This window comes from Bacillus paranthracis, from assembly GCF_024296885.1.
Taxonomy (GTDB): Bacteria; Bacillota; Bacilli; order Bacillales; family Bacillaceae_G; genus Bacillus_A; species Bacillus_A paranthracis.
On the sequence record NZ_CP101135.1, the window covers coordinates 4,632,501 to 4,863,186 of the forward strand.

The window sequence follows — 230,686 nt, forward strand, 5'->3', positions numbered from 1 at the left end:
ACCTTTTATAAACTTTTTTCAAATTAACTACATTTCTTTTTTAATATCATATACTTAAACGAAATATCTCTTTCATTTCTAAGAGATTCCTACATATATTCTATATAAAGTCACTCTATCCAAAAACGTTTCTTTCTATAATAAACGTTTTATTTATATACGATACCATACAAGGAGGAATATATATGGACTATACCGATTTATTAATCAAACTAGGTCTCTCGGCTATTTTAGGGTTCGCCATCGGTTTAGAGCGCGAATTAAAACGTAAACCACTTGGTTTAAAAACGTGTTTAGTTATTTCTATCATTAGTTGCCTCCTGACCATTGTTTCTATTAAAGCAGCTTACAATTTACCACATACTGATCATATGAATATGGACCCACTTCGACTTGCCGCTCAAATTGTATCAGGGATTGGTTTTTTAGGTGCCGGTGTTATTTTACGTAGAGGAAACGATAGTATTGCTGGATTAACAACTGCTGCTATGATTTGGGGCGCATCTGGTATTGGTATTGCTGTTGGAGCTGGGTTCTATATCGAAGCGATTTTCGGAATGTGTTTCCTTATGATTAGCGTTGAACTTATACCATTAACAATGAAATTTGTAGGACCTAGATCATTTCGTCAACGTGATATCGCAGTAAAACTTGTTGTGCGAAATATGGACAATATCCCAGTTGTAATTGAGGAAATAAAAGAAATGGATATAAAAGTGAAGAATATGAAGCTTAAAACGTTAGAAAATGGTTCTCACTATTTACATCTTAAATTATGTATCGATCAAAAAAGACATACTGCTGATGTTTACTATGCTCTCCAGCATCTCGAAAGTGTTCAACAAACTGAAGTGGAAAGTATGTAACGTAAAACAAACTCTCTTTTAAATTAGAGAGTTTTTCTTTTTTCTATAATGGCAACAATGAATGTAGTCCTGCAAAGTAAGGAGGAATAGGCAATTGAAATCCCGTCCGAATTTAGTAGATACATTTCGTGATTCCATTATTTTTCGTTTAATTTGCTTTATTGTTATACTTACTGCTTTTTCCGGCTTTCTTATACATAGATTAGAACCATCACACTTTACCACATGGTTTGATGGAATTTGGTGGTCAATCGTTACAATTTTCACTGTTGGCTATGGTGACTTTGCCCCTCATACACTAATCGGGAAACTTATCGGTATGAGTATTATTTTATTAGGAACTGGATTTTGTTCTTATTATATGGTGCTGTTTGCTACTGAAATGATTAATAAACAATATATGAAAGTTAAAGGAGAAGAAGCTGCGACTTCTAACGGTCATATGATTATTGTCGGCTGGAATGAACGAGCAAAACATGTTGTAAAACAAATGCACGTACTACAACCAAACCTTGATATCGTTTTAATTGATGAAACACTTTCTTTACTGCCAAAACCATTTCATCATTTAGAATTTATAAAGGGGTGCCCCCATCACGACCAAACGTTATTAAAAGCTAATATTACAACGGCACACACCATATTAATAACAGCCGATAAAGAAAAAAATGAAAGCTTAGCGGATACACAGTCCATTTTAAATATTTTAACTGCAAAAGGGCTCAACCCAAACATTCACTGCATCGCTGAACTTCTTACTTCTGAACAAATACAAAATGCAACGAGAGCTGGCGTGTCAGAAATTATAGAAGGAAATAAATTAACGAGCTATGTATTTACCGCTTCTCTTTTATTCCCTTCCATTTCAGGTGTACTATTTTCACTTTACGACGAAATCTCTGATAATAAATTACAACTGATGGAGCTTCCTATGTCCTGCACCGGACAAACTTTTGCCAATTGTAGCTATACTCTTTTAAAGCAAAACATTCTCTTACTAGGTATAAAGCGCGACGAACAATATATGATTAATCCAGTTCATTCCTTTGTTCTCATTGAAAGCGACATACTCATTGTTATTCACCATTAGTAAAATGACGCTCTAATTCTTGCATGAGCACTTTCCCAATATTGATATATTTTCTTTTCACATCTCCATCTGGATCTTTCGGCTCAGCAAATTGATCCATCCCACTCGTTCCAGCTGTTAACGTATTTACATGATCATCTAGTTCGTCTTGATATACGTGCGAAAGAATATACGGCGTTCCAAGACGAACTATTACGCCTGGTACATCTAGTTCTCCATCAATGGCTGTAAATGGCACTCGCAGAAATTGATAGCCATCTTCTTCATCAATTTTATAATCAAAGCATCCTTTATCATAATCCCAATTGCCACCAATGCTATATCCGAGTGGCTTCATTATTTCTTCTAACTTATATAACGCATATGTACGTCCTTCTAAATTTGAATGAATCGGAATCAAGTCCATCCCTCCTAGACTTTTTCTTTAGCATACCCACTCTAGTTTGAATATACTGATGGACTTTTCGATGAAATAATAAAAAGCGGCCGGATTCCGGCCGCTTTTTATTATTTTAAACGCTCTTCTAATTCTGCTTTTAATTCTTCAAATCCTGGTTTACCAAGTAAAGCAAACATGTTTTTCTTGTATGCTTCTACCCCTGGTTGGTCAAATGGATTTACGCCTAATAAGTAGCCGCTCATCGCACATGCTTTTTCGAAGAAGTATACAAGGTAACCGAATGTGTACTCATTTAATTCAGGAATATTTACGATTAAGTTTGGTACTCCGCCATCGCTATGTGCAAGTAATGTACCTTCGTATGCTTTCGTGTTTACGAAGTCTACAGTTTCACCAGCAAGGTAGTTTAATCCATCTAAATCGTTTTCTTCTGATTCGATTGTTAGTTCATGTGTAGGTTTACCTACTTTTAGAACTGTTTCAAATAAGTCACGACGACCTTCTTGAACGTATTGACCTAATGAATGTAAGTCAGTTGAGAAGTTTGCTGAAGATGGGAAAATACCTTTTTGATCTTTTCCTTCACTTTCACCAAATAACTGTTTCCACCACTCAGCGAAGTATTGAAGTGCTGGCTCATAGTTAACAAGCATTTCAATTGTTTTTCCTTTATTGTATAGAGCGTTACGAACTACTGCGTATTGGTAAGCTGGGTTTTCTTCTAGTTCTGATGTACCGAAGTCCTCACGACCAGCAGCTGCACCTTTCATCATCTCTTCAATATTTAAGCCACTCACTGCGATTGGCAATAAACCAACTGGCGTTAATACAGAGAAACGTCCTCCAACATCATCTGGAATAACGAATGTTTCGTAACCTTCATTATCAGCTAATGTTTTTAATGCACCACGCGCTTTATCTGTAGTTGCATAAATACGTTTGCGAGCTTCTTCTTTTCCATACTTTTCTTCTAATAACTTACGGAAAATACGGAATGCTAGTGCTGGCTCTGTTGTTGTACCTGATTTGGAAATAACGTTAATAGAGAAGTCTTTGCCTTCTAGTACATCCATTAAATCTTTCATATAAGTGGAGCTAATGTTTTGTCCAACAAATAGCACTTGTGGAGTTTTACGTTGTTCTTTAGAAAGTGTGTTGTAGAAAGAATGGTTTAACATTTCAATTGCTGCACGTGCTCCTAGGTAAGAACCACCGATACCTACAACAAGTAAAATGTCAGAGTCATTTTTAATTTTTTCTGCGCATTTTTGAATGCGAGCAAATTCTTCTTTGTCATATTGAAGCGGAAGGTCTACCCACCCAAGGAAATCGTTCCCAGCTCCAGTTTTTTCGTGGATTGCGTGATGTGTTACTTTCACTGCATCACGTAAATAAGTGATTTCATGTTCACCGATGAAGGATAACGCTTTAGAATAGTCGAACGTTACATGTGTACTCATCTTTTTCCCTCCAATTATGGATATGTATTTCTGTATTCACTTTAGCGAAACTGAAGTTGTAAATCAAGCGATTCACCCCTTGTAAACGTAACCAATATATATTTTTTAAAAAAAGTTCATTTTTTGCATAAAAATTCGCATTTTTCGGTATAGATGTATATACATCCTATTTCGAACATTTTTTATGTATAAAAACAACATAACTACCCCATTCTATAAAAGAGTTAATTAACTCATCGCTTGCTCATGCTTCACAATTAAGGGGGGCTTTTTCATGAGTACTTTGCAACGTATCGCATTAGTCTTTACTGTAATTGGCGCTGTAAACTGGGGATTAATTGGGTTCTTCCAGTTTGACTTAGTGGCAGCCATTTTCGGTGGACAAAACTCAGCTCTTGCACGTATTATTTACGGCATCGTCGGTATTTCTGGGCTGATCAATCTTGGTTTACTCTTTAAACCATCAGAAAATCTTGGTACTCACCCAGAAACGAACGAAATTCGCTAGTCAGTATGTCCTTACTCACCTTCGACATACGAATATGATTGCATGCAATCATATTTGCAAATATATATCATAAGAAAAAGTAAAAGAGGAACGCTCATATGCGCTCCTCTTTTACTTTGTTAACTCAGACTCTTCAATCCATTCTGTTAGCTTTTCTCGCAGCGTATTAAATCCGTCCTTAGATGGATTCGGTATAAGAATCCGTCCTTGTTTTCTTTTCGCCGCTTTTAACGATAAACTCATTTTTCTGTGTTCTTCATCAATTGAAAGTACTTTTACTTCTACTGTATCGCCGACTTTTAAAAAGTCATGAATATCCTTTACATATCCATTTGTAATTTCAGATATATGCACAAGTCCTTGTGTTTCTGCATCTAACGCTACAAATGCACCGTAATCTTGAATCCCAGTCACTTTCCCTGTTACAACCACTCCTGTTGTATATTGTTCTGACATATGAAACACTCCCATACGTTTACCATTTTCTCTACAATTGTAGATAGCAAAGCAGATGATTTATTGTTAAATATCCGATTAGTTAATACGTACCGTAAGTAAAGCTACTCAGGATACGCATACCTTATATTAGTAAATTATACCACTATGGCAGAGCTCATTCAAAATTCATGAAAAAATTTCCTTAAGTAAGTATAATTCTCCAATATTAGGATAGAATACTAACACATGGCTTTCTAGTATTCCCCCCCTTTTATGGACAAAACGTATTGTGTTTTGTCCTTTTTTTATTCTCTATAAACCGTTCCATTCTCTTCGTTGCTTCCATAAGCTGTTCAAGCGATGTTGCATACGAACAACGAATAAACCCTTCGCCACTTTCGCCAAATACACTTCCAGGTACAACAGCCACTTTTTCTTCTAATAATAACTGTTCTGCAAATTCCGCTGAAGATAGTCCAGTTGAAGAGATTGAAGGAAAGACATAAAATGCTCCGCCCGGCACGTGACACGTTAATCCCATTTCATTGAAAGATGTCGTCATAAAATTACGGCGTTTCTTATAACTATCTCTCATCCGAATTACTTCATCATTCCCCGCACGTAACGCTTCAAGTGCTGCGAACTGAGACATCGTTGGGGCACACATCATAGAATATTGGTGAATTTTGAGCATTAATTCTGAAAAATGAACAGGAGCTGCAATCATACCAAGACGCCATCCTGTCATTGCAAATCCTTTTGAAAATCCCGAAATTAAAATCGTATGCTCGCGCATATTTTTAATACTCGCGAAACTTGTATATGCTTCGTCGTATACAAGTTCTGCATAAATTTCATCAGATAATACGATTAAATTGTACTTCTCAACAATCACTGCTATTTCTTCAAGCTCGGACTTGTTTAACATTGCACCTGTTGGGTTATTTGGTGAACAAAGTAAAATTGCCTTTGTCTTCGCTGTAATAGCTGCTTCAATTTGTTCTGGTTGTACTTTAAATTCATTTTCTAAAGTAGTCGCCACAGGAACTGGAACGCCTCCAGCTAATGTCACAAGCGGGGCATAAGAAACGAAACTTGGCTCAATAATGAGTACTTCATCATCAGGATTTATAATGGCGCGCATCGCTACATCTAACGCCTGACTTGCTCCAACTGTAACAATGATTTCATCGTTTGGATCATAAGAAACTGCAAATTGTTTTTTTAGATACTTTGCTATTTCTTGACGGAGCTCCAATAATCCTGCATTTGCTGTATATGACGTATATCCTTGTTCTAAAGAACGGATACATGCTTGCCTCACATTCCAAGGTGTAACGAAATCAGGCTCTCCTACTCCAAGCGAAATAACACCTTTCATATTTGCTGCTAAATCGAAAAACTTTCGAATACCAGATGGTTGTAAAGATTCCGCTGCTCTAGATAGTTCAAATTGCTTCATGGTGTCACCACAATTCGCTTATCATCATCGTTTTTTTCATAAATAATCCCCTCATGTTTATACTTCTTCAAAATAAAATGCGTTGTCGTAGAAACGACAGATTCAATTGTTGCTAATTTCTCAGAAACAAACATCGCCACTTCTCCCATTGTCTTTCCCTCTAATGTAATAGAAAGGTCATATGTCCCTGACATTAAATACACAGATTTCACTTCTGAATAACGATAAATTTGCTCAGCAACCGCATCGAACCCAACGCCGTGCTTTGGCGTAACTTTCACATCAATCATTGCCGTTAAACCTGTATGTTCTTTCACCTTCGTCCAATCGATATGTGTTACATAATCCACGATAATCTTTTCCGCTTCTAATTTTTCAACCATTTTCTTTACTTCTTCTACTTCTATATTTAACAGCTTCGCTAATGTATCTACAGATAATCGACTACTTTTTTCAAGACAAGCTAATAATTCTAATTCTTTTTCTGTCACCATATAAATCATCCTTCCTTTTCGTTTGTGTCTAAATTATACAAATAGCCTTTCCAGTTTGAAAAGAAGATTTTTTTAGTGAATTATGTCAAAATAAAGTGAAACTTTAATCCATGGAAAGGTTCACCCCATGGATTATTAGCCCGCTCCAATCGGGCTTGATCTCCCACCTCACTTCTTTGTCTCAACCGTCTTTTTAGGTGGGAGTCTTACTGCTCGTTAAAGCGGGGTAAAGTGAAACTTTACTCAGCAGAAAAATGCATGATAAAGCGAAAGGGGATGGAATCGTGAAACCAAAAGTTTATATTGCTGAACCAGTTCCAACATTTGTAGAAAACTATTTATCAGAACACTGTGATTATGAAAAATGGGAGCAAAATGAGAAGGTACCTCGTGATGTTCTACTAGAGAAAATACAAGATAAAGATGGTTTATTAAATTTCGGATCTGCTATTAATGAAGAATTATTGGAGGCGGCTCCTAACTTAAAAGTAGTAAGCAACATTTCTGTCGGTTACGATAATTTTGATTTACAAGCGATGGAAAAGCGCAATGTCATCGGAACAAATACACCTTACGTACTAGATGATACAGTAGCTGACCTCGTTTTTGCTCTTATGTTATCTGCTGGTCGTCGTGTTTGTGAACTCGACTCCTACGTAAAAAATGGTAAATGGAATGCGGAAATTGGAAAAGAGCACTTTGGGCTAGATGTACACCATAGTACAATCGGCATTATCGGTATGGGCCGAATTGGTGAAGCTGTTGCAAAACGAGCGAAATTCGGATTTGATATGGATGTTCTTTATTATAACCGTCGCCGAAAAGAAGAAGCTGAACAAAAATTCGATGCTACATATTGTGATTTACAGACACTTCTAAAGCAGTCTGACTTTATCGTTCTTCTTACTCCATTAACAGATGAAACGTACCATCTTATCGGAGAAAAGGAATTTTCATTCATGAAAGAAACAGCTATCTTCATTAATGCTTCTCGCGGGAAAACAGTAGATGAAGAAGCGTTAATCGATGCGTTAACAGAAAAGAAAATCTTTGCAGCAGGCATCGATACGTTTACACAAGAGCCGATTCAAAAAGACAATCCGCTCTTATCATTACAAAATGTTGTGACCTTACCACATATCGGATCTGCAACATTAAAAACTAGGCAACAAATGGCTATGACCGCCGCTGAAAATTTAGTTACAGCGTTACAAGGAAAAACACCGCCTAATATTGTTCGCGGGTAATACTGAATATACGAAAGGCAAGATGACATCGTCATCTTGCCTTTTTTTGTTAACATATTTTTTTCTGCCTTGGAAATGATATGAACAAAAATCAATGGAGTGACAAAAAATGAATCACGAATCTACTTGTCCTTATTTCACTTTTTCCACTCGCGGCACTACTGTTCATTACGAATTGTATGAACATGAAAATAAAACAGAACGTCCTACTTTCGTACTCGTTCACGGCTTTTTATCTTCCTCATTCAGCTACCGCCGTCTAATTCCTTTATTATCAAAAGAAGGAACAGTCATTGCCCTTGATTTACCACCGTTCGGGAAGAGTGATAAGTCTCATCTATTTAAGTATTCTTATCATAATTTAGCAATGATTATAATCGATTTAATTGAACACTTATCTCTCTCAAACATTGTGTTAGTTGGACATTCTATGGGCGGCCAAATTTCACTTTACGTAAACCGTATACGTCCTGAATTAATTTCAAAGACAATTTTACTATGTAGCTCTAGCTATTTAGCACGCGCAACTTTACCTTTACTGTACTCTTCTTATTTACCGTTCTTTCATTTATACGTAAAGAATTGGATTATACGGCGCGGCATTGTTCATAACTTAATGAATGTCGTTCATGATCATTCATTAATTGACGATGAAATGAAGGCCGGTTACTCTGCTCCTTTTTATGACAACCGTATATTCCCCGCTTTAACTCGTATGATACGAGATCGTGAAGGTGACTTATCTTCAACTGAATTACAAAAAATCGAAACACCTACGCTACTCATTTGGGGTGAAAAAGATCGGGTCGTCCCTGTACATGTGGGTCATCGTCTGCACAAAGATTTACCGAATTCGAAATTTATTTCTTACGAAAATACAGGGCATTTACTACCTGAAGAAAAACCGGAACATGTTTATGAAGAAATTATGGCTTTTTCTGCGCAGTAATATAAAAAGGCTGTCGGAAATTCCGACAGCCTACAATGAACAACTTCCGCCTTCTTTTATTACAAGTAATTCCACAGCTAACTTCTCACATTTTTCAAGCGCAGGTACTTCCTCAAAAGACATAAAGTATATATGTTGAATCTTCTTTGCGATGTATTTTGAATCATCAAACACACTTGCGACGTTCACAACATCGCTCGCTTCTGTTTCATAAAACTCCGGTCCCATTTGAAACGGATCCCAATTCTTCACAACCTCTATCATCTTTTCATATGTACCCATTCGCTTCCCGCCTTTTCACTTTTTAATACTTTTCTTTATCCTATCACATCAGCTATTCTATAAGAAGAGAGAGAACTTTCATAACTTAACGGTTTTACAGAAGAAGGGGGCAAACTTATGCAACTATTTCATAAAACAGTCAATCGACGTGGAACCCATAGTATAAAATGGGATACATATAAAAACGAAGAACTTATCCATGCTTGGATTGCTGATATGGATTTTGAAGTACCACAACCAATTCAAGCTGCTTTAAAGAAACGTATCGAGCATCCTATTTTCGGCTATACACTTCCTCCCGAAAATATTGGCGATATTATTTGTAACTGGACAAAAAAACAGTACAACTGGGATATTCAAAAAGAGTGGATTGTCTTTAGCGCCGGAATCGTTCCAGCTCTTAGTACGAGCATACAGGCCTTCACAAAGGAAAACGAATCCGTTCTCGTACAACCACCTATTTATCCCCCATTTTTCGAAATGGTCACAACAAACAACAGACAATTATGCGTAAGTCCATTACAGAAACAAAATGATACATATGCGATAGACTTTGAGCATTTAGAAAGGCAATTTCAACAAGGCATTAAACTCATGCTTCTTTGCAGTCCTCACAATCCGATAGGGCGTGTTTGGACGAAAGAGGAACTAACAAAGCTTGGATCTTTATGTACCAAATATAATGTAATCGTTGTCGCAGATGAAATTCATTCCGATATTATTTACGCAGATCATACACATACACCGTTCGCTTCTTTATCCGAAGAATTAGCAGCGCGCACGATTACTTGTATGGCTCCAAGTAAAACATTTAATATCGCTGGATTACAAGCATCGATTATTATCATTCCAAATGAAAAACTCCGTCAAGCCTTTACATCTATCCAATATAGACAAGGCTTCCACGGATTAAATATATTTGCCTATACAGCGATGGTAAGTGCCTATACAGAATGTAACGATTGGCTAAATGAAATTCGATTATATATAGAAGATAATGCTCAATTTGCTTGTAAATATATGAAAGATCACATACCTACTCTTTCCGTAACGAAGCCAGAAGGTAGCTTTTTATTATGGATTGATTGCTCTCGCCTACAGCTTTCTCAAAATGAGCGCACTAAATTGCTCGAAGAAAAAGGAAAAATTATTGTTGAGCCTGGTGAGAAGTACGGATTAGGCGGCGAAGAACATATTCGAATTAACATCGGCTGTCCAAGGTCTGTTTTAGAAGAAATTTTAAATAGACTGCGCCATACGTTTTCATAATAAGAAAGGAGACTGTTTGGGACAGCCTCCTTTGTCAACTTTTGTCGGTAAGTCGATATATTTTAAAAATCGCCGATATATTTTGAGTTACGGTCGATATATTCCAATAATCGCCGATATATTTTAAGTTACAGTCGATATATTCCAATAATCGCTGATATATTTTCACTTACACTACACAAAAAAGCTACCGCGCACGGTAGCTTTTACTTTTTCTTCATATCCGACGCTTTTTTTACAATAACACCACAAGCAATTCGATCACCTGATTTACCTGTCGGTTGTGTCATGCCATCATCAGCGTTTTCTGTAATAATAATAGACGCTCCATCTTTTCTATGAATCGTCGTTTTTCCTTCTTCAAGCGTTATATGCGGCGCATCAATTTCTGCTTTAATCTTTCCAGAACCATCTGCAATTACGTTCGGTAAATCACCGTTTTCTGCACCCTTCGGATTGAGTAGTCCATGCTTTTTATCATCTGGATTAAAATGATTTCCAGCTGATTCAAAACGAGGTGCTTTACACTCTCCAATTTCGTGTACATGTAGTCCGTGCGGGCCAGGTGCGAAACCTTCCCCTTTAATCGTAATTTTCACTCCGCTTGTTTGCTGAGTTACTTTTGCAGTCCCCACTTCATCACCTGAAGCATTATGTAATTTCACGTCAATTTCTTTCGGCTTTCCTTGGTCACAACCTGCCATCAGAAATAGTAAACAACAACTGAAAAAAAGCCGTTTTTTCATTTTATTCCCTCCAAAATACATTCTGCCCTTAGATTGTCCGAGCATAGAGGGAAACATACAAAAATGAGTTACTGTTTCTTTTCAGCTAACAGCTTTTCTTCAACTTTCTGTAATCGATCTGCTTCTCGTTTTGATACACGAACGAACATACGCCATGTAGCAATCGCACCGATAATAAATAGAACACAAACAATCCCTGGAATAATATATTCTGTTTTATCTTCCGGAAAGTATAAAGGCATCATAACGAACACTCCTTAATTATAGGATTCGAAAAACATCAGAATTTTCTGTTATATACATTTAAATTATAGTTGAACCTATCCATATTCTCAAGGGGCGTTCCGAAAGCGAATGATTTCTTTGACTCCTTCTCCTACTTTCCTTACTATAAACTTGAGGTGAAAAATATGAGAGAAACATTTGAAATTGGCGAAATCGTTACTGGTATTTATAAAACGGGAAAATACATTGGCGAGGTTACAAATAGCCGCCCTGGCAGTTACGTCGTAAAAGTATTAGCTGTTTTAAAACATCCGGTGCAAGGTGACTTACATAACGTAAAACAAGCTGACGTACCATTTTTCCACGAAAGACGTGCTTTAGCTTTTCGTGAACAGACGAACATTCCAGAGCAAATGGTGAAGAAATATGAAGGAGAAATTCCAGATTACACAGATTCACTCAAATTAGCATTAGAAACTCAAATGAATTCATTTTCTGAAGATGATTCACCTTTTGCGGTTCGTAGTCTAGAAACATTAGAACAGTTAAAAAAGGACTACAAACTTTAAAAAAACAAAACGACCAAATTACATACTGTGCAATTTGGTCGTTACTGTGTACTCACTTTCTTTAACACTTTTGAAAAATCAACGAGTTCCCCTAATGTTGGAGGTGCTGGTTTCACTAAATACTCTTTATCTTTTTCTACTAATTTAAAAATATTATACGTCGTCATCGCATCATCTAGCGCACAATGATGCTTACCCGTCCCTACTTTTCCATACGCCTCAATTGCTTTCCACAGTCCTGTTTGATTTCTCTCACCAAAAAACTTCTTATACTCAAGTGATAAATCACGACACTGTCCTTGGAAAGGAAAATCTACTCCCGCTTTTTCACAATTATGCTTCAACACTTTCATATCCATATTTCCCCACGTAACAATGGTCGGTTTACATCTCTTTTCATATTCTGCAAGTTTTTCAACGAGTTCTGGAAACGAAATTCCTTTATCTACGACTTCTTGTTTAATCCCTAAAAACTTCTTACATCGATCCGTTAAAGAAGGAAAAGTCTTCGGCCTAACATGAGCTGAATACGTATCTTCTACCTTACAGCCAACAACCGAAACGAGTCCTACCTCAATAATCTCCGGGAAAAATCCTTTTGGTTTTTTTCTGTGCTGGGGCATCGTAAACTCAAAATCCAAAAATAAAAATTGTTGTTCATTCATACGATCCCTTCCTTATCATCTTTGTCATTCCTTTCTATTTGACACTCCTACACGAACAAGCTCGAATGCTAATTCCATTTTAAATATTCAGATTGGATGTATCTTATATATATGTCAAATGCCCGCAAATATTTTTAAAAATAAGAAAAAGTAACCTTTGCAGAAAATATAACAAAATAAACCCTTTCATTTACATCCGACATTTTTCTACTTTATAATGACGTTATGTGTGTTTCATCTAGTTAATTTTTGACACACTAAGAAAAGTGAATGAAAGGAGATGAGAGTTTTGCACGAAACAACGCAAGAGCTCGCAAACTGGCAGTATTATTTTGCTATCGCAGTCTTTTTAATTACATATGCCATTATTATTTCTGAAAAAATTAATCGCGCTGTCATCGCACTTCTTGGTGCAGCACTCATGGTAATTATGGGGGTTGTTGATTTACACAATGCCTTTACGAAACATATTGAATGGGGGACGATTACACTACTCATCGGTATGATGATTTTGGTGAACATTACGAGTAAATCGGGCGTCTTCCAATACGTTGCCATTAAAGCAGCAAAAGGAGCGCAAGGAAATCCAATTAAAATTTTAATTTCACTTTCCTTACTTACTGCGCTTGGTTCCGCATTTTTAGATAACGTTACAACTGTACTTCTTGTTGTTCCAGTTACTTTATCTATTACGCGCATACTGCAAGTAAATCCTGTCCCTTATTTACTTTCTGAAATTATTTTTTCAAACATTGGGGGAACAGCAACATTAATTGGTGATCCACCTAACATTATGATTGGTTCTGCCAATAAGCATTTAGATTTCAATGCTTTCTTACTAAACTTAGCGCCAATCGTAATTATTATCATTGGTGTGACAGCGACAATACTTTACTTCATGTACCGCAAACAATTAATCGCTGATCCTGTACAAGTTAAAAAATTAATGAGTTTAGATGAAAAACAATACATTAAAGATCCAGTATTAATGAAAAAATCTTTAACAGTACTTGGACTTACAATTGTAGGTTTCATGACTCATTCCATTTTCCACGTTGATGCAGCTATCATCGCTTTAACTGGTGCTACTGTACTTATGTTAATCGGTGTGAAAGAACATGAAATCGAAGAAGTATTCGCAAGTGTAGAATGGGTAACAATCTTCTTCTTCGCAGGACTATTCGTACTCGTTGGAGGACTTATCGATATCGGTCTTATTAAAATGTTAGCTCAAAAAGTAATTGGCATAACAGGCGGAGATATTTCTTACGCATCTATCCTTATTTTATGGGTATCTGGTATCGCCTCTGCAACAATTGATAACATTCCATTCGTTGCAACAATGATTCCTCTTATTAACGATATGGCTGTCGGATTAGGTTTATCACCTGCTGACGCACAAATCGACGTATTATGGTGGGCATTAGCATTAGGTGCTTGTCTGGGCGGAAACGGAACATTAATCGGCGCTTCTGCTAACGTAATTGTCGCAGGTATCGCAAGCCGCGAAGGACATAAATTTAGCTACATGGACTTCTTAAAAGTCGGTTTCCCAATTATGATCGTTTCATTAATCATTTCTCATATTTATATTTATGTACGCTACCTTATGTAGCACAAAAAGCGCTCTGATAACCAGGGCGCTTTTTTCATTACACATATTTAAATTAAACTTACTCGTTATACCTCACCGGCTCATTTCTGATAATGAACAAGTGAATCGGCAAGAACACTGAAAATGTGATGACATGAATAATCGTAAATAATATAGAGTTCGTTCCATATCTGTCTAAAATAGCGTAGATAAGATAAATAGACAACACAATGGATACAGCTGTTGCTATTAAATATAAAATTGGTACGAAATTAAAAATGAAACATGCGACATATATGCCGAATACTTTCCATCCTGCTTCTTCTTTCAAGAAATCGGGTAATTTATCTTTCGCTAAATCACCCCATATTTTACTATTAAAAAAAGGAATAAATGCTAGAACTCCATCCGTTGCACCGTCATTTTTCGCCATCGTATACAGTGCAAAAGCCGTTAACAAATACGCAATAACTGCCCAAATCAATATAACAAGAATAAACGCAAAACTAAGAGCAAAGAAACCTGCTAGTAAGCCTTGATCTTCCATCTTATCCTCTCCTCTCTACTCTCAACATATTTCATTGCATTGCAAGTTATGTTTTAAAATTCAACCAAACTCTCTGTATAATAATAGGAGTAACATAATAAGAGAGGAGAACAACCGATGCATCCATTTGTAAAAACATTACAAGAGCATTTCATAGCTCACAAAAATCCGGAAAAAGCAGAACCGATGGCACGTTATATGAAAAATCACTTCCCATTTCTCGGTATTCAAACACCTGAAAGAAGACAATTACTAAAAGACGTCATCCAAATACATACTCTCCCAGATCCAAAAGACTTCCAAATTATCGTACGTGAGCTGTGGGATTTACCAGAACGAGAATTTCAGGCAGCCGCACTCGATATGATGCAAAAATATAAAAAGCATATAAACGAAACGCATATTCCCTTCTTAGAAGAACTTATTGTAACAAAATCTTGGTGGGACACTGTCGATAGCATCGTCCCTACATTTTTAGGCGATATTTTTTTACAACATCCCGGATTGATTTCTGCCTATATTCCAAAATGGATTGCATCAGATAACATATGGTTACAACGCGCCGCTATTTTATTCCAGCTAAAATATAAACAAAAGATGGATGAAGAACTTCTTTTTTGGGTTATTGGACAACTACATTCTTCGAAAGAATTTTTCATTCAAAAAGCGATTGGATGGGTCCTTCGTGAATATGCAAAAACAAAGCCCGATGTCGTTTGGGAATACGTGCAAAATAACGAGCTTGCTCCACTCAGCAGGCGTGAAGCAATTAAGCACATTAAACAAAATTACGGAATAAATAACGAAAAAATAGGCGAGACTCTATCATAGATAGACGCGTTCCTCTATTGAGATTTAAAAAAGAACGTGTTAGAATATGTTCATTATTATTAATATAAGTAGCGATGACGGACTTATAAGTACTTGCACAAAAAGCGATTCAGGGATAGTGAAAGCCTGAAGCCGCAAGGAAACGGCAGTCTCGAGCAATACGTGATAAAGTGGATGCACCTTTTGTGTATCAACTAGGGTGGAACCGCGGGCAAACGCTCGTCCCTAGGCAATTAAGCCTTGGGATGAGCGTTTTTTTATGTTTTTCAAAGCATATACTGCTCGTTTCACAAGTTACCTGAGCACGTCATCGCCAATACGTTAGCTTTCAAAAGGAGGATTTTCTTATGTATTCAATGGAACAAGTAGTAAACTTAGCGAAACATCGCGGTTTTGTTTTCCCTGGTTCTGAAATTTACGGTGGTCTTGCAAACACTTGGGATTACGGTCCACTTGGAATCGAATTAAAAAATAACGTTAAAAAAGCTTGGTGGAAAAAATTCATTCAAGAATCTCCATACAACGTTGGTTTAGACGCTGCTATTTTAATGAACCCAAAAACTTGGATCGCTTCTGGTCACGTTGGTAACTTCAACGATCCAATGATCGACTGTAAAAAATGTAAAGCGCGTCACCGTGCAGACAAATTAATTGAAGATGCATTAGATGCAAAAGGCATCGAAATGGTTGTTGATGGTCTTACTTTCGACCAAATGGCTGACTTAATGAAAGAACATGAAGTAAAATGTCCTGATTGCGGTAGTGAAGAATTCACTGAAATCCGTCAGTTCAACTTAATGTTCAAAACATTCCAAGGTGTTACAGAGTCTAGCACAAACGAAATCTTCCTTCGTCCAGAAACAGCACAAGGTATTTTCGTAAACTTCAAAAACGTACAACGCTCTATGCGTAAAAAACTTCCATTTGGTATTGGCCAAATCGGTAAGAGCTTCCGTAACGAAATCACGCCTGGTAACTTCACATTCCGTACACGTGAATTCGAACAAATGGAACTTGAATTCTTCTGTAAGCCTGGTGAAGATTTAGAGTGGTTCGCATTCTGGCGTGAAACTTGTAAGAACTGGTTACTTTCACTTGGTATGACTGAAGAAAGCATGCGTCTTCGTGACCACGGTGAAGAGGAATTATCTCACTACAGTAACGCAACAACTGACATTGAATTCAAATTCCCATTCGGTTGGGGCGAACTATGGGGCGTTGCATCTCGTACAGACTTCGATTTAAAACGTCACATGGAACACTCTAACGAAGACTTTAACTATATTGATCCACAAACGAATGAGCGTTACGTACCGTACTGCATCGAGCCATCTTTAGGTGCTGACCGCGTAACATTAGCGTTCTTATGTGATGCATATGAAGAAGAGCAATTAGAAAACGATTCTCGTACAGTTCTTCGTTTCCACCCTGCTTTAGCACCATACAAAGCAGCGATCTTACCATTATCTAAAAAGCTATCTGAAGGTGCTACTGAAGTATTTGCAGAACTAGCTAAAGACTTCATGGTAGACTTTGACGAAACTGGTTCTATCGGTAAACGTTACCGTCGTCAAGACGAAATCGGTACACCATTCTGTATCACTTATGACTTCGACTCAGTTGAAGACAAAGCTGTTACAGTACGTGACCGTGACACAATGGAACAAGTTCGTATGCCAATTAGTGAACTAAAAGGTTTCTTAGAGAAGAAAATCCAGTTCTAATTATAAGAAAAAGAGGCTGCTCATTAGAGCAGCCTCTTTTTTTACTTTTCACGTTTTTCTTTAATTGCTACTGTACATCTTGAAATACATAATAAATCGTCATTCTCATCAATGATACGTACATCCCAAACCATCGTTGAGTTTCCTCTATGTATCGGTGTTCCGATCGCTGTTACAATTCCATCTTTCTTTGAGCGAATATGGTTTGCATTAATTTCTAGACCGAAGCAAATACATTTCTCTTGATCAATTAAATTGTATGAACCGACGCTTGCTACTGTTTCCGCTAACGCAAGAGATGCACCACCGTGTAAAAAACCAAACGGCTGATGTGTACGTTCATCAACAGGCATCGTAGCAACTACCTTATCTTCTGTCATCTCTAACAACTCAATTCCAAGCGAATCCATTAAAGTTTTTGCCATATCGTTTCCCCTTTCTCTCACTTTAATTAAATGTATAATTTTACCTATTTACTTTCAAACTACTTATAACACTTATATAAGGAGGTTTCACCTAAATGAAACAGAAATTTTTTATACTATCGCTTATGTTCTCCTTGCTGACTATTGTACCAAATTGTGCACTAGCAGCCAAAGCATCCAACCTGACAATCGATGTTCAGACTGTCACGCAAAAAGGTAAGAAACCTTATATAGAATATCAAATCAATAGGCCTTCGTTTCATAACTTTTCCGATTCTAAGTTTCAAAATAAGCTAAATTTCTATTACAAAAAATCTACTGAAAAATTTAAAACAAAATTAGAAAAAGACGCAAAAAAATATTATAAAGAAACAGAAGGATCTAGTACACCATTTCATCCGTACGTGGCGAATGTTGATTATAAAGTCTCCTTAAATAAATCACCTTTGCTCAGCCTATATTTGAATTACTATCAATATACAGGCGGAGCACACGGTCTTTATACGTGGAAGGCTAACACATTTGATTTAAAAGAAAAAAAGTTACTACACTTAGACGATTTATTTCAACAAGAAGATACATATAAAGACGTAATTCGTGCTGAGATTGTAAGACAAATTAAACAAAATGAAAGTATTTATTTTCCTGATGCAACTGAAAAAGTCATGAGCACGAAAAAGTTTCACTTCTTTTTAGAACCGAACAATCTCGTCATTTATTTCCCTTTATATGAAATTGCGCCTTATTCAAGCGGCATTCCACAATTTCGTATTCCATATACGTTGCTAAGAGAGTATTTGAAGCCTTCTTATCAAAATATTTTAATTGACAACAAGTAAATAGTTTCGCTACGATAATGTTAACTTAAAAACAACAGGAGGTTAACATTATGAGGAGATTTCATGTTTTAGATTTAGCATTAGCCGCCATGTTCGTCGCTCTTATGGCCATTGGTGCAAATATTGTATCTTGGGCACCATTCCTGCAAGTAGCGGGCATCCCATTATCTATGCAACCATTTTTCGCAATTTTAGCAGGGCTTCTTCTTGGAAGTAGACTTGGTGCATTATCAATGACTGTTTACATGCTAGTTGGAGTAGCAGGTGCACCAATCTTCGCTAACTTCAAAGCTGGATTTGGAGCACTTTTAGATCCTACTGGTGGCTTTATTATCGCATTTATTATCGTTGCTTACGTATCAGGAAAACTCGTAGAACAAAAGGAAAAACCAACATTTCGTACATTTGCAACTGCCTCTTTCACAGGAATCATTTTAACTTATATTATCGGTACTACTTACATGTACGGGGCAGTCAATCTCTTTATGGGCGGTAATATGAGCTATAAAGCTGCTTGGATGATTATGATGTGGTTTGCAGTAAAAGATATTGCATTTACCATTATCGGTGCTATTATCGCACCTCGCATATACTATGCTGTGCGTCGTTCTGCTTATCAGCATTCTCATTCGACGATTTCATAAGAAAAAGGAGTTGTTCCTACTGGAACAACTCCTTTTTTATATTAAGACTCTTGATTCGTTTGTTCTTCTAAAATTTTCTTCATCATTACGACCATGTCATCACGTAATTCTGGGTGTTGCAGTGCCATTTCGATTGTCGTTTGAACAAATCCTAACTTTTCACCTACGTCATAGCGCTTTCCTTCGAAGTCGTAAGCGAATACACGTTGAATTTCGTTTAAACTTTGGATAGCATCTGTTAACTGAATTTCGCCACCAGCACCAACATGTTGCTGTTCTAAGAACATAAAGATTTCAGGCGTTAAAATGTAACGTCCCATAATCGCTAAGTTTGAAGGTGCTGTACCTTGCGCTGGCTTCTCGACGAAATTGCGAACTTGGTAACGACGACCTTCTTGTTCTAATGGATCAATAATTCCATAGCGATGTGTTTCCGACTCTGGAACAGTTTGTACACCAATAACAGAAGAAAGTGTTTTTTCATACTCATCCATTAATTGACGTAAACATGGTTTCTCAGCTTGGACAATATCATCACCTAGTAGCACTGCAAACGGCTCATCACCAATGAATTTACGTGCACACCAAACAGCATGTCCTAGCCCTTTCGGTTCTTTTTGACGGATGTAATGAATATCTACCATTTTTGAAGAAGCTTGTACTTTTTCAAGCAACTCATATTTTTTCTTCTCCAATAAGTTTTGTTCTAGTTCAAATGCGTTATCAAAATGATCTTCGATAGAACGCTTTGTTTTACCAGTAACGATAATAATATCTTCGATACCCGATTTCACTGCTTCTTCTACAATGTATTGGATCGTTGGTTTATCTACTATCGGTAACATTTCTTTCGGCATTGCTTTCGTTGCTGGTAAAAAACGTGTTCCTAATCCAGCTGCTGGGATTATCGCTTTTCTTACTTTTTTCATCACAAAATACCCTCTCTCCTGTCGGAATCAATAGCAATCATTTCCTACATAAAACAAAAGGGAGATTTCGCTCCCTTTTGTTCCTTACTACTTAAAATTACTTTGTATTATAAACGATTCATAATGTCTTCTTTAATAGTAAGTAACTTTTGTTCACTATTTTGTAAAGAACTATCTTTTACACCAAAGTAGAACTTAATCTTCGGTTCAGTTCCAGATGGACGTAGGCAGAACCATGAACCATCCTCTAATTGATATTTTAACACATTTGATTTCGGTAAGTGAATCTCTTCTTTATGTCCATCTTGTAAAGATGTAACGATGCTTGCTTTATAGTCTTCAACTGCCACGACTGTTAAGCCCGCTACTTCTTTCGGAGGATTTTCACGGAACGTTGCCATCATCTCTTGGATTTTTTCCGCTCCATCTTTTCCTTTTAGCGTTAACGACACAAGGTCTTCACGGAAGAAGCCGTACTTCTCAAATACTTCTAATAGGCCATCGTATAACGTTTTACCTTGTGATTTGTAGTATGCAGCTACTTCACATGCGAATAGGACAGATTGTACTGCATCTTTATCACGGCAGAATGGGCGGATTAAATAACCATAGCTTTCCTCATAACCGAATTGGAATTCATATTGTCCGCTTTCTTCATACTGTCTAATTTTCTCACCGATAAATTTAAATCCAGTTAACGTATCAACTGTATCTAAACCGTATGTTTTCGCGATTGTACGGCCGATTTCAGACGTTACGATTGTTTTTAATACGACACCGTTCTCTGGAAGCGTTCCGTTTTCTTTCTTTTGTGATAGTAAATAATCAAGCATTAATGCACCTGTTTGGTTACCAGTTAATACTTGGAACTCACCATCGTGATTACGAACTGCTACACCAAGGCGATCTGCGTCAGGATCTGTTGCGATTAATACATCCGCTCCTACCTTCTCACCGTCACGAATTGCATATTCAAATGCTGCATGCTCTTCTGGGTTCGGTGATTTTACTGTAGAGAAGTTCGGATCTGGTAACTCTTGCTCTTTTACAACTGTTACATCTGTAAATCCAACTTCTTTTAAACCACGGCGTACAGAAATATTTGATGTTCCGTGTAGTGGTGTGAAGACGATTTTCAAATCTTTGCCGGCCTTTTCCACCATTTCTTTATTAATAATGACATTGTTCAATTCTGCAGCATATGCATCATCGACTTCTTGTCCAATAATATGTAATAAACCGTCAGCTTTTAATTGCTCCACATTAGCAACCTCAACTGTTAACTCGTCTTCTACTGCGTTTACGTAGCTAATTAATTCATCAGCTTCTTTCGGAGGCAACTGTCCACCATCTTCACCGTATACTTTATAACCGTTATATTCAGGCGGATTATGACTTGCAGTAAGAACGATTCCACTCACTGTATGTAAATGACGAACTGCGAAAGAAAGCACTGGCGTTGGACGTAAGCTTTCAAACACATATGTTGTAATGCCGTGTGCACCTAGTGTAGCAGCAACTTCCATTGCGAACTCAGGTGATTTATGACGAGAATCATAGGCTACAACAACACCGCGTTTTTTCGCTTCCTCACCTAACTTTTCGATAAAGCTTGCTAATCCTTTTGTCGCTTTACGAACTGTATATACGTTTAAACGGTTCGTACCAGCACCAAGTTCACCACGCATACCACCTGTGCCAAACTCTAGATTTTTATAAAAGCTATCCTCGATTTTCTTCTCATCTTGCTTCATATTTTCTAGCTGTTCTTTTAATTCTGCATCTAATTGTGCGTAAGAAAGCCAGCGACTAAATTCTTGTTTCCAATTCATTCTTCTCTCTCCTCTCGCTCGTCATACCTTTATTATATGAAAAAAACATGCTGTATCTCAATATTTTATAAAATCTAGCAGGATTTTACTAGGAATATTTGTATACACTATTGTTAAATACTCCACTAAAGGGAATGAGGATTATGCGCGAATGGGGCTTGTCAGAAGAGCTCAAAATACAAACAAAGCAAATGATTGAAATTGCTGAAAAAGAACTATCGATTATGAGGAGCGCAATCGATAAAGAAGACGAATGTATTTTATGCAAAATGGAAGATATTCATCATATGTTAGCAAATGTACAAACATTGGCAGCTACATACTATATTCAAGCATATTTATCACCTTATACGGAAAGTTCATCTTTTATTACGACAGCTATCCAACATTTAAGCGCCCGAAAACATGGCGCTCTTATCGTTGTGGAACGAAACGAGACGCTTGAAGCTTTCATTCAAACTGGAACGACATTAAACGCTCATTTAACCGCACCATTACTCGAATCAATATTTTATCCAGGTAACCCTCTTCATGATGGAGCCGTTCTCGTTAAAAATAATCATATTGTCTCAGCTGCCAATATTCTTCCGCTCACGAAAAGCACAGAAGTTGATCCTGAACTAGGAACACGTCACAGAGCTGCAATTGGCTTATCAGAAAAAAGCGATGCCCTTATTTTAGTTGTCTCTGAAGAAACGGGCCGCACTTCCTTTGCTTTAAACGGGACTTTATATACAATTTCTCTATAAAGTAAAATTACATCGGTCGTAACACCATATATCAATAAAAAAGGCTGTTCCAAAATGTAGGAACAGCCCTCTCTTACGATCTTATTCTTCGCCGAAACGTTCAACAAGCGTTGCAAGTGTACGTACCATTGCACCTGTTGCTCCAGCTGGACCTAAATCATGCGCTCCTGATGATTCAGATGTTCCAGCGATGTCTAAGTGCACCCAAGGTGTATCTTCAGCAAATTCACCTAGGAATGTACCAGCCATAACCGCATGTCCTTCGCGGCCTGGTGAGTTATTTAAATCAGCAAACTTACTGTTTCTCACGCGTTCTTTATCACGATCAAAAATCGGTAATTGCCAAATTGATTCATCTGTTTCCATAGATGCTTCTAGCACTTGCTCAAACAACTCTTCATTGTTTGTCATTGCACCTGTCGTATGATTTCCAAGTGCAACAATTACACCACCTGTTAATGTCGCAACATCAATTAAATAGTTTGCACCTAATTTTTTCGCATACGTAATACCGTCAGCTAATGCTAAGCGACCTTCTGCATCTGTATTTAATACTTCAATTGTTTTTCCGCTCATAGATGTGATTACATCGTCTGGCTTAAATGCGGTACCACTTACAACGTTATCTGTTGATGGAATAACAGCGATCACATTTTGCTCTGGGCGAAGTTCACCGATAATTTCCATCGCACCTAATACAGCAGCTGCACCGCCCATATCACCTTTCATACCGACCATACCTTCACGTGGTTTTAAAGAATAACCGCCTGTATCGTATGTGATTCCTTTTCCAACGAATCCAATAACATCTGTCCACTCTTCTTTTCCTTTATAAATAAGAGCGATCATTTTTGGTGGCTCTACACTACCTTGGTTTACTGCAAGTAACGCACCCATACCAAGCTCTTCCATCTCTTCTTTCTCAAGAACTTTATAATCCATATCATACTTCTCAGCTAACTCAACAGCATACTCAGCAAGCTTCGTCGCTGTTAATACGTTTGGCGGCATATTTACAAGTGTACGAGCTGAATTTGTTGCACGTCCATGTACGTAGCCAACTGTTAATGCCGCTTCAATTTCCTGTGCATCTTCCGCTGTAATAGCCGTAAACTTCTCTAACTCTACACGATCCTTTTTATCTGATTTATACGTTTGTAACTCATATGTACCAAGGCCTTGTACTTCTGCCGCAATATGAGCGACATCAATCGCGTCTAATTTCTCTGTTACGAAAGAATCAAGTAAGATTGCTGCATCTTGTACTTTTGCTGCTTGCAGTGTTTTAAACGTCTTACCAAGAGCCGAACGTAATGTTTCTGTCGTATAAGATTCTTTCTTGCCTAAACCAACGAAATAATAACGTTTCACTTCTGTTTTTCCTAAACTATGTACTTTTGAAATAGCTTTCTTCTTCGTAGAAAGTTCTTTCTCTTCTAATAAAACTTGTAATTGTCCTTCAAACGCTTTGTCCAGTTCTTGTACAAAGCTACTCGTTTCCTCTTCTTCAAATAAGGCAACAATCACCGCTTCATGGCTTGCTAATTCTTTTTGTACTTGGAACATGTTCAGACCCCCTAAATTTCTCTACTCTATCTTTATTATAACTTTATTTTCGATAAAATGCGACAATTCTAACTTCTGTTATACCCTATATAAAATAAAAAAAGTCTAGCGTACTTACCACTAGACTATCTTTGTTTTAAATATTGACCACGAAACACTTGCATCGTCTCATCCTGGTTTAACATCGTTAACTCTTCTTCTGAAAACTTACCATTTCCTATCTTAACTACATATACATTTACTTTTTTCTTACCCCATTGGCTATAAACATCTTTCACTGTATCATAGTACAAATCAAGACGGTTTCCTTTTATTGCACCGCCCTTATCAGCTACTACACCATACCCATAACCTGGTACGAATAAGATTGTTCCAATTGGGAATACGCGTAAGTCCGCTGCAATTGTGGAATATAAATCCCGTTTCGCCTTAACACCTGAATATGTAATACCATACTCCGGATGTCCCGGCCTCTTACCAGTTGACTCAATTCCCGACGTATAACCTGTTGCAGTCATTTCAATTGAACGATATTTAGACCAGTCGTTTGCCTGCTCTAAAGCATTTATCACTTCTTTACTCGGAGCAACATTTCTTTTAACTTCTGCTGCATGTACTTCTTTTGCACTCGTTCCCTCATATTTCTTTACAATCTCTAATAAAGAAACTCCTGTGAAAGCATTCCATGTTACGCATAATGCAATTGCAAGTAAACAAGTCATCATAATGCGAATACAATATCGTTTTAACATTTTTATATGCCACACTCCTTCATCGTTAATCATTCCCTATACGATGAAAGAATATGCAAAAAAATAATCTCCAATTGCATTGGAGATTAAAACATTTGATATCCGCTTTTCCGAAGTTTCTTAATAACGATTCCCGCTAAAGCAGCACCAATCAATCCAGTAGATAAAATAAACACATCTGCTTGTCCTAAATGCGATACACTTGTCCCAAATGAAGAGAATGTTTCTTTTGGCTTTGAAAAATAATCCCACATACTCGCCTTATTAATAATAAGCATACAAACAATCGGATATACAATAACCATTACCCATGTCGCTCGCAATATCATGTTGAGTAAAAATCCAATTCCAAAAAACAAAATGAAAAATAACATCATTGAAATAAGTAATACCGGTATACTCACTCTTTCTCCCTCTCCTTTGTATGTGCCGTAAATACGTGATAGGCTGTATAACCAAACTGCTCTCCTGGATTTAATGTTTTGTCCATTTCAAGATGTAATTCTGATTGTCTTTCTAACAAATATGTAATAAGTACAGACGTATTTGGATCGTCCGCAATCGTATCTGGATGTAGAAACGCTACTTCAGACAATTCCTTCTCCTGTACAATAATCTCTTCCCCTTCAGGCTCCAAAAGGAAAATAATCATATTATCACTAATCTCATTGCGAATTACGCCCGATCTAACACCAATGATCCCCTTCACATGAGCGACAATACCTGTCTCTTCTAACACTTCACGTTTCACAGCTTCATCAACGGTCTCACCTTCATTTACAAAACCAGCCGGTAAAGACCATTTCCCCTTTAACCCACTGTATTTCTTCTTAACGAATAACCACCTGCCATCTTTTGTAGCTACTAGGCCACTGACAGCTAACCATACTTTTCCTCGCTTCTCCATGATGTCATACCCTCCTCTATCAGAACGGACAGAATATTCTTTCTTTTTTATATATTATACTATATTTTTTAAATGAAAAAAGCAGAAACAGCTCTTAGCCGTTTCTGCTTTTTCTACTATATATTAAAAGAACTTTAATTTACCTTTTTTAAGAACTAATAAAGGTCCACCTAATAAGAATAGGTAACGGTTATCGATCACTTTCTTCATGAAGGAAGCTTTCCAACCTGTTAACTTTTTGCCCATAACAACGCCCATTGCATCGTCATGACCTAAAGAACATACAGATCCTTTATTATCGAATACGAATTTCTTCATTTCGCCTTTACCACGAACTAACACAGTTAAGTTGTGCGCAATGTTGTAACCTTGTTGAATTGCGATTTGTGCTGTTGGTGGGTATGGACGGTTAATTTCTTCGTTAATGATTAACGCTGCGTCACCAACCATGAATACATCTTCGTATCCTGGAGCGTGCATGTACTCATCAACTTTTACACGTCCGCGCATTGCTTCAAAGCCAGACTCTTCCACAATACCGTTACCACGAACACCTGCAGCCCAAACTACTGTTTCAGACTTAATTAATTCAGTATCATCACCGTTCGCAACGATAATACCTTCTTCAGTTGCTTCTTTAATTGCTGTACCGATGCGGAATTCTACACCTTTTTTCTCAAGTTGTTTCACAGCGTATTCTACTAATGCTGGATCGAAACCTGGAAGTGCTGTTGGAGCAGCTTCTACACAGATAATACGTGCTTTTTCACGTGGTACATTGTGCTGTTTGCAAAGTTCAGGAACACGGTTTGCAAGCTCACCTACGTACTCGATACCAGTAAATCCAGCACCACCAACAACGATTGTTACTAACTCATCGCGCTTTTCATCTGCATATTTAGCGAAGCTAGCTTCCATATGCTCACGAATTTGACGAGTTGCATTAATGTTAGCGATTGAGAATGCATGCTCTTTTAATCCTGTAATTCCGAATGTTTCTGATTCGAAACCAAGACCGATTACTAAGTAGTCATATTCTAACTCGCCGTCTTTTAAGATAATGCGTTTTTCAGCTGCTTTAATTTCTACTACTGTATCTTGTACAAAGTTCACTTTATTTGTATCAATAACGTCTTGAATATCTAGACAGATTTTTTCATCTTGTAATGTACCAGCTGCGCTCTCGTGTAACCAAGTCGCTTGGTAGTGATAGCTGTTGTTGTTTACTAACGTAATTTCAGCTTCATTTACAGATAATGCTTTTTGCAGACGAACAGTCGTAATCATCCCGCCATAACCTGCACCTAAAACTACGATTTTTGGAGTCTTCACCAAATCACAACCCTTTTCTTTATATAATAGTAATGAAAAATAATACCAAGTACTAAAAACTCTATTTGTCAAGAATGTGGAATTTATCACATTCTATACCATAACAAAACACAGTCAAAAAATCGTACGAATTTTGTCATAGAAATTTAACATAATACTTCCCTATATTAGTCGGTTTTATTCCAGAATTCAAGCGTCTGGAGAATTATCAATATTTTAAAATAACATAGCGTTTTCAAGGGTTTTTCAGCCTTTTTTTCATGTATTTTCCTTTCTGTATATTTTATACAATGTAAAAAACATCTATGCGAAAACTTACACACAATTCAGTCGTTTTCAGAAGTATTATGCACTCAAATATGCTATCATTTATTTGAAAGTATCATCATTTGCAGGATTTTCGTGTACATATGAACAATATATGAAATCAATATCAAAATTCCATCTATAGGGGGAATGAAAGTGGCAGAAAATCAAAAAGTTTACGACATAACAATTATTGGTGGTGGGCCAACAGGACTATTCACAGCATTTTATGGTGGTATGAGACAAGCAAGTGTAAAAATTATTGAAAGCTTACCTCAGCTTGGAGGACAATTATCCGCGCTCTATCCTGAAAAATACATTTATGATGTAGCCGGATTCCCGAAAGTGCGCGCACAAGAATTAGTTGATAACTTAAAAGAGCAAATGAAGAAATTTGATCCAACCGTTTGTTTAGAAGAAGCTGTTGATACGCTTGAGAAACAAGCTGACGGTATATTTAAACTTGTTACGAATAAGCAAACTCACTATTCTAAATCAGTAATTATTACTGCTGGCAATGGTGCTTTCCAACCACGCCGCTTAGAATTAGAAGGAACAGCAAAGTATGAAAAGAAAAACTTACATTATTTCGTTGATGATATGAATAAATTTGCTGGTAAGCGCGTCGTAGTATTTGGCGGCGGCGATTCAGCTGTTGACTGGACAATGATGTTAGAGCCGATCGCTGACAAAGTTACAATTGTTCATCGTCGTGATAAATTCCGTGCGCATGAACATAGCGTAGAAAGCTTAATGAACTCTCGTGCAGAAGTAAGCACACCATACGTTCCAGTAGAACTCATTGGTGATGACAAAATTGAACAAGTCGTTCTTCAGCATGTAAAAACGGAAGAAAAAATTATCATCGATGTTGATGATGTAATCGTAAACTACGGCTTCGTTTCTTCTCTTGGCCCAATTAAAAACTGGGGCTTAGATATACAAAAAAACAGCATTCTCGTGAACTCGAAAATGGAAACAAATATTCCTGGTATTTACGCTGCTGGTGACATTTGTACATATGAAGGAAAAGTAAAACTCATTGCTTGCGGCTTCGGTGAAGCACCAACAGCAGTAAACAATGCGAAAGCTTACTTCGATCCAAACGCAAAACTTCAACCGATGCACAGCTCAAGTATGTTTTAATATAGAAATGAAAAGAACTCCCTTTATGCGAAGGAGTTCTTTTTTTATTACGCTATCGTCCCCTTCCAAAATATGTTACAATAAATAAGAACAAACGTTCTATTCAATAAGGGGGATATTTAAAAATGAAAGAACCTACTATCGTAAAAAAAGAAGCTTTCCAAGCAATCGGTGTTTCGGTTACGACGACAAATAAAATAGAGGCATCTACTGAAGGAAAAATTCCAGGGCTTTGGAACCAATACTTTCAAGAACAAATGATGCATCACATTCCAAATCAACAAACGAAAGAAACATTCGCTTTCTATTCAAATTACGAATCAGATGAAACGGGTACATATAAATACACAATTGGCATGCCTGTTTCTTCATTAGAAGACGTTCCTGCAAATATGACAACTTTAACAATACCTGCCGCTACGTATGCGGTATTTACAACGAGAAAGGGACCAATTGCTGAAGTCGTTTGCGAGGCTTGGGAATATATTTGGAAATGGTCAAAGGAAAACAAACGTGCTTTTACAACAGACTTTGAGCTTTATGATGAAAGAGCGTTAGATCCAACTAACGTACAATTAGATATTTATATTGCATTAGCCTAAACGACAAAAAAGAAGATACCAAATGGTATCTTCTTTTTTGTCGTTAAATAGCCACTGTGCAAATCCAACATAATTGTCTACAATGAGAAAGTGCAGTATAGAAATATTAGAAACTGTATAAAGTGAAACTATACTCAGTGGTGGTGGGGTATTCATCCCCCACCACTGAGTATTAGCCCTCACCAATCGGACGTTTACGGGCAGTTAGTCTCCCACCTAACTTCTTTGCTCGAGCCAAATTTTGAGGTGGGAGTTTTACTGCCCGTTAACGCGGGATAAAGTGATTGTTAACAAGTTTTTTAGTTTAAATTTGTCGCATAGAAAGGAAGCAATATGGAGGAACTACAACAAAATAAATCTGCTTTAGAAGGAAGCGGAAAACCGTTATTAAAAAATACGAATTTCCTTTTTCTTTGGGCAGCTACTCTTTTTTCAAGTTTCGCTTTAGCCTTTTTTACTTTTTCACAAACGTGGTACATAGCAAAAACATTAAACCTTGAGGCATCACTCGGTGTGGTTTTCGTAGCTCTTAGTGTTCCAAGGCTTATTTTTATGATTATCGGCGGCGCTGTAGCTGATAAATTCCCGAAAAAAAACATTATGTTTTATTCTAATATTGTTCGTGCTATTCTCGTCGCAACTATCCTTACATGGTTCATCGTAGGTGATGTAACACTATATACATTTGCTTTATTCGCTTTATTCTTTGGACTTGCTGATGCTTTTTTCTGGTCGGCTGATGGATCTATCTTGCCTGAACTTGTAGAAAAAAGCCGTTTAACACAAGCAAACTCACTTACACAAATGACGAACCAAGCATCGGTTATTTTAGGACCTGTACTTGGCGGCATTCTTATTAAATTTACGAACTATGAAACGATTTTCTCGATTACAATTTTATTACTCATTGTCGCAGCTATACTCGTTCAAAAAATACAATTTACGATGCCAGAGCAGCAAAATACAGACAAAAGCATGTTCACTTCTATTAAAGAAGGAATTTTATATGTAAAGGAATCTCCATTCCTTTCAACTTTCCTTATTTGTAGCGCCTTTCTAAACTTATTTTTAATCGGTCCGATGCAAGTCGGTTTCCCGCTTTTCATTAAAAATGTTCTACACGGTGACTCACTTCAATTCAGTTACTTAGAAGCATCTGTAGGAGGCGGAATGGCAATAGGCGCAGTCATTGTCGGTTTAAAAAATATTAATCGTAGACGCGGTCTATTTTGCATTATCATGATGCTACTGTCTGGCGTATTCTTCTTATCCATCAACTTTAGCACTGTACTATGGCAAGCATTATTAGCTGGCATGTTTTACGGTATTACAATCGCAATGGCTATCGTTCCGCTTATGGCGATGATTCAATCGACAGTGAAAGAAGAAATGATGGGACGTGTAATGAGTTTACTTATGCTATCATCAATGGGCTTTATCCCGCTTTCTTACGCATTCACATCCATCGCGCTTGCAATAGGAATTCCAATCGTAACCGTTATGAAAAGTGGTGCAATCGCCGTTATCGTCTTCGTACTATTTGTAGCGATTCGTGTTCCAGTTGTAAGAAAGTTTGATTAACTACTTGGAGTCATGCATTTACGCATGGCTCCTTTTTAAACGGATCAAATAACGGTATCCCCTTACTTCTTCTCACAGCTGCTCCCCATTCTAATCCAACCTCTAAAAATAAATCTCGCACTGTACTATATAAAAGAGCCTTAACATTTTTACGGATTTCTCCGTATTTATACGCTCTCACAACACTTTTTACGCGCCAAATGAAATTTCCATACACTTCTTCATCAGCTAATATTTGCTCCAGTAAAACACCTTGCTCTAATAATCCGCTCTTTTTATAAGCAAGCTCCACCTTACTCCAAAATATATTAATCTTCTTCGGATTACTCGTCATCGGCAGAAGTGCATATATAAAAGGCTTCGGTATATCATGACGGCAATACGTCTCATCAAGCTCGTACGTTCCTTTTCTATTCTCTTTTATTTGTGGAATGTTTTTAGAAAGAATTGTTTCCCCCTCATATTTTTGCCCCATTCCACTACAGCCAGCTGCATCATTCTCACTTTCACATGCGGACATTTGCATACGGTCATCCATGCGGTCAATTGCAGATATAAGAAATACATATAAGTTCGCACTATACCCGCCGCGTTTATGTCTTTCTTTCGTTGCAACACGCTTTATAATTCCTAATTCCTCTAACTTTGCAATGGAGCGGCGTACTGTACGAATACTTTTTTCAACATTTGTCGCAATCGTCTCCATTAATGGACAAGCAACCCCCACTGTTTTCTGTTTCTCATTCACTGCATACTTTCCTAAAAAATGAATAATGGTAGCATCTGTTTTATTCAATTGAAATCGGTAGCATTTCAAAACTTGTTTTTGATATGTATTAAACTCTTCTTTACTTCGAAATTCACTATATGGTTTCATTAAGTTATATAAGCTTCCCATTTTTATCACCTCATTTATAAGTAAGAGGCAGGAAGGGGATTTGGCGTGCTATTTAATATTTTTTTAGTGGAGATGAAAATATGATCGTAATTAGCGCTTGTTTAGGTGGTATCGCTTGTCGGTATGATGGAAATGACAATCTCGTTTCAAAAATAGGGGATTTGCTGCAACAAGAAGAGACACTCCTCATTTGCCCCGAAGTATTAGGAGGATTGCCAACGCCTCGTCCCTCAGCTGAAATTATTGGCGGGAATGGCGATGACGTTTTGGATGGAAAAGCGAAAGTGATGACAAAAGACGGTGAAGATGTCACGGAAGCTTTTGTAAATGGTGCTTATAAAGCATTAGAACAAATGAAAGATTTGTGCCCAGAATATATTATTTTAAAAGAACGCAGTCCCTCTTGTGGTAGTTCCACAATTTATACAGGAGAATTTAACGGGAATAAACAAACTGGTTACGGGGTAACAACTGCTTTATTCAAAAGACATGGATTTACAGTCATTTCAGAAGATGATTTTGAAAATATAAAAAGGAATTGACCCTGTTCGTCAATTCCTTTTTTCTTTCTTATTTTGCACCTAATTTTTCTTTCACTTTCGCAGGAAGCTCATCTTTCTTAACTTCTTCCCAAGCCGAAACACCTTTTTTATCTGAGTGGTATACGCGTAGGAATGCATCTTTACGTAAGTTTTTTTGAGCTGTGAATTCTAATTCTTTCTCTTTACCGTCTTTATCGAATCCTTTTAATTTATACTCAAAATATTTGTATGGCTCTCCGCTATGAGACTTCTCATTTTTTTCAATTCCATCAGCTGTGATTTGAACATAGTACTGATCTTTCCCCATACGGTTAATATCACAACCAACTAAAAGGCTTGCGAATACAACTAAAATACTAAACAGTGCAATATATCTTTTCATTTCCTTCACCTCATATGTTTTTTCTTATATTGTTATCTTAAAGCCCAAAGCTTAAAGAAGAAATTCAAAAACATGACATGAACATTACACTTTTGTAAGATAATAATTATTGCTTCACTTTAGAAACCGTCATGCCGTCACCAATTGGCATGAGTACAGATTCTAAATTTAGATGAGTTGCTACTACTTCATTATAAAAAGCCTTAAGGGAAATGAATGAATCATCTCCCTTAAGGCTTTTTATCCTCTATCTCTTTACTGCCAATTTTTTATGTACCTATTACCGCCAATAACGTCTTTCACGCCACTTTCGCCACTTATCACGTAATTTCCTTATACCGTTTATTACACCTTCTATTATGCATTCTATTATAATATCTATCACAAGGTATCTTATACATCTAAAAATAGGACCTATAACGTACTTCAATATAAATTCAAAAATATTTTCCAGCATATATCCCCTCTTTCTACCCTTCAATTATAACTGGAAAAAAGAAAACTTAAAGCTCAAATAACTGATAAAGAAATTAGAAGTCAATAGATGAAAAGGGATTTCTAAATGATGAAGTGAATATATATTTATTGTTCTCTAAATTTTGAACGAAAGTTTTTTTACATAAGTTTCATTCTGTCCTAATTTAAAGGTTTTGAGGGGAGAAATAATATGAATCCTATTTTATTAGATGTTCCGTTACAAATAGAAACAGATAGACTCATTCTTCGAGCGCCACTTCAAGCAGGTGAAGGGAATGTAGTACATAAAGCTATTAAAGATTCAATTCATGAATTAAAGCAATGGTTGTCTTTATTCCAGTCCATTCCTACTGTTGAAGAAACGGAAATTCTTCTGAGAAATGCCCATATAAATTTTTTGAACAGAGAAAGCTTTCGCTACCTTATCTACCATAAGAAGACGAATAATTTTATTGGAACAGCTAGCCTTCACCGAATTAATTGGAATGTTTCTAAATGTGAAATTGGATACTGGGTTAACACGCAATTTAGTGGCAGTGGATACATAACAGAAACAGTACGTGCGTTAACAAACCTTGGATTTCAGTTATTCAAATTTAGAAGGATTGAAATCCGATGTGAAGCTAGTAACACGAAAAGTCGTGCGATCCCTGAAAAATTAGGTTTTGAGCTTGAAGGGGTATTACGTAATGAAGATGTTTCAGCTGACGGCAAACAACCAGCTGATACTTGCATCTATGCAAAGATAAATTAGTTTAAGATTTTAAAATTTGTTATACAAATATCTTAAGGCACGTTTCTAAATTTAGAAGGCGGCTTTTTGATTTTTTACTGTAAAAGAAAAGACCTCCTTAACGATTGCACTCCATCGCTAAAAAGGTCTTTCTCTATTTCAACTAAAAACTTAGCACTCTTCTGGCTTACCAGCATTCGTCGCTGTACGGAAAGATGATCCACATCCGCATGATGCGATTGCGTTTGGATTATCAATTGTGAATCCGCCGCCAAGCATAGATTGTTTATAATCAATTTTTACTCCTTTAACAATCGGAGCACTTTCTTTATCGATAACAAATTCGACACCGAAAAACTCAAGAACTGTGTCGTCTTCTTTTGGTTCTACTTCAAATCCTAAGCCGTAAGAAAGACCACTACATCCGCCGCCGTGTACAGCAAGGCGCACGTACTTCTCTCCATCTTCAGCATCTTTTAACATATCTTTAATTTGAAAAGCTGCTTGTTCTGTTACTTCAATCATGAAATACACCATCCTTTCTGTTCTCGTTCTATTATACATCTTTACGCTTCTATCTTGTACTCATACACTCCGTGGCAAATTACTTCTGCTGGTCCTTTCATTAAAACGTTGCCTTCTTCTGTCCATGCAATCATTAAATCGCCACCAGCTAAATGAACTGTAATTTCCTTACCACGTTCCATTTTTCCATTTAAAATAGAGGCTACAACTGCAGCGCACGCCCCTGTTCCGCAAGCTTGTGTTACACCAGATCCACGTTCCCAAACGCGGAAGTTCATCTCTTCCTCATTCAAAATCTCAATGAATTCAACATTTACTCGTTCTGGGAACATTTCATGTGTCTCAAGAACTGGTCCAAGTGTTGTAAGAGGTGCTTGTTCTACATCATCCACAAAAATAACTGCATGCGGATTTCCCATTGAAACAGCTGTAAATGCATAACGATGGTTATTGTATAAGAAGTTTTCACGAATAAATGGTGTTTCACCTTCGCCAAGCATCGGTATTTCTGCACGCGTTAAACGCGGTGCTCCCATATCAATTTTCGCTAACGTAACTTTCCCTTCTTCTACCGTTACTTCAGCCGTTACAATGCCAGCTAACGTTTCAATTGTGAAAACTGTATCTTCTACTAGTTTATGCTCATACGCATATTTCGCTACGCAGCGTAGACCGTTACCACAGCTCTTTCCTTCTGATCCATCATTATTAAACATGCGCATTTTCACCGGCGCTACGTCAGACGGACAAATTAAAATCATTCCATCTGCTCCAATACCAGTATTAATATTTGAAACCTTTTCCGCCACAAGAGCTAAATCTTCTTCAGGAATTCGTTCTTCAAACATATTTACATATATATAACTATTGCCAAGACCATGCATTTTTGTAAAAGAAAATTGGCTCATTTGTATTCACTCCAAAAATAATTTGTTATTTCAAGTATAAAATGCACGCTTTTAGAACACAATATGAATGTCCCCCGTTTCTCATATTTGACAACATTTGGCGATGAGCCATTCTTGCGCAAATTGTGTAAGAAAAAAGCCCTTCTAAAAAGGGTCTTTTTTATTTATATACAATATTATCCTCCCCTGCGAAATAAAATTTTATCTAATAGAAAAAGAAAAAGGTGCTGCCGATTGCAACACCTTAAAACATTGGATTTTCATCCAAATACTCATATACATTATTAACAAGTTCTTCTACTGTAGCCCCTTGTACCACTTCACCATTTACAAGAGCAAACGGTCCTTCAAAACAAATACCACAATATCCTAAACAACCATACTCCATTACATCTAAATTCGGATCTTTTTCTAATTTCTCTAAAGCGGCTTGTGAACCACTCGCAAGGTTACCTACACAAAATTCAATTAATGGTTTAATCAAAATTCTCCCCCCTGTACTACAAAACAAATTACTTTCTGACTTCATCTATAAGAAAAAAACTAAGCTGTTTCTTGTTGTTTTCATTACACCTTCTAAACTATTTAGTTACTTCATTATTTCACTTCAAAATAGATGATTCCTTCTATATAACATGCTATTTACGATGAAATGGTAACTAAATAATGCAGATCGTTTACTCTACTTTTCTTCTTATTGTACAACAGAGTATTCATTCATGCATTGTTATTTGTTCACAAATTCGATATAATTTGATTGAGTAAAGTCAAAATATTTTATTAATATAAAATTTTATGATTAGGGGATATTTCAACAGAAAAGGGGTAATCCATCATGAAACACCTCGTAATATTAGGTGGCGGCTACGGTGGAATGAGAATTCTGCAACGGCTACTTCCAAGCAATCAACTTCCGGATGATGTACAAGTGACATTAATCGACAAAGTACCATATCATTGCTTCAAAACTGAATATTATGCATTAGTTGCGGGTACTATTTCAGAAACGCATATTCGTATACCGTTTCCTGAACACCCACGCCTCAATATTCAATACGGCACAGTAACAAATATTGATCTCAAAGAAAAAGCTGTTCATCTCGATGGCGGCGAAGCAATTCAATATGATGATTTAATTATTGGACTTGGCTGTGAGGATAAATATCATAACGTTCCTGGGGCGAAGGAATATACACATAGCCTACAATCGATTGAACAAACACGTAAGACATATGAACAATTAAATAGTCTAGAACCAAATGCAACAGTAGCAGTCGTTGGTGCTGGATTAAGTGGCGTTGAAGTTGCAAGTGAACTTCGCGAGAGTCGTTCTGATTTAAAAATCTACTTATTTGATCGAAAAGATAGAATTCTATTCCCATATCCAGAGAAATTAAGTAGATATGTAGAAGAATGGTTCGTAAAACATAAAGTTACTATTATACGAAACTCTAACATTACAAAAGTAGAGCCAAATATTGTGTACAACCACGATGAACCACTTGAATGTGATGCAATCGTCTGGACAGCTGGTATTCAAGCAAATGAAGTTGTTCGAAACCTTCCAGTTGAACAAGATGGTAGCGGACGGGTTGTTTTAACAAAATATCACAATATTCCAAATAACGAGCACGTATATGTTGTAGGAGATTGTGCAGCACTTCCACACGCACCATCTGCACAACTTGCTGAAGGTCAAGGGGAACAAATTGTCCAAATATTATTAAAACGTTGGAATAATGAACCACTTCCTGACGAACTACCTGTCATTAAATTAAAAGGTGTTCTCGGCTCTCTTGGTAAGAAGCATGGCTTTGGTTTGCTAGCAAACCAACCATTAATGGGACGTGTACCAAGGTTACTAAAATCCGGTATTCTCTGGATGTACAAATATCATAACGGTTAATACTTTACAGACTGTCTACTATGTAGGCAGCCTCTTTGCATTAGTTTTTTAAAATTATCAGACACATCTTTCTCAATATGAATCATGATTTATTTTTCATTTTCATATTAAAAACTACCAATAAACAGTGTATGCTATTGATAAGTTGTTTTATTTCCTTTAAGGCCGAATTCATTCGGTCTTATTTTTTGTGTTGTAAATACTTTTACAGGAGGCATTTCATTTCACTTATGAACGTAACGAAACTAAATGATTGCATAGAAGCGAAGAAGAAAGAATTGATCTATCTCGTTGAAAAGTACGGATTCACTCATCATAAAGTAATTTCTTTCAGCCAAGAATTAGATCGTTTACTTAACTTATTAATAGAAATCAAGACGAAGAAAAAACGTTGCTCTTTATAACCGTTACCTTCTCTTTTTTGATACGATAGAACTAGAATCAGAAAGGAGCCATCTATGTTTATATTAAAAGACGTTACATATAAAGATATACTGCACATTCCTTATTTACAGATTCAAAAAGAAAAAATCACATGTATTATCGGCGAGAGTGGGAGCGGAAAAAGCACATTGCTCCGTATGTTAAATGATCTACAATCTCCAACATCTGGAACAATTGAATATAACGGAAAGCTAATTTCTGATTATCCCCCTATTCAATTACGACGTGACGTGGTCATGCTTGGGCAAACGCCACCTATTTTCGATGGAACCATTAAAGACAATCTATTAATGGGACTTCGTCTTTCTGAAAAGCCATTTCCAAATGATGCTGCCTTGCGAAGTGCATTAACGACTGTTAGCTTGGAAAAAAATTTAGAAGACAACGCTGATTCATTATCAGGTGGCGAAAAACAACGACTTGCTTTTGCACGTATCGTACTTATGGATCCACCTGTCTATTTATTAGATGAACCAACTTCGGCGTTAGATAGCGATACAGAACGACGCGTTATGAAGCAATTCACTATGCTAGCAAAAGAAAAGAAAAAAACAGTCATCTTCATCACACACTCACAACAGCTTCCAGAAGAAATTGCAAACGATATTATTGAGATTAGTAAAGCAAACGGTGCCACTAGAAAGGAAGTGCTCTCAGTTGAAGGGCGTGATTGAACTCCAAATTTGGCAACTTGCCGCTGCATATATTTTCATTCTTATTTTAATCGGGCTCGTGAAATTAAAAGGGATACCTCGCGAAAAACAAATCGCGCTCGCAACGTTCCGTATGACGATTCAGCTCGTACTCGTTGCATATGTCCTTACATACGTATTTGAAAATAGTAATCCATTTTATACAATTACTCTTATTACTTCTATTACTACCTTTGCAATTTTTAATATTTATAAACGAGTGAATGTCCCAATGTCTAAAGAATTAAAACGAGTAGCCGCCCTTTCCATGGTAGCCGGATCAATTGGGCCACTTCTACTATTTATCTTTGTTATTATCGGACATGATCCGTGGTACGCCCCGCAATATATCGTTCCGATTACAGGAATGTTAGTTGGGAATGCAATGACAGGTGTTTCTCTCGGTGCAAATACGTTCTTAAACAATATGAAATCGCAAAGAGGTCAAATTGAAGGAGCACTTATGCTCGGTGCCACACCGAAAGAAGCAGCTGCTCCGCTCATTCGAGACGCTTTTGACTCGGCTATTTTACCAACGATCAATTCTATGGTCGGAATGGGGATTATAAGCTTACCGGGCATGATGACTGGTCAAATCTTATCTGGTGTATCACCATTTACAGCCATTCAATATCAAATCGCAATTATACTCGGTATTTCAGGAAGTACCGCTTTTGCTGTCATTATCTTTTTACAGCTTGGATATAAAACATTCTTTAATAAGAGGTGTCAGTTGAAGGATATTGACTATGGTGGACGGTAATCTAGCTTTTTGCTCGGTAAATGATACACCTTTCTCGGTGAGTGAAATTATATCGACGATTTTTCGAATATATGTATCATAACTCAAAATATATCAACGATTTTTGAAATATATCGACGATTCGACAAGGAATATCGACTTACCGACAAAAAATGACATAATAAAAAGAGGAGGCCTATACGCCTCCTCCTTTTATTTACTTACGCCTTCTTAACGAATTGTGATTTTAACTTCATAGCTCCGAAACCGTCGATTTTGCAATCAATATCATGATCGCCATCAACTAGACGGATACTTTTTACTTTCGTACCGATCTTCACAACTGAAGAAGTTCCTTTTACTTTTAAATCTTTAATGACAGTAACAGCATCGCCGTCTTGAAGAACGTTTCCGTTCGCATCTTTTACAACTTTTGCACCATCATTATTTTCAGCTTCTGCTTCTTGGCCCCACTCATGAGCACATTCTGGACATACGAAAAGAACGCCATCCTCATACGTATATTCTGAATTACATTTTGGACAATTTGGTAAAGTAGCCATAAATTCATTTCCTCCGTTCATTATTTATACGTAAAAATCAAAATTGATGTTTACATCTCGATAAATAAAATTTGTATAGCATTTCTATATAGTGCCATAGTCTCACGTTATTGACAAGCCTACCTCAAATTCTCATTTTTTATTGTATTTTACAAAATTTCAATTCGTATGGTGTTTCCAAGTAAAAAAGAAGAACCTTCACAAGATCCTCCTTTTCAAAATGAACGAGTTCTGACTAGAACCCCCAACCATTTTCTTCAATATAAAATTGATACTCTTCTAGCTCATCTTCACTTAACTTCTTATTATTCTCATATACTTCTTGCCATTCAAAATAGTCTTCACTAAAATAAACAGCAAATTTAATTTTCACGTTCTTCTTCTCTGCATAATCATAACCAGTAAATTCTACTACATCATAATCTTGTTCTTTCTTCACAAACTTCCAAGTTGGATTATCCGTCATAATCTCTAAAGTCACACCTTCACTACTTGAACGAACGACATTTTTAATATTTGGCTCAGTTGGTAAAAGTGAGAGTCCGAACATAGCTCCACCAAACATGATTCCAACTATAACCTGGAAACCAACCATACCAGCAAAACTAGCGCCACCCTTTGATTGTAAGTAATACGCCTTCTCATGATCTGGCATATCTTCTCCCTTATGTAATACACGAACAGCGTGCTTATAATATAAACGGTTTCCTTGCCATCCAGTAAATATCATCGTTCCTAACTGAAGAACTAAACTACATGTTAAATAAATCCCATCTGGAATATCTATAAAAGGAGTTACAACGATACTAGGTACCGCCAATAACGTAAGTATAATAAACAACTTATACATTTTACGATAAGCTAACCAAAAAGTTGGGAAGAAAAAGGCTACCCAATTCCACGTATTCCCTTGCGCTGGATTTTCTACTTTGCCCCACTTAAAGTCATAATAAGCTGTATTCTTTTGAACAACTTTATGCAACTCTTGCGGAGAAATTTTTTCTTGTAAAACAGTGTCCTTCACGTACATCATCCTTTTCTCATATCTACATACGTGTATTTTATAGAAATAAAAAGAAGGAATCTAACAAAAAGTACATATATTTCATAAAAATGAACAGAAATCGAATATATTCCTACAATTTACCGTTTATTATTCCATTTTTCTTTTTAATATATTAGAATACTTATGAATGATAGGTTTAATACACTAAGTTAATTATTTTATATATTCACTAAAAAGGATGCATCAAAATCATTTTATACATCTTTTTTAGTGAATATATACTACTATTTTAAAACAAACATCTCGATTTAAGAGAACTCACAAATTAGCTTTCTACTATTTCAAACATATTTCCACTTACGCAACTAATGAATAATGCATTATTAACTTCCTCAATTGATACAATAAAATCTATTGCTACAACATTTTTAGGCAGTTTAATTATATCTTTTACCTCGCCACATGCAGCATCAAGTATTATCAATTCTAAATTTGAAGTTGCAATATAAATTTCTCGATCTTTATATAACAGAACCTCTGTAATATCATGTAGAGTCGTATTGTTCCAAATCACTTTACCTGTTTGAATATGAATACCACAAATTCTGCCTTCTCCTAAGGACAATACCATCATCTCTCCGATAAGAAATGGAGGCAATTCAATTTCAAAAGGCATATTTATTTCATATAACTTTTGAGCGCTCTTATGGTCATAACATTGTATTTGTTTACTTACCTCTTCATAATCATACTCAGTTCTTGTTAATAATATTTTTGATCCCTGTGATGCAATGTAAGAGTACTGTACCTCATCAAAGGCTTTTTCAAAAATTAAGTTACAACCTTCTTTTCCATATTCCCACTTTTGTAATGAATCTATTGCTACACATATAAAATGTTCATTAGTTAAAGTAACTGGTTCATTTGGATTACAATCTTCCATCATTTGTTTCCATCGTGTAGAAGCATCTAATAATTGAATGGCAATTGCAACGTTACTATATGCATCAACTTCCGCATCTTCATCCAAAGGATTCCCTGCTAACACATAGTAATCTGAGCCAAAATGGCATTGCAACTTCTCTCCTCCAACTCGGACATTCTTTTCCCATACTTTCACTCCACTTTCAAGCTCTAATAAAACATTGTAGCCTTCCTGTGTCATAACTAATAAACGTGGTAATTCTTCCTTCGTAGTTTTTACAACTTGTATAATATGCCCTTCTATTTCTAAATTCCATAGAAACTCCCCAGAACTTGATGAAATAGCGTACAATTTCGCAATATTTTCTCCAAATCTATTCGCATGCCAAATAATTGTGACATCATTCACAGTTATGCAATTACAATCTTCTACTAGTGGAAGATGACACTGCCAAACCTCTTCTTTCGTTTCACTATCGAGTTTACGAATTTCGTGGCTGTTTTCCTCCACATAAAAGATACTCTTCTCATTATGAGGTAGTACCGGAGTAAATATCGGTTCAACCTCTACCCCCTTTAAATAATTCCAGTTTAATTCATACTTACCACTTGTAGAATGATATGTTCGGTACATAATTGCGTTATTTCTATTTACAAGTTCAGAAAGAAATGGCTCAATTTCTAAAATTCTATGATACGCATCTTTTATTCGGAAAGAATCAACTCCACTTATGTAAATCTGCTCTATCTCCTTTTTAAGAAACGAAAAGATTACTCGTAAAAATTGCTCGCTATCAACACTAGCTAACTTTTTTCCTCTCTGATTAATAATGAGAAAGTCCCCATCCTTCTTCTTAAACTCTACCTTTTTTTCATATCTATCTAAAAAAATCACAGCACCATCATCTTTAAAACATTCACCCCATGCGTCAAACAACTGACAAATCGGGTCGATTATGTCTGTTTTTTCTTGCAACACAATTCTCTCATCTATACTAATTACTATTTCTCCGGCATTTTCTGTCGGCAGTTTGTTTAGTTCGATTTGAAACTTTTTCATTATTTCCTCCCTCTATTGCTCGTTATTCAAACTAACTATAATATATGACATAAGATTCTTAAAACTATTATTTGAGGTGACCCAATATGAAGACTACAATTTGGACAGAAGATGATTATTTAAAACTAGCACCCATTAACGACGAACTAATCAAAAAAGCAGAAGAAGTACTGAACGTAAAGCTTCCGGAATCATACATAAACCTTCTAAAAGAACAAAATGGAGGAACACTGCGCCTTGATGCTCACCCTACTTCAGAGCCGAATTCTTGGGCAGACGATCACGTTAATGTTTCTGGCTTATATGGCATTTCTTTTGATGAAAATGAATCTAGTATTTTAGAGAGTCATTATTTAATTCAAGAATGGGAAATGCCTGAGAATCTCGTACTTTTATCTGGGGACGGACATACATGGATTGCATTAGACTATCGAAATGTAGCTGAAAATCCTCCAGTTATATTTATTGATAATGAAGTTGAGCAAATAATTGAATTAGCACCTAACTTTGAAAGTTTCTTACAAAACTTAACTACATATGAATATGACGAAGAGTAAACCTTATTCTAAAGCGGTACAAAATTCCATTGCAAATTTACATGCTGCTTTAAAACTGCTTGGATTTAAGAAAAAAAGACATACATTTTGCAAAGCTGAAAACGGATTTTATAAACTCATTAACATACAAAAAAGTCAATTTGGAGATGACTTCTATATACATATAGGAGTTCATCCTATCGGTCTCCCGCAGCTTATCACGGACCAATTACTAATTAAAGAAAACATCTCAATATTCGATTGCATTCTGCGAACGAGAATAGAGCCTATACATATGAAACAGAACCAGTTATTGCATAATGTTTCACATGAAACTATCGACATTCCGAATTATCTTTCTACTATTTTCGACTGGTTTCAAGTGTGGGCATCTTATGAGAATTTAGTAAAAATAAATATACATTCCGTTACTCCAGTACTAGCCGTCGTTCCAATATTACAGGAAAAAGCGTTTTTGCTTCTTACTTGTTTCTCTTTCTACAATTTAAAACAGTACGAGCAAGCTAATCACTACTTACAGCAATATTTGCAATGTGCTGTACATCTGAATACCGAGGAAAAAGAGCCCGTATTCTTTCACGAAGTTGACATGTATATGAAAAAACTAGTAGAAAACGCAATGTAACTTCACATTGTGCTTTCTGCTAGTGCTTTATCACACTTTTATATCCTTCTCCTACAACTCCCAAGTAATATTCATCTCTTTAAAAGATACTTTACTAACTTCTAACCCTTCACTATCATCCGTTCCAATCATTGCTACTTCTTCTTTAGACAACATAATTTCCTCGTTTGGATTTTTGATTTTTCTCTCATATACAAGTTGTAAAAGCTCTATTTGTTCCTCTGTCAGCTCATATTCTTCTTCCAATCTTTCCATTGCCGATTCCATATCAAGTAATGGGATTTCTAATAAAAATCCGCCATGTTCTTCCACCTCTTCAAATGAATCGATTGAATACGCACCGCTCTCCTCAATCCAAAATGCTGCTGTAATGAAAGGCATAGTCTCGCCTTCTACTTCTTCTAATACGTATTGAAGTGCTTCCTCTTTCGCAATTTCTAACACTTCCGAAGGTGCCCCTTCAAAATAATTTGTCGCGTCAATCCACTCATCCATTCTCTCACTATTCACATCTTGAAGACATGCGATCGTATAATCCGGATGAAACGTAATTGTCCCTCTTCCGCCTTGACTATCTTGCATACTATAGTTACATCCATCCCATGAACTTTCATGTGAGAGATCAGGATCATGTGCTACAAAAATTGCATTTGCAATCGAATTTAAGATGCAGCCTTTCCATAATTGTTCTCTATCTATATGTAATTTATATTTATTCATCGTCTTCCTCCACACACATATTTTTCTATTATCTTTCCTCTACATAATACTTGTAAAGCCTTTTCTATCTACTACAAAATAGAAAAGACGCCCTTTCAAAAAGGCGCCTTTTTTACAGTTGAAAATTTACTAATAAATAAAATGAATTGTTTAATACATGAATCCCAATTGGAACGAGTAAATTGTTTGTTTTCTTATAGGTGTAGGCTAAACTTATCCCTATACCAAAAATATATAAAATACTCCCTACTGTAAGGGGATGCCCTAAAGTAAATATGAAAGCACTTATAACGGCACTACTAAGTGTAGAGAAGCGCTGAGATAATTTCATAAAAAACATACCTCGGAATACAAGTTCTTCCCAAATCGGCGCAAAAATCGTGAGTACAACTACATATAAAATGATTTCATTTTTAGTAGGCTCTATTACTATATTAGATTCCTCCACACGAAGCCCATGTGGTAAAACTAAATTTAATACCGCAAGATATATAAGCAGTACGATCATCGTCATTATTATTGTTACATAATGTTTTGAGTTATTGAATTGTATTGATTTTAGTAAATGCACACAGTAATTTCTTGCCGGTGCATACATTACAATAATCATACAAAACGTGAAGGGTGAAATGAGATGATTTACATACCACGGATATAATGAGAATTCATATAAAAAGTTCAAATAACCAATTCCATACATTACCCCAAAAATAATTACGATCATACCGATTACTTCTAGCATACTCATTTGTACATTCTTTTCTTTATATGTAACTAATTCCGTTTCCACCATATCCCCTCCAGTATAATTAAACCTTTTTAACCATTATATACCAAAAGAGATATAAAAAAAGACAATACACCGAACTGTATTGTCCATTTTCTTCCCTACCATTTCTCTCTACATGCCTCAATTAAGTGCAGCAAATACCTCTTCGTCATATCTGCCCTTCTCCACCTTGAGAGCATTCTCTTTTCTTTTGGGTTCTCCCGTATTCTCGCTACTTCTTTTAATAAAAGCTCCCACTCTTCCGCTGAATGTTCTAATAAGTATTGCAATCCTCTATCTTTTGAAACGATTGTTTTATAATTTAGTGTATATAAAATGCGCCCCATCGTAACGACCGCTGATTCTACCCATTCTTCTATAAAGAATAAATATGGCTGCTTCGCCTTCCCACTCCAGTACTGTTCTACGTTGTATTTCATCGTATTTACTACATCATCCCACCTTATTTGGAACGAAAGGTCTTCTGCTTCTTTCCCGCTCACTGTAATCCCTTGATTTTTCAATGTCCACCATGTGACTGCATTAATATCCCAATGCCCTATATTCGCCTTACCATCTGCACAATACACGTACTCATTCATTTCATCATTGTATTTTCCTAAATCAGCAAGCGGAATATACATACCATCCATTCTTTTCCCTAACGTACTACCACTAAGTTTCTTATGAAGCTCTACAAGTTGCTGTTTTTCAGCTTCATTCACGGGATCACTTATTACCGTGACAAAATCAACATCGCTCGTTTCTGCATGAAATGCACCGAGTGCGATGGATCCGTAAATATACACCCCGACTATTTTTTCATCTAAAAAAATTTCTTTCAGTCCTACTATGTACTGCTCCATCAACTGCTCTACTTCTTTCGGTAACGCATGCTTTACTACATTCTCCACATCTATCCCTCCAATAAAAAAGCCTTTGCAAATTCGCAAAGGCTTCCTGCTTTATAAATATTTCTCGATTTCTTCGTAAACATCCTTCAAACGAGGATTTCCTTCTCCAACAATTTCTCCATTTACAAGAACGACCGGATAAAATAAATCTTCCTCTACTACGCGCTCCGCGAATGCTTTTTTATCTTCATCTTCTTGTTCTTCTTGAAAATCAATATACTCGAAATTAAATTTATTTTCTTGTCCTTCATATTTACGACCAATCGCCGCTTGTAGCCACTCAAACGTTTCTGTTGAAGATGGCATTCCAACGCAGCTCGCACAAATTACTTTCGTCCCATACACTTGCACATTAACCATTTCTTCTCCCCCACTTCTTGTTCTAACAGCATATTCAGATGTCTTATTACATAAGCACATCATTTTACAAACTTATTCCATACCCCTATACTGAAAAAACACGTTGTAAACATGATAAAAAATTTCGGCAATAAAACAAGAACAGAAAAAATAGATTTTCCCCTCTATCTTGATTATAATAAAACTGATGAAAGGAGTCGATAAAAATGGAAAACCCACATATGCAAGAACAAGTACTAGAAGTATTAGATAAATTACGTCCATTCTTACTTCGCGATGGCGGAGACGTTGAATTAGTAGACATTGAAGAAGGTATCGTAAAATTACGCCTTATGGGTGCATGCGGAAGCTGCCCAAGTTCTACAATCACACTAAAAGCTGGTATCGAACGCGCATTACTTGAAGAAGTACCAGGCGTTATCGAAGTAGAACAAGTATTTTAATTAAAAGCGGAAGCTGCTCGTTCAGAACAGGAGGTCATTGGAGCTCCTGACGAAGAGGCGCTTTTTGCCTCACAGGAAGGCGCGAAATGGCCGACTGTTCTAGCCACCGAACATTTTAGCCGCTAGAGCTAAATATTATCTAGCGGCTCGTTCAAAGCCACTTGCTAAAAGGAGACCAAATTTGGTCTCCTTTTTTTATACAAATCACATTTATCCGTTAACATCATAAAACAAAATTGGAAATCCTTCTCAAAAAATGCGATAATTGATACTATATAGTGAATCGTTCACACATATAAAGTAAAAAACATAGGGGGACGACACATGCCAAAAATGGGGAACACGTTTTTAACAATTCAAGAACTAGAAAAGAAAAAAGAGTATTTATTAGACCTTTCATCCGTTATACCGACATGGAATGCGAGCTATCAATTTTTATTTAAAGAAATCCAGCAAGAATTATTGAGTAAAGTAAATGAAAAAATCGAACAACATCAATTCATTTTAAATATATGTGCAGATCAACAGGTAGGGGCATAATGTATTACATACAATTGTGGTATATAAAAAAGAGACCTCAATCGGTCTCTTTTTTATATTTTTAAGACAGCCAATCTAATTTTCTAATCCCAAGCTTATCAACTGGTAAACGGAGTGAGCCATAAAAATGCTTCATAAATTGCTCAGAGCGGTTCACATCGTGTAAAATGGCTTCTAAACGATCTCTATACATGCTTTTTTGTTCTTCGTTTCCTGTTTGGTAATATCGTTCGACTGTTTCAAAATAGTGAAGCGGGAACAGGAGCCTTGCAAATAATAGGCGCCACCCAAATGAGGATAGCGAATAATTCCGTTCATAATCTGTAACAAATTGAACGATTGTTTTCTCCCAGTCTTTCTTTTTTTCAATCATCATATAACGGATTAATTCTGCTATATCTCGAGTTGGGTGATCATACACCCAATCAAAAGGGAGTTTGAGACGCTTCGTTTGATGCCATAATAAAGGTGTGAATCGTTCTTGGCAAATGGTTGCTGCATCCGTTAGTTGCGGTGTGTCATCCATTTCTGTATCAACAACATATTGAATGGCATTTTCCGCAACTCCTAAGTAATACGGGAAGGATTCAATAAACAATTGATCGAATACGTCTGTAGGGTGGTTCATCACTTGTGATTGCCAAAACTTTTCTAATTGATCGAGCCTTTTTTCCCATAATGCTTTCCATTCACCAATGCGGCTTAGTTGCTCAATTTCTTCTGGAAAGAATGCACCTCGTTTATGGAATATAGAAAGCTCACTTCCTAATGACATAGCATGTCGTTCTAACGCGCGCATACCTTTTAATAAGCAGTAATTTTGTTCTTCTATCTCACTTACATAGTAGCCGTGTATAGTCGGAACGAAAGTCGCTACAGTTATATCCCCTTGCTGGTTCATATAATCACTGAGCTTTTTCATCTCTACAAGTACTTCTTCCTCCATTTCTCCAATTGGAACAAGTACATAAATTTTGTTGCGAATCCAAAAGCTTTTATAGGGGCCAAGGGGGATTAATTCTTTAACATGCATATGATAATGCTCATAAATATGATGAATCATCGCAGTCGCCACCTATGGTTTTTCTTTATATATATGAGCTTGTGCTCGCCTTTCATTCCTATGCACATGATAAAGCAACGAAACGTATACAAATACTAAAAAGAAAAAAAGGTGATAAACATGAAAGAATCAAATCAACTACAAGAAAGAGCATTGCAACTATTACAAGAACGCGGTGTAACAATTGATGATATTGCTGAGCTTGTTCATTTTCTTCAAAAAAAATATCATCCAAATTTAGAGATGTCAGAATGCCGTTATAACGTTGAGCGTGTATTATCAAAACGTGAAGTACAAAACGCACTGATTACAGGTATCGAACTCGATGTTCTCGCTGAAAAAGGAATGTTAAGTGAGCCGTTACAAGATATCGTAAAACGTGATGAAGGCTTATACGGAATTGATGAAGTGATCGCACTTTCTATCGTTAATGTGTACGGCTCTATCGGTTTCACAAACTTTGGATATATCGATAAATTAAAACCTGGTATTTTAGAATACTTAAATGATAAATCAACTGGAAAGGTGCATACATTCCTTGATGATATCGTTGGCGGAATCGCTGCCGCTGCTTCAAGCCGTTTAGCGCACAGAGCTGAGCATTCGGAATAATAAAATATGAAAGACCGTCAGTTTCATACTGACGGTCTTTCATATTCCATAAGCATAAATTCTCTTCCGCGGCTCAAAAAAATAGGACCTTGTTGAAAACCTATTTTTTTATATAGCGTAATCGCTCTTGTATTAAATGTCGCTACGCTAAGTCGAAACGTTTTCGGCCTAAATGCTTTAATAGCAAAAACTATCCCAGCTTGAAAAAACACTTTCCCGAGCCCTTTCCCTGTTAACTCCGGCTTCATGCCAAGTCCGATATCCATTACATCTTCTCCACCATATAAATGAGCATCTCTTCCCCCTGGCACTTGTGCATTTTCCCCAAAACAAAAATATCCAATGAGTTCTCCCCTCTCATCACAACACCCATAATATGTCCCGTCCAGCAACTCTTCTATTATTTCAGCCCCTACTGAGAAACTATATACATTATACGGCTCCTCGTACGTCCACATCGCTATTTCCATCGCTTCTTCTTCTGTTAACTTATGTATATCCATCCCTCTCGCCCCTTATCGAATATTTTATATATGTACTCATTCATTTTTCACATCCGATTTCCCTTTAATCGTAATATGCATAATTACATACGCACACCTATAAAACAAATGGTACAATTTATTCGAATCGCTGTTGCTACACTTCTTGATCAAAGAAAAGGCGTTAAAACGGATATTAGCGCCTTATCAAACTCAAGCAATTGGCACATTTTGTCATCTTGAAAGACACTCGAAAGAGTGTCTTTTTTTCTATACCTTACAAGGACTTACTCATTTCAAAGCATAAACACATAAAATAATATAACTCTTTACACGCATGAATCCCTTTCTAAACGTTGCGAAGTAGACTTAAAATAAAAAAGCACTCTTGGCTAGAGTGCTTTTTACTTTCAAACAAGGAGGTTACATAATATGGATAGTACTCTCGTATTTAACTTCGGCATTGGTATTATCATCATTTTATTTGTTTTCTTTGTTCTTTGTATGAGCGGGGTGTAGAAAGACGATTTGAGGCGTCTTTTTATACATATGTATTACTTGACTTTCGTAAAAGAAGTAACAATAATGGTTACAGAGAAACCATTCACATATCCACAAATAGGAGGAATAACAATGAAACATGTAATCGTTTATGCACACCCAAATACAGAAAGCTTCAACCATGCGATTTTAGAAACGGTAAAAAATGAACTAGAAGAAAAAGGTCATGAAGTACGCGTTCGCGATCTATACGAATTAAACTTCAATCCAGTATTAGGCGCTTCCGATTTCATCTCATTTTCTCAAGGAAACACACCAGAAGATATTAAAGAAGAGCAAGAGCATATCTCTTGGGCTGATAGCATTACATTTATTTATCCAGTTTGGTGGGCGGGACTTCCTGCTATTTTAAAAGGATACGTTGACCGTGTATTTAGCCACGGCTTCGCTTATGCTTACGGTGAAAATGGCATCGAGAAGTTATTAAGCGGTAAAAAAGGCTTATTATTATCTACAATGGGAAATACGAAAGAGGCATACACAGCAGGCGGTATGTTTGACGCAATGAAGAAAACAGCGGATGTTGGTATTTTTGAATTTACAGGCATTGAAACAATTGAGCATACATTCTATACGAGTGTTCCTTCTGTGGATGACAGTGTGCGTAAACAATATCTTGAAGAGGTTAAAGATGTTGTGAATCGTGCATTTTAATAAAAAAACTCCGGTTTTAACAACCGGAGTTTTTCATTTCATCATTAATTTCGGAATATATCTTTGAAGAATGCTTTCTAATTCATTCATATCTCCCTGTCTAATAAGTAAATTCACATTGTCATTCATTTTTTCTCGCCCGCGATATAAAAATATATTCTCTTTTGGATTTTCCCATGTTGATGTTTTATAGCCCTGCAATTCTTCGTATGAATAAAAGTTTAATCCGTCTACTACACCTTTTTCATATATTTGTACACTTTTAATAAGATGGATGGCTATTAAAGTCATAAAACAACTTGCTACAGTATAACTCCCCGACTGAACAAGAAACTGTTCAACTGTATGAATATCTCCACTTACATACTGAGCATATATATACATACATTGTCCAATGAAATACGTTGGTCCAAGTAATGCAATCCAACGTCTCTTCACTCTTGGATATGTTGCAATAAGTTTTCCCGCACTTTTCTTCATTTCATTTATTTTATATATCTTCCATAGAACAAAAAATAAAACACATAATGTAAAAACAAACATAATACATGACATCCAGTACACTCTGATTTCCTCCCCACAATATCATTACATATAAATTTTACATTTTATATAACAATAGCACATATGCAATTATGCATAAAAAAACAGGTAACCTATTCCGGTTACCTGCATTTCATTACATCTTCTCAATCCACTCCGTCAAGTTATGCACAACTTGCGTCGGTTGAACTTCGTATTCTGTTAACTTCTCCACAGTTGTGACTCCAGTGTGGACAAGAAGCGTATGCATACCAGCATTGATTCCTGCTAAAATGTCTGTATCGTAGTTATCCCCAACCATTAAGGCTTCATTCTTTTCTATGCCAAGCACTTTTAAAGCTTGTTCCATAATGATTGATTCTGGTTTTCCGATAAAGATTGGATCCACACCTGTTGATACTGCTACAACTGATGTTAATGAACCGTTACCTGGTAATAATCCGCGCTCAGTCGGAATGGCAATGTCTCCATTTGTAGAAATAAACGTTGCGCCGTTACGCACAGCAAGACAAGCTTTTGCTAACTTTTCATATGTGATGTCACGATCTAAACCGACAACAACGAAATCAGGATTTTCATCCACAAGTTCAAATCCTTTTTCCACAAGCGCATCATGTAAGCCTTCTTCACCAATCATATATACAGTTGCGTCTTGTTTACGTTCGTAAATGAAGTTTGCTGTTGCCATACTCGTTGTGAATACTTGCTCTGCTTTCGCTGGAATATCGAAACGAACAAGTTTTTCTGCCACTTGTTCTGGTTTACGAGTTGAGTTATTCGTAACGAATAAATATGGAATGCCGCGCTCTCCTAATGCTTTTACGAAGTCGCTCGCTTCTTCAATTTGTTCTTCTCCGCGATACATTGTACCGTCTAAGTCAATTAAGTAACCTTTATACATCGATTCTGTCTCTCCTTCTATGCTAACGTTCTCACCTTATCATACCACTCTTATATTACCCGCTTTTCCAAAAGAAAAAAACGCTTTACCTTAAAGCGCCCCATAACGTTCATTTTTTCTCTTTTATTTGGTAAGAACAACTACAATCGCCCTCGCACATGTTTGCTAGCGTTTTTACATCTGCGTTCGCAAATAAACGATTATACATCTCTTTTTCATCTTCACACACTTGCGGGAATCTCTCAGCGATTTCCTTTAACGGACAGTTTTGTTTTTCAATTACGAAAGAGTTCTCTCCGTCTCTCTTAATTTGAACCATATAACCATTTTTCTCTTGCATAGCTGCTATCTCTTGCACTTTATATGCTAAATTCTTTTGATTACTCACGCGCTTTTGTAACTGTTCTTCCATTCGCTTCGTTCTTTCTTTTAAAACGTAACGAAGTATTTTTTCATCGCCCATTCGCGCTAAATCTTCTAGCATATCAATCGCAAATTGCTTATACTCTTTCGGGAATGTGTCTTCTCCCTTTTCGCTTAATCCATACAAATAAGTTGGTCTTCCGACATGTTGCCTTACCATCTTGGAATAGATGAAACCATCTTTCTCAAGATTACTTAAATGTCTTCGAATCGCCATTTCTGTAATCTCTAAAACTTCAGCTAGTTCCGCTACGGTGTGCTCTCCCTTTACTTTCAACAACTGCACAATTTCATCTTTCGTCGTACGTGCTTCCCCCATGCTTCACCCTTCTCCCTCACATACAATATAAGACCCCCAAAAGGCATTCTCTGGGGATCTTATAAGCATAATTATTCTGGTACAAATGCAGATACAGGTCCTAATTCCTTTTCTAAATAACTGCGAATATTTGCTGGGTATTTCCCTACCACCGCAATATGTTTTTGAATCGTCTTATATAATTCATCATGATTCATTTGAATATAATCTTGCGTAAGCATTTTTCGAAGAAGAATCACTTCTTTCATTCCTTGTCCTTCTTCTGCACTTATCACTCGCTCGTCCATTAAAATATCGATAATATCTTCATAGCTTCCTGGATCGCGCATAATAAATCCATCAATCATCGCATTCCCTACATCTAATACAGAATCAATCATTAGATGCGCTATGCGTTCTAATGCGTAAAATTCAAACTCGGTTTCATATATCTTTTTCTCTTGAAATGTACTTGTTGCTCGTTCTAAACATACTAGCATTTGTTCTATTTTCTTTCTGTCTACAAAATACATGAATGTCACCTACCTGGAAATTAAAGCATTTACATTTTAATTGTAACGCTTTCTTCTGAAAAAATCGACAATTTTTCGAATTCACCTTTTCCCCGTAATTTGTTATAGTTATATTTGTATGATTTTTGAAATTGGAGGAATGGAATCTTGGAACGTGAACTCGCACTAGAAATTGTCCGTGTAACAGAAGCAGCAGCATTAGCATCCGCACAGTGGATGGGCCGCGGAAAGAAAAATGAAGCAGATGATGCAGCAACTACAGCAATGCGTGATATGTTCGATTCAGTAAACATGGCAGGTACAGTTGTAATTGGTGAAGGAGAACTTGATGAAGCACCGATGTTATATATTGGTGAAGAACTAGGAACAGGTAACGGTCCAGAAGTAGATATCGCCGTTGACCCATTAGAAGGTACAAACATCGTTGCAAAAGGTCTTGCAAATGCAATGGCAGTTATCGCAATCGCAGATAAAGGAAACCTTCTTCATGCTCCTGATATGTACATGGAAAAAATCGCGGTTGGTCCAAAAGCAGCTGGTAAAATTAGCTTAGATGATCCAATTGAAAAAACAATTGAAATTGTAGCGGAAGCTAACAATAAAAAGATTCGCGATCTAACAGTTATCGTTCAAGAACGTGAACGTCATCAAGATATTATCGATCGTGTTCGTGCAAAAGGTGCACGCGTAAAATTATTTGGTGACGGTGATGTTGGTGCGTCAATCGCAACAGCACTACCTGGAACTGGTATCGACTTATTCGTAGGTATTGGCGGAGCTCCAGAAGGCGTTATTTCTGCAGCAGCATTAAAATGCCTTGAAGGTGAAATGCAAGCTCGCTTAGTTCCAATGAACGAAGAAGAAGAAGCTCGTTGTCGTGAAATGGGATTAGAAGACCCTCGTCAACTTCTAATGCTAGAAGACTTAGTGTCTGGTGATGATGCAATCTTCTCAGCAACTGGTGTATCTGCTGGTGAGTTATTAGACGGCGTGAAATTCCTAGGCGGAGATTTAGCTGAAACATACTCTATCGTAATGCGTTACAAAACAAGAACGGTACGATTCATTAAAACGCATCACCATTTAGATCATAAGCCACACTTAAACTTAGATATTTAATAAAAGGAGCCATGTGTATGGAAGAACGTTTCTTTCTGTACGACGACACTGTCGCTACAAAAACTCGTTTCGTTAGCTTTATGGGAGAAAATGAGCGTCATGATTTAGCGCTACTATACTCCGATCGTCATTACGGTAAAACAATTGTCCTTGATATGCAGCGTAATAAATTTGCAATCATCGGCGCTGACGATTTAAACGAACCAGGCTACTTAGAGCACGCATTTTCTATGACTGAAGAAATTGCAGAAGAACTACGCTCATTTTTATTTGAACTTATATAATTTATCTTAGGCACCAGCTTTTTAGCTGGTGTTTTTTCACTTTAATTATTTTGAATTTTCAATTATCCGTGTTATAATGAAAAATAAATCTATTTGGATAGAAAGGACGTTATCTACGTATGCCAACATTTACTTTGTAATGGACCAGCAATTGGATAGCATTACTCTCAAAAAAGCACCGTGCTTTTTCAAGGGAGTAGTCTGCCCATTCCCATTACAAAGGAGCGTAACTCATCTGTAGTATGATGTTTACGGAGGTTCCTCTTTGGGGAACCTCCTTTTATTTTTGTCTTTTCCTCATGTCTTCATACTACAAGACATCCAAATAGCTGTATTACGTTTCTTTGCCACTACTATAAGAGGTGAAGGAAAATGCAGAAAGTACAACTTTCTTGGAGTTTATATGAAAACGAGCAAAACACAATCGAAAAGTATTGTAAAAATTGCAGACGCACTACCCTATTTACCGACACAAATATTCGTAGGCATAACGCCAACGGAAAAAATATATATCGTTTTGCTATTTATAAATGCCCGAAAGATCATACGTGGAATCAAAAACTTCGTATTTATAAATCATTTACTGATCATGTGGAAACAGTCGATATGCCTCAGCAAGATCAAACGGAAACAACTACTACCATTTCCATTACACAGCATAAAGAAAGTGGCATAGCCGAAATCACAATTGTATTAGACCTCGTTTTCGGTTCCCACCGGATGGATAAAGCTTTATCCACATATATTTCCGACTGGAGCCGTACACGCATTGTGGATAAAATTAAAAACGGGGATATTCAATTGAACGGACAACAAATGAAACCAAATACAATACTTTCTGAAGGCGATCGTATCTCGATTTGTTTATAAATGAGAATATACAAAAAATCCTCTTACAATTGTAAGAGGATTTTTTTATTTCTTCACTTTTCGTAATACGAAGTGTGCACAACCAAAGTTACAGTACTCGTATAAATACTCCGATAACGTACTAATTTTCGTATCATATGTCGCACGCTGGTTACTATCATCAAAGAATCCGCGCAATCTAAGTTGCTCATAACCCCAGTCCCCAACGATGTAATCATATTTATTTAAAATTTCTGCATAGCGCTCTTTAAATGCTTCTTCACTAAAACCGTCACGAAAGTTTTTAATTACTTCGTACTGCACATTATTAATGCTCACCGTAGCATGAATCTCCTGCTTTTGCTCCATCATTAACTTCCTCTCTAAGCATTCTTCTTTTTATCGTATCACAAAGCATACCAACCAACAATTTCAAATACAAAAAATTGAAAATTAGTGCATGCTATGGAGAAGGAGGTGATACATCGTGAAAAAACAAATTATACTTTCTCTCCTCACTCTTTCCTTATTTGCAGGCTGCCAACCAACGAATAAAGCCGAAATGGAACGTGAAGAAGGAAGTCGTGTTCTTGTTTCCAACAAAAACGACATGTATCATACGGAAAATACAAATACACGATTAACGAGAGTCGGCTATTCATCTAAACAAAAGCATGAAGTATCTAATAAACAAGTAGGAGCCATTAACCGTGAGAAAGTTGCTGAAATGATTACAAGCATGACAGTCAAACTTCCTGACGTTACAAACGCTGCTACGCTCGTTACAGACGATGAAGTATTTGTTGTATACCGTGCAAACACAACGGATCCGAAACTCGTAGCGGATCAAGTATATAGAGCTGCTTTGTCCATCGTCCCTCGCTATTATAAAGCATATGTATCAACAGACCAAAAGTTGATTTCTCAAATTCAAGGCCTTCAATCTGGTGCCTTAAATGATACAGAATACACACAGAGCCTCGATATGTTAAAACGTGAAATGAGTAAAAATCCTCATTTGAACAATACAGGGGATCAGACTTTGAATGATATGATAAAAAAATAAAGAAGGTGGAGAAAACCTCCATCTTCTTTATTTTTTACTATTTCTTACGATTTGCGTAAACCTCCATCGCATCACACATAAACTGAGCTAATCCTTCACCAAACTTATCGATATTTTTCGTAAAGCGCTCATCAGCGACGTACATTTGACCGAGTCCTTTAAAAGCATCTAATGAATATTCACCGAAGTTTTGCAAGTAATCGTACCATACTCCAATTGCTTCTTGTGCCTCTTTAGAATCTGGTTCTCCGTGTCTAAGCGCCGCTAAGTTTCTGTAAATCGTATTAAACTCTTCTTGGTTTTCTTTAGACATACCTTTCGCATATTCATTCGCTTTATCTACAGCTCTGTCTCCCCATCTTTCACGCGCTTCTTCTTCGTACGGATTATGGCTGAAATCGAAGCCTTCAAATTTCTCTTTATTCGTCATTTCAATCTCTCCTTTTGTATGCTGAATTGTTTTATCAATCGTCGCAATCACTTTATCTAACCTAGCCCGCTTTTCAAGAAGCATTTTCTTATGAAGCTGCAATGCCTCTTTCCGGTCAAATGATGGACTCATGATAATTTCTTTAATTTTTTTCAAAGGGAAGCCTAGTTCTTTAAAAAATAAAATTTGCTGCAATGTCTCTAAATTTTCATTGGAATACAGACGATATCCAGACTCTGTCGTCTCATCTGGGGTTAACAACCCAATTTCATCGTAATGATGCAGTGTGCGCACACTAATTCCAACTAAATTAGCTACTTCTTTTACCTTCATTGCCATGTGTATCTCCCCCTTAATACATACGATAAAGTATGACGCAACGTTAGAGTCAATAAGTAAATTCATTTTCTTTATAAAATATTTCATGCATAATAGATATGTACATATATTAGAAAGCGGTGAAAATATGGTTTCAAATACTGTAATTGCCAGCATCATCTTTCAACTCATTGTCTCGATTCTGGTCCCAATTATTGTACTCGTTTATTTCCGTAAAAAATATAATATAAATTGGAAAGTAGTCGGCATTGGTGTTCTTATCTTTATCGGATTTACCCAAATTCTCGAAACACCATTCCACCTATTTATGCGCGGTAATCCAGCAATCGCTCCAATTTTAGAAAATCCATTTGTTTTCGCACTTTATGGCGGACTAACTGCTGGTATTTTTGAAGAATTAGGACGCTTCGTTGCCTTCTTCTTCCTACTAAAAAAATATCAAGAATATAAAGATGGCTTCGCTTACGGAATCGGTCACGGCGGAATTGAATCCATTTTAGTTGGCGGATTCTCTGCATTCCAAGCACTTATATTTGCGAATTCAATTAACAACGGTAGCTTCGCCCAGATGGTCGAAAAAATGCCAGAACTAAGCCGCCTACAAGACATGTTAATTCAGCAACCTGCCTACTTATACTTCCTTGGCAGCTTAGAAAGAATTATGGCACTCGTGCTGCAAATCGCCTTTACAATGCTTGTTTTATACGCAGTAAAACAGAAGAAGTATATCTTCCTTGTGTACGCTATACTATTCCACGCACTTGTAGACTTCTTCGCGGCACTTTACCAAACGAAAACAATTAACATCTTTGTTGCAGAAGGAATCACCCTTCTCTTCACAATTGGCGCTATCATTCTTATTCGTAAAATGAAAGAGAAATTAATGAGTGTGCCAAAGTAAAAATAACCCGCCTGTTGGTGGGTTATTTTTTATAAAGATTATCATAGCGATGATAACTTTTACCGCTTTGTAGCTCCTTCTTTGTTTCTGCATCTATAACGATGTACTTGTGTAACTCTTCTACTTCATTTTGAGAAAAGGAAGCGAAAAAATAAACTTGGCGATCAGGGTGAATAAAAGAATCTTGAAGCACTACTTCACCCCGACAACCCGCGGCTGTTTTTTGTAAAAAGGAATATTCTTCGTCGGGTACTTCTTTAAATAAAATCTTTTTTCGAACACTATACGCTGCATTATTGTATTCTTTATACATTTTCTTATCTAACTGTTCGTAAAACACATCTTCGCTCACAAATGGCTTATTTCGATTACTTGGATAATCTAACTTTTGATTGGATTGTGCATATGTTGTGGACAGTTGTGAGAGAAAACAAATCACAAATACAATACATAGCATTTTTTTCATCATTGCACCTCGATTTTCTATTATCCACATTACTTTTCCACATGATCAGATCATTATGTCCTTTCCAATAAAAAGGAATATTTTCCACATTTGTCGAAGTATATAGCGTCAACTTGAAAGATGGGGATGAATTATGAAGAAAATCATTGTAATACGACATTGTTCAGCAACTGGCCAAGAACGTGATGCCGAATTAACGACCGATGGAAAAAAACAAGCAAACACCCTTGCTACATTCCTTTTAGAAAACCAACTACAAATAGATCATATTATTTCAAGCCCATTTGTGCGAGCTATCGATTCTATTCGGCCCTATGCACTCCAAGCTAATTTGTCTATCCAAGAAGATGAACGCTTAGCTGAACGCATATTAAGCGACGTTTCAATGGACGATTGGATGCAAAAACTAGAATCTACTTTTACAAATATAGATATTGCCTTTTCAGGCGGAGAGTCAACAAAACAAGCAACGGACCGTGCTATATCGCTTATCGAAGACGTTTTAAAATTAAACCATACTACAATATTACTCGTTACACATGGAAACTTACTTACGCTCATTTTAAAGCACTTTGATCATACGATCGGCTTTCATGAATGGAGAGCTTTAACGAATCCTGATATGTACGAAATTACAATTGATGAACAATGTAGCCTAAAACGATTATGGAAAGCACCGTCCAAGTAATATCTCTTTCCAACACATTCAGTTGACGCCACGAGAAGAAACTGTACTAATAATAGAAAGGGGTATCACTCCATATGTACGAAGATGTACTTGCTTTACTACATAAAACAAATGTTTCTTATGAAAAATTCGAACACGAACCGGTACTCGATTATGAGACAGATCGGATCGTACGCGAGAGGCTTGGCCTACAAGGTACTCCAAGTAAAAGCTTATTTTTAAAATCAAAGGCTGGAGATTATTACGTATTTTTCACGTTAGAGGGCACAAGGCTTAACCGCGGAGAGATGAAAGAACTAACAGGAGAACGCTTATCTCTCTGTTCCGCTGATGAACTGCGAGACAAAACTGGTTGTACGCCAGGATGTGTAGCTCCTTTCGGGTATTCACACGATGTAACAATTATTGTGGATAACGCTATTTATACGTACGATAAAATTTTAATTACACCTGGTGTACCTGAATTTACAATTGAATTATCCACAGAAGAATTAAAAAAGATTTTATTAACATGTTCAAATACTGTTTTGGAGTACAAACAAAAAGAGAGCTAATCATTAGCTCCCTTTTTTCATTATTTTGCTTCTGCTGTGTTTTCTTTTGCAGAACGAACTTGCTCGTCCGCATGGTAAGAAGAACGCACAAGTGGGCCAGCTTCACAGTGGCTAAAGCCTTTGCTAAGTGCAATTTCTTTTAGCTCTGCAAATTCCGCTGGTGGGTAATATTTAAGAACTGGTAAATGCTTCTTAGATGGTTGTAGGTATTGTCCAAGAGTTAAAATATCCACATTGTTTGCACGTAAGTCATCCATTGCTTCAATTAAATCTTCTCTCGTTTCACCTAAGCCCACCATAATGCTCGATTTAGTTGGAATATCAGGCTGCATTTCTTTCGCTCGACGTAAAAACTCTAATGAACGATCATATTTTGCTCTAGCGCGAACTCGGTCAGATAATCGACGTACTGTTTCAATGTTATGGTTTAAAATATCTGGTTTTGCATCCATTAACATTTTTAAGTTTTCTTCTACTCCACCCATATCAGATGGTAATACTTCAATTGACGTAAATGGATTTTTACGACGAACAGCGCGTACTGTTTCAGCAAAAACAGCTGCTCCCCCGTCTTTTAAATCATCACGTGCAACCGCTGTTATAACAACGTGCTTTAAGCCCATTTGTACTACAGAATCTGCTACGCGTTCTGGCTCTTGTAAATCAAGCTCAGTTGGTAAGCCTGTTTTAACCGCACAGAAACGACAAGCACGTGTACATACTGCACCTAAAATCATGAATGTTGCTGTTTTTCTTACAGCCCAGCATTCATGAATATTCGGACATTTCGCTTCTTCACAAACTGTATGAAGATTCTTAGAACGCATCATTTTCTTTAAGCCTGTATAGTTTTCATTCGTGTTTAACTTAATTTTCAACCATTCGGGCTTGCGCTTATATTCTGTTTGTTTTGTCATGGTTATCAACTCCGCACAATATGAAATAGTTTACCGTGTTCGCTTCTTTCAATGTAACATATCTATTCTAACGTATGAAAGCGATTTGCTCAAATGAAGATTCTAAGATTTTTTCCAATCGTTCCCTATAATGAAATACTCCGTATATCCCACACTAAAAAGAGTGATGATGTGAAAGGAGTCTATTTCATGCTTCGAAAAATTTCTCTTTTGCTTTCGATTTGCTTTCTTCTCCACCAAAACATCGCTTACGGTGAAGATAATCAGCAAAGCATATACGAAAAGCGCATGGCACTATATAAAGAAACCGAGCAATCTTCAGGCATTCCGTGGTATTACTTAGCTGCAATGGATCAATACGAAAGAAATATACGGAGCGTAAGAAAAGATATTCCGAAAAAACCAGATGCCATCATTTCCCTTTATTTCAAACCAGAAATATGGGCTGGACCTGTTAATGGTAACGACACTCTCCCCCATACAATTGCTCTATTTGGCGGGTTAGGTTTAGATGGTGACAAAGATGGATTTGCAAATGCAAATAACGACCGTGATCTTTTGCATACAGCAGCAACGATTTTAAAGAAACAAGGAACGTCAGAAGAACGCATTAAAATCATGCTCTGGGAATATTATAGACGTGCAAAAACAGTTGATTTAATTACCGAATACGCCCAAATTTATAAACATTACGGACGTATTAATTTAGAAGGAAATGCGTTCCCTCTTCCAATTCGCAGTGACCATAGCTACCGTAGTACTTTTGGCGCTGGAAGAAGTTTTGGGGGAAGAAGGGTTCATGAAGGAACCGATATATTCGCAGGCTATGGCGTACCAGTAAGATCCACTTGCTATGGCATTATTGAAACAAAAGGCTGGAACCGCCTTGGCGGATGGCGCATCGGTATTCGTGACCTTCATAACAATTATCATTATTACGCTCACTTAGGCGGGTTCTCAAAAGAGATACAGCTTGGACAAATTGTCGAACCCGGAAAAGTAATCGGATTTGTTGGTAGCACCGGTTACGGTCCTCCCGGCACAGCTGGAAAATTCCCGCCTCACCTACATTTCGGCATGTATAAAGACAATGGTTATACAGAATGGGCTTTCGACCCCTACATGCACTTAAGTCTTTGGGAGCGAAAAGAACGCGCAAATACAAAACGATAACCGTAGCACATTGCTACGGTTATTTTTTCTTTATGACTAACTATCCGTTTTCTTTTTATCAGGTACAACAACACTTCCGCTTCCATAATACGTAGGCACTTCCCCTTGAACGATGCGCGTCGCAATTGGAACATTTTGTTTCACTTTTATTTCTTTCGTATGAAATGGAATAATGACTTGCAACGTAACTTCCATCTCCATAATAATTTGAATCGCTGTCGTATTGATTCCGTGCGGTTCAATTTTTTGTTTAATATCCGTATTTACATGACCAATCGTCGTGAAATCAATTGGAATATCGGGTCCTATATTTCCAAGAAGCGCATTATTTGTTACACGGCCAAACGGAACTGCCATCGTTGCCCCATTTTTTTCAGAAATACCTAGTCCCTTCAAATTCCCTTGTTCTACTTGCTGTAAATATTTTTCTATGTATGTGGTCGTTGACGTTACGATTTCATTTACTTGCTTCGTATTTAAATTAATTGTGGACACTTTCCCGTTTTTATCATTTTGTACTTTCATTAATGAATCGACATCGAATCCCTCATCGATCCTATCTTTTACCGCCTTCGTCATAACCGCTGTCGCCATTTTATGTGTCTCTACTTCTCCATATTTCATTAATGTCGGCTGAATGCTGCTATTCACAATCCATAATCCTTGCACGAGTAATATGACAAAAAGAATAAACGACATAAGCAGTATGTGCCGAAAGGAAATAGGTCCCCTTCGAAACCGCGAATTTTTCGAACGAAATATACTCATACAAAACCCTCCTTCTTATATCATTTCTATGCAAGAAGGAGGGACGATATATGCTTATCTCATTTTTAATAATGCTTCTTTTCCGATTGTGCCAGCCGTAATACCTAACGCTTCGGCTTCAATCGTTACTGATTCTAGCGGTGCTTCAAGAAGTTGTTCAATCGTTCTTACACCAACCGCACGGCCAGCAATAATACCTCGATCCCCTAACTTCTCATTTAAAAGACCTACATCTAATGCACCGCACATAATATATCCTTTATCGCTCATTACAGCTAGCAAATTTGTCTTTGGAAGTTTGACGCTAACCGCAATAAACGTATAATTATCGATTATAATTGGCTCTACATTAACCATAGTTCACACTCCTCTCTTTCTTATCTGTATGACAAGAGAAAAATGAGTGTTACAAGTTAACTAGCCTATAGTTTGACGGAAGATGTATAAGTTATTAACATGTCTGTTAACACATCTCTAAGTAGTTCTGGCATATAATATTGTTTGTTAGAAAGTGTGGATAGCTCTGGGTATAAGTAGCCAAATGTAAACATATCAATCGTTCCTACTGTATATATACGTTCTAATTCCAGCGATTCCCCGTTAATTAATACATCTTCCAGTAAAATTTTATTCCCGGGAATCGTATCTGGGATGACTTCTACACCAGCATAAATCATTTTCCCCATCACTTTCCCCCGAAATCCAAACCCTTTTACCTCAAGGTTCTCCATATTCGGGCGACGTGCTTTCAAGATCACTTCTCTTAACATTTTCCCCGGCACTTTTAATAGACATGGATTAATTGGATGTGGACAAATTCTGTGAATATCTCCACGCGTCACAACGCCTTCTTCTAATCCTTCAAGAAGTACACCAGCGTTCACCATGCCAATCTCTGCACCGCACCACGTTTTCAACGCATTTGCTAACATGTGCGGAAATGCTGTCTCATGAAACCAATCAACCGGTAATGATTCCTTTAAATGAACAACAGGTTCTTCCATAATATGTTTACTTTCTTCCTGCAGCGCCTCAATTGTGGATAACGGTTTGCTATAAGCACCTAAACGTTCAGTCTTAATTGCTCTACCATCCTTTTTCAACAGCTTCTTCGTCTCTTTATCCACAGTAAGCTGAACGTGCCCAACGTAACGTCCCCACTTTTCACAACAACAAAGTAACGTATGATTCATAAGAACACCACGCTCAAATAAATGATGCGTATGTGCCCCTAAAATAACATCTATATCATAATGTTCCGCCATATACTCATCCATACTTTTTCCAAGGTGAGAAAGGACAACCGTTATATGAGCCTCATCTCTCACTTCTTCTAAAATAGACTCTAAATGCTCGATTGGATCTTCAATATGCCAATCTAACATTTGATAAAACTCTGGATATGCAACCGTTAATCCGATAAAAGCAATCGTAATCCCATCTGTCGTTGTATGTAATTTATAAGGCTTTGCCCACTCTGGACGTACCCCTTCTTTTTCAAATAAATTCGCGACAAGCACCTCAAATCCAGCATCATCATATAGACGATTCAAATGCTCCTTCGCTAACGTAATTCCTTCATTGTTTCCAATCGTTACATAATCATATAACGCCTCATTTAAAAGCTTCGTATTGCCAAGCCCATTCGTCGCTTCCGAAATACTATGAAAACGATCCACATGATCGCCGATATCTACAGTCAAAACGGTCTCTCCCGCTTCCTGTCTTCGCTTTTTCTCTCCTTGTACAAACCGAGAAATTTGCGGCCAATTTTCAAAATGACTATGTATATCGTTTGTATGATAAAGGTGGATGATTGTTTCTTTATTTATATTCAGAGAAAAAACCTCCTCTCAGTTCCTTACTGCCATTTACGCTATGCGTACGCAATAATCCTGTAAATACTTTTCGTCTTTTCTTGCTATTTTACATTGTACTCGCATTGTGAGAAAAAGCAAAAGATTGTCCTTTTTCATATGAGAAACTTTACTTTTGCCAGTCTGGGGATTAGTTGGTAGAGCGGGGATTTGTCAGAAAGTTCAACAGGAGATTCGCAGGTCTTTTTTCAATTGGATTCACCAGTGGATTTGTCAGTATCTTTGCCTTACTTCCAGTCGGTCCCCTTTCATATAAAATGTTGCAAGGTATATGAAGAATTTCTTTTGTCGTAATTTGTTGATAAGTCGATATTCCTTGTCGAATCGTCGATATATTGAAATAATCGCCGATATATTCCGAGTTGTGATCGATATATTTGAAAAATCGCTGATATATTTATCCAGAAACCTACCTGGGTATCTCGGCTAACCCCACCCCAAGCCCAGCTCACACAATAAAAAAAAGCGCCCTGCACAGCAGGGCGCTTCCTTTATATATTATCCAGTTCCAGCGGCTAGAATGTTCGGTGGCTTCACTTCTTCCTATGAGGCAAAAAGCGCCTCTACGTCAGAAGCTCCATCCCCCTCACATTCTGGACGAGCCGCCTCCACTTTAAATATTAACCAATAGAACCTTCCATCTCAAACTTGATTAGGCGGTTCATTTCAACTGCGTATTCCATTGGAAGTTCGCGAGTGAATGGCTCGATGAAGCCCATTACGATCATTTCTGTAGCTTCTTGCTCAGAAATACCGCGGCTCATTAGGTAGAATAATTGTTCTTCTGATACTTTCGATACTTTCGCTTCGTGCTCAAGTGAAACGTAATCGTTTTTGATTTCGTTGTAAGGAATTGTATCAGATGTAGATTGGTTATCCATGATTAACGTGTCACACTCAATGTTAGAGCGAGAGTTTTTCGCTTTTGGTCCGAAGTGTACGATACCACGGTAAGTTACTTTACCACCATGCTTCGCAATCGATTTAGAAACGATTGTTGAAGACGTGTTTGGTGCTAAGTGAATCATTTTCGCACCAGCATCTTGGTGTTGGCCTTTACCAGCAATCGCGATAGATAATGTTAAACCACGAGCGCCTTCGCCTTTTAAGATAACTGCTGGGTATTTCATCGTTAATTTAGATCCGATGTTACCGTCAATCCATTCCATCGTTGCGTTTTCTTCACAAACCGCACGTTTTGTAACTAGGTTGTATACGTTGTTCGCCCAGTTTTGGATTGTTGTATAACGGCAATATGCATCTTTCTTAATGATGATTTCTACTACCGCACTGTGAAGTGAGTTAGTCGTGTAAACAGGTGCTGTACAACCTTCTACGTAGTGTACGTGTGCGCCTTCGTCTACGATGATAAGCGTACGCTCGAATTGTCCCATATTTTCAGAGTTAATACGGAAATACGCTTGAAGTGGTGTATCAACTTTCACACCTTTTGGAACGTAGATGAATGATCCACCAGACCAAACTGCAGAGTTTAATGCTGCGAATTTGTTGTCTGTTGGTGGGATTACTTTTCCGAAATGCTCACGGAAAATATCTTCGTTCTCTTTTAATGCGCTATCTGTATCTTTGAAGACGATTCCTAGAGCTTCTAGGTCTTCTTTCATGTTGTGGTATACAACTTCAGATTCGTACTGTGCAGATACACCAGCTAAATATTTTTGCTCAGCTTCTGGAATACCTAATTTATCAAATGTAGCTTTAATTTCATCAGGTACTTCATCCCAAGACTTCTCAGATTTCTCAGATGGTTTTACGTAGTACGTAATTTCATCGAAATCTAAGTCGTTTAAGTCGCCGCCCCATTGTGGCATTGGCATTTCATAGAACTTATCCAGTGATTTTAAACGGAAGTCTAACATCCACTGTGGTTCTTCTTTCATACGTGAAATCTCTTCAACGATCTCTTTTGTTAAACCGCGTCCAGCACGGAAAATCGAAACGTCTTTGTCTTTGAAACCATATTTATAATCGCCGATATCTGGCAGTTGCTTCGCCATGTTGGTGTGTCCCTCCTTAGATAACCTCGTTTTTAGGAACCTTTAACATTACTTATCTTCGTTTAAGCCCTTTTCTAACGCTTTCCACGCTAATGTTGCACATTTAATACGTGCAGGGAACTTGCATACGCCTTGTAATGCTTCAATATCTCCTAAATCGATGCTGTCATCGTACTCTTTTCCTAGCATCATGTCAGAGAAAATTTTAGAAAGCTGAAGTGCCTCTTCAATTTTCTTACCTTTTACTGCTTGTGTCATCATGGAAGCTGAAGACATTGAGATAGAACATCCTTCTCCTTCAAACTTCGCTTCTTGCACAATACCTTCTTCTACTTTCATCGTAAGTTGAATACGATCACCGCAAGTTGGATTGTTCAAGTTAACTGTAACACTATCTTCTAGCACGCCATGGTTACGAGGATTTTTGTAATGATCCATAATAACTTGACGATATAACGTATCTAAATTATTAAATGACATTTGTGAAATACTCCTTTGTCTTGATTAGCGATTCAACAAATGTATCAATTTCTTCTTTTGTATTATATAAATAGAAGCTCGCACGTGCTGTTGAAGAAGCTTTCAGCCACTTCATAAGCGGTTGTGCACAGTGGTGTCCTGCGCGAACCGCAATACCTTCTACATCTAATACTGTCGCTACATCGTGAGGATGTACGTCTTCAATATTAAATGTAACAAGACCAGCGCGATGCTTTGGACCATAAATTGTAACGCCATCTACTTCTGATAGTCTTTCTAAAGCGTATTGCGCTAATTCATGCTCATGCTTTTCAATATTATGAAGACCGATTTCTTCTAGGAAATCAATTGCCGCACCAAGTCCGATTGCATTACCGATAATCGGCGTACCTGCTTCGAACTTCCACGGAAGCTCTTTCCAAGTAGATTCTTGTAAATCTACGAAATCAATCATTTCACCGCCAAATTCAATTGGCTCCATATTGTTTAGCAATTCTTTCTTACCATATAATACGCCGATACCTGTAGGGCCGCACATCTTATGAGCAGATAATGCGTAGAAATCACAGTTTAAATCTTGTACATCCACTTTCATATGAGGTGTACTTTGTGCACCGTCAACGACCATAATTGCGCCATTTTCGTGTGCGATTGCTCCGATTTCTTTTACAGGGTTAATCGTTCCAAGTACGTTAGAAACATACATGATAGAAACGATTTTTGTATTCGGTGTAATTGTTTGACGAGCATCTTCTATTGAAATTGTCCCATCTGGTTGAAGCGGAAGATATTTTAAAGTTGCACCAGTTTTCTTCGCAACTTGCTGCCACGGAATGATGTTACTATGGTGCTCCATGTAAGAAATAACGATTTCATCGCCTTCTTTTACATTTTCAAGACCATAGCTAGCCGCTACTGTATTTAATGCAGTTGTTGTTCCGCGCGTGAAAATAATCTCTTCCATTGATTTCGCATTAATAAACTTGCGAACTTTCTCGCGTGCACCTTCATACGCGTCGGTAGCTTTCGTACCGAGCGTATGAACACCGCGATGCACGTTAGAGTTATATTCTTTATAGTAACGTTCTAACGTTTCAATGACTTGAATTGGTTTTTGAGAAGTTGCTGCACTATCGAAATAAACAAGTTGTTTGCCGTTCACTTTTTGATCAAGAATTGGAAACTGTTTGCGTATTTCATGAATATTCATTAGCGAACTTTCCTTTCAATTACCTCAACAAGCTGTGCCTTTACTCCTTCAATTGGAAGCTCATTAACTACAGGTGCTAAGAATCCATGGATGACTAAACGTTCTGCTTCGCGTTTTGGAATACCACGGCTCATTAAGTAGTATAGTTGAGTTGGATCTACGCGACCTACTGAAGCTGCGTGACCTGCCATAACATCATCTTCGTCAATTAAAAGAATTGGGTTTGCATCACCGCGTGCTTTCTCATCTAACATAAGAACGCGAGAAGATTGTTGTGCATTTGACTTAGATGCACCGTGTTCAATCTTACCAATTCCGTTAAAGATAGATGTTGCACTATCTTTTTGTACACCGTGTTTTAAAATCCAACCTTCAGAGTGTTTACCGAAGTGAACAACTTTAGTTGTAAAGTTTTGTGTTTGGTTACCACGGCCAATTGTTACTGTTTTCGTATCAGCATATGAACCGTCGCCCATTAAGTTTGTAACGTTCTCTGAAATTGTGTTTCCGTCATTCATAAGGCCTAGAGCCCAATCAACGCGGCCGTCGCGTCCAACAATACCGCGGCGGTTAACGTAAGTTGTTACGTCTTTCGCTAATAGATCAACCGCACCGAATTTCACTTGTGCGCCTTGTTCCACGATTACTTCTGCTACGATATTTGCAATACCTTTAGCATTTTCATTTGCAACGTAGTTTTCTACATAAGTTGCAGTACTGTTCGCATCAGCTACGAATAATACGTGGTTATATACGTTAGCTTCTTCGCCGTCTACTAAGAATACAGCTTGAAGTGGAGTTTCAAGAACAACGTTTTTCGGAACATATACGAATGCACCACCGTTGATTAATGCAGCATGAAGTGCAGTTAGACGATGCTCGTCTACCTTCACGCCGTCTTTCATTAAGTACTTTTGTACTAGTTCAGCATGCTCCGTTGCAGCTGTTACGATGTCTGTGAAAATAACACCTTTTTCTTTTGCTTCGTCTGCTAAAGAAACGAATGCAGTTGTACCAGTACGTTGCACTAATACACTGTTATTTTCATCGATTAAGTTTTTCACTGCTTCTGGAAGCTCTGTTAAAGAACTTACAGGCTCTTGCTTAGCAGCGTCGCCTTTTCCGATAAAGTCCCATTTGTCAATTTTCGTTTTATCAGGAGTTGGCATTGGAAGTTCAGTTGCTTGTGCAAGAGCTTGTAAGCGGAACTCAGTCAACCAAGCTGCTTCGTTTACTTCGCTTGCGCGTTGACGGATTGTTTCTTGATCGAAAGGTAATGTACCGATTGTCATGTTTATGCTCCTCTCTTACGCTTCTTGCTCTGTTGTTTCGTCTTCAATACCTAATTCTTTTTTAATCCAGTCGTAACCTTCAGCTTCTAGACGTTGTGCAAGCTCAGGTCCACCAGATTTAACGATACGACCGTTCATCATAACGTGAACGAAGTCTGGAGTGATGTAGTTTAATAAACGTTGGTAATGCGTAATCATTAGGCAACCGAAGTCTTCGCCGCGCATTTCGTTAATACCTTTAGATACAACTTTTAATGCATCGATATCAAGACCTGAGTCAATTTCGTCTAAGATTGCGATTTTTGGCTCAATCATCATTAATTGAAGAATTTCGTTACGTTTTTTCTCACCGCCAGAGAAACCTTCGTTTAAGTAACGTTGTGCCATTTCTGGATCCATTTCTAGGAATTCCATGTTTTTATCTAATTTACGGATAAATTTCATAAGAGAAATTTCATCGCCTTCTTCACGACGTGCGTTAATTGCAGAACGTAAGAAGTCAGCGTTTGTTACTCCGCTAATTTCACTTGGATATTGCATTGCTAGGAATAGACCTGCTTGTGCGCGCTCATCTACTTCCATTTCTAATACATCTTCACCGTCGATGATGATGCTACCTTCTGTTACTTCATATTTTGGGTGACCCATAATTGCAGAAGATAAAGTTGATTTACCTGTTCCGTTAGGTCCCATAATTGCGTGGATTTCTCCACCTTTTACTTCAAGGTTTACACCTTTTAAAATTTCTTTGCCATCAATTGATACGTGTAAGTCTTTAACCGTTAATGTAGAACCAGCCATCTCAATACCTCCATTAATCCTATATATACATTTTAAAAATTCCTAAAACGTTCATATTCTCATTTTATTCTCATTCTAATTTTATATCAAATAAAATGATATCGCAAACGATGAAAAAAAGTAACAATTTTTTCACAAATGTATATAAGTATTTCACTTGCATCCTTATATGATACACCTTTCTTCTTATTTATATAAAGAAAAAAGGACTGGTAAATTTCCAGCCCTTTCCTTATATTTATTCACTTACCGGAAGTACAGCACCTTTATATTCTTTATTAATAAAATCTTGAATTTCTTTTGAATGCAGTACTTCTACTAGCTCCTTAATTTCTTTTTTCTTCTCGTCACCTTTACGAACTGCAATAATATTTGCATACGGAGAGTCTGATCCTTCAATCGCAATTGCATCCTTTGTTGGATTTAGTTTTGCATCAATTGCATAGTTTGAATTAATAAATAAAGCATCTCCTTCATTATTTTCATATAACTTTGGTGAAAGCCCAGGCTCTACATCTGTTTTAAACTTTAAGTTTTTCGGATTTTCTACAACATCTTTTACTGTTGCTTTCACAACATCTACACCGTCTTTTAGTTTAATAACGCCGCCTTTTTGTAACAATGCTAGCATACGGCCACGCTCCGCTACGTTATTACTCATAATCACTGTCCCGCCATCTGGTAAGTCTTTTAAGCTTTTATATTTCTTCGAATAAATACCCATTGGCTCTAAATGAATTTTTCCCGCGTTTACAATTTTATATCCTTTTTCTTGGATTTCTTTATCTAAATAAGGAATGTGTTGGAAGTAGTTCGCATCAATTTCCTTATCCGCTAACGCTTTATTTGGCAACACATAATCTTGGAATTTTTTAATTTCTAATTTAATTCCCTTTTTCTCTAATATCGGCTGTGCCTTTTCTAAAATAACAGCGTGCGGTACGTTAGAAGCTCCCACAACAAGCTTATTCTCCTCTTTCCCTCCGCAAGCAGCTAATGTAAATACAGACAACGCTGTAACAACTGACAATAGAATCTTTTTCATATGATGTCCCCTTCTCCTGTATAATTATGTAGTTATAAAAAAGGCTGGCATACACCAGCCCTTTTACAGCAATTATTCTTTTACAGGAACAACTGCCCCTTTATATTCTTTATTAATGAAGTCTTCGATTTCTTTAGAATGTAATACTTCTACAAGAGCTTTAATCTCTTTCTTATCTTTATCGCCTTTACGAACAGCTACTACGTTTGCGTATGGTGAATCATTACTTTCAATTGCAATTGCATCTTTTTCTGGGTTTAACTTCGCATCAATTGCATAGTTTGAGTTAATTAGAACAGCGTCGCCTTCTTTATTGTTATACACTTGTGGTAATAAACCAGGCTCAATATCCGTTTTGAATTTTAAGTTTTTCGGATTATCCGCGATATCTTTTGGAGTTGCTTTAACTGGATCTACCCCATCTTTAATTTTTAAAATGCCTTCTTTTTGTAAAATTGCTAAACCACGTCCATGATCAGCAACTGAATTACTCATAATAATTGTTGCTCCGTTTGGAAGCTCTTTTAAGCTTTTATATTTTTGAGAGTATACACCAATTGGCTCTAAATGAATTTTTCCTGCTACTTCAAAATCATATTTTTTATCTTTAATTTCTTTTTCTAAATACGGAATGTGTTGGAAATAGTTTGCGTCTAAATCCTTATCTGCTAACGATTTATTTGGCAACACGTAATCTTGGAATTTTTTCACTTCTAATTCAATTCCTTTTTTCTCAAGTAACGGTTTTGCCTTTTCTAAAATTTCAGCGTGCGGTACGTTAGAAGCACCAACAACAAGTTTCTTTTCATCTTTATCTTTGCCGCCACAAGCAGCTAACCCAAAAATAGAAGTTGAAATAAGTGCTGTAAGTAATAACTTTTTCATTTGAAACATCCTCCCGTTTTTTATTATCGTTTATCTATTCGAGTCGTTACACGATCACCAATCCATTGAATGAAAAATACAACTAGTAATACACAAATTGTCGCAACGATTGTTACGTCGTTATTTCCTCGTTGGAATCCTTCTAAATAAGCAAGTGTTCCAAGGCCACCAGCACCAACAACTCCCGCCATTGCTGTATAGCCTACTAAAGCAATTGTCGTAACCGTAATACCAGATACTAATGCTGGTAACGATTCTGGAATTAACACCTTCAAAATAATTGTGCTTGTTTTTGCTCCCATCGCTTTTGAAGCTTCAATTACACCTTTATCAATTTCACGAAGGGCGATTTCAACCATTCTCGCGTAAAACGGTGCCGCTCCAATAATTAAAGCTGGAAGTGCTGCACTCGCTCCAAGAATTGTTCCAAGCAGAATCTTTGTGAATGGGATTAATAAAATGATTAAAATAATGAACGGTATCGAGCGGAAAATGTTTACGAACGCTCCAATCGCCGTGTTAACCGCTTTGTTTTCCCATAAATTATCTTTCGCTGTCATAAAGAGTAACAATCCTAAAATGAGTCCTAAAACAAATGTGGCAAGAGCTGCGATTGCCGTCATATATAACGTTTCACCCGTTGCTTCTAACATTTGATTCCAATCAACATTTGTGAGTAATTTATCCATGTGCAATCACCTCCAGCTCTACTTGATCTTGATGTATTCCCTCTATTGCTTGCTGAATCGCTGTTTCCTCACCATTTAAATGAACAACTAAACTACCGTAAGAGCCGTTATTCGTTTGTGCAATATTTCCTTGCAAAATGCTAACTTCTATATCACTGCGCTGCATTAACCTTTGAAGTACTGGTCTTTCTACCGCTTCACCGATAAACTGCAAACGAATTACTTTTCCATCTGGATATTTTTCAATTAAACTTTCAATCGTTTCATTTGTATCTTCAGAATCCGTTAACTGCTGTACAAATCGTTTCGTAATGTCTTGCTGTGGATTACGGAATACATCAAGTACTGGACCTGTTTCTACAATCTTCCCTTTCTCCATTACCGCAACACGATTACAAATCTTTCGAATTACGTGCATCTCATGTGTAATAAGTACAATTGTTAAGCCGAGACGCTTATTAATATCTAATAGTAAATCTAAAATTTGATCTGTCGTTTCTGGATCAAGAGCTGACGTCGCTTCATCACATAAAAGTACTTGTGGGTTGTTAGCTAATGCTCTTGCAATCCCAACGCGTTGCTTTTGCCCTCCGCTCAGCTGAGATGGATACGCGTCTCCTCTTCCTTCTAATCCAACAAGATGAATTAGCTCATCAACGCGTTTTCTTCTCTTCGCCTTATCAACACCTGCAATTTCAAGTGGGAACTCGATATTTTCACGTACAGTTCGTGACCAAAGTAAGTTGAAGTGCTGAAAAATCATTCCGATTTCTTGCCTTGCCTTACGAAGTTCGCTTCCTGTAATTGCTGAAATGACACGATTTGCAATTGTAATTTGGCCAGAAGTTGGTTTCTCCAACTGATTGAACAATCTAATTAAAGAACTTTTTCCAGCGCCACTATATCCGATAACACCAAATATTTCACCTTTATCTATTTTTAAATTGGCATTATCTACAGCAGTGACATCACCGCTTTTTGCTTTATATATTTTCTTTACATTCTCTAATAGAATCATGGTGTATCACCCCTTTTTTGTTTAGGTCGACTCCGCAATTTTTTATTTTTGATGCGTGTAGTCCACCGTTCTCATTACTTTTATTATTTGAATGTCCTCCACATTCAAACAACAAAAAAACCTTTCCGCTTTAGAGAAGCAGAAAGGTTTATATGCGTATATAACAACATTATCCCTCTCTCTCATCTCTCAAAGCATTTGCTTTGCAGGAATTGGCACCATTTCAACATAAGTTGACGGTTGCCGGGCTTCACAGGGCACAGTCCCTCCACCTCTCTTGATAAGAGAAATCAGATTACATTTTCGTCTGATTTGTAATTTATGAAATTGTCTATATTTTATGAATTGAATTGTATCAATATCCACACACCATGTCAACAGAAATTTTTGTAAAAAACGAAACTTCAGAATTTTAAGCGCCCACTGACATCGGTTTACATATATGAAACATCGATTCAATTAATAACATCGTTCGATACGTTCCCGAATATTGTATACGTCCATCGTTCATTAACGTTTGCAATCGTACATTGCCATTCACCAATTGTTTTACATCTTCTTCATCTACACAAACGATTTGCTCCGTTCCTCTTTCTTCTTTCAACAGTTCTATATAATCTCTTGAAATTTGTAACGAACAACTTTCATCTCCAAAGCGGAAATTAACAGTTTTTTCTCCTTGTCTTAAAAGCGGCTCTAAATGATATTGACCATTAGCGTAATTTACAAATGATTGAAGCAAAGAATATAATTCCACTCTAAATCACATCCTTCATATCACTTTCTATTACATACCATTCCCTCTCACTAAAGAGCAATCCTGTTACTTTCGCTCGACAAATACTGTAACCACCCTGCATCTCGACATATTTCCCAAGAAATATGTCGAGGCGGCAAAAACTTTGCCGCCTACTTTAATTCCGTATATAAATATTCAACCGAATGAAATGCATATATCTTCTTCATGAGTGTCCCATTTTCAAAAACAAGTAAACAAGGTACACTTTCAATTCCATACTCTTTCGCGAAATGCGGAGCATAATTTAAATCTAACATTCCAATTTTGAGGTCTTCAATTGTCATCTCAACGACTGTTAACATCTTTTTTGCTAATTGACATGTTCCACACATTGGAGTATATACATATAACACTGTTTTTTCTTCATTCTCTATTAAGGCTGTAGCTTCGGCTCCTGTCCAGTCAATCACTTCTATCATTCCTTACCGTAAATATTCTGTATAAACGTCAATGTCAGCTCCCCATAATACATTTGCTAAGTGTGAAGATGGCGCTGTTGCCACTTCCCGGTACGAGCGATCAATATAAATATGCTCTGCTTGCGGAAATTCTTTTCGAAACTGTTTCCTTAACTTTTCTCCAGCATCATCAGCATCCACTAGCACATACACTTCCTTATCAAAAAACTGATCAACGAGCTCATCCATTTTCGACAAACCAATTGTACCATTTGTACAAACAATTTCCACCGGTTCACGAATAATAGATTCAATCTTTCTTCTATCTGATGTACCTTCTACAATAATGACTTTTTCTACATAAATCATATGTCATCACCCGATCACCATATACTATACAACCTTTAACTTAGTATATAGTATATTCGTTATTTTCATGTTGTTTCCTGTTTATTTTTGCAAAAGAAAAGCGGAACCGACTGCTTAGCCCTGTTGGCTAAGGTTCTTTCGCACAGAAGACGCTTTTTGTCTTCTCGTGCGGAAGGTTCTTAGACATGAAGGGCTAGGAGGTGGAGCTAGACAATGAAAAGCGCAAGCGGCTCGTTCAGAACAGGAGGACACCCGAACTCCTGAACTAGAGGCGCCTTTTGCCTCAAGTGAAGGAGTGAAATGACCGACTGTTCTAGCCGCTGGAGCTGGATCATAATAAAAAGCGCAAGCGGCTCGTTCAGATTGTGAGGGGGATGGAGCTTCTGACGTAAAGGCGCTTTTTGCCTTGCAGGAAGAAGTGAAGCCACCGAACAATCTAGCTGCTGGAGCTGGATCATAATGAAAAGCGCAAGCGGCTCGTTCAGATTACAAAGCCCCATGAAACCTTATCGAAAAACATTCATTCCTATAATAGCTTATTCATTTGCGCTCGTTTTTAAATGCATTATGTAACACAAAATAAAAAAGGACAGCACAAAGGCTGTCCTTCAGTCGACTATAATTAGTCTTGGTTTGTCATTTCTGCATATTTTTCAGCAGTTAATAACTTCTCAACTTGGCTTGCATCAGAAAGTTCAACTTTAACCATCCATGCACCCTCGTATGGAGATTCGTTAACAAGTTCTGGTTGGTCACTTAATTCTTCGTTTACTGCTACAACTTTACCGCTTACAGGTGCGTATAATTCAGAAACTGTTTTAACAGATTCTACGCTTCCGAATGGCTCGTCAGCTTCGATTGTTGCACCTACTTCTGGAAGTTCAACGAATACGATATCGCCTAGCTCACTTTGTGCAAAGTGAGTAATACCGATAACAACTTCATTACCTTCAGTTTTTACCCATTCGTGTTCTTCAGAGTAACGTAAATTATTTGGAATGCTCATGACTGTACCTCCAGTGAATGTATTAATTATGTAAAAATACCTTATTGGTACTTTTTCCACACACTTTCAAACTGCTCTTCGTTAAAACCAAGTGTTACCTTCGTTCCATCTGTTACAATTGGACGTTTAATCAACATGCCATCAGATGCTAAAAGCTCGTACATTTCGTCTTCACTTGCATCTTTTAACTTATCTTTCAGACCAAGTTCACGGTAACGCATTCCACTTGTATTAAAGAATTTTTTTAATGGTAATTCACTTTTTTCATGTAAATTACGTAAATCTTCTTTTGATGGTGGATTTTCAACAATATGAATCATCTCATATGCTACATCGTTTGCCTCAAACCATTTCTTTGCTTTTTGACATGTGCCACACTTTGGATATGAATAAAATGTTACTGTCATAAATTCACCTACTTTTTTACTAACCTTTACCTTTATCATATAGAAAACGTTTTATTATTTCAAACGATTATTCGCTAAACTTTTACTTATTTCGTGATAATTTTTAATAATCCTGCAAATTTTTCTTATTTTTCCGCCATTTGTTAAGAAAAAATAAATATATAAATTTTTTAGATCCTTTCCCAATTCCTCGCCGAACATATATCTTAAACAAACGTTTGATTAAATTCCTATTTTCCCTTGTTTACCCTTGAGCTACATCAGTCTCTTCCTACCGAACATACATCTTAAACAAACGTTTGATTAAATTCTTATTTTCTCTTGTTCACCCCTTAGCTACATCAGTTTCTTCCTACCGAACATACATCTTAAACAAACGTTTATTTAACCAGTTCAGCCTATAGTCACAAAACCCGGAAACACTTTACATGACAAAGGCGTACAGATGAAAGGAACTAACGATTTTGACCGTAGTAGTGAGCCCATAAAAAAGTTATTAAGCCTATCATCAATAAAGCAAAAGTAACTGCTCCTGAGAATATGAAATTCAAATTACTGACTGTGCCCTTGCTTAGAAACAGGGTACTTCTTTTTTATCATCAATCTAAAGATAAACGTATCCTTCATTAAAGTAAAAATGTATAGTTCTCTACTTTTTCGTAATTTATTCAAAATCTTTGCGGAACCGCCACTAGCTCATTTACATCATTATCGTTAGCTAAGGTTAATTATATTTTTCTACGTACTACATAAAAAGCTAAGGAACCCATAATAATAGGTGCAACTAAACTAGAAGCATATGCACTAGTAATAGTAAAAAGAGAGAGTATAAATGTATAGATAAGAGCTAGTCCAATAAATACAGGAATTCCAAATCGAAACTTCCTACATTGTTTTATATTCCTGTAAAACACTTCTCCAATTAGACAAGCTACAAGATCTAATACACTACCAAATATGATGAGAATTACAATAAATCCAACTATGTTAGGTAAACCATTCTCGTTAGAATAACTAGGATCAGAAATATACGGTATTAAGAACCATATGATAGTAAAAGTAAGCAGGCTTGCAGCATAACTAATTAAAAATTTCCTCAACGTAATCATCCTCATAATTTTCTAATATTATCTTCATTGTATGACATAATGCCTTATTATTGATAGCAAGACTACCATCCACGAAATTGCTAATTGCATGAAATAAAAAAGACGCATTTAAATGGATGCGTCTTTTGGCGATGTTTCTTTTGTGAAATCATATAAAGCAATTGCTCCTAAAATAACCAATATACGTTCAGGGACATCTAACAAAATAGTTTTCCAAGTTTCTGATATTACCCATTTAATACCTGCCGCTGATTCAAGATATGCTTGAAAATAACCGATTGTAAAATCAATTACAAATAAACATACAAGTAATGTTAGACCGAATCGAATTAATTTCTTGTTTGTAAACATGTAACACCTCTCAAAATTCATTGGATATTTCTAAATTTAGTTCATTACATATAAAAATCTCTATATTTAATTTTAACATATAAAAATTCCAAATAAATACAATATGCACATTTGCATATTTCATGAATATTGAGGAATTACTGTTAATAAAAAAACCTACTAGTAACCTCATAACACTGGAATCATCTGGACCATTATATAACCAATTCCTAAATGCAAAATAAAGGAGAAACCTTGTTTACAGGCTTCTTCCTCATCTATTCAAATAATCTGCAATGGTTTGAAATACGACGATATACATATTATGAATACTTTCTTCTGTATTTCCGCCATTAGATAAACCAACTGCCCATTGTTGTCCTTCACCACTTCCGATATTTGCAAACCCTTGCGTATACATCGCATTTACATCTTTTCGGGCACTGTTATACTCTATCCCTTTTGTAATAAAAATCGAATATGATTTATCTTGTAAACCGATAAAAAATACTGGTTTCTTTAGTGATGAAAATACATTTTTATATTGCTCTGTTGAGGCTTCTTGAAAGTGATCTTTCATTATTAGAAAACCATCTACTTCCTTAGATTTCTTTTCCAGTTCCTCTAACTTCATTTCCTCAAACTTTACATTCCTAAACGTATCTTTCGGTTTTTCTCCAACAACTCCAATTACGAGTGCTCTTCCGTTATATTCTAATTTCTCTCCTTCTTTATCCTTTGCACACCCAGCACTCGCTAGGCATATGAATATAAAAACTAAGAAATACGATAAACGCTTCATTCAGCACCCTCCCCTTCTTTTCAGTCAAGTGACAAAAACGTAAGGTTCATTCAAGAAAATGTAAGTAAAATCGATAGCCCAAATTGCGTTTCTATATTATAATCAATTGAATTTACTTACATTACTAAACATAGGAGATTATCATGAAGAAATTTAAACTTTCATCTTTTCTTCCGTTAAGTTATATACTTCTACTCGTACTCGTAAGTCCCCTTTACGATGTATTAAATAAATCGACTGTACACGCAGTAGATGTCACAACTGTAGTAGATGATTGGATTCCATTTGTGAAAGCATTTATTATTCCTTATTTAATTTGGTTTCCTTACTTATACGGCGCACTTATTTATTACTGCTTTGCAGATCGAAAACAATATTATGTCACTTTAAGTAGTATCATTCTTGGAAAACTTGCTTGTTTTTCTATTTATTATTTTTGGCAGACAACTGTACCACGTCCAACCGTTGTTGGATCAGACGTGTTTTCCGAACTAGTCCGCTATATTTATAGTATCGATCAACCGGTAAACTGTTTCCCAAGCATTCACGTTCTTACTACATTTGTCATTATGCTAGCTGCCTTTAAACGTAGAGAACAACATGCTTTTGAATATTACATCCTTACCTTCTTCGGTACGCTTATTATTTTATCAACGCTATTTACGAAGCAACATGCATTTGTAGACGCCATTTCTGGAATGACGCTTGCAAGCACACTTTACTTCGGCGTTCAGCTGTTATTAGCAAAAGAAACCGTACGTGTTCCAGTAAAACAAAATCATAAAATGTAAAAAGCAGACTGTGGCTTCTCAGTCTGCTTTTCTCTATATAAAAGGAGATTTTTAAGTTAGGATTGCGGTACAGTCATATCACCAGAGTGAATACGACCTGCTTTTTTAAGAGCAATGTAAAGTATATAAGAAACAGCTACTGGAATGACGATATAAGTGATTACCATCGCTGGGACAACTTCCCATCCTTCGCTGGAAATTAAATTAATTGGTGCGATAAGAGAACTTAATCCAAGACCTGCAATTTCTTTTCCTGCTTCCAGTTGGAAAATTAATGCGGATACTGGACCAACTATTGCACTGGCGACGACAGTTGGGACGAGAATTATCGGATTTTTAGTAATATTTGGCAACTGTACTTTCGGAGTACAAAGTGCTTGAGCTAATATGCCACCTAAATTATTTTCTTTCGCTGAGATGACAGAGAATCCGATAAACTGAGCAACGCAGCCTGCAAGAGCAGCACCACCTGCAACACCGTCTAAGCTAAGTGCGATCGCTAACGCAGCTGATGAAGCTGGTGAGATAAGTAATAGTCCCCAAACGACTGCAATGACGATAGAAGCGATAAACGGGCTACCAGCTGAACTATCTTTAATGAATGCTCCAACTGCATTTAAAACAGGAGTAATATTATGAGATAACCAAATACCGACTAAACCAGAACCTAATATTGCCGCAAATGGAACGAGCATCATATCTAACGCAGTTTTTCCACTTAAACGTTTACCAATATATACAGCTAAAGTCGCTGTTAATAATGCACCGATTGGCTCACCTGTTTTAATGATTAGACCTGCTTCAGTAATTGAAATGGATCCGGCACCAATTGCTCCAGCTACCATAGCTGAGAAGATTACAAGTCCATTTGCACCGAGCATAAAAGCAATTCCAGCACCAATGGCTGGTGCCATAAGTGATTTTGCAACAACTCCGATTGTAATAAGCAACGGAATATCAACAATTCTTCCTATATTTTCGATTAGTAAACCAATTCCAAGGGATACGAAAATACCTTGTGCGATTCCAGCTGATGCTTTAAATACACGAGACATTATATATTCCTCCATTTGTTTCACCTTCTCCTATAAGTTAGTAGCCAATTGTTTTCATATAATCACGTAAAATGTCGTTTGATTTTGCGAATCGAGATTCTTCATCCTCTGTTAAATTTAGTTCTACAATTTCTCTTATACCATCTCTAGTAATAATAGCTGGCACTCCTGTACAAATATCATATTCACCATACTCACCATCTAAAATGGCTGATACAGCAATGACACGGTGATCATCGTTAAAGATTGAGTTTGCAATATATGCTAGAGAATTTCCGATTCCGTAATAAGTAGTACCTTTTCGTTTATAAATTTCCCATCCGGCTTTTGCAGTCTTCTCAACGATTTCATCTAAATCTATTTCACCAAATCGTTCTTTTTGTTCTTCTAATATTTGCAGAATTGGTTTTCCACCAACAGTTACGTGTGACCAAGCAACCATTTGAGAATCACCATGTTCTCCTAATGAATACCCATGAATACTACGAGGATCTACATGTAACATTTCAGATAAAATTGTTCGTAAGCGAGAAGAATCTAGTGATGTACCAGTACCGATCACACGATTTCTAGGTAATCCAGATAATTTCCACACTTGATATGTAATAATATCAACTGGGTTTGATGCAAGTAAGAAAATACCATCAAATCCACTTTCCATTACGCCGCCAACAACACTTTCCATAATCTTCGCACTCGCTCCTAAAGTATCTAAGCGACTTTGCCCTGGTTTTGGCGCTGGTCCTGCTGTAATAATAACGATATCCATATCTTTGCAGTCTTCATAGCTTCCTGCATATACTTTTGTTCTTGTATTTGTAAAGTTAATGCAGTGCGATAAATCCATCGCTTCCCCAACTGCACGTTCATGATTTATATCAATTAATAATAGCTCTTCGCAAATGCCTTGATTGACAATCGAATATGCACAACTTGATCCAACTAATCCAGTACCGATAATTGCAATTTTTCTTGTATGTCTTTTCATAGCCATCTCTCCTAATTGATCATATAATCTATTTCTTTTGTTCCTTACACTCCTAATTATAGAGGTTCCCACGATAGAAACCATGGATACTTTGTGAAATATTGAGCAAAGTTTTTGTCCTTTTTGTGAATTGTTATATTCCATTTTCGTCATATTTGTTACAACTGGAAAAATATTTATTATGTATTTATTGACATATACAAAAAGAAAACGAGCGAATCCATATTCACTCGTTTTTTCATCCTATTATTCAGCACTTAATTGACTCTTTAATTGCTGCACAATCATCGGATTCGCAGGTGCCGCTGGCTTGTAATAACTCTTTTGCTTTGCATACTCATACATATTACGTTGGCGCATTTCATCTTGATTACGAATTTGGATTAACGTTTGGTGTAACTGTTCATTATCAGACTGAGCAATATAATTTGCATAACTTGTTAAACTTGCATTTAATCCTGCTAAATAATCATTTACCATATCTTTTTCATTCATGTTCTGCTTCCTCCTATCCTAGAAAAGTCATTAATTGTTGCTTCGTATTTCGTGCATCTTGCGCATCTTTTTGTAGCATTTGTTTCAGTTGTGGATCTGTACACGTCTGTGCATACTGCTCCAATTTGTTAATAATTGTTGCGTGTCCACCAATTAAATGACGTAAGTTTTCTACTTCAAGCTCTGTTAAATTTTGCATGGAATACTCCTACCTTTCTTTATTCATTCACTGTTAGTATTTAGCTATTTTTTGATTGTATACATGAATTAACTTTTTCACGTGCATACAAAATAAAAGATGAATAGCTAAGCCATTCATCTTTTATACTGGTTATGTATTCATTTTTATAGAGATACGATCATACTTAAACTCACAAGTAAGTTCCATACAATGTGTAAAATAATACTAGGTATAATAGATTGCGTCTTTTTGTATAACATTGCAAATACCATTCCCATAATCGTTGCCGTAATTAGAAGACCTCCATGAAGAATTCCAAAAATGAAGGAAGAAATAATGATACTAACTAAAAAATTATATCTCTTTTCTAAAAATCGATATAAAATACCTCGAAATAGAATTTCTTCTTTAACCGGTGTAATGATAGCAACACTTAAAACATATATAATACTTTGTATGCTATTTTGAAGGCTTAAACTCCCTAATTGTTCCTTTTGTTCTACTGCACTTTCAAAACTAAACACATGTAACATTAAATATTGTGATACTGCAATGATAATAAAACCAATGAATAGATATAAATATGTCTTCCCACTCTTCAAAACGGATAAATCCCAAATAGATTTAATAAAATGAAGAACCGGTTTATAAGCTAATAAAACGATAGCAACAACAGATGCATCGAATAAGAGCAAATAATATCCTTCTAATTTAGTACTTAATGCTTCTTCTCCATAAATCCCAAAGGCTAAACCAAGGAATAATCCTCCTAGGAGTGAAATCCCTATAATCATTGCTATCATTACAAATAGATTTTTATATGTTATATTCTCTATTTTTCTTTCCACACTATACGATTCTAACACTGTTTCACTCACAGTATCCCTCCAGTTATTCTCATTTATCTCATTAAAATCCTTTAATTTAAATATAAAGATAATATAACAAATTTTACTAAAAGAATAATATGCAATTTTACATATTATAAAAACTTTATATTTTATAGTTTTAAGAATAGAATTGCTATGCAATAATTATTGTATGAAATTTCAAAAAACAATTCCTATCCACCATAACCCTCGCATCATATAAAACTTATTAGTTAAAGGAGCAATAAACATGAAAACACATGACTTCCTTACAGAAATCCAGAAGGGCTCTGAGCCTAGTCCATATCAAGATCCTATCGTATTCAGTTTCGTTTGCTTTTTCTTAGCAATATATACATTTTTCAAACCTGCAAAATAATATCATTTAACAAGAAAAAGCCTCTAAACCACTAGAGGCTCTTTCTCATCTAATATCTTCTTTTCAAAACTACAATAGTTAGAGCATACGAACAAAGCACTCCAGCTAATAAACATGCATTTGCTAATTTATACTGTTCGCCTGTTAACGAATATAGATTCCCTATTAAAAAGATAACTAAATATAGAAGTAAAAATACAAATAATGAAATTTTAGCGGCATTTCCTGTAATATGCTCGCCTCTTTCATCTTCCCCCTCATTCTTCTGAAAACGTGTGGAATATAAAACACCTATTAGTCCCGCTACTGAGATTATGATCCCTATTACAATGCTCATTCCATTTCCCCCTCTATTTTATATTGAAAAACTTCATGAAACTCCTTACCTAAAATATGTGCAATTTCAAAAGCTAAAATTAAAGATGGATTGTAACGATTCGCTTCAATTGAGGCGATCGTTTGTCTACTTACCCCTGCTTTGTTCGCTAAATCAGTTTGTGACCAGCGTTTTTCTGCTCTAAGTACAACGAGATTGTTTTGTAAAATTCCACTCTGTTTCATAACCTCTCCTTTTTACAATATTTTCTATATTTTGATTGTAATTTATTTTTAACATGATGTAAACTATTTTTAACATCAATAAAATGAAACTTTAATCCATTCCCCCCCCACCTACCATTCTTTTCGAATCATATGCACTAAAAAACCTTAGAAGCGCTTCTAAGGTTTCCGACTATCCATATTCAAGACACCATACTGATAAGTAACGAAAGAATTAATAATACAACTACCAATCCGCCAGTTAATCGTGCTATAAACTTCTTTTGTGCGCCCGCACTTGAAACAATAAAACGGCAGTATAATATACTACCTACCGCAATAAGAATACATTCCAATATGATACTAATAGCCGGAAATCTCCACAATCCAAAACCAAGCATAGGTAAGTCTCCGTAATTCCCTGGAAGTAACGGCAAATCAGCACGATGCACAAGTAAATCAAGAATCCAATGACTAAAAGCTACAGCACCAACAACAAAACCACTCCGCTTGCCCCAAAATCTCTTCCCCACTACTCCCGCAACAAAAGCAATAAACAGTGCTCCTATTAAAGAGTGTGTGTAATCCGCATGAATGATTGCTTCACCATAACTATTCCTATTAATAGGTTCAATTGTTTCTACCCCTAAAATGTAAAGCGGCAAAAAAATGACATCCAATAATTGTGTGCTTACCATAAGAGCCCAAATTGGTAGTTTAGGTGACTTGGCTTTTACTACTGCTGCTAAGCCAAAATGTCCTGCAAACATTTCACTTCACATCCTTTTGTCATTGTGCCTCCAGCAAACCGCATCCTACTATACAAAAAGCATGATCAGCAACACATTCATGTTGTCTCGCTTCTTATTCACTCTTTCATTCCATGTAATCCTTTAATAAACGTTTCCAATAATACATGTAAACTCGTATCCAGATCTAACGGCAAACCAAATCCACCCTGCTGTTCAATCGACGCAAATCCGTGACAAATGCTTCTAAATCCGCGTGTCGCATGAAGTGCATTCTCTCCTTCTAAGCCGTACTGTCGTAAAACTTGAAGACAAAGCTTTACAATCCCGTCACCTGCTTTTCTTACTTCTTCATCTCGTAAAAAGGTTGCTTCATACAGTCCAGGATGTTTACGTACGAATGCTACATACGCTTCTCCTAAAGCATGAATTGCTTCATCCATATGTTTATCCTCGGCCGCTTCTTCCAGCTTGTTATGCAGCTGTCGTATTCCGTAAATACCAAGATGTTTCCGTACATCTTGTAACCCTTTTACATGATTATATAGTGAGGGAGAACGTATCCCTAACCTTTGCGCTAATGAAGCTAACGTTACTTCTTGTATTCCATTTGCATCTGCAATTTCTGCTGCTGTTTCTACAATTTTCAGTAATGTAAGTCCGATTCTTGGTGACATAAATTAACCCTCTTTCCTACTTTCTATATTCCGCTTCGCTTCTTTAATAGCAAGCTCTATGAAAGCCACTGGATCGTTTATCATTTTTCCATGCCCTGCCGCAAGCAAGGACGGCTCATATTCTCTTAACTTCTCTGCACTTTGTAATGATATGTCTTTACTCCACGTTGCCATCGCCGGAAACGGAAACCAAAATTTCATTTGTCCTGAAACAGCCATACCTCCTCTTGTTTGGAATGCATCCCCGACAATGAGAGCTTTATTTCTTACATCAAGAAACGACATGGAGCCTGGCGTATGTCCCGGTGTCATAATCGCAAGAAGCGATCCAACTCGGTCGCCATCTTCTAATAAAACATTAGGTACCGTTTTTATCTTTTTAGGTACACCGCCTTTTATTGGCGTATTTGGTTCATCCTTTTGTAACGTCGTATCTCCTTCTAACAGCTTTGCGTCTCGCTTAGAAATATAGACTGGAACATGAGGAAGTACTTCCTTTAATGCGTCTAATGCACCGATGTGATCATCATGTGCATGTGTTAATACAATATTCGTAATTGGTTTTCCTATTTTCTCAGCCGCCTGTAAAATCCCTTTTGCGCTATATGGCAAAGCAGCATCAATTAAAGTTAAACCATCTTCTTCCTCCACAAAGTAACAATTTACAGGAAACACTCTTGGCAAAAATGACAATTGATATACCGTTTTTTCATGTATCATTCTCATATTTCCATCTCCCTTTTCACGAAAACTAATGCTATTAGTTTCATTATACTAATGGCATTAGTTTTATGTCACTAAAAATTTCTTTTTTTCAAAAAAAAGAACAGTAGTCGTATAAACGACTACTGTTCTTTAAAGATATTAAACTGTGTAACGCTCATCTTCTAAAATTTTCGCAGCGATTTCACGTTTCTTCGGAATTACGTTAAGTGGTGTATGGCGAGTTAATTTACGTAATGATGATAACATCATGCGTAGCATGTCGCCGTTTTCAACTGCGATAAGTGTTTCTTTCGCATGTGCTTCGATTTCGTTGAATGCTTCTTGGCAGAATACTTCAGTGTATAACACTTTTTGTTTATTCTTTTCAAGACCAGTTGTTTTAATTGCTTTTTCTGTACGAAGAACAGCTGACTCCATTGCGTATAAGTTGCTTACGATGTCAGCGATATTCACAAGAATTTCTTGCTCTTTATCTAATGCTTTACCGTATTTTTGAGCAGCTAATCCAGCTACCATTAAGCCGATTTTCTTCGCGTTATTTACTAAATATTTTTGAAGTGCTAATGGCTCATCGCCTACTTCTTCTGGCATCATCATCATTAACTCTTCTTGTAATTTTTGTGCTTTTTGAAGAAGTGGTAATTCACCTTTCATCGCTTTACGTAAGAACGTACCTGGTACGATTAGGCGGTTAATTTCGTTCGTCCCTTCAAAAATACGGTTAATACGAGAATCACGATACATTCTTTCAATCTCGTACTCTGCCATAAATCCGTAACCACCGTGAATTTGAACACCTTCATCTACTGTATAGTCTAACACTTCAGAACCGAATACTTTATTTAAAGAGCACTCGATTGCATATTCAGCGATAGAAGCTGCTACTGCTTTACCATCTTTTACTTCTTCTTCAGATAATGTGCTCATGCGGCTTTCGAATAAGCCTACTGTACGATATACAGAACTTTCAGCTGCATATGTTTTTGCTGCCATATTCGCAAGTTTCTCTTGAATTAATGGGAAGCGAGCAATTGGTTGTTTGAACTGTTGACGTTGGTTTGCATATTGTGCTGAAATTTCTACTGCACGTTTCGCCGATCCAACTGTACCAACACCTAATTTATAACGACCGATATTTAAAATGTTAAATGCGATAATATGCCCTTTACCGATTTCACCAAGTAAGTTTTCTTTCGGTACTAACGCATCTTCCAAAATTAACGTACGAGTTGAAGAACATTTAATACCCATTTTCTTTTCTTCTGGGCTTGTAGATACGCCAGCGTAGTCTTTCTCTACGATAAATGCTGAGAAGTGCTCTCCATCGATTTTTGCATATACAATAAATACGTCAGCGAATGCAGAGTTTGTAATCCACTGTTTTTCACCGTTTAATACGTAATGTGTACCTTCTGCATTTAAACGTGCAGTTGTTTTTGCGCCTAATGCATCAGATCCTGAACCCGGCTCTGTTAATGCGTATGCAGCTAATTTTTCACCAGTTGCAAGTAATGGTAAATACTTTTTCTTTTGCTCTTCGTTACCGAATAACACGATTGGTAAAGATCCGATACCTACGTGAGCACCGTGAGTAATTGCAAAGCCACCAGCGCGAGAGAATTTCTCTGCGATTAACGCTGAGCTTACTTTATCAAGACCAATTCCGCCGTACTCTTCTGGTACGTCAGCGCCTAATAAACCAAGTTCCCCAGCTTCTTTTAAAAGACGAACAGAACGATCAAACTCATGTTGCTCTAAATATTCAAGCTCTGGAAGAACTTCATTTACGATAAAGTCCTCTGTCGTTTTTGCAATCATTTTATGCTCAGATGAAAAATCTTCTGGCGTAAACACTTGATCAATCGTAATCTCATCTACTAAAAAGCTACCGCCTTTAACCGCATTTCCTACTGTTTTTTCCATGAAAATTTCCTCCTTCATATTTTCATAAGCCGCTTCTTTCATTTCGAAAGAAGCTGGCTCTTCCGTTTATTTTTTATAAACCTTTGTTGCTTCCATTCTTTGCATTGGTGACGTCTCGTTCTGAACGAGCCGCTTCCACTTTTTATAGTAATTCAAACACTCCCGCTGCTCCCATTCCGCCGCCGATACACATTGTTACGATACCGAATTGTTCGTTGCGGCGTTTCATTTCGTGAATAAGAGATAGTGTTAGTTTTGCTCCTGTACAGCCAAGTGGATGTCCAAGTGCGATTGCACCGCCATTTACGTTTACTTTTTCTTCATCTAAACCAAGTTCACGAATAACTTGGATCGATTGAGAAGCGAATGCTTCATTTAGTTCGAATAAGCCAATATCAGATAGCTCTAAGCCAGCTAATTTTAACGCTTTTGGAATGGCAGCGATTGGGCCGATTCCCATTACTTCTGGTGGTACGCCAGCTACTGCAAATGAACGGAATTTCGCAAGTGGTTTCATGCCATCGCTCACTGCTTTTTCACGATCCATTAATAGTACAGATGCTGCGCCGTCACTCATTTGTGAAGAGTTACCAGCTGTTACAGAACCGCGAACGTTAAATGCTGGACGTAATTTACCTAAAATATCTAGCGTCGTTTCAGCTCTTACACCTTCGTCTTGCGTGAAAGTGATTGTTTCTTCTTGCAGTTTGTTATTTGCTCCAACAGTACGTAACGTTACATCTACAGGTACTGTTTCATCAGCAAAGTTCCCTGCAGCTAATGCTTTCGCAGCGCGTTGATGACTTCTTACTGCAAATGCATCTTGCTCTTCACGAGAAATTCCATATTTCACAGCAACTTGCTCTGCTGTATGTCCCATACCCATATAATATTCTGGAGCCGCTTCTACAAGGCGACTATTCGGACGAACGACGTGTCCCATCATCGGAACTAAACTCATTGATTCCGCTCCGCCTGATAATACCGCTTCCGAGTGACCAAGCATAATGCGCTCTGCTCCGTAAGCGATACTTTGTAAACCTGAAGAACAGTAACGGTTAATTGTAATAGCTGGAACATCGTAAGAAAGTCCTGCTAATCCGCCGATATTACGAGCCATATTTAAACCTTGCTCTGCTTCTGGCATCGCACAACCGAAAATTAAATCATCGATTGGTCCTTCATAATTCGCACGCTTTAACGTTTCCTTTACTACTAACGCCCCTAGATCGTCAGGACGAACTGTTTTTAATGAACCCCTCTTTGCTTTTCCAATTGGTGTTCTTGCTCCCGCAACAATGACAGCTTCTCTCATGAACGATATCTCCCCTCGTTATTAGTTACGTAATGGCTTTCCTTTTACAAGCATGTGCTGCATTCTTGCTTGTGATTTCATCTCACTTACTAAGCTAATAAATGCTTCACGTTCTACATCTAATAAATACTGCTCATCAACTTCTGTTCCGTACGGCACTTTTCCGCCCGCAATGACATATGCAAGTTTCTTCGCAATGTGAAGATCGTACTCTGAAATGTAACCAGATAAGTGCATTGCTTCTGCACCAAGTGCAAGTGTTGCATATCCTGTTTCACCAACAACCGGTATCTTTTTACGAATCGGTGCTTTATAACCAGCTTCATATAAAGCAAGTGCTTTCTGTTTCGCATCGTATAGTAAGTGATCACCATTCACACTAATACCATCTTTATCACCTAAGAAGTTATGAGAAATCGCTTCTTGTCCTGAAGTTGAAACTTTCGCCATTGCGACTGTTTCAAACACTTTATTTGCAACTTTTTGCAAGTCAAACTCTACGCCATTTGCCATTTTATTTAAGTGTTTAATGTATAGCTCTTTATTACCGCCTCCGCCAGGGATTAAGCCAACACCAACTTCTACTAAGCCCATATACGTTTCACTAGAAGCTTGAATGCTCGCTGCTGGTAAGCAAACTTCTGTACCTCCGCCAAGCGTCATACCATATGGCGCTGCTACAACTGGCTTAGAAGAGTATTTCATTTTCATCATTGCATCTTGGAAGTTTTTCACAACTAACTCAATTTCAAAGTAGTTGTCGTCTTGTGCTTCCATTAAGATCATTGCTAAGTTCGCACCAACGCAGAAGTTCTTCGATTGGTTACCGATAACAAGACCTTTATAATTCTTTTCTACTTCATCAACAGCGTAGTTAATCATTTGCGTAATATCCATGCCGATTGCATTGCTCTTCGAATGGAATTCTAAGCAAAGGATGCCGTCGCCTAAATCAATTAAGCTCGCTCCACTATTTTTCTTTAATACGCCGTTTTTCGCTTTTAATTGTTTAAGAGAAATGGCCTTTTTATTACGCTCAATTAGCTTATATTCGCCATTATCGTAATAGTAGCTATCTCCGTTATCATGTTTGTAGAAAGTAGTGAAACCTTTCTCTAACATTTCTTTCACCCAAGTCGGAACAACTACGCCGTTTTCTTCCATCTTTTGAACGGACTTTTCAACGCCAATTGCATCCCAAACTTCAAACGGTCCTTGCTCCCAGCCGAAGCCCCACTTCATCGCTTGGTCAATTGCAACGATATCGTCAGCAATTTCTTTATGAAGTTTTGCAGAGTATAAAAGAGTTGGTGTAATGATGTTCCATAACAACTCTCCTGCGCGGTCTTTCGCGTATACAAGCGCTTTCAATTTATTCGATAAACCTTTTTCTTGTTTACTTAACTCGATCGATGCAGCTTTTAATTTTTTGCGAGCTTCGTACTCCATTGTTTCTGGATTTAATTCTAAAATTTCTTTTCCTTGTTTTAAGAAGAAGCCTTGATCTGTTTTGCTTCCAAGCCATTTTTTATCAAGCATGTCATGCATGAAAGCTGGTACTTTAAATACATCGCGCTCTTCTTCTTGTACGTTTTCATATACGTTATTTGCAACGTGTACAAATGTATCTAAACCGACAACATCTAATGTACGGAACGTTGCACTCTTTGGCCGACCAATAAGTGGGCCTGTTACAGAATCAACTTCCCCAATGCTATAGCCGCGTTTTACCATCTCTTGAAGAGTTACTAATAAACCGTACGTACCAATGCGGTTTCCAATAAAGTTTGGTGTGTCTTTCGCGATAACAACGCCTTTTCCAAGAACGTCTTCGCCAAATAGTTTCATGAAGCTTAATACTTGTGGATCAGTTTCTTTCGTCGGTATTACCTCTAGAAGTTTTAAATATCGTGGTGGGTTAAAAAAGTGTGTGCCTAAGAAGTGTTTCTGGAAGTCGTCTGAACGACCTTCTGCCATTTTTTCAACTGAAATGCCTGACGTATTCGAGCTTACGATAGAACCCGGTTTACGAACAGCATCTACTTTTTCAAATAGTTTCTTTTTAATATCTAAGTTTTCAACTACTACTTCAATAATCCAATCTACATCAGCTAGACGCTCAAGGTCATCTTCTAAGTTACCTGCTTCAATCAGTGCTAAATTTCCTTTCACTGTCAGAGGAGCTGGTTTTTGCTTTAATAGTTTTTGTAGTGCCGTATTACTAAAACGATTTCTCACACTTTTATGTTCTAATGTAAGTCCCTTCGCTTCTTCTTCTTTCGTAAGCGCAGGTGGTACAATATCAAGCAATAATGTCGGAATACCAATATTAGCTAAGTGTGCCGCAATTCCTGAACCCATTACGCCTGACCCTAGAACAGCAGCCTTTTTAATTTGGAACATCCAATTCTCCCCCTATTCTTGAATGAATGCTCATTCAATTTTTCGACATAAGTCGCAATCAATGAGTGAGCCTCTACTAATAAATATATGATACTGTTTAAATTTTCGCAATATATTTATTGATAAAATTTTCTGAAATAAATATTTTTCTTTTATTTGCCCATGCTATATATGTATTTTCTTCACTAAAATACACTTTCCCTTTTTATAATCTGACGAAACTGGAGGAATATATATGGCAAAACTTAAGAAGAACCCTTCAAAGGCTGGAATTAGTGCAGCGAGTGTGACTGGAAACGCTGGACCAACTGATCGAGGCGTGGAAAAAGGACGTCAAGGTAATAACCAACAATATAAAGTGAAACTTTAATCAGTGGGGCTTTTGTTCTTCCCCACTGATTATTAGTTGAACCAATCGGGCTTTTATGGGCAGTTGACCTCCCACCTAACCTCTTTGTTTAAGCCGAATTTTAAGGTGGGAGTCTTACTGCCCGTTAAAGCGGGGTAAGAAGCATAATATGGGCGAAAAATAACGCTATATTTTTGGGCAGAGAACGTGGCATAATGGGTAATGGCTGCTTTTTCTGCCCAATTTATTTGTAACAAATGAGGGAATTATAATGAAACGAACAATAGTTATGATTGTAATGATTGCCACACTATTTACAGGGATGATTTTCTTCTCTTACGCACAAAGACAACAAGCTGTAAGAGCCGATCAACCTAGCATCACTGGGCAATACGGGATTACAATCGATGCAGACACAGGTGAAATTTTGTATGGCAAACGAGAAGACGAACGCTCTTATCCGGCTAGTATAGCCAAAATGATGACAACGCTTCTTTTACTAGAGAATGTAAAAGAGGATGAGGAAATTACAGTTACAGAAAACGCAATTAAAACAGAAAGTCAAAGTAAGAAAATTAAACTTCGTGCTGGGGAAAAGTTAAAACGTGATGAGGCATTAAAACTGATGCTTATCATTAGTGCAGATCCAATAGCTGAATCCATCGCAGAACATATCGCAGGATCAAAAAATGAATTTGTAAAAATGATGAATGCTAGAGCGAAGGAACTCGGTACAAAGCATGCGACTTTCAAAAACGCAAGTGGTGCTGATGCACTAGGAAACAAAGTATCACCATATGACATTGCTATAATTACGAAAGAAGCATTAAAGTACCCAGTTGTTTTAGAATATATGAATTCAACGCGTACAACTCTACATACTTCAGAACGCTCTCCAAAGATTGCAAACTATGGACGAGAAGAACTATATGACGATCCATATGCAATTGGAAGTAAAAGCGGTCTATCAGCACTCGGAAAATATACAGTCGTAACAGTGGATGAGAAAGACGGTAAACGCGTCATTAATGTTGTATTATCTTCTACTCGCAAGCAACTGTATCCTGATACGAAGAAAATGGCACATTACGCATTTCAGCAATTAAAATAACCAAGGAGTATTTTCTCCTTGGTTATTTTTTAACCATACCTTTTAATACGAACGCAACGTTTGCTGGACGCTCTGCTAGACGACGCATGAAGTAGCCATACCAGTCGTTTCCATAAGGTACGTAAACACGCATTTTGTAACCTTCTTTTACTAGCTCAAGTTGACGCTCATTACGAATACCATATAACATCTGGAATTCAAATTGGTCTCTTGGAATGTTGTGTTCTTCGGCAAGTTTTTTCGTATATTCAATAATCGCTTCGTCATGTGAAGCAATTGCAGTATAATTTCCATTTAATAAGTGCATTTTAATAATCTTTTTATAATTGTCATCTACATCTTTCTTGTCCGGGAACGCCACTTCTTCAGGTTCTTTATAAGCCCCTTTTACAAGACGTAAATTAGGATTATAAGCATTTAAGTCCTCAATATCTTTTTCTGTACGATATAGGTAAGCTTGAATAACAGTACCAATATTATCGTACTCAGACTTTAACTGTTTAAAGATATCAATTGTCTTTCCGCAGCGTGTATAATCTTCCATATCAATTGTAACGAACACACCATTTTCTTTTGCCGCTTCTAAAATGCGGCGCATATTGTTCATTACGATTTCATCAGAGATATCTAATCCCATAGAAGTCATCTTTAAAGAAAGTTGCGAATCAAGACCTTCTCTTCCAATTGCACGGATTGCTTCAATCGATTGGTTAGCCATTTCATTTGCTTCCGCTTCATTATCAACGAATTCTCCTAAATAATCGATTGTTACGCAAAGTCCTTGCTTGTTCAATTGTTTAATAGCTGCTGTCGCTAATTCAATTGTCTCCCCTGCGACAAAGCGACCTGCACCAAAGCGTAAACCGTACTTTTTAGCCAGTTTTGTTAGCGCTTTATTTTTAGATAAGAAAAGAAACGAATTTCGCATTAATTGTTCCATGTAATTCACCCCTATGACTTAATTTATCTGTTTTTTACCCCTCTTCAAAATTATATCATTGTTTAAAATTATTGGATACAAATAATTATTTAGATAATTTATAAAATACTATAAAAACATTTAAAACCCTATATTCTCGCTTATAAATATGCCCGAAATATTTTTCGACATTTAGAAAAATAGAGTTTAATAGGCACAAAATAAGCATGTCGAAAATATTCGACATGCTTATAAAATCCTTTATATTCCATGTAAATTATATGAGGATATTAATACAGAAAACTTGAGATTATATTTATCCCAAGTTTTTTTATTGTTCATTTCTCTTTTCTTCATTCAGCCTTTTAATATCAGTAATTAACTGCACCATCTCTTCTTTCGCATCGGGATACGTCTCATTCCAATGCTTCACTAAAGCCGGCATCGTCTTTGCTATGTAAGAATACAGTGCCCACTTCTGTACCTGTTCTTTTCTCTCTTCATTGCTCTCTCCAAGTAATAGTTCCGTGTATTTCTCTAACAACCCGTCAAACTGTTCGTTAAATTTTTCACTCATCTTATTACCTCCTATATGAAAAAAGCAGCGAAGATCGCTGCTTTTCTTTATAATTTTGATCGAACAGAGTTTAATTTTTTCTCCATTGTGCTTACTTTATCACGACGATCATCGATACGAATTGTTGTTGCAACGCGCTGTGCACCTTTCGTATATGGAACTTCATGCATTTGTTGAATAACTTCTAGAATGACAGGAAGATCTCCTTCAATAACTGTATTCATTGGTGTTAATTGATACTTCACGCGATCTGCATTTTTCTCTAACACCTTTTGTACTTCTGCTACATATTCACTAACACTTGGATTACCTGTTCCTACTGGAATAATCGATACGTCAACAATTGCCATAGTAGTCTTCCTCCTATAATTGCTTCTTATATATCCATTGTCTATTTTACCGAAATACTCATCATTTTACTAATTTGTTATTCCTCTATTTTAAACTGCTCAACCAATCTTTCCAAGTCTCTCATATGCTCCGTCAAGCTTTCCATCGTATGAGCCACCTTTTCTAGATGATTCACTTGTGATTCAGTTGCAGCATTTACTTCTTCCGAAACAGCTGCACTTTCTTGACTCGTACCAGCAATTGTATGCATGACCGCTGTAATTTCTCCTTGCTCGTGACCGATGTTATGTACCTCTTCTACAATTTGTTCCACTGAAGTACTAATCGTATTTACAACTGACATAATTGTACGGAATTCCGTTTCTGCCTCTGTCGTAACTGTATTTTGTATATCCGCGATATCTTTCAATTTACTTACAACTTCTACAACTCGCCTTACCTCTACTTGTACATCACCAATCATCGTTGCAATTTCTACTGTTGCTTCTTTTGATTGTTCCGCTAATTTTCGAACTTCTTCAGCAACAACAGCAAAACCTTTACCTTGTTCGCCTGCACGTGCCGCCTCGATTGAAGCATTTAAAGCAAGTAAATTCGTTTGATCCGAAATCCCCTTTATAAGCTCTACCACATTTTGAATCGAGCCAACTCTTTGTTCTAACTTTCCGGATGCTTCCTCTGTATGAACAACAATCGAAGATGATTGACCCCTTGTACGAACTAAATTACGCATCGTATTTAGCCCTTGCTTAGATGCCTCTTCCGCTTTGCCAGCCACCCCTTTTATTTCACCAACAGAGTTATTCATTTGTTCCACTGACTGCGCCATATTCTCAAGCTGCTCTGAAACTTCATCTACACTATTAGCAAGCGTAGAAGCTCCTCCGCTCACATCATCCATTGCCCCTGATACTTCTCTACTAGCGGCTACAGTTTCATTCGTTAAATAATGTAGATTATTCGTTGATTGTTGCACGGTTGATACACTATTTTTAATTTTGCTTACCATTTCATTCATTTGTTCAACCATATGATTAAAATGGTTCGTCAGTTCTCCAACTTCATCCTTACTTGTCACTTTCATTTGCAACGTTAAATCACCTTCTGCTACTTTTTGAACGTGATTCGTTAATAATTGCAGTGGTCTTGCTAATCTTCGTGAGAACAAGTATGAAGCTACGATTCCAACGAATAGGCTAATACATGCCATTATAATGACTGTATTTCTCGTACTATGTAATAGCCCATCAATTGTTTCTTTCGGATAAAAAATTCCTATCTTCCATTTCATCAAATCAAATGACTGACTATATGCAACTACCTCTTCACCTTTTAATGTAGTGACAGCATATTTTGTTACATCTTTATTTAAACTCTGCACAAGTGGCTCTTTCGAAACATCTTTCCCTATCTTTTCCGGGTAAACAAGAGCCATATTTTTATCATTTATAATAAACATTTCTCCGCCGTTATTGTATTGAATATTATGAAGTAATTTCTGAATTGTTCCGAGCGATACATCCATCGCCACAACACCTAATACAGATCCATCGTGAGCTGTAATTGCTTTAGAAACTCCCACGCTTAACTTACCTGTTGCAATTTCATACATAGGTTGTCCCCAGTGAACCGTTTTCACATCAGCTTCTGAGTCTTTATACCAAGGTCTTGTCGTTGGATCATATCCCTCTGGCACTTTTCCACCTTCAGCAAGATTGGCACTTAATGTTTTTTTATCTTTCGTACCAATATATAAGTCTAAAATGCCTGGATGATTTTTTTTATACTCCGAAAACTCTTTCGTCAAAAATGCTTCCTCTTCTGGAGTAACTCCGTCTTGAAGCATATTACGAATCATCTCACTGTTCGCATAATACCCCATATCTTCATCCGTTCTTTGAACAAATGTCGTAAGTTGCTCTGTCACAAGATCCATCGTATTTTGAGAATACTGGTCTAAGGAGCGCACTTCCTTCTCTTTCTGTAATTGATACATAGCTGTACCTAATATTACGAACATCATAGAAATAAGTACCGAAAATACTACCGCAATTTTTAAACGTAAACTTCTTAACATATCCCCCAAAGCATCCCGATACGATAAACTTAACTAAATCTATACAATTCAATCAAATTTACACAAGTTAGTGCTTCAAAGTGTTCTCGCAACCCCGAAGGGACGAGGGGTATAACACTCCACACGAGGCAGTATCGTTACCTCCTATTATCAAGCATTTATTTTACCCATCTTGATAAATTTATCGCAGCATTTAAATCCCTATCGTGATGGCTATTACATGAAGCACAACGCCACTCACGTATTTTTAAACTCCACTGTCCTTCTGGTTGAACTAAATGGTCGTATTTTACTCCGCAACATGAACAAATCTTGCTTGAGGCGAACCATTTATCAGCTTTTACATACGCAATGCCATACTTCTCGCACTTGTATGATAAACATTGAAAGAAGAAGTGTAATTTTTGAAAGGAAAATGCTTTCGATAGTTTTTTGTTTTTTAACAGGTTTGAGATAGATAAGTCTTCCACAACAATTCTCATTGGTTTGGTTTTCACCAATTTAGCTGTTGCTTGATGGATATGGTTATTTCGGATATTCGTAATTTTTCTAGATAACCGCAGGTGCTCCGCTTTCGCTTTTTCATATCCGGCAGATTGAATTTTTACACCTTTTTTAAATCTCCTAGACATATCTCTTTGCGCTGACTTTTTCCTTCTCAAAAGTTTTTTAACCTTAGCATCTTTGTTTATATTTCGTTCTTTCATACCATTAGAAGCTACAAAAAGTTCTTTTAAACCAACATCCACACCAATCGACTCATTCGTTAGTTCTTGTGATTCAAAGTCTTCTTGGAATCCTACACTCATCCACCAGTGACGACCATCAAAGGTAACTCTTGGATTGGATGGTTTTTTATTTCTTGGTAGTTGTTGGCTTGTTTTCACTTCTCCAATAGACTGAATATGAACTACTCTCTTTCCTATAATCAGTCTTTCATAATTGGCATAAAATCCTTGAATCAAATCTTTTTTGGATTTATAAGAAGTGTGATACCCATTTTTGTACTTTTTGAACGAATGTTTTCTCGCCGTATCAAAATCTTTTGAAGCCTGTTTGGGCACTTGTGCATTGATTTCTTTTAACCACTCATACCTCTTTCGCTTCTTGATCTTTGTAAATCGTTTCTGTAAAGCTAACTGTGAAACAGATTTTCCAAATAGCTTATAATATCTATCACTCATTCTTTTACAATAGTTATAAGCGAATCTTGCAGCTCCAGCATGGTTTCTCAGCACTTGTTCTTGTTCAGGCGTTGGAATCAGTCTAACTTTCTTCGCCAATATCATCAGAATGTAACTCCTTTAATGAAAGATTTGTTCTTCTGAATCGTAGCGTGTTCCACCAGCATTCTCCTTAGACTACTCGGATGCAAACCTGTTAATTTTGATACTTGACTAACTCGTGAAAATTTCATTATTATTCTCACCTCATTAAACCTAACATAGCACGTATGTTCGATACTTTCAATGAAGTTTGATAGATTTAATAAAATTTATCTTGTTCAACTAAGGGCGCAATTCCTTAGCCAGTTCTCTTATGAACTTCTCATGTTTTCACATGAGCGCAGACTATATGTTTATCTCTTTAGAGATAGAGGATTTTTCCACCACCATAGGCTTGTGGTGTACTCTCGTCAGTTATACGAGATAGTCGTTGAACGTTCATCTTATCACTTTTGACTTAGATGATTCGAGGCGGAAGACCCATTGTTCTAGTGTTTAGGATTTAACCTTGCACCATCTAATTGATTTTTTCTGCTTTCGCGACATTCACGCTCGCTATTTCTAGCCACGTTGTAGTTCAATCAGCTTTAGGGATTGCCCGCAGTTAACCCTCACTACTAGCCAATCACTTGACTAGCAGGGCTTACTGATATATTTAATTAACTTTCATTATAATTGGTTAAATAAATCGTAACAGTTAGTTACCCTTCTCGTTGTATTGTAATCATATTAATCACTATATTAAGTATAATAGATAAAATTAAAAAATTGAAATTAATTCTCACCTTAATACAATTAGAAAACTGACTACCACTTGTGCAAAAACAAATAGTTCATTATCCTTAAACTATAATCTCATTCGTTCGGAGGGAACTATGTTACAAAAATTCGGTTTCTCACAATATGAAAGCCAAGCTTACGAAGTTGTCGTATCAAGCAACGAGCCATTAGATGCTACAACGATTGTGAAGCATTCTGGCGTTCCAAAAGCCAAAATATATGAAGTACTTGCACGTCTAATTGATAAAGGAATGGTAATGGATTCTGTTTCGGAGAAGAAAAAGATGTATACAGCATTACCACTCAAGCTAGCAATTGAAAAATTAACAACAGAATTTCAATCCAATATTAAAGAATTAGAGACAACTATATCGAAAAAATCATTTACAGATGACCGTGTGTGGAGCTTAAAAATGCAATCTTCTATTCGCGTTCAAAGTAAAGAGCTCATCGAAAGTGCAAAAGAATCAATTCGCATTTCAGCTTGGAACGATACTCTTTTAGAATATCTTCCGTTATTAGAAGAAAAAGCAAAACAAGGCGTCAAAACCGAAGCCCTTATAGTTGGAAAAGTAAAAACAGACTTAGAAAACATGCATTTTCTAATCCCAGCCGAAGAGCCTAACGCGCTAGAGCGATACTTACTGCTCATCGTTGACGACCGTGAAATTTTATTTGCTGGTGTAGAGCAAGAGTCATGGCAAGCGATGAAAACAATGTCACAACCTTTCGTAAAGTTCTTTACAGAATTTTTCTATCACGACGTTGCACTTGCAAAGATTACCCAGAAACACCATGACCTCTTTATGGAAGATGAGGAAATTAAGAGTTTATTGATGAAGTTGAGATACTAAAAAAACGCCTCTATTACAAGGCGTTTTTTTCTACATTTCTTTTCTATTTTTCATCTTTAACACATAAGCTCCTGCAATAATAAAACCAAGTCCTAGAACAAATAAAACCGTAAATTCATTGCCGACGCCGCCAGTAGCTGGCAAACGTACTTCATTATGAATATTAGGTTGTTGCATCGGCTTCACATCAGCGGAAGGTTTCACTTCTCCATTCGGTGTTGGCTTATTTGGCTTAGAAGGAAGCGATGCCTTTTCTTCTTTCTTATTTTTCACAATATGTTTAATAATTTCTCCATTCTCTTTTATTTCAAATGCGAATGTCTCTTCATTTATTACATATCCATTTGGTGCTATTGTTTCTTTATACGTGTACTTTCCGTATGGTAGTTTGAATTTCGCTACACCTTTTTCATCCGTTTTTCCTTTTACTACTTCTTTCCCTTGTTCGTTGTAGATTGTAAACTCTGCATTTGGTAATTTTGTATTCCCATCCGCTATATCTACTTTCGTTATTTCTAACTCACCTTCTACTTTCTTATCTTGAACGATATGTTTAATAATTTCTCCATTCTCTTTTATTTCAAATGCGAACGTCTCTTCATTTATTACATATCCATTTGGCGCTATTGTTTCTTTATACGTGTACTTTCCGTATGGTAGTTTAAATTTCGCTACACCTTTTTCATCCGTTTTCCCTTTTACTACTTCTTTCCCTTGTTCGTTGTAGATTGTAAACTCTGCATTTGGTAATTTCGTATTCCCATCCGCTATATCTACTTTCGTTATTTCTAACTCACCTTCTACTTTTTTATCTTGAACGATATGTTTAATAATTTCTCCATTCTCTTTTATTTCAAATGCGAACGTCTCTTCATTTATTACATATCCATTTGGCGCTATTGTTTCTTTATACGTGTACTTTCCGTATGGTAGTTTGAATTTCGCTACACCTTTTTCATCCGTTTTTCCTTTTACTACTTCTTTCCCTTGTTCGTTGTAGATTGTAAATTCTGCGTTCGGTAGTTTCGTATTCCCATCCGCTACATCTACTTTCGTTATTTCTAATTCACCTTTTACATTTTCATTTTTAAGCTCTAATACAGCTGTTTCACCAGTTTTCACTTCAATTTTTTTAACGCTTCCGTCTAACACATATCCAGCTGGCGCTTGAATTTCTTTGACGCTATATATACCGATTGGAAGATTACCTAACTCCGCAATCCCCTTATCATTAGTCGTAACATTTTGTTTAAAGTTTTCATTAGAAACTTCAAACACCGCTCCTTTTAATACTTCCTTTTTTTCTCCTAATTTCATAATCTTTAAAGAACCTACTGATTCCCAATTTACAACTAAATCTGTACTGATTTTCTCACTATTTCTTTGTAACAATACCGTTGTATTTTGAACTTTTTCCGATCCTTTAAAAGCTATTGCTTGTAAATTTGTTAAAGTAGACTTCACTTTCATTTTAAAGTTACCACTACTCGTATTTTTCGGGATTAAGATTTTGAATTTTTCGTTAATTGATAACGTACTTTTCTCTTCACCATTTTCATTTACAATTCGAAGCCCTTTAGGAGCATTTTCAGGAAGAATTGTATAAGAGCCAGAAACCGCATTTGTTTGCACTGCATAAAATCCTGTTTCTAAATAATCACCTTTTTGTGTAGCAGTTTGTGAATCTACAGGATTAACTTTAAAGAATACATCTTGTGATCCAGTTTCTTTTTTTGAAGCCTCTACTAAACGCTTCATAAGATTATGTACACGTTCATTTTTTGCAACTAAATCTTCTTCCGTTAATTCATTTGCTGCAATCCATACTGCTAATTGTGTAGCATAATGCGCCTCTTCCGTTGTCGCTACACCTAATTCAGATGGGCTTTTTTGAGGATATCCATTTAATAAAATACGATATACAGCATCGGATGTTTTCCCCATCTCAGGCAAATCATCCCCATTGGGCGAACGTAAATCAGGCGTTAAACAATACGCAATACTACCCGAAGCCGTTTTAATTATTTCTGTCTTTATTTCACGCTGTTTCGAATTACTATAGCTCCAATCCATCTTATATGTTTCTCTGTTCATTACTTCTGCCTTTACTTGTGGCATTGCAATTCCTAATAAAATAATAAGAGCACTTAAAAAACTAAACCATTTTCCTACCATCTTTCGTTTCATTCTCTCCACCACCATATATAAATTTCTACATGAAGCAATCTTACTGTTTCATTGTACTTATAGTGAAAAAAAGAGAATAGGTGGTTTTTTTGTAGTATCTTGTCGAATTGTTGAGAAAGTTTCACAGTAATAAGCCATTTTAAAACGTTTTGTTGTCATGCTGCTATTGACAAATAAACATTACATGTTTCCAATTTTCAAACATAATAAAAAAGGCACTTTATAAGTGCCTTCATATCTTACGAGAAACAAATTTCAAATGAATACATATTACTTATCTTTTTCCTTTATCTCCATCAACAGCTCAATAATCTTCTCATTTTGCTCCACTTGTTTCTCTGAATTTTGATAGATGAAACGAACCCATCTTAACACAAAAACAACTATCAATATCGGTAGTAGCGCAATTATCATGCCGAATACCGAGAAATTAGACATCATTTTCCATCACCTCGCTATATACACCTTTCTCCATTTACCCACCAAATCCTTCCATTTTTTACAAATAAAAAGAACCTATCAAACGATAGATTCTTCTTTTGCAAACTGAGTAGAACGTCCTCTCGTAATCGAGAAAATTGCACAAAGCAGCGCTAATATAATAAAGCCGCCTCCTACCCAAGCATTATATATAACAGATGATTTCTCAATAACAACTCCGCCTACTGTTGAACCGAGCGCAATTCCTAAGTGAAGAGCAGAGTTATTTAAACTTTGCTGAATACCAGCTGATTCTGGTGCAATTTCAATCAAATAATTTTGCTGTGCTGGCGAAATAGCCCAGCTCAGCATACTCCAAATTCCCATCATAATAATGAACAGTGGGAATGAGAATGTCATCATCGGCAATAGGAAAATCGCACACGCAAATACGATAATAATTGAAATAATACTTTTCTTCGATCCCCATTTATCAGCAAGCCAGCCTCCGAAGCCGCCCCCAATTACTGCTGCGATTCCGAAGATGAAGTAAAATACACTAATCCAATTCGCTTCCACATGCATAACATCTTTTAAAAATGGTGTTAAATATGCATATAGTGTTAAATGACCCGTTAAAAATAAGAATGACGTTAACTGTGCACTGACGATTTTTTTATCTTTTAACGTAGCAATTTGCTCTCTTATTGATAATACCGATGTCGGTGGTACTTTCGTTAAGAATAATGAAATACAAGCGATTGCTATAACTGTTAAGATCGAAATGAGTACAAATGGTGCACGCCATCCGTATGCATTTCCGAGTACAAGTCCAAGCGGTACTCCAAGTACAAGTGACCCACTAATCCCCATGAAAATGATTCCAATTGCACGCGCACGAAAATGCGGTTCTACAACGCTAGAAGCAAGTGTTACTGACAGTGCAATAATAAGCGAACCACTCGCCGCACAAATCACCCTTGAGAACATTAACATCCCGTAATTCACACTAAATGCTGAAATAATATTTCCGATTAAGAAAATTGATAATGCCCCAACATACAATGTTTTTCTTTCAAATTTCCCTGTTAAAGCTAGTAAAACAGGACCTGATAAAGCAAATACTACTGAAAATATTGTGATAAGCTGACCAGCTGCACTAATAGATACACCTAAATCGTTGGCAACTAAATCGAGCGTTCCTCCTATAATTAGCTCAACCGTTCCGACTACGAAAGCCGCGATAGCTAAAATATACACACGAAAATTCAAGTCTTTCCCCACGCTTTCTATTTTGGTTACTACGATTATAGTAACCAAAATAGAAGTTGAACACAAGTACAATTTTTTTACAGTAAAAAAGGTAGGCACATTATACGCCTACCCTTCAGTCATGACACTTCATTTTTATTCTTCTTATTTAAATACCAATATACCGGCAGCCCCGTAAACACAATTCCAATTGATAAGAAACAACTTACCGGATCATTGATAATGGCACTACCAATTACAAAGAGCGAGCCGAAAATCGCAACGATTGGTACGATTGGGAATAACGGTACACTGTATGCACGCTCTTTATTTTTATTACGTTTTCTTAAAATGAAGACACCGATAAACGTCATTACGTAGAAAATATAAATAATGAATACGGAAATCTCAGATAGCTTATTCGGATCACTAATAATCATTAAAATAATTCCTAAAATGATTTCAACAGTAATCGCATTTGCTGGTGTTTTAAATCTTGGGCTTTCCTTCGCAATAAACTTAGCAAATGGAAGTTGTCCACGTTCTGCCATCGACATCGGGATACGTGGGAACGTTAAAATCTTTCCATTTAAACAACCGAAAATAGAAACGATAATACCGATACTAATAATTTTCCCGCCATATTCTCCAAGTAGCATTCCTGCAGCTGTCGCTGTTGCATTTTCTCCAAGTTCTACAATTTGCGTTGCTGGTAATACATTCAATAATGCCAAATTAATTAATACGTAAGCAGCTGTTACAATTAAAATCCCAACTGTCATAGCTTTCGGTAATAACTTTGTTGGATTCTTCATTTCTCCACCAATCGAAGCAAGTAAAATCCAACCGTCATAAGCAAATAACGTTGCTAAGATTGCCATCCCGATACTTTGATTTTCTGATATCGGCACAACTACGTTAAAGATATCGCTATTCCCTTTCCAAAAACCTAACACAACAATTAATACGATTGGAATCATCTTCCCGATTGTCGTGATCGTTTGGACGATACCTCCGTATTTTGTTCCCATACTATTTACAACGCCAAGGAACACAACTGTTCCAATTGCGATTGGTAAATTCCATACTTTATCTAAATAGAAAAAATTAATCATTAAAGAACTAAAGTATAACCCTAATGTTCCAATAATAGCTGGCCCATACACAATCGTTTGCATCCAGCCTGATAAATACCCCCAAAAACTTCCATAAATCTCCTCTAAATACGTATACAACCCACCATTTTTCGGGATTTGCGCTCCAATTTCAGCTACTGTTAAACCACTTGCTAACGTTAACAGACCACCAATTACCCAAGCAAGAATCGCCATATTAGAACTCCCCGAGTAATCTAATACGCTCCCTGGTTTCATAAACACACCAGACCCAATAATCGTTCCTACTACGATAGAAAGTGCTACCGTTAAACCAATTTTGTTCTTCTCATCATGATGCATGCTTCTTATCCTCCTTCCAATTCTAGTGTGATGCAAAAATGAAATAAAAAAACACTCCTCCCTAAAAAAGGGACGAGTGTTATATTCGTGGTTCCACCCTTGTTTCAATTCGCAAAGTAACACACTTCACCAATTTCTCAAGTCTAAAATAACGGTTTTTGCCGGCAAGCAATTACTAGATGTTCGTTCACTGCTGCAGTTCAGAGGTGGTAATCCCTTTTTCCGTATTAGGAAGCTCACAGCCAAAGGCCTCCCTCTCTGAGAATCGTAAAAAATTGATCATGTCCTCATCATCACTTCTTGATGTCGAATTTTGTAGTTATTGTTCATTATATTGAATTGTTAGAAAAAATCAATATATTTTTTTATATAACATACGAAATATTTCTCTTCTTATATTATAACAGAAGTTACGACACTTCTCTAATTTCCTAAAAACGGTATAATTCATATAGGAGGTGCACCAATAATGATTGCTGTTTTTTGTATCATCGCTACATTTCTTTCTGTTCTATTCGCTATCATGCATCGGTACAAGTATCCTGGTTATAGCATTTTAGCGGTAGCTATTATACCAGCTGTTTCCTTCTATGTATTAGGTAAATATCAATATACAGAAGTATTTATCGGTTTTGCAATCTTCTACTGCGTCTTTGGATACATACTAACTATGAAAAAAATTTTATTAAATCATTAAAAGGGACCGATTTCTGCTGACAGAAATCGGTCCTCGCACGTACCTTCCGGTTGCCCACACGAAAGATACGAATTCATTCAATTATTTCTCATCTTTTTTCATAAAAAACTTATGGTGCGGTAAATCAACATTCAATGCCTCTAATTGTTTCTTTTCATTGTCTAAAATCTCTTTTGCCTTTGTTTTTGTTGCCTCATCTAATCCCGCAAAGATATCTTCATGCTTCTCTTTCTCTGGGAGTTTCACGCCTAACTTCGTTAATTCTTCTTTTGCTTGCTCATGCGTTAATTTGCCGGACTTAACTTGTTCAAAAATTGACTTCACTTTTTCTTTCGCCTGTTCATCTAAGTTAGCAAGCATATCTTTACGCTTACCCTTCTCCGGCATTTTCACGCCTAATTTCGTTAATTCTTCTTGCGCTTGTTCACGTGTTAATTTGCCGGATTTCTCTTGCTCTAAAATGGATTTCGCTTTTTCTTTCGTTTGATCATCTAATCCCGCAAACATTTCTTTGTGTTTACCCTTTTCCGGCAACTTCACTCCTAGTTTTGTCAATTCTTCTTTTGCTTGTTCTCTTGTTAATTTTCCAGACTTTTCTTGCTCTAAAATTGATTTCGCTTTTTCTTTCGTTTGATTATCTAATCCCGCAAACATTTCTTTACGTTTTTCTTTCTCTGGAAGCTTTACACCTAACTCCTCCAACTGTTTCTTTGTATCGTCCATAATTGTTTTTACTTTTTGTTTTGTAGCATCATCTAAATCTTTTTTCGCCGTTTTTGCAGACTGATCCACTGCTGAAGTATTCGTTGCCGCGAATGCCGGAATACCGACTCCTCCAATGATTCCGAATGATAAAGCACCTGCAATCGCTAAATACCCAACTGTTTTCTTCTTCATAGGAAATTTCCTCCTTCATATTTCTAATGCATGTACACTTTCGTATACAATGCCTATAGTAATGTCGGTTTCTTAACATTTCCTTAACGACTTAACAAAAAAACACCGCTCGTGATGAGCGGTGTTTCTCTAAGCCTTTTGTAATTGTAATTCTTCACGTTCCATTATTCTTCTTAATACAATTGTTTGTGTCATTGTAAATAAGTTACCTGTTATCCAGTACAACACAAGTCCTGATGGTGCCGCAAATCCCATAAATAAAATCATTGCGGGCATCATAATTTGCTGCATTTTTAGCATCTGTACTTGTTCTCCAGGTGTAATATTAGATTGGAAAACTTTCATCTGAATAAATGTCGTTAACGCTGCAATAATCGGTAATATATGATACGGATCTGCATGTCCTAAGTTCACCCATAAAAACGAAGATGTGCGAATCTCTTCTGTTCGGCTAATCGCATAATACAAAGCAGAAAAAATCGGCATTTGTATTAATAGAGGCCAGCAACCAGCAAGTGGATTCCAACCGCCTGATTTCATTAGTTCTGACATTTCTTTTTGATACTGTTTTTGTTTTTCAAGATCTTTACTTACATCACCGTATTTCTTCTTTAGCTTCTGCAATTCAGGTTGCATTTTCTTCATTTTCGCTTGGCTACGATATTGCGAAACAGCTAATGGAATCATCGCTGAACGAATAACGAGCGTCATAATAATGATAGCAATCCCGAAGCTAGCTCCCGGTATATGATGAGCAACAAATTGAATCATAAACGAGATTGGATAGACAAAATAATGATCCCAAATTCCCGTACTATGTGCATCAATTGGAGCTGCATTACTGCAACCAGATAAAACAAAAACAAGTAATAATGATAAACTAACGAGCACAGCTCGGTATGATTTTAACATGTTCATTCCTCCAATGTTTCGTAATTATTTAGCGAAACATTGGTGTATACGGACCGACCTCGTCATTCTCTTCACTTGATTCTTGTCTGCGTACAGAACGAATCATTCCATATTTATAAAAAATAGAAAATAGCGGTACATTCCCCGCACTATCTTCACATGTATCAACTAACGCAAATGCTCTTTGTCTACCGCTCGATGCTTGCTGACGCACAAAGCGAGAAACGTTAACAAGGAAGAAAACTTCTAATAAACAAAGTGCTGTCGTTACAAACGATATATATAGAATTGCATCCTGCAATAAAAATTCCATCGCTTCACATCCTTAATAAGGTCATTTTAGCACATTCGGCAAACATTCTCTATTTCCTTTTATCGTCAAAAAAAGTATTTTGCATATTTTCTCAAGAAAATAATAATTAAGAAACATTGTATTCGCTTTCTTTAGTATATTCACACACATCAATGAATAGGCTTGATTTATTAGAAATTTATAAAATTTTTGCATTATAATAAAACTATTGCCAGTTTTTGAAAAAACCTTTATTCTCTTCTTGTAATCAAAAATGAATATGGAGATGAAACATACTATGGGTCAACTAGGAGACGCCGATTACGTTCCCGACACCGCCTTTTTATCCTTCCCAGCAGCTAAAACATTTCACTTAGAATTTATCATACAGTTGGTTGTTATTTTCGTAGCTTCTATTTTGTATGCAATTTCTATGAATATGTTCTTTATCCCGCATAACATGATTAGCGGTGGATTCGCTGGAGTAGGGATGATTATCGGTTATTTAATGCACTACAATATCGGTGCACTTATCTTTTTACTAAACATTCCTCTTCTTATTTTAAGTCACTTTTACTTAGGCAAGAAGACAACCTTTTTAACAGCGTACTTTGTAGCTGTATCATCGTTAGCGATGAACATTATCCCTGTACACCAAGTTTCAGACGATATTTTACTATCTTCTGTATTCGGCGGTGTAATCTGCGGAGCAGCTTCAGGAATCATATTCCGATTTGCTTCTTCAACAGGTGGTTTTGATGTTGTTGGATTGATTGTAGCGAAATATCGAGATGTTTCAATTGGAGCAATCATATTTGTATTCAACTTAATCTTACTTGTTGTAGCAGGATTTATTTTCGGATGGGATATTACACTTTATACGTTAATTAGTCGATTTGTAGTCAGCAAAGTGATCGATGCTGTGCATACAAAACATATTAAATTAACGATAATGACAATTACAGAAAAAGGCGAGGAAATAAAAAGCGCCCTACTACATCACGGCATACGTGGCGTGACAATGGTAGATGCTGTCGGCGGCTATACAAACCATAAGAAAAAAATGATTTACACTGTCGTGACTCGCTATGAGTTAGGCGAAATGAAACGTATTATCCGTCAAGTGGATAATAAAGCATTTATGAACATTACTGAAACAGTTGAAATTGTCGGCCGTTTCAAACGTATATAAAAAAGGTCAATACATGAAAGGGCATCACATATTATATGTGATGCCCTTTGTTATTCAACTCACGCACCTTTTAGCATAATACAATCACTACGTTTATTACTACAAATCGGAGGATAGCATTCCATATACAATACTATCTGTCCATTCATCTTTATTCCAGAAATCTTGTATGAAATGTGCTTCCTTTCTCATGCCTATTCGTTCACACAATTTTTGTGAAGCTGTATTTCGTGCATCAAGATTAGCTTGTATACGGTGTACATTACATTCATGAAATAATTTAAATACCAAACGACTTACTGCTTCTGTTGCCAAACCTCTTCCAGTTACTTCATTTGAAAAACTATAACCAATCTCGACAGTGTCTTTCATATTTGTGTACCATACGGATAAATCACCAACTACTTTCGTTTTGTATATAACCGCCAAACTTAATACTGATTCTTTAGTAAGCACATTGTTTTCTAGTTTCTTATTAAATCTTTCCTGCATGTCTTCATAAGTCCACTTATTATGTAATAGGAACTTACATGTATCCTCACTATTATAAATAGCAAATACATCCTGTAAATCAGTACTTTTAAAAGGTCTAATTATTAATCTTTCTGTTGTGAACTCCAAGTTAGCTCTCCTCCCTTACATTACATGCATGCCATAAAACATTTTTTATCATATTTAAGTCTACTTAGATCTCACTTTGATTACATATTTCATCAAAATAAATGAAACTCCTTCTTCTACTAAACCGCACCGTTAATGGTATTTCCTTGCGTTTTTTATTTTTTACACTTATTACAAAATCAGATAATTCTATTATTATGTCTCTAAATATGTTATAATGAAAACAGACGCACAAAAAAAGAGTATATAGACTTGGAAGTTTCTCATATTTTACAAACAAAAAGAAACGAGCAGTCAGGTATATTTCAGACACCATACACGTAACGGTTTAAATAACCGATCATCTTAGTTACTCTTCAATGATCTTTTTATAAAAAGATACGTACAATTAAAACTCACTTCAATATACTATACCTACCTTTTTGACTTCCAAATCATCTTATTACATAAGGAGATGAACATATGAATCAATATATACGATATACAATAGCTGTCCTGTTTGCTATTATCGGCGGAACAATCTGCTTCTGGACAAACACTCAGCTTGGAGAGAATATCATTTTTAATGGAATCGAAACACTTGTAAGCGCTTCAATTTTAGGTGGATACATTTTCTTCCTCTTTAATCCAGAAGAAAATGCGCAAAAAACAATGTTATTAACAATGATCGGAATCGTTGGTGGATGTATTTCCTACTCAATGACTAACTATACATTACCACTTCAATTAAGCTCAGCTTTCTTCCACGGTCTATGGACTTGGTTCATTGCATTCTGTCTAGCAGATGTATTCAACCTATTACAAGACAACGAAGAAGAAAACGGTCGCCAAATTGAAAGTAACTCGTAAGCTGGAAGAGATTCTTCCAGCTTTTTTTATGTTGGTTTGCATACCCTGATTGGTATTTACCGGATTATATCAGCGATTTTTCAAATATATCGACGATTTCTCCACTTATATCAGCGATTTTTTCATTATATCGACGGTTCGACACAGAATATCGACTTACCGACATTCTTCGACAATCAAGACGATCAACATACCCTATCCCCCAAGCAATTTACTGCCGAACTCTACGATTAAAAAGATAATTAATAGAATCGCGAGTATTTTTAATGCTACATATGCCACTTTAAAAACAGCATAAATGAGCAAGACGATCAAAATAATCGTTAAAATTTCCATCTAGAATTCCTCCAAGTTTTGCTCTTCTTATCTTATTTTACTCGCCCCACACTTTTTATGGAACGGCATAAGACGACATAGAAAAAAGAGGATACCTCACCCATCGTAAGATACCCTCTTCTTTAGCTGCTCAAACCATTCTCTTTCTAATTGTAAATATCCCATTTCACTCTTCTCGGCGCTCTTCAATTCTTTATCCGCTTTCCTCATATAAACGTTGGAAGCTTCCATATCGCCCTCTACATATTTCACAATTCCTTGTGTACGATAATACCCATGTAAGTCTATTTTTGTAATAGCCTTCCCATGTTCTTTCGCTTCTTGCAGAGAAAGACTATCCATCTGATAAAGAGCTTTATATAAAAGATACCAACTATGAAAACTACTAACGAAAAATTTATTTTCTTTCGTTACAGGTTGTCGAACAATTGGTTCTATATATGGTATCGCTCTTTCCATTCCTTCTTGATCGGCTCTGGTATAAAAAACGAGCATAAGCCCACTCATTATATCTCTTATACTTTTATCTTCCTTTAATTTTTCCTCACTAAGTTCTATTAATCTCTTATCCCAAACTTTCGGCCTCTTATAACTAAATAACTCACTCGATACTTGAATGTTATATAAATGCTGCCTCGCTTTTTCATCATCTTTAATTAAAATGAGAAATTGCATACCATCACTCAAAAACGTTCCTTTTATCGGTACGATTGTAGCTGCAAAAATGACAAAGTGTAAAACAGAAAAATATAAAAGATATTGATAGTAACTCACCATGTATATGTAACCAGAAGTAATACCAAATAGTAAACTCACAATCGGTCCACCTAAAGTGAGCCACGCCCATTTTTTCGAAAGATTTGGTGTCTCTATGGAAGGAGGCACTAACATCGCCACGCCTCCAAAGTACATCCACAATTTATTTTCTCGAATGCGTACTTTCCCCTTCTCTTTTTGAAAAGTAATCGGCCCTACTGTCATAAATTTAAAATGTAAACCACCTATTAAACCAAACACTACATGTCCTAGCTCATGAATAGCTAACACCAATAAAAAAATTCCAAATAATGCCCATATATCCAACATTATTTCTAATTTCTCAGTTCGGATTACTCCGTATAAAATGGACAAAACTAACGCCGCCGTCATAGAACCAGCTGGCCTTTTTAAAATATCCACCTTTTTCTCCCCTTAATAAATCATTTTTCTCTGCATTTCGTACATGAACTTTCCGAGATGCAATATCCAAATAAATGAGATTAAGCCAATTAATACAAAGTCGATATCACTAGCCGCCGTATATATAACGGCAGCCCACCATACATATGCCAATATTGTATTCGTAAATTCATACGCTTTATATCCAGCCTCATGCACAATGTGCTTTAATCCTTCATCTGCGTTTTTCGTCCACATTTTCATAGATTCCATATATGTTACACCTTGTTCAGGATATAGCTTGTTATAACGATTTTTTGTTATGAGCCCACTAATCACTACAATAGTTAAACAAACAATAGAAGCTACTAAATTCCACACTGCAAATGAAACATTTGTATCCTGCAACAGTGCACGTCTACATGCAATAACTGCATATACAAACCATGCCTGCGTAACTATATCACCTACACGTAAATATATACTTATAATGCCTAATTTTCTGCCTTGTACACTCTCTTCTTCATCGCGTGCCTCCGCTAACATACGTGTATTCTTCCAAGTATAGTACATCATTAAGATTCCAAAAATAGTACATATACCTATAAATGTATTAGATGATAACTTTCTCGGTTCATCCGAGAGTAAATCTAAAGCTATATAAGATGTTAAAAAGCCACCCATCATACTTAATGCCATTTTCCCCACAAAATCAAATTGTTTTTTTCGTTTACTCTTCATCATCCTCTTCCCCCTCCACTAACGTAAATATTTCCTCCACCGGTACATTGAAAATTTGTGCGATTTTTAACGACAATACGATAGATGGTGCATAATCCCCGCGCTCAATTAAACTAATCGTTTGCCGCGATGATCCAATCGCTTTCCCTAAATCCCCTTGTGATAAACGATGCTTTGCTCGTAATTCTCTCACCCGATTTTGAAGCTTCATATCTTCCCTCTTTTTCATTTATTTAATTAAAATTGTAAATAATATCCTTATTTTTGTCAATTATAATTGTCATTTTGACGTTAATAATTGACAAGGTAATCTATAAATTTTTAAACAGGTAAACAAAAACTTATTAAAATAAAAAAGGCAGTGCTTCTGCACTGCCTTCCTAAATTCTGACATAGAATGGATTCCATATTAACTTGCGTTTTGTAATAATGCTCGTTTTAACTGTTTACGGAAACGAACTCCTAACGTAATTGCTACAATCGCAATCACTCCAAAAATAATTTTACCGATATGACCTTCTAGCGCTCCAAAAATATCATGTAAATTGCCACCTAGCCAGTAACCACCGATTAAGAAGAATGATACCCAAAATAGAGCACCTGAGTAAATTGTAATTGCAAAACGGCGGAACGGTAAGTTAATAATTCCCGCAAAGTATCCTGTAAAGTGACGTACACCAGGAATAAAGAAACCGATAAAAATCAAGAAGTATCCATACTTATCAAACCACATTCTTGTTAAGTCGATTTTTCTTTGTGTTAAAAATACGTATTTCCCATACTTTTGAACAAAGGGCATTCCTAATTTATTTCCTAAAAAGTATTGGATCGTCATTCCTACACTTGTCCCAATGAAGGATAGGATAATTAAAATCGGTAAACTTAAATCACCCTTATGTGCTAAAAATCCCGCATATGCTAACGTTGGCTCTCCCGGAAACGGAAGTGCAATATATTCTAACAGCAAGCCGACAAGTACAACATAGTACCCGTATTGCTGAAATAATTCATGAATCCATTCCATGTCATCTCTCCTTTCAATCACGTGCAACTTCTTACTAATATTGTATAAAAAAATTGTCGAAATAACTATCACAATAGCTTACATTTTTATTACATTTTTGTAAGGCTCTCACTAAACTTTTACGTTCTTTATTTACTTTCATTTTCAGACAACTTAACAAGTATATAACGTGAGAAACCAAGGCCTTAATATGCATTTTTTATCCATTTTTTAACACTTAAAAATCGTTATATTTTGTTCTTAATAAAAAACCACTACAAACTCATACGAACTTCATATTAGCTTCATATACGTATTGTAAGATTATATCGGAATTTGTTTAAAAATTTAACTAATATATGACTAAACATTAATTTGAATAAATATTAATCGCTTTTCGAAATTGAAAAAAGGGTGAATACGAAATGGAAGCTTATAAGATGCACGATTTTATTAATACAAATGTTGAATCTCACCAAAATGAAACCGTTTTTAATTTACACATATGTGAAACAAATGAATTTGACGTAAGTTTAACAAAGTCTACAACACTGTCTTTTATCGTTTCAAAAAAGAACATTAAGATTGTTACGAAAAAATGGATTAATTCAAATCAAGAAAGCATGATTGGCAAAAGCTACATCATTCCAACGAAAGCTTTTCACTACTTCTTACCAATTATTTCTGAAACGGAAGATGAATTAAATATTCAAGTTCAAAGTTTTGGACTACATGGCGAACTTTTATTAAATGAAAGATTACTTATTGATAAAAACAACAAACACAATGCCAAAATTACTACTTTCTTTGAAACATTAGATGAAAATGTAAATAAAGTATTACGAGGATTGCAAATTCATTGTATGTAAGACTATTACAATAGTAAAAAGGAGAATATAATGAAAAAACTATTATTAGGCGCACTATTATCATTAGGATTTTTAACTATTCCATTCACAAATGCTGAGGCAGCTGCAACGAAAGATCAACTGATTGTAAACACACAGTTAAATAAAATGGATTATTATCAAAACGGAAAATTCATAAAAAGTTTTACTGTCGCTACTGGAAAAGCAGCTACTCCTACACCTAAAGGTACTTTCCAAATCGTAAATAAAATTAAAAATCGTCCTTATTACACAGGCAAAATTAAAGGCGGCGATCCACGTAATCCGCTTGGTGACCGTTGGCTCGGACTAAACATGGCAGGAACTTACGGAACAACTTATGCGATTCATGGTACGAACAATAATCAGGCAATTGGTAAGTGGACAACACTAGGTTGTATTCGTATGTATAACAATGATATACACTGGTTATTTGAGCGTATTCCCCAGCAAGCTACTGTCACTGTAAAATAACCTCAAAGCGCGATTTACGTGTAGCCAAGAATTTTATGTCTTGGCTTATTTTATTTCTTCATTTACAGTAGCAAAACAACTGTATTTACATATATAATAGGAATAGATTGTGTTAGGTAACATCCAAACATTGATAAACATGGATATTAAAATTATACAGTTATAATATTTTATAAATTTTATAATACATACTATAATAGAATTACTGTAATTCTTAAATATTCAGTTTCACTAAACAACTCCCCTTGCTACTTTCATGATTATTTTATGGCAGGGGCTTATTATATGTATAAACAATCTGAGTCATCGAAAAAATGATGAATTCGAATATTGCAGTTAAAAGCGTTATTTAGGAGGTGTTACTATGACGCATATACTGGTGATTGAAGACAACCCAGATATACAAGAACTAATTCGTGAATTTCTAATGGCACAAAACTTTACTGTTGATGTCGTTGGTGCTGGGACAGAAGGTATACTTCTTTTCCAAAAAAATTCATACGATCTTGTCCTCCTTGATGTGATGTTACCAGATATAGATGGCTATAGTATTTGTAAAATTATGCGAGGACAATCTGATGTACCAATCATTATGTTAACAGGCTTACATAATGAAGAAAGTGAAATTAAAGGATTTGAATTAGGTATTGATGACTATATTACGAAACCGTTCCATTACACCGTATTTATTAAACGTGTAGAAGCTGTATTAAGAAGGGCAGCAACGAAGGAAGCCGAAGCTGCGACTATACTACAATTCCATGAATTGATGTTAAATTCTACAGCATACGCCGCTTATGTTCATGGTAATCAAATTGAATTGACAACAAAAGAATTTGAAATTATTTATACTTTACTGCAAAATCGAGGAAAAGTATTATCAAGAAGTGATTTGTTGAATAAGGTATGGGGCTATGAACATTATGGTGATGTAAGAGTTATAGATACACATATTAAAAACTTACGAAAAAAATTAGGAATTCCTTATATTAAAACGGTGAAAGGCATTGGCTACAAAATCGAATCGTAGCAAAGACAACATCACCAAAAATATTTTCATCAAAACCTTATTATTTTGTATTCTTTTATCACTTTGTCTTTATCAAGTTATTTACTTCTTAGCTTCAAACTACGATAAAGAACGTTTTGCGAAAGAAAATGGAACGCATACTACAGAACAAGCGGATTCAGATAAACAAAACGATCAAAGTAAAACGAATCAAAATAAAGCTGTATCACAGGGGGACATGTTTAATTTCCAATCTGCTATTATAGATTATAATTCTCTCTCTACAGCTATCAATCACCTTTTGCAGCCTAGCCAAACTGCAAAAGCAAAAGAACATACTCAAAATATTTCGGGGAAAAATAGCGCTTCTGCTCCACTTACAGAAACGGAAAAGCAAGTCGCTACTAATGATGCCTTACATAAACAAAATGCAGCAAGTAAAGCAAATGATGCACAAGATAATCCAAAATTAACAGATGTACTGCAGCAATTAGCTCCACATATTGGCGCAACAATGCTTGCACTCTCTCTGCTCGGATCTTTAATTTATGCAAAACTAATTGCTAAACCTTTTCAATATATGAGTGATGCTTTAAAAGATATTATGAATCTTGATTTCTCAGATAAAAAGCTACTCAACAAAAATGCAGATCAAACAGATTTTAATTTACAAGTAGCTGCTTCACAAATACCAAATATAGTGAAGAATTTACATGCAAGCAATCAAGATTTAAGAAATGAACTCAAAAAGGAACAACAATTAGAACAATCTCGTAAAGAATTTATGTCTATGGTTTCCCATGAATTAAAAACACCAATCGCAGCCGTTATGGGACAACTAGATGGCATGATTCACGGAATTGGAGCTTATAAAGATAGAGATAAATATTTAAAACGTTCCTATGAAATGATGCAAGACATTAACATATTAACGGAAAAAATGTCGGAATTATCCAAAATACAAAACCCTCAATTTAAACCTGATTTAAAAGTTATCTCATTAACTAATATTATTGAGGATGTTATGAAGAAAGTAGATTATTTCGTATCTGTAAAGCAGTTAAATGTTCAATCTAACATTAAACAAGATGTACAAGTTTTAGCTGATCCTAAATTTATTCAAACTGCCATTTTTAACATTATTTCAAATGCAATTCATTATACAATTGACCATCAGCATGTATATATAAAGCTTTATGAAAAGCCAAACGGTTACGCATTAGAAGTATTAAATACAGGTTCACAAATAGATGAGGATAAACTTGCTCATTTATTTGAGCCATTCTATCGCGCAAACCCTGACAAACACGGCTTAGTACAAGGTAGTGGTCTTGGGTTATACATTGTAAAACAAATACTAGATAAACATCAATTTCCTTATGGTATACAAAACACGCCTCAAGGTGTAAAATGTTCTATTGTATTCCCAAAAGCAATGTAAAAACCTACTACAATTTCATATCCCAAATTCATACTTCGTATGAGTGGCGGAATTTTGTAGAGTATATGACTCTGTTTCGTTCGCCCGTTATCCTTATTTGGATAGCGGGCGTTTTTTATTATGTAAAAGGAGGATTTTCATGGAGAAATTTAAGTATTCATTACTCGTTTTATTCGGAGCTTGTAGCTACGGCGTACTTTCAACTATTTTCAAACTCGGATTCATTAATGGATTTTCAGCACATCAACTATTAGGAGGACAATATATCTTCGGATGGATTGGTCTTCTCCTGCTTGTTCTTTTCGTTTCACGTCATAAAGTAACAAAAAAGCAATTCTTTTCCTTACTAACAGTTGGTACAACGATGAGTATGACCGGTATCTTCTACGCTATTTCTGTAGAAGAACTACCAGCATCTATCGCTGTCGTCCTACTTTTCCAGTTCACATGGATTGGTGTCGTTATTGAAGCAATTGCAAACCGAACATTTCCAAGCCGTGAGAAAGTTATATCTATCATTATTTTATTTGCTGGAACATTGTTTGCAGGCGGTGTCTTTGAAGGTCTCGGACAAAACTTTTCCACGAAAGGTATGATCTTTGGTCTATTAGCCGCTGTTTCCTTTTCATTCTATGTTTTTGCAAGCGGGCGTGTCGCTACAGAAGTTCCACCTTATACGAAAAGTTTTCTTATGACAACAAGCGCTACGCTTATCGTATGCCTATTCTTCCCACCAACCTTTTTAACAGATGGTGCCCTGCAAGCTGGCCTATGGAAATATGCTTTCTTCCTCGGTTTGTTCGGTGTTGTCGTACCTGTCATTTGTTTTTCAATTGGCGTACCGAAAGTAGGAACAGGACTTGGTACAATACTAGGTGCAGCTGAATTACCAACAGCCATTATCGCTTCTATTACACTTGTACATGAAGTCGTAACGTTTATGCAGTGGATTGGGATTATCGTTATATTACTTGGGATTTTCACTCCTCAACTTCTTACAGCTAGGAAAGAAAAAAAACGTAATCGCGTGTATAGTGCTTAAAAATATTAACTTGCTTATAAATGGAAATAAAGTTACAATGTGGTATAATTTCAAATCTATTTGGAGGTATAAATGACTATTTTAAGCGTAGCCTTTTTTGCCATTATGTGTATCTTCTTCCTAATAAGATATATGAAAGAAAAGAAATTTTACGATGTGCTCGTCATTCCTATTTGCATATATTCTGGAGCAGTCAAAACCCCTTTGGTGGAGTACTTAAACTTTAATACCACATTCAAAATAACATATGATATTGCAGCTATTATTCTCGTAATCCTTGCTGTGCTGTTCTTCTTAAAGGATAAGAAGGAGAATCCTACTGCATAACAAAAGACCTTTCATTTACTTGAAAGGTCTTTTTCTCTATCTCACTTTACCGCTCCATATAATTTCTCTACCTCATGCTCAATTTGTTTCACATCAATCCGTTCAAATAGTGGCTGCACGCTATCAATTCTACTTGGCAACGTATGTTGAGACTCCCAATTTCGGTTCACAATCGATAATGTGTTTCTAATTCTTTCACTTGAAAATGGTAAAAACGGTTCAAGAAGATTTACAAAATTAGCGATGAGATACACACAATTATAAATCGTTTCTTCGCATGAAACTGGATTATCCTCCCTTTGTTTCCAAGGCTGCTTCTCATCAAAGTATTTATTTGCAAAACGTACTGCATCAAATATTGATTCTAGCGCTACCTTAAATTTAGTTTGCTCAATCGCCTCTCCTACATGTTTATATAATCCTTCTACTTTATCTTTCAGCTCTACATCAATACTTCCCTTCGGCACGATACCACCATAATACTTTTCAATAAATTTTAATGTCCGGTTTACAAAGTTTCCGTATGCCCCTAACAATTCACTATTATGACTGTAAATAAATTCCCGCCATGAAAAGTCAGTGTCACGATTTTCTGGTGCGTTGACGGTTAAAAAGTAACGAATAGAATCTGGATCATAGCGTTCTAATATGTCAGGCACCCATACCGCCCAGTTTTTACTTGTAGATAATTTTCTTTTTTCCACTGTTAAATATTCATTTGAAACGATATGACGAGGAATTGCCCCTTCTCCTATTCCAAGCAATACCGCTGGCCAAATGACGGAATGAAACGGAATATTATCCTTTCCGTGTACATAATATGTTTTCGCTTCGCTATCCCAAAACTCTTGATCATCTTCCCCTGTTTTTTCAGCCCAATGTTTACTCGCTGAATAATAGCCTGTCACTGCTTCAATCCACACGTAAATTTTCTTATCTTCATACCCTTCTACTGGAATTGGTACCCCGATTGGTAAATCTCGTGAAACCGCCCTATCTTGTAACCCTTCCTTTACATATCTTTCTGTTAGCTGAATCGCATTGTCGCGCCATGTTCCTGTTTGTTTGACGTTTTCTACAGCCGTTTTGATTTGCTCCTGAAATGTATGCAATGCAAAATAGAAATGCTCTGTTTCCTGTACGGATGGTGTACTACCACATAACTTACATTTCTTTTCTAACAAATCGAGTGGATCTAAAATAGCTGAACACGCATCGCATTGATCTCCTCTTGCTGCTTCATGGCAATGCGGACATATCCCTTCTACATAACGATCAGGTAAAAATTGTGTACACGTTTCGCAATATGCTTGTTCCACTGTTTTTTTATAAATATGTCCCTCTTCTAATAAACGTAAAAAAACATTTTGAACCGTTTCATGATGGTGCTCACTATCTGTACGTGTATAGCAATCATACGTAAAACCAAGGTTACGAAAACATCGCTCAAACTCTTCATGATACTGATCAGCAATGTCCTTCGCCGTCACACCTTCTTGTTTTGCCCGAATTGCAATTGGTGTTCCATTACAATCACTTCCCGAAACATACAACACATTCTCACCTTTTGCCCGGTAATAACGTGCTAAAATATCACCAGGTAACAAACTCGCAATATGTCCAAGATGTAACGAACCATTTGCATACGGCCAAGCGCCCCCAATAAAAATACTCATCTTACATTCCTCCTTTAAAATATAAAAAGCCCCGCCCTTATCTAAAAAAAGATAAGGGCGGGGCTGTATAAACAGTCGCGGTACCACCTTATTTCGCCAATTACTCACATAATTAGCCTTAACAAGTACGGAGCTATATGCTCTTATACTGTGGTTTTGATAACGAGTACCAACTCTCGTCGCCGCCTACTATTATCATTTGATAAGTTCAGGACGAAGCTCAAAGGCCATTGTTCAAATGAATATTCTTGCTTCTTCTCAGCTACCGAAGCTCTCTGGAAAGAATGTGTTCATCCTACTTTTCCTTTTCAACGCTTTTGTATATAACACGTATTTTACGACTTAATAACAGAAAAATCAAACTTTAACTCAAGAAAAACAGGAAATCTCATCTTCCCGCCGAATACCTATACGTTCACAAAAGGAGTGATATGATTGAATCAAAAACAACTAAGCACACGTAATGAAAAAAGCTGGAATGCAGCTGCTTATGAAGCTTGGACGAATCGTCACGGGGCACCAGCTGATTATGCGAAAAAAATCATAGAAGACCCTATGCGTGAGGTAGATCACTATTTACCTTACATACAATCTCCGAAAGGAAAACGTATTATTAATTTACTTGGATCAAAAGGGAATAAAGCTGTTGCTCTCGCTCTTTTAGGAGCTGACGTAACAGTTGTTGATATTTCAGCAAGTAATGCAAAATATGCAAATGAACTTGCGGAAGCAGCAGATGTCTCTATCGAGTATGTCGTTTCTGATGTATTACATGTACAGCTCTCACAATCATTTGATATCGTATTGCTGGAACTTGGTGTACTCCATTACTTTTTAGATTTAAAACCGCTCTTTCAAAAAATTGCTACTTTACTTAAAGAAGATGGAATGCTGATCCTTCGTGACTATCATCCTGTTTACACGAAATTATTAGGAGTCGACCACCCATCATTTCAGGCCAATGGAAATTATTTTGATAAAGAATTAATTGAAGAGGATGTTGCTTATAGCATTCTTCTTACAGAAGTGCAGAAAGAATCGTTACCTAAAACAACCATCCGTCGCTGGACGTTAGGAGAAATCATTACAACACTTGCCGAAGAACATTTTAAAATTGAAAAACTAGTTGAAGAACACGGGTCACATCAAAGATGGGTCTTCCCTTCTACTGCACCGGAAGGAATGGAAGAGCGTGTGCCAGGTCTCTATACATTAATTGCGACAGCATGCAAAAAAGGATCCCTTCACGGATAGGATCCTTTTTGCATGCTCACGCATATAAGTTGAGGTTGGAGATTACCATAATTCTGTAGAATAGGACACAAGATATTTCAACATTTCGTCTCTGACTTACGTCGTCAAAAAGGGGTATGACCAACATAACGAAGAGTAATGTCTTTAGTTGATACTGATAATCGTTATCAACTAATTAGAAGTATACATGATGTTATTTCAAATTACAATAGCATTTCTTATTTTTATTTATGAATTTTTTGATATGCAAATGTATACATTTTAAGAACATTTACTCATATGAATCTGCCATATTCCATTATCTGCTATAATTTTTATTGAACAGATTAATAACTTCATAATGATGTTTTTATTAATTCTGCTCTAAATATTTATAAATTATAATAAACAGTTTTTAAAAGGCAGGGGTAACGATGAAATATGTTAGTATTCGAAAAAAACTACTGTTCACACTCTTAAGCATTTCTTCTTTATTTAGCATTGCTCTTATTGTTATTCTTTCATTCGCTATGAGCCAAGCGAGCGAAATTGAAACGTTAAAAAATGATGTTTCCAAAAGAGCAACCATTTTAAAAGAACGTGGCGATTGGTTCCAAGCACAAGTTGCTGGTTTACAAGAATATTTACTGTCACATGATCAAAAAGGATTGGATAAATTCAACCGAGAAGGAAAAAAACTAGCTGATACGAGAGAAAAAGTAACCAGTGATAAAAAACTTTCGGAAGGAATGAAAGAAGCCATTTTAATGGGCGGAAAATGGCGAAGCGTCATAGATAATGAAGTCCTCCCTCTCGCTCGCGAAGGAAAATGGGACGAAGCATCTAAAATCGCTTTAGCTCAAACTGATTACGTAAACGACCTTTTAAGTCGTTTTACGAAATATGCAAATGAAGAAAATGATAAACGTGACGCATTAATTGCTGACGTAGAATCTTCTTCATCCCTTATTCAATATATTATTTTCTTCTCACTTATTACATGTACAGTAACATCTATTTTATTAGCATGGTGGTTCTCTGGTAAGCTCGTTAAACCGATACGACAAATTGATGAGAAATTAAAAGAATTAGCTTCGCAAGATGGTGATTTAACTGCTAGATTGCATGTAACGAGTAAAGATGAAATCGGTGATATCGCCAATTCCTTTAATCAAATGCTCGCTAATTTACAACGTATAATAAAACAAGTGCAACAAACATCAACAAGTGTAAAAGAAGCATCTGAAAATGTGTTTATCGAAACAACTGCTTCTATGGAAAATACCGCCAAAACTGAAGAGACTATGAATGCTCTTGAGCATAATATTCGTTCACAAGTTTCCAGCATCGAAGAAAGTTCAACTGCAATGGACGATATGGCAACGAGTGTTCAACGTATTGCAGAATCCGCCTCTTCTGTTGCTAGCCTAGCTGTTACTACTTCAGAAAAAGCTGATAGTGGGAATAAAGTCATTGAGAAATCTATTACACAAATGCATACCATTAATGAAGCTGTGAACGCTACATCACAAGTAGTAGAACGACTCATTACACATACAAATCATATTGATACTGCACTTCAATCTATTTCTAATATCGCAGAACAAACGAATTTACTCGCTTTAAATGCTTCCATTGAAGCGGCTCGTGCTGGTGAACATGGAAAAGGCTTCGCTGTTGTTGCCGATGAAGTACGAAAGCTTGCTGAACAATCTCAGCTAGCAGCAACTGATATTAACCATTTACTTCATCAAATTCAAGCAGATACAAAAATAGCAAATGAAATGATGACGCAAGGTCAATCAGAGGCTTCTGAAGGCATTACAGTCATTCGTACTGCTGGATCTTCATTCTCAGAAATTGTTAACCACATTAACAAAGTTTCTACACAAATGCAGGAGGTGTCTGCAACTGCTGAAGAAATGGCCGCAAGTTCTGAAGAAATGAACGCAGCTTTAAATAACATCGCTTCTATTTCAAATGAAGTTGCCGCCGAAACATCACAAACAGCAACTTCAGCTGGTGACCAAGTAAACAAAATGAGTGTCGTTGCTAAAAAAGCATCTGAAATGAAAACGACCGTACAAGAACTTGAAGTTCTCGTTTCTCATTTCAAAACAAACATTTAAAGCGAAACTTTCATTTATATTTTTAGAAGTTCCAAACTATTAAAAAGAGGGATTTACAATCTCTCTTTTTTCACTTTAAAATATCTCTTTCTATCTCTCATTCCGTCTGCTATAATTCCTAAAGGAAAGAAGAAAGCTTTATTCCAGACGGAGTAAAGCTTTCTTTCAATTTTTTACATTAATTAATTCTAATACTATGATTTCACAAAGGAGGATTTTATTATATGAGTTTTATTAGCATTCGAAAAAAACTAATGTTCATGATGGGAACAATTTGCGCTTTATTTGGAATCGCCTTAGCTTTTATTTTATTTTTTGCCATTGATCAATCTCGTCAAGCTGAAGCATTACAAAAAGAAATTTCTCCTCTAGCAACACAATTAAAAGAGCGCGGGGATGCTTATCAAGTACAGCTCTCTGCTTTAAGAGGTTATTTATTACAACATGATCAAGTTGAATTTGACAAATTTAACGAAATGAGTAAACTTCTTGAAGATAAGAAGGATGAGCTTCTTTCAAATCCTAATCTTTCTCAATCTGTGAAAAGCACAATGGAATCAGGATTGGCTTGGAGAAAATTTATTGAAGAAAAAGTTTTCCCTCTTGCAAAAGAACAAAAGTGGGAAGAGGCCCTGCAAGTAGCTTATGCAGAAAATGGTACTGTTTATAAAGTAATTGGTGACTTCACAAATTACAGTAATGAACAAGCTAAGTTACGTGATCAATCTATTAAAAAAATTGATCAATCTTCACTACAAATTGAATATGTTGTTTTCTTATCACTTGTTATTTGTATTATTGTAGCTATGATTCTTGCATGGTGGTTCTCTGGTAAACTTGTAAAACCAATTCAACAAATTGATAGTAAACTAAAAGAATTATCATCTCAAGAAGGTGACTTAACAGCCCGCCTACAAGTAAACAGTAATGATGAAATTGGTACGATCGCAACATCATTTAATAAAATGTTAGAAAACCTACAACATATCATTAATCGTGTTCAAAAAATATCTGTAGAAGTACAAAACGCTTCTGAAAACATGCTAGAAAAGACGAATATATCACGCGAGGCAACGATAAAAGTTCAAAGCACAATGTCCAACTTAAATGAGAGTATTCAATCACAAGCCGCTAGCATGGAAGAAAGCTCAACTGCAATGGACGATATGGCAGTAAGTGTTCAGCGCATTGCTGAATCTGCCACATCTGTAACTGAACTTGCTGTAGCTACATCTGAACAAGCTAACGATGGAAATACTGTTATTCAAAAATCTGTTTCACAAATGACAACGATACACGACGCTGTAAATGCTACGTCAGAAGTGGTCGAACGTCTAATCACCCACACGAAATATATTGATACAGCTGTACAATCTATTTCTAATATCGCGGAACAAACAAACTTACTTGCTTTAAATGCATCTATCGAAGCAGCTCGTGCTGGCGAACAAGGAAAAGGCTTCGCTGTCGTAGCTGACGAAGTTAGAAAACTTGCTGAACAATCTAAAACTGCTGCAACAGATATTAACCAATTACTACATCAAATTCAACAAGACACTGAAACTGCGAGCTCTATGATGTCACAAGGCCGTTCGGAAGCATTTGAAGGCATTCATGTCATTCGTGAAGCTGGAAATTCCTTCACAACAATTGTAGAACAAGTAAACAAAGTATCTACTCAAATGCAAGACATCTCAGCAACTGCTGAAGAAATGGCTGCAAGTGCTGAAGAAATGAACGCTTCACTGAATAACATCGCTTCTATTTCGACTGAAGTATCTAGTGAAACAGCGGCAACAGCACAATCTGCTGAGAAAAAAGTCGTTACGATGAATGAGATGACACAAACAGCTAAACAAATGAAACAAACAGTTGAAGAATTAGATCAACTCGTATCACATTTTAAAACTGAATAGCCATTCCAAAGATATTCCTCTTCCAAGAGGAATATTTTTTTGAGCTCATTTCCTGCACTTTATACATATATCCGTTATAATGAGAATCGATATCATTAATATGTAGGGGGTGCTACACATGTCACAACAAGCATTTGAAGAAAAGTTATATGCAAACTTAGAAGCTGTTATTGACCCTGAACTCGGTGTTGATATTATTAATCTTGGATTAGTTTATGACGTTACAGCAGATGAAAATAATAATGCTGTCATTACGATGACTATGACTTCTATCGGTTGTCCAATGGCTGGGCAAATTGTATCAGACGTAAAAAAAGTATTATCAACGAACGTACCTGAAGTCAATGAAATAGAAGTAAATGTCGTATGGAATCCGCCCTGGTCTAAAGAACGTATGTCACGTATGGCGAAAATCGCATTAGGTATTCGCGACTAAATACAGAAAGACCTGACATCTTAGTCAGGTCTTTTTCTCTTATTATTTTACGCCTACTGCATCGTAAGCTTTCGTTACAGCTTGTACAGCTTTAGAGTTTTTACCATATAAATCTTCAGCTGACTGAAGTGCTGCTTGGCGCATCATCTTAAAGTCAGAGTTTGCAGTTAAATATTTCGTAAGAGCACGGTAATAAATTTTCTCTGTCGCTTCACGGCCTACTCCTGTTACTTTCACGCCGTAATGATCTCCACCTTCAGATACTAAGTATGCAGCTTTATTGTTAATACTGCTGTTAATATGAACGCCGCCATTATCAGCTGTTCCAGTGTAGCGCTTATTGTAATGATCTGGGTAACCTTCACCTGGTTTTAATGGATTTGGAATAGATGCTGGATCTTTCAGAGAACGAAGTGCATCACCAGGTTTTCCAGGTGTATAAATGTCAGCACCTAAATCCCAGCTCTTCTTCTCAACCATGACACCCATAATATCAGATAACGATTCATTTAACGCACCTGACTCATTTTTATAAACAAGATTTGCTGTATGCTCAGTTACAGCATGCGTTAATTCGTGACCGATAACATCTAGTCCAGCAGATAATGGAATGAATGTTTTTCCATCGCCATCACCATACATCATTTGTACACCATTCCAAGCTGCGTTATTCCAGCTTTCTCCAACGTGAACAGTCGAAATAAGCTTCGCGCCTTTATCATCGAAAGAGTTACGATTAAATGTCTTTTTGTAGTAATCATATACTTTTCCTGCGTTTACATGCGCATCAACTGCAGCTTTATCTTCGAAGAACTTAGATTTACTTTCAACTTCTTCTCCTGTATATCCAAGCCATTGTGAGAATAAATTAAACAAGTTTTCATCCATATTTTCTGCATCAAATGTATGAATACCTTGTCCTCGTTTACCATCAAACAAATTGAATTGTCCTGTTTTCGTATCTTGAGCAATTTCAAATGATTGTCTAGCACCTAATACGCCGTAACCAAATCCAGTAATGTTATCTACAGCATTATATTTCTCAATCACATTTCCATTTGTCGCATCAACAAAGTAATGCCAATACCCTGGAGCTGGCTTTGAAATCGACGCTTTCACTAAATATGCAAGATAGTAATTTCCATCTTTTTCATACACAAATAAATCTTTTTTCACACCGTCATAACTTTTTACTTTACCAACTTCTTTTTCAATATCTGCCTTTGCAATTGTTTCTGCTTGTTCTGCACTAATACTTGCAGCTGCAGGAATATTTTTATCCTCTAAATTCGGAATAACTTGTCCGAAGAATGCTTTTACATTATTTTCTTTATCTAGTGTAACAGTTTGATCTGAACCATACACAGGGATGTTATTATGTTTCTCAACTAGCTTCACGTGTGTTGTACCGGATTCAGCATCTTTTTCTTCCCCAACGACATTAAAGTGTTTATCAATATTTCCTGCTAATTTGAACATATCTTTCTTACTCTCTAAATATTGAAAGACCGTCTCTTTTTTATCTAATCCTTCCGGTGCTTTCCATTCTTCACCTATGTATGCAGGCGTTTTAAATTCTTGATGGTATTGAATTTTTTGTTCTTCCGCTTTCGTTGTCGTTGCTCCAAATGTTCCAAATCCCCCGGCGATAACAGTTAACGCTAATGCTGATGAAATGACTTTCTTTTTCACTATAACATTCCCCATTCCCATAAAGATTTTTGACACTTTTATACAATTCTTGTTTTTCAAGTGGATACCTTTACCTAAAATTTGAGAAAGTTTTTTCTGACAATTCCACTCAAAAAAAGAGGACATCCTATCGGACGTCCTCTTTTTTATAAACATTTTATTGCTTTTTCAATTCAATTGCTAAATAGTGTGATTGCTCTTTCGCTTCAATATGAATATCTTCTTCAATCGCTTCTGCTGCATCACGCATAACAAGTGTCTCACCATTGATTACACTACTACCTTCAATTTGTACAACATACAATTGACGGCCTTCTTTCACTGGAAAATGAATTTCTTTTCCTGCTTCTAACGATAAAGAATATAAATTCGCATCTTGATGAATTTGAATTGGTGCCCCGCCTTCTAATGGAGATACCATATGGAACCATTCGTTTTCACGCTTGCTCCAATCAAATTTAAACTCACCATAGTTTGGCTTATGATCCTCACGGTCTGGTAAAATCCAAATTTGTAATAAACGTAGTGTTTCATTTCCTAAATTATGCTCACTATGAAATACACCTGTGCCAGCACTCATATATTGAACATGTCCTCGCTCAATTGTTCCGCGGTTCCCCATGCTATCTTCATGTGTTAAAGCACCGTCTACAACGTACGAAATGATTTCCATATCGCGGTGTGGATGCATATCAAAACCAGTTTGCGGTGCTACTAAGTCATCATTAATTACACGTAATGCACCAAAGTTCATGTTATTAGGATTATAGTAATTGGCAAAGGAAAAATGAAAATGTGTATTTAACCAACCGTGATTTGCTCTTCCCATATTTTTATGATCAACTTTTCTAAACATACCGTTCACCTCATATTATCTCGAATTCAAGATTTATTTTAAAATTTTTCTCACTGTAACTTTTTTAGTAATTGTAATAATTGATGTTGTTCTTCTACATTTAAATTTTGAAACTGCTCCGCTTGGAATGTTTCTTGAGGCGGGACGATTTCTTCATATAAAGCTCTTCCCTTTTCTGTTAATGAAATATATTTTGTAGTACCTTCTTGTTCACGACGAATCCACTCAAGCTGCTCCATTTTATTTAAAAGCTGCGTAATATTTCCCTTCGTAACAAATAGCTTATTTCCAAGCTCTTGCTGCGTCAAACGATCATGCCCTCCAACTTGAGCTAGTACATCAAACTGAGCGGCAGATACATTCCATTCTTTCAAATGCTGATTCGTCTCACGAATACTTTTGTTATAAAAACGTGATAAACGAAACCATAGGAGTAAACCTAGTCTATCTTCTGTTTTCATTTCATCACCTCGCTCGTTTCATACCATTAGTTTAGAACTAAACTTTATAAAAGTCAATTACTTATTTTTAGTAAGAAGCAAAGAAAGCACAGCGTCATTTCTCCACTATGCTTTACATTAACTTTCTATTTTTATATTCATCTAACTTCCTCTCCGTGAACTTTCTCGCATCTTTCTCAATCCATCTATCTTCGTACAATTCACTTCCAACATGCAATACTTCGCTCTTATGCTGCATTGCATGACGAAATTCATGCAGTAGTGTTTTAAGGACTTGCTCATACTCTTCCCACATACAAACAAAAATTAATTGTTTTTCTTTATGATAAAAACCACCTACCGGGAATAAAAATTCCTCTTCTTCTTCTCCTAATGATAAAAGGACATGATTCGCATCACACGTATCACAAAAAATAACCGGTGTTTTACATACTTCAATCAGTGAAAATAAATCGTCTCTAAGCCTTTTGACATCCCAAGGAAGCTCCGAATCCAACACATACCAATTCTCCACCTGTTGATATACATTTTGAAACTGGAGTTCCATTTCTCTTTATTCCCCTTTCCAAGCATCCTTTTTCTATATGTATGCCACAATATGGTAAATATTAAACGTATTCTTTCATCCTTGAAAAAATGCCAATCAAAAAGGAATCTATATCGACATAGATTCCTTTTCCGTAATCACTTTTTCATACATATCTTTTACTTTTATTTTTTTAATTTAGTTAGTCTTCGTATCCCACTTAAAGACTTTATTTAAAAATTTATATACATTCTTTGACTCTTTCGTCAGAAGTGGACCTAAGATAGATAGTATAAGCACGTATAGTGCTGAAAATGGCTTCAAGACTGACATTAAACCACCAGCGATACCGATATTGGCCATAATGATGGAGAATTCTCCTCTTGAAACGATTGTTAATCCAATATTTGTTGATGCTTTATGAGATAATCCAGCTTGTCTCCCAGCAATCATCCCTGCTATAAAGTTTCCGATGATTGTAAGAAGGACAGCACCTAACGTTAACCATATCGCTCCGCCCAGTGAGAACGGATCAATGCTTAATCCGAAACTGAAGAAGAAAATAGCTCCGAAAAAGTCTCTAAATGGAACAACGAGATGTTCAATTCTGTCACTATGCTCTGTCTCAGAGAAAACTAACCCTAAAAGAAGTGCTCCAATTGCTTCAGCAACGTGAATTGTTTCCGAGAAACCTGCAATAAAGAATAATGAGGCAAATACTACAATAATGAAAATTTCATCCGAACTAATATTGAGCAATTTATTTAATAACGGCGTCGCCTTTCTAGCTACAATAAAGAATAGAAGCATATATCCTAAAGCAATTCCAATTGAAGTAAGGGCACCTAAGAATGAAGCGTGATCCCCTAGAACTAATCCAGAAACGACTGATAAATATACAGCCAGGAATATATCTTCGAACATGATAATTCCTAAAATTAATTCGGTCTCATTATTACCAGTTCTTCTTAAATCCACTAACACCTTTGCAACGATAGCGCTAGAAGAAATCGTAATAATACCCGCAATAATTAAGATTTCTAGTAAAGGGAAGCCCATTATAAATCCGTATAATAAGCCAAGTGAAAAGTTAATTAAAATATAGATCGTTCCGCCAATTGCAATAGAACGTCCAGATTTAATTAGTTTTTTCATTGAAAATTCTAGTCCTAGATAGAACAGAAGAAACAGAACGCCAATCCGTCCAAGAAACGAAATTACATTTGCACTTTCAATAAATTTGAAATCGATCACACCTATTGTCGGCGCATGTGGTCCCACTAGCATCCCAAGAACAATTAGAAATGGAATAACTGAGAATTTAAACTTTCCAGCAATTACTGCCGCAATTGCAACTAATACTAACGCTGTACCAACTTCAAAAATTAACGTATCCATCTAGTCAGTCCCCCTATTCGAAAGTAACTCATTAATAATTTTTTTAATTTCTTCTCTCTCGCCTGAAACTACAAGCATATCGCCTTCCTCAATTACTGTTTCTGGTCCTGGATTAAATAGCTTTTTCATATTCTTTTTCATAACTGCAATAATCGTTACGCTATATGTTTTTCTTATTTCCAGATCGCCGATTGTTTTTCCGATTGCTGGCGCTTCCTTCTCCACTTTAAACCACTCAATCGCCAACCCTTCAAAAACCATTTCAACATTTTCTAATGCTCTAGGCTTATATACCATTCCGCCTAATATGGCTGCAATTTGTCTTGCCTCTGAGTCGCGTAATGAAATACTTGAGATACTTTCTTCATGGTCTGAATCAAAATGATACATTTCTCTACGTCCGTCATCATGAATTACAATTACCATCTTTTCATTACCTTTCGTAACGATTTGAAATTTATAGCCAATACCCGGAAGTTCACTTTCTCTAATATTCATATTTAGCTCCTCCACAATGTTTTTTATTTGAATTTTCTGTTTTTCTGTCTTTTATTCAACCAATCAACTTTAGAAATTCTAACCATTCAGGATACCTGTGACTTGGAAATCTTTTATTGTAATAATAAGTGGCTCCTAAAAAGATACTTAAAGATGTAACGATAAAAAATATATTACTTCTCATTTTCAAACTTTTAAGGCTTACTTTCCATAAAGTTTCTTCTTTCAAATTATCCCCTCTTTCTTGCGTTACATTTAGTTTTTTAAAATGTAAATAATTCTAAAAATATTACGATGTAACATAATCATAACATAAAATAAGTTTAAGTAACATGATTTTTTAGAAAAATTGATTCTCGTATATTTTTTGCATATAATTTTCTTATTACGGAAAAAAGGAAGTGTATTATATGGTTGATATCTTTAGCAGATTCCTTGAGGTAACGAATAATATTTTATGGTCATATATTCTTATTGCAATGCTAATCGGCTTCGGTCTTTATTTCTCTTTTAAATTAAAATTTGTCCAAATTACTCATTTCGGTGAGATGGTCGGATTAATTAGTAAAGGATTTAATCGAAAAGAAAAAAAGAAAGATAGCATCTCACCGTTCCAAGCATTTTGCTTAAGTGCAGCTGCACGTATCGGTATCGGAAACTTAGCTGGTGTAGCATTAGCTATCTCAATGGGCGGACCTGGCGCAGTATTTTGGATGTGGTTTATCGCTATCCTTGGAGCAGCTACTAGTTTCGTAGAATGTACGCTCGCGCAAATTTATAAAGTAAAAGATGGAAGCAGATTCCGTGGTGGCCCAGCATATTATATGGAAAAAGGATTAAACAAACGCTGGATGGGTGTTTGGTTCTCACTTCTTATTACAGTTGCGTACGGATTAATTTTCAACTCTGTACAAGCAAACACAGTAACAATAGCATTTGAAAATGCTTTTGGACTAGAGCGAACGATCGTAGGAGCTCTATTAGCTTTATTAGTTGCAGTTATTATTTTCGGTGGTATTAAGAGCATTTCACGTATTACGGAAATGATTGTTCCTCCAATGGCAATCATTTATATTGGTGTGGCTATTTTTGTTGTTATTAACAACTTTACTATGTTACCAAGCATTTTTATGGAAATATTTAATGGTGCATTCGGTTTAGACCAAGCCATCGCTGGTGGTATTGGAGCAGCAATTAAGTTCGGAATTCAGCGCGGTCTATTCGCAACAGAAGCAGGTATGGGTAGCTCCCCTAACGCAGCCGCAACATCAGATGTATCTCACCCTGTAAAACAGGGGCTTGTTCAAGCATTAGGTGTTTTCGTAGACACGTTCTTAGTATGTACATCAACAGCATTTATCGTATTATGTTCGGGCCTTTACAAAGGAACAAACTTACAAGGTATCGAATTAACACAAAATGCATTAAGTTCACAAATCGGACCATGGGCAAGCACTTTCTTAGCAATTATTATTTTCCTATTCGCGTTCAGTTCTTTACTAGGAAACTACTATTATGGTGAAACAAACATCGCATTTATTAAAGAAAGCAAAACATGGTTAATGATTTATCGCGTTGCCGTTGTCGGAATGGTATTCTTCGGATCAATCGCTGCCCTTCAAACAGTTTGGAGCTTAGCTGATTTATTCATGGGACTAATGGTATTGACAAACTTAATTGCCATCTCATTCCTAAGCAAATTCGCCTACGCAGCATTAGTAGACTATATGAAGCAAAAGAAACAAGGAAAAGATCCTGTTTTCGTTGCAAGCTCTATCCCTGGCTTACAAAATACAGAGTGCTGGGATGGACAGGATGTAGAAGAGAATAAAAAAGCTGTATAACAGCTAAACGGTGAAGCGGCTCGTTCAGAATCGCAGGACACTTCAAGCTCTCGACCTTGAAGCGCTTTTTGCTTCGAGCGAGAGAGCGAAATGACCGGAGATTCTAGCCGCTGGAGCTGGATAGATTAAAAGCGGAAGCGGCTCGTTCAGAATCGCAGGACACTTCAAGCTCTCGACCTTGAAGCGCTTTTTGCTTCGAGTGAGAGAGCGAAATGACCGGAGATTCTAGCCGCTGGAGCTGGATAGATTAAAAGCGGAGATGACTTGCTCAGAACAGGAGGGCATTGGAGCTCCTGACAAAGAGACGTTCTTTGTCTCACAGGAAGGCGCGAAATGACCGACTGTTCTAGTCACCGGAGCTGGATATCATTTAAAGCGGAAGCGGCTCGTTCAGAACAAGAGCTATATATCAAACAAAATCCCTATTACTCTACAGTAATAGGGATTTTTATTTACACAGTTCATAATTTGTTCAAATTAATTCCAGCAAAAGGGTTGATTTATACGAATTACTAGATTATAATAATTATAAATTAGTAATTGATATCACATAACAACTCAAAAGGAGATTGATCATAATGAACAAACAAGTAATCGAAGTATTAAACAAACAAGTAGCAGACTGGAGCGTTTTATTCACAAAACTACACAACTTCCATTGGTACGTAAAAGGACCTCAATTCTTCACATTACATGAGAAATTCGAAGAACTTTACACAGAATCAGCTACTCACATCGATGAAATTGCAGAACGTATTTTAGCAATTGATGGCAAACCAGTAGCAACAATGAAAGAATACCTAGAAATATCTTCTATTCAAGAAGCAGCATACGGAGAAACTGCAGAAGGGATGGTCGAAGCAATCATGAAAGACTACGAAATGATGCTAGTCGAACTGAAAAAAGGCATGGAAATCGCTCAAAACTCTGACGATGAAATGACATCTGACCTACTACTAGGAATCTACACAGAACTAGAAAAACACGCTTGGATGCTACGTGCGTTCTTGAATCAATAATAGACTTTAAAGCGGAAGCGGCTCGAATGAAGGAGTGAAACAACCGACTGTTCTAGCCGCTGGAGCTGGATATTACTTAAAAGCGGAAGCGGCTCGTTCAGAGTCGCTTTTTTCTATGGAATGGTCGCGCGTGCTGGTACATGAAATTTATATCAACGATTTTCCCTATATATCGACGATTTTTCAAATATATCAACGATTTTTTCATTATATCGACGATTCGACATAGGATATCGACTTACCGACAAATCACGACAATATTAGCACCTCCCTATCCCCACTTTCATCAATATATTACAATCTCTTTTATGCTAAAATATAGGTAACACCCTTTAGTAAAATAGATCCAAAAAGCTTTTCCATATTCATCATTTACTACTTAAATGGCGGGAGTGGTTCAGTTGAAAGACTACTTAATTAGAGCATTTTTTGCATTAATAACAGTTGGGATTGTCTTACTTATAGCTAATATTTTCAACATACGTATCGAGGTGAAAGACTACGCTTTCCTCGTTGTAGTAGCAATTGGTGGCGGCTGGGGTGGCTGGTACTTGTATAAAAAACAAAGTAATCAAAATGATAAAGGCATTCCAAAGTAATACGGAATGCCTCCTTTTTATTTCCGCCTATAATAAATAATGAAATTCAAACCGCTAATACAAACTATCCCAATAAACATATCAAACGACACCGAATCTCCACCTAAATTATACTCATCAACAATAAACCCAGACATAAACAACGCGATCGCCGAAACACCGATACACAATATCGAAATAAACCAAAGCGAAAACTCATTAATCAGCTCTTTCTTCTGTGTTGAAACAATTAGCATAACAAGAATAGATGCCGCTAAAACACATTTAAAAACCGGCCTTAAAAATACGAATTCCTCCATCTATTTCTCCTTTTCCAAAAACATTACACCTTAACATTAACATATTTAACCAAATTAAAAACACATGCCTTTTCAAGATAAAATGACATGTGTTTCCAAAAATCTCTATAAAATTGTATTATGATAGTTGCTTCCACTTCGTTCCTAAAACAGGACGCTCGTAATTTTGTATTTTATGAATGAGTGCATCTGCCGTCTCAGCGGCAACGATTAACTCTTTATTCGATGGATTCATAAATCCTTCTTCTGCTGCACGTTCAACCATTTGCAGAATTGGTCCGTAGAAGCCTTTTATGTTCAATAAACCAACTGGCTTATTATGTATACCAATTTGTGACCAACATACTGCTTCAAATAGCTCTTCAAACGTTCCATATCCGCCTGGTAGTGCAATAAAAGCATCCGCAAGCTCTGCCATTTTCGCTTTACGTTCATGCATCGTTTCTACTTCAATTAATTCTGTTAACCCTGTATGAACGATCTCTCCTCGGAATAGACCGCGCGGCATAACACCTGTTACACGGCCACCTAAGCGAAGAACTTCGTTTGCTACTTCTCCCATTAATCCGACGCAAGAACCACCGTATACAAGCTCATAATCATTCTCAACAAACATTTTACCTAATTCAATTGCCTGCTCTTTGAACTCTGGTCTCTCCCCTAAATTGGAACCTGCAAACACACAAATCTTTCTCATCCTTACACCCCGAAACTATATATTGTTATGATACAATGAACATTGTACAACATATTGAGGGGATGAGAAAGAAATGGATATCGTTGCATTTCAAAGATGGGTTGAGGAATTTTACGAAAAACGAAGCTGGTCACAGTATAATGCCTTTATTCGCTTAAATTTCTTAACCGAGGAAGTTGGGGAAGTTTCACGAGTCGTTCGCGCTATTGAAATCGGCCGCGATCGCCCTGATGAAGATGCGAAAACAGAAGAAGAGCTAAAACAAGAACTAAAGGAAGAACTTGGTGATGTACTATCTAATCTTATTATTCTTTCGCAAAAATATGATTTAGACTTACAAGACATTATGGACGCACACGTAACAAAGCTTTCGAAAAGGTTCGAGACATCTAAATGAGAATATTATCAATTATGGTATAATATTCTTGTCACAATACTAAGGGGGATTTTATGTTATCTAAAAAATTGCACGACGCACTAAACGATCAGATGAACTTTGAGTTTTACTCTGCCCACGCTTATATGGCAATGGCTGCCTACTGTACGGCGGAGAGCTATGATGGATTCGCTAACTTTTTCCTTGTACAAGCTGAAGAAGAACGTTTCCACGCAATGAAGCTTTACAACTACATTAATGACCGCGGTGAGCGCGCTATTATTACTGGATTTGATAATCCAAATAACGAATATGAATCTGTACTGAACGCTTTTGAAGTAGCACTTGAGCACGAGCGTGAAGTAACGAAACGTATTTACAACCTATCTGATATCGCCTGGGATGAGCGTGAACACGCAACAATTACATTCTTAAAATGGTTCGTCGATGAGCAAGTAGAAGAAGAAGCTTCATTCGATAGCATTATCCAAAAATTAAAACGTATTACAAGCGATTCAAACGCATTATTTATGCTAGATGCTGAATTAGAGAAACGTACATTTACGCCTCCAGCTGAGTAGTATTTCAATCACCTTAATGAATGGATTAAGGTGATTTTTTTATTTCTTCTCTAAGTTGAATAACCCTCGCCACATCCTTTTTATAGAGCCCAGAAACCTTTTCAACAAAGTCACTATGAGTAAAAGTTCCATCTCCTTCTTCTACTATGCTCAAATATCCATGTATAAATTTCAAAAACGCTCTAGCATCTTCTCCAGTTAAACGATTAATGTTATCTATAACCTCATCAAACTCCTTTAAAATATCCTGTTCTTCCAACCTAATTTCCCCTCTCTGTATTATTTATCATACCAAAACAAAAAAAGCCGTTCATCCCTCTAGGCGAGAGATAAACGACCTCTTTACTATTTATTAAAGCATAACCCCAACGATAACCGCTGATAATATACTTACTAACGTTGCACCGTATACAAGTTTTAATCCGAATGATGATACAACGTTTGCTTGTTTGCCATCGATACTCTTCGTTGCACCTGCGATAATTCCGATTGATGAGAAGTTCGCAAATGATACAAGGAAGATAGATAAAATACCTACTGTACGAGCTGATAAATCACCAGCTACTTTACCAAGGTCAAGCATTGCAACGAATTCGTTCGTTACTAATTTCGTTGCCATAATTTGTCCTGCTGTTAGCATCTCTGATGTTGGGATACCCATTACGAATGCTAATGGTGAGAAAATGTATCCTAAAATGCTTTGGAATGTGATTCCGAAAATTGAATCGAACACACCATTAATTGCTGTAATTAATGCTACGAAACCGATTAACATCGCCGCTACTGTTACAGCGATAGAGAAACCAAGCATAATATATTCGCCTAACATTTCAAAGAATGTTTGCTTTTTATCTTCTTGTAATTCTAAAATGTCGTCTTCTTCTTTCACGTCATATGGATTAATAATATGAACGATAATGAATCCACTAAATAAGTTTAATACAAGTGCCGTTACTACATATTTTGGATCAATCATTTTCATATAAGAACCGACAATTGACATCGATACTGTAGACATGGAAGATGCACAAAGTGTGTATAAACGATTTTTCGGTAATTTGCTTAATTGATCTTTTACTGTAATGAATACTTCCCCTTGACCAACAATCGCAGCTGCTACTGCATTATATGATTCTAGTTTTCCTAAACCGTTCACTTTACTTAATAGGAAACCGACTGCACGAATGATAATCGGTAAAATTTTAATATGTTGTAAGATCCCAATTAATACTGCTAAGAAAATGATTGGTAATAATACCGTTAAGAAGAATGGTGCTTGTCCATCATTTGCTAGACCACCAAATACGAAATTAACCCCTGCTTCCGCAAATTTTAAAATAGCGCCAAACCCATCTGCAATCCCTTTTACTAATACAAATCCGACCTTTGTATTCAGTAAGAAATATGCAAGTACCAATTGAATGACAAGCATAAGTGCAATTGGTTTATATTTAATTTTCTTACGATCTGAACTGATAAGGAAACCTAGTACAAATACTACAAGTAAACCGACTAGAAACATTACTATTTTCATATGTGAATCCTCCACTTCTCCCACGAGTTATTGGTCGTATAACGTATAACGAATGACGTCTGACCATTGATGTTAAAAAAATTTAAAACCCCTAAATACTATTCAACTGTTATCTAAAATCAGTAAGCGTTTACATAAATTGCAATTTATTAAAGGTAGCCTCTTCTCTCCTACCATACTTGAAAGTCTGAAATTGATACCACCTACAAATCAAATTGTAAGCGTTATCTAACTGAAAAGCAATATAAATTTAAAAAGATTTTTATATGTTAATATATTCCTAATTAATTGGTTTTTCTATGCAAATTTACCATAAAAAAATAGCCCTAGCTATGAGCTAGGACCATCTTTTTTATAACATAACACCAACGATAATCGCTGATAGAATACTTACTAATGTCGCACCGTACACAAGGCGTAGACCGAATGATGATACAACATTTGATTGATTTTCATCGATACCTTTCGTTGCACCTGCGATAATTCCGATTGATGAGAAGTTGGCAAATGATACAAGGAATACAGAAAGAATACCAACTGTACGACCTGATAAATCACCAGCTACTTTTCCAAGATCAAGCATCGCAACAAATTCGTTTGATACTAATTTCGTTGCCATAATTTGTCCCGCTGTTACCATCTCTGCTTGCGGAATACCCATTACGAATGCTAATGGTGAGAAAATGTATCCTAAAATAGCTTGGAATGTAATACCGAACATAGAATCAAACAAGCTATTGATTGCTGTAATTAATGCTACGAAACCAAGTAACATCGCTGCTACTGTTATCGCGATTGTGAAACCAAGCATAATGTACTCGCTCAGCATTTCAAAGAACGATTGTTTTTTCTTATTTTCTAATTTCAGTGTATCTTCTTCTTCTGTAATATCGTACGGGTTAATAATATGAATAATAATGAAACCACTAAATAAATTTAATACAAGTGCTGTTACTACATATTTTGGTTCGATCATTTTCATGTAAGAACCGACGATTGACATCGATACTGTCGACATAGAAGATGCACATAATGTATATAAACGGTGTTTTGGGATTTTACTTAATTGATCTTTTACTGTAATAAATACTTCCGCTTGCCCAACAATGGCAGCTGCTACTGCGTTATATGATTCTAATTTTCCTAGACCATTTACTTTACTTAACAACGTACCAATAGCACGAATAAATATCGGTAAAATTTTAAAGTGTTGCAGAATTCCAATTAAAACGGCAAAGAATACGATTGGTAATAACGCTGTTAAGAAGAATGAAACCTCTCCTTTATTAACAAGGCCACCAAATACGAAAACGATTCCAGCTTCTGCATATCCAAGAAGCGCGCCAAATCCATCTGAAATTCCTTTTACCAAAATATAACCAACTTGTGTATTTAATAAGAAATAAGATAATGCTAGCTGAATAATAAGCATAATTGCGATTGGTTTATACTTAATCTTCTTTCGATCGGAGCTTATAAGAAAACCGAGTACAAATACAACGAGTAATCCTACAAGAAACATAACAAACTTCATTAATAAAATCCTCCATTTAACTCTTCATTAACGTTGAACGTCTGACCACTCAAAACAAGAAATAATCCGAACTTTCCATTTCTCCTCCAAAACCTTCAATCGTATAGGAAAAATCATAAAACCTCTTGTTTCAAAGGCATTTTCCATTCTAACATAAATCACATCTCATATCCGCACTTTTCTTAAAAAAATTACATTTTATTATGAAACATCAATTAATGTTCGTCTTTTACTTCTAACAAATAACTAACTAAAACAAAAAAATGAGCATCAAGTTTCACTTGATGCCCATTCCATTATACCGCTTTTTCTTTATCTGCTACTTGCTCTTCCCAGCACTCTGTATTTTTCAGACCTGGAATTGAATTCGCATAGAAGACTGGATCTTTTCCTTGTTTCTTTTGCTTTACATAATCTGATAATGCCGCAAAAGCGTACTTAGAAAGGAATACGATTGCCACTAAGTTAATAACAGCCATAATACCCATGAATAAATCTGCTAAATCCCAAACGATTTGAATTGTTGCTACAGAACCTAACATAACCATACCAAGTACAGCAATGCGGTAAGCTGTTAATAGCACTTTACTTCCATTTAAGAATTCAATATTCGTTTCACCATAGTAGTAGTTACCTACTAATGAACTAAATGCAAACAAGAAGATTGCAACTGCTACAAATATAGAAGCCCATGGACCGATATGTTGACTTAACGCTTGTTGCGTTAATTGAATACCATTTAAATCAGCTGCATTATGCACATCTGATAAAAGAATGATAAATGCTGTACAACTACAAATTAATAATGTATCTGTAAATACCCCTAAAGCTTGAATGAAACCTTGTTTAACTGGGTGCGTTACGTTTGCAGTCGCAGCTGCGTTCGGCGCACTACCCATACCTGCTTCATTTGAGAATAATCCGCGTTTTACCCCTAATAAAATCGCAGCACCTAATCCCCCGCCTACTACTTCTTTAATTCCGAAAGCATGTAAGAAAATTTCTTTAAATACATACGGAATTGCCGTAATGTTTGTTACAACAACGAATAATGCCACTGCTACATAAATGATTGCCATTACTGGAACGATCATTTCAACCGCGCGAGCAATTCGTTTTACTCCGCCGAAAATAATAACTGCAAGTAGACCAGCCATTACAAGACCTACTAATCTACTATCTGTTTTGAATGCCCCATCAAAAGCAGCTGCTACAGTATTAGATTGTACAGCGTTAAAAATTAATCCGAAACTTACTGTTATTAATACAGAGAAAATAGCTCCAAGCCAGCGTTTATTTAAACCCTTTTCCATATAATACGCTGGGCCACCACGGAACGTATTCCCATCTTTTACTTTATAAATTTGCGCTAATGTGCTCTCTACAAATGCAGAAGCACCCCCAATTACCGCGATTAACCACATCCAAAATACTGCGCCTGGTCCACCTGCTGAAATTGCGATAGCTACACCAGCTAAGTTACCAGTACCTACACGAGAAGCTGTACTCATACAAAATGCTTGGAATGATGATACACCACTCTTCTCTTTTTGCGCTTTCCTCGTTTTCGAGCTTGCCCCATCCCCAAGCAATCGAATCATTTCACCGAAGTAACGAACTTGGACAAATTTCACACGGAATGAAAAGTAGAGTCCTAACCCAATTAACATCGCAATAATGATATATGACCAAAGGACATTATTCACATCCCCAATTACCTTAGCTAAAAAATCCATAATTGCATTGCCCCCTCTTCCTAACAATAAGAAAATTATATTCTAAAAACTCTTAGTAATCAAGAACTTTATGTCAGGTTTTCTAACATAAGAAAGTTAACTTACTTAACATATGTGTTTTTTACGCAAAATTATAACTAGTACGCGCATGTATCCAATACTAAATCACTCATCCTATGCGACCAGCCCTACCTTTAAGACAGTACGTTCCCTACAAATAATATGAGAAATGAACAAACAAAAATTATATTAATAATTACCTCTCACCCTTTTCATCCTTTACTACAACAAAAAAAGGCGAGCATCGAATTCAACTCGATGCTCGCCTTTTCATTTACACTGCTTTTTCTTTATCCGTTACCGCTGACTTATCCCAACACTCTGTATTCGTTAAACCAGGAATAGAATCTGCACGGAAGACTGGATCTTTTCCTTGTTTCTTTTGCCTTACATAGTCTGCCAATGCCGCATACGCAAATCGGCCAAGAAGTGTAATCGCAATTAAATTTGTGATTACCATTAGACCCATAAATAAGTCTGCCATATTCCATACAACTTGAAGCGTCGCAACAGAACCGAATAATACCATTCCCACTACCGCAATACGGTAAATTGTTAACCAAGTTTTACTTTGTTTAATGAATTCAATATTCGTTTCACCATAATAGTAGTTTCCTAAAAGTGAACTAAACGCAAATAAGAAAATAATAATCGCTAAGAAGCTACTTGCCCATGGGCCAATTTGTGAACTTAATGCATTTTGTGTTAGTTCAATACCTTCTAAATTCGTTGCTTTATATGCACCAGAACATAGTACGATAAACGCTGTTGATGTACATACTAAGAATGTATCTACTAATACGCCAATTGTTTGAATAAAACCTTGCTTTGCCGGATGCGTTACATCAGCTGTTGCTGCCGCATTCGGAGCACTACCCATACCTGCTTCGTTCGCAAATAATCCGCGCTGAATACCATATTTCATCGCAGCACCGATACCGCCACCTACAGCTGAATCTAAACCGAATGCACCTTTAAAGATTTCTGTAAACACATCTGGTATTAAATAGAAGTTTTTAATGACAACGAAAATAGCTACCGCAATATAAATAAGCGCCATTGGCGGAACAATCATTTCCGACATACGTGCGATACTTTTTACACCACCAAAAATAATAACTGCAACTAATACAGCTAATACAATCCCAACAATATAACGTTCTAAACCAAATGCATTTTTAAACGCTAATGTAACTGTATTTGCTTGTACTGAGTTGAAAATTAAACCGTAACTAACTGTAATAAGGATAGAAAACCAAATTCCCATCCAACGTTTATTTAAACCTTTTTCCATATAATAAGCAGGACCACCACGGAAGCCACTGCCATCTTTTACTTTATAAATTTGGGCAAGCGTACTTTCTACAAAACTTGAAGACGCTCCAATAATCGCAATAACCCACATCCAAAATACTGCTCCAGGTCCTCCCATAGAAATCGCTAAAGCTACCCCAGCTAAGTTACCGATACCAATACGGGCTGCTGAACTCATACAAAATGCTTGGAAAGAAGATACACTACCTTTTTTACGCGTCTTTCCAGTTAATCCATCACTCATTAATCGAACCATTTCCCCTAAATGAGTAATTTGTACGAATTTCAATTTAATAGAAAAATAAAGACCTAAACCAATTAACATTGCAATAAGAATATACGACCAAAGAATTGTATTCGTCGATGAAACGAATTGTTCCAAAATATTCATACAATTAACCCCTCCTTTTCTCCATAAAACGAATTATATTTAAAAAATATTTAAAAATCAACATTTTTCGACAATTTTCGATTTCCAAATATTAGAGGTTTCATGACTCCTCTTTTTAGCAAATGTACATACTAAAACAAAAAAACAAATTCCTAAACAACCCATTGACAAAAATACTGACCTGTAACTATAATGATTACAACAGGTTGTAACAAACCTAATTACAATACATTCATTCACTTTCAGATATACACTTTAACAAAACACTTTGGAGGGATTTATTATGAAAATCGGAATTATTGGAGCAACTGGTAAAGCAGGAAGTCGTATTTTAAAAGAAGCATTGGATCGCGGACATGAAGTAACTGCAATCGTAAGAAACGCTGCAAAAATTACAGAAGAAAATGTAAAAGTTTTAGAGAAAGATGTATTCTCTCTTACATCTAACGACCTACAAGCATTCGATGTAGTTGTAAATGCATTCGGTGCTCCAGCAGGCGAAGAACACCTTCACGTAGATGCAGGAAATGTACTAATTGAAGCTATGAAAGGTGCACCTAACACAAAATTACTTGTAGTTGGCGGCGCTGGAAGCTTATTTGTAGACGAAGAGAAAACAACACGTGTATTTGATACACCAGGTTTCCCGAAAGAATACCTTGCAACTGCTCAAAACCAAGGCAAAAACTTAGAAATCTTACAACAAACAAATGACATCACTTGGACATTCATCAGCCCTTCTGCACTATTCGCATTAGGAAAACGCACTGGTTCTTACCAAGCTGGTAAAGACAACCTCCTTGTGAACGCAAAAGGTGATAGCTACGTAAGTTACGAAGACTTCGCAGTAGCAGCACTTGATGAAATCGAAAGTCCAAAACACGTAAACGAACGCTTCACAGTTGTTTCTGAAGCTGAATAATAAAGAAAAGCTCGTAAAACATAGTGTTTTACGAGCTTTTTCTTATTATTGCACTTGCTCTAATCCATTTTGAGTAATCTTAAAGGATATTTCTTGCCCCTTCATCGCATCCTCTTTTTTAACTAACTCATTCTTTTTGTACCAATTCAAACGACTCGGTTCCGCATGGTATACTTTCAGCACATCTCCATACTCAAATGCCGTTCCATTTACTTGCCCAGCAAAATTCTTTGAAGTCTCTTGTCCTTCTGCCGTTACATGCTTTTTCTTATTTCCATTTTGATCATAAATCGTAAGGCCTATATACTGCTCATTTACAAAGCGATAATGAATCTCCTCATTTGTAAATGTTGCATGTAATTTCTTTTCAGCGTGGTTTAACGTAACAATTGAACGTGTAACATCGGACACACCTTGATAGACTAGACTATCCCCATATGTCACTTCTACAGGAACTTCCGTCACCTTCTTATTTCCAAATCGATCTTTCGTTTCTACTTTCACTTTTTGCTGACCAATTTTTGTCGTATCTATTTCCCCTACAAAACCTACTACTTCTCCACCCTGTACTTCAACAAAGTTCTTCGCGTCTAGCGTTTCGCTATTTGTTCCGATTACTACTTGCTGCGGATTTGCTTTTACTGTTTGCTCACCGTCTAATCTTTCAAATCCATTTTCAGTTATTTTGAAGACTAATTCCTTTATCTCTTTACTTTTTCCTTCGCCCACATATACATCTTTTTGATACCAATGTAAACGAGAAGATTCCGCATGATATACTTTCACTACATCTCCATACTCAAATGCAATTCCATTTACTTCCTTAGCAAATTCTTGCGTATTCTCTAAACCTTTTACTGCTATATTTTTCTTCACTCTTCCTTCTTTATCGTACAATGTGAATTCAAAATACTTTTCATCTTTAAAGTAATCATGAATTAGGTTCTTTGTATCTGTCGCACTCAGTTTTTTCGTATCATGATGCAAAGTTACAATTGATTTCAAGTCACCATCTCTATAGCTCAGTCCATATACAAGTAGGCTATCTCCATATGTTACTGTTAGAGGAACTTCTGTCACTTTCTTATTTCCAAATCGATCTTTCGTTTCTACTTTTACTTTTTGTTCACCGATTTTTGTTGTATTTGGTTTTTCTACAAATCCAACTACTTCTCCATCTTTTACTTCAACAAAGTTTTTTGCATTTATTTTCTCTACATCTGTTCCGATTACTACCTTCTGTGGTACTGCTTTTACCTCTTGTAAAGTTTCCATTCTTTCAAAGCCTTTTTCAGTTACCTTGAAGAATAATTCTTTTTCTACTTTCGCCTTACCTTGGCCAGCAAGGCTATTATTTTGATACCATTTCAAGCGGTCCGGTTCTGCATGGAATACTTTTACTACATCACCATATTCAAACTGCATTCCACTCACTTGCTCCGCAAATTTCTTTGAAGTTTCTTGCCCTTCCGCTGTTACACGCTTTTTTGTGTTCCCATTTTGATCATATAGCGTAATCCCCATATACTCTTCATTTACATAACGATAATGAACAGGATTACCTGTAAACGTTGCGTGCAGTTCCTTTTTATCATGTTGCAATGTTACAACCGAACGTATTGCATTATCGTTAGCATGAAATACTAAACTATCTCCATAAATTACTTCAAGCGGCACTTCTGTTATCTTCTTATTTCCAAAAGCATCCTTCGTCTCTATTTTTACTTTTTGTTCTCCAATTTTTGATGTATTTGGTTTTTCTACAAAACCAACCACTTCTCCATCTTTTACTTGTACGAATTCTTTCGGATCTAGTTTGTCTACATCCATTCCGACTACTACTTTTTGCAGTTTCGCCGTCACTTCTTGTAAACTATCTTTTAATTCGAACCCTTGCTCAGTTATTTGGAATAATTTCTCTTTTTTATTTTTAACTTTTCCTTGATCTACAAGTTCGTTATTTTTAAACCACTTCAAACGGCTTGGTTCTGCGTGGAATACTTTTATTACATCACCATATTCAAAATCCAATTCATTTAGTTCCATCGCAAATCTTTTTCCCGTTTCTTGTCCTTCTGCTGATACACGTTTCTTTTCAATCCCATTTCGATCATATAGCGTTAAGCCCATATATTCTTCTTTTTCAAAACGGTAATGTATTTCATTATTAGTAAAGTTTACATTTAATTTCTTCTTATTGTGGTGAAGTGTCACTGTCGACATTACATCATCTGAAAGTCCTTGAAAAACTATACTGTCATCATAAAATCCGTTAACTTGGACAGGAATTGAATTTTTATTTCCTTTCTCATCCCCAATTTCTACCAACACTTCCTGTTTCCCATTCTCTAATTTAGGCCATACAATCTTTCCTGTTACTTTTACATTCTCACCTAAATTTCGAACAAGCTTACTTGCTTCATTCTCGTCAGAATCTGTACCAACTAAAAGATTTTGTACTTCATTAGCAGGTTCACCATATGGAACCTTATACAGTTCAACTTGCTTCTCACGAATATCATTACTATCTGTAGCTTTCCAGATTTCCTTTTCTAATTTAGGTAACTTTGATTTTTCTATTTTCTCTCTAATATCATCATTTGGTGTTAATCCCCACTCCTCAAAGAAAGGAATTAAATTTTGCCCTGCCACTTTTGATGTCATATAAATAAATAGCTGCTTTTTCTCTTCATCAGAATGAGGCATTTCACTCTGAGGTAACAAACGATAAGCTTGATGTAACCTAGGATAAAAATGTTCTCCATACACTACATTTAATTGCCAAAACATTGTAAGAGGATTAATGTCATCAATGAATCTTTCTGCTTTAGGCTTCTCTAAATACTCAAATGAGTTTTTATAGTGCTCATCCATTTCTAATTGATTCCCTAACGCCTTTTGAACAGCTAATGAGTAAATATTTACTGTTACTTCCCTTACTTTAGACCACTTCCACGGTTCTTGCTGATGTAAATGACCAACTTCATGCCACGGTCCCCATCCATCCTTCTCAAGTACCTCTATATCTAAAACTCTATTCATTGCAGTTGGAATATATCCTGTATGATAATGTTTCGCAAACATAAAGTCCCCTTTAGCAGGCTTCCGTTTTTCAACAAACTGAACATAATGAGTTGGAGATTTTGCAACCCCAACACTGTCCTCAGATAATCCTGCCACTGCGTTTTCTAAACGGATAATCTTATCATGCAATTTCATTAAATCTGTTGGATCCGTATTCTTCATATATTTCTGCACAGAATCGTAAGTAGTAGTAATTAAGCTTCTCTCACCTTTTAATTCAACTGCATAAGGATCCTTATATTTTTTTAACATTTCATCCCAATCTTTTTTCGTATGCTTACCTAAAATAAATAAAGGAAAGTGACTACCACCATTTGTAACGGAAGCTGTTACTTCTCCTTCGTTATTCATATTATAAAAATATAAAATACCGCCTCTTGAAGATGAAATAACATTTTTTCCTGGTTTTAAATCAAACTCCTCTGGGTCCTTTTCATCATAAGATCTCGTTCCAATAAAAGCTTGGATAGACTGCGTTCCTTTTATGTCAATTGTAATCTCTTCATTTGGCTCTGCATAAATTCCAGTCGGTTCATTAGCGGAAAGTTTCCAAGTAACTCTTAAACGATTATTTTCTTCTTCTACGCTACCTTTCCCCGGCAACTGAAATACCCTTTGCTCAAACTTATTCTCTTGAACCTCTTCTAAATTCCCACCCTTATTCTCTTCCAAAGGCGCCGCATATCCTTTTGATGCTTCAAAAGCTACTGGTGATAATAATGTAGATATACATATACCTGCTACCAATACCCTACTCTTTTTCTTCTTCGACATAATCTGTGTCCCCTGTTCCTTTATTTAGAAAAACCATCCTATATATTTATTTAATGAAAAATCCTATTATTTTTATAAAGACATTTAATAAATAGACGAACACCTCGCGCACCTGTATCTATTACTACCGCATTTCCCTCCATGTATTCGCTTTCTTACATTTGTAAAATTTTTATGTAATATGCCCTCCTCACTTCTCTCTATTTGTGATGAGTTCTCTTTGTACATAAAAAGAGAATAGTAAAAGATACACTTTAGTATTGTCATCTATACATCTAAAAATAAAAATAGTAATAAAACCTTACATTTTCTTTATATTTGACCATCTATAGGTAGTTTTTCCAACTGAATTGTACACGCTTTACACTTTGTTTGATAGACTTTTCAATTAGAATAATGTTACAATTTTGTGAATTTAATCTGTTAATCTTAACGTTTGGATTTTATTATATTTTGTTATTTCCAAATAGCTTTTAAAGTACAAACACAGTGTTTTATTTAGTTAATAATTATCTTAATATAATTTAAAATTTCATATATAAAAAGCATTGGTTAACACCAATGCTTTCATCCTTATCTTTTATATTGATTCGGTTTATGCGGTTCGTTTGGAGTATGTGGTTTATTATTATCATGACCATTTCCTTTTTTCCAGCTCACTGATAACTCCGGACTTGTTTCTTCTTCACTGCGCTCAAGTAATACGACTGCATTTTGAATTGTCGGTGTGCCTTTATGCGCAATGCCTTGTAGTTTCGTTAATTTTCCTATTACTTTAAAGCTAAATCCACCAGCTGGTGTTTGTTTCGGAACTAAAATGCGGAACTTTTCTCCTACATTAAATTCTGTTTTTGCTTCGCCTTTTTCATTTACAAATTTGGCTCCCGTTGGTGCACCTGTTGCTTGCACTTTGTACGTTCCGCTTTTTGCATTTGTGTCTACTGTATATAAGCCTGTTTCAAAGAAATCATTTTTTAATACTGCTTCTTGTTCTTCTGTAGGAGTTACACTCATCGTAATTTCTTGTAACTCATCACTAGCACTTGCTTTTGCAACGATATCTTTCGTTACCTTTTCTACATTTTTATTGCGGAAATCTAAATCATTAATATCGATTTGCTTTAACGCATTCCATACTGCAAGCTGCGTTGCATAATGTGCTTCTCTCCAATCAGAAACACCTAATTCTTGTGGACTCTTTTGTGGATATCCATTTAATAATACACGGTATACGTTAATATCCACTTTCCCCATTTCCGGTAAATCTTGACCGCTTGGAGATTTCAAATCTACATTTAAGCAAAAAGCAATTTTGCCATCTGCCGTTTTAATAAGCTCTGTTCGGATTGGTTTCTTCTTGGACTTACTATAACTCCAATCCATTTGATACTTTGTATGGTCCATCACTTCTGCGAATGCTTTTTGAAGTGGGAATAACACAAATAAAACACTTAAAAACATAGCTAAAAGTTTGAACGATTGCTTTATATTCATGTTTACAGCCCCTTAATAACAAACTTAATACTAAGTAGTATTTATTTAGAAACTGTTTTTATGCACAAAAAAAGAGCGCTTTTACGCACTCTTTTTTCTTACCTTAATCTTAGAAATCGAAGTTATCAGGATCTGGACCAACGCGGTGATTTTGATTTAACGCATCGATTTTTTCCATATCTTCTTTCGTTAATTCAAAGTTAAATACATCAGCGTTTGCAATAATGCGGTGTTCTTTCGTTGATTTTGGAATTGTAATTACTCCATTTTGAAGATCCCAACGTAAAATAACTTGCGCTGTTGTTTTACCGTGTTTCTCAGCAATCTCTTGTAATGTTTCGTTATCTAATAATTGACCTTGCATTAATGGTGACCATGCTTCCATTTGAATACCTTGTTCTTTACAGAAAGCTTGTACTTCTTTTTGTGTTAAACGAGGGTGGTATTCTACTTGGTTAATCATCGGCTTGATTTCTGCATCTTTCATTACATCTTGTAAGTGATGTACTTGGAAGTTACTTACACCAATTGCACGTACGCGCTTTTCTTTATAAAGTGTTTCTAACGCTCTCCATGTATCTTTATATTTTCCTTCTACAGGCCAGTGAACAAGATACAGATCTAAATAATCTAGTTCTAATTTTTTTAAGCTCTCTTCATATGCAGCAATTGTTTCTTCATATCCTTGATCTGCGTTCCATACTTTTGAAGTGATGAATAAATCTTCTCTTGAAATACCAGTTGCTTCGATACCTGCACGGATTCCTTCACCTACAGCTTTTTCATTTCCGTAAATTGCAGCTGTATCGATGCTGCGGTATCCTGCTTTAATCGCTGATTTTACAGCTTCTACAAGTTCTGGTCCTTCTTCTACTTTAAATACACCTAAACCGAACCAAGGCATTTCTACACCGTTATTTAATACTGCTTTACTTTGTAAGTTTTTCATTTTATTTTCTCTCCTTTTATTTTACTTGATCTCTTTTTTCTAATGTCATGCTCCACGCTGTTAAAATCACAGCGGCTACTACCATAAGGCCACCTACCCAAGCAGTATGGATTAATCCTAAAGAATTCGTTACAAGGCCACCTATATAAGAACCTAAAGCGATCCCTCCGTTAAATGCGGCAATATTAATTGCTGAAGCAACATCCACCGCACTCGGAACAAAGCGCTCTGCCAATATAACTACATATACTTGTAGCCCCGGAACATTCATAAATGCGAATAGTCCCATGAAAATAATTGTGATTAATCCAGCTACTTTAAATGGCGCTGTAAATGTTAAAACAAATAATATAATCGCTTGAATCAAGAACATGTAAAATAGCGCTCGAATCGGATTATGATTCGATAATTTTCCGCCAACCATATTCCCTATCGCAATTGCAATTCCATACACTAATAAAATGATGGTAACCGTACTTGCTTCAAACCCTGTTACTTCTTGTAATAGTGGTGATAAATACGTAAATGTTACGAACGTACCGCCGTATCCAAGTGCAGTAATAATGAAAACAAGTAACAGTCTTCCATTTTTAATTAATTTGAATTGATCACGAAACGATACAGGTACACCATTTTTTAAATTAGATGGGACGAGTATGCTGTTCGCAATGAAAGCAATAATTCCGATTACAACAATCGCCATAAATGACGCTCTCCAGCCAAACTCTTGACCGATAAACGTTCCAATTGGCACACCTGTAATAGTTGCAACTGTTAATCCAGTAAACATAATAGCAATGGCACTAGCACGTTTATTCTCTGGTACGATTGCTGCCGCGATTGTAGATCCAATTGACATAAACACACCATGTGCAAATGCAGATACAACCCTTGCAATAATTAATATGGTGAAGCTTGTTGCTAATGCCGCAATACCATTACCAATAATGAAGATAACCATAATCCACATTAATAATGTCTTTCTCGACATACTAGCCGTTAACGCTGTTAAAACAGGAGCTCCTACTGCCGCTCCTAACGCATATAGAGAAACAGTTAAACCAGCTGTTGTAACAGAAACATTTAAATCTTTTGAAATAGATGGTAATAAACCGACACTAATAAACTCGGTTGTACCAATCCCGAACGCACTAATTGCTAGTGCTAATAAAGCAAACATACTTCTTCGGTTCGTCTGAACTTCTGAAGATGGTACTGTATATGAACTCAATTGAATTCCTCCTTATTACAAGAAATCCAATCATAATAGTGCGATAAAAAGGACCTTTTATCTTCTAAAAAATATATTTAATCTCTACAAATGCTATTATGAATGGTTTCATTCTTTTTTTGAAGAACGCACTTTAAAGTACGATAGGCACCAAAAAGTAACATAGTCACTTTTCAGTACCGTACTACTCATTTGCCTCTTACATGTGCTATTATGAAACATATTTAACATGATAAAAAGTACGTACTTTAAAGTGCTATAGGTACTAAAAAGTAACATTTGTATGATTTAACTTATTTTACTCACAATGGGAGGGTTTCATATGAAGCAATACAATATTCCTGTAGAGGCAACTTTAGAAGTTATCGGCGGCAAATGGAAAGTTGTTATCCTTTGTCACTTAACGAAAGGTACAAAGAGAACGAGTGAATTAAAACGCTCAATGCCTGGTATTACACAAAAAATGTTAACACAACAATTACGTGAATTAGAAGACGACGGCGTTATTCAAAGAAAAGTATACAACCAAGTCCCACCAAAAGTAGAATATTCTCTTACTGATTACGGTTGGTCTTTAGAATCCATTCTTGATTCTCTTTGTTCTTGGGGCGAATGCCATCTTGAAAAAGAAGGTAAGACATCGATGCTAATTGCGGAAGGTGAATAATAGGAAAAAGGAAAAAACGAACATGAATTTGTTCATTTTTTCCTTTTTTTCTTATTATATATGTACATTTCTAACTGAAACAAAATATTTTATACGCTTTCATACCTTGTCAGTACTACGTTATACGCTCGATATGAAATAATTAGGAATCATTTTTATGTTAACATAGGTGTATATAGTATATAATATAGGATATATATTATATACACTTTCCGGTAACGGAGCTTTTCCATTATGCGGACAAGCCATATATCGGACAGTTCATAAATAATAAGTAAGACGTTATGGTTTTAGATTTATGTTTGCAGCTTACTTGCTGTCATAAATTTAAAGGCATTTTATTGTGTTTTGTGAAACTTTGTATAAAGTTTCGTAACCGTTTACTATCTTACTTATCAAAAATAAGAGTATTGCTATCGTAAAGGAGAATTGGAGATGCCAGAAACTATGACTCAAACAAAGCCAGAACAAGAAACTGTACAAATTTCTGCTAGCCAAGGACAACTTGATGTACTTGATCAGTTGTTAAAACCTGAGGTACAAGAATCATTAACAACACTAGTAGAACAGCTTCCAAAATTAACTGAGCTTGTTAACATTTTAACTAAGTCTTATGACTTCGCTCAAACTGTTGCTACTGATGAAGTATTAAAAAGCGACACTGTTGGTGCAATCACAGAGCTTGTAGAACCTGTAAAAGATACAGTGAAAAGCATGGCTGCAACTGCAATCGAAGCGAAAGATCGTGCTGACGAAAGCAACGAAGTTATCGGCCTATTCGGTCTTTTAAAATTACTAAAAGATCCACAAGCACAAAAAATGTTCCGCTTTGTGAACGCATATCTTCAAATTAGTGCAGAACGTAACAATAAATAAGTTAACTTATAACAACAATTAGTAAAGACGGGGGATATCATACTATGTCAAAACAAATTGTCATCTTAGGCGCTGGTTATGGCGGTCTTCTTGCCGCTTTAAACGTACGTAAATATTACAGCAAATCAGAAGCACAAGTTACAGTGATTAACCAATACCCAACACACCAAATTATCACTGAACTACACCGCCTTGCAGCTGGTAACGTGTCTGAGCAAGCAGTTGCAATGCCACTTACAAAGCTTTTCAAAGGTAAAGATATCGATCTAAAAATCGCAACAGTTGAGTCATTCTCAGTTGATAGCAAAGAAATCAAATTAGCTGGCGGCACTACTTTATCTTACGATGCACTTGTAGTTGCTTTAGGAAGTAAAACTGCTTACTTCGGTATTCCAGGACTAGAAGAAAACAGCATGGTATTAAAATCTGCTGCTGATGCAAACAAAATCTACAAACACGTTGAAGACCGTATTCGTGAATACGCGAAAACGAAAAACGAAGCTGATGCTACAATCGTAATCGGTGGTGGCGGATTAACTGGCGTTGAGCTAGTTGGTGAGCTTGCTGACATTATGCCTAAACTTGCAAAAAGCCACGGCGTAAATCCAAAAGAAGTGAAACTTCTTCTTGTTGAAGCAGGTCCAAAAATCCTTCCAGTATTACCAGACCACTTAATCGAACGTGCAACTACTAGCCTAGAAGCACGCGGCGTTACATTCTTAACTGGTCTTCCTGTAACAAACGTTGCTGGCAATGAAATTGACTTAAAAGACGGTCAAAAACTTGTTGCTAACACATTCGTTTGGACGGGCGGCGTTCAAGGTAACCCACTAATCGGTGAATCAGGTCTTGAAGTAAACCGTGGTCGTGCAACAGTTGATGCATACCTACAATCTACTTCTCACAAAAACGTATTCGTTGCTGGAGACAGCGCTGTTGTCTTCGCTCCAGACGGACGTCCATACCCACCAACTGCACAAATCGCTTGGCAAATGGGTGAGTTAATTGGATACAACTTATACGCAGCACTAGAAGGCAAAGCATTCGAAGAGTTCGCACCTGTAAACTCTGGAACACTTGCTAGTCTAGGACGTAAAGATGCGGTTGCTACAATCGGAGCAAGCAATACTCCACTTAAAGGCTTACCAGCATCATTAATGAAAGAAGCAAGTAACGTTCGTTACTTATCACACATTAAAGGTCTATTCAGCTTAGCTTACTAATCTGAATATAAGCCCGAATCATGCACTGCATGGTTCGGGCTATTTTTATCCATAATTTTCTCTAACTTATTTATTCGGCAAAAAAATTATATACCCTTTAAATTTATCTAAATATACTGACTTTTTATAATGAAAGCTGTCCCGTTCGGAACAGCTCTTATTGTCGCTTTTTGTCGGTAAATCGATATATCGGAGAAATCGCTGATATATTTCGAAAATCGCCGATATGTTTCGAGTTACGGTCGATATATTCAAAAAATCGCCGATATAATTTTTAAACCTTCTTCATTATCCTAACTTCACAAGGCTGTAGTTCTTCTTCCCTTTACGAATAATAATAAATCGTCCATCAAATGAATTCTCTACCGTAACATCCGTACCTACATCCGTTACTTTTTCGCCATTCATAGAGATAGCTCCATTATTAATATCTTCACGTGCTTGTCGTCTAGATGGTTCAATTCCTAAATCAACTAGCCATTCTACGATGTTTTTCGTCTCTTTTGAAGACTGGAATGTTGGCATTTCTTTAAAGCCTTGCTCAATTTCATCAGCTGTTAACGATTTAATATCTCCGCTAAATAACGCTGCTGTAATTTTCACAGCTTGTAGGAATGCTTCTTCTCCATGAACAAATTTCGTCATTTCTTCCGCTAATACTTTTTGCGCTTCACGTTTATGAGGCTCTGTTTCTACCTTCACTGCCAATTCATCGATGCGCTCTTTCGTTAAGAATGTAAAGTATTTCAAGTATTTAACTACATCGCGGTCATCTGTATTCACCCAGAACTGGTAAAATTCAAATGGTGTTGTTTTTTCAGGATCAAGCCAAACTGCACCACCTGCTGATTTACCAAACTTCGTACCATCTGATTTCAATAATAACGGAATCGTCAATCCAAATACTTTTGCTTCGTGCCCTTCTAACTTACGAATTAAATCTAAACCACTCGTAATATTTCCCCATTGGTCACTACCGCCAATTTGCAGTTGAACATCTTCTTTCGTGTATAAATGATGGAAGTCCATCGCTTGCAAAATTTGGTACGTAAATTCTGTGAAAGAAATTCCTGTATCTAAACGACTTGCTACGATATCTTTTGCTAACATGCTATTAATGCTAAAGTTTTTCCCGTAATCACGTAAAAACTCAATAATATTTATTTCATGAGTCCAGTCATAGTTATTTACCATCTTTACTTCGCTATTTCCGCCAAAATCAAATAGCTTTTTCATTTGAGCTGTTAACGCATCTACATTATGCTGCACTACTTCTAACGTTTGAAGTTGGCGTTCTGATTGACGTCCACTTGGATCACCAATTGTTCCTGTTGCTCCGCCAATTAAAATAACTGGATGATGACCAGCTAATTGAAATCTTTTCATCATCATAAACGGAATCAAATGTCCGATATGCATACTATCGCCAGTTGGATCAACTCCGCAGTATAGCGAAATCTTTTTCTCTTCTACTAGCTTACGTAAACCTTCTTCGTCAGTCTGCTGATTAACGGCGCCGCGCCATTCTAATTCATCAATAATGTTCATCTTTTGTCATCCCCTTTATTTTTTAAAAACAAAAAATCCCTATGTCTATGACATAGGGACGATGATTCACCGTGTTACCACCCAGTTTGTATAAATAGCATAGCTACTCATACCACTCTTAGCAATAATATCGATTGCCAATCCGCTTAGCATTACCTAAGATACTCCAGAGTGTAATTCGCAAATTTGTTTGTGCTAGGTTCCAGCATCCCCTAGCTCTCTCGTTAACAGTGACAAACTGCTACTGGGCTCTTTCAACGTATGTTATTTGTTAAATTATTAGCCATTATATTGAATTGCAAACGAATTGTCAACAATACCCAAATATTATTTTAAAATAATTCGCAGTTTCATACGTATATATTATTCTTTATCTTCTCCAATAATCCTTACTTCGCGCTCTAACTTCACGCCAAATTTCTCTTCAACTGTTTTTTGTACGAAGTGAATTAAATCGATGTAATCTTGTGCTGTTCCGTTATCAACATTCACCATAAATCCAGCATGTTTTAGAGAAACTTCCACTCCGCCAATTCGCTTACCTTGTAATCCTGATTCTTGAATCAATTTACCAGCAAAGTTATTTGGTGGGCGTTTAAATACGCTACCACATGAAGGATATTCTAGAGGTTGTTTTGACTCACGTTTAAACGTTAAATCATCCATTTTTGCTTTAATTTCTTCATATACACCTTCTTCAAGTTCAAATCTCGCTTCAAGAATAATGTAATGGTTGTTCGCAAATACACTCTTACGATATCCAAATTCAAATGCTTCTTTCGTCAAAGTACGTAGCTCTCCATCACCTGTCATTACGACAGCTTCTGTTAATACATACGAAATTTCACCGCCGTATGCACCTGCATTCATATATAATGCTCCGCCAACTGAACCTGGAATACCACAAGCGAACTCAAGACCCGTTAAGTTATGGTCTAACGCAATACGTGATACGTCAATAATTGCTGCACCGCACTGTGCTACAATTGTCGTTCCTGTTACAGTAACACCTGTAATATGAATTAAACTTACTGTAATCCCGCGAATTCCACCGTCTTTAATAATGACATTCGAACCGTTCCCTAAAAACGTAACTGGAATATTATATTTGTTAGCATATTTAATAACTTTTTGAATTTCATCATAATTTGTTGGCGCAACGAACACATCTGCTTTTCCACCAACTTTAATATGCGTATGATTCTTTAACATTTCATCTTGTTTCACATGACCTTCAGGCAATACCGTACTTAAATATTCATAAACCTCTTGCATATTCATTTTACGATTCCTCTATTTCTATATTCTTTTTATCCCGTTATACGGGCCCATAATATCCCCACATACATGAACAAACCTAAAGTGGTGGATACAGTGTACCCAAAATCAATTCGAGACACCTATTAACCTCTTAATTTATAAGAGGTGCCACTCATATTAAAATATATATTGCATAATAAAGCAACCCAAATGGGCTACTAAACTTGACATGTCATCAGAAAGACAACAATTTGTAAAATATATTACTTTTTCAAAACACTATCCTTCAGTATCTTACTATACCATACGAAAATAAAGTGGTATTTTTTTGTAATTTTTACTTTGTTTATGACATATAAGAAAATCGATTGAAAGCGGGAGATAAGACTCTCATGAAGATACTAAGTGAGATACAGGAATCAAAGGATTTAACGAAGGAATTTTAAGATGAAGTGGCAGTTGTGAAAGAGAAGAAAAAGCCGTGTTAGAAGTTTTGGTAAGGTTTGTATATAAACTACAAAAAGGTAGAAAAGTATACTTTTCTACCTTTTTGATTAGTGGAATAAAGATAAACCAATTTTTAAACAATGTTATTAGTTTTTAACCACTTTTCAAAAATTAATCTAGATTGTTCTTCAGTAGCATCTTTGTCATCTATTGTAAATATTTTTAAACCGCATCCAGTAAAATATTCACCTAATTTATGTTTGCTAGCAAATTCATATAAAAAACCCGCTTCATACTCTTCAATAAATACATCCCAAATAGGTTTGTTTATTTTTTTATATGCAGTGACTTCTAAATCATAACCATCTTCATAATAGCCTATATGCATATGCTGGTGTGTTTCATAGTTACACATAATGTGAAATAACCTCCTCTTTACCAAATAATATGATGATCATTTAAATTTGGTGGAACATGATAATGTAAATATGGTCCTTTATGATATACCGGGCCATAATCTAACCTAAATATAACTTGTTTCGTAGCTTTAGATCTTACTTGAATAATTTTTGTTCCAGATGGTCCTTCAAGGATATATTTACTTGGTGCGTTTAATGCTTTTTGTACATATGGTCTTGCTATCTTCCAACCTTTATCGGCAGCTGTTCTGCCTACTTTTGAAGTTAAAACCCTTAATGCTCCGATAACAAGAGCTGGTAATATTTCTTGTTTAACTATTAATTCACCTGTAAGAGGATTTTTTTCAATAACATATTCAACTCTTGGTTTACTTAGTTCTCCTTCTAATTGTAAAAATACAGGATCAGTTACTAAAAAATCATATTCATTCTCAAATTTTTCAAAATCGAAGTTAGAAACATCGACATTAGATAAATCAATGCCACCATCTTGTTCAGGAACATATTCTTCGACAATCGTATCATCATTTAATTCAACAGTTGCATCAACAAATGATGGCAATGCAAAACTAAACATTAACACGAAAGAAAGTATCCCAGCTATAATTCTCATCTACCGTTCTCCTCTCAAATCTTATAATAATGAGAAATAGCTAAAATTTACATTTCCTATTATTTCTCACTATTAAAGAATAAAATAAACAAAATTTTCTAACAAGACTGAAAATAAAAGTCCGAATTTGTTATTATTAATTTATATAAAATAATAACTTAATAAGATTAAAAATAAATTAACTAAAAATATCTTCCTCTATACTATAAAGCTAATAAAGCATCTCCCTAAAGATACAATACTGTATCTTTAGGGAGATGTTAGTGCAAACCATTCTAAGACATACCAATCAATTTTACCAATCCACCTTTACCCCATTGGAGATGGGATATAGTAATTTTTAAATCGTTGTAAGGTTAGATTTAAGCCTTTCACCATATCATTTAGTTGTAAATATAGTGTATTTCTTGGCTCTGTATACTCCTAAATACTCTCCCATTTCTATAAACAGAAAAATTACTTTATCACAGGGCTCAATCGTAGGATTTCTCCACCAGCTGACTGGACACGCCATAAAAAAGAGCACATCCCACAGAATGTGCTCTTTCCATACTCTTTATATTACTTTTCGTTCTCTTCTTTTTCCTTATCAAACCATAACAGCTCATCGTTATCCACTTCACCATTATAATTGATTAAAATTTCTTCTCCCGCTTTTATATCTTTATAAGCATAGAAGTTAAACGTATGGTTCTCGAAGACAATATCATACGTTGCATTCGGTGTATATGAATGATTGAATAACATACCGTATCCTAAAAGGATTGCCGTATGATTAATCCCATACTCAAATGCGTAGTCAGCAAGTAATGTTTTCTCAATGTGTTCATGCTGTTCATTCGGATAAGAGATAACCGGCGCTGCGTGTATCAACTCACCTTTTTTAATATCACGAGTTGCAAATACACCTCTATTAAATTCTCCATCACTAAGTTCAGAAGTCTTAACTTCGATCATATGCGTCACCTATTTAATTCTTTCTTTGAAGTATTTTAATTCCGCTATTAGCTGAATTTTATCTTCTTAAGCTTGGCAGAAAACGCGCAGAAAAGCAATTAAATTCCGAGCAAGTCTTCATTTAAATGAAAAAAGAGCACAAACATTGTACTCTTTTTAAGTGATATTACTTTTCTAAAATATCTTCTAACAATTTCACTTGCTCGCTAACAGTATGTAATGTCTTCACAGATGTATCGTTTCGATGTTTTTCTTCTTCCACACTTGCTAACACTTCTTCTGTAGCCGCAGAAGTTTGCTGTATTACATTGGAAGCATGTGTAACATCCTTTACGATATTCGTCGTTTTAACTTGGAAACTTTCTTGATGACCAACGATTTCTCTCATTACATCATTAATTTCATCAATAAATTTCCCTAAATCCGTTACATTTGTTAAAACACTTACTAACATTTCATTACATTCTTCTTGTACTCTTTCTGATTTCTCTACCTGCACTTCTACCTTACTTGCTTGATTACTAAAATCCTTCAAAATCCCTTGAATTCTTCCCGCAGAACGATTCGATTCTTCTGCAAGCTTTAATACTTCATTCGCTACAATCGCAAATCCTTTCCCATGCTCACCTGCTCTTGCAGCTTCAATATTTGCATTTAAAGCTAGCAAACTCGTCTGACTTGAAATATTCGTTATTACATCTACAATTTCATTAATTTGTTTCGATTGCATCATTAAATCTCTAAATATAACTCCTGATTGTGAAACAACATCATTTAAACTTTTCATATTTGCTTCAAAGTTTCTTAAAGTATGTACACTACCCTTTGAAATTTCTAAGCTTTCATCAATACGAATCGATGCATTTCTTACTTGAGAAATAATTTGTTCAATATTTCCCTCCATATCATTCAATACTTCTACCGAACGATGCATCATCTCTGATTGTGATTGCGTACCAACTGCTACCTCTTCAAAAGCGAAATTGATTTCACTCATTGACTCCATCGATGTATTCATATTTTGTCTTAAATAATTGAAATTATGATCTAGTTTTACAACCGTTTCCTCAATAAGTCTTTGCGTTTCTTCTAATTCCTGAGCTTTTCTCATTACTTCTTGCTTCTCATCACTTAAACGAGCTAGCAAGTTAGAACCAATTTTCGTGACGCCCCACATAGCGATTGTTACGATTGCTAACAAGCTTGCGAAATTTGCAGCTTCAGATGCAGCTGTATAAGCAAAAAATTGCTCTGGCCAATAACTACAAAGAATAAATGTGATTACAACTGCCACTCCGCCTAGAATTACAACGAGACGTTCACTTAAATAAATAAGTGAAACGGCTAGTGTAAAATAGACCATTTGAAATACAGCTGGGCTTTCATTAAAAGCTTGTACCATAATGAAAGACATCATAAGTAACATAAATGTCATGATATATTTATACGTCGTTTCCATGCTTTTTATAAAAGTAAGAAGTGTTCCAAATACAACGACAGAAATGCCACAAACCCAAAACGCGATTGCTCTCTCTGTAAAAATATATCCGTAATACCCAATTGCGATGATTCCAAGGAAGAAACTACAAATCGTAATAAACAGCAATAAATGATTTTTCTGTGATTCTTTCTCAAGGTTAGAAAAACAAGTTTTCTTTAACCATTCCATATATAGTCCCACCTTCTGCACTTAATTACTTCAGCTTAAATACCGCACTCACTGGGTTATGATCACTATTTTCAAACTTTAAATCTTTTCCTTGCACATTTACAATCTCAACATTCGGTGAAACGATAAAGCCATCAATAATCGTGACGAAGTTTTCACCTTCTACATATTTCTTCACATCGTCTCTCACCGTCATAACAGAAGGATCTACCGCCCATTTAAAGCCACCATCAGTAAAGTCCTTCGGTAACTCTACTAGCCACTCAGGACGCTCCTTCACAAACTTTGGATCACTTAATTGAACATCAGAAACTAATTGATTCCAATCTCCGCCCATTATTACGTAATCACCATTTTTATAATGCTTGTTCATATATTCTTTTAAAAACTCTACTTGCTGTTTTCTAATTTTCCCGCCTTCATCATACGCAGACAAATGTAAATTTACGAGTCTAACAAACTTCCCATTACTAACAGGAATTTTATGCTCAACAATCGCTCGATCTAAATCAAACAAACGCTTCGGCCAAGGCTCCATTCCAGGAAGTTGGAACCTCTCCGCTGTTTGAACTTTATATTTAGAAAATGTACTTAATCCAGCCTCCGCATATCCCATTGGACTTGTAATTGGGACAGGGACCCATTTTGTATCATAGTTCTTTCCGAACGATGAAGCATAATCAGGTAATCCATTTTTCAAAAATTCATGCCCATTTACATCAAAAGATCGCATTGATTTTATATCGACTTCTTGTAATAACGCAAAATCACTATTCTCATTTTGTAAAAACGAAAGCATATTCTTTAGGTTAACTTCCGTTTGCTCTTTACTACTTGAACCAGACCCCTTTCCTCCATCCATAAAGAAGTCTTGGTCCTTATCTAATCCGGCATATCCAATATTAAATGTTGTAACTTTAAATTCATTTCCTGTCGCTAATACGCGCTCTTTATTATTTTCCACCTTCAAACTTACAACATCAGCAGGCTGTTCTTTAGTAAGTGTCATATACCCTAAAAAACCACCTACAACTCCTACCCCTACTAAAATACATATAAGTACTATTTTTAATAACTTCTTCAAATAAACGCCCCTTTTCTAAAACACATAACTTAATTATCTTTATTTTCAGTTAAATAAAACTGAATGACAGACATAACAAATATTTTATCATATCAAAAACCTTATATCACTATATTTAGTTTATAAACAATAACTCTTGCTCTTACATTATCAAAAATACAAAATCCCCTAACTCCTTCACTGGAAATCAAGCGCAATGTTTAGTACACTATATGTAATAATTATAGGCGATGGAGTTCGCCATAAACGCTGCTTAGCTAATGACTCCTACCAGTATCACTACTGGTAGGAGTCTATTTTTTTGAGCAAGCTATTTAAAGAGGTGAGAAAATTGATTTATATTATCGTTGGCATTGCCGGTATATTAGGGGCGCTTTCTCGTTATTATTTAGGTCTTACGATTCATGAATTTTGGCATCATACATTTCCACTAGCTACATTACTCATTAACTTAGTCGGCTGCTTCTTATTAGCATGGCTGACTACGTATATCGCCCAGCGAAACATCTTGCCCTCAGAAATTATCACAGGCATCGGGACTGGATTCATCGGTTCCTTTACGACGTTTTCAACATTTAGTGTAGAAACTATTCAATTGATTAATCATTCTGAGTGGAGCATAGCCTTCTTATATGTATCATGCAGCATACTTGGTGGCCTCATTATGTCTGGACTTGGCTATACATTAGGTGATTTCTTAATTAAGAAACATCTTACGGAAGGTGATCACTTATGATAGAAGCTTTATTAGTAGCAACAGGAGGATTTTTCGGTGCGATTACACGATTTGCAATTAGTAATTGGTTTAAAAAAAGAACTAAAACTTCCTTTCCAATCGCTACATTTCTCATTAATATAACAGGAGCGTTTTTACTCGGATATATAATTGGCAACGGAGTCACTACAGGTTGGCAATTATTGTTAGGCACTGGATTTATGGGGGCCTTCACGACGTTTTCAACATTTAAGCTAGAGTCCATTCAGCTTTTCAATCGTAAAAACCTTAGCATACTATTTCTATATTTAAGTGCTACTTATATCATTGGTATCCTCTTTGCATTCCTTGGAATGCAGCTAGGCGGAATATAAAAAAAGCGACTCTTATCAGTCGCTTTCTTTTTATAAGAAGTAAGTCCCGCCATATGGAATGGAAAGTAACCCCGCTGGATGCACATCATAATGCACACTTTGCATTGGAGGTTGTGAGTATGGCATATACTGTCCTTGCATCATTTGTGCCAAATATGCTTGTTGCTGCATTTGAATCACTTGATTCACAGCATGAATGGTTCCCTGTGCGCCAGCCAAAGTAATAGCTGCTCCTACTTGTCTTCCATTATAAAAATGATGGTTCATCATGATTCATCTCACTTATTCTTTTTCTTCCATATGGTATGTTTCTATCTCATAGTGAGTGTTTTGTCCTTATTGGTAGTCCCTATCTATTGCCCTTTTTCAGCTTTGAAGTAATAAATCCAAATAATAATACACCAATACCGCTAAAGAACAATACATAACTTATTGGTACTAGGAAAAAGAAAGGTTCTTCAAGGAATCCATTCGCTCCTACTTTACTGTTTGAAGCATGTATAGCTAAAGTAATAATCGCTAAAATCATGAAAGAAATAGCTACTACGTATGTATTTTTCATTTCACATTCTCCTCTATTCATATAATTACCCTTAGATTGTTAACATCATATTACCCAAAACAACATTATAAGTCAATAATTATTTATTGTTTTACAATAAATAATTATTGACTGATATAAATGAAAAGGTTTGCGAAGTATCTTAAATCGCCTCACAAACCTTTTCAAACATCAATATTTACACTTCACATCTCTTACTTACTACAACATAAATCGCACACAACAGCACAAATATTCCAGCATAAATTAACAAAATTTCTACACTAAACATATCAGCCAATGGGCCAAATATTATCATTCCTAAAGGAAGCGCGCATGAATTCGCGATTTGTACAACACTAAACATCCGCCCATGCATAGAAGGTTCTACTTTTTCCTGTAATAACACGGTAACTGGTGTATTGAAGCACGGCATTGTTATACCAATTAAAAAATTAAATAGTAAATACATAATAAATATTGGTGCAATCCCTAATCCAATCATAAGTAGTCCATATAACGCACAAGCTAGCGCTGTTGTATGCATACGATTACGAAAGCCACCCCACGCCGCAATTAATACGCCACCAGCTGCTGCCCCCGCACTAAAAGTCATCTCGCTCGCAGTAAGTCTCCACATTTCTGCACCGAAAGAACGAGTTACCATTAAAGGTGTTAAAAAGGCAGCTGGACTTATTAAAATCATGACAATGATTAATAAAACGAGTAGCCTTTTAATAAATACATTTTCTTTTAAATAAACAAAACCTTCTTTTATACCTTGCAGATTAGATTTTTGCTTACTCTCTACATTCACATGCCCTTCTACTTGGATGATAAACATAATACTAATTCCAATCATAGCTGTCATAACATCAATAAAAAATGTTGTTTCAATGCTAGCGATAGAAAGAATTGCAGCACTTGCTGCTGGAGAAAGAAACATAATTAAAGATGTAATACTGCTATTGATCCCATTTACTTTCATAAGAAAGTCTTTTGGAACGATTTGTGGGATTAACGCATTCACAGCTGGCGTTTGTATCCCTGTCCCAGCAGAACGAATGAGTAGCACTATAAAAAGTAACCAAATACTTTTATATCCTGTTAAAAAGAAAATCGCCAAAACTAACGTAGCAAACGCTATAATCCCATCTGATAACATAATCATCTTTTTACGGTCATAACGATCAATCCAAACACCTGCAAACAAAGATATCGCGATTTGTGGTAGGAAACCACAAACGGTTGAAATGGTCAACATCACTCCTGATGATGTTGTAAGGGTGATATACCATATAATCGCGTATTGTACGAGAGATGAACCGAACAACGAAATAGTTTGCGCGGTCAAAAATAATATAATTTTCGTTTTCCAATTGTTTTCACTCATATGTTTCAAACCCCCTTAACTAATCCTGTCTCTATATTAAAAATACTATCTGCCCAATCAAGATAAAAACTTGCTTCGTGAGATACAAGTATAATGCTCCCCTTAAACTGTATTAACGCCTTTTGCAAAGCTTCCTTCGCTTCTGCATCTAAATGATTTGTCGGCTCATCTAAAATTAAGAAGTTACAAGGTGATAGTAATAATCCACACAGTTTCACCTTCGATTGTTCACCACCACTTAACGTACGAATTTCTTGCGAAACGTGCGTATCCTTCACTCCACACGCAGCTAAATGATGGCGTATTTCCTTCATATTCAGTTTAGGAAACTGTTCTGAAATAATTTGAAGCGGCGTTAAAGAATCATTGCTCCAATGTAAATCTTGCTCATAATATCCAATGTTTATTTGCTCTGAAAAGTGAAACTCTCCAGAAATACTAGCAATATTTCCAACGATTGTTTTTAATAAAGTAGATTTCCCTACTCCATTGAATCCTGTAATAACAAGTTTTTGCCCACCCATTACTGAAAAATTCAACTTTGGTAAGAGAGCAAAGTCGTAACCAACTTCAAGGCTATTTACTTCAAGAACTGTCTGAACTGAAATGGGAAGTTCCTGAAAATGAATAGACGGTTTATAAGTAAAACTTGGTGGCGCAATTCTTTCCATACGCTGCAACTGCTTTCTACGTCCTTGTGCTATTTTTGAATTCACCCCAGCAATATTTCTACGAATATACTCTTCCGTTTTTTCAATTTTCTTTTGCTGTGCATAATATTGGCGAATATAATCTTTTCGCAAATGCTCCTTTTGTCTTACAAAATCTGAGTATTTGCCGTAGTACTTCTTCACCGTTCCAAACTCTACATCACATATACAAGAAGTCACTTTTTCTAGAAAATCAAAATCATGCGACACGACAATAAACGCCCCTTCAAAATTCATCAAATAATTAGCAAGCCATTCAACATGCTCTTTATCAAGAAAGTTTGTCGGTTCATCTAGTAATAAAATATTAGGCTCTTCTAATAAAAGCTTTGCTAAAATTACCTTTGCACGCTGCCCTCCGCTTAATTCACCAATCACACGATTCATCCCAATCGCATCAATACCTAAACCAGCTGCCACCTTATTTATGACGCTATCTACTGAATAAAAATCACGAGCCTCGAGCAGTCCTTGAATTTCTGCCGCTTGTAATAGTTGATTTTCATCTCCAGTCATCGCGCTTTCTTCATATAACCTGTTCATTCTATCTTCCATTTCATACAAATCATTAAAGGCTCTCTTTAAATATTTTGAAATGGTATAACTCTCATCAATTTCTGCGTATTGATCAAGATGTCCAATTTGAATATTAGGTTGCCACTTAATGCTCCCCTTATCAGAAATAATTTCCCCCACCAATATTTTCATTAATGTACTTTTTCCTGCACCATTCTGTCCAACAATCCCCATATGTTCCCCTTTATACAAATCAAAAGAAGCATTTTCGTATAATACTTTATCTATAAAACTATGTGATAAACTTTCAACTTTAAGTAAACTCATTTTTATTCCTCTTTTCCTGAAATTAAAAAAGCAGAGAGATAGCGTCATTCGACACTAGCCCTCTGCTTCGTGGTTTTCCCATACTACTCCAATTTACAGTAAAAGCTCATTGGAATAATATACACAAAGGGCCATAGACAAAGCATTGTCTATGGCCCCTTAATCTATTTTATGCATCAGCTGAATAACCATAACGAAATAAGCATAGGTAAACTATACTTTTTTCAAAAAGTTATTCAACCGATGAATATAGGGGATTTATGCCCCTTGATTAAGCTCCGTACAACGCTTCACCGTATACATTTGTGCGGAGCAAAGTTTTCTAATGAGTTTTACAAATTTTATATAAAGCATGTTCTGCACCTTCCTTAATACTTAAATGGGATTTTAGCATACGTTTTTACGAAGCGTCAACATTACTTCCGAATCTTTCAACTACTTGTTTTCAAAATATTGCTTCTGAAACATACACATTCTTATCGCATTATGATAGTTACCATCAACGAAAAACTCATCGATAAGCTCACCTTCTACCATAAACCCAACTTTTTTATAAACATGTACTGCCTTTTCATTTTCCTTATCCACAACTAAATAAATCTTATGCATATTTAATACGGAAAAAGCGTAGTCCATCGCTAACCGCGTCGCTTCCGCTGCATAACCGTATCCTTGATAATTCGGGTCAATAATGATTTGGAATTCTGTTCTACGGTGAATATAATCGATTTCCACTAACTCAACTAACCCAACCATTTCATTATCTTTTTCAACGATAAATCGGCGTTCACTTTGATCGTGTATATGTTTATCGTATAAGTCTTGCAGCTCCACAAATGCCTCATACGGCTCTTCAAACCAATACGACATAATATGTGCATTATTATTCAGTTCGTGTACAAACTTTAAATCTTCTCGCTCTAATGGACGCAATTTCAATTCCTGACTCATTTCTATAACCTCCAAGTAAAAGAAACCTCTTCATTTAATTTCTCAATTTTTTTCAATTTCAAACGCCCTAATTTCATTGTAAACTTTCAAGTAACTTTAAGGTCAAGGTATAAAAAAGTAGTGCAAACTTATGTCTGCACTACTACTCTTTTCTCAAATCTCTCATATTCGATATGTATAAAGCAATAACTAAAACAAGAATTGCTCCTGCGTATAATAACGTCTCCATCGGTTCCTCATGAGACACAATAATCAATCGAATTAAGGCTGTAATTCCGATATAAATAAAATAACGTAACGGGAAATGATAGTTCGATTTAAAATACTTAATGATTAATGCTATGAACTCGAAGTATAAGAAATAGACGATGATACTTTCAACTAATTTATATGACGTATACTTCTTTGCTGAAAATATGTATTGAATAAAAGTAATCGTCTCGTTAATTAAAAAAATAGATAAGACAATGGATAATATAATTAACGCTATATTTAATATCCACTGTAAAACGCTCGCGATAAAATGATCAATATTAAATGATTTCATTTTCTCATTAAACTCCCCTTCGTATAAGTACATATTTATTATAGCAAAATTATAATTGGAGGTGGGTTAAATCATAGGTTCGTCCTTTGTTGGTGCCAGTGTGTGGGATGTTCATTGTTTGGAGGAGTCTTTTGACAGTCGCACTCGATTGAACGTTAAGAAATTTCTTCAACTGCATATTTGTACAAGTGTCACCAATAAGAAGTACGTAATCTTTTAAAGCAAACTCATGCGCCACTTTAGAGATAGCTTTACAGTTCGAACAATACCAGCCTTTTTTCAATTTAAACATTGGTAGTACAGAACATACCTCACATTGTACACCGTGTAACAACTCTTCTTTTTTAATTTTAAATTGTTCAAGAATATTTTGCCGTAATGGAGCATGGTTGGCTACTATTTGACGAATAAGAATATCTACATTTTTTATAGCTTTTTTCTTATATTTACTCTCAAACCATTTGATTTTATTAGGTAAATTTGCACTGTGGATAATTATATTAAGGAGATTATCATCTGAAGCTTTAATAATAGTTCGGGGGGTACTAATCACAACAAGTGATTCAATTGGAAAACGAGAAAATCCATTTAGACTCAACCATTTCCTAAGCTGTTCCTCTTGTCTTTTCACTTGTAGAATTGGATCTGGAAAGCCTTCTGAATTTCCCTCTGATATTCTAATAAGTTGATTAAACTTTGAATCAAATAGTAACGTACCTGCTATATTTTTTATTTCGAGGAAAAGAAGAAAATATGCTGAAATGATAATCGTATCAATTTGAAAATGGTAATTTTGATCAAACAACCTTATATCGTGCAAAATACGATATTTTTCCTCCGAGAGAAAACTTAGCGGATAATTAATAGCTTGTTCACCTTTATAACCAGCCTTATGCTTCGCCAAACTTTCTACAATCATATCTCGTTTCGGATGATGAGCTGGTAATCGCCTAAATAACGCTTCTAATTGCCGTAAATAAATCGGCATTTGCCGTTCTTTCACAATCATCTTTAGCCCTCCCCAAAATATATCGACGATTTTTCAAATATATCGACGATAACTCACAATATATCAACGATTTTTTCATTATATCGACGATTCGACATAGAATATCGACTTACCGACAAAAAACGACACAACAAGTACTCATAAACAGTATATCACCACATCTAAAATCGCACTGTAAGCATAATGTTACTCCTCTCTTTTGATTACGACATTTTAAAAACGAGAGAATCACATTCACCTTATGTAAAATAACTTTTTTATAAATGCAATCGCAAAAAAACTGCTGCCTACAAAATATAGACAGCAGCTACAGTATACATTTTATAACTAATAAACAGCAATCGGCCCATAAGGACCTTTAATAATCTCTATTTTTGTTTCAAAAATATCTGTCAAAAGTGTTGAGTCCATAACTTCTTCTACTGTTCCAAAAGCAGCAATTTGTCCATCTTTCATCGCACAAATTTTATCAGAGTATTTAGCTGCAAAATTTATGTCATGCATAACAGTCAAAATTGTTCTTCCAAATTCATTAGCCGCACGTCTCAAATGCTCCATCATTTGAACAGATCGAGCAACATCAAGGTTATTTAGCGGCTCATCCAAAAGTACATATTCAGTCTCTTGGCACAATACCATCGCTACATATGCCCTTTGTCTTTGACCACCAGAAAGCTCATCTAAATATCTATTCTCTAAATTCGTTAAATCTAGGAAGTCGATATATTTAGAAATAATAACTTCATCCTCTTTCGTTAATCTTCCCTTTGAATAAGGAAAGCGTCCAAATCCAACTAATTGTCTAACCGTAAGCCTCGTTACAAAATGATTTTCTTGTCGCAATATAGTTAAAACTTTTGCTAAGTCTTTTGATTTGGATTCAGAAACATCCATATTTGCTACTTGGATTTGACCTTCATCCATATCTAAAAGTCTTCCTATCATCAAAAGTGTCGTAGACTTTCCAGCACCATTTGGTCCAATTAAAGAAGTAAAGCCCGCTTTTGGTATTTCAATATCCAAAGGTCCTATTTTTACCTTATCAGTATAGAACTTTTTAACATTATCAATTTTTATCATAAAGCCCTCTTCCTTAAAACTATAGTTAAGAATATAATTCCACCAAATAATTCAATAATAACTGAAACTACACCTTGAGCATGGAATACATGATACATTAAAAAGTATGCGCTCGTCATTATTAAAAATCCGATTGCAAAAGCCATTGGGAAAATATATCTGTGATCATACGTCGATGCCGCCTGATAACTCAAAGTTGCTACTAAAAATCCATAGAAAGTAAGTGGCCCAATTAGAGCTGTTGAAATAGACATTAAAATAGCTACTAATACAAGCGTATAAATTACACTAGGTTGATATTTAACTCCAAAAGAAGTAGCAACATCCTTTCCTAGCGACAAAACATTCAAATTCTTAGAATGAGCAAAAATTAATACTGCTACAATTATGATCATCGGAATTACAATAGGAAAATAGGCAGGATCTGCATGATTAACAGAGCCAAATAATTTCGCTTGCAAAATATCAAACTCTGAAGGCGCTAGTAGTTTTCTCATGAAAGTTGACATAGAATTTAGTCCAGTGCCAATGATAATCCCAACTAAAAGCATAAGTTGTAAATTCCCGTATTTACCGGAAAGTAGCCATCCATAAAGTATCAAACTCATGAGGACCATAACAACGACTTGAAATAAAAATGATCCAATTCCATTAAAATTGATCAATGCACTAGCACCAAAGAAAAATATTGTGCTCGTATGAATTGCTGAATACAGTGATTCGAAACCTAAAAGCGAAGGAGTAATAATCTTATTATTCGTAATGGATTGGAAAGCAACTGTCGACAAGCTATGGCAAACAGCTGCAATAATCATTGCAACAATAGCTACAATCCTTCTCTTAACAACTGGGATAAAAGAAGGTGAATCTATCGGAACTGGATTGTTATACACTAAAAGTCCATATGAAGAAAGGAGGCCTAAAGCAATCAATGTTATCAGTACAATCCAATAACGTCTTGCTTCCTTCTTAGAACGAAAAGCGCTAGCTGATCTACTTTCATTATGAAGGCTAGAATCGACTTCGACATTTTCTTTATTTCTATAATCTAATGTGATCATCGTAGCCTCCTTGGTTTTCTTTTTCTCAATAAAATAGTAATAAACACGACTGCTCCTACTGATGCAAGTATTAAAGAAACAGGTAATTCAAAAGGCTTTATAATTGTTCGAGAAATGATATCACAGGCAGTTATTGTCCCCATTCCGATCAGACACACCCAAGGTAAATTACTTCTAAGATCATCACCTCTAAACATGGAAACAATATTTGGAACAATTAACCCTAAGAAAGGTAAATTTCCAATAACAGCTGCAACAATTCCAACGGCAAAAGAAATAAGGGCCGTTCCAAAAAGAACAATTCGGTTGTAATTAACTCCAAGGCTTGTTGCAACATCTTCTCCTAGTCCAGCTAAAGTCAATCTATTCGCATACATAAAAATAAGCAAAGTAACGATAACAATCAGCCATAAATATTCGTATCTTCCCACCTGAATGTTAGCAAATGAACCTACAAACCAAGCTTCAATACTTTGCGTCATTTGAAAAAGGAGTCCCAAAAAAGTAGACACTGCAGAAATAACTGCTCCAAGCATCAATCCAATAATCGGGACAATTAAAGACGAACGGAGCTTAACTCTTCTTAAAAATAGAAAGAAAATCATAGTTCCTATAAAAGAAAAAATGATTGCACCAGTCATTCTTTGAACTAAAGTTGGGGCAGGAAATAGTAAATACACAAAAAGCAGGCCTAAGCCTGACCATTCAATAGTCCCCGTTGTAGTAGGTTCAACAAATCGATTTTGTGTAATAAGTTGCATGACGAGCCCTGCCATCGCCATTGCAGCTCCAGTAAGCATTAATGCAACTGTTCTCGGAACACGAGTGATGAAAAACATCTCCATTCCGTCCTCTTGTCCACGTATATCATAAACGCCAGTAAACAGTGATATAATCCCTAAAATTATAACAACTATAATCGCTATTATAAAAGATTTTGTCCATAATTTATTGTGATTATAAAACTGGGGTTGAGAAATATTCTCAACCCTAGAAATTATATTTTTTGACACTGCTTCGTACTCCTTTACACTACTTAGCTAAAGTTTTTGCAAGATTTCCAAATAACTCTATATAAGTTTGAATTGATTCATTTGTGTAAGTATCTGCTGGTGCATAAATAACTTGTTTTTTAGAAACAGCAGTTGTGTTTTGAAGAGCTGGTGATTTAGAAATAACATCCTGAGCAGGAGCTGACTTAGCTGCATCAGATGTTGCAGCATCACGATCTAATACGAACAGCCAATCAGGATTTGTTTGTGCAATAGCTTCAACAGAAACGTCGTCACCTTTATGACCTGCAGTAGAATTAGAAACTTCTAATGCTGGAGTCCAACCGAAAATTTCATACATTGGTCCCCAAACACGGCCAGAGTGCGGCGCAGCAAAACCGATATTACCACCAGTAACGATAACACTCATAACTTTATCTTTTCCATTATAAGCAGATTTTGCATTTTCAATAGATTTATCAAAATCAGCTACTAATTTTTTAGCTTCTTTCTCTTTATCAAAGATTTTTCCTAAAGTAACAGTAGAATCCTTAAGTCCTTTTACTAAGTTTTCTCCAGGCTTAGTAGCCTTCTCAGAAACATCAACATTAAGATCAATAACTGCTGCATTTGGTACTAATTTTTTGATTTCTTCGTAATGGCTAGCAAATCTTTGACCAACAATTACAAGGTCAGGGTTTGCAGCGGCAATAATTTCAAGATTTGGCTCACGGTGATTCCCAATATTTTGAACTTTTTCATCCTTTTTATATGCTGAATCAGCAGGCATGATATCCTTTGGAGCAGCCGCTAATTTAATTCCCCAATCAGCTAAAGTTTCAAACGTTCTATTATCTAAAGCAACTACATTCTTTGGATTTACAGGAACAGTAACTTTTCCATGCGCATCAGTGATTTCAACCGTTTTTGGCTTATCACTACCATTATCTTTAGTAGCCTTCGAAGTTTCTTTACCTGAATCTGAGCAAGCTACTAACATTAAAGTGAAAATTGCTAGAATACTTACTAATTTTAAAAGCATAGTTTTTTTCATACGTATACTCCTTATTATGTAATTTATTTCGAAAATGATGACTTCCAAAGATTGAATTAGATAATAACTGCTATTCACCTAAATCAATATTGATAATCATTTTCATTTGAATATCCTGTAAATAAGTATAGTCATTAATTATGTGAAAATCTTGTGAATGGTGTGAGTTAATAAAATTAAAAATAAATTTGATACAGTCTCAACTAATGCGCAGCAGATCCATCCCCCACACCTTATAAAACATGGTTTCTACTGCAAAAAAATGACTATTTCCTGATAGCAATCTTCTTTTTATAGTTTCTGTCTTTTCATATTTCACAGAAACTACTTTATGATCTTATTTTTATCATTCAACCATTGAATAGCCTCTGCCATGTATTGTTTGAATATATCTATTTTTCTTCTCACACTTTAACTTTTTTCTTACATACCCAATATATAAGTCTACTACATTTGGATTTACGACTACGTTATGTCCCCAAACTTGGTTCAAAAGCATTTCACGGCTCAATATTGTATTTTTATTCTTGATTAAAAATACAAGTAAATCGTACTCACGCTTCGTAAGCGAGAGATTTTTACCACCTTTTTTCACAATATTGCTAGATGCATCAACAAAGAGATCTTTAAACTGATAAAAGGTTATCTCATTTTGCTGGTTACAGTTACTTCTCCTTAAAATAGCTTGCACCCTTGCTACTAATTCTTCTTTCGCAAATGGTTTTCTTATATAATCATCAGCTCCAGCTTGTAACCCTGCTACGCAATCCTTGCTAGAAATATTGTCGGTCACAATAATGATGGGTGTCATTTTAACAAGTCGTATTTTCCTGCAAATTTCCGGTCCAGATATGCTTAATGAATCCCAATCTAATATAATAATATCCCAATCTTGTTCATATGCTATATTTAAACCTTCGTTTTCATTGTGAAGTTTTAAAATGAAATGGCCTTCTTCCTTTAAACCGCTTACGATTTTCTTTGCTAAAGACCGTTCATTTTTAATTACTAACACCTGCCTCACCGATGGTTCACCTCTACTTCAATATAACTTAGTTACATAAAAAATTATTTAAGATTTATAAATATTAAACCCCTAAAAAATCCATTAAAACAGCTTATTAGGAGAACTCTATATAATCTTACAATAGGTATAGATAGAAACACAAAACATATTAAGATTTGAATAAATTGATTTTATTGATAGAAACTCACCAATCGGGCGTTTACGATCAGCTATAGTATCTACCTGCTTATCATCCATAACCATTTCTTCATTTTCTATTTCAAGAAACCAGCCCCATTGCAGAAAACTAAAAAACAAACATTTGACTGGGTGGTGCAAAAGAAAAATCAACCGTAATTTTCTCTAAACTAATTGGGAAAGAATATAAAAATATATCTGTTGCGTAGTGAGATACACGTTTTTCTACTTCTAAAAACAAAAAGAACTATAACCTCACCAACCTGGCAAAGTTATAGTTCATATCATACAAAGTGTAACTCTACCCAAAAGTTACCACAAGTACAATAAAACAATACTGTTATTCTGTCACCTCCAACCATAAAAATACCGAGTAGGATATACTCGGTATTTTTTACTATCGTTCTTTCGGAAGAACAATTCCTTTATATAATTGAACTGTTACGAAATAGTAAATGGAATAAATAACTACAAAAATCAGAATTGGTAACCAAATACGGAAATATGGATCGATTAATATAAATCCTAAAATTTTCATACCTAGTAGAACATGTACAATTCCTACTATAGCTGGGAACAAGAATACAAAGAATAACTCTTTATAGATAGACTTTGTTAATAATTCATGGCGAACACCAATTTTACGTAGCATTTCATAGCGCACAATGTCTTTTGAAGCACCGGAAAGTATCTTAAACATTAAACAACTTGCCATCATCGCAAGGAAAGCAACGCCTAAGAAGAAGCCCATAAATATCGTTCCGCTAGCACTAGCATTTACTATATTATACATTTGATATTTACTAAATATATCCTCAAGTTTGACGTTTTTATATTTAACTAGCTGCAACTCGTCAATTTTTTTCCATTTGTCTAAATATGATTCAAAATCATCCGTCTTTCCAATTAACACTATGTTTTCTTTTTCTTGTATTTTATCGTACATTTTTTTATCTACTATTTTTTGTATTTTGTCATTATAACCTAAATAACTTGGATAAATGCTATATAAGGCTTGATTCCACTCATCTGGAATGATACTTATATTCTCTTTATTTTCTACAGCGTATTTGGGAATTGCTCCTACGGGAAGATTTTGAGAAACTCGTTTTACTTTCCCTCTATCTTCTTTTTTATTTCCAAGATTCACAAGTGGACTTTTTTTCTCTAGATCTTCTTTTAAACTATATATATATTTCTCATCCACTTTATAACGATATTCATTCTTTTCATTAAATGTAATACCATCTACAATTTTCTTTTCTTCTGTTGTTGGATTATGAATGACTACATCGTATATCACAATATCATCAGTTGATTTCATTATATTATTTTTGAACGCCATTCCACCTGAAATTGCTCCGGCACCAAGTGCTACTAACATTGCTACTGTCGCAAGTACCTTCGTTAAACTGTTAATACGGAAGTTTAATTGAGCAAATGTAAAAGCATTAAGGCCTTTTTCACTATAATTTTTATTGCTTTTCAACTTCTTAATAATAAGCGGAAGAACAGAAGCAAATAACATATACGTTCCTGCGGTAGTTGTTAACATTGCAATCATAAAGCCTTGCTCTTCAAGTTTATTTATATAAATCATGGAAGCATAGCCCGCTCCTAATAAAAGAACAGCAAAAAATGAAATTACCCAAGTCCACTTTCCATTGCTTATTGTACGTTCTGCTGAAGCGTCTGCATGTACAAGTTGCAGAACAGAAGTTCTTGATAATTTCACACTATTCATAATGGCAGATAGTACGAATATCACCAAGAAAAACATAAAGGTAACTAACATCGATGGTAGGTAAAACGCTTGATAACCATCTATAGTGAAATCTAATTGCTTCATAAGGAGCTTACCTACCCCTTGCGAAAACCCTATTCCTACTGTTAGTCCAATTACTAAGGATACTGCGCCGATTACAATTGTTTCCAGAAACATAAGCGTTGTAACCTTATGCTTTTTTGCCCCTAACATCATATACATCCCAAATTCTTTTTGGCGAAGAGACATTAAAAAAGAATTTGCATATAGAACATAAAAGAATGTAATGATTGCTAATAGGACTGTGCCAGTTTGGAAAACAGGCTCAATTGACCGAAAAGAAGTACTTGCTTTAACAAATGCCTTATTTAAAGCTAACGTTTGAAACATGTAAAAAATTGAAATTGACATAACAAGACCAACTAATAAGACAATATAATCTTTTAGTTTACTTTTTAATCCTGACATAGAAAGTTTAAATATCATAATGTAGTTCCTTTCTTATTCTTTAGATGTACCAAAATCCGCCAGTACATCTAAAATTTCTTTATAAAATGATTCTCGTGTACTATTACGATGAATCTCTTTGTACAACTTACCGTCTTGAATAAATAATATACGCTGGCAATAACTCGCACTATATGCATCATGAGTAACCATCATAATGGAAACATCTTGTTTTTCGTTTAAATTTTTCATTGCTTCTAAAAGACTTGTTGCATTTTTTGAATCAAGCGCTCCTGTCGGCTCGTCCCCTAATATAATTGCTGGTTCATGCACAAGTGCACGTGCTGCTGCCGAACGTTGCTTTTGTCCACCAGATACTTCAGATGGATACTTTCGAAGAATTTCTGTAATCCCTAACATTCCCGCTACTTTTTCTACTTTTGGTCCAATCTTTTTAGAAGCAATACCTTGTAATGAAAGTGGCAATGCAATATTTTCATAAATTGATAGATTTTCGAGCAAGTTAAAATCTTGAAAAATAAAACCTAATTTTTGAGAACGGAAATCTGAAAGTTCTCCTTGTTTCATTTTTGTGATATCGATACCAGCAATCTCAATAATACCTCCAGTTGCTGCATCTAACGTTGAAATTACATTTAATAATGTTGTTTTTCCTGATCCGGATGGTCCCATGATTCCAACAAATTCACCTTCTTGAATCGAGAACGATACATCTCGTAAAGCATGCGACTGATTCTCGCCTTTTTTACCGTACACTTTTTGAACATTTTTTACGTTTACAACTGATTTGCTCATTATATTCTCCTACCTTTTCTTTTTACTTGAAATATCCATTATTTATTGTTTTAGTTTTTCCTTTGCTTTTTCAGGAACTTTTTCTTCTTGTACTTCTTCGTATTTATAAACATACTTTCCTTTTACATGAACTTTTAAATAGTTATCTGGAAACTCATCTTTTCCATTAACACCCACTTTAATTGTGTTCTCATTACCTGATTCATCAACCCCGTTTAACACATAATAGAATCTTCTACCCTCGTGTTCAGGATCAGGTTTCGCTTTACCTTCTGTATGAACGTATACATCTTTTTCTTTTACCAGTGGATTAAATCTATCTATTGTCTCTCCACCTACATAAGTTAATAATCCACCTCCTACAACAATTAATCCTGAAACTGCAATCAATGCTTTTTTCATTTTCTTTTCCACCTTTTTTCTTATTTGATTTATTTTGTTATCATCTATTCTTTTAGAATGAATATACTCTCTAACACATTTTTTAGTATAAAGAGTGTTTCTTAACAAAAAGTGAGATAGTTTCTTAAGTTTTTCTTAACAAAAAATTTCACATTAAAAAAAAGAACTCTTTTTATAAGAGTTCTTTTTTTGCAATACAAGTACATATTTAATTTGTTTCGGCTATCTTGAATAATAATAGAAATACGCTGTTAATCTGCAGCAATAGGTAGCGAAATAATAAATTGTACCAGTCCATCTTCATATTTTGCTCGAATATCTCCACCTTGCATATCAACTATGCTTTTAGCAATCGCTAGTCCCAGGCCAGACCCCTCCGCGACTCTACTTCTTGACTGATCCTTTTTATAAAAGCGTTCAAATAAATGTTCCAGCTCTTTTTTTGTAAATTCTTCACTTGGATTTTTCACAGAAATTTGAATGGTTTCTTTTTGTCGTTGTAGAGAAACTTTAATTTCTCCTTCATCCTTACTGTATTTAATTGCATTCATTAATAAATTATCAAATACACGAACAATTTTCTCCGGATCAACTACAGCATGTATTCGTTCTTCTGGAAACTCTTTCGTAATTGAAAGACCATGTTCTTCAGCTTGGGGAACCAACTCTTCAATTAATTGATCTAACATTTCATTGATACATATCTCTTGTTTTTCTAGCACAATATTCTCATTCGTTAATTTTGTATACTCAAATAAATCTTCTATTAAATTTTTGAGTTGTTCAGATTTTGAAAAAGCAATTTTTATATACTCGTCATATTGTTCCCTGTTTTCATACTTTGCATCTTGTAATAAACGTAAATATCCCATGATAGAAGTAAGCGGTGTGCGTAAATCATGCGAGACATTTGTAATCAATTCATTTTTTTGTCGTTCAATTTCTCTCTCTTTTTCTATATTCACCATAAGTCCTTTGGCCATTTGATTAATATTTTTTGTTAACAAAGCCATTTCGTCTTGTCCCTTCTCTTCAATTCGATATGCTAAGTTTCCTTTTGCAATTTCATTTACGCCTTGTACCATTACTTCAATCTCTTTCATTTTTTTCTTAGTCATATAAAAGAAAGAAAAAATAAATACAATAACTCCTAAAAGTGTTGGGAAAACTCCCTCTTTTATATCATAAGTAATAGATCCTTCTGGGATTCCGCTTACAAACATATATAAATTTTTACCTTCAACCGTTATTGGATAAAAGGTGAGGAACTCTTTACGCATTTCCTCTTTATTTGAAGCATCTTTATTAAATCTAACTTGATTTACTGCAAAATTCATTACATTGCTAATTGTATTATGCAAATTAATTTCTACTTCTTGTGCTTGCTTCGTTTTATATAAAACCTTTCCAGTTTCATCTGTAATCAATACTTTTAAAGCAGTTGTATCCTCTTCAGCCTTACTATTAATTATTTCTTGTAGGCTATTTATTTTATTCTCGCTTATTGCTTTTTCTGCAATTTGCTTTGCTTGAAAGTTAATAATCTTCATACCAGTACTGTAGTCAACATAAGCTGTTGAATTTACTCCTTCAGCAAGTGGAGCTGCGGCCCTTGATACAACAAACCCTAGTAATGCACAGAGAAAAAAGGTTGTAATGAGCTGTATTCTAATACTTTTTAAAATATAACATTGCAATTTTTTAAACATCCTTTTAATTTTATTATTCAAAGGATGAAATAATTTAAATATCTTTTTCAATTTTATATCCTACTCCCCAAACAGTTTTAACGTACCGAGGTTTTCTCGGGTTTTCTTCAATTTTTTCACGTATTTTCCGAATATGTACCATCACGGTATTATCAGATTGAAAAGCTTCCTCTTTCCACACTCTTTCATAAATTTGTTCTGCACTCATTACCATTCCTTGATTGCGAGCAAGTAATTCTAAAATAGCAAACTCCCTCGGCGTTAATTTTACTACTTGATCAGCGATAGTTACTTTATGTGTCGTTACATTGATTTTCATATCTCCAATTTCAACTTCGTTTTCATTTTGTACGCTTATTCCACCATTCATTTTCATGTATCTTCTAAGCTGTGACTTAATTCGAGCAATGAGTTCTAATGGATTAAAAGGCTTTGTAACATAGTCATCTGCACCTGTTGTTAGTCCTAAAATTTTATCCATATCTTGCGTTTTTGCAGATAACATAATAATAGGCATTTCTGCTATTTCTCTCACCTTCATACACATGTGGATGCCATCAATTTTGGGCATCATAATATCAAGGACAATTAAGTGCACCTCGTTTTTCTTTAGTAGTTCTAACCCTTCTTCTCCATCTTCAGCTTGCAAGACCCTATATCCCTCATTTTTTAAATAGATGGCGATGAGTTCTCGAATCTCCTTCTCATCATCCACTACCATTATTGTTTCTTTACTCATAAAATCTCCTCCGATGTAAATTCCAAAACTTATGCTTTTCTCTATTTACTTACCGTAGTACTTCGTTTTTGTATATATACATACCAAATACAAGCAACGATAAGGACAATACCCCCAAAATAAATACCATATTCTGTCGTAATTTCTACAATTGTTTCTATATGATTTCCAAATAAGGAACCAAGTAAAAAATAAACAAGTGTCCACACAAAACCCGTTGTATATGAATATAGAGCATATTTTCTATAGGACATGTTGTTCATGCCTACTAAGTAAGGGATAATGTGTCTAACGACAGGTATAAAGTAGCTGGTTACTAATGCATAATGTCCGTATTTATCAATCATTTTTTGTGATTGTAGCAAATACTTTGCCTTTTTCTTTTTCATTAATTTATCAAGTACCTTGGTACCAAATACTTTGCCCAATAGATAACCTAAAGAAAGTCCAGAGACAACTCCTAAATAAGTTAACAAAAAGGCTGGAATTACACTTAATATACCCACTGATGATACAAAACCACCGCTCATAACAATCATTTCATCTGGAATTGGCATACCGACAATACCGAGCCATAAACAGAAGAATAAAGCGGTGTAACCATACTGCTCAATATAAGACAATAATTCATGTAATTCCATTATGCATATGTCCTCATTACCGATTTTTTACAGCTAAAGACATAGGCTGGTGGGAAGTTAAACCAAACTTTTTTTAATTGGATATCTGGAAAAAAGGCTTCAATAAATCCTTTTTTGACAAGTGAATATTGAAAGGTAATAAACTTTCCGTTCTCACGTAACGACTCCATCACATTATTTAAAATACGTGATGATACTTCTTTTGGCAAGGAAGTGAAAGGTAATCCTGATAATACATAATCCACACCGTTTATTTGTAACTCTTCCACATACTTTTGAATATTTTCAGCTGATCCATGTATGACTACGATACTTGCATCATCCTCATATTGCTTCTGTAACTTTTTGAAAAAAACTTCATTAATTTCAATTAGAATAAATGTTGTTCTTTTCTTTTTCCTCTTCATAATCTCTTTCGTAAAAGATCCTGTTCCTGGCCCTAATTCTACAATACATTTTGCCACGTCAAAATCGATTGCATCTACCATTGCTTTTGCTAATATATTAGAGCTTGGTGCAATTGCCCCTGTGTTTTTCGGATGTTTTATAAATTCACTTAAAAATGTAATAAATTGCATCTCTATCTCCTCGTTCATTTGATTTGGTGTGAAGTAGATTTCAGTATAAATTTTAATTCTTAACAAATATCGAGGAGGATTCTTAAGTTTTTCTTATTTTTTTAATTTGTACTAAAAAAAGCATTCATCTAATTAATAGATGAATGCAAAAAGGAAAATGTAAACATATAAACTACAACTCTTACAGTAGTTCTTATTTAAGTACAAGAAAACAGTTAGTTCGTTGACAAATTGTGCTTAAACGAACAATTTGCTTTATTTGACAAGGTAATCCATTGCCCATCAACTCATGGATATAAAATCGCTTTATTTGATAGGCATGTTGTGAAATGCTCACAAGAACAAGCTTTATTAAAAGTCTATATACCTCTTTCAAATGGGTGCACTCTTTGCTTCAGAACCAGATTTACTATTGATACAGAAATACTATCATTGAATCATCATGAAACACACAATAGTAAAGATATAGCATATTATATGGTAATAAAGTATATCTGTAGGAGGTAGTTTCGTGTTTGATGAAAACAAAATACTTCAAGCTAATATATTTAATTCAAATTTAATTGGCCCTACACTTCCACCAATTCCACCATTTACTCTACCAACAGGCCCAACGGGAGAGACAGGCCCAACTGGGGCAACAGGCTCAACTGGAGCAACAGGCTCAACTGGAGCAACAGGTCCAACTGGGGCAACAGGCTCAACTGGGGCAACAGGCTCAACTGGAGCAACAGGCTCAACTGGGGCAACAGGCTCAACTGGAGCAACAGGCTCAACTGGGGCAACAGGCTCAACTGGAGCAACAGGCTCAACTGGAGCAACAGGTCCAACTGGGGCAACAGGCTCAACTGGAGCAACAGGTCCAACTGGGGCAACAGGTCCAACTGGGGCAACAGGCTCAACTGGGGCAACAGGCTCAACTGAAGGTTGCCTTTGTGATTGCTGTGTTTTACCTATGCAGAATGTGTTACAACAACTTATTGGGGAAACTGTGATTCTTGGCACTATTGCAGACGCACCCAACGTTCCCCCTCTTTTCTTTTTATTTACTATCACTTCCGTAAATGATTTTTTAGTTACAGTTACAGATGGTACCACATCCTTTGTGGTCAATATTTCTGATGTAACAGGTGTAGGATTTTTACCACCAGGGCCATCTATAACATTACTTCCGCCTGTAGACTCAGGATGCGAGTGTGATTGTCGTGAACGACCAATTAGAGAATTACTAGATACGCTTATTGGTTCTACAGTGAATCTTTTAGCAAGTACTGGTTCTACTGCAGCAAGTTTTAACGTGGAACAAACAGGTCTTGGTATAGTTCTAGGTACTTTACCTATAAGTCCAACTACAATCGTTAGATTTGCTATTTCAACCTGCAAAATTACAGCTGTGAACATTCTCTAAAATCTAGAGATGTATAGTGAAAATGGAAGCAAATACTCATCAGGTTAAAATTTTATTACACCCCCAGAACGAAATTTTTAGGCTTTCTTATAACGAAAAAGCTTATTTCTCGTTTTGGGGCTTGATGGATGGGTGGTGCTACCCATTCTAGTGAAGGTCCTTGCGTGAACCTACTTACACAGGTCTTTACGTACTCAAAAAAACAGTCTATTGAAATAGTCCGTTCTTAGGTAAACGATATAATTTTAGATTTTTTACACTAGAACCAATTGTTTATGGATCGTAGTGCGAGTCCATTTCTTATTTCCAGTTTTCTTGTCCTCCTTCAAAATGATCAATAAATGGGAGCGGATGATGTTGACACTCCATATAAATCATATTTACGTTAATCTTCTTTCGGAAGTAAAATTCTTTTATACAATTGAACTGTAATCAAGTAGTAAATTAAGTAAATCACTACGAAAATGACAAGTGGTAACCAAATTCGGAAGTACGGATCAATCAAAAGCGGAGCGAACATGTTCATACCAACTAATATATGTACAATACCCACAATTGCCGTTACTAAGAATATGAAGAATAGCTCTTTATAAATCGATTGTGTTAATAATCCCCGGCGGACACCGATTTTACGAAGCATTTGATAACGTGTGCTGTCTTTCGATGCGCTAGATAGAATTTTAAACATTAGGAAACTTGCCATCATTGCTAAGAACGCAATTCCAACGAAGAAGCCCATAAACATGAATCGCTGGCCATACCATGACTCTGATTATACATTTGATACGTAATACCTAATTCTTCCGCTTTTACATTTTTATATTTCGCTACCTGTAATTCATTAAGTTTTTTCCATCGTTGAAATTACATTTAATAATGTCGTTTTACCAGAACCAGATGGTTCCATAATTCCGATAAACTCACCCTCTTGAAGTAACGGTTCTTTCAACTTAGGTGATTATTATAACGTTTCTCCAAAATAAAATACAAAAGCTTATAATGGTTCAGGTGCATCTAACGTTGCTTTTGTTCTCAATACATTTAACGGTGTTAGTGTTACAAACACATTCGACTCTGATGTTGCCGTTCAAAGCCAAGTTGGAACTGCCTAAATTTATTCATTTCTTTCTTCTAACCTTGAATTAAACTCACTATTCCGTTAATGCTGTAAATACAGTTTCTGATTTCCCTTCATACCCGAGGGCTTAGCGGCTAGTTTTTACTAGCTGCTCTTTTATTCGGTTATTGCTTCTGTTTCTTAAAGAAATTCTTTAACTATATTTCCCTATTAAGGACAAATTCTTTAATAAGTCTCGAATAAAATAAATAATTTGACATATAATATCTATGCATCTAGATTATTATCTCTGTATGGAGCAGTTAGGCTGGGCTAACTGTTCTTTTATTGAATAAATTTCTCAAAAGTGTTAACAATATAAGTACACCAAGGTTGAATACGAATGACCATTTCGTTCTTCTTATTCACCAGGGCAGTTAGCTCTTGCTAGTTGCCTTTTTTAGTTTGCCCGAATTAAGTCTCAAATTATGTCCCATACTAAAAATGAGTGATACAGCTTGAATTCACAGTGGTCTCTGTAATGTTCTTTCCCTTTCTTTGAGGGATGAGCAGTTAGCGCTTGTTAACTGCTCTTTTGTGTTGAGCAAATAATGAAATTTTGTTCTTATTTCTTTTTCAAATCATATACTTCTAACCTAGACGTTACGCTCATAAGAGTTACCTCCTATCTGAAAGAGCACTGATGCATGGTGCTCTTTTTTAAATTCCTTATTTTTACAAAATGAAATTTTTATTATATTTTTCAATTCAAATATCCTTCTCATCAATGTATGAAAAATATCACTTCTTCTTTAAGCATCTTTATGAACAAAATTTATAACCTTTACTCCACTTGGATTTATATTAAAAGTAATAGTTTCTATGCCATTCGGAGGGTTATGAGCCCCTATATAAGTTTTATATTGAACTGTAACAATAAAATTAAAGTTTTCTTCTGGGAAACGTTCAATTTTTATAATTTTTGTGTCCGTTAAACTATACTGATGATCTGGTCCAAGCTTGCTTCTGATTACTTGACTTGCATATGGTGCTAATAAAGTATTATAAGAATCATAAAACTTTTGATCATTACTATTAACCGCTTTGATATCTAACGGATTTAAAAATGAAACCGTCATTACAATTCCAAAAAACAAACCTATCACTTTACCTTTTAACACATAATCACCCTTATTTAATTTGGATATCCGTTAACCTCTCCAGCATAAGAGATGACTATTCTTCATCCTTATCTAACTTCTTTTATTCAAATAGCGTTTTTATTAAACATTTTTTCACACTTTATTTTTAACTCCCATATACTTATACGGACTATAAAAAAACACACAATTTAGTTCTTGGTCAAAGAGCGCCATACGCCCTAATGGTGCTCTTTCTATTCAAATAAGGATTTTGTATAAAACTGCGTTATTAGCACAAGCCATTACTTCACATAAATAATAAGGTATTTCTATATTCAGAATACAGAAAGGAATGTTAAACATGTTCTTTGCAGCTACGCTTCAAGACATTTACGAAATTGATGATGATTATCTTATAACTTGTAAAATAGATAATCATTCTAAATTTAACTTTGTAATTTCTAAAGATAAGGTGCATGGCACTCCATTTATAGGTGCACATATTTCAGGTAACTATGATGATAATAAAGAGATAACGAATATCTTTATTGGATAAATGACATACATTTTTTGATATCAAATATTAATTTTGTTTAAACTTCATTAACCGTATTGATTCCTTTGCATACATTACAATCACAAGGAATTCTACAGGTTTCCCTAGGCCAGTTACCTTGCATTCCTTGTGGAAATAACCCGTTATAACTAGCGGGTTATTTTATTTTTGATTACAAGATAACTATTTTGTTAAATTTCATAAATTCAACCGCTTGTCCATTTCACTTTTCTATATCATTGCATTTACTATTAGTAGAACGATTTTTTTGAGGTGAATTATATTGGACGAGTTTTTATCCTCCAATGCATTAAATCCGGCTTCAATAGGACCTACACTCCCACTGGTTCAACGGGTACTACTGGCGCTACTGGACCTACTGGAAGTACTGGATTGACCGGGCCTACTGGATTTAATCTTCCTGCCGGAACTGCTTCTATTACCTTGACTTCTAACCAAACTACAGCGTGCGTATCCACCCAAGGAAATAATACTTTATTTTTTTCTGGTCAAGTATTAGTAAACGGTATTCATACTCCAGGAGTAGTAGTCAGCTTTTCATTTAGTAACCCGGCTCTTGTTTTCGCGGTTCCTCTTGCCGTTATCACAAATGCTTCAGGTAACTTCACTTCGGTATTTCTAGCGGCTAATGGACCTGGAACAATAACTGTTACTGCTTCACTACTTGATTCTCCAGGAACAATGGCTAGCGTCACTATTACCATTGTAAATTGTCCATAATGATTGGACTAAGAAATCTATATAGTAAGATGGGAACTGTAAATCAGTGCTCTTTTTTCATCTGGATATTCCTTTCAAATGAAATCTTTAATTTAAACTTACTTAATAAAATTCAACTTTGTCTTACTTCGTTCCCGTAGATCCAAATCCGCCAACACCTCGTTCACTAACCAATAGCTCGACCACCTTAACAAAATGAGCTGTTACCACTGACGCTATGACGTCTTGAGCGACGCGTGTACCTTTTTCAATTACATGAGCTTTCATAATTAAACTTAATGGTCTTTCAGTGTTATCTACCAACACTCCAACCACTCCATGATAGCCACTATTCCATGTTCATACACCCACGGTAATTTTTAATTTAGGTATTGAAATTCTCTAAATCTCGATGTATTATATCTTTGTATTTTCTCAGTTCCTAGGCCGAGAAAAGATCATCACTTCTGAAAGGCCCCAAACTCCAGAGGTTCCTTTTTATTTACTTGAACCCATTTTCAAATTATTGTATTATATTTTCAGGTCTTACTTATATAAATCATTATCAGGAGAATCTGCAGGTTTGTAGGTTCTTTTTATATTTTTTCAAATATAAATTAATGTGGTGCTATCCCAGCTATATTTATTTGGAACATCTAAATGTGGAGGTGCATTATATATGAGGGAATTATCTTTCTTCCATCATATATAATGTCTTGGTCAATTGGAGAAGGCTACGGAAACAGTCGGTCTTCATACGAAAAATGAATCATAACAAAAGCATTACTTGAAGTATGCTTTTGTTATGATTGGTAAATTGTTTTTTCGCGAGGATTAAATATTAAAAATTCGTATCATATCCATTCTCATATATCAATAATGTTTAATATCCCTAATTTAAATTTATTATTTCAACGGATGGAAAATAACGCTAATTTTATTTTAGTATAACAGGAACCCAAAGTTCATGCCTTGGTTTATGTTTTGGGCCGTAATAGCATTCTATACATGGTAAATTTGCAAGTTCATACTTAGAAGTTGGGACCCACTCAGAGTATAAACGTTTCCATGCATCCACTATATTCGGGAAAACTGCCCATGTACTTACTGGAATAACAAGGGTCTCCATATCAGTTGGTACTTCTCCATCGTATCTTACCCCCATAAAGTAGGAAAACTCTTCATCTGTTATAGCAGCATCTTTTCCGCAAACCCCCAAAAGACTTTCCAGTTTGCATTTTGGATCTTCCCATGACATATCTATCAATTCTTGCATAAACCCATCTTTTTTCGCATTGTTCCAAAGTGTAGGGATTTTTTTAAAAGCACTGCTTGTCTTTACGCTCTTACTTTTGCCTACAATTCTTAGTTCAAAATCAAGGTTTTCAATCCTGTACTCCATCTCGGTATCTCCTTTTATAGAAATTTGAAAGGAAATTTTCGGAAAAGCTTTTAACTGTACTCCTTTATTACGAGCGTTAGAAGGAGTTATTCCATGCATTTTTTTAAAAGCACGCGAGAAAGCATCAGAAGAAACATAACCATATTTAATAGCTACATCAATAATTCGAATATCACCTTTTTGAATTTCAAATGCTGCAAGAGTTAAACGTCTTCGTCTAATATATTCCGAAAGTGATACACCTGAAATTGATGAAAACATCCTGGAGAAATGAAACTCAGAGCAACTAGCTGCCTTTGCAATTTTCTTATAATCTATGTCTTCATCCAAGCTATTTTCGATGTATTCTAATGCATTATTCATTCTTTCTAGCCAATCCATAAGTTTACTTCCTTTCAAGGATTTACTTTAATACATAACAAACAATAATAACCGACATTTCATGCCTAAAAATGTTGGTACAAAAAATACACTCTTTAATATATAGTGCATTCTTTTCAGATGTTTTTTTCTTTATCTGAAGAAACTATTATTCAAGAAAAGGTCTTAAATATTTTACCTATAAAGTTTATAATCTACCCACTTATCATAACTTTCTATAATTGCATCTAATTTGTTTTCATACTAACTTTTGAACATATCATTTATGTTTTGAAATTAAATTTTGACATTTATTTGCGCACCTTTACCTAGTGTTGCTAATACAGCGATAATTAAAATTTTGTCACATTAGGTTACTGTGGCTTCCATAATTAGCTTTGAAAGAATTTGAATAATATTTTTTTGGCTTTTATATAATACATATTTCCCATCTTTTTTACTGGTAACTAAATTCGCCTTTTTTAGTACTTGAAGGTGTCTAGAAACCGCACCCTCGCTCAAATGACAAATTTGTGCCAAGGATTGTGTAGTTAATGAACGTTCCTGTAATATCCTCAAAATTTGCAACCTAGAAGGCTCCCCTAAAGCTCGATAAATATCTACCATTTTTTCAATAGGTTGCTCTGGAAATGCCTGTTTTCTTGCTACTGAAGAATCATAAACAATAACAACCCCCTCTTTTATTTCGTCTACAAAAAAATGTGGCCAAACAAAATAACTAGGCATAAAAATAATAGATTCATCACTTTTCATCTGATAAATTGTTTTAAATGGTTTGTGAAGATACAATTTATTTTTATTATCAATCCAATAAATGCGCTCTGAGGATAAAGAAGCAATAAATGCTGAAAATCCTTTTGTTTTCAGTAAGGTAGTTTGCTCTACAATTTCATTTAATAATTCACTCTTTAAATCTTCCCATATAGCCGAGAAAATTGTTTGATAATAATCTGTTAGAAAATTTAGCAACCTATGGAATACAAAGGTTGGTCGCCTCTTTAAATCTTCGAGTATATCACTCTTATTACTGAAAGCAAAATCTGTCCATTCAATCCCTTTAGCTAAACTAGGTATAAATCGATTCTCCCTGTGTTCAAAGACAAGTGTTAACTCATGTAGAATCTTACGAGCATTTTTAACAGTTAATTTTTTAGCAAGTAATTCTATCTCCTCTTCAATTGTGAATACAGATTTGTAGATTCCAGGAAGAAGCGTGGGTGGAACTCCTAGTTCAAAGCATAGATTAAAATATTGTAGATCCTTCTGCATATCATTTGTTAAGTTTTTTTTAGCTTCAATAACCCATGGTAAGTGGATCCCGTGATGTTTTGGATTGTTTAATACATGCATGCTTCGAAACATTTCATTCAAAGGTGAAAAGGAAAACTGAATACGTTGTAAAAGTGTTTCCTTATTATTTGCTATATAAGGCGGAAATATAATTTCAATTCCCATTTCATTGATCTCTCCTTAAACGATTTGATAAAAACGAAATCGATAGATTATTAAGATAATTTTATTTTATCATTACATTGAAAGCAAAAACACTTAAGGAGGAAAATTATTATGTTGAAGCAAAATGAAAGACTTATGTACAAATCTGAAGCATTTGATAACGCGATGTATTGGGAACGCGTAAACCGAAGCCTTGGATGGCTAGGCAGTACCGAGGAAGAACAAGTACAAAGACAGAAAAAACTACGTGATGCTGTTGTTGGAATTGCAGGAACTGGTGGTATCGGAGGAGCACTTGCCGCACGTCTTGTTAGAATGGGAGTAAGAAATCTGAAACTTGCAGATCCAGATTCATTTGATGTTACGAATATGAATAGACAAATGGGTGCTGATTTGGATCATCTAGGAAAAAACAAAGCTGAAGTTGTTGCTGAAATGACTTACAATCTTACGAAAGATGTAAACATAGAGGTATATCCAGAGGGGATTACTCCTGAAAGTGCTGAAGAATTTATGAAGGATTGTGATTACGTTTTAGACCAGATGGACTTTTATGAAATTCGTAACCGATATGCATTACATCGTGCTTTTCGAAAATCCGATCGTTGTAAATTCATGTTAAAGGTTCCTACAGTTGCACATGGTACATATATTTATAAATACACAAAAGATTCTATGCCTATCGAAGAAGTATATGGAATTCCCGAAGATGCTACAATGACTCCAGAGGTTATTAAAAGACTTATGGAACGCCTTATCCCTGAAATGCCTTCATATCCAAGTAAAGAAATGTTAGATCATTGGTTTATCGACTTGGAGAGAATGCCTATTTTTGCTGGATGCCCACCGCTTGCAGAAGGTGTTTTAGCAGAGCGATTAGCATTAGCTATTACAGAACTTGATCAATTGCCAGGTGCTCAGCAATTACCAGTTCAACCTGGATACGCTATGTTTGATACTATGGCTTGGCAATCTAAAATAGTTCATGGTAAGTGGTGGTCTGAATGATCCAACCTGTAACTAAAGTCGTTTTATTCTCAGAAGTAAATTCGAAATTTGGTTTACCGTTTCTTCAGGAATTAATACAAGAGCCTTCTATTTCCGTAGAGGCTCTTGTAACTAGTCCCGAAGGAAAGTTATGTTCTTATTATATTGGAGAACCTGATCAAGTTGATTTAGAAAAAGAAGCCAAAGACATTGGAATTCCCGTGTTACGACCGGATAAACTGAATGATTCTAACACAATAGAATTATTAAAAAATTATAATGCTGATTATTTTATTATTGCTAACTACCAAAAAATATTAAAAGAAGATATTTTATCTATCCCAAAAGAAGATACTATAAATTTTCATCCAAGCCCATTACCTAGGTATGCTGGATTAGCACCTTTTTTCTGGATGGCTAAAAATGGAGAAAAAGAAGGTGGTGTTTCATGTATCCAAGTTGTGCCAGAGATTGATGCTGGTCCTATTTTAGCTCAAATGCCTGTTGTTATGTCAGGGACTGAAACATCTTTAGAAATTCGAGAAATACATTTTAAACAATCCATTATTTTGCTAAAACAAGTTCTTCAAAAAATTAAAAATAAAGATTTCACTTCAAAATTGCAGTTATTATCTGATCGAACCTATTATAGTCAGCCAAAAGAAGAAGATTATTTTATAAATTGGGAGCTGGATACAGAATCCATACTCCGTACTATTCGCGCTGGGTATCCACAAGGGGCTTTTGCATTTAATCAATATAATGAAAAAATCCGGATATTACATGCTGAAAGAACAGATTATCCACAACAAATTCAAAGTATTGGTATATTTCGTGAACATAACGATAAAATTCTTGTTTCTACAAAAGATGGATGGCTTCATTTACAAACGATTATTAATGACGTTTTATCAACCAGCACACAAATAGAACATAATGAACAGGTAGTGTCAATTTAATGGATAATACAAATGTGGTTATAAATCGTAAACTTTCTCTTTTTAGTGAAAAGTTAGTCATCCTGATTGCTGGTATCGGGATGTTTTTATCAACTTTAGATACAGGGATTATTAACATTGCTCTACCTTATTTAGAAAAAGAATTTCATTCAACAGTAACTATAACAGCATGGAGCGTTACCATATATGTTATGGCACTGAGTGCAACTATTCTTTTATTTGGAAAAATTAGTGATCGTGTAGGTCGTTTTCGAATATGTTTATATGGTTTTTTCATATTTTTAATTAGCTCTATACTATGTGGATTAGCTCAAGAGATGTGGCAGTTAATTGTATTTCGTGCTATTCAGGGTGTTGGTGCTGCTGCATTACAGGCTACATCTGCTGCACTTATTACAACTCTTGTCAGTCCTGAAAATCGCAATCACGCATTAGGTACCTTAGGAGTAATGATAGGTTTAGGACCAATTTTAGGTCCTACAGCAGGTGGGCTTTTCATTTCATTAGGAAGTTGGCGATGGATTTTTTGGATTAACATCCCATTATGTTTAATAGGTTTGTGGGCTTGTTATAAACTTTCTCGATTTATAAAAGAAGAAAAACATCCAGCTCCTATTGATGTGTTAGGAAATATATACTTTACTTTAAGTGCCTTGCTATTTCTTTTCAGCTTATCTCATGGAGCAAACAAAGTAATGGGAAGTATACCTACTTGGGGGTATATAATCGCTTCTTTTGTTTTATTAGGTATTTTCATATTCCATGAATCCAACACTAAGCATCCTATTATAGATGTACATTTATTTCTTAAGTCAACCTTTATTGTTCCAATACTTGCAACAATAGGATTCGGGGTGGCATCAGCAATTATATTTATCGTCCCTCCATATTTTTTACAGAATTTTACGTCATTAACTCCATTACAAACAGGTTTTGTTTTACTATCAGCCCCACTTGGGCTAGTAATCTTCTCAAGAATAGCTGGGAAGTTCATGGGTCGCTTTGGAACAACCTTATTTATGAGAGTAGGTTTAGGAATTATGTTTATAGCATTTGTCGGCCTAAGTTTTATTGAAGCGCAATGGTCACCATATCTATTAGCTAGTGTATTGTTTCTATACGGTATTGGAGGCGGCATTTTCCAACCAGCAAATATTGCTTCAATCATGGCATCTGTTTCAAAAGAAAAACAAGGATCCGTTGGAGCCGTACAACGCATGTTACAAAATGTTGCAATTGCCTTTGGTGCAGCAGTTGCCGCAACATTCATGAGTACACAAAGCTATTTAGGAACAGACGGGCTTATCCAAGCCTTTCGATATTCATGGTATATCGCAGGGGGATTATTACTCTTCAATATCTTATGCTTCTTAGGATACCGAAAATCTTAAAATCATAAAAAGCTTTTCAGTAACAAAAACCGATTTACCTAGAGATAAATCGGTTTTTGTTTAATTAACTGTTTTGTAAAAGTCTATTCAACTAAAATTATAAACGCTTGAATTAAATATCACTTATTTTTTATGAAGAAATCCCATCATATCTTCATAGGATATAACTTCATTAGTGATGGTTTCATACTGTCCTTTCGTAATTACTTCCAATGCAAGTTTTCGTAAAGTAGAAATAGTAGCTCTATATGCTCCAGATCCAAAACTTATTCTACTAACCTTTAAACATTCTAAATCTGTAATAGATGGTGTAGAGTCATGAACCAAAACATTAAGTGGTAAATTTATTTTTTTAGTAAACATGTGAATTTGTTCTTTCTGAGCTAATCCAGGGATGAAAATTCCATCTGCCCCAGCATCTTTGTATGCTTGTGCACGTTTCATCGTCTCTTCAAATCTATTATTGTTAAGTATGTATGCATCCGTACGTGCATTTATAAAGAGAGGAACCCCTTCTGAAATAGACACATTTTTAATACTCTCAATTTTCTTTTGCTGATATGCCGTATCGTATAAGGAACATATATGATTTTTCTTACTATCTTCTAAGTTTATCCCTACAACACCGCTAGCTATAATTTTTCTTACATTCTCTAATACTTTTTCAATTGTTTCACCATATCCAGATTCTATATCTGCACTGACAGGAATATTTACAGATTGAGTAATTTTCTCGATAACATCAAGCATGGATTCAAATGGCAGTTGCTCACCATCACTATAACCTAAGGATGCCGCAATTCCTGCACTAGTTGTTCCTATAGCTCTATAGTTTAAGTCTTCATATATCTTTGCACTCATAACATCCCAGGCGTTTGGTAAAATTAATATGGAAGAATCGTGATGATAATCATTAAATATCTTTGATTTCATTAACATGTCATTCAATTTATCTTCCCCCTAAAATAATAATCTTGTAACAATTTTACCATTTTGGAAATTAGGTTAGCATGGAAATATACTTATTTTATTAGGAGTGTGAAAAATGGATATTTCTAAAGTGGATTTATTACTTCGTTCTGATTCAAGAGTACATATATTAGCCTATTTATTAGACGGTAAAGCCTATCCTGCTAGTGAATTAGCTCATGTTGCCAAGATAAAACCTAAAACAGCTACCTACCACCTATCAAAAATGAAAGAGGAAGGAATCCTTTCTATAGAAAAACACGGAAAACATAGTTATTACAGGCTTTTCAATTCCGAAATATCAAAAATTCTCGAATCACTTCTTATAATTAGTCCTCAAGAAAAAATCAAACCATTGCGTCAATCATCTCAATCAAGCGAATTAAGATGTGCTCGCACCTGCTATAATCATTTGGCTGGAAAGTTAGGTGTGGCTATTACAAATTCCCTGTTAGATAAAGGATACTTAATCAAAAATGATTTATATTTTCATATAACGAAGACTGGTCAAGAATTTTTTAAAGAACTCGGGATTGATTTGAATGAATTTAAACAAAAGCGTAGCATCTTAGCAAAGGCTTGCTTAGATTGGACTGAAAGAGAACATCATCTTGCTGGGAGCCTAGGAAATGCACTTTTAGAAAAATTATTAGAATTAAATTGGATTCAAAGAGTATCAAAGTCACGAGCAATCAAAGTTAATCCAGATGGTAGAAAAGAATTAGAACAAATATTTTCTATAAATATTACGCAAAATTAACTTTATGTTGTAAAGTTTTTTCTTAGTGTGCTTTTTTCTGAAAATACTGATGGTATACCTGTTAATAAAGTTTCATCCCGTATGTTTTTAATAAACAAATTCATTGAAGATGCCATTACCCCAAGCCAATATTTTGTAACATTCCTTATCCTACTTATATTTCTATACTCATAAGGCTTTGCAGATTACAAGAAATAGTTACTAAAAACATTCCCAAATAGCTTTCAGATAAACTGTTATATGTTGTGCACATGTAATTAATTTTGACCAGAATTGAAATCTTCAAATTCATTCTCTTACTAAATACAGGTACGAAAAATGATTAGAGAAAAAATTTACCGAAACAATTCGAGAAATACTGGACCTTGTAAACTTGCTTAAATGTGACAAGAAGAAATAATGTTGTAGTTGAAAGATTTTACGTATATTAGTATCTCATCTTTGGAAACTAAATAAAAAGATGAAATTATTTATCTGAATTTCACCTTTTTACTTTAGAGGTATGTTTTGTTTTTAACGTAGCATTAATTTAAAGGTTTCTTCTATGAATTAAGAAGCTTTAGATGTTGTTTTCCATGACCAATAAGTCCATTTTCGAAGTAAGTTCTCCAACGGTCCATATTTATATTTCTTTACATATAATGAACTGATAAAACATTGGATAGAATAGATTATAAACGCAACAAAAATCAAACTGATTGAATCTAAATTTTTGAATAGCCCAATATGATATCCACATATAAAAATAACAGTTTGCATAATATAATTTGTTAATGAAGTTTTTCCGACATTTTCAAACCATTTAAAAATTTTCATTTTAGAGAAATGGATAAATATCAAAGAAAAAGCTGCAATATAACCTATTGCTAAAAGTAATGAACCAATATTCAATACGAATAATGACAATTTGTTTTCAAAATGCATAATTCCAATATATTTCATAATCAAAGCGATTGGGATTAAAATAAGTCCTCTTTTATACCATACAAATTCTTGTTCTACACATACAAATACATTCTTTTTTGCAGCAGCCATGCCAAATAAGAATAGTGGCATTGTTTGTGAATTAGTAATTATTGATAGTAAAAATAAAGAAATTCCGATCATTATTAAAGTTCTTGGTTTCTTTTCAATTATGAACAACAGTAAAAAGCCAATGATGCCATATGTGAGAAGAACATCTCCTTGCCATAAAGTAGCATGAAGAGTACCTAATAATATAAGCATTGCAAATCTTCTGGTTAGATGCCATCTTACGTGCTTGTTCCTTCTTTTTAAAGATTCCACTAGTTTTATAAGGGAGTATCCAAATAGAAATGTAAAGATTGGCATAAAACTGCCTTCCGTTAGAATCTTAATAAATTTTTTTACTTGATCATTAGGTGTATCTAAGACACCATAACTGTAAATTACAACATTTGCTAATAAAATTCCTAATAAACTAAAACCTCTTAAAGCATCTATTATTCTAATTCTTTCTTTTTGCACAATGAATAATCCTCATTTCGTTTTTTTTTCATAATAAAATAATCTTCTTATTATTTTTTTTTGTTTTTCTTAAGAAATCCTTAACTTTATAGTAGCTGTATACTGAAGTGAAAAATTGTTTGAATTTAGAACCATAAATTTATCGCAATTATACAACGATATTAAACAAAAATTATTGTACTCGTTGTAATCACCATTAATTAGGAGGGATATATGTTACTATATATTTGTAATTCACAAAACAATAAGAAAGAAGGTGTTATTGTGGAAACAAGGATTATAGAAACTGAGAAGAAAATTGATTCAAAATCTCTTTTGGCTTTGGGGTTATTAATCATTTCCGGCATTGTATATCAACTTTTTTCATTTGTAGGGGGTATACCTGGATTATTAAGAATGATTATTGAAGCTTCATGGAATCTTATATTATGTGGAATTATTGGATACTATTTTTTAGGTAAAATATCATTAGAGCAATTTAAACATTTTAATTTTAAGACATTACTTTGGGGGATACCTTTAACGATTATCGTGGGTATGGGTTCCACCTCAATATTCAACTACATTTTTGAACCTGCAACTCAAAATTCTGTCGCTGAAGTAATAAGTATTTCTATGATTTTATTCCGTGTACCATTTATGTTAATGGGCGAAGAGTTGATTTGCACGAATATAATTATTGCATTACAAAAATTAGGATTGAAATTTGGTACAGCATCAATAATATGTAGTGTTTTATTTGCTTTGTGGCATATTCCTGCCTATGGTTTCGTGCCACTGCAGTTATTAATAACTATAATCCCAGCTAGATTAGCACTAAATTATATATGGAAAAATTCAAAGAGTGTTTGGGTAAGTTGGATTTGCCACTTTGTTTTCGATATTTTAGGTTTTTTGCCAATGCTTTTTAAATAAAAAATAACTCTACTTATAAATAACAAACAATAACATAAACAAAAAAAAGAACCTTAGGGTTCTTTTTTTACTTATTCTTATTCAGAACATGTAAGGATAGCATCATATCGCTATCAAGCTAATAAAATAAAGGTATGCATTTTCACTATTGGATTCCTATCTTTGGAACCATAAATTTGCCACAAACAAAAAGAACCATAACCTCGCCAACCTAGCAAAGTTATGGTTCATATCATACAAAATAAAAAACCACCAAATATGTATTGGTGGAGACGGTGGGAGTCGAACCCACGTCCAAAAATATCGGCACTTAAGCTTCTACGAGTGTAGTCGATATATTAGCATTTCGCGAACTCTTCGGCCTATCGACAGGCTTCCAAGTTGCTAGTCTGGTTATTCTCTTCCTTTGTCCTCAGACGGCGAACTCCGGCGTAGTCCACTTAGTTTGAGTCCCTTACCCTACCACATGGACGATGGAGGGAGGAACCTTTAGTGCAATTAAGCAGCTAAAGAAAGATTGTTTTGTTTGCCAATTATAGGCTTTGACGTTTTAACGAGGCCGATCCCCTCGACTCGCAACCTAAGCTCGAACTATCCCTGTCGAATCCGTAACGTCCCCATGATAAAAATGGAGCATACGAAGAAAATTTCGTGATAGCTACTAAGAGCTGTTTTTCAATGTGCAACAACCTTACATAAGTTATTATAACATACGCGCGCCGTTTTACAAATGTAAATATCTGTATTACATCTTTTGACGATCACGGAACGCGCGTGCAATTTCACGTTTTGCTTCTTTCTCTTTTAAATCGTGACGCTTATCATATTGTTTCTTACCTTTTGCTAAACCAAGTGCCATTTTCGCAAATCCATTTTTCAAATAGATTTTTAGTGGAACTAATGCATATCCTGTTTCTTTTGCAGCTCCTGCTAATTTATCAATTTCTTTTTTATGCAGAAGTAACTTTCTCGTACGAAGCGGATCGTGGTTGAAACGATTTCCTTGCTCGTACGTACTAATATGCATATTATGAACCCATACTTCACCATTATGTACACGTGCAAACGCATCTTTCAAGTTCACGCGTCCAGCGCGAATCGACTTAATTTCCGTTCCTTGAAGGACAAGCCCTGCTTCGTATGTTTCTTCGATGAAATAATCATGAAATGCTTTTTTATTTTGTGCGATAACCTTACCTGAACCTTTTGGCATATAACGTCCCTCCTCTATTTTTACTATTGTAACAAATGTAAACAAAAAGCGAAAGTGGCTCGCTCTCAAGTCACCAATAAAAAGAAAAAGGCCCCGCTTTTCATCAAAGCGAAGCCACCCTCTTCTTACTTACGCTTTTTCTTCTTCTTCTTGAATCCTGGTACGTTTTCGAAGAATGCTTTTTTCTTCTTGCCGTTACCATCTTTTTTCCCTGGTTGGCTAGCGGACGCGGATGCAGATCCTCTTCCTTTACCTTTGCCACCACGGTCAAATTTTCTACCTGTGCCACGTTCTCCGCCGCGCTCATTACTGCGCTCGCTACGTCCACCGCGTTTCTTTCTGCCTGTTCTTGGCTGTTCGATAACGACTGGGCGGTCTTTGAACTTACGACGAGGCGTACCTTTCATACCAACGATTTCAAAGTCGATTGCACGCTCGTCTTTGTTTACGTTAATAACGCGAATTGTAATTTCGTCACCGATGCGGAATACGTTACCTGTACGTTCTCCAATCATTGCGAAGTGCTGCTCATCATAACGATAGTAATCATCCGTTAAGTAACTAACGTGTACAAGACCTTCAATTGTATTTGGAAGCTCTACGAATAAACCGAAGTTTGTTACAGAGCTAATCATACCATCATACTCTTCACCGATCTTATCGACCATATACTCTGCTTTTTTCATTTCGTCTGTTTCACGTTCTGCTTCAACAGCACGGCGTTCCATATTAGAAGAATGATCTGCAATCTCAGGTAATTTTTCACGCCATTTTGCTTGCGTTTCATTATCGACTTTACCGTTAATGATATATTCACGAATCAATCTGTGAACAATCGTATCTGGGTAACGACGAATTGGTGATGTGAAATGTGTGTAGAACTCAGTTGATAGACCAAAATGTCCTAAGCTTTCTGCATCGTAACGTGCTTGCTTCATAGAACGAAGCATTACTGTCGAAATGACTACTTCTTCTGGTTGCCCTTGAACCATTTCAAGAATTTGTTGTAGCGCACGAGGGTGTACTTCATTTGCACGTCCTTTTACTGCATATCCGAAGTTCGTTACAAACTCGAAGAAACGCTCTAACTTATCTTCTTTCGGATCTTCATGGACACGGTACATAAATGGTACGTTCATCCAGTGGAAATGCTCTGCTACTGTTTCGTTCGCGACAAGCATAAATTCTTCAATTAACTTCTCTGATACAGAACGATCACGCATAACAACGTCTGTCGGTTTTCCTTCTTCATCTACTAATACTTTCGCTTCTTTAAAGTCAAAGTCGATTGCCCCGCGGCGCATACGTTTTTCACGTAAAATTTTTGCTAATTGCCCCATCTCTTTAAACATCGGTACGAGCGGCTCATAGCGTTTCATTAACTCTTCGTCCTCATCTTCTAAAATGCTTCTTACGTCAGCATACGTCATACGCTCTGTCGTTTTAATTACACTTTGAAAAATCTCGTGTTTAACAACGTCACCTAAATTATTGATTTCCATTTCACAAGATAACGTCAGACGGTCTACTTTCGGATTTAATGAACAAATACCGTTAGATAGACGATGCGGAATCATCGGGATTACACGGTCAACAAGATACACACTCGTCGCTCTTTCTGCTGCTTCTACATCAATTGGAGAACCTTCTTGAACGTAATGGCTTACATCCGCAATGTGAACGCCAAGCTTATAGTTACCGTTCTCAAGCTTCGTTACTGTAACAGCGTCATCTAAATCTTTCGCGTCTGCACCGTCAATCGTTACGATCATTTGGTCACGCAGGTCACGGCGATCTTTTAAATCTTCCTCTGAAATCGTTTCTGGTACACTGTTTGCGTGTTCCATCACTTCTTCAGGGAACGCTAAAGGCAAGTGATGTTTATGAATAACAGATAAAATATCTACTCCTGGGTCATTTTTATGACCTAGAATTTGAACAACTTCACCTTCAGCACTTAAACGATTCTCTGGATAGCTTGTAATTTTCACAACTACTTTATGACCTTCTACAGCACCCATTGATGCGCTTTTCAATACGAAAATGTCACTTGTCCAGCGTTTATTGTCAGGTATAACAAATCCAAAGTTTTTCGATTCTGTATATGTACCAACTAGTTCTTTCGTTCCGCGTTCTAAAATGCGTACAATGGAACCTTCTTGACGCGAACCACTTGATTGGGAACTAAGGCGTGCTAATACTGTATCGCCATGAAGTGCACCGTTTAATTCTGTAGGCGGGATGAAAAGATCATCATCTCCTGTTTTCTTTTCGTCTGGTACAACGAATGCAAAGCCACGTGCATGTCCAATTAACTTACCACGTATTAAATTCATCTTTTCAGGAAGACCGTAACGGTTGCTACGAGTACGAATAACGAGTCCCTTTTCTTCCATCGTTACAAGTGCTTTTACGAAATCTTTGAAGCCCTCAGAACCTTCAATCCCAAATGCCTCTTCTAACTCTTGTATCGTTAGCGGTTTATACGCTTCTTCTCTCATAAATAATAACAACTTATCAATATGTTCTTGTATGATTTCTTCCAAGCAAAAATACCTCCTTTAAAACCTTATATTATTTAGTGTATCCGAAAGATAGGGGATGTATAAAGCGAAACTTCAATACGCCCCTTATGATTTTTACAGTTTTCACAAAAAATTCCTTATGAAAAAAAGAGGCAACTAGATCTTACCAATCTAGTTGCTCCAAGAAGTTATATACATCCTCATGTAGCTCGTCACGCTGCTTATCAAGTGTAATGACATGCGTAGAGTCTTCATACCATTTAATGTCTTTTAACGTTGATTCTACACCGTTATAAATAATGTTCGCACTATCTGTATTAATCATTTCATCATGACGCGCTTGTACAACAAATGTTGGTGCATAAATCATGTCCACATTGTTACGTACGTCAGCAATTAATTGTTGTAATGCTTTTAATGTATTCATCGGTGTCTTTTGGAATTCCAACATTTCTTGTTCTATTTGCTCTGGTGATTTTTGCTCACGCTTTTTATATTCGCGGGCATATGCCAATATACCTTGGTACATCGTTTCTTCACTCTTAATATACATTGGTGCACACATTGGTACTACACCTAAAACCGGTACTGTATAACCTAATTTTAGTGAAAATACGCCGCCAAGTGACAATCCAACGACAGCAATTTTCTCAAACCCTTTATCTTTTAAAAGCTGATATGCCTCCGTTACATCTTGCCACCAATCTTCAGGACCTGTATGAACAAGCTCTTCTGGCGGTACTCCGTGCCCTTTATAAATTGGCGCATGACAAGTGTAGCCTTTCTTTTCTAAGAAACGCCCTAACATACGTACATCAGCTGAGTTTCCTGTGAATCCATGTAGTAATAAAACAGCGCGGTCTCCACCCTCAAATGTAAATGGTTTCGGAGATGCTAATTTCATCATGTACTTCTCCTCTTTCTCTTCTGTAATCTAGTCGTATTCTTTCTATATCTAGTGTACCATATTTATATTTCTATAATCTAATTAGAAACATCTTTCAAATGGCAAAACAAAAAAAGAAGAACCATTAGTACATCTTACTAACGCTTCTTCTTTCAATTCTATAAGTTTAAGTACGTAACACCAATTGTTAATGCGAAGAACAATACAGCTAAAACAATTGTAATACGGTTTAATACCGCTTCAATTCCACGTGCTTTTTGCTTACCAAATAATTGCTCTGCACCGCCTGAAATTGCACCTGAAAGGCCTGAGCTATTACTAGACTGCATAAGTACCATAACAATCATTAAAATCGATACAATAATAAGTAAAACGGATAATAACGTATGCACTTGGCGTACCTCCTACAAAGATTCAGTTATTGTAACTGTAGCATAAATTCTATAGAAAAGCGAGAGCTATAAGGTTGCTCTCGCTTTTCTTCTATTACATGAACATCATTGCAAATAACGGCCCGAGCAAACATGTCAAAATGGCTGTTAATGTCATTGTTACCGATCCAATAACACCTTCATGTTCATTATTTTTCATCGCTCTCATCACACCCATAATATGAGAAGCACATCCAAATCCGATCCCTTTACCAACTGAGTTTGTAACGCGGCTCCATTTTAATAAAAGTGGGCCCGTAATCGTTCCTGTAATACCTGCAATAACAACGAAAGCTGCTGTTAATGAGGGCACACCACCAACTTGCTCTGAAACACTCATCGCAACTGGCATTGTCACTGACTTTGGTAAAGAAGATAAAATTAAGCTTTTATCTGTTCCCATAAGTGAGGCAATAGCAAAATCACTTGCAATGGCAACTGTTGTACCTACTAGTACCCCACCGGCAATCGGTACAACATATTTTTGCAGAACGTGACGTTGTTTATAAAGAGGAATTGCAAATGCTACAACACCGGGTCCAAGCAGCTTCGCAATCCAGCCACCACCACTTTCCATATAATGTTGATATGGTATATCAAGCACGATAAATAAGAAAGCCATTAACCCTGTTGCTACAAGCATTGGAATGGTGAATGGTGTTGGAAATAATTTATAGATTTTTTTAGATAATTGATATAATAGCACCGTAAAAAGAACCCAACCGATCCCGATTAATATTTGACTCATCGCGACTCTCTTTCCTTTCTATTCGCAAGATATTGTCCTGTATGTCCTGCGACAATAATAATTAAAAATGTACTCGCTACAACTGTAATGAAAAGAGAAATTCCTTTACTCATAAAAAAAGCACCGTAATTCATTAGGCCAAGCGTTGGCGGAATTAATAAAAACGGCATAATAGCAACGAGTGTTTCTGCTCCTAAATCGAACCATTTCACTGGAAGAACTTTTAGGCTAAGTAAAACAAGTAAGAGGAACATTCCAATCAAACTTCCTGGGATCGGAATATTTAACATTTCTTGTACCCAAGTTCCAACCATATAAAAAACGTAAAGAGCAGCAATTTGGACAAGAATCTTTGTAAATTTCATGTTCATCATCCCTCTTGTTTATACGATCTTCTGTTAATATCTTTATCATAGTATAAATTGTAAAAAGCTGCAATTTATCAACTTGACAGCAAAAAATGCCTATGTTATACGCTTACAACCTTGATATGACTACATTTTCAACAGAAAATTAAGTCAAAAACCTTGACCTAATATAAGAAGTTTTTATTTTCTGAATTTTAAAGGTTATTATTTCAATAAAATAATCTTTTTACCTTTAAGCTTACATATATATAAACAAGATAGGTGGTGAACATATGCCCAAAAAAGTTCTTATTTTTTGTGATCCTGGCATTGATGATACGATGGCTCTCCTCTTAGCATTCTTTATCGATGAAATAGAAATCATCGGTATTGTTGCTGATTACGGCAATGTTCCAAAAGAGATGGCCGTACAAAATGCTCATTTTCTTAAGAATGAAACAAGGAATAGAAATATTAAGATATTTGGTGGTTCAGAACGCCCTCTTACTGGTGCCCCGCCTGCTTTTTTTACAGATGTACACGGGAAACAAGGACTTGGGCCAATTATTCCAAATGGGAATGTGACTAACGGAGAAATGGAGAATTTCTTTGAAGTGATTCCTCTTATTGAACAGTATAAAGATGAATTAATTATTGTAAGTTTAGGAAGACTTACCTCTCTAGCAATTTTATTTATCATGTGCAAACAGTTAATGAAACAAATTAAATCTTACTACGTAATGGGCGGTGCCTTTTTACATCCTGGTAATGTCACCCCTATTTCTGAAGCAAACTTTTATGGTGACCCTACTGCCGCTAATATAGTCCTTCAATCCTCACCTAACATGTACATCTATCCATTAAACGTCACCCAATATTCCATCATTACACCAGAAATGGCTGAGTATATTGAAGCAAAAGGAAAAGCCCCACTCGTCAAACCGTTATTCGATCATTATTACTACGGCTATTATAAAAATGCTCTACCACATTTAAAGGGTAGCCCCTTCCATGACACAATGCCAATACTCGCTTTACTTGATAACTCTATGTTTACGTATCACAAATCCCCTATCGTTGTCATGACAGAATCCTCTGCACAAGGAGCAAGCATAGGGGAATTTCGTTCTTTAGTGAACCAAAAACCATTTATTGATTGGCCGGGTCATCAAATTGCAATTGATTTTGATTATAACAGTTTCTTTAAACATTTCATGTCACTTATGACAGGAGAACAATTTTAGCATAAAAAAAACAGACCGTGATTTCTCACGGTCTGTCGTTATTTTCTACAATTATCGTTTGATGTTGTAGAAAGATTTGATACCATCGTAAACAGCGATTTCGCCTAGTTCGTCTTCGATGCGTAATAATTGGTTGTACTTAGCAATACGGTCAGTACGGCTCATAGAACCAGTTTTGATTTGGCCAGCGTTAGTTGCAACTGCGATGTCAGCGATTGTAGCATCTTCAGTTTCACCAGAACGGTGAGATACAACTGCTGTGTAACCAGCACGTTTAGCCATTTCGATAGCTTCGAAAGTCTCAGTTAAAGTACCGATTTGGTTAACTTTAATTAAGATTGAGTTAGAGATACCTTTTTCGATACCTTCAGCAAGTTTTTGAGTGTTAGTTACGAATAAATCGTCACCAACTAATTGTACTTTGCTTCCAAGACGCTCAGTTAATAATTTGTGACCATCCCAGTCGTTTTCGTCTAAACCATCTTCGATAGAGATGATTGGGAAGTCTTTGCAAAGCTCTTCGTAGAAATCAACCATTTCTGCAGAAGTTAAGCCAGTACGGCCTTCGCCTGCAAGGTCATATTTACCAGTTTCTTTGTTGTAGAACTCAGAAGAAGCAACGTCCATTCCTAAGAATACGTTCTCGCCAGCTTTGTAACCAGCTTTTTCAATAGCTTCGATGATTACTTCTAATGCTTCACGGTTAGAACCAAGGTTTGGAGCGAATCCACCTTCGTCACCTACTGCAGTGTTAAGACCTTTGTCATGTAATACAGCTTTAAGTGCATGGAATACTTCAGCACCCATACGGATTGATTCTTTGAATGTTGGAGCACCAACTGGTAAGATCATGAACTCTTGGAAGTCTACGTTGTTATCAGCGTGAGAACCACCGTTGATGATGTTCATCATTGGAGTTGGTAATTGTTTTGCATTGAATCCACCAAGGTAACGGTATAATGGAAGACCTACGAAGTCAGCTGCTGCGTGAGCTACTGCCATAGATACACCAAGGATAGCGTTAGCGCCTAGTTTACCTTTGTTTGGAGTGCCATCTAATTCGATCATAGCACGGTCGATACCAGCTTGGTCAGTTACGTCGAAACCAACGATTTCTGGAGCGATAATTTCGTTAACGTTGTTTACTGCGTTAACAACACCTTTACCAAGGTAACGAGATTTGTCACCGTCACGTAATTCTACTGCTTCGTGCTCACCAGTAGATGCACCACTTGGTACGATAGCGCGTCCGAAAGCGCCGCTTTCTGTGTAAACTTCTACTTCTACAGTTGGGTTACCACGAGAGTCAAGGACTTCGCGAGCATAAACATCAATAATTGTTGACATAATAAATTCTCTCCTTTTTATATAAGCAAATTATTTAATAATTGTTTTACCTGTCATTTCTTTCGGTTGCTCAACACCAAGAAGTGTAAGCATAGTTGGAGCGATATCACCTAAGATACCACCTTCACGTAATTCTACGTCGTTCTTAGTAACAATGAAAGGAACCGGGTTAGTTGTATGAGCTGTCATTGGCTCTCCGTCAGAAGTTAATTCTTCGTCAGCATTACCATGGTCAGCAGTAATAAGTGCCACACCATCTTTTGCAAGAATCGCTTCTACAACTTTTCCTAAACATTCGTCAGTTGCTTCTACTGCTTTAATTGTTGGTTCCATCATCCCAGAATGGCCAACCATATCACAGTTCGCAAAGTTAAGAATGATAACATCATGTTTATCATTTTCGATTTCATTTACTAAAGCGTCCGTTACTTCGTAAATGCTCATTTCAGGTTTCAAGTCATACGTTGCAACCTTCGGTGAGTTAATTAAGATACGCTCTTCTCCTGGGAATTCAGCCTCACGACCACCGCTAAAGAAGAATGTAACGTGCGGATACTTTTCAGTTTCCGCGATGCGAAGTTGCTTTAATCCCGCTTGCGCAACAACTTCACCTAAAGTGTTATCAAGGTTCATTGGCTTGAATGCCACGTAACCATCTACTGTTTCACTAAAGTGTGTCATACATACGAATTCTGGAATGTGAGGTACTTTTTCACCACGATCGAACTCACGGAAGTCTTCGTTTGTAAATACACGAGCAATTTGAATTGCACGGTCTGGACGGAAGTTATAGAAGATAACTGCATCATCATCATTGATTGTTGCAACTGGCGTGTTATCTTCGTTAACAATTACAGACGGCAATACGAATTCATCGTAGATACCATTTGCATAAGAGTCTTCTACACACTCTTCTGCTGATTTATAAGTAGGTCCTTCACCATTCACCATAGCACGGTAACATTTTTCTACGCGATCCCAACGCTTGTCACGGTCCATGGAGTAATAACGACCAGAGATAGTCGCGAATTGTCCTACTCCTGTTTCTTTAATTACTTCATTTGTTGCATCAATATAGCTTTGTGCTGTTTTTGGTCCAACATCGCGGCCATCTAAGAATGCATGAATGTATACTTTCTCAACGCCTTCTTTAGCTGCTAAGCGAAGAAGAGCAAACATGTGGTTCATGTGACTGTGCACACCACCGTCAGAAAGTAAACCGAATAAATGAAGTGCAGTACCTTTTTCTTTTACGCTTTTAATTGCACTTTGGAACGTTTCGTTCTTATCGAACTCACCTTCACGGATTGCAACGTTTACGCGTGTTAAGCTTTGATATACAATGCGGCCAGCACCGATATTTAAGTGACCAACCTCAGAGTTACCCATTTGACCTTCTGGAAGACCTACTGCCTCGCCACAAGCTGTAAGCGTTGTGTGAGGGAATTTGTTCCAGTAACCATCAAAATTAGGTTTCTTAGCTTGTGCTACAGCATTCCCGTAAGTTTCTTCACGAAGTCCGAAACCGTCAAGAATGATTAAAGCTGTTGGCTTTCTCATTTTACCGCCCCCAGAAGACCTAAGAACGAAGCAGGCTCTAAGCTAGCACCGCCAACTAAAGCGCCGTCGATGTCAGATTGTGCCATGTACTCTTTAATGTTTTCTGGTTTTACGCTACCGCCGTATTGGATACGAACAGCTTCTGCAGCAGCTGGAGAAACAGCTTCTGCAACAACTTTACGGATGTGCGCACATACTTCGTTTGCATCTGCAGAAGAAGAAGATTTACCTGTACCGATAGCCCAGATTGGCTCATAAGCGATAACAGTTGCTTTAACTTGCTCTTCAGTTAAACCTGCAAGTGCTTTTGTCACTTGACCTGCTACTAGATCAAATGTTTTTCCGCTTTCGCGCTCTTCTAAAGTCTCACCACAACATACGATTGGTGTTAAACCATGTTCAAATGCTGCGATAGTCTTTTTGTTTACTGACTCATCTGTTTCAGCAAACATTTCACGACGCTCAGAGTGGCCAAGTACTACATAGCCAACTTTTAAGTCGCTAAGTGCTACTGGGCTAATTTCGCCAGTGAATGCACCATTTTTTTCGAAGTGCATGTTTTGTGCACCTACTTGTAAATCAGTTCCTTCAGTCGCTGCTACAAGGCGCTCTAAGAATAGAGCTGGAGAGCAAACTACTGCATCAACAGCTGAAGCTGCTGGGATTTGACCTTTAACTTCCTCTACGAAGCTAACTGCTTCAGATAGAGTTTTATTCATTTTCCAGTTACCTGCGATAATTGGTTTACGCATGCTTTGCACCGTCCTTTTTCTTTGGCTGCTACTTATTTGTCGTTAAGACAAACTACACCTGGAAGCTCTTTACCTTCCATGAATTCTAATGACGCACCGCCGCCAGTAGAAATGTGGCTCATTTTATCAGCCATACCGAATTTTTCAACAGCTGCTGCAGAGTCACCACCGCCGATAACAGAGTATGTACCTTCTGCATCTGCTAATGCTTGTCCTACTGCTTTTGTACCTTGTGAGAATGGAGTCATTTCGAATACACCCATTGGTCCATTCCATACAACAAGCTTAGAGTTTTTAATTACATCTGCATAAATTTCACGTGTTTTAGGACCGATGTCCACGCCTTCCCAGTTAGAAGGGATAGAGTCGATACCAACGATTTTAGTTGTTGCAGTTTCAGAGAATTCCTCAGTGATTACAACATCAACTGGCATGTAGAAGTTTACGCCTTTTTCTTTTGCAAGTTGCATAAATTCTTTTGCTAGTTCAATCTTGTCGTCTTCACATAGAGATAGACCAATTTCATGACCTAAAGCTTTAACGAATGTGTAAGCAAGTCCGCCACCGATGATTAAGTTATCTACTTTGTCTAATAGATGACGAATTACACCGATTTTATCTTTTACTTTCGCACCACCGATGATAGCTGTGAATGGACGATCTGGGTTAGAAAGTGCTTTTCCAAGAACATCTAACTCTTTTTCCATTAGTAAACCAGATACTGCTGGTAGGTAGTCCGCGATACCTGCTGTAGAAGCATGAGCACGGTGAGCTGCACCGAATGCATCGTTTACGAAGATGTCAGCAAGAGCTGCAAATTCTTTCGCAAGTTCTGCATCGTTCTTTTCTTCGCCCGCATAGAAACGTACGTTTTCAAGAACTAATACGTCGCCTTCGTTCATTGCTGCAACCATTTCTTGTGCAACTGGTCCGAATGCTTCGTCTGCTTTTTTAACATCTTTACCAAGAAGCTCGCCTAAACGTGCTGCTACTGGAGTAAGACGTAATTCTTCTACTACTTGACCTTTTGGACGGCCTAAGTGGCTTGCTAAAATAACTTTCGCACCTTGCTCTACTAAATATTGAATTGTAGGAAGAGCTGCACGGATACGAGTTTCATCTGTAATTTTGCCTTCTTTCATAGGTACGTTGAAGTCAACGCGGCAAAATACACGCTTACCTTTTAAATCTACGTCACGAATTGATTTTTTGTTCATTGGATTTCCCTCCGACTACTAGTTAGGATTGACAAAACCCACTCAAAAGCTTAACACATTTGCTTTTAAAACGAAAGAAGAGAGAGAGGGAACAAACCCTCTCCCTCGTTTTGTCATTGATAACTTATATAATTAAGAATTAAAGACCTTTTGAAGTCATGTAAGCTGCTAGGTCTACTACGCGGTTAGAGTAACCAGTTTCGTTATCGTACCAAGAAAGTACTTTAACCATGTTACCTTCCATTACCATTGTAGATAATGCATCGATTGTAGAAGAAGCTGTACATCCGTTATAGTCGATAGATACTAATGGCTCTTCGCTGTATCCAAGGATACCTTTTAATTCGCCTTCAGCTGCTGCTTTGAATGCTGCATTTACTTCTTCAACTGTTACTTCTTTATCAAGTTCAACAACTAGGTCAACTAGAGAAACGTTAGCAGTTGGAACACGTACAGCGCCACCGTTTAATTTACCTTTAAGTTCTGGTAATACTAATGCTACTGCTTTAGCTGCACCAGTAGATGTTGGGATCATGTTTTCAGCTGCTGCACGAGCACGACGTAAATCTTTGTGTGGTAAGTCTAAGATTTGTTGGTCGTTAGTGTAAGAGTGAATTGTTGTCATCATTCCGCGTTTTACGCCGAATTTTTCGTTTAATACTTTAGCGAATGGAGCTAAGCAGTTTGTAGTACAAGAAGCGTTAGATACTACGTTGTGGCTAGCTGCATCGTATTGTTCGTGGTTAACACCCATAACTACAGTGATATCTTCGTCAGAAGCTGGAGCTGAGATGATAACTTTTTTAACTGATCCACCTAAGTGTTTTTCAGCGTCTGCTTTTTTAGTGAAACGGCCAGTAGATTCTACTACGATTTCTACTCCGTAGTCGCTCCATGGTAATTGTGCTGGGTCACGCTCAGCGATAACTTTAATTTCTTTACCGTTAACAACGATGCTGCTTTCGTTAGCAGATACTTCTGCGTTTAAAGTTCCGTGAACTGTGTCATATTTTAAAAGGTGAGCTAAAGTTTTAGCATCTGTTAAGTCGTTGATTGCTACTACTTCTACCTCTGGGTTGTTAAGTGCTGCGCGGAATACGTTACGTCCGATACGTCCAAATCCATTAATACCAATTTTAGTCATTTGAATTTCCTCCTTGGGGGATTATATTAAAGGGTAATACCCTTTGTTAACTGTTTTGCTGCACCTTCATCTGTAATTAGAATTGAAGTGTGCCCTTGTTTAATTACAGCCTGTATTGCCTTTGCCTTTGAAGAACCTCCAGCGACTGCAACAACGTGAGATACATTTTGTAAATCCTCTAGTTGCATACCAACTGTTCTTACTTTATGAACAACATTTCCTTGTTCATTAAAGTAGTAACCGAAAGCTTCGCCAACTGCTTCGCTTGCCTGAATCTTTAACCAATCTGCTTCTGAAGTATTTCTGCGACGTGCCATTGTTAACGCATCACCTATTCCATGAATGACGATATTGGAAGATCGAATCAACTCAAGAACTTCTTTCACGGAAGGCTCTGTCACAATAGACGCATATGCTTCGCTGCTAACATGGTCTGGAACATACAATAAGCGATAATTACTCATCGTATTTTGCGCCATCTTGGCACAAATAGTATTGGCTTCTAACTCGACGCCTTCTCCAATTCCACCACGTGCTGGGACAAATAGCATATGTAAATCTTTGCAATCAAGCTGCATCATGTCCGCAACAGCAGCTAGCGTAGTCCCTCCAGCCACAGCAACGATATTATTCGCTGTCAGACGGTCTTTTATACAAGTCACACAAGCACGGCCCATCTCCAGTTTGACCCAAGGTGATTCATCACTATCACCAGGGACAACGAAAACTTCATCCAAGTCTAATGTTTCCTTAAGTTGCTTTTCTAAAACCTTTAACCCGGAAATTTCTTTCATAAAGTCTTCCAAAGCAAGAACTAAAGCTGTTCCTTCTTCTGTCAATGTCATTCCAGAAGAAGCGACGTGAACTAAGTTTTGTTCTTTCAAAACTTGAACTTCACTTCGCAATACTCGTTCTGTCATACCGAGACTTGCTGATAAGTTTCTTCTTCCAATTGGCTGCATGAGCCTAATGTATTGAAGAATTTGCATTCTCGTTTGCATAACAGGTAGCAGATCAGGTAATAATTTTTTTGTGTTCTGAATCCATGAGCGCATATCTTTTCTCCTCACTACATCGGTTCATTTTCCCTCGTGGTCACTTTACGTCCCGTAGTGACATTTTGTGTCCCACATAGGTTAAAAAAATAATCCCTGCTACGTGTATTATTGTAACAGGAGATAGAAACTTATTCAACTCTTAACTGCATTCTTTATATAGTTTATTATGACACCTTTGTGAATGTTACCATATTCTACTTGTTTTCCGTCTATTTCTACAACCGGAATCATTAGGTGATATTTTTCTAAAGGGTCATTATCTTCATATATATCTATTTCCTCAATTTGAAAAGAATATTCACATTGTACTTCCTGTAAAACTTGTTTCGCCTTCACGCAAAGGCCACAATCATTTTTTGTATACAGTACAACTTTCATCTTCTTCACCTATCCGATTGTTTTTCGTAATGACGACGCTGGGATGTGCATTTGCTCTCTATACTTCGCCACTGTTCTTCGAGAAATAACGATTTCATGCTCTTCTTCTAACAATTTTGAAATCTTTTGATCTGAAAGTGGCTTTTTCTTATTCTCTGCCTCAACAAGCGTTTGAATAAATTGTTTTACACGCTTTGTAGAAACTGCTTCATCTTCAGTAGTCGAAACGGCATTACTAAAGAACGATTTCATCTCAAATAAACCGTGTGGTGTTTGCACATATTTATTTCGCGTTGCACGACTAATTGTCGATTCATGCACGCTTAACTCTTCTGCTACTTCTTTTAAAGCAAGTGGCTTTAAATACTCCGGACCTTTCCAGAAGAAATCACGTTGTTTTTCCATAATAATGGTCATTACTTGCAAAAGCGTTTGTTTTCTCTGTTTCAAACTACGCATAATCCACTGCACATGCTGATACTTTTCTGAAACGTAAGATGCTACTTCACTTTCACTATTATTAAGAAGCGCACTATATTCAGAATGAATTTCAATTCTCGGCATATTTCTCTCATTCATTTGTAAAACGAGACGATCACCATCTTTTTTCACCGCCATATCAGGCACAATATAAAGTGGTTTATCAGAAGAAAACGCAAGACCTGGTTTCGGCTGTAATGACGTAATACAGTTCACCGCCGATTGCAATTCCTCATTACTACACTTCAACACTTGAACGAGCTTTCGCCAATCTTTCTTCACGAAATAAGCGAAATGGTCTTCTACAACCTCTTCTGCTAATCCATTCCGTCTTTGTAAGCGCTTCAATTGTAAAGTTAGACATTCCTGAATATTACGCGCTCCTACCCCTGCTGGCTCCAGTGATTGGACAAGCTCTACAGAGCGGTCGACTACATGAAGTGGTACGGAAAGAAGATTTGCTAACTCTTCATTCGTTTCTTGTAAATACCCATTTCCATCCATGTTCATAATAATAAAAGAAGCTACTTTTCGCTCTTCTTCCTCTATTTTATAATACTGTATTTGATTTAATAAATGTTGCTGAATCGTTGTAGAATCCACACTGTAGATTTCCATCTGATTCTCGACTTGTTTGCTGGTACTTTTACTGTTGTTAGAGCTCTTTTTCTTCTCCCTCTCAAAACCACCTAACTCAATAAGGGGATTCTCTAACGATTGCTCATACAAAAACTCCGATAATTCTTGTACATTATACTGGAGCATTGTAATCGCTTGCCTTAACTCTTGTGTCATTGCCAAACGTAAGCTTTGTTCTTGTAAAAGACTTGCCTTCAAACTAATCTCCCCCTTGTTTCTATTGTACAATAAGTTTGGTAAAAGGAGAATGCTATCACAGACACCCATTCCAAAATATTATTAATTTATATGTATTAATGAGATTTACAACTTACAACCGAAATTTGAATAATATTGAAAGAAAATATTAAACTTATTTTTTATTACCACGTACTAATAGTAACTTTTAATTTTATATATAACAACATTAAATTTATCTCTTTTCAATCCCAAAATAAAAAGAGCAGTTTAGGTATAGTGACTCTTCACTATGCCTAACTACTCTTTTATGATTACTATTAAGGAAGAAACCTCTTATTTAAAGCTAAGGAACTTTGATTCCTAATTACATAGGAATCATAGAGATAATCGTTCGATTCACTAGACGCTCCTTGAATTCCTCTCATCTCTTCCACAGATAACTCAACTATTTTCTTCGCACTTCTCTCGCCACTACTATCCATCATTTTTTGTTTTCTTTTCGAAAAAAATCTCATTATTTATTCCCCCTACAATTAATTATTTTTTAACAATTGACTAAATTTAAGGCTCTTACCACTTCTTAATACACCTTTTGGATAGACCTTCGCTGCAAACATAGCAATTAAGCTGATGCTAGCCAATAATACAACCATAGATGTAATAATTTCTAAATTCCCAACCGATCCATTAATAATCCTAACTACCATACTAATCGGAGCTGTAAACGGTACATATGATGTCACCCTTGATACTAGCCCTTCAGGGTTATCAAGTACTACTAATAACTCCACCACTAAGCTTCCCATCAATATAAGGGTGATTGGCATCGTTGTTCCGGATAATTCTTCTGGCCTGCTTACCATCGAACCAAACACTGCGAAAAGTGCCGCATAAACGAAGTAACCGAGAACAAAATATAACAAGAAATATGCAGCGTGCTCACCTGTAATCAAATTCACATCAATATTCACTCCAAAAAACGAATCCGACACCTTAAAAATTCCAGATTTAATATATAGCGCCATACTAAGGAAGAAAATAAATAACTGTGTCAAACTAGCAAGACCGACTCCTAAAATTTTCCCGAAAACCATATGGACAGGAGATACTTTTGTGACCATCACTTCCATAACACGTGAGGCCTTCTCTGACGCAACTGCTGTCGCGATAGCATTTCCATATGAAGTGATCGCTAAGTACATAATCGCTACTAATAAATATACTAGTAAGAACGAACTTGTTTCTTCGTTATTTAAGTTTTGTTTTTTCGCTTGCACGTTCATCGTCAGTGATTTCACAGCCTCTTCTGATAACTGTTGTTTAACTACCGCACTTTGAAAATACTGATTTTGTACAAATACCTGTGCACTTTGAATCAACTTCGGATTATCCAGCTTCATAAAGTAATCTAATACTGGTTCAGCGCCCACGCCCTCTTTTAATATAAAGAGCGCTTCGATTTTCTTATCTAACAATTCTTGCTTATATTGATTTAATTTTGTTTCATCTCCTAAAGACCAATCCCATTCCGGAAGAGCTTTACTAAGATTAGATTGATCCACCGTAACATTAGGTGCTTCAGAAATAAATACAACCTTTGCTTTTTCTTTCTCTCCAGAAAACTTTTGTACTAAAGTTGGAAAAGAGAATAAGAATATCCCTCCTCCTATTAATAACAATGTCATCCCAATAAATATTTTCGTCCTCACACGATCCCAGTACGTTTGCCCTAAAACAATCCAGAAATTCCTCATTACTTATGCACCCGCCTTTTCAACAAAGATTTGATGTAAAGAAGGTTCTTTAATAGAAACGTCTCGGATATATTGTTTCGTTTTAATATCTTCAAGCAGCGAAAATGCATCCTCTCCATCATTAACTTTAATCATGAACGTACGATTAACTTTTTCAAAATTGAAATTTTTCTTCTTAAGAATCGGTTCAATATCCCCTTCCGTTTGCAACGTCATATATTTATATTGATAACTTTTCTTAATATCTGACAAGGCACCCGATAATACAATTTGACCGTTTTTCATAATACAAATTTCCTCACAGAACGTTTCTACACTGTCCATTTGATGACTACAAAAGATAATCGTTTTTCTTTGCGCGATTAACTCAAGTACAACATTTTTTAACATCTCTGCATTTACAGGATCCAATCCACTAAATGGCTCATCTAGTATGATGAATTCCGGATTATGCAATATCGCTGAAATCAATTGGATTTTTTGTTGATTTCCCTTTGACAATTCCTCTGTTTTCTTCTTTAAATGTGGTGTCATTTCTAATTTTTCTAGCCACTGTAACGCATGCCTTTTTGCAAGATTTGCTGGCATTCCTTCTAACTTGCCAAAATACACTAATTGCTCCACTACATTCATTTTCGGGTATAATCCACGCTCTTCTGGTAAATAGCCGATAGACAAGTCTTTCTTTGAAAAAGGGCGATTATTCCATAGAATTTGGCCGCTATCCGGTTTGATTAAATCTAAGATCATACGAATTGTTGTCGTCTTACCAGCACCATTCCGGCCCAACATCCCTAAAATTCCACCTTCTTCTACACGTATATTTAAATCATCAACAGCTTTATATTCACCAAATGTTTTATTTAAACCTTGAATTTCAAATGCCATATATAACATCCCCTTTTACTGTTTAATAAAGTAAATAACTGCCATTCCTAAAGCAATTCCGCCAATCATAAGTAAAAACTTTTTAAAATTCATCCCTATCTCTCCCATTTTTTAAAATTTGTATTTCGAAAATCAAGTGCACCCTTCGCATTTACAATGCCTTTTCCAAAGTATTTTTTCCCGTCACCCAATGCCGGTTTAGCCCCCTGATATAACCTCGTTTTAACAAATCCATTACTAGGCTTCAGCCTAAACTTTTCTTTATATTCCGCAATTACAAGTGCAGCTGTAGCAGATACTTTAGGAACTGCTAGACTCGTTCCAATCATCAGCTCATATCCTCTATCAAATCCTAACCATTCACTTAGTTGAGATTGTGGAAGATTTGTAGGATACGTGGTTAATACCATAGCTGTTTCATCTCCCACTTTTTCACTTTCCCACAAAGATCCATAATCTCCTGATGGAGCAGCAATATCAACATTTGTTCCATAATTAGAGTAATAAGATAATCGATCCTCTTTATTTGTTCCCGCAACAGTGACTACCCCCGGTAACCCCCCAGGCATATGAAGTTGCAAGTCGTTTTCATATCCTCTTTGCTTAGCTAATTGAAAAGGATTTGAAATATCGAATCCTTCTGTTCCAGAGGAAGCCACTAGCAAACTCCCTTTACTATTCGCATATTCTATTGCTCTTTTGTAAGCTAAATACACAGCTCCTTCTTCTGGGTCTTTAATGGACTTGTATGTTCCTAAACTTAAATTGATAACATCCATACCATCATTTGCAGCCTCTACAATAGCTTTAATAATCCAACTTGAATCTGCAGAACTACCTTGAAATACTTTATATGGTACAATCCCAATTTTGGGCGCTACCCCCTTTATTTTCCCATCAGCAGCTATTAACCCCGCAATCATTGTTCCATGACCAATATTATCTTCAATTGATTCTACATTCGGAACTAAAATTTTCCCCTGACTAACTATATTTCCCTTTAACGCAGGATGATTTACATCAATCCCACTATCAATAACACCAATCTTTACACTATGATTTCCTTGTTCAATTTTATAGCTCTCCCCATTTTCTGTTACCTTATCGACATCCCATTTCCATTTGCTATAATCGGCCTCTTCTTGTTCTAATTGTGAAGGTGCGTATTTTATTTTATTTGAAGGATTCTTTACTATAGTGGGCGGCTTTAATTCCACTACATCCTCTCTACCTGCTTTTTCAATTATCCCTTTATAATTTTTTAATAAATGCTGCTTCGCTTCTTGTACTCTTTCTAAATTATCACCTTCAATATTCAGCATCTTAATTTCTTTTATTACTTCTAGCTTTAAATCGGGATATTTATCTCTAATTTCCTTTATCATCTCATCCGTATTTTCACCTTGCCTCAATGTAAACACATACGAATTTTCTTTAATTTGATTATGTTTCATTTCTTCAGCGCTTATCGTACTAACTCCAACTATAGGAAGGTTTAATAATAATCCCACAGTAATTCCAGCACCTATTTTCGCTATTGTGTTTCGATATTTAAGCCAATCTTTCACTTTTAATCCCTCCTTTTACTTCCTGAGCTTTTGACAATTGATAATAATATCCTTGCTTCTCAAGTAGCTCTGTATGTGATCCTATCTCTACAATTGCTCCCTTATCCATAACAATAATCTTATCTGCATTCTTAACCGTGCTTAATCTATGTGCAATGACAATCCTTGTACATAACATATCAGTTAAATTCTCATCAATAACTCTTTCAGACAATGTATCGAGTGCACTTGTCGCTTCATCCAATATTAAAATAGATGGGTTTGTTACCAATGCTCTAGCTAATATTAACCTTTGCCTTTGCCCACCAGAGAAGTTAACTCCAAATTCAGATACCATCGTTTGAAAATTTAATGGTAGCATCATAATATCTTCTAATATATTTGCTTGCTTTGATGCCTCAATTACTCCATTTGGAGGTACACCTTTCCTTTGTGCAATAATATTTTCTCCTACCGTTTTGTTAAACAATCTCGCTTCTTGGAAAACAACGCCTATTGATTTCCTTAAAAATTTCAAATTTAACTTTTCACTTTCAATCCCATCAAATCGGATTTTCCCCTTCGTTGGTGTATATAGTCCGAGAAGCATCTTTACAATTGTACTTTTTCCAGAACCGGACGCCCCAACAATTGCGACCTTCTCACCAGCTTTGATTTTAAATGAAACATTCTGAATTGCATCTTCACTGAAATAATTGTGACGATAAGAAACGTTGTCAAACTCAATATCACCATTCAGTTTCTTAATTCCTGAAAATTGATTTACCTCTCTCTCCGATCTCGCATGCATTACATCGTAAATCCGCTGAATATAAGAGCTAATATAAATCAATTCACCATAGCCACTCCCAATGGAAATAATCGGTGTTATAAACGAAATCGCTAACGCGTTAAAGCCGAGTACACTTCCTAATGTCATATTTCCAGCTAGCACCTGTTGTCCACTGAACCAAAGTAGAAACAACGGTAAGATAAATTGAATAGAACCCGCTAATGTATTCATCAATGCCGTCCATATAGATCTCTTCTCTGCATGAATAAGTTGAGAACCAAAGCGTTCTTTCCATTCTTTATACACTTGCTTTTCCAATCCCATAACCTTCACATCACTAATCCCATTAATACTCTCAGACAAAATCCTTTGAACTTGAGCTTGAGCCGAAACCTCTTTATCAGCTAACTTCTTAGAAACAGTCGTGCTCATGACAAGTAAGGCGAATATAACAATCCCAACTGCTAACACAACGAGTCCTAATAAAGTCGAATAACGAAACATGAAGAATAAGTAAGTGAAAAGCAGAATTCCATCTATAAGAAAGGAAATTACCTTAGTAGATAATATTTGTCTAATATATACATTGGAATTTGCTCTAAATAACAGTTCTCCCATGGATCGATTCTCAAAAAAGTTATAAGAAAGACTTAGTAGTTTTTCTATAAAACTTTGCATTAAAGACATATCAATTGCCGTTTGCAATTTCGCTATTAGAAAGCCTCTTAACGAAGCAAATACTTGATAACTTATTAGCAATACTAAAATGCTGTAACCTATCATATTCATATAACTCGGATCTCTCGGAACAATTACGTGGTCAGTCATCCAACTTGTTACAAATGGAATCACCAGCGCAAAAGCCTGAATTATCAAAGAAGCTAATACAATTAAAGCTATTAATTTCTTTTTCCCTAACACAAACGATAAAAAGAATTGCAAATGAGAGACACCTTTTTGTTTTTGAAATGAATCATCTGGTTCCAGTGTTAATACAAATCCAGAATACTTTTCCTCCATTTCTTTTTTAGAGATTTTATTTCTTCCGTAAGCAGGGTCTATAACTATAGCCCCCTTTTTTGTCAATTTCTCCAGAACTACATAATGTTTATGCTCCCAATGGATAACTGCTGGTAATTTAACTTCACTTAAAGCCTCATATTCAGCTTTATATCCTTTTACATGAAAACTATTTTTTCTAGCAATATGCATAAGCTGATATAAAGATGTCCCACCTTTTGGAACACCAAACTCTTCTCGTAATTCAGCTAAAGAAACATGCTTTTCATAAAAACTAAAAATCATCGCTAATGAGGCTAATCCACATTCGCTATGTTCCATCTGCTCTATAAAGGGCACTTTTGCCATTTTTATTCCCCCCTATCTCTTTAACTATTAATCATAGCAACACCCTCATGGTTACCATGATTAAAATTAAATTCAAATGTAATTAATCCTAAAAAATATGCAGCTATTCCAATTTGGACCCTTGAATGTATCTCTAATTTTCTTTTAATTGAGGCTACTAATTCCCCCACCCTCCTTCTACTAATAAATAACTCCCTTGCTATTTCAACATCCTTCAAACCTCGTGCAATCAACACAGCTACTTCTTTTTCTCGATCACTTAAAACTTTCTTCATCATTCTCCTCCTTTATTCTCAATCCATATTAGATTATTTTTTTCTCGTTTATTAAACTGTGTTGTCTTAATCTGTACTCCTATCATATCCTTCTTTTAAACGTTATTGTCCGCAATGCACGTTGTAGTTACCGCAAACCAATTAGCGGGATTCTCCGCAACATCTTCATAAAAAAAACATATCGCATTTGCGATATGCTTAATTGTGAAGATCTCCCTCTTATGTTACAATTGGAATATTCCGAATTTTTACAAAAGGGGAGCTGCGAGTGATTTATTCATTACAAAATGAATTAATTTTGCGTGCAAAAAAACTGGTTTATGGACATTTTTTCGAATCTACATTACGTCAATGTTCTTCAGAATATATTGAATACAAATTCAATGATTCTACTCGTTTTGCCAACATCACTCTCGTACATTATGAAATATTTCAAGATAACCAAAATGAAGAAGAAAAACAATTACTGCTAACAATTATAGAATTACTTATGCTCTCTCTAGATATTATGGATGATATTCAAGATGAAGATTTCTTAGAAGGACCTTGGACAAAACATCCAATTGCCACAAATCTCAATATAATTATGGGATTTTTACTTATTTGTTTGCAAGAAGTTGACAAATCTTCCCTTTCAATTCAAATGAAAAACTGGCTCAAAAACGAAATACACTCTTGTATTTTAAACTCCATTAATGGACAACAGCTAGATCTTAAAAATGAAATCCATTCTGAGAAAGACTATATTGATATGGTAACTCACAAATCTGGGTATCTAATTAAACTTGCATGCTTATTAGGAACAGGGAATATTAACCCTATCCAGCGTTCTTTAATTGAAAACTACGCAATATGTATAGGCGTTATTAATCAAATAAAAAACGATATGCGTGATATTATGCAATGGGATAAGAAAAATGATTTTCTTAATTTAAAGAAAACTTTACCAATACTATATTATTTAAATAGTAAAAATGATAACTTTATACTTATAAAAAAATTCTTTAATCAGGAGATACAATATAACGAATTAAATAATCAAACATTAGAAACTTTAAAACACATATTACTATACGGTGGATCGATGGAGTATTGCTCTGTTATGCAAAACCTATATGTATACAAATGTCAAAGATACATCGAACAACTTTCAATCAGTCAAGCAAATAAGGATAGGTTAATTGATACTCTAATTTAGTTTACTTCCATGTCTCAGCAGCTTTACTAAGTAAAGTCGATTTATCTAAAGTACCTAATATAATTTCTAATTCTTGTTTTGATATACCATCAATGGCTATGGTTCCTTGACTACACACATTTTTAAATTGAATATCTTCTAATATACGTTCAACTAATTCCCTAATCATATATCGTTCACCCCACCAATTTTTATAGTTTTATATTATTACATATTCTTTTGCTATTATCCGCAATCCTATTGCGGGATTCCGAAATTATATATGATAGTGAGGTATTTCTAGCAATGATTAAACAACGTCCAATTTATTTCGTAATTTCATTAATAATTTTTTACTTAATCATACAAAGTTACATCCTCTACAAATTTTATCAGCCTTACAGTGGCATTATCGCTTCTAAAGAAAACGAGAAGACATATACAATCAGTCAAATTGATACGTCGGGTTGGGCTGCAAAAACAGCATTAAAAGTAGGCGATGAAATCTACAAAGTAGATGGGGAGAATCCTTATTTAGGGGTTTTCAAGCGGTACCAAAATCAATTTTTAAATGCAACCGAAATTCAATCTATAAAGAATGATAAGATTTCTACTTATAGTACAGCAGCTACTTCAGACAACGAAGAGCTACTTATTACATTATATCTACCAATGATTTTTTCTCTAACCATTCTAAGCTTATGTTTTATTCTCTATAGAAATAAAGCTATAAGGCGAGAAGAGCGTTATTTTATGCTTTTTTTATTAGCAACCTCTATTAGCCTTTCCGCCTCTTCTATATCTAGTAAATCTGATTTTGGCGGACTCTTGATTATAAGTATCTCTTTTCAAAGTGTATCTTTATTTCTTACTTTATTTTTATATCAGCTGTTTAAGCGGAAGGAAATTATTATTATACATAAAAATTTGGTTAGATTTCACATTTGTCTATACATGACCGTTGTTACTACTGGCTTATTATCCGTTACCTTTTTTCCAAATTTGCAACAAGTCTCTGCTTACACAGATTTAGCTTATTTATGCTTTAGTATTCTTTTAAGTGTATATTTTCTTTTAAAAGGATACATAAAATATAGAAATACTTTACACAGACCTTTTTTTAAATTTATGTTAGTTATCCAATGTATTTCTTTCGGGCCATTTATCATGCTATATGCGCTTCCAAGGATATTATTAAATGCAGCCATGATTAGAGCTGATATTGCAGCCTTATTCCTATTTTGCATTCCAATTGGCTACTTTTATTTAATATTAACAAAGCAAATCTTTGATATTGATTTTATGTTTGATCGTGTTCGTTACTACTCTATGCTTTCATTAATTCCAACTATCATTATTACATTAATTATAAGCTGGGGTATTAATCCTGACGAACGCTTCTTAATTAGACTCATGCAAAATTTTATTATCATTTTCCCTTTAAACATACTGTTTCTTGTAATAAAGGAACGATTAGATTTCACATTTCGCAATCAATTATTCAGAAACAAAACCAATCTACATGTAAGTATTGATCAGTTCGCACAACAACTTTCTTCCATTATGAAAGTAAAAGATTTAGAGAAGAAATTTATGAATGAAATTATCTCCCTACTAAAACCGTGTTTTATACAATTTATTGAATTTGATATAAAACAAAATACATATAATTGTTATAAGAGTTACGGGGAAACAGAAAAATTTAATCTTTCGAAAAAGAAACAATGGGGAATGGAATCGGGATATATAAATGATTTATTAGAAGATGACGGATGTATCGGTATTTATTTATATTCTACTCAAAATACAAAGCATTACATTTGGGTTGGAAATAAAACCAACAATATTAAATTTAATATCAATGAAAAGACTTGGTTTATCGCTATCGTCAAATATGTACGTCTCGTTTATGAAAACCTAAATTCAGTTAACCAAATCATTCAATCTTTAGAAAAAGAAAGCCTAGCAAATAAAACACACTCAGCAACTCTTTCACGCCTACTATTTCAAATCTCAGAGACTGAAAGGCGTCGACTCGCTGCAGATCTTCATGACGCTGCCCTGCAAGACCAAATTGTCTGGTATCGTAAACTAGAAACCGTATTAAAAGAGCATACTGTACCAGGTGAATTGCAGGGACAATTAGAAAAAATAAAATTCGGTATGTTAGATGTTATTCAACAAATTCGTGACACTTGTAATGAATTAAAACCTGCTCTTCTATCTGAAATTGGTCTTATAGGTGCGCTTAAAGAGCTATTAGCACAAATGCAACTACGTACTAATTTCCGAATTCAATTTGAATACGACTCAATACAGGAGAATCATTACGAATTTGATAAAATTCTATCTATTTATCGTATTATCCAAGAATTATTAAACAATGCTGATAAGCACTCTAATGCAACTTTAATTAATATATTCTTATGGGAGGAGAATAATTGTATTTATCTAGATTATCGTGATAACGGCATCGGCTTTAATACACAAGTCCCCTATTCTTCAAATAAACATATGGGTTTATCTGGGATTAAAGGGCGTGTTCAAGGAATAGGAGGCGAAATTCAACTTATTTCAGAAATTGGAAATGGACTACAAGTAAATATTACTATACCGAGGTGAATAAAATGATACACGTTTTGATTGTAGACGATCACCAAATAGTTGGTGAAGGCACAAAAAATATGATCGAATTAGAAGCAGATATTCAGGCAACATACATTTTAAACGAACAGGAAGCAATTTCTCAAAGTTCAAAAACACCTTTTGACATATATCTTTTAGACATGAACATGCCTAATTATAGTGGACTTGATGTGGCTCAAAAACTTTTACACATACAACCAGATGCAAAAATCATTCTCTACACAGGCTTCGAATATTTATCTCAATTTAATTTATTAATAGATTCTGGTATTAGCGGTATTGTTAGCAAATCAGCATCACAACAAGAGTTATTAATGGCTATTCGTGCTGTCTTAAATGGGTATACTTTAATTCCAATTTCTCTATTGCGACAACTTCGAGTTGAAGATATGACTGTTGATAACTTAGATACGAAAAGAGCATCAAGCCATGTTACAATTACACAAAAAGAATTAGAAATTCTTGAATCCATTGCGAAAGGAAAAAGTAATAAACAAATTGCAGATGAATTATATATGAGTTCTAGGGCTGTTGAATATAATTTAACGAAACTATTTAAAAAGTTCAAGGTGAGTTCTCGTTCTGAAGCGCTAGCTGAAGCTGTTCGAAAAGGTATAATAAATGTAAATGTATAATAAAGACATTCTACCAAAAGGTAGAATGTCTTTTCATTTATCCTTTTACATTTTCTAATGTCATAACAGATGGAATTTCATTCGGTTGTAATAGTCTTAATAACTGCATACCAACTCCTGCTATTCCTACAAACATGCCGAATGATTGAATATCATCTGGTGCATCACATTGATAACTACCTGTTTCTCTATAATTATTAATAACTTGTATGCCAATTTGTATCGCCTGTTCATACAATTCTTTATTACCATATAACTGTGAAACAGCCAATAGTAATTCCGTGTCCCCCATATTCCCATGGCATAATGTATCATTATTTTTAAATCCATACTTTCGTACATTATCTACAGCTACTCGAATTTCTTCGTCCATTTCTACATCTTCTTCATAGCTTCTTACTAAAACCCTGCTCAATCCTATTCCGGTGGAACCGTGGCACCATTGATGTAAGCACTTCTTCTCACTCTCTCTCGTGTCTTTCCACGCACTTTCTTCTTTATCAAACAATGATCGATCATAAGCAAGCGCTTTTTTAGCTAAATCAATATATTCTTGATTCCTATTCATAATCCCCGAACGCCATAAGCTCCAAGCGATACCACTCGTTCCATGAGAAAAACCACCTAAATAACTGTTAGTATGTTTATTCTTCCACGCTACTCCATTTTCTAATATTGATACATTTTCCGCCAAATGCTTACTATACATATCAGCAAGATCTAAATAATCTTGATCCTTTGTCATTTCAAATACATTAAGGGCCACTTGAATAACTCCCGCTGAGCCACTTAACAAATCAAACTCTTCTTCTTCTTTGAGCCTTTCTTTTAATTCTACTTTTATTTCTTCTAAAAAATCCTGATATTCTTTTCTAGGACTTATAGATTGAAAATGTGCTAATGGATATAACAATGAATATTTACCCAAGAAGGTCGATAGCAGCCCCTTCGCTTTCGATAAAGGGTTCATCGCTGATTTCAACGCCTTATGAGCAACCTCTAAATATTTTTCGTTTCCTGTAACTTTATTTAGATACAATAAGAATAGTGCTACGCCACCTAAACCGTCATATAAATTTTGTTTCATAGGGGCAACATACCACTTGTCGTGAATAACATTTGCTTGTAACCATGAAGCTGTTGTTTTATCATCAGATAATACTACATTCTCTACTAAAGACTCTCCGATATTTATTGCTTCCTGCAAGATTGTCTCCTGATGATTTTCTAATAATTCACTTCTGTAACTCTCTTTCCTTCTCACTTTAATATCAATTTCTCTATTTCCCTGTATTGCCAACTTCAGCCATCCTCGTTGCTTTTCCAATTCCTTCTCATCAAAATGATAAATTTTATTATATACTTGCTCATAACCGCTCTCCTTAAAAAAATCTTCCATCTTTTCACCTGTACTACTATATAGATCTCGTGAATCTGTAAAAGTCGTAAATATAGGAACATCCGCACGTAATAAGTCTTGAATCTCATGAATGACTAGTTCCTTATTTTCATATGGGTAATACCATACTCTTTCAAATAATTGTTCCAATAAAATTGAATCTCTCATATAGTCTGGATGTGTAGACTCTTGTAGGAAATTACAATATTGTTGAGTAGCCCTAGCAACAATGCGAATTTTATTTTCTTTAAATGTAATTAAAGGTCCTCTTTCTGATAAAATCTCATCCTTATACTCAATAAAAAATTTACACATTTCCTGAAAACCATCAATAATAAAGTTCAAATAATCCTCTACATAAATCTCTTCTACTCCAAGTTTCGGTAGATTTTTAGCACTTTGACTTTTGGCTTCTTTCATAGTAAATTCCATTTCATCTTTACTATTTTGATTTAAAGCCAACACCTTAAACGGCAAATCTTGCTCTTTTCCATTTAAAGCACTTAAATCGATACCTTTTCCATCGATATTTTGAAACATAGCTTGCGGCAGCAATCCAGATCCTATCACTGAGTCGCTTTGTTCATATTTCAATTTTACTTCCGCACTATCTGGAAAATTCAGTTTTGGATATTGATGAAAAATCGTCTCCGAATCAATAATGTATGGATACTCTCCATGAGCAATTATATTTTCAAAATGCAAATCCGCACCCTTTAACATATGCATTAAACCAATCAACTTACCAAAACGTGAATAGTAGCGCTCTACCTCTTCTTTAGAAGAACACGGTTTATACAATATTTTCTCTTCCCATCCATATTCACCACAGTCTAAAACTTTATATGATGGAAGTTGTATACTTCCACTTACCTCATTCATCCATTCTAAAAACGCATGGTACGATTTCGTAATTTCCATAGACTTTGGCTTATATAAAATTTCTTTACCTGAAGAGAATACAAGCTGAACAACCGTTTTTCCTTCTTGATGTGTATCTCCTAATCCAACCTTAATTTCGCTTAATGACGCATCCTGCAATTGAAATTCTTTTTGTAATTGTAGCCAATTTTCATTCAAACGAAATAGTAACATTTGAACATTTTGTATAAAATACTCTGTTCTCAAAATTAACCTTCGCGTTAATGTTGCGTATTCCTCATAGAACGCAATTAAATTCTCCTTATTCCTAGCTTTCTCTCTGACAAAGGAAAGAAATCGCTCTTCTGGAGTCTCCCCTATCAGTTCCTCCCTTAGTTTTGCAATATTAAATTCTAAGACTAGTGAGCGCACCGCATTATTTAATAACTCTTCTACTAAAGATCGTACTAGCATTTCTTTAATTTCTTCATGCTCATAACATATCTTATTTAATCTATATTTCAACGAACTATCTATCATTTCGGCTGCATAAAGTGCAAACGGCCTAACAAATTCTATAAACCCTAAATCTTCCTCTGCACTTAATGGCTTACTATCACACAACTCTATTCCCATTTCTAACACGCGCAAATTCACATGTTCATTTAATTCATCTATATATAAATGCTCTTTGGATTCAGGAATTTTCTCAATTAAACTCGCAAAATCTTCTTTTGTCATTTCATTCATCTTTAATTTAAAATCAAAATCAGCTTTATTACTTCTAAACATTTTATCTATCCATTTATTTAATTGGGCCAAATTTAAATCTTCCGATAATAATAAATCTCTTCTACTCATTAGCGTTTTATAACGCTCTTTCAAATTAAGACTCTTCGCAAATGCCTTTTCATTTATATATGAGTGAATTAACATAATAATTTAATCCCCTTCCTTATTTTAAAATCCATATTCCAATAAATCGGTCCCCCTTCAGGAGAAACAGATTCCAACATTCGATTTTTCACATTCGAATATTGGAATCTGTTTCATTCAAAAGGAGATGAACACCCCTTTCGAATGAAACCTATCTACTTACAAATTTTAATTGATGCCGTTATTCCTATAATGACTCCCACACAAAGCGGTGTTGTTTCTGGTTGTACATCTGATGCCCCTTGAATTTCCGCTAGTTCTTCTTCGCTTAATTCATTTAACGCTTTTCCAGATGGGTGGTTTGGTAAATCTTTTAACTTCTCTCTTACTTGTGGATCTTTCCACGCTTCTACTAACTCTTCTTTTGTGAACTTGTATCCTTTTGACATTTCATTCATCCTCTCGTTTTGGTTTTTTATTTTATTTACAAATCTTAATTGACGTTGTTAACCCGATAATGACTCCCACACAAAGTGGTGTTGTTTCTGGTTGTACATCTGATGCCCCTTGGATTTCCGCTAACTCTTCCTCACTTAATTCATTTAACGCTTTTCCTGATGGATGTTTCGGTAAGTCGTTTAACTTCTCTCTTACTTGTGGATCTTTCCACGCCTCTACTAACTCTTCTTTTGTGAACTTGTATCCCTTTGACATTTCATTC

241 protein-coding genes, 1 other RNA gene, 5 pseudogenes, 2 riboswitches and 3 other annotated features are annotated in these 230,686 nt (G+C 35.8%); of the genes and pseudogenes, 76 read left to right on the forward strand and 171 right to left on the reverse strand.

Annotated features, from left to right (window positions below):
• The first annotated feature begins 185 nt into the window (after nt 1-185).
• Together NLJ82_RS24050 and NLJ82_RS24055 are read left to right on the forward strand one after the other, a co-directional pair.
• Nucleotides 186-866 (forward strand): MgtC/SapB family protein, encoded by a 681-nt coding sequence (locus NLJ82_RS24050; RefSeq protein WP_000386681.1) that lies wholly within the window; start codon nt 186-188, stop codon nt 864-866.
• Nucleotides 867-960: 94 nt separating this feature from the next.
• Nucleotides 961-1,956, forward strand: coding sequence for a potassium channel family protein (locus NLJ82_RS24055; RefSeq protein ID WP_000842331.1), 996 nt, complete (start codon nt 961-963; stop codon nt 1,954-1,956).
• Here NLJ82_RS24055 and NLJ82_RS24060 read toward each other — a convergent pair.
• Both NLJ82_RS24060 and NLJ82_RS24065 read right to left on the reverse strand, forming a co-directional pair.
• Nucleotides 1,943-2,356 carry a YugN-like family protein gene (locus tag NLJ82_RS24060; protein WP_000612285.1) on the reverse strand — a complete coding sequence of 138 codons (414 nt, stop codon included), beginning with the start codon at nt 2,354-2,356 and terminating at the stop codon, nt 1,943-1,945. The genes NLJ82_RS24055 and NLJ82_RS24060 overlap by 14 nt on opposite strands.
• A gap of 107 nt (nt 2,357-2,463) precedes the next feature.
• Nucleotides 2,464-3,816 carry a glucose-6-phosphate isomerase gene (locus NLJ82_RS24065; RefSeq protein WP_000103660.1) on the reverse strand — a complete coding sequence of 451 codons (1,353 nt, stop codon included), beginning with the start codon at nt 3,814-3,816 and terminating at the stop codon, nt 2,464-2,466.
• Between the two features lie 274 nt (nt 3,817-4,090).
• On the opposite strand from NLJ82_RS24065, the gene NLJ82_RS24070 reads away from it, so the two are divergent.
• Nucleotides 4,091-4,324: a DUF378 domain-containing protein gene (locus NLJ82_RS24070; RefSeq protein WP_000105788.1), complete on the forward strand. Its 234-nt coding sequence runs from the start codon at nt 4,091-4,093 to the stop codon at nt 4,322-4,324.
• A gap of 111 nt (nt 4,325-4,435) precedes the next feature.
• Here the strand turns inward: NLJ82_RS24070 and yugI are convergent, their stop codons facing one another.
• The 3 genes from yugI to NLJ82_RS24085 form a co-directional block, all read right to left on the reverse strand.
• Entirely contained in the window at nt 4,436-4,780 is a 345-nt protein-coding gene (yugI, locus tag NLJ82_RS24075) for a S1 domain-containing post-transcriptional regulator GSP13 (protein WP_000003767.1), read from the reverse strand.
• 253 nt (nt 4,781-5,033) lie between these two features.
• Nucleotides 5,034-6,224 (reverse strand): aminotransferase, encoded by a 1,191-nt coding sequence (locus tag NLJ82_RS24080; RefSeq protein ID WP_000808516.1) that lies wholly within the window; start codon nt 6,222-6,224, stop codon nt 5,034-5,036.
• Nucleotides 6,221-6,718, reverse strand: a complete 498-nt coding sequence (locus NLJ82_RS24085) for an Lrp/AsnC family transcriptional regulator (RefSeq protein ID WP_000255699.1) — start codon at nt 6,716-6,718, stop codon at nt 6,221-6,223. Before NLJ82_RS24085 ends, NLJ82_RS24080 begins: the two co-directional genes overlap by 4 nt.
• Nucleotides 6,719-6,972: 254 nt before the next feature.
• Between NLJ82_RS24085 and NLJ82_RS24090 the strand changes: the two genes are divergently transcribed.
• Both NLJ82_RS24090 and NLJ82_RS24095 read left to right on the forward strand, forming a co-directional pair.
• A complete protein-coding gene (locus tag NLJ82_RS24090) occupies nt 6,973-7,965 on the forward strand; it encodes a 2-hydroxyacid dehydrogenase (RefSeq protein ID WP_000543731.1) in 993 nt (330 codons plus the stop codon).
• A gap of 109 nt (nt 7,966-8,074) precedes the next feature.
• Nucleotides 8,075-8,914, forward strand: a complete 840-nt coding sequence (locus NLJ82_RS24095; protein ID WP_001015185.1) for an alpha/beta fold hydrolase — start codon at nt 8,075-8,077, stop codon at nt 8,912-8,914.
• Between the two features lie 30 nt (nt 8,915-8,944).
• Here NLJ82_RS24095 and NLJ82_RS24100 read toward each other — a convergent pair whose 3' ends face one another.
• Nucleotides 8,945-9,196, reverse strand: a complete 252-nt coding sequence (locus tag NLJ82_RS24100; RefSeq protein WP_000537636.1) for a YugE family protein — start codon at nt 9,194-9,196, stop codon at nt 8,945-8,947.
• Nucleotides 9,197-9,313: 117 nt separating this feature from the next.
• On the opposite strand from NLJ82_RS24100, the gene NLJ82_RS24105 reads away from it, so the two are divergent.
• Entirely contained in the window at nt 9,314-10,465 is a 1,152-nt protein-coding gene (locus tag NLJ82_RS24105; RefSeq protein WP_001175839.1) for a MalY/PatB family protein, read from the forward strand.
• A 206-nt stretch (nt 10,466-10,671) separates the two neighbouring features.
• On the opposite strand, the gene sodC is transcribed toward NLJ82_RS24105, so the two are convergent.
• A complete protein-coding gene (sodC, locus tag NLJ82_RS24110; protein ID WP_000746504.1) occupies nt 10,672-11,211 on the reverse strand; it encodes a superoxide dismutase [Cu-Zn] in 540 nt (179 codons plus the stop codon).
• Between the two features lie 68 nt (nt 11,212-11,279).
• A complete protein-coding gene (locus tag NLJ82_RS24115) occupies nt 11,280-11,456 on the reverse strand; it encodes a hypothetical protein (RefSeq protein ID WP_000982758.1) in 177 nt (58 codons plus the stop codon).
• Between the two features lie 165 nt (nt 11,457-11,621).
• On the opposite strand from NLJ82_RS24115, the gene kapB reads away from it, so the two are divergent.
• On the forward strand, nt 11,622-12,005 hold the full coding sequence (gene kapB / locus NLJ82_RS24120) for a kinase-associated lipoprotein KapB (protein ID WP_001209341.1): 384 nt from the start codon (nt 11,622-11,624) through the stop codon (nt 12,003-12,005).
• A 41-nt stretch (nt 12,006-12,046) separates the two neighbouring features.
• Here the strand turns inward: kapB and kapD are convergent, their stop codons facing one another.
• Nucleotides 12,047-12,670, reverse strand: a complete 624-nt coding sequence (kapD, locus tag NLJ82_RS24125; RefSeq protein ID WP_001005369.1) for a 3'-5' exonuclease KapD — start codon at nt 12,668-12,670, stop codon at nt 12,047-12,049.
• Between the two features lie 289 nt (nt 12,671-12,959).
• Here kapD and NLJ82_RS24130 point away from each other — a divergent pair, with 289 nt between their 5' ends.
• Nucleotides 12,960-14,285 carry an ArsB/NhaD family transporter gene (locus NLJ82_RS24130; RefSeq protein ID WP_000545225.1) on the forward strand — a complete coding sequence of 442 codons (1,326 nt, stop codon included), beginning with the start codon at nt 12,960-12,962 and terminating at the stop codon, nt 14,283-14,285.
• 58 nt (nt 14,286-14,343) lie between these two features.
• Here NLJ82_RS24130 and NLJ82_RS24135 read toward each other — a convergent pair whose 3' ends face one another.
• Nucleotides 14,344-14,811 carry a hypothetical protein gene (locus NLJ82_RS24135; protein WP_000390056.1) on the reverse strand — a complete coding sequence of 156 codons (468 nt, stop codon included), beginning with the start codon at nt 14,809-14,811 and terminating at the stop codon, nt 14,344-14,346.
• Nucleotides 14,812-14,928: 117 nt separating this feature from the next.
• Here NLJ82_RS24135 and NLJ82_RS24140 point away from each other — a divergent pair, with 117 nt between their 5' ends.
• Both NLJ82_RS24140 and NLJ82_RS24145 read left to right on the forward strand, forming a co-directional pair.
• Entirely contained in the window at nt 14,929-15,642 is a 714-nt protein-coding gene (locus tag NLJ82_RS24140; RefSeq protein ID WP_000553331.1) for a DNA alkylation repair protein, read from the forward strand.
• 347 nt (nt 15,643-15,989) lie between these two features.
• Nucleotides 15,990-17,366 carry a glycine--tRNA ligase gene (locus NLJ82_RS24145; protein WP_000287154.1) on the forward strand — a complete coding sequence of 459 codons (1,377 nt, stop codon included), beginning with the start codon at nt 15,990-15,992 and terminating at the stop codon, nt 17,364-17,366.
• 41 nt (nt 17,367-17,407) lie between these two features.
• Here NLJ82_RS24145 and NLJ82_RS24150 read toward each other — a convergent pair whose 3' ends face one another.
• Nucleotides 17,408-17,791, reverse strand: a complete 384-nt coding sequence (locus NLJ82_RS24150) for a hotdog fold thioesterase (RefSeq protein WP_001140608.1) — start codon at nt 17,789-17,791, stop codon at nt 17,408-17,410.
• Nucleotides 17,792-17,886: 95 nt separating this feature from the next.
• On the opposite strand from NLJ82_RS24150, the gene NLJ82_RS24155 reads away from it, so the two are divergent.
• Nucleotides 17,887-18,630 carry a DUF3298 and DUF4163 domain-containing protein gene (locus NLJ82_RS24155; protein WP_000810359.1) on the forward strand — a complete coding sequence of 248 codons (744 nt, stop codon included), beginning with the start codon at nt 17,887-17,889 and terminating at the stop codon, nt 18,628-18,630.
• Between the two features lie 50 nt (nt 18,631-18,680).
• Nucleotides 18,681-19,274, forward strand: coding sequence for a biotin transporter BioY (locus NLJ82_RS24160; RefSeq protein WP_001252157.1), 594 nt, complete (start codon nt 18,681-18,683; stop codon nt 19,272-19,274).
• A 41-nt stretch (nt 19,275-19,315) separates the two neighbouring features.
• Here NLJ82_RS24160 and galU read toward each other — a convergent pair whose 3' ends face one another.
• Together galU and NLJ82_RS24170 are read right to left on the reverse strand one after the other, a co-directional pair.
• On the reverse strand, nt 19,316-20,203 hold the full coding sequence (galU, locus tag NLJ82_RS24165; RefSeq protein WP_002163486.1) for a UTP--glucose-1-phosphate uridylyltransferase GalU: 888 nt from the start codon (nt 20,201-20,203) through the stop codon (nt 19,316-19,318).
• A gap of 107 nt (nt 20,204-20,310) precedes the next feature.
• The gene (locus tag NLJ82_RS24170; RefSeq protein ID WP_001104210.1) at nt 20,311-22,035 is read right to left on the reverse strand and encodes a phospho-sugar mutase; all 1,725 of its coding nucleotides are present in this window, start codon (nt 22,033-22,035) and stop codon (nt 20,311-20,313) included.
• Nucleotides 22,036-22,178: 143 nt separating this feature from the next.
• On the opposite strand from NLJ82_RS24170, the gene cdaS reads away from it, so the two are divergent.
• On the forward strand, nt 22,179-22,784 hold the full coding sequence (cdaS, locus tag NLJ82_RS24175; RefSeq protein WP_001209528.1) for a sporulation-specific diadenylate cyclase CdaS: 606 nt from the start codon (nt 22,179-22,181) through the stop codon (nt 22,782-22,784).
• Between the two features lie 81 nt (nt 22,785-22,865).
• On the opposite strand, the gene pepA is transcribed toward cdaS, so the two are convergent.
• The 5 genes from pepA to NLJ82_RS24200 all read right to left on the reverse strand — a co-directional run bounded on the left by pepA (nt 22,866) and on the right by NLJ82_RS24200 (nt 27,341).
• Entirely contained in the window at nt 22,866-24,350 is a 1,485-nt protein-coding gene (pepA, locus tag NLJ82_RS24180; RefSeq protein WP_000487970.1) for a cytosol aminopeptidase, read from the reverse strand.
• Between the two features lie 125 nt (nt 24,351-24,475).
• Nucleotides 24,476-25,102: a stationary phase survival protein SpsC gene (gene spsC / locus NLJ82_RS24185; protein ID WP_000920101.1), complete on the reverse strand. Its 627-nt coding sequence runs from the start codon at nt 25,100-25,102 to the stop codon at nt 24,476-24,478.
• Nucleotides 25,103-25,188: 86 nt separating this feature from the next.
• The gene (locus NLJ82_RS24190) at nt 25,189-25,506 is read right to left on the reverse strand and encodes a YuiB family protein (protein WP_000027014.1); all 318 of its coding nucleotides are present in this window, start codon (nt 25,504-25,506) and stop codon (nt 25,189-25,191) included.
• A complete protein-coding gene (locus NLJ82_RS24195) occupies nt 25,503-26,009 on the reverse strand; it encodes an NUDIX hydrolase (protein WP_000415311.1) in 507 nt (168 codons plus the stop codon). Before NLJ82_RS24195 ends, NLJ82_RS24190 begins: the two co-directional genes overlap by 4 nt.
• 123 nt (nt 26,010-26,132) lie before the next feature.
• Nucleotides 26,133-27,341 carry an NAD(P)/FAD-dependent oxidoreductase gene (locus NLJ82_RS24200; RefSeq protein WP_000856613.1) on the reverse strand — a complete coding sequence of 403 codons (1,209 nt, stop codon included), beginning with the start codon at nt 27,339-27,341 and terminating at the stop codon, nt 26,133-26,135.
• A 462-nt stretch (nt 27,342-27,803) separates the two neighbouring features.
• Here NLJ82_RS24200 and NLJ82_RS24205 point away from each other — a divergent pair, with 462 nt between their 5' ends.
• From NLJ82_RS24205 to NLJ82_RS24215, 3 genes are all read left to right on the forward strand, one after another.
• Nucleotides 27,804-28,793: an NAD(P)/FAD-dependent oxidoreductase gene (locus NLJ82_RS24205; RefSeq protein WP_000829779.1), complete on the forward strand. Its 990-nt coding sequence runs from the start codon at nt 27,804-27,806 to the stop codon at nt 28,791-28,793.
• A 125-nt stretch (nt 28,794-28,918) separates the two neighbouring features.
• Complete coding sequence (locus NLJ82_RS24210) at nt 28,919-29,395, forward strand: GyrI-like domain-containing protein (RefSeq protein ID WP_000662718.1); 477 nt, start codon at nt 28,919-28,921, stop codon at nt 29,393-29,395.
• Nucleotides 29,396-29,728: 333 nt separating this feature from the next.
• On the forward strand, nt 29,729-30,976 hold the full coding sequence (locus NLJ82_RS24215; RefSeq protein WP_000391922.1) for an MFS transporter: 1,248 nt from the start codon (nt 29,729-29,731) through the stop codon (nt 30,974-30,976).
• A gap of 10 nt (nt 30,977-30,986) precedes the next feature.
• On the opposite strand, the gene NLJ82_RS24220 is transcribed toward NLJ82_RS24215, so the two are convergent.
• A complete protein-coding gene (locus tag NLJ82_RS24220) occupies nt 30,987-31,874 on the reverse strand; it encodes a helix-turn-helix domain-containing protein (RefSeq protein WP_000535250.1) in 888 nt (295 codons plus the stop codon).
• An 80-nt stretch (nt 31,875-31,954) separates the two neighbouring features.
• On the opposite strand from NLJ82_RS24220, the gene NLJ82_RS24225 reads away from it, so the two are divergent.
• A complete protein-coding gene (locus NLJ82_RS24225; protein WP_000635514.1) occupies nt 31,955-32,416 on the forward strand; it encodes a 2-thiouracil desulfurase family protein in 462 nt (153 codons plus the stop codon).
• Between the two features lie 28 nt (nt 32,417-32,444).
• Here NLJ82_RS24225 and NLJ82_RS24230 read toward each other — a convergent pair whose 3' ends face one another.
• Together NLJ82_RS24230 and NLJ82_RS28820 are read right to left on the reverse strand one after the other, a co-directional pair.
• Complete coding sequence (locus tag NLJ82_RS24230; protein WP_000833138.1) at nt 32,445-32,798, reverse strand: YxeA family protein; 354 nt, start codon at nt 32,796-32,798, stop codon at nt 32,445-32,447.
• A gap of 106 nt (nt 32,799-32,904) precedes the next feature.
• Nucleotides 32,905-32,994: pseudogene (locus tag NLJ82_RS28820) on the reverse strand (methyltransferase); the annotation flags it as partial.
• A gap of 471 nt (nt 32,995-33,465) precedes the next feature.
• Between NLJ82_RS28820 and NLJ82_RS24235 the strand changes: the two are divergent.
• A complete protein-coding gene (locus tag NLJ82_RS24235; RefSeq protein ID WP_001068204.1) occupies nt 33,466-34,029 on the forward strand; it encodes a GNAT family N-acetyltransferase in 564 nt (187 codons plus the stop codon).
• A 150-nt stretch (nt 34,030-34,179) separates the two neighbouring features.
• Here the strand turns inward: NLJ82_RS24235 and NLJ82_RS24240 are convergent, their stop codons facing one another.
• From NLJ82_RS24240 to NLJ82_RS24250, 3 genes are all read right to left on the reverse strand, one after another.
• Nucleotides 34,180-34,533: a HesB/IscA family protein gene (locus NLJ82_RS24240; RefSeq protein ID WP_000573822.1), complete on the reverse strand. Its 354-nt coding sequence runs from the start codon at nt 34,531-34,533 to the stop codon at nt 34,180-34,182.
• Nucleotides 34,534-34,574: 41 nt separating this feature from the next.
• A complete protein-coding gene (gene dapF / locus NLJ82_RS24245; RefSeq protein WP_000077414.1) occupies nt 34,575-35,441 on the reverse strand; it encodes a diaminopimelate epimerase in 867 nt (288 codons plus the stop codon).
• A gap of 244 nt (nt 35,442-35,685) precedes the next feature.
• Entirely contained in the window at nt 35,686-35,925 is a 240-nt protein-coding gene (locus NLJ82_RS24250) for a YuzB family protein (RefSeq protein WP_000595026.1), read from the reverse strand.
• A gap of 351 nt (nt 35,926-36,276) precedes the next feature.
• On the opposite strand from NLJ82_RS24250, the gene NLJ82_RS24255 reads away from it, so the two are divergent.
• The 4 genes from NLJ82_RS24255 (at nt 36,277) to NLJ82_RS24270 (ending at nt 39,246) form a co-directional block, all read left to right on the forward strand.
• Nucleotides 36,277-37,347, forward strand: a complete 1,071-nt coding sequence (locus NLJ82_RS24255) for an NAD(P)/FAD-dependent oxidoreductase (RefSeq protein ID WP_000682081.1) — start codon at nt 36,277-36,279, stop codon at nt 37,345-37,347.
• Nucleotides 37,348-37,577: 230 nt separating this feature from the next.
• A complete protein-coding gene (locus tag NLJ82_RS24260; RefSeq protein ID WP_001103325.1) occupies nt 37,578-37,751 on the forward strand; it encodes a Spo0E family sporulation regulatory protein-aspartic acid phosphatase in 174 nt (57 codons plus the stop codon).
• 54 nt (nt 37,752-37,805) lie between these two features.
• Complete coding sequence (locus NLJ82_RS24265) at nt 37,806-38,465, forward strand: ABC transporter ATP-binding protein (protein ID WP_000470274.1); 660 nt, start codon at nt 37,806-37,808, stop codon at nt 38,463-38,465.
• Nucleotides 38,449-39,246: an ABC transporter permease gene (locus NLJ82_RS24270; RefSeq protein ID WP_000679271.1), complete on the forward strand. Its 798-nt coding sequence runs from the start codon at nt 38,449-38,451 to the stop codon at nt 39,244-39,246. The genes NLJ82_RS24265 and NLJ82_RS24270 overlap by 17 nt, the downstream gene beginning before the upstream one ends.
• A 200-nt stretch (nt 39,247-39,446) precedes the next feature.
• Here NLJ82_RS24270 and phnA read toward each other — a convergent pair whose 3' ends face one another.
• The 3 genes from phnA to NLJ82_RS24285 all read right to left on the reverse strand — a co-directional run bounded on the left by phnA (nt 39,447) and on the right by NLJ82_RS24285 (nt 42,778).
• Complete coding sequence (gene phnA / locus NLJ82_RS24275; protein WP_000212737.1) at nt 39,447-39,788, reverse strand: alkylphosphonate utilization operon protein PhnA; 342 nt, start codon at nt 39,786-39,788, stop codon at nt 39,447-39,449.
• Between the two features lie 235 nt (nt 39,789-40,023).
• Nucleotides 40,024-40,818, reverse strand: a complete 795-nt coding sequence (locus NLJ82_RS24280; RefSeq protein ID WP_000289355.1) for a DUF2628 domain-containing protein — start codon at nt 40,816-40,818, stop codon at nt 40,024-40,026.
• Nucleotides 40,819-41,119: 301 nt separating this feature from the next.
• Nucleotides 41,120-42,778 carry an outer membrane protein assembly factor BamB family protein gene (locus NLJ82_RS24285; protein WP_000714465.1) on the reverse strand — a complete coding sequence of 553 codons (1,659 nt, stop codon included), beginning with the start codon at nt 42,776-42,778 and terminating at the stop codon, nt 41,120-41,122.
• 86 nt (nt 42,779-42,864) lie between these two features.
• On the opposite strand from NLJ82_RS24285, the gene NLJ82_RS24290 reads away from it, so the two are divergent.
• Together NLJ82_RS24290 and NLJ82_RS24295 are read left to right on the forward strand one after the other, a co-directional pair.
• The gene (locus tag NLJ82_RS24290; protein ID WP_000858819.1) at nt 42,865-43,335 is read left to right on the forward strand and encodes an SMI1/KNR4 family protein; all 471 of its coding nucleotides are present in this window, start codon (nt 42,865-42,867) and stop codon (nt 43,333-43,335) included.
• The gene (locus tag NLJ82_RS24295; protein WP_033671962.1) at nt 43,322-43,960 is read left to right on the forward strand and encodes a DUF4304 domain-containing protein; all 639 of its coding nucleotides are present in this window, start codon (nt 43,322-43,324) and stop codon (nt 43,958-43,960) included. The genes NLJ82_RS24290 and NLJ82_RS24295 overlap by 14 nt, the downstream gene beginning before the upstream one ends.
• A 51-nt stretch (nt 43,961-44,011) precedes the next feature.
• Here NLJ82_RS24295 and NLJ82_RS24300 read toward each other — a convergent pair whose 3' ends face one another.
• The 4 genes from NLJ82_RS24300 to NLJ82_RS24315 all read right to left on the reverse strand — a co-directional run bounded on the left by NLJ82_RS24300 (nt 44,012) and on the right by NLJ82_RS24315 (nt 46,723).
• Entirely contained in the window at nt 44,012-44,680 is a 669-nt protein-coding gene (locus NLJ82_RS24300; RefSeq protein ID WP_001046062.1) for a hypothetical protein, read from the reverse strand.
• A 112-nt stretch (nt 44,681-44,792) separates the two neighbouring features.
• Nucleotides 44,793-45,470: a CPBP family intramembrane glutamic endopeptidase gene (locus NLJ82_RS24305; RefSeq protein WP_000447122.1), complete on the reverse strand. Its 678-nt coding sequence runs from the start codon at nt 45,468-45,470 to the stop codon at nt 44,793-44,795.
• A gap of 98 nt (nt 45,471-45,568) precedes the next feature.
• Nucleotides 45,569-46,363: a nucleotidyltransferase domain-containing protein gene (locus tag NLJ82_RS24310; RefSeq protein WP_041185192.1), complete on the reverse strand. Its 795-nt coding sequence runs from the start codon at nt 46,361-46,363 to the stop codon at nt 45,569-45,571.
• Nucleotides 46,364-46,414: 51 nt separating this feature from the next.
• Complete coding sequence (locus NLJ82_RS24315; RefSeq protein WP_000248590.1) at nt 46,415-46,723, reverse strand: YuzD family protein; 309 nt, start codon at nt 46,721-46,723, stop codon at nt 46,415-46,417.
• Nucleotides 46,724-46,929: 206 nt separating this feature from the next.
• Between NLJ82_RS24315 and NLJ82_RS24320 the strand changes: the two genes are divergently transcribed.
• Both NLJ82_RS24320 and NLJ82_RS24325 read left to right on the forward strand, forming a co-directional pair.
• Nucleotides 46,930-47,166, forward strand: a complete 237-nt coding sequence (locus NLJ82_RS24320) for a NifU family protein (protein ID WP_000431159.1) — start codon at nt 46,930-46,932, stop codon at nt 47,164-47,166.
• Nucleotides 47,167-47,490: 324 nt separating this feature from the next.
• On the forward strand, nt 47,491-47,706 hold the full coding sequence (locus NLJ82_RS24325; protein WP_001125488.1) for a hypothetical protein: 216 nt from the start codon (nt 47,491-47,493) through the stop codon (nt 47,704-47,706).
• A 61-nt stretch (nt 47,707-47,767) separates the two neighbouring features.
• Here the strand turns inward: NLJ82_RS24325 and yutH are convergent, their stop codons facing one another.
• Entirely contained in the window at nt 47,768-48,769 is a 1,002-nt protein-coding gene (gene yutH / locus NLJ82_RS24330; protein WP_000581271.1) for a spore coat putative kinase YutH, read from the reverse strand.
• A gap of 120 nt (nt 48,770-48,889) precedes the next feature.
• Here yutH and NLJ82_RS24335 point away from each other — a divergent pair, with 120 nt between their 5' ends.
• Nucleotides 48,890-49,381, forward strand: coding sequence for a phosphatidylglycerophosphatase A family protein (locus tag NLJ82_RS24335; protein WP_000665103.1), 492 nt, complete (start codon nt 48,890-48,892; stop codon nt 49,379-49,381).
• Between the two features lie 23 nt (nt 49,382-49,404).
• Here the strand turns inward: NLJ82_RS24335 and NLJ82_RS24340 are convergent, their stop codons facing one another.
• The gene (locus tag NLJ82_RS24340) at nt 49,405-49,884 is read right to left on the reverse strand and encodes a GNAT family N-acetyltransferase (protein ID WP_000351139.1); all 480 of its coding nucleotides are present in this window, start codon (nt 49,882-49,884) and stop codon (nt 49,405-49,407) included.
• Between the two features lie 612 nt (nt 49,885-50,496).
• Between NLJ82_RS24340 and NLJ82_RS24345 the strand changes: the two genes are divergently transcribed.
• On the forward strand, nt 50,497-51,078 hold the full coding sequence (locus tag NLJ82_RS24345) for an NAD(P)H-dependent oxidoreductase (protein WP_000683410.1): 582 nt from the start codon (nt 50,497-50,499) through the stop codon (nt 51,076-51,078).
• A 33-nt stretch (nt 51,079-51,111) separates the two neighbouring features.
• Here the strand turns inward: NLJ82_RS24345 and NLJ82_RS24350 are convergent, their stop codons facing one another.
• The 4 genes from NLJ82_RS24350 to NLJ82_RS24365 all read right to left on the reverse strand — a co-directional run bounded on the left by NLJ82_RS24350 (nt 51,112) and on the right by NLJ82_RS24365 (nt 53,776).
• A complete protein-coding gene (locus tag NLJ82_RS24350; protein WP_000289902.1) occupies nt 51,112-51,642 on the reverse strand; it encodes a hypothetical protein in 531 nt (176 codons plus the stop codon).
• 115 nt (nt 51,643-51,757) lie between these two features.
• Nucleotides 51,758-52,522, reverse strand: coding sequence for a TIGR01457 family HAD-type hydrolase (locus NLJ82_RS24355; RefSeq protein ID WP_000276467.1), 765 nt, complete (start codon nt 52,520-52,522; stop codon nt 51,758-51,760).
• 109 nt (nt 52,523-52,631) lie between these two features.
• Complete coding sequence (locus tag NLJ82_RS24360; RefSeq protein ID WP_000503356.1) at nt 52,632-53,264, reverse strand: helix-turn-helix transcriptional regulator; 633 nt, start codon at nt 53,262-53,264, stop codon at nt 52,632-52,634.
• A 71-nt stretch (nt 53,265-53,335) separates the two neighbouring features.
• A complete protein-coding gene (locus NLJ82_RS24365) occupies nt 53,336-53,776 on the reverse strand; it encodes a DUF86 domain-containing protein (RefSeq protein WP_000274014.1) in 441 nt (146 codons plus the stop codon).
• A 147-nt stretch (nt 53,777-53,923) separates the two neighbouring features.
• Here NLJ82_RS24365 and glpX point away from each other — a divergent pair, with 147 nt between their 5' ends.
• The 3 genes from glpX (at nt 53,924) to NLJ82_RS24380 (ending at nt 56,049) form a co-directional block, all read left to right on the forward strand.
• The gene (gene glpX / locus NLJ82_RS24370; protein WP_000439091.1) at nt 53,924-54,895 is read left to right on the forward strand and encodes a class II fructose-bisphosphatase; all 972 of its coding nucleotides are present in this window, start codon (nt 53,924-53,926) and stop codon (nt 54,893-54,895) included.
• A 17-nt stretch (nt 54,896-54,912) separates the two neighbouring features.
• Nucleotides 54,913-55,179: a DUF3055 domain-containing protein gene (locus NLJ82_RS24375; protein WP_000392606.1), complete on the forward strand. Its 267-nt coding sequence runs from the start codon at nt 54,913-54,915 to the stop codon at nt 55,177-55,179.
• Between the two features lie 372 nt (nt 55,180-55,551).
• Nucleotides 55,552-56,049, forward strand: coding sequence for a hypothetical protein (locus NLJ82_RS24380; protein WP_001174569.1), 498 nt, complete (start codon nt 55,552-55,554; stop codon nt 56,047-56,049).
• Nucleotides 56,050-56,094: 45 nt separating this feature from the next.
• On the opposite strand, the gene NLJ82_RS24385 is transcribed toward NLJ82_RS24380, so the two are convergent.
• On the reverse strand, nt 56,095-56,397 hold the full coding sequence (locus NLJ82_RS24385) for a YutD family protein (protein ID WP_000435941.1): 303 nt from the start codon (nt 56,395-56,397) through the stop codon (nt 56,095-56,097).
• Between the two features lie 118 nt (nt 56,398-56,515).
• Between NLJ82_RS24385 and NLJ82_RS24390 the strand changes: the two genes are divergently transcribed.
• Entirely contained in the window at nt 56,516-57,094 is a 579-nt protein-coding gene (locus tag NLJ82_RS24390; protein WP_000744032.1) for a YhcN/YlaJ family sporulation lipoprotein, read from the forward strand.
• Between the two features lie 37 nt (nt 57,095-57,131).
• Here NLJ82_RS24390 and NLJ82_RS24395 read toward each other — a convergent pair whose 3' ends face one another.
• On the reverse strand, nt 57,132-57,863 hold the full coding sequence (locus NLJ82_RS24395) for a MerR family transcriptional regulator (RefSeq protein ID WP_001241008.1): 732 nt from the start codon (nt 57,861-57,863) through the stop codon (nt 57,132-57,134).
• Nucleotides 57,864-57,948: 85 nt separating this feature from the next.
• On the opposite strand from NLJ82_RS24395, the gene NLJ82_RS24400 reads away from it, so the two are divergent.
• Complete coding sequence (locus NLJ82_RS24400) at nt 57,949-58,764, forward strand: YhfC family intramembrane metalloprotease (protein ID WP_002081167.1); 816 nt, start codon at nt 57,949-57,951, stop codon at nt 58,762-58,764.
• A gap of 22 nt (nt 58,765-58,786) precedes the next feature.
• Here the strand turns inward: NLJ82_RS24400 and NLJ82_RS24405 are convergent, their stop codons facing one another.
• A complete protein-coding gene (locus NLJ82_RS24405; protein WP_000264801.1) occupies nt 58,787-59,260 on the reverse strand; it encodes a hypothetical protein in 474 nt (157 codons plus the stop codon).
• A 103-nt stretch (nt 59,261-59,363) separates the two neighbouring features.
• Here NLJ82_RS24405 and NLJ82_RS24410 point away from each other — a divergent pair, with 103 nt between their 5' ends.
• Nucleotides 59,364-59,918: a histidine phosphatase family protein gene (locus NLJ82_RS24410; protein WP_000721035.1), complete on the forward strand. Its 555-nt coding sequence runs from the start codon at nt 59,364-59,366 to the stop codon at nt 59,916-59,918.
• A gap of 74 nt (nt 59,919-59,992) precedes the next feature.
• On the forward strand, nt 59,993-60,472 hold the full coding sequence (locus tag NLJ82_RS24415) for a YbaK/EbsC family protein (protein WP_000272743.1): 480 nt from the start codon (nt 59,993-59,995) through the stop codon (nt 60,470-60,472).
• 20 nt (nt 60,473-60,492) lie between these two features.
• On the opposite strand, the gene lipA is transcribed toward NLJ82_RS24415, so the two are convergent.
• The gene (lipA, locus tag NLJ82_RS24420) at nt 60,493-61,389 is read right to left on the reverse strand and encodes a lipoyl synthase (protein ID WP_000166370.1); all 897 of its coding nucleotides are present in this window, start codon (nt 61,387-61,389) and stop codon (nt 60,493-60,495) included.
• A 189-nt stretch (nt 61,390-61,578) separates the two neighbouring features.
• Here lipA and NLJ82_RS24425 point away from each other — a divergent pair, with 189 nt between their 5' ends.
• The gene (locus NLJ82_RS24425; RefSeq protein ID WP_000944673.1) at nt 61,579-62,562 is read left to right on the forward strand and encodes a M23 family metallopeptidase; all 984 of its coding nucleotides are present in this window, start codon (nt 61,579-61,581) and stop codon (nt 62,560-62,562) included.
• A gap of 36 nt (nt 62,563-62,598) precedes the next feature.
• Here NLJ82_RS24425 and yunB read toward each other — a convergent pair whose 3' ends face one another.
• The 20 genes from yunB to NLJ82_RS24525 all read right to left on the reverse strand — a co-directional run bounded on the left by yunB (nt 62,599) and on the right by NLJ82_RS24525 (nt 79,865).
• Complete coding sequence (gene yunB, locus NLJ82_RS24430) at nt 62,599-63,330, reverse strand: sporulation protein YunB (RefSeq protein WP_002081169.1); 732 nt, start codon at nt 63,328-63,330, stop codon at nt 62,599-62,601.
• A gap of 54 nt (nt 63,331-63,384) precedes the next feature.
• Nucleotides 63,385-63,687 carry a YunC family protein gene (locus tag NLJ82_RS24435; protein ID WP_000248463.1) on the reverse strand — a complete coding sequence of 101 codons (303 nt, stop codon included), beginning with the start codon at nt 63,685-63,687 and terminating at the stop codon, nt 63,385-63,387.
• Between the two features lie 65 nt (nt 63,688-63,752).
• Nucleotides 63,753-65,168: a bifunctional metallophosphatase/5'-nucleotidase gene (locus NLJ82_RS24440; RefSeq protein WP_210737620.1), complete on the reverse strand. Its 1,416-nt coding sequence runs from the start codon at nt 65,166-65,168 to the stop codon at nt 63,753-63,755.
• A 659-nt stretch (nt 65,169-65,827) separates the two neighbouring features.
• The gene (gene sufB, locus NLJ82_RS24445) at nt 65,828-67,225 is read right to left on the reverse strand and encodes a Fe-S cluster assembly protein SufB (RefSeq protein ID WP_001118823.1); all 1,398 of its coding nucleotides are present in this window, start codon (nt 67,223-67,225) and stop codon (nt 65,828-65,830) included.
• Nucleotides 67,226-67,273: 48 nt separating this feature from the next.
• Complete coding sequence (gene sufU / locus NLJ82_RS24450) at nt 67,274-67,705, reverse strand: Fe-S cluster assembly sulfur transfer protein SufU (protein ID WP_000009523.1); 432 nt, start codon at nt 67,703-67,705, stop codon at nt 67,274-67,276.
• On the reverse strand, nt 67,695-68,915 hold the full coding sequence (sufS, locus tag NLJ82_RS24455) for a cysteine desulfurase SufS (RefSeq protein WP_001020763.1): 1,221 nt from the start codon (nt 68,913-68,915) through the stop codon (nt 67,695-67,697). Before sufS ends, sufU begins: the two co-directional genes overlap by 11 nt.
• On the reverse strand, nt 68,915-70,207 hold the full coding sequence (gene sufD, locus NLJ82_RS24460; protein ID WP_000152165.1) for a Fe-S cluster assembly protein SufD: 1,293 nt from the start codon (nt 70,205-70,207) through the stop codon (nt 68,915-68,917). Before sufD ends, sufS begins: the two co-directional genes overlap by 1 nt.
• Nucleotides 70,208-70,222: 15 nt before the next feature.
• Nucleotides 70,223-71,008, reverse strand: coding sequence for a Fe-S cluster assembly ATPase SufC (gene sufC, locus NLJ82_RS24465; RefSeq protein ID WP_000929157.1), 786 nt, complete (start codon nt 71,006-71,008; stop codon nt 70,223-70,225).
• Between the two features lie 238 nt (nt 71,009-71,246).
• Nucleotides 71,247-72,053, reverse strand: coding sequence for a methionine ABC transporter substrate-binding lipoprotein MetQ (metQ, locus tag NLJ82_RS24470; protein WP_000722401.1), 807 nt, complete (start codon nt 72,051-72,053; stop codon nt 71,247-71,249).
• A 72-nt stretch (nt 72,054-72,125) separates the two neighbouring features.
• On the reverse strand, nt 72,126-72,938 hold the full coding sequence (gene metQ / locus NLJ82_RS24475) for a methionine ABC transporter substrate-binding lipoprotein MetQ (RefSeq protein ID WP_000735091.1): 813 nt from the start codon (nt 72,936-72,938) through the stop codon (nt 72,126-72,128).
• 23 nt (nt 72,939-72,961) lie between these two features.
• Nucleotides 72,962-73,627 carry a methionine ABC transporter permease gene (locus NLJ82_RS24480; protein ID WP_000359556.1) on the reverse strand — a complete coding sequence of 222 codons (666 nt, stop codon included), beginning with the start codon at nt 73,625-73,627 and terminating at the stop codon, nt 72,962-72,964.
• The gene (locus NLJ82_RS24485; protein WP_000601758.1) at nt 73,620-74,645 is read right to left on the reverse strand and encodes a methionine ABC transporter ATP-binding protein; all 1,026 of its coding nucleotides are present in this window, start codon (nt 74,643-74,645) and stop codon (nt 73,620-73,622) included. The genes NLJ82_RS24480 and NLJ82_RS24485 overlap by 8 nt, the downstream gene beginning before the upstream one ends.
• A 179-nt stretch (nt 74,646-74,824) precedes the next feature.
• Nucleotides 74,825-74,932: riboswitch (SAM riboswitch) on the reverse strand.
• Between the two features lie 125 nt (nt 74,933-75,057).
• On the reverse strand, nt 75,058-75,402 hold the full coding sequence (locus tag NLJ82_RS24490) for a hypothetical protein (protein WP_000424933.1): 345 nt from the start codon (nt 75,400-75,402) through the stop codon (nt 75,058-75,060).
• Nucleotides 75,403-75,554: 152 nt separating this feature from the next.
• Nucleotides 75,555-75,863 (reverse strand): thioredoxin family protein, encoded by a 309-nt coding sequence (locus tag NLJ82_RS24495; protein WP_001998544.1) that lies wholly within the window; start codon nt 75,861-75,863, stop codon nt 75,555-75,557.
• 3 nt (nt 75,864-75,866) lie between these two features.
• The gene (locus NLJ82_RS24500; RefSeq protein ID WP_000640869.1) at nt 75,867-76,211 is read right to left on the reverse strand and encodes a toprim domain-containing protein; all 345 of its coding nucleotides are present in this window, start codon (nt 76,209-76,211) and stop codon (nt 75,867-75,869) included.
• A gap of 622 nt (nt 76,212-76,833) precedes the next feature.
• Nucleotides 76,834-77,217 (reverse strand): glycine cleavage system protein GcvH, encoded by a 384-nt coding sequence (gene gcvH, locus NLJ82_RS24505; protein WP_000026900.1) that lies wholly within the window; start codon nt 77,215-77,217, stop codon nt 76,834-76,836.
• A 41-nt stretch (nt 77,218-77,258) separates the two neighbouring features.
• Complete coding sequence (locus tag NLJ82_RS24510) at nt 77,259-77,624, reverse strand: arsenate reductase family protein (RefSeq protein ID WP_000218967.1); 366 nt, start codon at nt 77,622-77,624, stop codon at nt 77,259-77,261.
• Between the two features lie 728 nt (nt 77,625-78,352).
• Nucleotides 78,353-78,724, reverse strand: a complete 372-nt coding sequence (locus tag NLJ82_RS24515) for a hypothetical protein (protein ID WP_001224771.1) — start codon at nt 78,722-78,724, stop codon at nt 78,353-78,355.
• A gap of 117 nt (nt 78,725-78,841) precedes the next feature.
• Entirely contained in the window at nt 78,842-79,105 is a 264-nt protein-coding gene (locus NLJ82_RS24520) for a DUF3937 family protein (RefSeq protein WP_012644684.1), read from the reverse strand.
• A 232-nt stretch (nt 79,106-79,337) separates the two neighbouring features.
• Nucleotides 79,338-79,865 (reverse strand): hypothetical protein, encoded by a 528-nt coding sequence (locus NLJ82_RS24525; protein ID WP_000826891.1) that lies wholly within the window; start codon nt 79,863-79,865, stop codon nt 79,338-79,340.
• 143 nt (nt 79,866-80,008) lie between these two features.
• On the opposite strand from NLJ82_RS24525, the gene NLJ82_RS24530 reads away from it, so the two are divergent.
• Nucleotides 80,009-80,656 (forward strand): phosphatase PAP2 family protein, encoded by a 648-nt coding sequence (locus NLJ82_RS24530; protein ID WP_000713753.1) that lies wholly within the window; start codon nt 80,009-80,011, stop codon nt 80,654-80,656.
• A 56-nt stretch (nt 80,657-80,712) separates the two neighbouring features.
• On the opposite strand, the gene NLJ82_RS24535 is transcribed toward NLJ82_RS24530, so the two are convergent.
• The 13 genes from NLJ82_RS24535 to NLJ82_RS24595 all read right to left on the reverse strand — a co-directional run bounded on the left by NLJ82_RS24535 (nt 80,713) and on the right by NLJ82_RS24595 (nt 92,956).
• Nucleotides 80,713-81,726 carry a PTS sugar transporter subunit IIC gene (locus tag NLJ82_RS24535; protein ID WP_254754602.1) on the reverse strand — a complete coding sequence of 338 codons (1,014 nt, stop codon included), beginning with the start codon at nt 81,724-81,726 and terminating at the stop codon, nt 80,713-80,715.
• Between the two features lie 22 nt (nt 81,727-81,748).
• Nucleotides 81,749-82,699 carry an L-lactate dehydrogenase gene (locus tag NLJ82_RS24540; RefSeq protein WP_000820657.1) on the reverse strand — a complete coding sequence of 317 codons (951 nt, stop codon included), beginning with the start codon at nt 82,697-82,699 and terminating at the stop codon, nt 81,749-81,751.
• Nucleotides 82,700-82,945: 246 nt separating this feature from the next.
• A complete protein-coding gene (locus tag NLJ82_RS24545) occupies nt 82,946-83,194 on the reverse strand; it encodes a spore coat protein (RefSeq protein ID WP_001002987.1) in 249 nt (82 codons plus the stop codon).
• 13 nt (nt 83,195-83,207) lie between these two features.
• Nucleotides 83,208-83,393, reverse strand: a complete 186-nt coding sequence (locus tag NLJ82_RS24550; protein ID WP_001180555.1) for a hypothetical protein — start codon at nt 83,391-83,393, stop codon at nt 83,208-83,210.
• 146 nt (nt 83,394-83,539) lie between these two features.
• The gene (locus NLJ82_RS24555) at nt 83,540-84,253 is read right to left on the reverse strand and encodes a CPBP family intramembrane glutamic endopeptidase (RefSeq protein ID WP_000005488.1); all 714 of its coding nucleotides are present in this window, start codon (nt 84,251-84,253) and stop codon (nt 83,540-83,542) included.
• Between the two features lie 419 nt (nt 84,254-84,672).
• Entirely contained in the window at nt 84,673-84,960 is a 288-nt protein-coding gene (locus tag NLJ82_RS24560; protein ID WP_000029292.1) for a DUF2178 domain-containing protein, read from the reverse strand.
• Entirely contained in the window at nt 84,957-85,184 is a 228-nt protein-coding gene (locus NLJ82_RS24565) for a helix-turn-helix transcriptional regulator (protein ID WP_000813827.1), read from the reverse strand. The genes NLJ82_RS24560 and NLJ82_RS24565 overlap by 4 nt, the downstream gene beginning before the upstream one ends.
• Nucleotides 85,185-85,366: 182 nt before the next feature.
• Nucleotides 85,367-85,933 (reverse strand): hypothetical protein, encoded by a 567-nt coding sequence (locus NLJ82_RS24570; RefSeq protein WP_000457313.1) that lies wholly within the window; start codon nt 85,931-85,933, stop codon nt 85,367-85,369.
• A gap of 98 nt (nt 85,934-86,031) precedes the next feature.
• Nucleotides 86,032-86,589: a TetR/AcrR family transcriptional regulator gene (locus NLJ82_RS24575; protein WP_000074903.1), complete on the reverse strand. Its 558-nt coding sequence runs from the start codon at nt 86,587-86,589 to the stop codon at nt 86,032-86,034.
• Between the two features lie 3 nt (nt 86,590-86,592).
• The gene (locus NLJ82_RS24580; protein ID WP_001242344.1) at nt 86,593-87,315 is read right to left on the reverse strand and encodes an MBL fold metallo-hydrolase; all 723 of its coding nucleotides are present in this window, start codon (nt 87,313-87,315) and stop codon (nt 86,593-86,595) included.
• 138 nt (nt 87,316-87,453) lie between these two features.
• Complete coding sequence (locus NLJ82_RS24585) at nt 87,454-89,238, reverse strand: acyl-CoA dehydrogenase FadE (protein WP_000416279.1); 1,785 nt, start codon at nt 89,236-89,238, stop codon at nt 87,454-87,456.
• 142 nt (nt 89,239-89,380) lie between these two features.
• A complete protein-coding gene (locus NLJ82_RS24590) occupies nt 89,381-90,553 on the reverse strand; it encodes an acetyl-CoA C-acetyltransferase (protein WP_001206325.1) in 1,173 nt (390 codons plus the stop codon).
• 21 nt (nt 90,554-90,574) lie between these two features.
• Nucleotides 90,575-92,956 carry a 3-hydroxyacyl-CoA dehydrogenase/enoyl-CoA hydratase family protein gene (locus tag NLJ82_RS24595; RefSeq protein WP_000486340.1) on the reverse strand — a complete coding sequence of 794 codons (2,382 nt, stop codon included), beginning with the start codon at nt 92,954-92,956 and terminating at the stop codon, nt 90,575-90,577.
• Between the two features lie 235 nt (nt 92,957-93,191).
• On the opposite strand from NLJ82_RS24595, the gene NLJ82_RS24600 reads away from it, so the two are divergent.
• Both NLJ82_RS24600 and NLJ82_RS24605 read left to right on the forward strand, forming a co-directional pair.
• Nucleotides 93,192-93,326: a YuzL family protein gene (locus NLJ82_RS24600; RefSeq protein ID WP_001096348.1), complete on the forward strand. Its 135-nt coding sequence runs from the start codon at nt 93,192-93,194 to the stop codon at nt 93,324-93,326.
• Nucleotides 93,327-93,576: 250 nt separating this feature from the next.
• Nucleotides 93,577-94,416 carry a D-alanyl-D-alanine carboxypeptidase family protein gene (locus NLJ82_RS24605; RefSeq protein ID WP_000831472.1) on the forward strand — a complete coding sequence of 280 codons (840 nt, stop codon included), beginning with the start codon at nt 93,577-93,579 and terminating at the stop codon, nt 94,414-94,416.
• 22 nt (nt 94,417-94,438) lie between these two features.
• Here the strand turns inward: NLJ82_RS24605 and NLJ82_RS24610 are convergent, their stop codons facing one another.
• The 5 genes from NLJ82_RS24610 to NLJ82_RS24630 form a co-directional block, all read right to left on the reverse strand.
• On the reverse strand, nt 94,439-95,356 hold the full coding sequence (locus tag NLJ82_RS24610) for a proline dehydrogenase family protein (RefSeq protein WP_000436772.1): 918 nt from the start codon (nt 95,354-95,356) through the stop codon (nt 94,439-94,441).
• 310 nt (nt 95,357-95,666) lie between these two features.
• On the reverse strand, nt 95,667-95,912 hold the full coding sequence (locus tag NLJ82_RS24615) for a YusU family protein (protein WP_001290594.1): 246 nt from the start codon (nt 95,910-95,912) through the stop codon (nt 95,667-95,669).
• A 47-nt stretch (nt 95,913-95,959) separates the two neighbouring features.
• The gene (locus tag NLJ82_RS24620; protein ID WP_001018862.1) at nt 95,960-96,262 is read right to left on the reverse strand and encodes an MTH1187 family thiamine-binding protein; all 303 of its coding nucleotides are present in this window, start codon (nt 96,260-96,262) and stop codon (nt 95,960-95,962) included.
• A 77-nt stretch (nt 96,263-96,339) separates the two neighbouring features.
• Nucleotides 96,340-98,340 (reverse strand): methyl-accepting chemotaxis protein, encoded by a 2,001-nt coding sequence (locus NLJ82_RS24625; protein WP_000946343.1) that lies wholly within the window; start codon nt 98,338-98,340, stop codon nt 96,340-96,342.
• A 158-nt stretch (nt 98,341-98,498) separates the two neighbouring features.
• Nucleotides 98,499-99,629, reverse strand: coding sequence for an RNA-guided endonuclease InsQ/TnpB family protein (locus NLJ82_RS24630; RefSeq protein ID WP_000599350.1), 1,131 nt, complete (start codon nt 99,627-99,629; stop codon nt 98,499-98,501).
• Nucleotides 99,630-100,441: 812 nt separating this feature from the next.
• Here NLJ82_RS24630 and NLJ82_RS24635 point away from each other — a divergent pair.
• Nucleotides 100,442-101,200 carry a TrmB family transcriptional regulator gene (locus NLJ82_RS24635; RefSeq protein ID WP_000939490.1) on the forward strand — a complete coding sequence of 253 codons (759 nt, stop codon included), beginning with the start codon at nt 100,442-100,444 and terminating at the stop codon, nt 101,198-101,200.
• 30 nt (nt 101,201-101,230) lie between these two features.
• On the opposite strand, the gene NLJ82_RS24640 is transcribed toward NLJ82_RS24635, so the two are convergent.
• The 4 genes from NLJ82_RS24640 to NLJ82_RS24655 form a co-directional block, all read right to left on the reverse strand.
• A complete protein-coding gene (locus tag NLJ82_RS24640; RefSeq protein ID WP_000823862.1) occupies nt 101,231-103,387 on the reverse strand; it encodes a SpaA isopeptide-forming pilin-related protein in 2,157 nt (718 codons plus the stop codon).
• A 270-nt stretch (nt 103,388-103,657) separates the two neighbouring features.
• Nucleotides 103,658-103,825 carry a hypothetical protein gene (locus tag NLJ82_RS24645; RefSeq protein ID WP_162200734.1) on the reverse strand — a complete coding sequence of 56 codons (168 nt, stop codon included), beginning with the start codon at nt 103,823-103,825 and terminating at the stop codon, nt 103,658-103,660.
• 81 nt (nt 103,826-103,906) lie between these two features.
• Nucleotides 103,907-105,091 carry an MFS transporter gene (locus tag NLJ82_RS24650; RefSeq protein ID WP_140418918.1) on the reverse strand — a complete coding sequence of 395 codons (1,185 nt, stop codon included), beginning with the start codon at nt 105,089-105,091 and terminating at the stop codon, nt 103,907-103,909.
• Nucleotides 105,092-105,198: 107 nt separating this feature from the next.
• Nucleotides 105,199-106,515, reverse strand: coding sequence for an APC family permease (locus NLJ82_RS24655; RefSeq protein ID WP_000546317.1), 1,317 nt, complete (start codon nt 106,513-106,515; stop codon nt 105,199-105,201).
• A 65-nt stretch (nt 106,516-106,580) separates the two neighbouring features.
• Nucleotides 106,581-106,818, reverse strand: a binding site (T-box leader).
• A 166-nt stretch (nt 106,819-106,984) separates the two neighbouring features.
• Between NLJ82_RS24655 and NLJ82_RS24660 the strand changes: the two genes are divergently transcribed.
• Nucleotides 106,985-107,212: a hypothetical protein gene (locus tag NLJ82_RS24660; protein WP_000562242.1), complete on the forward strand. Its 228-nt coding sequence runs from the start codon at nt 106,985-106,987 to the stop codon at nt 107,210-107,212.
• 81 nt (nt 107,213-107,293) lie between these two features.
• Here the strand turns inward: NLJ82_RS24660 and NLJ82_RS24665 are convergent, their stop codons facing one another.
• The 3 genes from NLJ82_RS24665 to NLJ82_RS24675 all read right to left on the reverse strand — a co-directional run bounded on the left by NLJ82_RS24665 (nt 107,294) and on the right by NLJ82_RS24675 (nt 109,334).
• Complete coding sequence (locus NLJ82_RS24665) at nt 107,294-108,109, reverse strand: hypothetical protein (protein WP_000730864.1); 816 nt, start codon at nt 108,107-108,109, stop codon at nt 107,294-107,296.
• A 129-nt stretch (nt 108,110-108,238) separates the two neighbouring features.
• Nucleotides 108,239-109,021, reverse strand: coding sequence for a membrane protein insertase YidC (yidC, locus tag NLJ82_RS24670; RefSeq protein WP_000920532.1), 783 nt, complete (start codon nt 109,019-109,021; stop codon nt 108,239-108,241).
• 28 nt (nt 109,022-109,049) lie between these two features.
• Complete coding sequence (locus NLJ82_RS24675; protein WP_000394939.1) at nt 109,050-109,334, reverse strand: hypothetical protein; 285 nt, start codon at nt 109,332-109,334, stop codon at nt 109,050-109,052.
• A 277-nt stretch (nt 109,335-109,611) separates the two neighbouring features.
• On the opposite strand from NLJ82_RS24675, the gene NLJ82_RS24680 reads away from it, so the two are divergent.
• Nucleotides 109,612-110,505 carry a YitT family protein gene (locus tag NLJ82_RS24680; protein ID WP_000530037.1) on the forward strand — a complete coding sequence of 298 codons (894 nt, stop codon included), beginning with the start codon at nt 109,612-109,614 and terminating at the stop codon, nt 110,503-110,505.
• Nucleotides 110,506-110,604: 99 nt separating this feature from the next.
• Here the strand turns inward: NLJ82_RS24680 and NLJ82_RS24685 are convergent, their stop codons facing one another.
• Entirely contained in the window at nt 110,605-111,126 is a 522-nt protein-coding gene (locus NLJ82_RS24685; RefSeq protein WP_000397312.1) for a GNAT family N-acetyltransferase, read from the reverse strand.
• A 462-nt stretch (nt 111,127-111,588) separates the two neighbouring features.
• Here NLJ82_RS24685 and NLJ82_RS24690 point away from each other — a divergent pair, with 462 nt between their 5' ends.
• Nucleotides 111,589-111,975: a DUF3938 domain-containing protein gene (locus tag NLJ82_RS24690; RefSeq protein WP_001077770.1), complete on the forward strand. Its 387-nt coding sequence runs from the start codon at nt 111,589-111,591 to the stop codon at nt 111,973-111,975.
• A 195-nt stretch (nt 111,976-112,170) separates the two neighbouring features.
• Here NLJ82_RS24690 and NLJ82_RS24695 read toward each other — a convergent pair whose 3' ends face one another.
• The 5 genes from NLJ82_RS24695 to NLJ82_RS24715 form a co-directional block, all read right to left on the reverse strand.
• On the reverse strand, nt 112,171-112,311 hold the full coding sequence (locus NLJ82_RS24695) for a DUF3985 family protein (RefSeq protein WP_000404782.1): 141 nt from the start codon (nt 112,309-112,311) through the stop codon (nt 112,171-112,173).
• Nucleotides 112,312-112,407: 96 nt separating this feature from the next.
• Complete coding sequence (locus NLJ82_RS24700) at nt 112,408-113,460, reverse strand: M50 family metallopeptidase (protein ID WP_012644687.1); 1,053 nt, start codon at nt 113,458-113,460, stop codon at nt 112,408-112,410.
• A gap of 42 nt (nt 113,461-113,502) precedes the next feature.
• Complete coding sequence (locus NLJ82_RS24705; protein WP_000837709.1) at nt 113,503-114,210, reverse strand: DUF3169 family protein; 708 nt, start codon at nt 114,208-114,210, stop codon at nt 113,503-113,505.
• Nucleotides 114,200-114,421 (reverse strand): helix-turn-helix transcriptional regulator, encoded by a 222-nt coding sequence (locus tag NLJ82_RS24710; protein WP_000776168.1) that lies wholly within the window; start codon nt 114,419-114,421, stop codon nt 114,200-114,202. Before NLJ82_RS24710 ends, NLJ82_RS24705 begins: the two co-directional genes overlap by 11 nt.
• Before the next feature lie 198 nt (nt 114,422-114,619).
• Nucleotides 114,620-115,234, reverse strand: coding sequence for a DedA family protein (locus NLJ82_RS24715; protein WP_000454757.1), 615 nt, complete (start codon nt 115,232-115,234; stop codon nt 114,620-114,622).
• 404 nt (nt 115,235-115,638) lie between these two features.
• On the opposite strand from NLJ82_RS24715, the gene NLJ82_RS24720 reads away from it, so the two are divergent.
• The 6 genes from NLJ82_RS24720 to NLJ82_RS24745 all read left to right on the forward strand — a co-directional run bounded on the left by NLJ82_RS24720 (nt 115,639) and on the right by NLJ82_RS24745 (nt 120,393).
• Nucleotides 115,639-116,082, forward strand: coding sequence for a DUF3978 domain-containing protein (locus NLJ82_RS24720; RefSeq protein ID WP_000388752.1), 444 nt, complete (start codon nt 115,639-115,641; stop codon nt 116,080-116,082).
• A gap of 30 nt (nt 116,083-116,112) precedes the next feature.
• Nucleotides 116,113-116,574 (forward strand): L,D-transpeptidase, encoded by a 462-nt coding sequence (locus NLJ82_RS24725; RefSeq protein WP_000734935.1) that lies wholly within the window; start codon nt 116,113-116,115, stop codon nt 116,572-116,574.
• A 364-nt stretch (nt 116,575-116,938) separates the two neighbouring features.
• Complete coding sequence (locus NLJ82_RS24730) at nt 116,939-117,604, forward strand: response regulator transcription factor (protein ID WP_000148833.1); 666 nt, start codon at nt 116,939-116,941, stop codon at nt 117,602-117,604.
• Nucleotides 117,582-119,024 carry a sensor histidine kinase gene (locus tag NLJ82_RS24735; protein WP_000201974.1) on the forward strand — a complete coding sequence of 481 codons (1,443 nt, stop codon included), beginning with the start codon at nt 117,582-117,584 and terminating at the stop codon, nt 119,022-119,024. Before NLJ82_RS24730 ends, NLJ82_RS24735 begins: the two co-directional genes overlap by 23 nt.
• A 139-nt stretch (nt 119,025-119,163) precedes the next feature.
• Complete coding sequence (locus tag NLJ82_RS24740) at nt 119,164-120,066, forward strand: EamA family transporter (protein WP_000410507.1); 903 nt, start codon at nt 119,164-119,166, stop codon at nt 120,064-120,066.
• 72 nt (nt 120,067-120,138) lie between these two features.
• Complete coding sequence (locus NLJ82_RS24745) at nt 120,139-120,393, forward strand: hypothetical protein (RefSeq protein WP_000154156.1); 255 nt, start codon at nt 120,139-120,141, stop codon at nt 120,391-120,393.
• A 41-nt stretch (nt 120,394-120,434) separates the two neighbouring features.
• On the opposite strand, the gene metG is transcribed toward NLJ82_RS24745, so the two are convergent.
• On the reverse strand, nt 120,435-122,069 hold the full coding sequence (gene metG / locus NLJ82_RS24750) for a methionine--tRNA ligase (protein ID WP_000021547.1): 1,635 nt from the start codon (nt 122,067-122,069) through the stop codon (nt 120,435-120,437).
• 50 nt (nt 122,070-122,119) lie between these two features.
• Nucleotides 122,120-122,390, reverse strand: a binding site (T-box leader).
• 114 nt (nt 122,391-122,504) lie between these two features.
• On the opposite strand from metG, the gene NLJ82_RS24755 reads away from it, so the two are divergent.
• The 4 genes from NLJ82_RS24755 to NLJ82_RS24770 all read left to right on the forward strand — a co-directional run bounded on the left by NLJ82_RS24755 (nt 122,505) and on the right by NLJ82_RS24770 (nt 127,783).
• Entirely contained in the window at nt 122,505-123,323 is an 819-nt protein-coding gene (locus NLJ82_RS24755; RefSeq protein ID WP_001072270.1) for a class I SAM-dependent methyltransferase, read from the forward strand.
• Nucleotides 123,324-123,736: 413 nt separating this feature from the next.
• Nucleotides 123,737-125,431 (forward strand): methyl-accepting chemotaxis protein, encoded by a 1,695-nt coding sequence (locus tag NLJ82_RS24760; RefSeq protein WP_000878469.1) that lies wholly within the window; start codon nt 123,737-123,739, stop codon nt 125,429-125,431.
• A 224-nt stretch (nt 125,432-125,655) separates the two neighbouring features.
• Nucleotides 125,656-127,347 carry a methyl-accepting chemotaxis protein gene (locus NLJ82_RS24765; RefSeq protein WP_000008426.1) on the forward strand — a complete coding sequence of 564 codons (1,692 nt, stop codon included), beginning with the start codon at nt 125,656-125,658 and terminating at the stop codon, nt 127,345-127,347.
• A gap of 118 nt (nt 127,348-127,465) precedes the next feature.
• Complete coding sequence (locus tag NLJ82_RS24770) at nt 127,466-127,783, forward strand: metal-sulfur cluster assembly factor (RefSeq protein ID WP_000082521.1); 318 nt, start codon at nt 127,466-127,468, stop codon at nt 127,781-127,783.
• 42 nt (nt 127,784-127,825) lie between these two features.
• Here the strand turns inward: NLJ82_RS24770 and nprB are convergent, their stop codons facing one another.
• From nprB to NLJ82_RS24800, 6 genes are all read right to left on the reverse strand, one after another.
• The gene (gene nprB / locus NLJ82_RS24775) at nt 127,826-129,475 is read right to left on the reverse strand and encodes a neutral protease NprB (RefSeq protein ID WP_000730953.1); all 1,650 of its coding nucleotides are present in this window, start codon (nt 129,473-129,475) and stop codon (nt 127,826-127,828) included.
• A gap of 157 nt (nt 129,476-129,632) precedes the next feature.
• Complete coding sequence (locus tag NLJ82_RS24780) at nt 129,633-130,331, reverse strand: pirin family protein (protein WP_000488944.1); 699 nt, start codon at nt 130,329-130,331, stop codon at nt 129,633-129,635.
• 50 nt (nt 130,332-130,381) lie between these two features.
• The gene (locus tag NLJ82_RS24785; RefSeq protein WP_000845457.1) at nt 130,382-130,792 is read right to left on the reverse strand and encodes a MarR family winged helix-turn-helix transcriptional regulator; all 411 of its coding nucleotides are present in this window, start codon (nt 130,790-130,792) and stop codon (nt 130,382-130,384) included.
• A gap of 112 nt (nt 130,793-130,904) precedes the next feature.
• A complete protein-coding gene (locus tag NLJ82_RS24790; protein WP_000422824.1) occupies nt 130,905-131,339 on the reverse strand; it encodes a DUF3920 family protein in 435 nt (144 codons plus the stop codon).
• Nucleotides 131,340-131,516: 177 nt separating this feature from the next.
• Entirely contained in the window at nt 131,517-132,716 is a 1,200-nt protein-coding gene (locus tag NLJ82_RS24795; RefSeq protein WP_000380208.1) for a cation:proton antiporter, read from the reverse strand.
• Nucleotides 132,717-133,214, reverse strand: coding sequence for a cation:proton antiporter regulatory subunit (locus NLJ82_RS24800; RefSeq protein ID WP_001026062.1), 498 nt, complete (start codon nt 133,212-133,214; stop codon nt 132,717-132,719). It abuts the gene before it with no gap.
• Between the two features lie 410 nt (nt 133,215-133,624).
• Between NLJ82_RS24800 and NLJ82_RS24805 the strand changes: the two genes are divergently transcribed.
• From NLJ82_RS24805 to NLJ82_RS24815, 3 genes are all read left to right on the forward strand, one after another.
• The gene (locus tag NLJ82_RS24805) at nt 133,625-135,058 is read left to right on the forward strand and encodes an alanine/glycine:cation symporter family protein (RefSeq protein WP_000227570.1); all 1,434 of its coding nucleotides are present in this window, start codon (nt 133,625-133,627) and stop codon (nt 135,056-135,058) included.
• 578 nt (nt 135,059-135,636) lie between these two features.
• Nucleotides 135,637-136,077, forward strand: coding sequence for a Dps family protein (locus tag NLJ82_RS24810; RefSeq protein ID WP_254754604.1), 441 nt, complete (start codon nt 135,637-135,639; stop codon nt 136,075-136,077).
• Nucleotides 136,078-136,478: 401 nt separating this feature from the next.
• A complete protein-coding gene (locus NLJ82_RS24815; RefSeq protein ID WP_000656322.1) occupies nt 136,479-136,676 on the forward strand; it encodes a hypothetical protein in 198 nt (65 codons plus the stop codon).
• Nucleotides 136,677-136,693: 17 nt separating this feature from the next.
• Here the strand turns inward: NLJ82_RS24815 and NLJ82_RS24820 are convergent, their stop codons facing one another.
• Together NLJ82_RS24820 and NLJ82_RS24825 are read right to left on the reverse strand one after the other, a co-directional pair.
• On the reverse strand, nt 136,694-136,975 hold the full coding sequence (locus tag NLJ82_RS24820; protein ID WP_000390900.1) for a hypothetical protein: 282 nt from the start codon (nt 136,973-136,975) through the stop codon (nt 136,694-136,696).
• Nucleotides 136,976-137,093: 118 nt separating this feature from the next.
• Nucleotides 137,094-137,672, reverse strand: coding sequence for an LOG family protein (locus tag NLJ82_RS24825; RefSeq protein WP_001225738.1), 579 nt, complete (start codon nt 137,670-137,672; stop codon nt 137,094-137,096).
• A 73-nt stretch (nt 137,673-137,745) separates the two neighbouring features.
• Here NLJ82_RS24825 and NLJ82_RS24830 point away from each other — a divergent pair, with 73 nt between their 5' ends.
• Together NLJ82_RS24830 and NLJ82_RS24835 are read left to right on the forward strand one after the other, a co-directional pair.
• Nucleotides 137,746-138,069, forward strand: coding sequence for a MazG nucleotide pyrophosphohydrolase domain-containing protein (locus NLJ82_RS24830; protein ID WP_000355748.1), 324 nt, complete (start codon nt 137,746-137,748; stop codon nt 138,067-138,069).
• Between the two features lie 53 nt (nt 138,070-138,122).
• Complete coding sequence (locus tag NLJ82_RS24835; RefSeq protein ID WP_000949392.1) at nt 138,123-138,629, forward strand: ferritin; 507 nt, start codon at nt 138,123-138,125, stop codon at nt 138,627-138,629.
• A gap of 25 nt (nt 138,630-138,654) precedes the next feature.
• Here NLJ82_RS24835 and NLJ82_RS24840 read toward each other — a convergent pair whose 3' ends face one another.
• The 5 genes from NLJ82_RS24840 to NLJ82_RS24860 form a co-directional block, all read right to left on the reverse strand.
• Nucleotides 138,655-138,888, reverse strand: a complete 234-nt coding sequence (locus tag NLJ82_RS24840) for a hypothetical protein (RefSeq protein WP_000392431.1) — start codon at nt 138,886-138,888, stop codon at nt 138,655-138,657.
• Between the two features lie 93 nt (nt 138,889-138,981).
• On the reverse strand, nt 138,982-140,163 hold the full coding sequence (locus NLJ82_RS24845) for a NupC/NupG family nucleoside CNT transporter (RefSeq protein ID WP_000706846.1): 1,182 nt from the start codon (nt 140,161-140,163) through the stop codon (nt 138,982-138,984).
• A 352-nt stretch (nt 140,164-140,515) separates the two neighbouring features.
• Nucleotides 140,516-141,697 carry a NupC/NupG family nucleoside CNT transporter gene (locus tag NLJ82_RS24850; protein ID WP_000673862.1) on the reverse strand — a complete coding sequence of 394 codons (1,182 nt, stop codon included), beginning with the start codon at nt 141,695-141,697 and terminating at the stop codon, nt 140,516-140,518.
• 296 nt (nt 141,698-141,993) lie between these two features.
• On the reverse strand, nt 141,994-143,433 hold the full coding sequence (locus NLJ82_RS24855; protein WP_000346398.1) for an alanine/glycine:cation symporter family protein: 1,440 nt from the start codon (nt 143,431-143,433) through the stop codon (nt 141,994-141,996).
• Nucleotides 143,434-143,767: 334 nt separating this feature from the next.
• Nucleotides 143,768-145,198 (reverse strand): alanine/glycine:cation symporter family protein, encoded by a 1,431-nt coding sequence (locus tag NLJ82_RS24860; RefSeq protein WP_001022947.1) that lies wholly within the window; start codon nt 145,196-145,198, stop codon nt 143,768-143,770.
• A 283-nt stretch (nt 145,199-145,481) separates the two neighbouring features.
• On the opposite strand from NLJ82_RS24860, the gene NLJ82_RS24865 reads away from it, so the two are divergent.
• Complete coding sequence (locus NLJ82_RS24865; protein ID WP_000689892.1) at nt 145,482-146,120, forward strand: NAD(P)-dependent oxidoreductase; 639 nt, start codon at nt 145,482-145,484, stop codon at nt 146,118-146,120.
• 45 nt (nt 146,121-146,165) lie between these two features.
• Here the strand turns inward: NLJ82_RS24865 and NLJ82_RS24870 are convergent, their stop codons facing one another.
• From NLJ82_RS24870 to NLJ82_RS24885, 4 genes are all read right to left on the reverse strand, one after another.
• Complete coding sequence (locus NLJ82_RS24870) at nt 146,166-149,978, reverse strand: putative mucin/carbohydrate-binding domain-containing protein (protein WP_000038262.1); 3,813 nt, start codon at nt 149,976-149,978, stop codon at nt 146,166-146,168.
• Nucleotides 149,979-150,551: 573 nt separating this feature from the next.
• Entirely contained in the window at nt 150,552-151,472 is a 921-nt protein-coding gene (locus NLJ82_RS24875) for a thioester domain-containing protein (RefSeq protein ID WP_001022538.1), read from the reverse strand.
• A gap of 109 nt (nt 151,473-151,581) precedes the next feature.
• The gene (gene pgoN, locus NLJ82_RS24880; RefSeq protein WP_000793537.1) at nt 151,582-152,421 is read right to left on the reverse strand and encodes a glyoxal/methylglyoxal reductase; all 840 of its coding nucleotides are present in this window, start codon (nt 152,419-152,421) and stop codon (nt 151,582-151,584) included.
• Between the two features lie 16 nt (nt 152,422-152,437).
• Entirely contained in the window at nt 152,438-153,601 is a 1,164-nt protein-coding gene (locus tag NLJ82_RS24885) for an MFS transporter (RefSeq protein ID WP_003268055.1), read from the reverse strand.
• A gap of 373 nt (nt 153,602-153,974) precedes the next feature.
• On the opposite strand from NLJ82_RS24885, the gene NLJ82_RS24890 reads away from it, so the two are divergent.
• The 3 genes from NLJ82_RS24890 (at nt 153,975) to NLJ82_RS24900 (ending at nt 156,418) form a co-directional block, all read left to right on the forward strand.
• Nucleotides 153,975-154,319 carry a winged helix-turn-helix transcriptional regulator gene (locus NLJ82_RS24890; RefSeq protein ID WP_000816344.1) on the forward strand — a complete coding sequence of 115 codons (345 nt, stop codon included), beginning with the start codon at nt 153,975-153,977 and terminating at the stop codon, nt 154,317-154,319.
• Nucleotides 154,320-154,754: 435 nt separating this feature from the next.
• Complete coding sequence (locus NLJ82_RS24895) at nt 154,755-155,195, forward strand: DUF1641 domain-containing protein (protein ID WP_001115309.1); 441 nt, start codon at nt 154,755-154,757, stop codon at nt 155,193-155,195.
• A 44-nt stretch (nt 155,196-155,239) separates the two neighbouring features.
• Nucleotides 155,240-156,418: an NAD(P)/FAD-dependent oxidoreductase gene (locus tag NLJ82_RS24900; protein WP_000043204.1), complete on the forward strand. Its 1,179-nt coding sequence runs from the start codon at nt 155,240-155,242 to the stop codon at nt 156,416-156,418.
• Between the two features lie 288 nt (nt 156,419-156,706).
• Here the strand turns inward: NLJ82_RS24900 and tyrS are convergent, their stop codons facing one another.
• The 7 genes from tyrS to NLJ82_RS24940 all read right to left on the reverse strand — a co-directional run bounded on the left by tyrS (nt 156,707) and on the right by NLJ82_RS24940 (nt 164,415).
• Nucleotides 156,707-157,966, reverse strand: a complete 1,260-nt coding sequence (tyrS, locus tag NLJ82_RS24905; protein WP_001021107.1) for a tyrosine--tRNA ligase — start codon at nt 157,964-157,966, stop codon at nt 156,707-156,709.
• Between the two features lie 51 nt (nt 157,967-158,017).
• Nucleotides 158,018-158,233 (reverse strand) — a binding site (T-box leader).
• Between the two features lie 96 nt (nt 158,234-158,329).
• A complete protein-coding gene (gene murB, locus NLJ82_RS24910; RefSeq protein WP_001057094.1) occupies nt 158,330-159,247 on the reverse strand; it encodes a UDP-N-acetylmuramate dehydrogenase in 918 nt (305 codons plus the stop codon).
• Between the two features lie 559 nt (nt 159,248-159,806).
• Nucleotides 159,807-160,088 (reverse strand): DUF3986 family protein, encoded by a 282-nt coding sequence (locus NLJ82_RS24920; protein ID WP_000336245.1) that lies wholly within the window; start codon nt 160,086-160,088, stop codon nt 159,807-159,809.
• A 20-nt stretch (nt 160,089-160,108) separates the two neighbouring features.
• Nucleotides 160,109-160,705 carry a hypothetical protein gene (locus NLJ82_RS24925; RefSeq protein ID WP_001219918.1) on the reverse strand — a complete coding sequence of 199 codons (597 nt, stop codon included), beginning with the start codon at nt 160,703-160,705 and terminating at the stop codon, nt 160,109-160,111.
• Between the two features lie 561 nt (nt 160,706-161,266).
• Nucleotides 161,267-161,662 carry an SET domain-containing protein gene (locus NLJ82_RS24930; RefSeq protein WP_000573649.1) on the reverse strand — a complete coding sequence of 132 codons (396 nt, stop codon included), beginning with the start codon at nt 161,660-161,662 and terminating at the stop codon, nt 161,267-161,269.
• A gap of 166 nt (nt 161,663-161,828) precedes the next feature.
• On the reverse strand, nt 161,829-163,331 hold the full coding sequence (locus NLJ82_RS24935) for a DUF4077 domain-containing protein (RefSeq protein ID WP_000455053.1): 1,503 nt from the start codon (nt 163,329-163,331) through the stop codon (nt 161,829-161,831).
• A gap of 25 nt (nt 163,332-163,356) precedes the next feature.
• Entirely contained in the window at nt 163,357-164,415 is a 1,059-nt protein-coding gene (locus NLJ82_RS24940) for an endonuclease/exonuclease/phosphatase family protein (protein ID WP_000734867.1), read from the reverse strand.
• Between the two features lie 217 nt (nt 164,416-164,632).
• Nucleotides 164,633-164,692: riboswitch (Fluoride riboswitch) on the forward strand.
• A 54-nt stretch (nt 164,693-164,746) separates the two neighbouring features.
• On the opposite strand from NLJ82_RS24940, the gene crcB (NLJ82_RS24945) reads away from it, so the two are divergent.
• Nucleotides 164,747-165,151, forward strand: a complete 405-nt coding sequence (gene crcB / locus NLJ82_RS24945) for a fluoride efflux transporter CrcB (RefSeq protein ID WP_000639329.1) — start codon at nt 164,747-164,749, stop codon at nt 165,149-165,151.
• Nucleotides 165,148-165,504 (forward strand): fluoride efflux transporter CrcB, encoded by a 357-nt coding sequence (crcB, locus tag NLJ82_RS24950; protein WP_000568600.1) that lies wholly within the window; start codon nt 165,148-165,150, stop codon nt 165,502-165,504. The genes crcB (NLJ82_RS24945) and crcB (NLJ82_RS24950) overlap by 4 nt, the downstream gene beginning before the upstream one ends.
• A 30-nt stretch (nt 165,505-165,534) precedes the next feature.
• On the opposite strand, the gene NLJ82_RS24955 is transcribed toward crcB (NLJ82_RS24950), so the two are convergent.
• The 19 genes from NLJ82_RS24955 to NLJ82_RS25045 form a co-directional block, all read right to left on the reverse strand.
• Nucleotides 165,535-165,774, reverse strand: a complete 240-nt coding sequence (locus NLJ82_RS24955) for a DUF3947 family protein (protein WP_000980934.1) — start codon at nt 165,772-165,774, stop codon at nt 165,535-165,537.
• Between the two features lie 79 nt (nt 165,775-165,853).
• The gene (locus NLJ82_RS24960) at nt 165,854-166,087 is read right to left on the reverse strand and encodes a DUF3955 domain-containing protein (protein WP_079994040.1); all 234 of its coding nucleotides are present in this window, start codon (nt 166,085-166,087) and stop codon (nt 165,854-165,856) included.
• A 157-nt stretch (nt 166,088-166,244) separates the two neighbouring features.
• A complete protein-coding gene (locus tag NLJ82_RS24965; protein WP_001293747.1) occupies nt 166,245-167,438 on the reverse strand; it encodes an MFS transporter in 1,194 nt (397 codons plus the stop codon).
• A 5-nt stretch (nt 167,439-167,443) separates the two neighbouring features.
• On the reverse strand, nt 167,444-168,991 hold the full coding sequence (locus tag NLJ82_RS24970) for an ABC-F family ATP-binding cassette domain-containing protein (RefSeq protein WP_000054882.1): 1,548 nt from the start codon (nt 168,989-168,991) through the stop codon (nt 167,444-167,446).
• A gap of 435 nt (nt 168,992-169,426) precedes the next feature.
• A complete protein-coding gene (gene speG / locus NLJ82_RS24975) occupies nt 169,427-169,942 on the reverse strand; it encodes a spermidine N1-acetyltransferase (protein WP_000076823.1) in 516 nt (171 codons plus the stop codon).
• A gap of 142 nt (nt 169,943-170,084) precedes the next feature.
• Nucleotides 170,085-170,489 carry a phosphate-starvation-inducible protein PsiE gene (psiE, locus tag NLJ82_RS24980; RefSeq protein ID WP_000834704.1) on the reverse strand — a complete coding sequence of 135 codons (405 nt, stop codon included), beginning with the start codon at nt 170,487-170,489 and terminating at the stop codon, nt 170,085-170,087.
• Nucleotides 170,490-170,538: 49 nt separating this feature from the next.
• Nucleotides 170,539-171,498, reverse strand: a complete 960-nt coding sequence (locus NLJ82_RS24985; protein ID WP_000635755.1) for a nuclease-related domain-containing protein — start codon at nt 171,496-171,498, stop codon at nt 170,539-170,541.
• A gap of 327 nt (nt 171,499-171,825) precedes the next feature.
• Nucleotides 171,826-172,578, reverse strand: coding sequence for an iron ABC transporter ATP-binding protein (locus NLJ82_RS24990; RefSeq protein ID WP_000590066.1), 753 nt, complete (start codon nt 172,576-172,578; stop codon nt 171,826-171,828).
• Complete coding sequence (locus NLJ82_RS24995) at nt 172,575-173,639, reverse strand: iron chelate uptake ABC transporter family permease subunit (RefSeq protein WP_000631129.1); 1,065 nt, start codon at nt 173,637-173,639, stop codon at nt 172,575-172,577. The genes NLJ82_RS24990 and NLJ82_RS24995 overlap by 4 nt, the downstream gene beginning before the upstream one ends.
• Entirely contained in the window at nt 173,636-174,652 is a 1,017-nt protein-coding gene (locus NLJ82_RS25000; RefSeq protein ID WP_000041829.1) for an ABC transporter permease, read from the reverse strand. The genes NLJ82_RS24995 and NLJ82_RS25000 overlap by 4 nt, the downstream gene beginning before the upstream one ends.
• Before the next feature lie 19 nt (nt 174,653-174,671).
• Complete coding sequence (locus tag NLJ82_RS25005) at nt 174,672-175,685, reverse strand: siderophore ABC transporter substrate-binding protein (RefSeq protein ID WP_000753432.1); 1,014 nt, start codon at nt 175,683-175,685, stop codon at nt 174,672-174,674.
• A gap of 346 nt (nt 175,686-176,031) precedes the next feature.
• Complete coding sequence (locus tag NLJ82_RS25010) at nt 176,032-176,709, reverse strand: response regulator transcription factor (protein ID WP_001250236.1); 678 nt, start codon at nt 176,707-176,709, stop codon at nt 176,032-176,034.
• A 577-nt stretch (nt 176,710-177,286) separates the two neighbouring features.
• Nucleotides 177,287-179,140 carry an FtsX-like permease family protein gene (locus tag NLJ82_RS25015; protein ID WP_000576403.1) on the reverse strand — a complete coding sequence of 618 codons (1,854 nt, stop codon included), beginning with the start codon at nt 179,138-179,140 and terminating at the stop codon, nt 177,287-177,289.
• A 15-nt stretch (nt 179,141-179,155) separates the two neighbouring features.
• Nucleotides 179,156-179,917, reverse strand: a complete 762-nt coding sequence (locus NLJ82_RS25020) for an ABC transporter ATP-binding protein (protein ID WP_000047325.1) — start codon at nt 179,915-179,917, stop codon at nt 179,156-179,158.
• A 42-nt stretch (nt 179,918-179,959) separates the two neighbouring features.
• The gene (locus NLJ82_RS25025) at nt 179,960-180,319 is read right to left on the reverse strand and encodes a YxeA family protein (RefSeq protein ID WP_000709439.1); all 360 of its coding nucleotides are present in this window, start codon (nt 180,317-180,319) and stop codon (nt 179,960-179,962) included.
• Nucleotides 180,320-180,570: 251 nt separating this feature from the next.
• Nucleotides 180,571-182,079: a sensor histidine kinase gene (locus NLJ82_RS25030; protein ID WP_000718089.1), complete on the reverse strand. Its 1,509-nt coding sequence runs from the start codon at nt 182,077-182,079 to the stop codon at nt 180,571-180,573.
• A complete protein-coding gene (locus NLJ82_RS25035) occupies nt 182,063-182,767 on the reverse strand; it encodes a response regulator transcription factor (RefSeq protein WP_000032498.1) in 705 nt (234 codons plus the stop codon). Before NLJ82_RS25035 ends, NLJ82_RS25030 begins: the two co-directional genes overlap by 17 nt.
• Before the next feature lie 41 nt (nt 182,768-182,808).
• Nucleotides 182,809-183,408 (reverse strand): DedA family protein, encoded by a 600-nt coding sequence (locus tag NLJ82_RS25040; RefSeq protein WP_000418900.1) that lies wholly within the window; start codon nt 183,406-183,408, stop codon nt 182,809-182,811.
• Nucleotides 183,408-183,986, reverse strand: a complete 579-nt coding sequence (locus NLJ82_RS25045) for a class I SAM-dependent methyltransferase (RefSeq protein WP_001159675.1) — start codon at nt 183,984-183,986, stop codon at nt 183,408-183,410. Before NLJ82_RS25045 ends, NLJ82_RS25040 begins: the two co-directional genes overlap by 1 nt.
• Before the next feature lie 511 nt (nt 183,987-184,497).
• Here NLJ82_RS25045 and NLJ82_RS25050 point away from each other — a divergent pair.
• Entirely contained in the window at nt 184,498-185,394 is an 897-nt protein-coding gene (locus tag NLJ82_RS25050) for an exosporium leader peptide-containing protein (protein WP_254754606.1), read from the forward strand.
• A 385-nt stretch (nt 185,395-185,779) separates the two neighbouring features.
• On the opposite strand, the pseudogene NLJ82_RS25055 reads toward NLJ82_RS25050, so the two are convergent.
• Together NLJ82_RS25055 and NLJ82_RS25060 are read right to left on the reverse strand one after the other, a co-directional pair.
• A pseudogene (locus NLJ82_RS25055) lies at nt 185,780-186,255 on the reverse strand (ABC transporter permease); the annotation flags it as partial.
• Nucleotides 186,242-186,343, reverse strand: a pseudogene (locus NLJ82_RS25060) (ATP-binding cassette domain-containing protein); the annotation flags it as partial. The pseudogenes NLJ82_RS25060 and NLJ82_RS25055, both read right to left, overlap by 14 nt.
• On the opposite strand from NLJ82_RS25060, the pseudogene NLJ82_RS25065 reads away from it, so the two are divergent.
• A pseudogene (locus tag NLJ82_RS25065) lies at nt 186,327-186,506 on the forward strand (spore germination protein); the annotation flags it as partial. The pseudogenes NLJ82_RS25060 and NLJ82_RS25065 sit on opposite strands and share 17 nt — an antisense overlap.
• Nucleotides 186,507-187,263: 757 nt before the next feature.
• Here NLJ82_RS25065 and NLJ82_RS25070 read toward each other — a convergent pair.
• Nucleotides 187,264-187,632, reverse strand: coding sequence for a DUF3888 domain-containing protein (locus tag NLJ82_RS25070; RefSeq protein WP_000911826.1), 369 nt, complete (start codon nt 187,630-187,632; stop codon nt 187,264-187,266).
• A gap of 322 nt (nt 187,633-187,954) precedes the next feature.
• Here NLJ82_RS25070 and NLJ82_RS25075 point away from each other — a divergent pair, with 322 nt between their 5' ends.
• A complete protein-coding gene (locus NLJ82_RS25075) occupies nt 187,955-188,149 on the forward strand; it encodes a hypothetical protein (protein WP_000464520.1) in 195 nt (64 codons plus the stop codon).
• Nucleotides 188,150-188,481: 332 nt separating this feature from the next.
• Here the strand turns inward: NLJ82_RS25075 and NLJ82_RS25080 are convergent, their stop codons facing one another.
• The 5 genes and pseudogenes from NLJ82_RS25080 to NLJ82_RS25100 form a co-directional block, all read right to left on the reverse strand.
• Nucleotides 188,482-188,628: a hypothetical protein gene (locus tag NLJ82_RS25080; RefSeq protein ID WP_001993448.1), complete on the reverse strand. Its 147-nt coding sequence runs from the start codon at nt 188,626-188,628 to the stop codon at nt 188,482-188,484.
• Between the two features lie 51 nt (nt 188,629-188,679).
• Complete coding sequence (locus NLJ82_RS25085; protein ID WP_012644696.1) at nt 188,680-188,874, reverse strand: hypothetical protein; 195 nt, start codon at nt 188,872-188,874, stop codon at nt 188,680-188,682.
• A 139-nt stretch (nt 188,875-189,013) separates the two neighbouring features.
• Nucleotides 189,014-189,229, reverse strand: a pseudogene (locus NLJ82_RS25090) (dUTP diphosphatase); the annotation flags it as partial.
• A gap of 577 nt (nt 189,230-189,806) precedes the next feature.
• Complete coding sequence (locus NLJ82_RS25095) at nt 189,807-190,652, reverse strand: AraC family transcriptional regulator (protein ID WP_000383877.1); 846 nt, start codon at nt 190,650-190,652, stop codon at nt 189,807-189,809.
• Between the two features lie 348 nt (nt 190,653-191,000).
• The gene (locus tag NLJ82_RS25100) at nt 191,001-192,107 is read right to left on the reverse strand and encodes an ArsR/SmtB family transcription factor (protein ID WP_000510642.1); all 1,107 of its coding nucleotides are present in this window, start codon (nt 192,105-192,107) and stop codon (nt 191,001-191,003) included.
• A 111-nt stretch (nt 192,108-192,218) separates the two neighbouring features.
• On the opposite strand from NLJ82_RS25100, the gene NLJ82_RS25105 reads away from it, so the two are divergent.
• Genes NLJ82_RS25105 through NLJ82_RS25115 form a run of 3 tightly spaced genes read left to right on the forward strand, consistent with a single transcriptional unit; the run spans nt 192,219 to nt 195,444 of the window.
• The gene (locus NLJ82_RS25105) at nt 192,219-193,115 is read left to right on the forward strand and encodes a ThiF family adenylyltransferase (RefSeq protein ID WP_000917705.1); all 897 of its coding nucleotides are present in this window, start codon (nt 192,219-192,221) and stop codon (nt 193,113-193,115) included.
• Nucleotides 193,112-194,053: a methionyl-tRNA formyltransferase gene (locus NLJ82_RS25110; RefSeq protein WP_000615899.1), complete on the forward strand. Its 942-nt coding sequence runs from the start codon at nt 193,112-193,114 to the stop codon at nt 194,051-194,053. The genes NLJ82_RS25105 and NLJ82_RS25110 overlap by 4 nt, the downstream gene beginning before the upstream one ends.
• Nucleotides 194,053-195,444, forward strand: a complete 1,392-nt coding sequence (locus tag NLJ82_RS25115) for an MFS transporter (RefSeq protein ID WP_000370712.1) — start codon at nt 194,053-194,055, stop codon at nt 195,442-195,444. The genes NLJ82_RS25110 and NLJ82_RS25115 overlap by 1 nt, the downstream gene beginning before the upstream one ends.
• 123 nt (nt 195,445-195,567) lie before the next feature.
• Here NLJ82_RS25115 and NLJ82_RS25120 read toward each other — a convergent pair whose 3' ends face one another.
• Nucleotides 195,568-196,392 carry an isocitrate lyase/PEP mutase family protein gene (locus tag NLJ82_RS25120; protein WP_000999232.1) on the reverse strand — a complete coding sequence of 275 codons (825 nt, stop codon included), beginning with the start codon at nt 196,390-196,392 and terminating at the stop codon, nt 195,568-195,570.
• Nucleotides 196,393-196,489: 97 nt separating this feature from the next.
• On the opposite strand from NLJ82_RS25120, the gene NLJ82_RS25125 reads away from it, so the two are divergent.
• Nucleotides 196,490-197,173 carry an ArsR/SmtB family transcription factor gene (locus NLJ82_RS25125; RefSeq protein WP_000355288.1) on the forward strand — a complete coding sequence of 228 codons (684 nt, stop codon included), beginning with the start codon at nt 196,490-196,492 and terminating at the stop codon, nt 197,171-197,173.
• Between the two features lie 549 nt (nt 197,174-197,722).
• Here the strand turns inward: NLJ82_RS25125 and NLJ82_RS25130 are convergent.
• Nucleotides 197,723-198,661: a DUF418 domain-containing protein gene (locus NLJ82_RS25130; protein WP_001168474.1), complete on the reverse strand. Its 939-nt coding sequence runs from the start codon at nt 198,659-198,661 to the stop codon at nt 197,723-197,725.
• Between the two features lie 264 nt (nt 198,662-198,925).
• On the opposite strand from NLJ82_RS25130, the gene NLJ82_RS25135 reads away from it, so the two are divergent.
• Nucleotides 198,926-199,576 (forward strand): CPBP family intramembrane glutamic endopeptidase, encoded by a 651-nt coding sequence (locus tag NLJ82_RS25135; protein WP_033670318.1) that lies wholly within the window; start codon nt 198,926-198,928, stop codon nt 199,574-199,576.
• Nucleotides 199,577-199,840: 264 nt separating this feature from the next.
• Here the strand turns inward: NLJ82_RS25135 and ssrA are convergent.
• The 7 genes from ssrA to NLJ82_RS25170 all read right to left on the reverse strand — a co-directional run bounded on the left by ssrA (nt 199,841) and on the right by NLJ82_RS25170 (nt 205,765).
• Nucleotides 199,841-200,195, reverse strand: a transfer-messenger RNA (tmRNA) gene (gene ssrA / locus NLJ82_RS25140).
• Between the two features lie 126 nt (nt 200,196-200,321).
• Entirely contained in the window at nt 200,322-200,789 is a 468-nt protein-coding gene (gene smpB, locus NLJ82_RS25145; RefSeq protein ID WP_001123901.1) for an SsrA-binding protein, read from the reverse strand.
• Nucleotides 200,790-200,914: 125 nt separating this feature from the next.
• Entirely contained in the window at nt 200,915-203,335 is a 2,421-nt protein-coding gene (rnr, locus tag NLJ82_RS25150; protein ID WP_000391095.1) for a ribonuclease R, read from the reverse strand.
• Nucleotides 203,336-203,477: 142 nt separating this feature from the next.
• Nucleotides 203,478-204,218, reverse strand: a complete 741-nt coding sequence (gene estA, locus NLJ82_RS25155; protein WP_000761976.1) for a carboxylesterase — start codon at nt 204,216-204,218, stop codon at nt 203,478-203,480.
• 161 nt (nt 204,219-204,379) lie between these two features.
• Entirely contained in the window at nt 204,380-204,613 is a 234-nt protein-coding gene (secG, locus tag NLJ82_RS25160; protein WP_000557262.1) for a preprotein translocase subunit SecG, read from the reverse strand.
• 94 nt (nt 204,614-204,707) lie between these two features.
• Nucleotides 204,708-205,400 carry an LrgB family protein gene (locus NLJ82_RS25165; RefSeq protein WP_000078304.1) on the reverse strand — a complete coding sequence of 231 codons (693 nt, stop codon included), beginning with the start codon at nt 205,398-205,400 and terminating at the stop codon, nt 204,708-204,710.
• A complete protein-coding gene (locus NLJ82_RS25170) occupies nt 205,397-205,765 on the reverse strand; it encodes a CidA/LrgA family holin-like protein (protein WP_000673222.1) in 369 nt (122 codons plus the stop codon). The genes NLJ82_RS25165 and NLJ82_RS25170 overlap by 4 nt, the downstream gene beginning before the upstream one ends.
• A 275-nt stretch (nt 205,766-206,040) precedes the next feature.
• On the opposite strand from NLJ82_RS25170, the gene NLJ82_RS25175 reads away from it, so the two are divergent.
• Nucleotides 206,041-206,991 (forward strand): nucleoside hydrolase, encoded by a 951-nt coding sequence (locus tag NLJ82_RS25175; RefSeq protein WP_001125027.1) that lies wholly within the window; start codon nt 206,041-206,043, stop codon nt 206,989-206,991.
• A 51-nt stretch (nt 206,992-207,042) separates the two neighbouring features.
• On the opposite strand, the gene eno is transcribed toward NLJ82_RS25175, so the two are convergent.
• The 14 genes from eno to NLJ82_RS25245 form a co-directional block, all read right to left on the reverse strand.
• Nucleotides 207,043-208,338: a phosphopyruvate hydratase gene (eno, locus tag NLJ82_RS25180; RefSeq protein ID WP_000103957.1), complete on the reverse strand. Its 1,296-nt coding sequence runs from the start codon at nt 208,336-208,338 to the stop codon at nt 207,043-207,045.
• A gap of 30 nt (nt 208,339-208,368) precedes the next feature.
• The gene (gene gpmI / locus NLJ82_RS25185; protein ID WP_001231150.1) at nt 208,369-209,898 is read right to left on the reverse strand and encodes a 2,3-bisphosphoglycerate-independent phosphoglycerate mutase; all 1,530 of its coding nucleotides are present in this window, start codon (nt 209,896-209,898) and stop codon (nt 208,369-208,371) included.
• Complete coding sequence (gene tpiA, locus NLJ82_RS25190) at nt 209,895-210,650, reverse strand: triose-phosphate isomerase (RefSeq protein ID WP_001231037.1); 756 nt, start codon at nt 210,648-210,650, stop codon at nt 209,895-209,897. The genes gpmI and tpiA overlap by 4 nt, the downstream gene beginning before the upstream one ends.
• 32 nt (nt 210,651-210,682) lie before the next feature.
• On the reverse strand, nt 210,683-211,867 hold the full coding sequence (locus tag NLJ82_RS25195) for a phosphoglycerate kinase (RefSeq protein ID WP_001036342.1): 1,185 nt from the start codon (nt 211,865-211,867) through the stop codon (nt 210,683-210,685).
• 139 nt (nt 211,868-212,006) lie between these two features.
• Nucleotides 212,007-213,011 carry a type I glyceraldehyde-3-phosphate dehydrogenase gene (gap, locus tag NLJ82_RS25200; protein ID WP_000161231.1) on the reverse strand — a complete coding sequence of 335 codons (1,005 nt, stop codon included), beginning with the start codon at nt 213,009-213,011 and terminating at the stop codon, nt 212,007-212,009.
• A 26-nt stretch (nt 213,012-213,037) separates the two neighbouring features.
• A complete protein-coding gene (gene cggR, locus NLJ82_RS25205; RefSeq protein WP_001258187.1) occupies nt 213,038-214,066 on the reverse strand; it encodes a gapA transcriptional regulator CggR in 1,029 nt (342 codons plus the stop codon).
• 135 nt (nt 214,067-214,201) lie between these two features.
• Entirely contained in the window at nt 214,202-214,447 is a 246-nt protein-coding gene (locus tag NLJ82_RS25210; RefSeq protein ID WP_000869740.1) for a glutaredoxin family protein, read from the reverse strand.
• Nucleotides 214,448-214,456: 9 nt separating this feature from the next.
• Complete coding sequence (gene rpoN / locus NLJ82_RS25215) at nt 214,457-215,764, reverse strand: RNA polymerase factor sigma-54 (protein WP_000647974.1); 1,308 nt, start codon at nt 215,762-215,764, stop codon at nt 214,457-214,459.
• 299 nt (nt 215,765-216,063) lie between these two features.
• The gene (locus NLJ82_RS25220; RefSeq protein ID WP_001210631.1) at nt 216,064-216,261 is read right to left on the reverse strand and encodes a hypothetical protein; all 198 of its coding nucleotides are present in this window, start codon (nt 216,259-216,261) and stop codon (nt 216,064-216,066) included.
• 18 nt (nt 216,262-216,279) lie between these two features.
• Nucleotides 216,280-217,500 (reverse strand): ABC transporter permease, encoded by a 1,221-nt coding sequence (locus tag NLJ82_RS25225; RefSeq protein WP_001243603.1) that lies wholly within the window; start codon nt 217,498-217,500, stop codon nt 216,280-216,282.
• A 3-nt stretch (nt 217,501-217,503) separates the two neighbouring features.
• The gene (locus tag NLJ82_RS25230; protein ID WP_000863488.1) at nt 217,504-218,388 is read right to left on the reverse strand and encodes an ABC transporter ATP-binding protein; all 885 of its coding nucleotides are present in this window, start codon (nt 218,386-218,388) and stop codon (nt 217,504-217,506) included.
• 95 nt (nt 218,389-218,483) lie between these two features.
• Nucleotides 218,484-219,956 (reverse strand): S8 family peptidase, encoded by a 1,473-nt coding sequence (locus tag NLJ82_RS25235; RefSeq protein ID WP_000656162.1) that lies wholly within the window; start codon nt 219,954-219,956, stop codon nt 218,484-218,486.
• Nucleotides 219,940-222,096, reverse strand: coding sequence for a peptidase domain-containing ABC transporter (locus tag NLJ82_RS25240; protein ID WP_001151548.1), 2,157 nt, complete (start codon nt 222,094-222,096; stop codon nt 219,940-219,942). The genes NLJ82_RS25235 and NLJ82_RS25240 overlap by 17 nt, the downstream gene beginning before the upstream one ends.
• Before the next feature lie 20 nt (nt 222,097-222,116).
• Entirely contained in the window at nt 222,117-222,371 is a 255-nt protein-coding gene (locus tag NLJ82_RS25245) for a response regulator transcription factor (RefSeq protein WP_000757186.1), read from the reverse strand.
• Between the two features lie 268 nt (nt 222,372-222,639).
• Between NLJ82_RS25245 and NLJ82_RS25250 the strand changes: the two genes are divergently transcribed.
• Nucleotides 222,640-223,569 (forward strand): polyprenyl synthetase family protein, encoded by a 930-nt coding sequence (locus NLJ82_RS25250; RefSeq protein ID WP_000640555.1) that lies wholly within the window; start codon nt 222,640-222,642, stop codon nt 223,567-223,569.
• A gap of 1 nt (nt 223,570) precedes the next feature.
• Here NLJ82_RS25250 and NLJ82_RS25255 read toward each other — a convergent pair whose 3' ends face one another.
• Nucleotides 223,571-223,738, reverse strand: a complete 168-nt coding sequence (locus NLJ82_RS25255) for a hypothetical protein (protein ID WP_000617613.1) — start codon at nt 223,736-223,738, stop codon at nt 223,571-223,573.
• 116 nt (nt 223,739-223,854) lie between these two features.
• On the opposite strand from NLJ82_RS25255, the gene NLJ82_RS25260 reads away from it, so the two are divergent.
• Nucleotides 223,855-226,170, forward strand: coding sequence for a sensor histidine kinase (locus tag NLJ82_RS25260; RefSeq protein WP_000595468.1), 2,316 nt, complete (start codon nt 223,855-223,857; stop codon nt 226,168-226,170).
• Nucleotides 226,171-226,175: 5 nt separating this feature from the next.
• A complete protein-coding gene (locus NLJ82_RS25265; protein WP_000582193.1) occupies nt 226,176-226,829 on the forward strand; it encodes a response regulator in 654 nt (217 codons plus the stop codon).
• Nucleotides 226,830-226,866: 37 nt separating this feature from the next.
• On the opposite strand, the gene NLJ82_RS25270 is transcribed toward NLJ82_RS25265, so the two are convergent.
• The 3 genes from NLJ82_RS25270 to NLJ82_RS25280 all read right to left on the reverse strand — a co-directional run bounded on the left by NLJ82_RS25270 (nt 226,867) and on the right by NLJ82_RS25280 (nt 230,679).
• Complete coding sequence (locus NLJ82_RS25270) at nt 226,867-230,025, reverse strand: type 2 lanthipeptide synthetase LanM family protein (RefSeq protein WP_000905306.1); 3,159 nt, start codon at nt 230,023-230,025, stop codon at nt 226,867-226,869.
• Nucleotides 230,026-230,180: 155 nt separating this feature from the next.
• Nucleotides 230,181-230,414, reverse strand: coding sequence for a mersacidin family lantibiotic (locus tag NLJ82_RS25275; RefSeq protein WP_000033705.1), 234 nt, complete (start codon nt 230,412-230,414; stop codon nt 230,181-230,183).
• A gap of 31 nt (nt 230,415-230,445) precedes the next feature.
• The gene (locus NLJ82_RS25280) at nt 230,446-230,679 is read right to left on the reverse strand and encodes a mersacidin family lantibiotic (protein WP_000033706.1); all 234 of its coding nucleotides are present in this window, start codon (nt 230,677-230,679) and stop codon (nt 230,446-230,448) included.
• Nucleotides 230,680-230,686: the final 7 nt, after the last annotated feature.

Coding starts and splice junctions, on each gene's coding strand:
- NLJ82_RS24050 (WP_000386681.1), top strand. CDS start 186: ATGGACTATACCGATTTATTAATCAAACTAGGTCTCTCGGCTATTTTA.
- NLJ82_RS24065 (WP_000103660.1), bottom strand. CDS start 3,816: ATGAGTACACATGTAACGTTCGACTATTCTAAAGCGTTATCCTTCATC.
- NLJ82_RS24070 (WP_000105788.1), top strand. CDS start 4,091: ATGAGTACTTTGCAACGTATCGCATTAGTCTTTACTGTAATTGGCGCT.
- yugI (WP_000003767.1), bottom strand. CDS start 4,780: ATGTCAGAACAATATACAACAGGAGTGGTTGTAACAGGGAAAGTGACT.
- NLJ82_RS24080 (WP_000808516.1), bottom strand. CDS start 6,224: ATGAAGCAATTTGAACTATCTAGAGCAGCGGAATCTTTACAACCATCT.
- NLJ82_RS24085 (WP_000255699.1), bottom strand. CDS start 6,718: ATGGTGACAGAAAAAGAATTAGAATTATTAGCTTGTCTTGAAAAAAGT.
- NLJ82_RS24090 (WP_000543731.1), top strand. CDS start 6,973: ATGCATGATAAAGCGAAAGGGGATGGAATCGTGAAACCAAAAGTTTAT.
- NLJ82_RS24095 (WP_001015185.1), top strand. CDS start 8,075: ATGAATCACGAATCTACTTGTCCTTATTTCACTTTTTCCACTCGCGGC.
- NLJ82_RS24100 (WP_000537636.1), bottom strand. CDS start 9,196: ATGGGTACATATGAAAAGATGATAGAGGTTGTGAAGAATTGGGATCCG.
- NLJ82_RS24105 (WP_001175839.1), top strand. CDS start 9,314: ATGCAACTATTTCATAAAACAGTCAATCGACGTGGAACCCATAGTATA.
- sodC (WP_000746504.1), bottom strand. CDS start 11,211: ATGAAAAAACGGCTTTTTTTCAGTTGTTGTTTACTATTTCTGATGGCA.
- NLJ82_RS24115 (WP_000982758.1), bottom strand. CDS start 11,456: ATGATGCCTTTATACTTTCCGGAAGATAAAACAGAATATATTATTCCA.
- kapB (WP_001209341.1), top strand. CDS start 11,622: ATGAGAGAAACATTTGAAATTGGCGAAATCGTTACTGGTATTTATAAA.
- kapD (WP_001005369.1), bottom strand. CDS start 12,670: ATGAATGAACAACAATTTTTATTTTTGGATTTTGAGTTTACGATGCCC.
- NLJ82_RS24135 (WP_000390056.1), bottom strand. CDS start 14,811: ATGGAAGATCAAGGCTTACTAGCAGGTTTCTTTGCTCTTAGTTTTGCG.
- NLJ82_RS24140 (WP_000553331.1), top strand. CDS start 14,929: ATGCATCCATTTGTAAAAACATTACAAGAGCATTTCATAGCTCACAAA.
- NLJ82_RS24145 (WP_000287154.1), top strand. CDS start 15,990: ATGTATTCAATGGAACAAGTAGTAAACTTAGCGAAACATCGCGGTTTT.
- NLJ82_RS24150 (WP_001140608.1), bottom strand. CDS start 17,791: ATGGCAAAAACTTTAATGGATTCGCTTGGAATTGAGTTGTTAGAGATG.
- NLJ82_RS24155 (WP_000810359.1), top strand. CDS start 17,887: ATGAAACAGAAATTTTTTATACTATCGCTTATGTTCTCCTTGCTGACT.
- NLJ82_RS24160 (WP_001252157.1), top strand. CDS start 18,681: ATGAGGAGATTTCATGTTTTAGATTTAGCATTAGCCGCCATGTTCGTC.
- galU (WP_002163486.1), bottom strand. CDS start 20,203: ATGAAAAAAGTAAGAAAAGCGATAATCCCAGCAGCTGGATTAGGAACA.
- NLJ82_RS24170 (WP_001104210.1), bottom strand. CDS start 22,035: ATGAATTGGAAACAAGAATTTAGTCGCTGGCTTTCTTACGCACAATTA.
- cdaS (WP_001209528.1), top strand. CDS start 22,179: ATGCGCGAATGGGGCTTGTCAGAAGAGCTCAAAATACAAACAAAGCAA.
- pepA (WP_000487970.1), bottom strand. CDS start 24,350: ATGTTCCAAGTACAAAAAGAATTAGCAAGCCATGAAGCGGTGATTGTT.
- spsC (WP_000920101.1), bottom strand. CDS start 25,102: ATGTTAAAACGATATTGTATTCGCATTATGATGACTTGTTTACTTGCA.
- NLJ82_RS24195 (WP_000415311.1), bottom strand. CDS start 26,009: ATGGAGAAGCGAGGAAAAGTATGGTTAGCTGTCAGTGGCCTAGTAGCT.
- NLJ82_RS24210 (WP_000662718.1), top strand. CDS start 28,919: ATGAAAGAACCTACTATCGTAAAAAAAGAAGCTTTCCAAGCAATCGGT.
- NLJ82_RS24215 (WP_000391922.1), top strand. CDS start 29,729: ATGGAGGAACTACAACAAAATAAATCTGCTTTAGAAGGAAGCGGAAAA.
- NLJ82_RS24220 (WP_000535250.1), bottom strand. CDS start 31,874: ATGGGAAGCTTATATAACTTAATGAAACCATATAGTGAATTTCGAAGT.
- NLJ82_RS24225 (WP_000635514.1), top strand. CDS start 31,955: ATGATCGTAATTAGCGCTTGTTTAGGTGGTATCGCTTGTCGGTATGAT.
- NLJ82_RS24230 (WP_000833138.1), bottom strand. CDS start 32,798: ATGAAAAGATATATTGCACTGTTTAGTATTTTAGTTGTATTCGCAAGC.
- NLJ82_RS24235 (WP_001068204.1), top strand. CDS start 33,466: ATGAATCCTATTTTATTAGATGTTCCGTTACAAATAGAAACAGATAGA.
- NLJ82_RS24240 (WP_000573822.1), bottom strand. CDS start 34,533: ATGATTGAAGTAACAGAACAAGCAGCTTTTCAAATTAAAGATATGTTA.
- dapF (WP_000077414.1), bottom strand. CDS start 35,441: ATGAGCCAATTTTCTTTTACAAAAATGCATGGTCTTGGCAATAGTTAT.
- NLJ82_RS24255 (WP_000682081.1), top strand. CDS start 36,277: ATGAAACACCTCGTAATATTAGGTGGCGGCTACGGTGGAATGAGAATT.
- NLJ82_RS24260 (WP_001103325.1), top strand. CDS start 37,578: ATGAACGTAACGAAACTAAATGATTGCATAGAAGCGAAGAAGAAAGAA.
- NLJ82_RS24265 (WP_000470274.1), top strand. CDS start 37,806: ATGTTTATATTAAAAGACGTTACATATAAAGATATACTGCACATTCCT.
- phnA (WP_000212737.1), bottom strand. CDS start 39,788: ATGGCTACTTTACCAAATTGTCCAAAATGTAATTCAGAATATACGTAT.
- NLJ82_RS24280 (WP_000289355.1), bottom strand. CDS start 40,818: ATGTACGTGAAGGACACTGTTTTACAAGAAAAAATTTCTCCGCAAGAG.
- NLJ82_RS24285 (WP_000714465.1), bottom strand. CDS start 42,778: ATGAAAAAGTTTCAAATCGAACTAAACAAACTGCCGACAGAAAATGCC.
- NLJ82_RS24290 (WP_000858819.1), top strand. CDS start 42,865: ATGAAGACTACAATTTGGACAGAAGATGATTATTTAAAACTAGCACCC.
- NLJ82_RS24295 (WP_033671962.1), top strand. CDS start 43,322: ATGACGAAGAGTAAACCTTATTCTAAAGCGGTACAAAATTCCATTGCA.
- NLJ82_RS24300 (WP_001046062.1), bottom strand. CDS start 44,680: ATGAATAAATATAAATTACATATAGATAGAGAACAATTATGGAAAGGC.
- NLJ82_RS24315 (WP_000248590.1), bottom strand. CDS start 46,723: ATGGTTAATGTGCAAGTGTATGGGACGAAAGTAATTTGTGCGAGCTGC.
- NLJ82_RS24320 (WP_000431159.1), top strand. CDS start 46,930: ATGGAAAACCCACATATGCAAGAACAAGTACTAGAAGTATTAGATAAA.
- NLJ82_RS24325 (WP_001125488.1), top strand. CDS start 47,491: ATGCCAAAAATGGGGAACACGTTTTTAACAATTCAAGAACTAGAAAAG.
- yutH (WP_000581271.1), bottom strand. CDS start 48,769: ATGATTCATCATATTTATGAGCATTATCATATGCATGTTAAAGAATTA.
- NLJ82_RS24335 (WP_000665103.1), top strand. CDS start 48,890: ATGAAAGAATCAAATCAACTACAAGAAAGAGCATTGCAACTATTACAA.
- NLJ82_RS24340 (WP_000351139.1), bottom strand. CDS start 49,884: ATGGATATACATAAGTTAACAGAAGAAGAAGCGATGGAAATAGCGATG.
- NLJ82_RS24345 (WP_000683410.1), top strand. CDS start 50,497: ATGAAACATGTAATCGTTTATGCACACCCAAATACAGAAAGCTTCAAC.
- NLJ82_RS24355 (WP_000276467.1), bottom strand. CDS start 52,522: ATGTATAAAGGTTACTTAATTGACTTAGACGGTACAATGTATCGCGGA.
- NLJ82_RS24360 (WP_000503356.1), bottom strand. CDS start 53,264: ATGGGGGAAGCACGTACGACGAAAGATGAAATTGTGCAGTTGTTGAAA.
- NLJ82_RS24365 (WP_000274014.1), bottom strand. CDS start 53,776: ATGTATTTTGTAGACAGAAAGAAAATAGAACAAATGCTAGTATGTTTA.
- NLJ82_RS24375 (WP_000392606.1), top strand. CDS start 54,913: ATGGAAGAACGTTTCTTTCTGTACGACGACACTGTCGCTACAAAAACT.
- NLJ82_RS24380 (WP_001174569.1), top strand. CDS start 55,552: ATGCAGAAAGTACAACTTTCTTGGAGTTTATATGAAAACGAGCAAAAC.
- NLJ82_RS24385 (WP_000435941.1), bottom strand. CDS start 56,397: ATGGAGCAAAAGCAGGAGATTCATGCTACGGTGAGCATTAATAATGTG.
- NLJ82_RS24395 (WP_001241008.1), bottom strand. CDS start 57,863: ATGGCAATGAAGGTAAAAGAAGTAGCTAATTTAGTTGGAATTAGTGTG.
- NLJ82_RS24400 (WP_002081167.1), top strand. CDS start 57,949: ATGCATAATAGATATGTACATATATTAGAAAGCGGTGAAAATATGGTT.
- NLJ82_RS24405 (WP_000264801.1), bottom strand. CDS start 59,260: ATGTGGATAATAGAAAATCGAGGTGCAATGATGAAAAAAATGCTATGT.
- NLJ82_RS24410 (WP_000721035.1), top strand. CDS start 59,364: ATGAAGAAAATCATTGTAATACGACATTGTTCAGCAACTGGCCAAGAA.
- NLJ82_RS24415 (WP_000272743.1), top strand. CDS start 59,993: ATGTACGAAGATGTACTTGCTTTACTACATAAAACAAATGTTTCTTAT.
- lipA (WP_000166370.1), bottom strand. CDS start 61,389: ATGACAAAACAAACAGAATATAAGCGCAAGCCCGAATGGTTGAAAATT.
- NLJ82_RS24425 (WP_000944673.1), top strand. CDS start 61,579: ATGCTTCGAAAAATTTCTCTTTTGCTTTCGATTTGCTTTCTTCTCCAC.
- yunB (WP_002081169.1), bottom strand. CDS start 63,330: ATGAGTATATTTCGTTCGAAAAATTCGCGGTTTCGAAGGGGACCTATT.
- NLJ82_RS24435 (WP_000248463.1), bottom strand. CDS start 63,687: ATGGTTAATGTAGAGCCAATTATAATCGATAATTATACGTTTATTGCG.
- sufB (WP_001118823.1), bottom strand. CDS start 67,225: ATGGCGAAGCAACTGCCAGATATCGGCGATTATAAATATGGTTTCAAA.
- sufU (WP_000009523.1), bottom strand. CDS start 67,705: ATGTCATTTAATAATTTAGATACGTTATATCGTCAAGTTATTATGGAT.
- sufS (WP_001020763.1), bottom strand. CDS start 68,915: ATGAATATTCATGAAATACGCAAACAGTTTCCAATTCTTGATCAAAAA.
- sufD (WP_000152165.1), bottom strand. CDS start 70,207: ATGACAATCGGTACATTACCTTTCGATCAAGAAACAATCCGTCAACGC.
- sufC (WP_000929157.1), bottom strand. CDS start 71,008: ATGGCTGGTTCTACATTAACGGTTAAAGACTTACACGTATCAATTGAT.
- metQ (WP_000722401.1), bottom strand. CDS start 72,053: ATGAAAAAGATTCTATTGTCAGTTGTTACAGCGTTGTCTGTATTTACA.
- metQ (WP_000735091.1), bottom strand. CDS start 72,938: ATGAAAAAGTTATTACTTACAGCACTTATTTCAACTTCTATTTTTGGG.
- NLJ82_RS24480 (WP_000359556.1), bottom strand. CDS start 73,627: ATGGATAAATTACTCACAAATGTTGATTGGAATCAAATGTTAGAAGCA.
- NLJ82_RS24485 (WP_000601758.1), bottom strand. CDS start 74,645: ATGATTCTATTAGAGAATGTAAAGAAAATATATAAAGCAAAAAGCGGT.
- NLJ82_RS24495 (WP_001998544.1), bottom strand. CDS start 75,863: ATGATAGAAGTGATTGACTGGACAGGAGCCGAAGCTACAGCCTTAATA.
- NLJ82_RS24500 (WP_000640869.1), bottom strand. CDS start 76,211: ATGATTTATGTAGAAAAAGTCATTATTGTAGAAGGTACATCAGATAGA.
- gcvH (WP_000026900.1), bottom strand. CDS start 77,217: ATGAGCATTCCAAATAATTTACGTTACTCTGAAGAACACGAATGGGTA.
- NLJ82_RS24510 (WP_000218967.1), bottom strand. CDS start 77,624: ATGACAGTAACATTTTATTCATATCCAAAGTGTGGCACATGTCAAAAA.
- NLJ82_RS24520 (WP_012644684.1), bottom strand. CDS start 79,105: ATGAATTTTGAGAGGTGTTACATGTTTACAAACAAGAAATTAATTCGA.
- NLJ82_RS24525 (WP_000826891.1), bottom strand. CDS start 79,865: ATGAAGCGTTTATCGTATTTCTTAGTTTTTATATTCATATGCCTAGCG.
- NLJ82_RS24530 (WP_000713753.1), top strand. CDS start 80,009: ATGAAGAAATTTAAACTTTCATCTTTTCTTCCGTTAAGTTATATACTT.
- NLJ82_RS24535 (WP_254754602.1), bottom strand. CDS start 81,726: ATGGAGGAATATATAATGTCTCGTGTATTTAAAGCATCAGCTGGAATC.
- NLJ82_RS24540 (WP_000820657.1), bottom strand. CDS start 82,699: ATGAAAAGACATACAAGAAAAATTGCAATTATCGGTACTGGATTAGTT.
- NLJ82_RS24545 (WP_001002987.1), bottom strand. CDS start 83,194: ATGAATGAAAAAGATATGGTAAATGATTATTTAGCAGGATTAAATGCA.
- NLJ82_RS24550 (WP_001180555.1), bottom strand. CDS start 83,393: ATGCAAAATTTAACAGAGCTTGAAGTAGAAAACTTACGTCATTTAATT.
- NLJ82_RS24560 (WP_000029292.1), bottom strand. CDS start 84,960: ATGAGCATTGTAATAGGGATCATAATCTCAGTAGCGGGACTAATAGGT.
- NLJ82_RS24565 (WP_000813827.1), bottom strand. CDS start 85,184: ATGAAACAGAGTGGAATTTTACAAAACAATCTCGTTGTACTTAGAGCA.
- NLJ82_RS24570 (WP_000457313.1), bottom strand. CDS start 85,933: ATGTTTGCAGGACATTTTGGCTTAGCAGCAGTAGTAAAAGCCAAGTCA.
- NLJ82_RS24575 (WP_000074903.1), bottom strand. CDS start 86,589: ATGTCACCAAGAATCGGACTTACATTACTGAAAATTGTAGAAACAGCA.
- NLJ82_RS24580 (WP_001242344.1), bottom strand. CDS start 87,315: ATGAGAATGATACATGAAAAAACGGTATATCAATTGTCATTTTTGCCA.
- NLJ82_RS24585 (WP_000416279.1), bottom strand. CDS start 89,238: ATGGAAAAAACAGTAGGAAATGCGGTTAAAGGCGGTAGCTTTTTAGTA.
- NLJ82_RS24590 (WP_001206325.1), bottom strand. CDS start 90,553: ATGAGAGAAGCTGTCATTGTTGCGGGAGCAAGAACACCAATTGGAAAA.
- NLJ82_RS24595 (WP_000486340.1), bottom strand. CDS start 92,956: ATGTTCCAAATTAAAAAGGCTGCTGTTCTAGGGTCAGGCGTAATGGGT.
- NLJ82_RS24600 (WP_001096348.1), top strand. CDS start 93,192: ATGGCAAAACTTAAGAAGAACCCTTCAAAGGCTGGAATTAGTGCAGCG.
- NLJ82_RS24605 (WP_000831472.1), top strand. CDS start 93,577: ATGAAACGAACAATAGTTATGATTGTAATGATTGCCACACTATTTACA.
- NLJ82_RS24610 (WP_000436772.1), bottom strand. CDS start 95,356: ATGGAACAATTAATGCGAAATTCGTTTCTTTTCTTATCTAAAAATAAA.
- NLJ82_RS24615 (WP_001290594.1), bottom strand. CDS start 95,912: ATGAGTGAAAAATTTAACGAACAGTTTGACGGGTTGTTAGAGAAATAC.
- NLJ82_RS24620 (WP_001018862.1), bottom strand. CDS start 96,262: ATGGCAATTGTTGACGTATCGATTATTCCAGTAGGAACAGGTAATCCA.
- NLJ82_RS24625 (WP_000946343.1), bottom strand. CDS start 98,340: ATGTTAAGAAGTTTACGTTTAAAAATTGCGGTAGTATTTTCGGTACTT.
- NLJ82_RS24630 (WP_000599350.1), bottom strand. CDS start 99,629: ATGATATTGGCGAAGAAAGTTAGACTGATTCCAACGCCTGAACAAGAA.
- NLJ82_RS24635 (WP_000939490.1), top strand. CDS start 100,442: ATGTTACAAAAATTCGGTTTCTCACAATATGAAAGCCAAGCTTACGAA.
- NLJ82_RS24640 (WP_000823862.1), bottom strand. CDS start 103,387: ATGAAACGAAAGATGGTAGGAAAATGGTTTAGTTTTTTAAGTGCTCTT.
- NLJ82_RS24645 (WP_162200734.1), bottom strand. CDS start 103,825: ATGTCTAATTTCTCGGTATTCGGCATGATAATTGCGCTACTACCGATA.
- NLJ82_RS24655 (WP_000546317.1), bottom strand. CDS start 106,515: ATGCATCATGATGAGAAGAACAAAATTGGTTTAACGGTAGCACTTTCT.
- NLJ82_RS24660 (WP_000562242.1), top strand. CDS start 106,985: ATGATTGCTGTTTTTTGTATCATCGCTACATTTCTTTCTGTTCTATTC.
- NLJ82_RS24665 (WP_000730864.1), bottom strand. CDS start 108,109: ATGAAGAAGAAAACAGTTGGGTATTTAGCGATTGCAGGTGCTTTATCA.
- yidC (WP_000920532.1), bottom strand. CDS start 109,021: ATGTTAAAATCATACCGAGCTGTGCTCGTTAGTTTATCATTATTACTT.
- NLJ82_RS24675 (WP_000394939.1), bottom strand. CDS start 109,334: ATGGAATTTTTATTGCAGGATGCAATTCTATATATATCGTTTGTAACG.
- NLJ82_RS24680 (WP_000530037.1), top strand. CDS start 109,612: ATGGGTCAACTAGGAGACGCCGATTACGTTCCCGACACCGCCTTTTTA.
- NLJ82_RS24690 (WP_001077770.1), top strand. CDS start 111,589: ATGAATCAATATATACGATATACAATAGCTGTCCTGTTTGCTATTATC.
- NLJ82_RS24695 (WP_000404782.1), bottom strand. CDS start 112,311: ATGGAAATTTTAACGATTATTTTGATCGTCTTGCTCATTTATGCTGTT.
- NLJ82_RS24700 (WP_012644687.1), bottom strand. CDS start 113,460: ATGACGGCGGCGTTAGTTTTGTCCATTTTATACGGAGTAATCCGAACT.
- NLJ82_RS24705 (WP_000837709.1), bottom strand. CDS start 114,210: ATGAAGAGTAAACGAAAAAAACAATTTGATTTTGTGGGGAAAATGGCA.
- NLJ82_RS24710 (WP_000776168.1), bottom strand. CDS start 114,421: ATGAAGCTTCAAAATCGGGTGAGAGAATTACGAGCAAAGCATCGTTTA.
- NLJ82_RS24715 (WP_000454757.1), bottom strand. CDS start 115,234: ATGGAATGGATTCATGAATTATTTCAGCAATACGGGTACTATGTTGTA.
- NLJ82_RS24720 (WP_000388752.1), top strand. CDS start 115,639: ATGGAAGCTTATAAGATGCACGATTTTATTAATACAAATGTTGAATCT.
- NLJ82_RS24725 (WP_000734935.1), top strand. CDS start 116,113: ATGAAAAAACTATTATTAGGCGCACTATTATCATTAGGATTTTTAACT.
- NLJ82_RS24730 (WP_000148833.1), top strand. CDS start 116,939: ATGACGCATATACTGGTGATTGAAGACAACCCAGATATACAAGAACTA.
- NLJ82_RS24740 (WP_000410507.1), top strand. CDS start 119,164: ATGGAGAAATTTAAGTATTCATTACTCGTTTTATTCGGAGCTTGTAGC.
- NLJ82_RS24745 (WP_000154156.1), top strand. CDS start 120,139: ATGACTATTTTAAGCGTAGCCTTTTTTGCCATTATGTGTATCTTCTTC.
- metG (WP_000021547.1), bottom strand. CDS start 122,069: ATGAGTATTTTTATTGGGGGCGCTTGGCCGTATGCAAATGGTTCGTTA.
- NLJ82_RS24760 (WP_000878469.1), top strand. CDS start 123,737: ATGAAATATGTTAGTATTCGAAAAAAACTACTGTTCACACTCTTAAGC.
- NLJ82_RS24765 (WP_000008426.1), top strand. CDS start 125,656: ATGAGTTTTATTAGCATTCGAAAAAAACTAATGTTCATGATGGGAACA.
- NLJ82_RS24770 (WP_000082521.1), top strand. CDS start 127,466: ATGTCACAACAAGCATTTGAAGAAAAGTTATATGCAAACTTAGAAGCT.
- NLJ82_RS24780 (WP_000488944.1), bottom strand. CDS start 130,331: ATGTTTAGAAAAGTTGATCATAAAAATATGGGAAGAGCAAATCACGGT.
- NLJ82_RS24785 (WP_000845457.1), bottom strand. CDS start 130,792: ATGAAAACAGAAGATAGACTAGGTTTACTCCTATGGTTTCGTTTATCA.
- NLJ82_RS24790 (WP_000422824.1), bottom strand. CDS start 131,339: ATGGAACTCCAGTTTCAAAATGTATATCAACAGGTGGAGAATTGGTAT.
- NLJ82_RS24795 (WP_000380208.1), bottom strand. CDS start 132,716: ATGGATACGTTAATTTTTGAAGTTGGTACAGCGTTAGTATTAGTTGCA.
- NLJ82_RS24800 (WP_001026062.1), bottom strand. CDS start 133,214: ATGAATATTAGAGAAAGTGAACTTCCGGGTATTGGCTATAAATTTCAA.
- NLJ82_RS24805 (WP_000227570.1), top strand. CDS start 133,625: ATGGTTGATATCTTTAGCAGATTCCTTGAGGTAACGAATAATATTTTA.
- NLJ82_RS24810 (WP_254754604.1), top strand. CDS start 135,637: ATGAACAAACAAGTAATCGAAGTATTAAACAAACAAGTAGCAGACTGG.
- NLJ82_RS24820 (WP_000390900.1), bottom strand. CDS start 136,975: ATGGAGGAATTCGTATTTTTAAGGCCGGTTTTTAAATGTGTTTTAGCG.
- NLJ82_RS24825 (WP_001225738.1), bottom strand. CDS start 137,672: ATGAGAAAGATTTGTGTGTTTGCAGGTTCCAATTTAGGGGAGAGACCA.
- NLJ82_RS24830 (WP_000355748.1), top strand. CDS start 137,746: ATGGATATCGTTGCATTTCAAAGATGGGTTGAGGAATTTTACGAAAAA.
- NLJ82_RS24835 (WP_000949392.1), top strand. CDS start 138,123: ATGTTATCTAAAAAATTGCACGACGCACTAAACGATCAGATGAACTTT.
- NLJ82_RS24845 (WP_000706846.1), bottom strand. CDS start 140,163: ATGAAAATAGTAATGTTTCTAGTCGGTTTACTTGTAGTATTTGTACTA.
- NLJ82_RS24850 (WP_000673862.1), bottom strand. CDS start 141,697: ATGAAGTTTGTTATGTTTCTTGTAGGATTACTCGTTGTATTTGTACTC.
- NLJ82_RS24855 (WP_000346398.1), bottom strand. CDS start 143,433: ATGGATTTTTTAGCTAAGGTAATTGGGGATGTGAATAATGTCCTTTGG.
- NLJ82_RS24860 (WP_001022947.1), bottom strand. CDS start 145,198: ATGAATATTTTGGAACAATTCGTTTCATCGACGAATACAATTCTTTGG.
- NLJ82_RS24865 (WP_000689892.1), top strand. CDS start 145,482: ATGAAAATCGGAATTATTGGAGCAACTGGTAAAGCAGGAAGTCGTATT.
- NLJ82_RS24870 (WP_000038262.1), bottom strand. CDS start 149,978: ATGTCGAAGAAGAAAAAGAGTAGGGTATTGGTAGCAGGTATATGTATA.
- NLJ82_RS24875 (WP_001022538.1), bottom strand. CDS start 151,472: ATGAATATAAAGCAATCGTTCAAACTTTTAGCTATGTTTTTAAGTGTT.
- pgoN (WP_000793537.1), bottom strand. CDS start 152,421: ATGAAAAACTTACAAAGTAAAGCAGTATTAAATAACGGTGTAGAAATG.
- NLJ82_RS24885 (WP_003268055.1), bottom strand. CDS start 153,601: ATGTTTGCTTTATTAGCACTAGCAATTAGTGCGTTCGGGATTGGTACA.
- NLJ82_RS24890 (WP_000816344.1), top strand. CDS start 153,975: ATGAAGCAATACAATATTCCTGTAGAGGCAACTTTAGAAGTTATCGGC.
- NLJ82_RS24895 (WP_001115309.1), top strand. CDS start 154,755: ATGCCAGAAACTATGACTCAAACAAAGCCAGAACAAGAAACTGTACAA.
- NLJ82_RS24900 (WP_000043204.1), top strand. CDS start 155,240: ATGTCAAAACAAATTGTCATCTTAGGCGCTGGTTATGGCGGTCTTCTT.
- tyrS (WP_001021107.1), bottom strand. CDS start 157,966: ATGAACATTATTGATGAATTAGAATGGCGCGGCGCCGTTAATCAGCAG.
- murB (WP_001057094.1), bottom strand. CDS start 159,247: ATGAATATGCAAGAGGTTTATGAATATTTAAGTACGGTATTGCCTGAA.
- NLJ82_RS24920 (WP_000336245.1), bottom strand. CDS start 160,088: ATGTGTAACTATGAAACACACCAGCATATGCATATAGGCTATTATGAA.
- NLJ82_RS24925 (WP_001219918.1), bottom strand. CDS start 160,705: ATGAGAATTATAGCTGGGATACTTTCTTTCGTGTTAATGTTTAGTTTT.
- NLJ82_RS24930 (WP_000573649.1), bottom strand. CDS start 161,662: ATGATCGAAGTTAAGACTTCTGAACTTAGTGATGGAGAATTTAATAGA.
- NLJ82_RS24935 (WP_000455053.1), bottom strand. CDS start 163,331: ATGGAATGGTTAAAGAAAACTTGTTTTTCTAACCTTGAGAAAGAATCA.
- crcB (WP_000568600.1), top strand. CDS start 165,148: ATGATAGAAGCTTTATTAGTAGCAACAGGAGGATTTTTCGGTGCGATT.
- NLJ82_RS24955 (WP_000980934.1), bottom strand. CDS start 165,774: ATGATGAACCATCATTTTTATAATGGAAGACAAGTAGGAGCAGCTATT.
- NLJ82_RS24960 (WP_079994040.1), bottom strand. CDS start 166,087: ATGAATAGAGGAGAATGTGAAATGAAAAATACATACGTAGTAGCTATT.
- NLJ82_RS24965 (WP_001293747.1), bottom strand. CDS start 167,438: ATGAGTGAAAACAATTGGAAAACGAAAATTATATTATTTTTGACCGCG.
- NLJ82_RS24970 (WP_000054882.1), bottom strand. CDS start 168,991: ATGAGTTTACTTAAAGTTGAAAGTTTATCACATAGTTTTATAGATAAA.
- speG (WP_000076823.1), bottom strand. CDS start 169,942: ATGAGTCAGGAATTGAAATTGCGTCCATTAGAGCGAGAAGATTTAAAG.
- psiE (WP_000834704.1), bottom strand. CDS start 170,489: ATGAAATCATTTAATATTGATCATTTTATCGCGAGCGTTTTACAGTGG.
- NLJ82_RS24985 (WP_000635755.1), bottom strand. CDS start 171,498: ATGATTGTGAAAGAACGGCAAATGCCGATTTATTTACGGCAATTAGAA.
- NLJ82_RS24990 (WP_000590066.1), bottom strand. CDS start 172,578: ATGATAAAAATTGATAATGTTAAAAAGTTCTATACTGATAAGGTAAAA.
- NLJ82_RS24995 (WP_000631129.1), bottom strand. CDS start 173,639: ATGATCACATTAGATTATAGAAATAAAGAAAATGTCGAAGTCGATTCT.
- NLJ82_RS25005 (WP_000753432.1), bottom strand. CDS start 175,685: ATGAAAAAAACTATGCTTTTAAAATTAGTAAGTATTCTAGCAATTTTC.
- NLJ82_RS25015 (WP_000576403.1), bottom strand. CDS start 179,140: ATGATATTTAAACTTTCTATGTCAGGATTAAAAAGTAAACTAAAAGAT.
- NLJ82_RS25020 (WP_000047325.1), bottom strand. CDS start 179,917: ATGAGCAAATCAGTTGTAAACGTAAAAAATGTTCAAAAAGTGTACGGT.
- NLJ82_RS25025 (WP_000709439.1), bottom strand. CDS start 180,319: ATGAAAAAAGCATTGATTGCAGTTTCAGGATTAATTGTTGTAGGAGGT.
- NLJ82_RS25035 (WP_000032498.1), bottom strand. CDS start 182,767: ATGAGTAAAGAAACAATAATGGTAGTGGATGATGAGAAGGAGATTCGA.
- NLJ82_RS25040 (WP_000418900.1), bottom strand. CDS start 183,408: ATGGAATTACATGAATTATTGTCTTATATTGAGCAGTATGGTTACACC.
- NLJ82_RS25045 (WP_001159675.1), bottom strand. CDS start 183,986: ATGCAATTTATTACATTTTTAAGTGAATTTATAAAACATCCGAAAAAC.
- NLJ82_RS25075 (WP_000464520.1), top strand. CDS start 187,955: ATGTTCTTTGCAGCTACGCTTCAAGACATTTACGAAATTGATGATGAT.
- NLJ82_RS25085 (WP_012644696.1), bottom strand. CDS start 188,874: ATGGTAATAGTGACGCTAGCCATTGTTCCTGGAGAATCAAGTAGTGAA.
- NLJ82_RS25095 (WP_000383877.1), bottom strand. CDS start 190,652: ATGGATTGGCTAGAAAGAATGAATAATGCATTAGAATACATCGAAAAT.
- NLJ82_RS25100 (WP_000510642.1), bottom strand. CDS start 192,107: ATGGGAATTGAAATTATATTTCCGCCTTATATAGCAAATAATAAGGAA.
- NLJ82_RS25105 (WP_000917705.1), top strand. CDS start 192,219: ATGTTGAAGCAAAATGAAAGACTTATGTACAAATCTGAAGCATTTGAT.
- NLJ82_RS25110 (WP_000615899.1), top strand. CDS start 193,112: ATGATCCAACCTGTAACTAAAGTCGTTTTATTCTCAGAAGTAAATTCG.
- NLJ82_RS25115 (WP_000370712.1), top strand. CDS start 194,053: ATGGATAATACAAATGTGGTTATAAATCGTAAACTTTCTCTTTTTAGT.
- NLJ82_RS25125 (WP_000355288.1), top strand. CDS start 196,490: ATGGATATTTCTAAAGTGGATTTATTACTTCGTTCTGATTCAAGAGTA.
- smpB (WP_001123901.1), bottom strand. CDS start 200,789: ATGCCAAAAGGTTCAGGTAAGGTTATCGCACAAAATAAAAAAGCATTT.
- estA (WP_000761976.1), bottom strand. CDS start 204,218: ATGAAATTAGCATCTCCGAAACCATTTACATTTGAGGGTGGAGACCGC.
- NLJ82_RS25165 (WP_000078304.1), bottom strand. CDS start 205,400: ATGAGTCAAATATTAATCGGGATCGGTTGGGTTCTTTTTACGGTGCTA.
- NLJ82_RS25170 (WP_000673222.1), bottom strand. CDS start 205,765: ATGAAATTTACAAAGATTCTTGTCCAAATTGCTGCTCTTTACGTTTTT.
- NLJ82_RS25175 (WP_001125027.1), top strand. CDS start 206,041: ATGCCCAAAAAAGTTCTTATTTTTTGTGATCCTGGCATTGATGATACG.
- eno (WP_000103957.1), bottom strand. CDS start 208,338: ATGTCAACAATTATTGATGTTTATGCTCGCGAAGTCCTTGACTCTCGT.
- gpmI (WP_001231150.1), bottom strand. CDS start 209,898: ATGAGAAAGCCAACAGCTTTAATCATTCTTGACGGTTTCGGACTTCGT.
- tpiA (WP_001231037.1), bottom strand. CDS start 210,650: ATGCGTAAACCAATTATCGCAGGTAACTGGAAAATGAATAAAACTCTA.
- NLJ82_RS25195 (WP_001036342.1), bottom strand. CDS start 211,867: ATGAACAAAAAATCAATTCGTGACGTAGATTTAAAAGGTAAGCGTGTA.
- gap (WP_000161231.1), bottom strand. CDS start 213,011: ATGACTAAAATTGGTATTAATGGATTTGGACGTATCGGACGTAACGTA.
- cggR (WP_001258187.1), bottom strand. CDS start 214,066: ATGCGCTCATGGATTCAGAACACAAAAAAATTATTACCTGATCTGCTA.
- NLJ82_RS25210 (WP_000869740.1), bottom strand. CDS start 214,447: ATGAAAGTTGTACTGTATACAAAAAATGATTGTGGCCTTTGCGTGAAG.
- NLJ82_RS25220 (WP_001210631.1), bottom strand. CDS start 216,261: ATGAGATTTTTTTCGAAAAGAAAACAAAAAATGATGGATAGTAGTGGC.
- NLJ82_RS25225 (WP_001243603.1), bottom strand. CDS start 217,500: ATGAGGAATTTCTGGATTGTTTTAGGGCAAACGTACTGGGATCGTGTG.
- NLJ82_RS25230 (WP_000863488.1), bottom strand. CDS start 218,388: ATGGCATTTGAAATTCAAGGTTTAAATAAAACATTTGGTGAATATAAA.
- NLJ82_RS25240 (WP_001151548.1), bottom strand. CDS start 222,096: ATGGCAAAAGTGCCCTTTATAGAGCAGATGGAACATAGCGAATGTGGA.
- NLJ82_RS25245 (WP_000757186.1), bottom strand. CDS start 222,371: ATGAAGAAAGTTTTAAGTGATCGAGAAAAAGAAGTAGCTGTGTTGATT.
- NLJ82_RS25255 (WP_000617613.1), bottom strand. CDS start 223,738: ATGATTAGGGAATTAGTTGAACGTATATTAGAAGATATTCAATTTAAA.
- NLJ82_RS25260 (WP_000595468.1), top strand. CDS start 223,855: ATGATTAAACAACGTCCAATTTATTTCGTAATTTCATTAATAATTTTT.
- NLJ82_RS25265 (WP_000582193.1), top strand. CDS start 226,176: ATGATACACGTTTTGATTGTAGACGATCACCAAATAGTTGGTGAAGGC.
- NLJ82_RS25270 (WP_000905306.1), bottom strand. CDS start 230,025: ATGTTAATTCACTCATATATAAATGAAAAGGCATTTGCGAAGAGTCTT.
- NLJ82_RS25275 (WP_000033705.1), bottom strand. CDS start 230,414: ATGTCAAAAGGATACAAGTTCACAAAAGAAGAGTTAGTAGAAGCGTGG.
- NLJ82_RS25280 (WP_000033706.1), bottom strand. CDS start 230,679: ATGTCAAAGGGATACAAGTTCACAAAAGAAGAGTTAGTAGAGGCGTGG.